Genomic DNA, 230,686 nt, shown 5'->3' with positions numbered 1-230,686 from the left:
ATAGGCCTTTGCGGGTCCGCGGTACCCCCGGATCTGAGATTTGTAGGCAGAGTCCCCTCGCAAAGTCCGCGAAAGAACGATCCGGAACCAAGGAGTGCACCTCGACAGCGCTTCAGTGCGACGGCTTCCGTGAAGGCGCCTCGAACATGACATGCCCTTCATGCTGGCACGCTTTAAACTCCTCGGGTGTCAGTTTCGAGGATTCCTCTCCGGCGGGAACCGAGACGCAGCGCATGAAATCGTCGAAGCCGGGTTCGGAAAAGACAAATGTGAGACTAATATTTTCGCGACCGATGTTTTTCATACTGATCCAGGTACCGGAAGGGATGAAGACCACGGCTCCGGCGTGAACGTCGCGTTCTTGGTCTCCCAGCCAGGCGTGAGCCATCCCTGTTTGAAGCAGAAGAATCTCGTCCTGTCCCATGTGCTTGTGCCGGGCGATAACCCCGCCGGGAGGTATCTCCTCGGTGGCGAGCCACATTTTCTGCGAGCCCCCGTTCTGGCGATCCACTTTAATCGTGAAGTTCGGGGTGGGCGCCGGCGTGTCCCGCTTTCTTCGAACGCGGTGTTCGCCTTCGGTCTTCTCGAGGATTAGCGGTGTGGGCTCGCGTTTGGGCGTGGACTGGGTGGCGGCATCTTTGGATATTGCTCCGATTAAGAGAATGGCAGCAAGACCTGCCGACACGATAGCGAGACGCATCGATCCCTCCAAGAGTCCCTGATCATACTCCGAAATCGCACGGTGACTGGGAACGAGGCACAAGGATCGGGACCGGATCCAAAGTCTAAATCCCCACCCTAACGCCGCAAAGAACGCGACGTTAGGATGGGGCACCCGCAGCGGTTTGGCTGGCCGCTGACAGCTGACAGCTGACAGCTTCACTTCGGATCGACTACCGGCGTCTTCTCGGTTTCGACGGATTTCAGTAATTCTTCGTCAGCCTCTTTGTCGCGTTGTTCACCGTTCAGGCTGGTAAATCGTTGGCTGGCATCGTGGATTTTCTGCTCGGCGCCGTGCAGTTGGCTGGACACCGAGGCGAACGTGATGCCCACGATAAGGACGGCGACGACACAAAGAACAAGCGCGGCGACCCAGGCGGGACGGCTCATGAAAAGCAGCGCGATGGAAGCGATCACGATGCCGATTTCGCAGGCCAACTGCGCCCACTCGTAATGCTCGGCTGCCATGCCGTGGATTTTTATGGCGGGCTCGTAGGACTCCGACCAGTCCAACGACGTTTCCTTTTCCACATCGAGCGCGCGGATCAGCGCGGCAAAGCCGGCGAGGTCTTCGTGCGTGGGAATCTCGGCATTCAGATTCTTGGCATTCTCGAGGCGATTGACGCGGGCGGCGCGGGCCACGTCGGCGGAAGAAATTTGACCGATCAGCTTTCTGGATTCCTCGTCCCACTGGTTGAAGCGCTCGGGATCTGGATTCAGCGAGTGCAACTGGCGCAACTGGGCCACCAGCACGCGGTACTTCGTGGAGATGGCCTGGTACTTCATCGAGGCATTGGTTTGTTCGACCATGGTGGCAATCAGTTCGGTGCGCTGACCTCCGACCAGAGCCGCACAAAGCGCCAGAAGCACTCCCAGAAACGCCATGGTGATGCCTAGATACTTGCCGAGGCTGCCGGCGTGCCCGGCATGCTCGATGTGCTCCGCTAATTCGTCAACTTCCGCCATAGGACTTTCTCTTCTCTGTTCCGCGCGGGGGCCTATAGGAATTTTGTCATTCGTTTTACTATCTCCTCGCATATTTAGCGAATATTTTTTCGGGGTTCGATGGCGATGAAGTTACCGCGGAAGTGGGAATGAAATATCCTGTGAGGTCGCAGATCCCCAAAAGATTGACGACCGCGGGATCCCCACCCCTGCGCAAAAAAAACGCGCACGGATGGGGTGCCCGCGAATCAGATGACTGAAGCGAGACTTACGGGGTGAATTCGAAGGCGACGCCGCCTACGGTGTCGCCGGCTGGACCTCCCCAGAGGGTAGTTCCATAGAGATTTCCGGCGGAGTCGGTGGTGAGGGCGGCGGAGGGATACGCTCCGTCATTGCCGCCGGTGAAGTTGTAGAGGATGGTTTCCTTCCATCCCTGGGCCGTGGCATTGAGTTTAAAGATCGTGCCGGGATTGTATTTTCCGCCGCCCGTAGTAGTGCCATAGACCACGCCACTGCGCCAGACCACTCCGCCGGTAGCGTCACAGCCGTCGGCGGCGGAGAGTCCAAGGAAAGTGTGCATAATCATCTCAGACCAGTGGTGCGCTGCGGCGAGCCGGAAGGCGACGCCGCACCTGGCGCTGCCTCCAGCCTGGGTCACGCCATAGAGATTGCCCGAGGGATCGATCGCGACTCCCGCGAAAGGGTTCACGCCGTCGGAGCCGCCTGCGAAACTGTGAAGAATGCGTTCAGCCCAGCTTGCGGATGATGAGGTGGCGGAGGGGACGAGCTGATATACCGTGCCGGAATTATGCGATCCGCCGGAGTAAGTGGTTCCGTAGAGGTTGCCTTTCTGGTCGAAGATCAACGGGGCGTAGGGCGTTTCGCCGTCGGTGCCGCCGGCAAAATTGTGCAGCACAATTTCCTGCCAGCCGGATGATTTCTCCAGTTCGTAGGCGACTCCCTTGCCGTTTGCGCCGCCGCTCACACTGGTGCCGTAAAGATTCCCGGCTGCATCGAAGATGACGCCGGCAAAGGGGCTTCCGCCGTCGGAAGCGCCGGTAAAAGAGTGCAGGATGGTTTCGGTCCATTCTCCGGAAGTGGTGGGAGTCAGTTCGAAAACTACGCCGCAGCCCAGGCGGCAGGCACTGTTGGTCTCGCCGCCTTCCACGGTGGCGCCATAGAGATTTCCGGCGCTGTCGAGGACAAGCGTCGAGTGCGGATTGCTGCCGTCGGAGCCTCCGGTGAAACTGTAAAGAATGGTCTCGGCCCACTTGGCGCCGGAGGGCGAAAGACGGTAGACCGTGCCGGCTCCGGCTTTGCCGCCGTTGACCGAAGTGCCGTAGAGGTTGCCGGCTGAGTCCATGATCAGGGCGGAATAAAGACTGCTGCCGTCGTTGGAGCCGACGCCGAAATCATGCAGCGTTTTGGGGCTGGTGGCGGCTGCGGCCGTGGCGCTATGGAGAAGGATGACGATGCAAAAGGCAGCAAGCGAAAGTCTTTTGGCATGGATCATTTTTGCGGCAATCATGGAACCTCTTGGAAGGCATCGTAGTGCGTTTGCAGTTTAGGAGCCGGGACGGAGGAAGTTGTCACGAAGTTGCAAAATCACGCATCGCTGCTTCTTAAATCGTGGTGTCATCCTGAGCGTAGCCGTACTTCAGCCCTGAGCGCAGTCGAAGGGGAGGGATCCCCGGCTTAACCGGCGCCGCGCGTAAGCCTATCTCTTCACGAATTTCGCGAACATTTGTTCGGGGTCGATGGCGATGAAGATTCCGCGGCTGCGGGCGAGCACTTCGCCTTTTTCGTTCAGAATTTCGGCGGCGTTGATGTGTTTGTTGCCGCGCACTTCCACTTCCCTGCCCTCGACATGCAGCGGCTTGTGCAGCGGGACGGGCTTCAGGTATTCGACGGTCATCTCTCTGGTAAGAGCGACGACGTGGCGGAGTTTGTTGACCTTGCCCATGGCGTCGTCGAGGATGCTGGCGATGATGCCGCCGTGGCAGTGACCAGGCGGTCCGGTGTAGCGCTTGCTTAGGCGAAACTTGCTGACGAAGGCTTGGCGCTCCTCGTCGAGCGTGAACTTCAGGCGCATGCCTCCGGGATTATTTTGTCCGCAGACGAAGCAGTAATTCTTTTGCATTTTGAGGTAGCGGGTGTCGTGGCCTTGGATCTTTACGGGCATGCGGGTCATTCTATCGCGATCCAGATTCATCTTCGCGAGCGCCCGCTTTTTCCCAATCTCTCGCCGGCCGCCGATTTCCAATCGATTCCTTCTCCCGAAATGTGTTCCCTGAAGCGGTACGTCCCCTATGAAACGGTTCGTGGCGCATTTGCACTATCTCAGCAAATAGGAGGCACGCTGTGAGCTTTGAGCAACAGGAACTTACGCAAGCGCATGGGAAAAAAATTGCGAAATCGCTGACGTTTTGTTTATGGGCCATTTTTGCCGCGGGACTGCTGGTGCAGGCCGCCGCTCCACGGCTCAAGATCGAGAATCATGCGTTCGTCATGCCGCCATCCGCCATGATGCAGGGGGCAGTGATTCGGCCCGATCGACTGGTGCTGCGTGAGCGCCGAATGCAACTTGCTTCCGGCGTTCTCACCGTGGGCGGTTCGCTGGCGCTGGCTTTCTATTATCGGCGAAGGCTTGTAGTGGCGTTGAGGGGCGAGCTGTGATCGTTCTTGTTCAGTCGTTGTAGTCCGGGTCGTTTTAGCCCGCAAAAAACCAACCAACCCAGCTCTCATCTGCAAGGGCGAGAACTGTCCATTCATAACTTCGACGAAGCGTTCTGCGCCAGGCACGATTCGTCTTAACCCCTGAATCGCATCCAGGGCAAATCGAAACTCAAAGGAGAATACGATGAATCAGTCAAGACTTTTCCGCGTCTATACCATGTTGCTGACCGGCTTCGTCGCTTTGACCGCGCTGAGCGTTGGCCTTCATGCAACCCAAACCATTGTCACACCCAATGCGTCGAAAATTACTTACAACCTGAACGCGGGTGCGTCGAGCGCAGCGGTCAACCCTGCGGAAAGCACGCCGGTGCTGGTCATGGGCGTGCAGAACAACCTCGGCTATCGCGGAGTCGGCCAGGTGGCGATGCTGCACGTAGCGTCGAGCTTTCTGGAGTGGACCGGAATCGAATCACCGGCCTCGGCGGCGATTACTTCCGGCTTTAGCGGCTCGGCGGGCACCCACATCGTTTATCTCGATTACAGTCATCTCGTCGACATTCAGGTCGCAAGCACCGACACTTTCGTGATTCACAACGCGAACACGATCGCCATGTCTGGCGTGGTCACGATGGTGTGGTAGCTGGCTGGCAGCCGCAGGCTGTGAGGCCTGCGGCTTTTTTGTTGTCCGCGATACCCGCCTTCCCACATTCGGATTTTCTCTCCCGGCTGAACACTGGCGCCGACCTGGCGACGATCACATCCCAATTCCGCTTCTAACCCGCGGCAAATTCCTGTATACATATCGGTTTTGGGTTTAGCGTTGCTTCGCCCGGAGACGTGGGCGATACCGCGGAGTGCATAAATCCTTCGGCGGGCAAAGTACGCCTGCCTCAGGATGACAATTCAAATTTCAAGTTTGAACTGGAGCCTGCCATGAAGTTCATCGCCATCTTCGTTTTGGTTTTGTCAGCCACGTTCTCTTTCGCACAAACTGCCGACAAGCCGGCGGATAAAGACGCCGACAAGAAGAATCCTGCGCTCGCAAAGGTGGAGAAGAAGGATCAGAAGAAGGACGAGGCAAGTAAATGCAAAGCCGGCGGACAGGAGTGTCAGCCTGACGACCAGAAGAAGGGCGGCATGACCGCCGATACTTTTTCCGGGTTGAAGTTTCGGCTGATCGGTCCGGGGTCGTCCTCGGGGCGCGTGATGTCGATGGCGGTGAATCCGAAGAATAAATTCGAGTACTACGTGGGCGTCGCCTCGGGCGGCGTTTGGAAGACGGTGAACGATGGGACGACATGGACTCCGGTGTTTGACGGCGAGGGATCGTATTCGATTGGCTGGGTGGCGCTCGATCCGAACGATGCGTCGGTGGTATGGGTTGGGACGGGCGAGAGCAATTCGCAGCGCAGTGTTTCCTATGGCGATGGAATTTACCGCTCGGATGATGGCGGCAAGAGTTGGCAGAATCTGGGGCTGAAAAAGTCGGAGCACATTGGGCGGGTGGTGATCGATCCGCGGGATTCGAAAGTTGTGTATGTGGCAACTGAGGGCCCGCTGTGGGGAGCGGGTGGGGATCGCGGGCTTTATAAGACAACCGACGCCGGAAAGAATTGGAAGGCGGTGCTAACGATCAGCGAAAACACGGGCGTGGCGGATGTGGCGCTCGATCCTTCGAATCCGGACATTCTTTATGCGTCGGCGTATCAGCGGCGGCGGCATGTTTACACGCTGATTGATGGCGGGCCGGAAAGCGCGATTTATAAATCGACCGACGCGGGAGCGACGTGGAACAGAGTCAAGTCGGGGCTGCCAACAGTGGATATGGGACGCATCGGGCTGGCGGTCTCTCCGGCGGACCCGAACGTCGTTTATGCGGCGATTGAAGCGGCGGACGGCAAGGGCGGAATTTTTCGATCGTCCGACAAAGGCGCGACGTGGGAGCGCCGCAACGAGTTCGATCAGGGCGCGATGTACTACGCGCGCGTGATTCCCGACCCGAAGAATGTTGACCGCATTCTGGTGATGGCCGTGCAACTGCGCGAGTCGCTCGATGGCGGAAAGACGCTGCACAAAGTAAACGAAGTCAATCACCACGGCGACAATCACGTTGCGTGGATCGATCCTGACGACACCAAGCACTGGCTGCTGGGCTCGGATGGCGGGATGTATGAAACCTGGGACGACGCCAAGAGCTGGGAGTTCAAGGCCAATCTGCCGACGATGCAGTTCTATGACGTGGCGGTGGACAACGCGAGTCCGTTCTACAACGTGTGCGGCGGGACACAAGATTATTTTTCGTGGTGCGGGCCCTCGCGGACGCGCAATCTCAATGGGATTATGAATGCGGATTGGTTTGTCACAACGGGCGGCGACGGATTTCATTCGCAGGTCGATCCGGTCGACCCGAACACGATTTATTCGGAGTCGCAGTATGGAGTGCTGATTCGCTATGACAAGCCGACCGGGCAGGAACTCGTCTTGCAGCCACTGGAGGGCAAGGACGAACCGCCGCTGCGCTGGAACTGGGATTCGCCGCTGATTATCAGTCCGCACTCGCATACGCGGGTTTATTTTGCGGCGAACAAATTATTTCGCAGCGACGACCGCGGGGACACCTGGAAGGCCATCAGTGGAGATTTGTCGCGGCAGATCGATCGCAACAAGCTGCCGGTAATGGGCAAAGTTTGGGGGCCGGATGCGGTGGCAAAAAATCAGTCGACGTCGTTTTACGGGAATATTGTGGCGCTGTCGGAGTCGCCAAAGAAAGAAGGACTGATCTACGTGGGCACCGACGATGGCCTGATTCAAACGACCAGTGATGGCGGCGGCTCGTGGACGAAGTATGAAAAGTTTCCCGGCGTGCCGGATATGACTTATGTGAGCCGACTGGCGGCATCGCATTACGACGCGAATACAGTGTATGCGGCGTTTGAGAATCACAAGAACGAAGACTTCAAACCGTATCTGCTGAAGTCGAAGGATGCGGGCAAGAGTTGGACTTCGATTGCGGGCGACCTGCCAGAGAGCGGGCCGGTGCTGGCGTTTGCCGAAGACACGGTGAATCCGAATCTTCTGTTTGCAGGAACGGAGACGGGTGCGTTCTTTACGATCGACGGCGGGGCGCACTGGGTGCGGCTGAAGGGCGGACTGCCCACGATTGCGGTGCGCGACATGGTGATTCAGGCGCGCGAAGGCGATCTGGTAATCGCGACTTTTGGGCGCGGATTCTATGTGCTCGATGACATCACTCCGCTGCGACAGATAAAAGCGGATTCGACGGAACAGGCGGCCGCGACATTTCCTGTAAAAGACGCGCTGCTTTATGTCGAGCGGCATCCGCTGGGCGGGGCGAAGAAAGGATTTCAGGGGGATGCATTTTATGCGGCCGAGAATCCGCCGTACGGGGCGGTGATCACGGCGTATATGAAAGAGAAGATCAAGACGAAGAAGGAAAAGCGGCAGGAGGCCGAGAAAGAAGCGGCCAAGAAAAATCAGACGCTTCCCTATCCCACGAACGACGAACTTCGCGCCGAAGCCGAGGAGGCGAAGCCGGAAGTTTATTTCGTGGTGTATGACGAGGGCGGCGCGGCGATCCGGCGCGTTGAAGGCAGTACGGATGCGGGCTTCCAGCGCGTGGCATGGGATCTGCGCTATGCGGCTCCGCAGTTGAAAAAGCATGGCGACGAAGGCGAAGAGGATTTTCCGGACGCAGCCGATCAGGGTCCTCTGGTCCTCTCGGGAAATTATTCGGTGCGGATGTTTAAGAAAGTGGATGGAGTAGTGACCGAACTGGCCGTGGCGCAGTCGTTCAAGGTGGCGACCGAGGGAGCGTCGGGAATGAGCGCTTCGGATCGCGCGGCGCAGGAGGAATTTTTGCGCAAGACGGCGCGGTTGTATCGCGCTATGTCGGGGGCGCTGCATACTGCGGAAGACGTGGAGTCGCGGCTGAAGACGATTCGCGAAGCTTTGCGCGAAGTGCCGGCAGTCGAGAAGCAACTGGGTACGGCGGCGGATGCGATTGAGGCGCGTGATCGCGATATTTTGCGCGCGCTGCGCGGCGATGTCGAGATCGCTAAGCACAGTGAGCCGGTGAAGTCGTCGATCAATGACCGGGTGAATTCAGTGATGGAGGGCGAGCGCTTCTCGCTGGCCCGGCCGACGCAGTCGCATATCGATTCCTACAACATTGCGGCTGCGGAGTTTGGCGATCAGTTGGCGAAGCTGCATACGCTGGTCGAGATTGATTTGGCGAAGCTGGAAAAAGATATGGAAGCTGCGGGAGCGCCGTGGACTCCGGGGCGCGTGCCGGAATGGAGCGAGAAGTAAACCTCGCCACGGATTTTCACGGATTAAACCGAAGAAGCGGGCTTTTGGATTTTTATACGCTTCGGGTTGATCCGCGTGAATAAGTGCGATCCGTGGCGGGTTTGGTTCGGGGTATTTTCCTCAGTCGGCGGGTTGCTTTATGCGCGGGTGGCTGTGGTACACTCGCCGCCGACTGTTGCTTGCATTCTGAGACGTGGCAATGGCCGTGGGGAAGTCCTGTTTTTGTCGTCCTGAGTAGCCTGGAGGGCTGGGGAATGGGCCTCGCGTTGATGGTTTTGATCTGGCTGATCACTCTGGTCAGCACGTATTTCTTTGTCGCCAAGACATGGTGGCTGCCGGTGGGTGCGGCGGCGTCGACGGGATTTATCGACGGACAATTCGCTCTCACCTTCATTCTTATGGGAGTTGTGTTCCTGGCGGCGCAGCTGGGGCTGGGCTACATTGTCTGGAAATATCGCGAGACTCCGTCCTCTCCTCCGGTTTCCTATTCGCACGGGAACACGATGCTGGAAGGCGTGTGGACTCTGCTCACCGCGGTATTATTCATCGGCCTGAATCTGATGGGCAGCAACGTGTGGGCGAGCCAGCGCTTCGACCGCGAAGTTCCCGCGGACGACGTGAAGGTGGAAGTCACCGGAATGCAGTTTGCCTGGTACTTCCGCTATCCGGGGCCGGATGGAAAGTTCGGCAAGACCAGCCCGAACCTGATGGATCCTTCGGCCGGCGGCGAAGCCGCGGTGGGACTCAGCAATAATGATCCAGCGGCGAAAGACGACGTCGTGACCGGAACGATGTTCCTGCCGGTGAATCGCGAAGTGGATGTGAGCCTGCGGGCGGTGGATGTGATTCATAGTTTCTTCGTGCCGCAGTTGCGCTTCAAGCAGGACGCGGTGCCCGGGCTGAACATTCACATGCACTTCACGCCCACTGCGATTGGAGAATATGAAATTGCCTGCGCCGAATTGTGCGGCCTGGGACATTACAAGATGCACGGCATGGTACACGTGGTCAGCCAGGAAGATTACGACAAGTGGCTGGCCGCACGAGAGGCGGAGAAACAATAAATGGTCGCCATGGAGAACCCGCACGCGCACGCTCCTCAGGGATTTATCCGGAAATACATTTTCAGCCTGGATCACAAAGTCATCGGCATTCAGTATTTTTTTCTGGCGCTCACTGCCGTATTCGTCGGGATGTTTCTGTCGCTGCTGATGCGCATTCACCTGGTGTGGCCGAACGCCGTGCTGCCGCTAGTGGGCGAGATTAAGCCGGAAGCATATCTCAGCCTGCTTACCATGCACGGCACCATCATGGTGTTCTTCGTCCTGACGACGGCGCCGCAGGGCGGCTTCGGAAATTATTTCCTGCCGATTCAGATCGGAGCGCCCGACATGGCGTTTCCGGTGCTGAACATGTTGTCGTTCTGGACGACGTTCGTGGCGTTCATCACGATCCTGGCGGCCTTCTTCGTCTCGGGCGGTGCACCGTTGCATGGCTGGACGGGATATCCGCCGCTCAGCGCGGTGCAGTCAACGGGGCCGGGCGAAGGACTGGGCGCCGATTTGTGGATTACGAGCATCGCGATTTTCTGCATCGCCTCACTGATGGGTGCGCTGAACTTCATCACCACCACGCTCGACCTGCGCGCCAAAGGCATGACGCTGATGCGGATGCCGCTGACGGTTTGGTCGTGGTTTATCACGGCGATTCTGGGATTGCTGGCCTTCGGCGTGCTGCTCTCGGCGGGCATTCTGCTCTTGATGGATCGCAATCTGGGGACCAGCTTTTACGTTCCGCTGGTGGTGGTCAACGGGCAGATCATGGGCCACAAGGGCGGATCGCCGCTTCTGTGGCAACATCTGTTCTGGTTTTTCGGGCACCCGGAGGTCTATATCGCGATTCTGCCGGGCATGGGCGTAGCGTCGCAGGTACTTTCGACCTTCTCGCGCAAGCCGATTTTTGGCTACCGGGCAATGGTCTATGCCATGTTGTCGATCGGATTTTTCGGCTTCATGGTCTGGGGCCATCACATGTTCATGAGTGGCATGAGCCCTTACTCGGCATTCGCGTTTTCGCTGCTGACCATGTGCATTGGGGTACCGTCGGCTATCAAGACATTTAACTGGCTGGGCACGATGTGGAAGGGGCACATTCGTTTCCACACGCCCATGCTGTATGCCATCGGCTTTGTGTCGCTGTTCGTTTCGGGCGGCCTGAGCGGGCCATTTCTGGCGCAGCCGGTGCTCGACATCCAGTTGCATGACACTTATTTCGTGGTCGGGCATTTCCATCTGATTATGGGCGTGGCGGCGATCTTCGGCATGTTTGCGGCAACCTATTACTGGTTCCCGAAGATGTTCGGGCGCATGATGAATGAAAGTTGGGGACGCATTCACTTCTTCATTACGCTGGCCGGAACCTACGCCATCTTTATGCCGATGCACTATCTGGGGCTGGCCGGCGGCACGCGGCGTTATTCGCAATACACCGAAGTGGCGTACCTGCAGAAACTGATGCCGCTGCACCAGTTCATGACCTACGCGGCGATCATCACCATCGCGGCGCAATTTATTTTTGTGGTCAATCTGTTTTACAGCATGTTCAAAGGGCCGAAGGCGAGCGACAATCCTTGGGAGGCGACGACCCTGGAGTGGACGACCGCCACTCCGCCGCCGCACGATAATTTTGGCGGCGTAACGCCGGTAGTGCATCACGGGCCGTATGAGTATGGAGTACCGGGCGCGCCGAAGGATTACGTGATGCAGACCGATCCGGCAACCGTTGCGACGCATTGATGCACTAATCTTGGTTGAGGCTGTTCGATATGGCGACCTATACTCCAACCAATCCGATCGATCAAATTGGCCACGGGCACAAGCCGCCGGTTCCCCCGGCGGGTGGCGGCGACGATGGGCGCGGCGGCGACATTCCCGATTATGGGGCGCGGTTGCGGCGGGCACGGCTGGGACTGGCGTGCGGCATTGCGACCGTGTGCATGGTGTTTATCTCGCTGACCAGCGCATATATTGTGCGCCAGGGACTGCCGACGTTTGATGGCGCATCGAATTCCTACGTGCGCGATTGGGGCCGGGTGGATTTGCCCTGGCTGCTGCTGGCGATCAACACCGCGGTACTTCTATTGAGCAGCGTCACGATTGAGTTCTCGCGGCGCAAGGCGGCGATGCAAGCAGCGCTGGCTCCCGTGCAGTCGATTCCTGGAGTGTCCCTGGGCAACGAGCGATCGTTTCCGTGGCTGGGAATTACTGTACTGCTGGGGATGGGCTTCCTGGGCGGGCAATGGCTGGCGTGGGGCGAACTGAAAGCCCGGGGATTTCTTATCTCGACCAATCCCAACAGCTCGTTCGTGTACCTGCTGACCATTGCGCACGCGGTGCATCTTGCAGGCGGAATGATCGCGCTGATCTGGGCGGCCAGCGCTTCCCTGCTGAAGAAACCAATCGAGGCGCAGCGCATTTTGGTGGACATCACGGCATGGTATTGGCATTTCATGCTGGTGCTGTGGGTGTATGTGTTTGCGTTGTTAGGATTCGCGCGATAGCGGTCGGTGACCAGTGGCTGTGGCCAGTTCCATAGTTATTTTTTTCTGACTACTGACCACTCGACGAAAAAGGGGAAATCGAAGAATGGCTAACGCCACGTTGCAGCATACTGCCGTCGAACATGCGACGCCGGGAGCGTACGAGGCGCCGCTGTTTGGCGCCTATTCGAAGAAGGTGGGAATGTGGCTGTTCCTGGCCTCGGACTCGCTGACGTTTGGGGCGCTGCTTTTCGCCTTCTGCTACGAACGCATTTACACGAACTGGCCGACGCCATTTCACGTGCAAAGCATCGTCAATTCGACCATCATGACCGCGTGCCTGCTGTCGAGTTCGCTGACTATGGTGATGGCGGTGTTTGCGGCGCAGCGCGGCGACCGCGCCTGGACGCGCAACTGGCTGCTGGCCACGATGGCGTTTGGCACGGCGTTCATCGTGCTGCATGGCATGGAGTGGAGCCACCTGATCGACGAAGGGCTCACGCTGCCGATCTTCCCGAAATCAGCGCACGCCGCCGCGGGAGAGCTCGCAGACATTACTAAGAACACCCCGCAGTTCCCGCAAACTTTTTTCGGCCTCACCGCGATGCACATGCTGCACGTGACCATTGGCGTGATCTACCTGGGAGTGGTGGCGTTTCGAAAGTGGTTTCTGCCGGTATTGGGCGCCTTTTGGATCGGGGGATATTTCTTGATCCCTTCCGACAATGTCTTTCACTATGGGATTCATGTTTTGGGATTGGCGCTGGCGGTATCGGCGATCATCCTGTTTCTGAAACCGAAGGATTACGACGCGCAGGACGTGGAGGTCGCCGGCTTGTACTGGCACTTCGTCGACCTGGTGTGGATGTTCATCTTCCCGCTGGTATATTTGCTGTCGACCAAGATCACGTAAAGCGAGCCCGACGCACGACTTGTTGGGGCTCAAATGAGATCCCTCGGCGGACAAAGAGCGTCCACCTCGGGATGACAAATTGTAAGAGAGGACTCACAGAATGAACGACGCCGCGACGCATGAGTATTCCCACGACGACAGCAAAGCACAGTATTTCTGGGTGTGGGGCGCGTTGCTGGTCCTAACCGCAATCGAAGTGGTGCTGGGATATAAGCAGATCTTCGAGCCGGTGCGCATGCTCGAGGTGCTGCTAATTTTGTCGATCATTAAGTCGGCGCTGATCATCGGTTACTTCATGCACTTGAAGTTTGAGAAGTCCATCATGCGTTGGATGCTGGTGATTTCGGTTACAGCGTGCTTCATCATTATGTATTTCTTTTTCTTTCCCGACGCGGGACGCGTATTGAGACTGGGAGTTCACTAAGAGAGGCTGGGAGCTCATCAAGAGATGAGACGTGGCAGTAAATTTCGTCTGGCTTTTCTGGTGTTGCTGGCCGCACTCTGGACTGCCCCGGCATTTGCCCAGGGATGCGCGATGTGTAACGCCAATGCCAAGGCGACACCCAAAGACGCTCAACGCGCGATCAATCGGGCGATTTTCGTGATGCTGGCGCCGCCGGTGGCCATCATGGTTTTTGGCTTCGGATTTGCCGTCCGGTATGGAAAACGGCGCGACCGGGAAAACGGGTCGGATGTCGATCAGTAGAATCTCGATCGTTTGAAGCAGCCTTCTCTTCGGCTATCTTTCGAATCTTTGCGTTCTTTGCGGCAGTTCTTTGCGTCCTTTGCGGTTGAGATGTCGATCCTGGCCGGGTCGGTAGAATCCTGGACCGCAAAGCGCGCTAAGAAATACCGCAAAGAACGCAAAGGCTTAGACTCCGCGCTGCCTTTTTGCAGCCAAACCGCCTCCCCTTCGCTGCTTTATAATAAAAAGATTCGGTAGGCCTCGCGGAGAGCTCTGTGCGCTGGTGCTCGGAGCGTCGTCTGGCCGCCGCGGTCCTTATTTCGATGTCTTCTGAATCAATGTCCTCTGAGCTGATGTCTTCTGCATCGCGCACATCTATTTCGACCCAGTCTGTTTCGAGTCCCACGGAGAGCATCGTCGTACGCGGGGCGCGCGTGCATAACCTCAAAAATATTGACTTTGAGGTGCCACACAATTCGCTGACGGTGGTAACCGGGGTTTCAGGTTCGGGCAAGTCGTCGCTGGCCTTTGACACGATTTATGCCGAGGGACAGCGGCGCTACGTGGAATCGTTGTCGGCGTATGCCCGGCAATTTCTGGAGCGCATCGAAAAACCGGACGTGGACGAGATCGATGGGATCGCGCCGGCAGTGGCGATCAAACAGAAAAATACGACACGGAATCCGCGCTCGACCGTAGCGACAGCGACCGAGATTTACGACTATCTACGGCTACTGTTTGCGCGGGTAGGGCGAACTTATTGCGCGAAGTGCGGGCGCGAAGTGAAGAAGGATACGGTCGATGAGGTCGCGGAGGCGATTCTGGCTCTGGAGCCGGAGACGCGGTTGCAGGTGCTGTTTCCGCTTCAGCAGCCGGGGACGGTCGACGGCACGGCGGTCAAAGGCGATCGAACTTCGAAACCGAGGAAGGCTTCGGCAAAATCCCCACCCTTCGACAAGCTCAGGGCAGGCTTTGAAGCGAAAGAAGCGAAAAGTGGGTCACGCAGAGCCGAGTTGAGCGAGGTGTTGAAGACGCGGTTGTTCGATTTGCGTCGGGCGGGATTTAATCGGCTATATCAGGGCGGGGAGGTTTACGAATTCTCCACCCCAGAGTCGTTGCTGGACGTCAACTTCGCGGAGCCAGTCTTTGTGCTCGTGGATCGGCTGGTGGTTTCGGCGGAGGCGCGAGCTCGGATTGTCGATGCGATTGAGACGGCTTATCGGGAGGCAGGGGAAGTTATTTTTGAGGTTGCGGGAGAAAATGTAACGCCGACATCAGCTGCAAGTGCAACTGCGTCGGGCAGGAGTGTCCGACCTGCACGGCTGCGCTTCGCAGAGCGGTTTGAGTGTAAAGAATGCAACTTGCGCTATGAGGAGCCGGAGCCGCGGCTTTTCTCCTTTAACAATCCTTATGGGGCCTGTCCGCGGTGCCAGGGTTTTGGCAACACGATTGACTTCGATCTCGATCTGGTCATCCCCGACAAATTGAAAACGCTGGCCGAGTGTCCGATTGAGCCGTGGACCAAGCCGAAGTATCGTCCGCTGTTTACGGATTTGAAGCGGTTCGCGAAGCAGGCGGGCATTCCGCTCGACGTGCCGTGGGCCGATCTTGAGGAGGAGCACCGAAATCTGATACTGCGCGGCGAAGGTAAATTCCCGGGGGTACGCGGATTTTTCGATCACCTGGAGCGCAAGAAATATAAGTTGCACGTGCGGGTATTTCTCAGCCGCTATCGCGGATATTCGCTGTGTCCGGAGTGCAACGGCTCGCGGCTACGCATGGAAGCGCGGCAGGTCAAGATCAACGGGAAAAACATCTGCGAGATATGCGGGCTCACGGTCGAAGGCGCGCTGAAATTCTTTGAGCAGGTTGAGCTGAGTCTCGAGCAGGCTGAGATCGCCGACAAGTTGCTGCACGAGATTCGCGAGCGACTGCGATTTCTGAACAATGTGGGCCTGGAATATCTGACGCTGGATCGGCTGTCGTCCACGCTTTCCGGCGGCGAGGCGCAACGCATTCAGTTGGCGACTTCGCTCGGATCGCGGCTGGTGGGCACGTTGTATGTGCTGGACGAGCCGTCGATCGGGCTGCATCCGCGGGATACGCATCGGTTGATCAAGATTCTGCACGACCTGCGCGATCTGGGAAACACGATACTCGTTGTCGAACACGATCCTGACATCATGCGAGCCGCCGACCGCATCCTCGATCTGGGGCCCGGAGCCGGCGAGAATGGCGGCAAGTTGGTGGCCGAGGGGACGTATGACGAGATTCTGCGCAATCCAGTTTCGCTGACTGGGCGCTATCTATCGGGGGATTTGCGCATTCAGCCTCCACTCGTGAGGCGTAAGCCGGGGGCGCAGCAGATCGGGATTCGCGGCGTGCGCGCCAATAATCTCAGGGGGGTCGATATCAATATTCCGCTGGGCATGCTGGTCGCGATCACCGGCGTCTCCGGGTCGGGCAAGTCGACGCTGCTGCATCAGGTACTCTACCGGGCGCTGGCCCAAGCCAAGCAGCAGGCGGGGAATGGCGCGACCGGTCCGGTTGCGAGTTGGGAGAGCCTGGAGGGCGATCAGTTCATCGAGGAAGTGGTTCTGGTCGATCAGTCGCCGATCGGGCGCACGCCGCGGTCGAATCCGGTGACCTATATTAAGGCGTTCGACGCCATCCGGGATCTGTTCGCTTCCCTGCCCGAGGCGAAGAAGCGCGGCTTCGGCGCGGGGCATTTTTCGTTCAACATTCCCGGCGGGCGCTGCGAGACTTGCCAGGGCGATGGCACGGTCACTGTCGAGATGCAGTTTCTTGCGGACGTGGAATTGATTTGCGAAGAGTGCAAGGGCACGCGCTATAAGCCAACGGTGCTGGAGGTGCGCTATCGGGGCAAGAATATTCACGAAGTGCTGAATCTGACGGTGAAGGAAGCATTGAAGTTCTTTGCCGAAGCGCCCAAGATCACCGACAAGCTGCGGTCGCTCGAGGAAGTTGGGCTGGGATACTTGCGGCTGGGGCAATCGGCGACAACTCTTTCTGGAGGCGAGGCGCAACGCATGAAGCTGGCTGCGCACTTGCAGCCGGCGTCGCGGGAGATCGGCAGGGGCGCGTCGGGCAGCGATGCCAGGCTCAAACGGCGCTTACTCTATATTTTCGACGAGCCCACGACCGGGCTGCATTTTGACGACGTCAGCAAACTCCTCGCCGCCTTTCGCCGTCTTATAGAAGCGGGAGGATCAATCGTCGTCATCGAGCATAATCTGGAGGTCATCAAGACGGCGGACTGGGTGATTGATCTGGGCCCGGAGGGTGGCAGCCGTGGCGGCAAAATCGTCGGAGCCGGACCTCCGGAGGCGATCGCCAAGCTTCCCGATTCTTACACAGGACAATACCTGGGGCATATTCTGGACGGCAATGATCTGCACGGGAATGGTGCATCGCGTTCCAATGGCCGCTCGTAGACTCAGTATCGCGATGCTCCTCGCGGGCATAGCCGCGCTGGCCGTTGCTCAGGCTGATCAATCTCAAGCCCCGCAGGATGGCTCCTCTTCGAACGGTTCATCTTCCAGCGTTCATCACAAATCAGGGCAAGCCACGCACCACACCACGGTTGCGGAAGAAGTCCCGCCTTCCCCGGAGCTTACCAAGGCCGAAGCGTTCATCCAGAAGCAAAATTACGTCGCGGCTGAACCGCTGTTGCGCAATTTTCTGGCCGGGGCCGCGGGCGATGACCCGCAAAATTACGTGGCGTGGTTTGAATTAGGATTTGTCGAGAATGCCCTCGGCAAGACCAACGATTCGATCGCGGCGTATCGGAAGTCTGTGGCGGCAAAGCCGGATGTTTTTGAGTCGAACCTGAATCTCGGGTTGCAACTGGCCAAGACGGATGCGCCCGACGCAGAACCATTTCTACGCGCTGCTACGCGGATGAAGCCGACCAGCCATGTGGCCCAGGGCCAGGAGCGAGCGTGGCTTTCGCTGGCGCATGTGCTGGAGAAAACGAAACCCGACGAAGCGATCGCGGCTTACCGGCAAGCGGCGGCATTGCAGCCGAAGGATCCGGAGCCGCACTTAGCCGCGGGACAGCTCTTGGAAAAGAAAGAAAAGATTTCGGACGCGGAGCACGAGTACAAGCAGGCGCTCGCGCTCGATCCGATGTCGGACGCAGTGACCGCCCTGGCAAATATTTACATGCGCGCCCATCGCTTGTCTGAAGCCGAGGTGGAGTTGCGGAAACTCGCGGCGGTGCACCCCGACCGCGCGGACGTACGCATTCAGCTGGGCCGCGTATTGGCGGCTGACGGCAAGTACGACGAGGCGATCGCCGAACTTCAGGAGGGAGCGAAACTGCAAAGCGCAAAACCGACACCTCCGGATCCGACGCTGCAGCGCGACCTCGCGGACTTATACGTCGAGGCTAAGAAATACGATCAGGCGGAAGCGGCTTATCGCGCGCTGCTGACAGCAAATCCCAACGACGCCGCGCTGCATCAGAGCCTGGGCAAATCGCTGATCGAAGAAAAGAAATTCGCCGACGCACAGAAGGAACTGCTGGAGGCGTTGAAGATCAATCCCACACTCGCGCCGGCGTATGGCGACCTGGCCTTCGCTGCGAGCGAGAATAAGGATTATTCGCTGGTCGTGAAGGCGTTGGACGCGCGAGTGAAATATCAAGCTGAGGAGCCTATCACATATTTTCTGCGAGCTTCCGCCTATGACCATCTGCGGGATGTCAAGCGGGCTGCGCTGAATTATCATCTCTTTCTCAAAGCGGCCAGCGGGAAGTATCCTGAACAGGAATGGCAGGCGAAACATCGGCTGATCGCGATTGAACCGAAAAGGTAACCGAAAGGTAGCCGAACAAACGGTCGAACAAATAATCGCGGCGGGACTGGATCATGCTTGGGGCGCGCTACTCATTTCGGGGCTCAGTCGGGACGTGGTGTACAGTCGCGCTGTGCGCGCTTACGGTCGTGTTCGCCTACGCTCGGCCGGCGAATGAACCCACGATTGCGGAGTTGAAGGCGCGGCTGGCGTCGACACGCGTCGGCGAGCGGCCCCACCTTTGCGTACAGATCGCCCAGAAGCGGCTTGAGGAGGTCGACAAACTCTATGCCGCGGCCGAGATCGAGAAGGGCCAGGCGGCGCTGGGCGATGTGGTGACCTATTCGGAGTTGGCGCGCGACTATGCAATCCAATCGCATAAATATCAAAAGCAAAGTGAAATAGCGGTGCGCGCTATGACTCGCCGGCTGGTCGAACTGATGCACACCCTCGGCCACGATGACCAGGCTCCGGTCGCAGATGCCGTGAATCGCCTGGAGCGGGTGCGCGACGATCTGTTGAGGGCGATGTTTCCGAAAGGAGCGAAATGACGGCTTCGAGTTTTCAGCCTGGCTGTCTGCGGATTGCCATGGCCATTGTTGTCTTACTTGCTGCGGCCCTTTCGTCGCCGGCGCAGCGTCATCGCGAGCCCCTGACGCAACCCGAGATCGACCAGATTCGCGATGCCAGTTGGGAGCCGAAGCAGCGGCTTACGCTCTATGTGCAGTTCACTCGAGCGCGCTTTGTGAAGCTGGAGCAGATGCGCAGCGATCCGAAGGTGAAAGATCGAGCCAGGCAGACCCATGACATGCTCGACGATCTGCTGCTCCTCTATGACGAACTCAACGACAACATCGATACTTACGTCGATCGCAAGGACGATATTCGCAAGCCCCTAAAGACGATCGTCGAGGCCGATACGGAATTTCAGGCGAAACTGCGGGCCCTCAAAAGTGCCGCGGATGTCCCGGCGGAGGAAGCACAGCAGTACGAGTTCGTGCTGAATAACATTCTCGATACGGTGGACAGTTCGGCCGAGGACCATCGCAAGCTGCTGGCGGACCAGGAAGACGCGGCCAAGCATAAGAAGCTAAATTCGAACGCGAAGAACGCAGCCAAGCCGGAGTAAAGCGGACTTGAGGCCTCGGTCAGGCGTCGGGACTCGCTACCTTCTCAGTTTGCGGAACGAGTTCGTTTTTTTGGGCAATGTGCTTTCATCGCTGCGATCGCCTCAGTGCCAGGGCATCAGCGGTTGAGGATCACGCCTGCTCCCTAAGGTCTGACGGCCGACGCCTAACGCCTAAGGCCCGACGACCGCTCTTCATGCTAACCTAACCTCACTGTGCGAGAAGGACTGCTCGAAATTTTCCAGGAAACTTATCGGGAGCTGCGTCCCGTATCTTCAATTCCCGAGTTAAAGATTGAGTTCTTCGCCTTTGCCAATGTGAACAATACGATTCGGCTGCGCAATGGACGGCTGCTGGTGAGGCTTTCCGATCTGTTGGAAGGCGCGCCGGAGATGGTTTTGCGGGCCATCGCCCACATTCTGTTGGCCAAAATGTATCGCCAGCCGATCGACCGTGGGCGGGCGGCGCGCTATCGGAAATACGTAGCCAGCCGCGACATTGTGCGTCAGACGCATCTGGTCCGGCAGATGCGGGGGCGCAAGCGGCTCCGCCCGGCGCGCGGGCACTTCTATGATCTTGATTCCATCTTTGAGCGACTGAACACGCGCTTTTTTTACGGGCTGATGGCGCGGCCGCGCATGAGCTGGAGCCAGACTAAAACCCGCCGCATTCTCGGACATTACGATCCGGCGCACAATGCCATCGTGATCAGCCGCGTCTTCGATCATCCCGCCATGCCCCCATATGTGCTGGAATATATTGTCTACCACGAGATGTTGCATCTGAAGCATCCCGTGAAACTGCGCGGCAGCCGGCGCTGCGTGCATTCCGCGGAGTTCCAGGCGGAAGAAAAGCTATTTCCCCACATGACGGAAGCGAACGCGTTTCTGAAGCGTCTATAGGTCTCGGCGTCGCCGGTAAACAATAACGGGGAAACGATATTTCTGTTCGGCGTAGGCCCGGAACATCGCGCGAAACTCGGGATACACTCATGACTGATACGAAATCTCGATCTAAGAGTCTTTATCAATATCAATACCAATGAAGACAATATCAATGAATACACCGGAGCCCGGAATGAAGCGAAGTCTTTATTTTCTGCAATTCGTTGTGGTGTGCCTCGCAGTTTGTGCGATTTCCACTAGCGCGCAGGATGCCTCGTCGCCCGATACGCACGGCATTTCCGTCGCCAACATGGATCCCTCGGTGAAGCCGGGTGACGATTTTTATCGCTATGCGAACGGCAACTGGATCAAACGGACCGAAATTCCGGCGGATCGCGCAGAGGTCGATGTTTTTTCAAGGCTCGCCGATCTAAGCAATAAGCGGACCTCCGACTTGATCGAGGAGATTGCGAAATCGAATTCGCCGGCCGGCTCCGGCGCGCGCAAAGTCGCCGACCTTTACAACTCGTATATGGACGAGGCGACGATCGAGGCGAAAGGACTCGCGCCGCTCCGTCCGCACCTGGACGCAATCGCCGCCATTCACGATAAGCGCGAACTGGCGCACGCCCTGGGCGAAACCTTGCGAGCCGACGTGGACGCGCTCAATAACACCAACTTTTATACGCCCAATCTTTTCGGCCTGTGGGTGGCTCCGGGCTTCAACGATTCGGAGCACTACGTAGGCTATCTGATGCAGGGCGGACTCCAACTTCCGGATCGCGAATATTATCTTTCCGACAGCGAAGGCATGAAGAAGATTCGCGAGCAGTATCAGGCTCACGTTTCGGCCGTGCTCAAGCTGACGGGATTCTCGGATGCCGATGCGCGCGCGGCCCGCATCGTTGAACTCGAGCACGCGATCGCCGAGACTCATCGCAGCCTGGCCGACAACGAAGACATCCACAAGGCGAACAATACCTGGATGCAAGCGGACTTTGCGGCCAAAGCTCCCGGGCTTGACTGGGCGGAATATTTTCGTGCCGCGGGCCTCATGCAGCAAGCGAGTTTTACGGTCTGGCAACCGGAGGCGTTCACGGGCGAGTCGGCTTTGGTGGCCTCAACGTCCCTCGATACCTGGAAAGACTGGATGGCCTATCACGTGAGCGAGGCCTACGGCCGAGTCCTGCCCAAAGCGATCGCGGAGGAGCATTTCGCGTTTTTCGGCAAGGCGCTTTCAGGCACACCGCAACAACGTCCGCGCTGGCAGCGCGGCGTATTCGTGGTCGACGGAATGTTGGGCGACGTGGTCGGGCAAGTCTATGCGCAACGCTATTTTTCGCCCGAAGCCAAGGCCCAGGCCAATGCCATGGTGAACAATCTGATCGCCGCCTATCGCAAGCGGATTGAAGCATTAACCTGGATGAATCCGTCGACCAAGGCGGAAGCCGAGGCCAAGCTCTCGGCGTTGTATGTGGGAATCGGTTATCCGGAAAATTGGCACGACTACTCCAACTACGAAGTCAAACCGGACGACATTTTCGGCAACTTGTGGCGGGGCGAGGTGGCGGAGTATCAGCGCCAACGAGCGCGCCTGGGTAAGCCGATCGACCGGAAAGAGTGGTCGATGACGCCGCAGACGGTGAATGCGGTGAATCTGCCGCTACAGATTGCCCTCAATTTTCCCGCCGCAATTCTGCAGCCGCCCTTCTTCGATCCCAAGGCTCCAGCAGCCGCAAATTATGGCGCTATCGGCACCATCATTGGCCACGAAATCAGCCATACCTTCGACACCGAGGGCAGCACATTCGATTCGAAGGGGCATTTGCGAAACTGGTGGACGCCCGAAGACCTGAAGCATTTCGAGGCCGCGACGGCGCAACTCGCCGCGCAGTACGACACCTATAAACCGTTTCCGGATCTAGCGGTGAACGGAAAACAAACGTTAGCCGAGAATATCGCCGATGTAGCAGGAATTTCCGCCGCCTACGACGCATATCGGGCGTCACTCGCGGGCAAGACGGCGCCGGAGCAAAACGGATTCTCCGGCGAGCAGCAGTTCTTTATCGCCTTCGGCCAGAATTGGGGATCGGTCACGCGCGAGGCTGAGCTGCGCCAGGAGGTAATGACCGATCCGCATTCTCCCGACGAGTACCGGGCTGACACGGTGCGGAACATCGACGCCTGGTATGCGGCGTTCCACGTGCAACCGGGAGACAAGCTCTACCTGGCGCCAGCGGATCGCGTGCGCATCTGGTAGGTGTGTAGGACGGACACTTTTGTCCCTCGCAGTTGCTCTTGCTCTTGGTTTCTACGTCGCCCGAGGGCGACAGCTGCGGCAAAGTGAAGATCAACATCAACCCCAGGAGCGACGGACAAGAGTGTCCGTCCTGCATAACCTTCGCTGCGTCCTGCGGCCATTCAACGGCGGATTTACACCATGTGATCCTGATCGTATGCAGTTGTGATACGTCCGATTGACGGCCCCGGTACAAGGGGAATATCCTTGATATTGAAATTGAAATTCATTTTCAAGATCATCGTTCTTCAAGATCGTTCATTCGCAAGATCATTCATTCTTGAAGACCAAGGATAGTTCATACGATGCTTCAGGCGTTCATTATTACGTTGCGGGAAGGGGTTGAGGCCGCCCTCATTGTGGGTATCACGCTGGCCTACCTGACCAAGATCGGGCGCCAGGAGCTGCGCAAGACGGTGTATGCGGCACTGGCCGCGGCCTTCCTGGGCAGCATCGGCGTCGCCGTGGCGATCTCCCGCCTGAGTCTCAACGAAGATGCCTTTGAGGGCTGGATCATGCTGGTCGCCGCTTTCTTCGTCGTAAGCATGGTTGTTTTCATGATGAAGACCGGCCGCAAGCTCAAAGGCGAAGTCGAGGGAAAAGTCGGGCTGCTGGCTGGCAACGACGCCCGGTTCGGACTGTTCGTATTCATTTTCCTGATGGTGCTGCGCGAAGGCGCCGAGACCGTGCTGATCCTCTCCGCCGTGTCGCTGAATTCCACCGAGCTCATGAGTTTTCTGGGCACGCTGCTGGGTCTGCTGGCCGCAATTGCCTTCGGCGTGATGTTCGTGAAGGGCAGCGTCCGCATCAATCTGCAAAAGTTTTTTCGCATTACCACCGCGATTATGTTTCTGGTGGCGGCGCAACTCGTGATCTCCGGCCTGCATGAACTCTCAGAAAGCGGCGTGATTGCGTCCTCGAAGCGCGAGATGGCGATCATCGGGCCCATCGTGAGCAACGATTGGTTTTTCTTCGTCACGATTTTTGCGCTGGCGGCATTGATGATCCTTTTCGAAGCCAAGCGCCGCGAACCCGTGCTCACCCTCGCGTCGCCCGCCGCCCGCCGCAAGGCGGCTTGGAGCGCCCGCCGCGAGCGCTTGTGGATGATCGCCGTGATGACGTTCTCGTTCGTCTTTATCGCGCTGATCACGGCGGAGTTTGTGTACGCCAAGAGTGTCACTAACCTTTCGCCGGCGACCGAGCTGACGTTTACCAATGGAAAAGTCAGCATCCCCTTGGCTCAGATCTCGGACGGCGATCTTCATCGCTTTCAGGCGCTGGAGAATGGCACTCAGATTCGCTTCTGGCTGTACCAGAAGCCGGATGGAAAAATCGCCACGGTGTTTGACGCATGCCAGATCTGCGGAGCCGTCGGATTCTACAAGAAAGGAAATCAAGTCGTCTGCAAGAACTGCGGGGCGCCCATCAACCCGCAATCGGTTGGAGCCAAGGGGGGATGCAATCCGATACCGCTCAAGGCCACGCAGACGGCCGATGCAGTTATCATCGAGGAGGCGGATGTGGCGGCGGGCAGCCGCATATTCGCGCAACCGTAACCGATGTTCGCGCGGCTCGTCTACGAATCGTTCCGGCGCCAGAAGCGGCGCAAGTTGCTGGCGGGAGCGGCCATCACGCTGGGCGTGACCGTGGCGACAGCGATGATCGGCGTGGCCACCGACATCGGCGACAAGATCAATCGCGAACTTCGCACCATCGGCGCCAACCTCGTCGTAACTCCTCAAGAAGATTCTCTCGACCTCGAAATTGGCGGAGTGAATCTCAAGCCGCCTACCGACGGCGCTTTTCTCGACGAAGCCGACTTGCCGAAGATTAAAGGAATTTTCTGGCACAACAACATCACGGGCTTCGCGCCCATGCTCCCGGTGAACGTGTGGCTCGACTCGATTGAACCGCAGAACGGTGCGGCACCGAACGTGACGCTGCTGGGAACGTATTTCGCTAAGCCCGTGGCATACGGAAAAGAGCAGTTTACCACCGGCGTGCGTTCGACCCATCCCTGGTGGAGAGTTTCCGGCGCATGGCCCAGTGATTCATCGCGGGACGTCTTGTTGGGGGAAAGACTGGCCTCCCGCCTGGGGGACAAATCGGGAAACGAGGTCACGATCGCCAATCGAAAATTGCATATAAGCGGAATCCTCTCGACCGGCGGCGCGGAGGACGATGAAATCGTGGCGCCGCTTTCGCTGGCACAGGAAATTCTGGGAAAGCCCGGCGCGGTCCGACGTGTTTACGTCAGTGCACTGACTAAGCCGGAAGATGCCTTCGCCCGCCGCGATCCCAAGAGCATGTCTGGCCCCGTCTACGATCGCTGGTATTGTTCGCCCTACCCGCAGTCGATCGCGTTTCAGTTGGCCGAGGCGATTCCGCACTCGCAGGCCCAGCAGATTCGGCAAGTTTCGCAAAATGAAGGAGCGGTGCTGACGCGCATCGAAGGCCTGATTTTTCTGATCACCGTGGCGGCGCTCGTGGCTTCGGCGTTGGCGGTCTCGGCTTCGATGGCCACGGCTATGTTTGAGCGGCGCGCGGAAGTGGGGCTCATGAAAGCGTTGGGCGCCGGAAAGCTCGCCGTCGCGTCGATCTTTTTTGCGGAAGCTACGTTGCTCGCTTTCCTGGGAGGCTTGGCCGGTTTTGTCGTGGGAGGCCTACTCGCGCACCAGATCGGGCGCGCCATCTTCAATTCTGAGATTTCGATTCCGCCTGTGTTGCTGCCGGTGATCCTAGCTATGGCCGTGGCCGTAACGTTCGCGGGAAGCGCAGCGGCAATTCGACGAGCGGTGGGCCTCGATCCAGTATTCGCTTTGCGAGGGGAATTATGAACGCGCCGATTTCCCATTCCGCGCGCGACTTGGCTTCCAGTCGGGCACAGGCTCGGCATACTTCCATGTTTGTGCGCATGCTGGTGCGGGCGGCGGTGCTCCGGCGCGATCGCGCCCTCTCGGCGCTATTCGCCATGGTTGTCGCAGCGGCCGCGGCTACGGCCATGCTGAATCTGTACATCGATGTGCAGGCGAAATTGCGGCGCGAGTTTCGCAACTACGGCGCGAATCTCATTCTCGTCGGAAAAGATGGCGCTTCCCTGCCTTCGGATGCGCTGGCGCAGGTCGACTCGGTTCTTGCCGGACGCGGCATCGCGTCGCCGTTTGGGATGGTCGTGGCCCGCACCAGTAGTGGTCAACCGATCGTCGTGGCGGGCACGGATTTCGATCGCGTTCGGCAGTTGAATAAGTGGTGGTCGGTGAGCAACTGGCCGTCTGAGATGCCCACTTCTCGCGCAGGAGGCGCGCAAGAAACGGGACATCCGGCGCTGATTGGTGTGCGCGCGTCACCAACGGTTTCTCCGAAGAGTCAAGGGTTCGATCTCAGTTTTCACGCAAAGATTTTGCATCTTACCCCGGTGGGAACGGTACAGACCGGTGCGGCGGAAGACAGCCGTATTTATGTTTCTTTGTCCGATTTTGTGGCCTGGACCGGCGTTCAGCCGTCGACGATAGAAGTGGCTGCGTCCGGCTCCCCCGAAGAAGTCGCGAGCATCATGAATCGACTGGCGCAGGCAATTCCCGCCAGTGATGTTCGACCCGTGAGGCAAATCATGGAAGGCGAAGCGCGTGTGCTGGGCAAGACGCGCTCGACAATGTTGGCCGCGGCCGCACTGATTATTCTGACGGCGGCATTGTGCGTGCTTTCGACTCTAATGGGATGGGTCTTCGACCGGCGCCGCGACTTCGCCATCATGAAAGCGCTGGGCGCCTCGGGAAGGCTCCTCAATGGGTTCTTTGCCGCCGAAGCTGTCGTGCTGGGCGCAACCGGCGCGCTGATCGGATTCCTTGTGGGCATCGGCATTGCGATCTGGATCGGGCGGGTTAACTTTCACGCTCCCGTAGCGCCCCGCTTGAGTGTGCTGCCGATGGTTCTGGCTGGTAGCATGGCGGTGACTTTGCTGTCGGCGATTCTCCCGATCACCCTACTGCGCCGCGTGCAGCCTGCGGCGATTCTGAGGGGAGAGTGAAATGATCGAGATCAAAGACGTCACCAAACTCTATCCCGCGAAGGAATCGAGCGATGGCTCGGGCAAGGATGCCGTCTCAATTCATGCCCTCGACCATATCTCGCTGCATGTCGCGCCCGGCGAATGGCTTTCGATTATGGGCCCCTCGGGGTCCGGGAAATCCTCGCTGGTGAATCTGATCGGCTGCCTCGACCGGCCTTCCTCGGGCGAGATCTGGCTCGATGGGCAGAACGTGGCCGGGATTTCGTCTGCCGAACTGAATCGCGTGCGGGCAGAAAAGATCGGCTTCATCTTCCAGCAGTTCCACCTGATCCCCTTCCTCACCGCGGTCGAAAACATTATGCTGGCACAGTATTTTCACAGTATGACCGACGAAAAGGAAGCGGTCGAGGCGTTGTCGCGGATTGGCCTGGGCGATCGCGCCCATCACATCCCTTCCCAGCTATCCGGCGGCGAACAGCAACGCGTGTGCATCGCCCGCGCGCTAATTAACGACCCGAAAATCATTCTGGCGGACGAGCCCACAGGGAATCTCGACGCCCAAAACGAAGAAATCGTACTGCGCCTCCTGCGCGAGTTTCATCAGCAAGGGCGCACGATTGTAATGGTCACGCACGATCCCGTAGTCGCACGACTGGCGGACCGACGCATCGAGTTGCATCATGGCAAGATCGCGTCGCAGGAGATTTTTTCCCTGGCCGACGAGGAGCAACTCGACGAGGTTCTCGAAGAACTCTGGGTGCTGGCCGAGCATGGCGAAATCGCCGAAGTCGAGCGCATGGAAGTGCACGGCGCGCTTCCCGTGAGCCTGGCCATTGAAAAGATGATCGAGATGGGCTTGGTCGTGTCGATGCCGCACCCTCCGCAACCGCACGATCACAAGCCATTCGTGAATCCCTGTCACGAGGCGTTGAAGCCCGTGTCCGCATCATCCGGCGACGGCACGCTGATCGTCGAACTCTCAGCACGCGGGCGCGAGCGCGCCGGCAGCATTATCCGGCGGCACCGCCTCGCGGAGCGCCTTTTCACCGACAGCCTGGCCATGGACAGCGAGTCGGAAATCGAGCAGCAGGCCTGCAAATTCGAGCACATCCTCTCGCCCGAAGCTACCGATAAGATCTGCACGTTCCTCGGCCATCCGCGAACCTGCCCGCACGGCGCGCCGATCCCGCCAGGGCCATGCTGCGGCAACGTCTCCATCGGCAATGAAGCGAGAAGCCACTCCGCCGAGCCGGTCTCCAGGAATCGCCGCTAACGAGTCGCACTAACCGAGCGGATTTTCAACTTTCAAACCGTCAATCCGCTGGCCGTGCTGCATATTCTCGCTGTAAAGAATGGAACAGTCGGCTTCCTGCGCGGCAGCTACGATCAATGAGTCATACCAGGAAAAACGGTGTCGGGAATAGACCTGCAGTGCCGAGACGAGCAGCGCGGGAGAGGAGTGAACCGCGAGCATAGGCCGGAACACCGTGTTCAAATACTCTTCCGCGGCGAAGGATGACATCGGCTGAATAAACCGTCGGAAAGCTACATTGAAAAATTCCTGAACAACCTGGTAGCTTACAATGCCCTTTCCGGAGTCCAGACCGTCACGAATGAGTTTTGCCGCCCGCAGAGCTTTGGCTGGCATGGTCGAGTCGAAAGAATAAACGAAGATGTTGGTGTCGATAAAATATCTATCGCTCATCTACTTAGTGCTCGTTCATTTCATCGCGCGTAAAGTGCCGTCCAGGCTGCACATCCCCGAGCCTATGCATGAGAGCGTCATAGGCGGCGCCGCGTCCGGCACGCCCGGCATACTGCTCGAGCCACTCGCGGAATGCGGCGTTCAGCGTTTTGCGCTCAGACTTGGCGACGACCCGAGCCTGCTCAATCAAAGATTCATCCGCACTGAGGGTAACATTTTTCATACGGAAATAGTGTACACTTGTTTCGTGTGGCCTGCAAGCGCATCCCGAGCCGCGCTCAAAGTCGTCGGAGCAAATGGATGAGGCACCCCACCATCGGCGTCTTCGACTCCGGCTTCGGCGGTCTGACCGTCCTTAAAGCTTTACTTGAGCTTATCCCCGCAGCCGATTACGCTTACTTTGGCGATACTGCTCGTCTGCCCTACGGATCGAAGTCGGTTGAAACCGTAGCCCGTTATGCCGTTGAAGCGGCGCACTACCTCGAATCGCAGGGCGCGGAACTTCTCGTCATTGCCTGTAATACGGCGACGGCGCTGGCGCTTGATCGCATCTCGGCCGCGGCGCATGTTCCCGTGGTCGGCGTGATCGAATCCGGCGCGGAAGCCGCAGCTCGCTCGACGAAGAATCGGAAGATTGTCGTGATTGGAACCGAGGCCACCGTCAGCAGCCACGCCTATCGCAAGGCATTAGAGGCGCGGGGCCTGAACGCTCAAGAGAAAGCTTGCCCTCTGCTGGTTCCGCTGGTGGAAGAGGGATGGATCGACCATGCCGTGACCGAGCAGGTCGCGCGCATTTATCTGACAGAAGCATTCACCGATGGATTTCGCGATGCCGACACCCTGGTCCTGGGCTGCACCCACTACCCGCTGCTCAAGCCGCTCCTGCATCGTGTGACGCCGAGCCACGTCAGCATCGTGGATTCGGCTGAGACCACGGCGCGCGCCGTAGCTTCGCGGTTGCAGCATCTGGTGCCGGCAACTTCGGAGGCACAGGAACGACGCACACTCCCGCGCCTCAAATTCTTCGCCACCGACTCTGTCGATAAATTCCGCCGCCTCGGACAGCGATTCCTGAACCGTCCGATAGCAGACGTGCAGCCCATTGATCTTAAAGAATAGTTTGCACGCAAGGATCGGATAGAGAATGGAAACGCGCGGAATTATTCTCAGTATGGGCTGTTGATCATGCATCCACTCGACAACGTGATCTGGCAGGCCCTGACCACGCGGCAGGCGCAATTTGCCGAGAGCTTCGGCGGGGCACGGCGCTTCGTGCGCGAGGTCGGGCCCCTGGGCGCTTTCAGCGAGGCTGACGACGAAGGCTACGCAGCCTTGGCAGGATTGGTTGAAGCCGGCGGAACGGTTGGCTTGTTCCTGGATGCCGCTTACGAAGCGCGCGCCGGATGGGACTTCGTTGCGGGAGCGCCACTCCTTCAGATGATTTGCGAAAACAGCATCGTCCCGCATGCGGTTGGAAAACCGGCGCCTCCGATCCAAGAACTTGGCCCGAATGATTCGGCCGAGATGATCGCCCTTACAGCCCTCACCAAGCCCGGGCCTTTCAGCACCCGCACCCACGAACTGGGCGCCTACGTCGGCATCCGCGACGGTGGAAAGCTGGTTGCCATGGCCGGGGAGCGCCTTAAAGTTCCCGGTCACACCGAAGTGAGCGCGGTGTGCACGCATCCGGATCATACCGGCAACGGCTATGCGGCGATCCTTATGGCCAAAGTGATGCGGCGAATTCGCGAGCGCGGAGAAACCCCTTTTCTGCACTCACGGCAGGACAATGTGCGCGCGATTGAGGTCTATAAAAGATTGGGATTCCGCGAGCGGAAGCTCGGGCACTTTGCGGTACTGCGAATGGAATAGAATCTGGGTAACTCGTCTGCTCGTCAGCCTCAGTACAGGTGGAAGTCGACTTCCACAGCGATCTCGACACGCACAGGGTGTCCATCTTTCATGGCGGGCTCAAACTTCCAGTTCTTTACGGCTTCGATCGCTCTTTCGTCGAGGCCCATGCCCAAACTGCTGAGCACACGAATGTTGCTGGGGCGGCCATCGGTCCCGACGATTAATCCAAGAGTGCAAACACCCTGATACTTGGCTTTTCGAGCTTCCTCGGAAAATTCTGGTTCGGGGTTATAGATGGGCCGCGGCGGGCTGACTCCGCCGCCGACATGGAAGATTCCGCCGCCGGTACCGCCGCCTTCACCAGGCCCGAAGCCAGGTCCTTTGCCGGATCCCACGCCACCGCCACTGCCCGAACCAATGCCGGCGCCCGAACCCGTGCCGTTCGACGGCAACACGGCATGGGCCATGGGATCGCCCAGGTTCGGCATGTTGTTGGAAGCCAATTGCACCTGCGGAGGAACCACAATCGTCGGCTCGACCGCGAGCTTGGGCTGCTCGTTGTGCAACACCACTGCGGGAGGCGTAATCTGGGTCATCGATAGTTTCGGCAGTTTGCCCCGGCTGGCCTGCAACACATCGCGATCGCCGCCGCCACCGCCGCCGCCCACCTGGGTTTTCGATTCCTTCAGCGGGGGCAGATCGCCCGGATCGACCAGGGTTACAGTCGCCTTTGGCGCCGGAGCCGCGTTGACAATCCGGCGGCCGATAAACACTGCAACCACCACAATGACGCCCAATAGAACGTAGTAGCCTGCGGCGCCCAGAGCCCCGACCTTCCAATACGAGTAGAAACCCCAGATATCTTTGACAGGTTCGGGTTTAGATTGGAGTACGAGAGGCGGCAACTTCTTGGGGAAGAAGAAATCGTCCAATCCCCGAATCAGGGACCTGTAAAGGGGCTCTTCAAAACCTTTGTCGGTGATGAGTAGGTGAAGCTCTGGCTCGGTACCGGGGCCGTTCGAATTCATTGGTTCGGATCCCATGTTTCCGGTTTGCACGTCTTGGATATTGGACCGAAGTCCCTAATTCAGTTGCAGATTGAGCCGGCTTTTCTCTCTGTTCGTCTATCCTCTACACAGATGAGCGACAGTGGCGGCAAGTTGCTTCGTTCTCGTGTCGATTTCGTAAAGAGATACCGATCCCGCCAACATCAGTCCAAGTATGTCAAACGGCTCTCTCTCCCACTTAAAATTGTACCCCTAACGGAGTGATTTCAACAGTGCATTTCATTGTGCTTAACAAGTTTAGAAAATTATTCCCTCCCGCAAGGACGGGCCAGGTCGAGGGATTTCCGGTCGCGGTCGCCGAGTACTGTGCATGTTCCGGACGGTTTTGACGGTTGTAACGACCCCTGCGAACTTGGTCGTAATCCATCCAGTGCATACATGGACGTTCCCCCGCTTTGCTCCCTATAATGAAAGGATTCAACCATTTGAGAGGACGCGACTGAGTGCCGCTTGAACTGAAGGCCACCATCAACCTGCCGAAAACCGCCTTCCCCATGAAGGCCAATCTGCCCCAGAACGAGCCCAAAATGCTGGAACGCTGGGAGCAGATGAGGATTTACGAGCGTATCCGGCAGGCCAGAAAAGGAGCGCCGCGCTACACCCTGCACGACGGTCCGCCCTACACCAGCGGCCCCATCCATATGGGCACGGCGCTGAATAAGTGCCTCAAGGATTTCATCGTCAAGTCGAAGACTATGGCGGGATTTGACGCGCCTTACGTGCCCGGCTGGGACTGCCACGGCTTGCCCATCGAGATCAAAGTAGATAAAGAACTGGGCGGCAGGAAGCTGCAAATGCGCCCGAGCGACGTGCGCGCCGAGTGCCGCAAATACGCCCAGAAATTTCTTGATCTCCAGCGCAACCAATTCAAGCGCATCGGCGTCTTCGGCCGTTTTGACCGCCCCTACGCCACCATGAATCCGCAGTACGAGTCGGTGGTGCTTTCGACGTTCTTCGCTTTTTATGAGAAGGGATTCGTCTACAAAGGCCTGCGCGCCGTCTACTGGTGCATGCACGACGAAACCGCGCTGGCCGAGGCCGAAGTCGAATACGAGAATCACACCAGCCCAACCGTGTGGGTGAAGTACGCGCTGCTCGACGATCCGACTACCATTGATGCGGCGCTCGCCGGAAAAACAATTTCGACGATCATCTGGACCACCACTCCATGGACCCTGCCCGCCTCCATGGCCGTGGCCTTTCATCCCGACGAAGAGTACGTCGCGCTGGAATCCGGCCGCGAAGTTTATATCGTTGCGTCGAAACTGGCCTCGGAAGTTGCGCAGAAGTGCGACTTCGCCGATCCCAAAGAACTCGCGCACTTCCCCGGCCGAAAGATGGAGCGCCTGAACTTCCAGCATCCCTTTCTGGATCGCAAGATTCTGGGCGTGCTTGCCGACTACGTCACTATGGACACCGGCACCGGCGTCGTCCACACCGCGCCATCGCACGGCGCGGAGGACTTCATCACTGGCATGAAATATGGCCTCGACGCCGCCAGCAACGTCGATGAAAAAGGCATCCTCCGCAACGGCCTGCCGGAGTACACCGGCCAGTATGTCTTCAAAGCCAATCCGATCATCGTCGAATTGTTGCGGTCCCGCGGAGCCTTGCTCCACGCGGACAAGATCGAGCATACCTATCCCCACTGCTGGCGCTGTCACAATCCGGTAATCTTCCGTGCCACCGAGCAGTGGTTCATCTCGATGGAAACCCCCATGCCCGGTGGACGGGGAAGAGAAGACACCCTCCGCACCCGCACCCTGGAAGAAATCAAGAAAGTGAAATGGGACCCAGCGTGGGGCGAAGAGCGCCTCTCGAACATGATCGCGACGCGCCCGGATTGGTGCATCTCGCGTCAACGAGTCTGGGGCGTGCCCATTGCCGTTTTCCTGTGCGAGGCCTGCGGCAAGCCGCTCAACAATCACGCGGTCAACGCCAAAGTTGTGGAGCTTTTTGCCAAGTCCGGCGCCGATGCCTGGTTTACCCCAGAGTCCGACACAATTCTCCCCGCAGAAACAAAATGCCCGCATTGCGGCGGCGCGAAGTTCGAAAAAGAAACCGACATCTTCGATGTGTGGCTGGAATCGGGCGCGAGTTACCTGGCACTTATTGCCGAGGAAAAGACGGCTGACGAACCCGACTATCCCTGGCCTTCCGATCTCTATCTCGAAGGCGGAGACCAATACCGCGGATGGTTTCAGTCTTCCCTGCTCTGCGCCATGGGCACCCACGGCACGCCGCCCTACAAGGGCGTGGTTACGCCCGGATGGACGCTCGACGAAAAAGGCCAGGCCATGTCGAAGTCGCGCGGCAACGATGTCGATCCCGTCGACATCTCGAGCCGGCTGGGCGCAGAAGTTGTGCGCCTGTGGGTCGCCTCGGTCGATTTCCGCGAAGATGTCGTCGGCTCCGAAGCGCTGATGCAGCGCGTCGCCGAGAACTATCGCGAGATTCGCAACAAGCTATTCAAGAACGCGCTGGGAAACTTATACGATTTTGATCCGCAGTCGAACGCCGTGCCCTTCGAAAAGCTCGATCCGCTGGATCAGTACATGCTTCGCCAGACCTCGGCGCTGGTGCGGGATGTCCGCAAGTGGTATGACGAATTTGCCTTTCACAAAATCTACCATCGCGTCAATCATTTTTGCGTAGTCGAGCTGAGCGCGTTTTACTTCGATGTCATCAAAGACCGGCTATACACCTACGCTCCGAATTCAGCCGGGCGCCGATCGGCGCAAACCGCGGTCTGGCGCATCGGCGAGGCCGCGGCCCGCCTGCTGGCGCCCATTCTGAGCTTTACTTGTGAAGAGGTCTGGCAGCACCTGCCGAAGATGCCCAATCGCCCTGAGAGTGTACATGTCGCGGCCTTCCCGGATGCCGCCGACGTACTCGGTAGTTCTTCAGCGACTGAAGACGACCCGCAACAGCAGGATTGGACCACGCTTCTTGCCGTGCGCGAACAGGCATTGAAAGCATTGGAAGAGGCGCGCAACAGCAAGCGCATCGGAAAAAGCCTGGAAGCGCAGCTGGTAATCACGACCTCCGATCCGGTGTATTCCGTGCTGAAGCGTCATGCCGGCGAGCTGCGCTACTTATTCATCGTCTCGGCAGTGACGCTCGTGCAGGGCACGGGGAACGGGAGTGGCGGCGTATCCATCGAAGTGAAAAAGGCCGACGGCGCGAAGTGCGAGCGCTGCTGGAATTACTCTACCCACGTCGGCGAAGACCATACCTATCCCACCGTCTGCGAGCGTTGCAGCGCCGCGCTCAAAGAAATCGCCGCGGAGACGGCTCGGTGAAGTCATCAGCTCCGTCTCGAACCGGCTCCGCTCTGCGGACGATCCGCAACGCCATGTTGCGGGGTATGTTTTCAGGAACCGAATGACCCGTAATTCCGCCCGCGTCACTCACTTTGTAATCGCCCTGCTCGTGGTTGGGCTCGACCGCTGGAGTAAGCGCCTAGTCGCCGCCCACATCGCGATGTACTCGCACATCCAGATCATCCCCGGATTTTTCCGGCTCACGCATACCGAAAACACCGGCGCGGCCTTCAGCCTCTTCGCCGAATCTCCGTCGCACTGGAAGATCGCAATGTTGATCGCCTTCTCTACCGTCGCCATGGTGATCGTCTCGGTTCTGCTTTGGAAGCAGACCAGCGGAATTACCGTCACCGGCATCGCATTGTCATTGATTCTGGGCGGTGCCGTCGGAAACCTCTGGGACCGCGTGGCCAGCGGGAGCGTCGTCGACTTTCTGCTCGTCTATTACAAGCAGTATCAGTGGCCGGTGTTCAATCTGGCGGACAGCGCAATTGTTATCGGGGCCTCGCTGCTGGTGATCGAAATCCTGTGGGCGAGGCCGCATCCTTTGGACCAACATTCTTAGCCCAACATTCTTAGCTCCTTACTCATAGGGACCTGGAGGTGATAGGAGCCGGGATTATCGCTAGTGAGTATCTCGTGCACTCAAGCCCGTTAGGCTTTCTGCCGATAGGGTCAGCAGGAGAATAATCTCATGCTTAGTTCTATTAACAGCCTCACATTCGCGCAACCTGCTGCGGCGGCCCCTCCGGCGCCCGCAAAAGCATCGGCGCAGCCCATCCCGGTGGACACAGTGCAGATCAGCAGTGCCGCGAAAGCTCTCTCGCAGGAAGCTCTCGAGACCCCCGCACAGACTGCCAAAGAAGCTGCTGCGGGCGACCCTCAGGCCATACGATTATTGGCGAAGCATCAGCACGCACAGAAAACTTCAACCTAGTAAGCTCGCGCCGGAAGAGACTGCGCACCGGCGCATATTTCACGGCGTGCCGTACAACTGCTTATACACCGCGGCATTGCGCAAAATCGCCTGTACATAATCCCGCGTTTCGGTGAATGGAATCGACTCCACAAACTCAGTCGTGTCGCGATACTTCCCTTGCCCCATCCATTCCTCAACGCGATCGGAACCGGCGTTGTAGGCGGCGAGTGCGTGCTCGAACGATCCGCCGAACCGGTCGACCATTCCGCGAAAATACCGCGTGCCCAGTTCCAAATTAACGGTCGGAGTAAATAGCTGAGTCGAGCTATAACGTTTCAGCTCGACTTGATGAGCAACAGTCTTGCCGGTTTTCGGCAGTAACTGCATCAGCCCCACCGCATTGGCGCGCGAAACCGCGACCGGATTAAACTCCGACTCCTGGCGAATCAGCGACGCCACCAGATACGGATCGAGCCCATTGGCCATCGAAAATCTTTTCAGATCGGCCCAATAAGGCCGCGGAAACAGCGCCTCCCAATAGGCCCGCGGCAAGGTTGGAATGTCGACCGCGAAATAACTAGGGACGGAATGCTTCATCACCTCGATGGCGCGATCGTAATGGCCGGTGTCGGTGTAAAGCTGCGCCGTCTCCGCCGGCCCCCAGTTGCCGCCGTCGGCGTTGGCAGCGGCCTGCAACTCGCGCACGGCAAAATCGACCAGCCCTCCATTCCCGAGCAACTCCGCCTTTTGCAAGTGCAGATCGTCCGCCGGAGGTTCGGCCAGCGTTATTTTCTCGCCGTGCTCGAGCGCTGGAATGCGATCAAGCAGCGCATATTCGCCGGGAGGATCGTCGCCGGCGGGAAGTTTCTTCAACCGCTCCCGTCCCAGCTCGGCATAATAATAATTCTTGAAGCGTTCAGACAATTTCTGGTAATAAGCCCGAGCCATGGCGGGCTGCTTATCTTCCTCCGCCAAACGCGCCCGCCAATAGAGCGCCGCGGAGGTCTCGTTGCCTCCCGGATACAGAGCGATCTGTTCGTCGAAAAGTTTCTTCGCTTCATCGTTGCGGCCGAACCGCAGCGTGAGCCACGCCGCCTTCCAGTGCGCATAGGACGCATGCGAACCCTTAGGAAACCGCACCTGAAGTTCGCCGAACGCGGCCAATGCCTGGTCATATTCGTGATGCACCAGATGCAGATTCGCCGCCGACAGCAGCGCCGATTCCAGCCAGGCGCTCGTCGGCGCGCTCTGTCGCAACTCGTCCACGCTCCGATAGAACGCTTCGTTCTCGTCCGATGACCACGCCACTTCCCCGAGAATGTACAAGCGATGCGCCATCTGATCGTTGCTCGCGCCCGGGAGCGTCGTCAATTCCGCCTTGGCTTCGCGGTTTCTTCCACTGCGATGCAGCGCATCGGCCAGCGCCAGCTCCGCCGCCGGACGCCCCTCCGGAGTCGCATGGCTGGCCAGTTCGCGATAAACGTCGGTGGCATCGTTATAGCGCTTGGCCTTCATCAGCAAGTCGGCCCGCGTTTTGAGTTGCGTCGGAGTTGCCGGCGGCAGCGGACGCAGTTTTTTCAATTCCGCGTAAGCCGGATCCGCCTCTGCCGCAGTCGGCATGTTGTAATAAACGTTCGCCAGCGCCTCGGCCGCTTTCGCCGTCTCACCCAGGCCGGCGTAGGCTTTGCCTAAAGCAAATTCGAAGTCCGATCGCGCCGGCAGACGATCTTTCTCCAGCAACTCCACAGCTTCCGCGGAGCGCCCTTCCGCCGCCAGCGCGTTGGCATAACTCAGGTGCGCGTCGCGAACCAGCAGCGAATCCGGATAAGTCGTCTCAAAGTTGGCAAGCGTCGCCAGACCCTCGGCCTGATGCCCGGTTTGCAGGTAGCAGCTTCCGAGATAATAGCCGACATAGTCGCCGAGATCGCCGGCGCGAGGCTTGGCGCGATTCAAGGGATCGATAGCTTTGCCGCAATCGCGATCAAGCACGCGCGCGTATCCCACAACCAGCCATGCTAGAGCCCCAGCATCTTCTTTGGAGTGTGCCCGGGCATAGCCTTCCACGCCGGAATAACCGGCGGGCGACCGATCCTGAATCAATCGCTGCGCCATGGGCCGAAGCGTCGTCGATGCGACGAACGCCTGCCGAATGCGCCGTACCCGCGGCGACATCGCCCGCCTTCTCCTCTTCGCAACCGCGGCGTGGGTGGCAGAAGCATGGTTAGCAGAAGTACGACCAGCAGAGGCATGGGAGGGAGTGGCCCGACTGGATGCGGCTCCTGTCTTCTTCGCCGGAGTTTGTGCTACGGCGGCTTTGCCAGATGCAGCAGAAGTTTTCGGTGACGAAGTTTTCGGGGTAGCCGGCGCGGATTTCTGCGGCGTCGGAGGCGTCGGCTTGTCCGCATTATCCGAAGCCGCAGGAGTGGCCTGTCGGGGAAAAGCCGCTATCGACGAAGTACCGCACAGAAACCCGCACAGCACGCCTAGTGCGAGCACCCACCATTGGTTGTGACGCAATCGAGCCACCTTAGTATTTTCGCGCGGAGACGCGCATGCCAGAACCCCGGGACCAAGCCCGCCGTCTTATTAGATGCTTAAACGTTATTCGATGCTTAAACGGCGAGGCTGAGATGGCGCCTGCGAACACTGTCAGCGCCAATCCCAAAACCAATTTCCCAAAACCTACCGCCGGAAGTTCGCGCCCATCACCGAATAGTCGTCCTCGGCCAGGCTGCGCACAACTTCCTTTTGAAAGTAGTCGCCACCGGCCGCGGCAGTACTGCCGTAGCGCTTCTGAAACGTGGAGCGGCTCTTTTCAATATCTTCCTTCAGGCGATCATAAAGGTCTTTGCTGCGACGGCCCTCCGCCACCTTCGCCTGGTTATAGAGCTTGATCTCGTCCACCAGCAGCCTCGCGAAGCGTTGCGCCTTGCGATGGGTATCGGCGTCTTCCGCGGACATCCCGGCAAACGGGTCGGCGGCTGTAGCCGGCGCCGCGGCACTCGCCGCCGCAGCATGGGTCGCCACTTCGACCACCTCCGCGGCCGGTTCGGGTTCGGGTGCAGATTCACGAGCGGCCACCGGCGCCCCATGTTTCGGAGCGTGCGCCGCGAAGGGATCCGAGAAGGAAGTCACACTCTGCATCGGGGACGCAACCGGCGCCCGCTCGACTCGTTCCACCGCCGGACTTGGCTCGCTGAGCTCTCGCTGCGACTGCTTGCGCAGCGAAGCCAGTTCCAACCACGCGCTCGCCGTCATCACCAGCACTTCCAGCGACGGCCCATCCAGCACGCCCTCCGAGCCGCCATCGGCATACAACAATGCCGCAACTTTATCTTTCAGAACCAGCGGCAGCACCAGGATTTGCTCATTCTCCGGCCCGCCAAACTGCTTCACGAACCGCCGGTCCATCTCGGCAATATTCGCCGGGGCCACGGTACGGTTCTGGTAAGCATGAGCCGCCGGCCCGGTGCTCATGTCGAGCGGGAAATCCTTCACCGAATCGTCTTCGCCGAAGCCGCGGCCTTGCCATCCCGTAGCCGCTCCGCCTTTCACCACAAAAAGCGCGACCCGCGAACCGTACGCGCCACCCGCTTCCAGCAAGGCGCGCAGAATTTCTTTTTGCGTCGAGCCCGCATGAATCCCGGCGATGGCCTGCGCCAGGTTGCCGTGAACGGCGCTCCCAACAAGGCTTTCAGCCGATGCCACCGGCGCCGCAGGCAACGATGCCAGCACGCGCTCGACCACCTCCGCCTGCAATTTGGGAAGCTGCCGCTCGAAAACTTGCGCCACCGCCCGCTCGATGATTTGCTGGAGTTCCTTGCTTTCCGCCATGCTCAGAGAACCATTCCTATATCCTGCGCTCCGAACCACCCAAAAACACTGCCCTAAGTGCTGATTATACGGTACTTGTGCGAGGCCCCTAGAGTACTTCGGTACCTGCTCATCCGGGGTTTCCGCCCCGTTGGAACTTTATCGCAAAGTTTTCTTGCCGGATACGCCAAAAGCCCCTACGCAAACCCCCGGGTTACCAAGTAGAATAACAGTTTTGGTTTCGCGGTTTCGATCACGTGAGGACGTACCGTTAACGATTAACTACCCGGAAAATACTGCATCGCCAAGCGAATGGGAGCCATCCAAAACAAAGTAGTCGGACCTGTCAGCGAAGAGTTGACCCTCGTACAAGCGGCGAAAAAGGGCGACGACTCCGCGTTTGAGGAATTGGTCCGCCGTTACGATCGCAACGTTTTCCGGATCGCGCAGCACATCACTCAGAATCGCGAAGATGCGGAAGATGTGGTGCAGGAAGCGTTCCTGAAGGCTTACGGGAATCTGGCGCAGTTCCAGGAGCAGTCGAAGTTTTATACCTGGCTGGTGCGCATCGCGGTCAACGAAGCGCTGATGAAGTTGCGCCGGCGCAAGCCCGAGCGCACCGTTTCGCTGGACGAAGACATCAAGACGGAAGACGATTCCCTGCCCCGCGAGATCGCGGACTGGAGTCCGAATCCGGAGCAGCAATACACGCAGTCGGAGCTGCGCGAGATTTTGAGCAAGACCATCCAGGGCCTGCCCCCGGGCTTCCGGACGGTGTTCGTGCTGCGGGACGTTGAGGGTCTCTCGACGGAAGAAACGGCGGCCGCGCTGGAGTTGAGCGTGCCCGCCGTGAAGTCGCGACTGTTGCGGGCTCGCCTGCAACTGCGCGACAGGCTAGGGCGCTACTTCCAGCGTAGAGAACCTGGCAACGGCCCTGGCAATGGCAAAGACGGCAATGGCAAGAATGGCGACAAGGACGGCGAAGTTGAGAGCGACGAAGTTTAAACGGGCAATGCTCCAAGCGGAGAAGGCAACCAGTGAAATGCTCTGAATTCCTGACTGAGCTGACCAGTTATCTGGACGGCGTGCTCGACGAGAAAACCAAAGTCGAGTTAGAAAATCATCTTTCCTGGTGCCACAACTGCTACGTGGTCTGCGACACAACCAAGAAAACTATCGAGATTTACCGCGACTCGCAACTCTACGAACTCCCCGAAGACCTCCGCGGACGCCTGCGCTCGGCCATCATGACCAAGTGCCAGCAATACAAGAAGCGCGGACCGCAGAGCGTCTAACCAGCCACAGCGAAAGTAGTGGTAGTACGCCTTTCATCCTGAGCGTAGCCGTTCTTCAGGCGAAGCGAACGATCTCAGTCTCAACTGCTCCTGGAGCGTCAGCTAAACAAAAATTCCCAGACCGCGAGTCGATCTGCCGCAGCCCGGGTTCATTGCAGGCAGGTTCATTGCAAGCGAGCCATCTCACGTAAAAAGAACGGATATTTCCATGAGACGCCTGCTCTCCTTTCTTCCTGCCTTGACCCTGGTTGCGGTCTGCGTCGCTCAGAGCCTTCCTCCTGCGGACACCGAACCCGGGCCGCAAACTCCGACCATTACCGCCTCTCTCGATGGCCCGCGCATCGCGGTCTTCGAGTCGTATCATGATTCCTGTTCGGTGGACGACATCCCGGACGCCATGGCCCGCGCCTTCCGCGATTACGCCGGCACGATTCACTTCGTCACCGCAAGTTCCATGATGTTTCAAAGCCTTGGCCCGACTCTCGAAACCCTGCAACACAGTTGCACCCCGGCCTACTCTTCCGCGAACGATGGCAATCCCGCGCATTATAACGATCAAGTCTGGCTCGACTCGTTCTATACCTTTGATGGCAAGAAAATCGCCGCGCTCTCGCATACGGAGTATCACGGATGGTCCTTCACCGGCGAGTGCGACACGCAGAACTACGGCGAGTGCGAATACGACGCCGACACCTATCATCAATCAAACGATGGCGGGTACATCTTCGAGTCCTTCGCAGCGCCAAAGAATTACCTCGCCGGAATCCCTTACAAATACATCGTTGACGACGGGCCCTCCGGCTACAGCGTCGATTCCAACGTGATCAGCTATGGCGGATGGTATTACGCGATCGCAACTTCGTGGACCTGGCCGCCGAACTGCACCGGCACCACCGGATCCAATCCGTGTCTGACTAGCGGCGGCGCGCCCATTCGCACGCAGGACGTGTTCGATCCGGCCTCGTGGCGCACTTGGAACGGCACAGACTTCTCCGTGTCGTTCGTCGACCCCTACCTCGGTCCCGTGCAAAATCCCCAGCAGCATGTCTTCACGCCGGTCCCGTACATGTTTGCCATAAACGGCCTGAATGTATACCAGTCCCAGTTGGGAAATATTGTGGTCGCCACGCTCTGGGATTACTGGAACGGCGCATTAGGCGTGCCCGGCCTGTATCTGACAACCTCGGCCGATCTCGTGCACTGGACCAAACCCGCACTCGTAGTCAGCCTGGCCGACGTTCGCGCCATCGATCCCAAGGGCAGGTGGCTCTATGCCTATTTCTCCCTGATCGATCCCGACGCGCCCGATCTCAATTTCTCGATCATCGGCAACCATCCCTATTTGTATTACGTGCGTCTCGATCTCAACGGGCAGGATCGAGTGGTGTTCCGCCAAAGGTTGAGCCTGAAGATCAGCCCATAGGCTTTAGGCCCTAGCCTTCCGGAGTTGAGCGTGCGTTCTATTCCGTCCCGAAGGCGCATGAAATGTTTTCCCCGTCTCGCGTAACTATATAGAAGACAATGAGTTCCCGAACCATGCGCCGTACTGTTGGCTTCTTTTACGAAAACCTCAACCCTTTTGGCAATCGGTGAATCTAAGTATTCAGCAAGTAGCGCTCCGCAGTTGGAAATGCCGGGAGCGCTGGACTTTTCAGCGACATATTTTCCGTAAACGCCTAACCCAGGGACTCGGCATACACGCTCAGGTATGGAAGGTGGGTCATGATTGGAAAACTGATGGATGCCTTTTTCGGTTGCAGGCACGCCCGCTATAGCTTCCCCGTAACCATTCGAAAAGCAACCCGCCGTCCCAAAGCCGCGGATTTGACCGGCACCTACGTCGCTTGCCTGGATTGCGGCAAAGAATTTCCCTATGACTGGCAGGCCATGAAAGTCATCACTTCCCCCGAGCGTCATCGCGAGCAACTGGCAGAATTAGCCAAGCACGCCGCCTAGCCCGGCTTCTCGGCGGGGTGGTCCAGGCTTTTGATCTCGCGGACACAAGCAATCCTCTGGGTGCCCCATCCTAGCGCGCTCTTTGCGCTAGGGTGGGTACTATGCTGCCCGTAGCGCAGGTTTTGACTCCGCAGGAATCTCACCTTCGAATCAGCGACCTAGCCCCACAAGACTCAAAAAGGATGCGTCGCAGGTCCGGACCGAGAAAGCTAAAATCGACGCTGAGAGACGAGGCCGCCTGCCCATGAATGGAATCAAGATTAAACTCGAGAAAAGTTGGAAAGACGCTCTCCGCGCCGAACTCCAAACGCCAGAGATGGCCAAGCTGTGGTCATTTGTAGAAAATGAGTACGCCGGCCGAAAGCCAATCTACCCTCCTAAACATGAAATATTCGCAGCTCTTGATCGTACGCCCTTCGACAGGGTAAAGGTCGTCGTGATTGGTCAAGATCCATATCACCGCCCCGCTCAGGCTAACGGGCTTTGCTTTTCCGTTCGCAAGGGCGAGAAACTTCCACCCTCACTTCGCAATATATTTGAAGAACTGCGCCGTGAATTCGATTATGAAATTCCAACGAGCGGGGATCTCTCTGAGTGGGCCAAGCAGGGGGTGCTACTCTTAAACAGCGCTCTCACGGTTGAGGAACGGAGACCTGGCTCTCATCGATCGAAATGGAAACATTTCACCGACAAGATCATCGAAAAACTCGCTGCGAAACCAGAACCTCTCGTATTTATTTTATGGGGCAGGGACGCGCAAAGAAAGGCTGCGCAAATCGATACTGGTAAACATTTGGTCTTAGAATCGGCGCACCCGTCCCCTTTTTCCTGTCGCGATTTCTTTGACAAGGATCATTTTAAAAAGGCGAACGAGTACCTGCGCAAAAACAAGCAGGAACCCATCAATTGGCAACTTTAAAAAAACGGAATTGCGGGTTTTATTTTTGGGGTCCTAGCGGCTTTTGTAAACCAGATAAAAATGCCCGGCCGGAAACGCGAGGCATTTCTCGTTCTGCCAGGTTTACCGCGCCGGGTACTCCGCCGGAACCGCCGCCGCCACCCGCTTGTCGATCGGCACAAACTCCCGTTCGCCATGTCCCGTATAAACCTGGCGTGGCCGCGCGATCTTCTGCTCCGGATCGGTGATCAGCTCCTGCCACTGCGCCAGCCATCCTGCGGTCCGCGGAATGGCAAACAGCACGGTGAACATCTCCGGCCGGAATCCCATCGCCTGGTACATGATCCCGGAATAAAAATCGACGTTAGGATACAGTTTGCGTTTCACGAAATAATCGTCTTCGAGGGCAATGCGCTCCAGTTCGAGCGCGATGTCGAGGTTGGAACTGCGCCCCGTAACCTGGAAGACTTGCTCGGCGCTCCAGCGAATAATTTTTGCCCGGGGATCGTAATTCTTGTAGACGCGGTGCCCAAAACCCATCAGCTTGATCTGTCCATCTTTGACGCGCTTGATGTAGGCCGGCACGCGGTCTTTCGATCCGATCTCATCGAGCATCTTCAATACTTCTTCATTCGCCCCGCCGTGCAGCGGCCCAGCCAGCGCCGACGCCGCCGATGCCACCGATAAATAAGGATCGGCCTGCGAACTGCTCACCGCTCGCATCGCATTGGTGCTGCAGTTCTGTTCGTGATCCGCATGCAGAATAAACAGAATGTCCAGGGCGCGCGCAATCGCGGGATTGGCCACGTATTTCGGCTCAACCATCTTCCACAACATGTTCATGAAATTTTCGGTATAGCTCAAATCGTTGTCGGGATACACATAAGGAAAACCCACGTTGTGCCGATACGACATGGCCGCGATCGACGGCACTTTGCCGATGAGCCGCGAAATCTGATGCAGCCGGTTCGCCGGATCATGCACATCCTTGGCATCGGGATACACGCTCGACAAAGCCGCAATCGTGCTCACGAACATCGACATGGGATGCGACGAATAGCGAAAGCCCTCCATGAATTTCTTCGTCGTCTCATGCAGCATGGTGTGGTGCGTGATGTCGTAGACCCAGGCCTTCAGCTCTTTCTCAGTCGGCAATTCGCCGAACAATAGAAGATAGGCAACTTCCAGAAACGTGCACCGCTCCGCCAGAACTTCAATGGGATATCCCCGATAGCGCAGGATCCCCTTGTCGCCGTCAATGTAAGTGATGGCGCTCTTGCACGAGGCCGTATTCATAAACGCCGGGTCGTACGTCATCAACCCGAAATCGTCGGCGTCCGTTTTGATCTGCCGCAAATCCATCGCCCGAATCGTGCCGTTCTCAATCGGAACGGTATACGCCTTGCCGGTGCGATTGTCGGTGATACTCAGTGTGTTGTTGTTTTCTGGCATGGAAATGTGCGCCTGCTTCCAGCTATGCTGCAACAACTTGATTCTACGGCAAACGCCGCACCACAAACAAAACCGGCGGCCACGGCCGCCGGTTCTCTAATTCAATGAATCGTTAGCTTGACGAATCCCTGGTTCGACGAATCCTGGTTCGACGAATCCTAGTTCGACGAATCGTCCCGCCGCTTCAGCGTCGGGCGATCGTCATCGCTCTTGCCGTCGTCGGACTTGTCGGTCGGGTTCGACGTCCTTCGCAGGCTGGGCTTATTCGAGTCTTTTTCGTCGATTACCTTATGCTTGTTCTCGATCGCCGCCAGACGCGCCTTCACTTCATCAAACTCCGACGTCGTCACTACATACTGCTGCTTGGCAGGAAGAATCTTGCGAATCTCTTCCTGGGACGCCTGGATCCGATCCGGAGTCGGAGGATGAGTTTCGAAGGCTTTCGACAACGTACCGGGCTTCTTCTTCTCCATCGCCTGAATCTTTTCAAAGAATGACACGAACGCCGACGGATCATATCCGGCGCGGTACATGTACTGAATACCCAGGTAGTCTGCCTGCGCCTCAAAGCCGCGCGAGAAGTGCAGGAAGGTCAGCGGAATGCCGAGTCCCATGCCTTCATAAATCCCATATCCCAGCGCGCCGCCCATAAAAATCGCGGGCAGCGATGCCAACTGCAACAGGTTCATCCGAGTCATTTCACGGCCATAGTGGCAGGCCGCGACATGGGCGATCTCGTGCGCCATCACGCCCGCCATTTCCGCTTCTTCGTCCGCCGCCAGAATCAGCCCGGAGTTCACATAGAAAAATCCGCCCGGCAGCGCCATGGCGTTCACTACGTCAGAGTCAATCACTTTGATGGTGAACGGCACTTGCGCGTCGGAATTGCGCACGATATTCTGCCCTACCCGGTTCACGTATTCGGTGATCACCGGATCGTTCACCAGCTTGATCTGCGATTCGATCATCTGGGCGTAGCGCCGCCCCTGCGCCACCTGGCTCTCAACGCTGTACCAGTTGCCCACGCCGCGACCGCATCCCACATTGCGGTTGCCCACGGCATCCACATCCGTCTTGCCGCCGTCATGCTTGATCTGGCTGTCATCCTGGGTGGGCAACGTGGCCGGCTTCTGCGAAGGACCAGTCGGCACCTCTCCGGCTTTCGGCTGACTTGTGTCTGGGTCGGAAACTTGCGCCACCATCGTGCAGGGCCCCGCGCTGAACGCCGCCACTGCCGCCGCGATTGCCATCCACCTGAGTTTCATAACGCTACTCCTTGGACCTTACGACTATGCCCCGATTATACCCCCGCCCGCAAGACACCAAGCCCAATCTTTATCCTCAAGTTTAGACGCGGGAAAAAGAGTCTCGGGTTATCCCGTGTGCCAGATAAGTCTCCGTCCAGGCATATCAGCCTGACATGCAGGGCTCATGTGGAGACAGCCGCCCCCGCGGTGTCGGGCGGCCCAAGTTTATCGGGCCGCAGCACTCTCCCGTCAGTTATCTGTTCCGCGCCGCTTGTGTCTTCCTTCGCCTCTCCGGAACTCTCTTCACGCTTGATGGAGGCTTGCGTTGGGTTGGGTCGCCTGGATCGTAGATGGCGCTGTCAGTTTTCGTCGGATTGTGCTCGTAGCGCAGCGAGGTTGGCCAGCGTGGGCCATCGGGTGTGGAGTCGGAACTCCCACTTCTCGCAAAATCGGCGAGAAGTGGGGCGCCCGCTGTTGCCTGGCTTTCGACAGTCTTTGGCGTGGTTTGGATTTCGGCGTAGCCGGTGGCTGTGTTCGAGACTGCGATTACTGTAATGCCGGGTGCGGGTTTGGGTGGTTCGGGTGCCGCGGGATAGTCGGGGACTTCGGTGACGGCGCTGGTCAGGTTATTGAAGCGGGCGCGCTGGGAATTTCTTACGGCGATGTAAAGGGCCTTGAGGATGAGGTCGGCGCGGCGGAGATCGATGGTGTTGCGGGCGAGGGCGTTGATGACTTCCATCAGCGAGGCTTGGATGGCTTCTTCATTTTCGATGAGAGCGATGGGATGCAGGCGCGAGCCGGGCGGCGTTTTGACGCCGCGAATCATGCGCTGGTGGAAGTAACAGAACTGCTCTCCGCGAAGAGCGGGGGAGCCGCAGCGGACTCCGGTGACCTTGATGTGGGTGCATTCTTTGACGCTCGGGTGAATCGGCATAGGCGTTTTTATATCTCCAGAATTTTTAAAATACTTTTTGGCTAAATACTTGGCGTGAAAGGAGTTAGGGTCCGCGGATATGACCGTGTCGAGGCAAAATCTTAAGAATGAGGGGTTTAGGGCGAAAATATTGCGGACAAAGGACCTAACGTTAGTGGGCTGGCCCGGTGTGGTCTCGGGGATGACCATTGGTTCGGTGAAGGTGTTGGGCATGAAGTCCCAGTGTGGGACTTTGAGATTTCTCAGTAAAGGTCGTTCGTCACAAGAAAAAAATAAAGTGCTGTGGAAAACGTCCTAACGGCTATCCCCGCTTCGCTAGGTGGTTTTGAAGGAACTGTCGCGGCGTGACGATAGAGATCGATTGGTGGCTGCTCAGAGCCAGAAGGTGGCGGTCGCCCGAAACAATGAAATCCGCTCTAGCGGCCAGCGCGCATTCGAGGATGCGGTCATCGTCCGGATCATCGCGAATGACTTTAACTGTGGTGCGTGTCACTACCAGTTCGCCCATATCCCATAATCGCATCAGCACTTCTTGCAGCACGGACGGTGCCCAACCGAACTTCTCCCCGAGAACTCTGCGAACCTCGGCTTGGATCGTTTCGGAATAGAACAGCTCGCATTCTCCGGATTCAGCCAACTCCAGCACGCGTCTAGGGATACCGCCGAACACGAGCGCCGACACGATCACGTTCGTGTCCACGACAATGCGCATCATTTTTTCACTGTTCTTTTGCTTCTTGGGCTTCCGGCGTTGGTCCGTACTTCGTGGACGAGGCGGTCTACGTCTGACTCACGGATGCCTTGGCGGTCGGCGGTGGCGCGGCCGTAGGCGTTAATATCGTCCCACCAGGAGCGGCGTTCGTAGTGGCGAAGGGCTTCGCGGATGAGTTCGCTCATGGTACGACTTTCCTTTTTCGCGATGGATTGCGCGCGCTTGAGCATGTCCGGAGGCAGGGTGACGGAGAGGGTTCTGGTGTTGCGCATGAGAATATTGTATAGCAGGACTAGGCGAGATTTGGCGTGATTTCCCTCCGAGGATCGCAAACACCGGGGCGGGTGTGCGAATTTTTAGACTTCCGATGCCTCAGTTCGTCGGGCTTTCAGTTTTTTCGGCGAGATTCTTCGGGTCTTCGGCTTGTCCCCCAGCAAGTTGAGCCGATTGAAGGGACTCTCGAATCTTGTCAGCCTCCGAAATCAAGAGCCTTTGCACTTCTGCCTCATCCTGGCGCTGGAGCTCCATAGCCTCGCTCGGTGATAGTGGTTTGTATTGCGTTGTATCAGTTAGTGAGCCCAGAACGACTGCTGATGGCGGCGGCAATGGCTGAATATTGTGAGCCTCCCGGAGGATTTGGACCAGGTCCCCTGGTGAGTGAAATCCTCCCATATACACCAGTTGGTTCCCTATCTGTTGTAAGAGGAATTGGGCAGCCGGTTCGGAGGGCTTCGGCTTGGCGAGCAAGGTGTGCAGCGCGATTCCTGCCGCCAACGCGAGTACTAGCAAAATCAGACAGGTTGAGATCCAAGGCGCTGCCAGAGGGTGAGTAACAAAGAGCCAGAGGCAAAATCCGCAAAAGACGAGGCTGGCGCAGATAACCGCTGTTCTTCCCTCCAGTCGTGCCGCAATCGCCTTTGTCCAGTCGAGATTCATTCGACGGTGATACCACCGTCCGGCTCCTGTCCTGCACGGAGGCCTTCCGGCAAGTGCATCCAATGTCCAACGAGGATAGAGGAGATCTTTACGGCCCGTAGTGCATTGCCACCGAAGAACAGTTGGCAGTTCTGCACATGACAGTCTTTCAGACGAAAGTTCGCTTTCGATGTTGTTAGCTGACAATCGATGAAGACGCAGTTCGAAAATGTGTACCCATCCAAACTTATCGTATTGTTCTTGTATACCCGCCGGTCGATAACGTGAGTCTGAAGAGCCAGAGGCGAGGCGTACCGCGGAGAAGCCTGCCTCAGGTTTGAAAGAGGAACGAGTTTCTTGTTTTCTTCGACCATGCTCGGTACCTGCGCAGAGGATGCTACGGGCCAAAATCCACCAAGTCAAGAGGGGTTGCACCGCTGACGCCATGAACCGCCTCAAGTTCGCGTCCTTATTTACACTGGGGGCGGGGAATGCAAACGGCTGCGAAAATCGAGTGCTAACCCAAGGTCCCTCGACTGCGCGGGTCGGATCGCTTTGCTCTCCGACTCGCTTCGCTCGGGATGACAATCGTTTCGGACGACAATCGTTGGGATGACAATCGAGGGCAAGGGCGCTGCGGCCCTATTCTTCTGGGTCGCTGGACAGCCCGGAGTAGAATGGGTTGTATGGCTAACAGACTCGTTCCTGCTGGACGGACCGACGATTACGATTTCATAGGCCGGCTCGACGGAGTGTTTAAGATCGTGGGCGACATCGAGTCGCCCGTCGATCCGCTGGAAGCCTGGCTTTACGATCTAAATAATCTCGATCTAAATCATCTCGATAGCGAACTCGACCCTCAGTCGTAATACTCCAGTCCCAGGTGTGTGATCAGGCCTTCGCCTTTCAGGTGGCGCAGCGTGTTTTTGAGTTTCATCGACTGGATGAACAAGTCGTGCTCGGGATAAAGTCCCGGCGGAGTCATGGGCGATTTGAAGAAGAAGCTGAGCCATTCCTGAATGCCGAGGCCGCGCAGCTCGGAGCTGCGCTTGGCCAGGTCGAGGAACAGGACGAGGTCGAGCACGATGGGCGCTGCGAGAATCGAATCGCGGCACAGGAAGTCGACTTTGATCTGCATGGGATAGCCGAGCCATCCGAAGATGTCGATGTTGTCCCAGCCTTCTTTGTTGTCGCCGCGCGGCGGGTAATAGTTGATCCGCACTTTGTGGAAAATATTTCCGTAGAGTTCGGGATAGAGCGCGGGTTGCAGGATGTGTTCGAGGACTCCGAGCTTGGATTCTTCTTTGGTTTTGAACGACCCGGGATCGTCGAGCACTTCACCGTCGCGGTTGCCGAGGATGTTGGTGGAGTACCATCCGCTGAGGCCGAGCAGTCGCGCTTTGAAGGCGGGCGCGAGCACCGTCTTCATTAGTGTCTGGCCGGTTTTGAAATCTTTGCCGCAGATGGGCGCTTCGTTCTTGCGGGAGAGTTCGAGCATGACCGGCAGATCGACGGTGAGATTCGGAGCGCCGTTGGCGAAGGGCACGCCTTCCATCAGCGAGGCGTAGGCGTAGATCATGGAGGGCGCGATCATTTCGTCGTTCTCGCGCAGCGCTTTTTCGAACGACTTGAGTGACTGATGGGCGGCGGTGGCCTCGATGTAAGACTCGGTCGATCCGCACCACATGGTGACGAGGCGGGTAGCGCCGCTGGTCTTTTTGAAGTCGCGGATGTCGTCGCGCAACTGCTCGGCGAGGTCCATCTTCGTTTTGCCCTTCTTCACGTTGGGCCCGTCGATCTTCTTGACGTAGTTGTGATCGAAGACGGCGGCGCGCGGCTTGATCGACGAGAGGAATGGCTTGAGTTGTTCGAGCAAACGATAATCGAGCACGCCGGCGTTGGTGGCAGATTCGTACATGTTGTCTTCAAAAATGTCCCAGCCAGTGAAGACCAGATCGTCGAGTCCGGCGAGCGGGACGAACTCTTTTACTTTAGGAGACCGGCCGTCGGTGCGCTTGCCCAGACGAACGGTTCCCATCTGGGTGAGCGATCCGATGGGCTTAGCCAGGCCTTTGCGAATGGCCTCGACGCCGGCGACGAATGTCGTCGCGACCGCGCCCATGCCGGGGATCATGATGCCGAGCTTGCCGGTGGCGGGCTCAATGGTGCCGGGCTCACTGGAGGCAGGCTTACTGGTGACGGTATTCGTCTTTGTACGCGACGGCTTGGCGACACTGGTACGGGCGGCCAGCTTCATCTCGCGGGAGGCGCGCTCGGCGTGGGCGAGAGCGGTCTCGCGATGTTCATGCTCGCGGGCTGCGGCTGAGGTAGAGAATTGCTTGCGATGGCGGCGGCCGTCCGCATCCCACCAATCGGCCATGAAGGCGCCGGGGCGTTTCTGGTACATTTGTCGTCCTTTCGAGGTGGCGGTGGCTCGACACCGCCACCCACACATTTTCATAATCGCATACGCTTGTGCATGCTGGCAAACGGGAGCAGCGAAACGAGGTTATGGCTACACGACAAATTACTTGAGTACCGCGAAAAGTGTGAATGGGGGCGATAGATTTTTTGCGTTGGACTCTGGCACCGGTCGTGTTGCATAGTGGAATCACTTCGCAAGCGGCTCAGTCAGCCAGTCCGCGAAGCTGCTGTTTGCGTGCCAGCCGTGCTGCGGCATGCAATTCTTTTTGACCCCGTTGATCTCCACCCAAATCTGAGCCCACGCCATTCGGCCCTAACCGCCGGTAGTGTGCTCTTCAGACGAGTTCTTCCCCGCGAACAACGCTCGCGAAGAACTAAGGAGATTCCATGAACACTATTCGCAAATTCGCCTACGCCGCGCTGTTGGCGGCAACCACTGTGAACTTCGCCCCCACACCGGCTTCGGCTCAGGAACCGGCGCACGGCAAGTTCACGCTCAGCCATGAGGTGCATTGGGGAACGGCGACACTTCCGGCGGGAGACTACGAGTTCTCCTTCGATACGAACGGCATTTCGCCAGTCTTGAACCTGAGCAAGATCAGCGGATCGCGCACCGGGTTCATGATGCTGGTGCCCATTACCGAAGATACCAAGTCAACCGACCTGAGTCGTCTGCTGCTCGAAGCTACGCCCGAGGGCAGCTACGTCAGCGCCATGCAACTGCCGGAGTTCGGCATGACGCTCCGCTTCCCGGTGCCGTCGCGTGCGATGGAGAAGCCGATCGCCAACGCGGGAACGGTGGCTGCGGCGACGGGGCAGTAGCCGTTTTATTCTCTACCGCGGAACCGAGGGCGGATAGCCGTTACGGCGATCCGCCCTTAATTTTGTTGTTGAAAACTCCGGAATGACAACCGCTAAGAAAATTAGAACGCTAAACGCTAAATTGCGCCGCCGACCGAATTTCCGCGAACGTCGTCACTCAGCACGATGGCTTCGGCGATTTCTTTCATGGGCTTGCGCTTCTGGCGGCTTTGGCGTTGCAGCGCCAGATAGGCCTGCTCTTCGTTGAGTCCCAGATCGCGCTGTAGGATGCCTTTGGCGCGCTCGACGACTTTTCGCGTTTGCAACTGTTCCGTGAGGGAAGAGTTCGCTTCCTCGAGGCGCGCCAATTCCAGTTCGGCGCCCACCAGAAATCCGACGGTTGAGAGCATACGAATTTCGCGGCGCCGGTAAACATGATGTTGCTTGTGTTGGAGGTTGATGACGCCGACCACGTTCCCGCGGCACATTAACGGCACGGAGAGGAACGCCTCGAAGCTGTCTTCCGGCAATTCGTGGAAGAATTGGAAGCGCGGATCGTGCGCCGCTTCTTCGGGAATGGCCACGGGTTCGCGATGCTCGGCGACCCATCCGGTAATGCCTTGTCCCACGCGAAGTTTGAGCCGATCGACGACATCAGGATGCGGATTCTTCGAAGCCCGCAGCACCAGTTCATCGCCTTCGAGAATATAGATGAGGCAGGAGTCGCACTTCACCAATGCGGAAGCGAATTCGACAACGCGAGTCAGAACTTCGTGAAATCCGTTGGCCGTTCCCAGCCGTTCGCCGATCTCGTGCAGTACATCTACGTGTGAGTCCTCAACTGAAATAAAGGTTTCCATACGCTACATTATCGATCTTGTAGAGATTAAGTCTAATTCCAAATTTTGATGGGCAGGATAAAGGAATTCCGTAGCGATTGTTACGAACGTTTAACATTCTTTTGCGAAAATCCCCACTCAAGCCAACATCGGGCTTGAGTGGGCCACCCGTTTTCATTTGCTTGATGCGGAGGGCATCTGCGCTACTACGGCAACGTCAAACTTTGAATAGTATTTCTTCACATCGCCGGCCCCATACTTGTGGCGGAATTTCTCGACTACCGACGATACCTGTTTGCCATCGGTGATGGGAACGGCGTGGAATTCAGCCTCTGCGCCCCGCGCATCGACCCGAATCTTCGGATTCTTGAGTGCGTTCTTGTACCACTCGGTGTCCGATCCGTGTACGGGCAGCAGGTAAAGCTTATCGGCCTCGAAGACGAACCAGACCGGGTTCGAGATCGTACGGCCTGACTTTCTGCCGGTCACGCTGAGGTTGATTTCCAGATCCCGCGAAAGGCGCTCTGTTATGTCACTTATGTCACTGTTCCGCGCTGGCATAGGCACCTCCATCCTGATCGATTAGAGCTCAGCGGCCCACTAATTTTTGGAACTCTTCGGGATATCTCGCACCCTGCACCGGAATCTTCGCAGCAGCATTGTTGATTTGATTCAGATCGTCGGGCGTAAGTTCGATCGCGGCTGCTCCAATGTTTTCTTCCAGTCGGTGAAGCTTGGTGGTGCCGGGAATCGGCACGATCCAGGGCTTCTGGGCCAGCAGCCAGGCGAGGGCGATTTGCGCGGGCGTTGCCTTCTTCTTCTCGGCGATGGTCCCGAGCAAGTCGACTACCGCCTGATTGGCTTTTCGATTCTCTGGCGCGAAGCGCGGGACGATGTTGCGGAAATCACCTTGAGCAAATTTCGTTTCCGCATTGATCTTGCCGGTGAGGAAGCCTTTTCCCAGGGGGCTGAATGCAACTAAGCCGATGCCGAGTTCCTCGAGCATGGGAATTACCTCCGATTCCGGCTCTCGAAACCAAACCGAGTATTCGTTTTGCAGTGCAGTGACGGGATGAACGGCGTGGGCGCGCCGGATCGTTTTCACTCCCGCCTCGGAAAGGCCGAAGTGCTTCACTTTGCCTTCGCGGATCAGATCCTTTACCGCCCCTGCCACGTCTTCGATAGGCACGTCCGGGTCGACGCGATGTTGATAGAACAGATCGATGGCGTCGATCTTGAGCCGCTTGAGCGAAGCGGCGGCGACTTCTTTGATGTGCTCGGGCCGGCTATCGAGTCCGGCCTGTTTGCCCGTGCTCGGATCGAATTTGAACCCGAACTTAGTGGCGATCACGACTTTGCCGCGGAATGGCGAAAGCGCTTCGCCGACAAGTTCTTCGTTGGTAAACGGGCCGTAGGCTTCGGCGGTGTCGAAGAACGTGACCCCACGGTCCACGGCCGTCCGGATCAGCGAAATTCCTTCCTGCTTATCGATGGCTGGGCCAAAACCAAAACTCATCCCCATGCAGCCGAGACCGAGGGCAGAGACTTCGAGATTGCTTTTTCCAAGTTTGCGCTTTTGCATTGTCGCTCCTTCAAGATGATTTCTTTTTTCTAGAATTCTTAGATGCTCATGGTGCGAATGGGACTGAAGATTTCGCGAGCACCGCCAAATAAGAAACGCCGCCCGACTTGGGCAGCGTTTCGGTGCGTCCTGTTTTTTCGGTAGTGGTGCAATTTTGCTTACGCGCCGCGCCCGTTAAGCCTGAGATCCTTCGCTCCGCCTGAAAAACGGCTTCGCTCAGGATGACACCCTCGGTCTGGAAAACCGAACTGCACCCGTTTTTTTTCCAGACCTTCTTTCATGTCCCCGCAGACGAGACGGCTCAGCGTTTGATCTCAAACACCGTCCCTTCGCCGAAAGCCCCACCCGAATCCGTGGTCCCATAAACACTGCCCAGGGAATCAAGGATTACGCCGGAGGTAGGGTTGGAACCGTCGGTGCTTTGGCTGCTGAAATTATGCAGCATGGTTTCGACCCAGCCCTCGCCGGCTGTGGGGATCAACTCAAAGACTGTCCCTTTGCCATTCGATCCACCGACCAGGGTTTCGCCGTAGAGATTACCCGCGGCGTCGAAGATCAGATCGCCGGTGGGATTAATCCCGTCCTGATTGATTTGGTTGAAATTATGCAGGGTCTTCTCGGTCCACTTTCCGCCCGCGCTCGGCGCTAACTGGAAAACGATTCCCCGGTTTTGGCCGCCGCCGCCCTCGAGAGTCGATCCGTACAGATTGCCTCTTGTATCGAAGATCAGGCCGTTCTGGGGATAGTGCCCATCGCCGCTGCGCTTGCCGAAATCATGCAGCCCTTTCCAACTCCAAGTTCCGCTCGTGGATGGACTCAATTCGGATGGGGGACTTAATTCGAAGACCGTGCCGCACCCGTATCTGCACGCGGGAGTGGCGCCGCCGCCAGCGGAGTTCATCCCATAGAGATTGCCGGCAGCGTCGAGAAGAACTTTGCCATAGGGGACGCCACCGTCGGCCCCGCCGGTAAAGTCATGAAGGGTCTTCTCGGTCCAACCGCCGGCAGCGGGCGACAGCTCAAATACGACGCCCTGGTTGTAGGCGCCGCCGTTGGCCGTGGTGCCGTAGAGATTGCCAGCGGCATCAACAATTAAGCCAGCGTGGACTTCCCAGCCATCCGGGCCTTGAAAGTCGTACAGGATGGTTTCGGTCCACTCCCCGCCGACGTTAGGGGTGAGCTTGAAGATCGTCCCGCAACCGAGAAAGACGCCGCACGTACTGGCGCCGCCAAATTCGGTGGTTCCGTAAAGGTTGCCGGAAGCATCAAGAATCAAACCGCCAGTCACCCAATAACCATCGATGCCATCGGTGTTGAAGCTATGGAGCACGGTCTGCTTCCAGCCACTTGCCGACGGTGATAATTCAAATACCATGCCAACTCCGTTATCGCCGCCGTAGAACGCGGTCCCGTACAGATTGCCGGAGGCGTCGGAAATCACTCCCGCTACGGGTAAGGTAAATCCACTGCTGTTGGAAAAGCTGTACAGCACCTTCTCCTGCGCTGCCGCGGCGTGCGCCGCAAACAGCGTCAGGGCAAAGATTGCCGGAGCAAAGGCTGCTAGAACCGCCTTCACTCCCGTGGATCGTCTCTTGCCTTGCATGGGTCTCCCCTTGTGTGGAAATTGACCGATTCTGTGGTCAGCGTGATTTGACAGAGCGCCGAAAGATTGCGATCTTATTTCGGGCGGGAGGACTATATCACGGCGGCGGGCAGGAGGATGAATTTACTGAGGGCTCGCGCCCGACGCCTGACGCCCCATCCGATGCTGCCAGTGGCTCCAGACAAAATAAGCAGCGCCTGCGATCAGCAGCACGCCGATCACGGCGTCGAACTTGTGGAAATATTTTCCTAACTCGCGCCAGTTTTCGCCCAGCTTCATTCCAAGGTATGCAAGGGCGAGGCACCAGGGCCATGATCCCAGAAAAGTATAGAGATGAAAGCGGCCGCGGGGCATGCGCGCGATGCCGGCCGGAAGCGCGATGAAAGTGCGGACCACGGGGAGCAAGCGCCCGAAGAATACGGCCAGGTATCCCCAGCGAGCGAAGAAGCGATCGGACCAGTCGAGTTCGCGGCGTCCCATGAGAATCCAGCGGCCATAGCGTTCGACCAGCGGACGACCGCCATAACATCCGATCTCATACGCGACCAACGACCCCAGATTACAGCCGATCGCGCCTGCGGTGGCCAGCCAAAGAAGCTGGAACTTGCCCTGGAATACGAGGTATCCGCCAAACGGCATAATCAATTCCGAAGGCAGCGGGATGCATGCGGACTCAATTGCCATCAGCAGCGTGATTCCTGCGTAGCCCGTGACGGCGATGACTTTGCTGATGAAGACGAATAAGATGGCGAGAATTTTTTCAGTCATGAGTTCGGTCGTCGGTCGTCAGTCGTTGGTCGTCAGTCGTTGGTCGTCGGTCGTCAGTCGTTGGTCGTCGGCCGTCAGTCGTCGGCGAAAAACATCGCCGCACCTGCAAACTGAGGGCTGCAATCAGTGTAAAGGATTTGTCCTGAGAGTTGATTTGGCTAATGACCAACGACCGACGACCAACGACTGACGACGACCGTTCTAGAACGACTCTTCCTGGGTAAACGCGTAGCCGGGCAAGGTCGCGCCTTGAGGGCCTTTCACGACTTTTACGCGGACGGTGGGCGCGTCGGGGGCGGTGATTCCGGCGGGGCGCAGCATGGCGAACTGCGAAAAGACCTCGCTATAAACCTTGGTGACCAGGTAATCCTGGCCGTCGGCTTCACTGCGCCACACTTGCCCGAGTTGGATGGAAGTCACCGCCACTGGATTCCTGACTCTAGCTGAATTCCCTGTCTGAATTATTCCCAGACTACATGATTTCCAGACTACCGGGGCTCGCAACAACCGTCAATTCCAACTCAGGTTACCGACGGTCAGTGCACGGACTAGCCGGGAGACGCCCGAGCGCATGATGTCACGAATCGCATGCGGTCGCGAATTAATGAGCCGACGCTGAAGGATGACGCACATCGCTGTTAAGATGTTGGGCCGAAGGAGATATTATGCCTCGTGGTGTGACTCCACGCCGCCCCGCTCGAACCGGCCATCAGGATAAAGTCAGTACTAAAAATGCTCGCGTGGGGACGGGCGCATTCGCGAGCCTGCCCCGAGCGGAGTCGAGGGGTCCAGGCCGAGGCAAGGCCTCGGCGTCAGCGCCACCGGAGCGCAAGAGCGCAGCGCCCAAGCTGAAAGGCTACAACCCTGTCGCGCCCGAACGAGTCGCCGATATCTTGCAGCGCCTGAACCAACTTTATCCCGATGTCACCTGCGCTCTGACCCACGGCAGCGCCTGGGAGCTGGTGGTGGCCACGATTCTTTCGGCGCAATCGACCGATGTAAATGTGAACCGCGTCACACCCGAACTTTTCCGCAAATATCCCACGGTTGCGGCGTTCGCCGCGCTCACTCCCGAACAACTCGAGCCCGATGTGCGCTCCACCGGATTCTTCCGCAACAAATCGAAGTCGGTCGTCGGAGCGGCGAAAAAGATTGTCGCCGAGTTCGGCGGCGAGGTTCCGGACGATATCGAGAAGCTTCTGACTTTGCCGGGAGTGGCACGCAAAACTGCGAATGTCGTGCTGGGCACGTGGTTTAAGAAGGCCGTGGGCGTCGTCGTCGATACCCATGTGCACCGCATCTCGCGGCGCCTGGAACTTACCAGCGAGAACGATCCGCAGAAGATCGAGCAGGATCTGATGCGCATTCTTCCCTGCGAGAAGTGGATTCTGTTCTCGCACCAGATCATCTGGCACGGCCGCAAACTCTGCATCGCCCGCAAACCCAAATGCGCCGAGTGCGCTCTTGAAAACCTGTGCCACGCTGAGGATAAGACCTGGAGCACGGTGGAGATGCACAAGGATGCGAAGGCGTAGCGCGTGGCCATGAGAGTACCTTGTCGTCGTGAAAGGTACCTTGTCATCCTGAGCCTTGCGAAGGATCTATGCATTTTGCCGGCTCTGGCTGAAACTGGTGGCGTTCATACCATTCGATGCTCAAATCCTTCCAGTCAGGATTAACCGAAACGATCAGGGCTATTTTCTTGATTCTCAACAGCCCTTTAATTTGCTTTTCGCGCTCGATGGCATTGCGTATGTCTTCAAAGCGCTCAAAGTAAACCAGTCGGTCGAGCTTATATTTCGAGGAAAAATGGCAGCCGATTCCTTGTTTGTGTTCACGTACCCTACGGATCAGATTGTTCGTAACACCCGTGTAAAGCGTCTGTGAGCGGTTCGTCACAATGTAGACGAAGTACGTTTTGGGTTCCGGCGAATGCATAGATCCTTCGCAAAGCTCAGGATGACAAACCTTAGAGTTTTTGTCTGTGACAAATGAACATCACGAACCTGTGGACATCCGAGCTAAGAACATCGGCATGGGCTCTGCTAAACTTTTCTTCGATATCGTGGAATCCACTACGCCCATGCGCCTATTCTCACTCTTTGCTATCGTCATATTCATGAGCACTGTCGTCGCCGAAACTTCCGCCCAGACTTTGCCTGCGCCGCAGGCCGTTACCGATCCCAAGCAAGTTGCGTCCAAGCCCAATGCCGAGGTTGAGCCGCGCAGCCTGACCATTGAGAAGCTTTATATGACGCGGCAGATTGGGCGTCCGACGTGGTCGCCAGACGGCAAGAGCGTTGCCTTTATCTCGAACATGAGTGGACGGAATAATCTGTGGCTCGTCCCGGCCGACGGCGGCTGGCCGGTGCAGCTCACCGTCAGCGATCAGCGGCAGACGGCGCCGGCGTGGTCTCCGGATGGAAAGTGGATCGCGTATCAGTCCGACTACGACGGCGACGAGCAGTGGGATATTTTTCTCGTTTCGCCCAAGACTGGCAAGGTCGTGAACCTCACGCAGACGCGCGAGATTGCGGAACTCAGTCCTACATGGTCGCCTGATGGACGCTACCTTGCGTATGAAGTGAAGCCGAAAACTTCGGCGGCGTATGAAATCGACATTTTCGACATGGTGATGCGCGAGGTGAAGCACATCACAAAAGATACGCCGCAGGATAAAGGAAACTACAACCCAATCTGGACGAAGGACGGAAAGTTCATCGTCTACACGCAGGATCAGGCCAAGGGCACGGATTCGAATATTTTTATCGCGGATGTGGCTACGGGAAAGAGCACGCTGCTTACGCCGCATGACGGGGAGCAGCGGTTCTCGGCTAACGACATTTCCACGCGCGGCATGTTGGACGCTGAGACTATATTGCTTACCTCTAACGCGCCGAACGGATACGACAATATAGGCCTCTTGTTGGTGGGAAGACGGGGCGATCCACAGGCCGGGAGCATCAACGAAATCAAATGGCTGACCAAAGATAAGTGGGCGATTCATGGCGGAGAGTTCTCACCCGACGGCAAGCATCTCACCTTCACCGCCAATGTTGACGGCAACGAAGATATCTACCTGCACGATCTCGCGACCGGAAAGTCCACGGCGCTTCCTATTCCGAAAGGCGTGAACGAGCCGGCGGGCGGGCGATCGGCTTTTACCAAAGATGGATCGCGTCTGCTTTATTACCACAATGGGCCGACCGCGCCGGGCGATCTTTGGGTCTACACTCTGGCCACCGGCAAGTCGCACCAGATTACGCATTCGCTGGTCGCGGGCGTGCGGTCGGAAGACATGGTTGAGCCGTATCTCGTGCATTATCCCAGCCGTGACGGTAAGTGGACGATCTCGGCGTTTCTCTACGTGCCCTTCAACATGGCGCGCAACGGGCAGAATGCGGCGATCGTGTACATTCACGGCGGCCCGACGTCGCAGACCATGAACTCGTTCAACCGCTTTGTGCAATACGCCGCCAATCAAGGCTACATGGTGCTCGCTCCCAACTACCGCGGCTCGACGGGATACGGGAAAGAATTTCAGCAGGCGAATCTGTTCGACATGGGCGGCGGCGATTTGCAGGACGTGCTGGCCGGCGTCGATTGGATCAAGCAGACCGGGCATCTCGATCCCAAGAAGATCGCAGTCATGGGCGCAAGCTACGGCGGCTATCTGAGCATGATGGCCGTGACCAAGGCTCCGGACGTGTGGGCCGCGGGCGTGCCAATTGTTCCTTTCGTGAACTGGTTCACCGAAATTGAAAACGAAGATCCGGAACTGCGGCAGTCCGATCTTGCGACCATGGGCGATGTGGTGAAGAATAAGGCGCTCTACGAGGATCGTTCACCGATCAACTTCATCGACCAGATCAAGGCGCCGCTGCTGCTGTTGGCGGGCGGGCACGATCCGCGCTGCCCGAAATCGGAGACGCAGCAGGTGGTCGATGCCATCAAGAAACGCGGCGGCACGGTGGAGTCGAAAGTTTACGAGAACGAAGGCCACGGCTTTGCGCGGGTGGAGAACCAGATTGACGCTTATAAGCGCGTGGCCGACTTTTTGCTCGCGCACGTCGTGCCGGCGGATTGCAGTTGTTCGGTGACAGAGTAGAGGCGATTGTACGTACATTATTGTACGATACTACGCCTCAACGTTATCAATAACTTAGAGCTAAGTTATTGATAACGCTAAGAGCCCCTCTGTCTGGCGGTCGATTTTAGCGTTGACATTTTCTCGACGACCTTCTCGGTCGGCCAGTGGCGAGATCGTGGCGTTAGAGGCCTTAGCGGCTCCGCAAATGGCACTCTAGCGTCCGGCCTGCGCGCGCTGCGACGTTCCGGCTTCGGCGCCGCGCTACTCTATTATCAATAACTTAACGCTAATGTGTTGATTCTATTGGAGCGATTTCGCAGCGGCCTTCGCTAACGGGAATTCTGGCGCAGAGCCGACACGATCGCCTGGACCAGGCCAGGAATGGTGAACTCCTTCGCCGCGATGTCGACTGGCAGACCAAATTCGCGCACGGTCGCAGAAGTAACAGGACCGATGGAGGCGATAAGGATTCCAGCAAGCTTTCGTCGGAGAATTGTGGGTACGGCACGCACGGCCGGTCGGGTGCGCAAGAGTTCAATGAAATTGCGCACGGTCGATGAACTCGTGAACGTTACAACATGCGGTCGCTTTTTTGGATTCTCTAGCGCAACCCACAGCCGCGTGCGAGAAGACTTCGGTATCACCGTTTCGTAAGCTTCCACTACGTCGACCTGCGCTCCAGCCTTTCGCAGTTCGCGGGGAATCACGTCGCGCGCGACTTTGGCGCGCACCAGCAGCACGCGCTTCCCTTTCACCTTGTTCTTCAAGCTGCGAACGACGGATTCGGCGATGTATTCTCTGGGGACGATGTCGACTTTGGCGCCGCGCTGCTCGATAGCGTTTTTTGTGGCGGGGCCGATGGCGGCAATGCGCACGCGGCCCCCAGCGGCTAAAGCCGGGTTCGCGGTAGAGCGCCGTACGGCACGACTCAAGTCGTGCCCTTCCCGGTCGTGCCCTTCCCGGTCATTGCTCCCTTCCAGTTTTCCGCTGGCGCGAATCAAATGCAGATTCTCCATTCGCTCCCACATGGCTTCGACGCCATTCACGCTGGTCAGGATCAACCAGTGGTACGTTGCTAGATGTTTCAGGGCGGCATCGAGCGGCTGAAAGGATTTCGGCCTTCGAATCTCGATGAAGGGAATCTCGATTACTTCTGCGCCGCGCTGGCGCAGTTCGGCGGAGAGCGCGCCGGCCTGATGGCGGGCGCGGCCGACCAGGATGCGAGTGCCTGCGAGGGTCGAGCTCGTCGACGACTTAACTTTCCTGCTCATGGTTAGAGTTGGCGGACAGAGCCTGCCCTGAGCTTGCCGAAGGGAGTGCCCGCCCCACACGAACTTTGAAACACGCTCATTCGCTTTCTTTCTTCACGCCTAAACCTTGTTCGCGCATGAGGCGCGCTACTCCCGATACTTCGGTGTTGGAGTCCGCGCCCAGCGAGGCGATTACATTCGATTGCTCTTCGCGCGTGCGGTTCTGACTGAGCTTGAATTTGGCTTCAATTTTTGTGGCTGTGATCTCGAAGCCGACGATGTGGCTCAACATGCGTTCGCGGTAGGTGCCGCTCAGGCTGGCCCACTGTTCGGCGTAAGCGGGCTCGAACATCGGAATCAGTTCGTGGAGCACTCCGAGCAATTCGTCGGGCGCGGAGAATACGCGCGCGTTGCCGTAGACGTGAACTGCGCCGTAATTCCAGGTGGGCACAGTTTCTTGCGTCGTGTAGTTCTGTGGAGACACGTACGCATGGGGACCGTGAAAGATGATCATGCACTGCGGTTGCTGTTCGAGGTAACGCCAGTGCGGGTTCGCTTTGGCCACGTGGCCGCGGACGATCAACTGGTCATCGCCTTGGCCACCGGATTCCCTTCCGTTTTCGCGAATGGCCAAGGGAGCGTGCGTGGCAAAGGGACCGTCGTCAGTAGAGGAGACGAGGATCGCGAATGGATTCGCCCGCATGAACGCCACGGCCTCGGCATGATCGCGGACTCGAAAGTGTTCGGGGATGTACACGAGTGATCTTTTTCGCCTCTCTGGGCTGGTTCCAACTGCGAAGTAGCCCCGGCTTATGCGGTGGTCTGCATTTTTTCGCCGCTTCGCGGCTGATTCGACGGATTCGAGACTGCCTCTTTCTTGCGGATGTGCAGCAGCTTCTCTACTTCGGCGACCACAGTTCCCTGGTCGTCTTTCACGTTGACGGTAAAAATGGGCTCGTACTTGGGAAGCGTCTGTAGCTTCTCACGAATATCGTCGATCTGTGCGTCGGTGAGGCGAAATTCGGCGCGCACCGTGCCTCGACCGGGCTTGCGGTAGCGGATGCTCGCGGCTTTGTCCCAGACAATATAATCGCGGCCCAGGTTGGCCATCAGCATGAGCATATAGAAAGCGTCGGTGATGGCAAAGAGCGATCCGCCGAAATGAGTGCCGACGTAGTTGGCATTCCACCAGCGGAGCTTCATCTCGACGACGACGGACTTCATGTCGGGCGAGATATGTTGGACGCGGATGCCAGCGCCAAGAAATGGCGGCCAGAGGTTGATCCATCGGCGCAGGGCATGCGACGACTTGGTGCCGCCGAGAATCTGGAGGAGAACATTCCGACTCATGCTGCGAACGCCCCAGCGCCTGAAGGCGAGTTCCGTATGTCGATTTTACGGCATGCCTGAAGGCATGCCCTGATACGAACCGTTTTCTCCCGCCTCTTTTCCGTTTATTGAGCGCTAGGGTTGCGGTGGGACGGCCAGTCCGCGGCCGTATACGGCTTCGAGGATTTGGTCGCCGCCACGCGCAAGTAGCGCGGTGGCGGCGGCGTTGCCGAGGGTTTCGGGATCATCTCCGTCGCGGGAGTCGCGCAACACTTTCGAGCCGTCGGGATCGGCGACGATGGATTCGAGGTGCAGTCTGCTGTGCTTGTTTTCATCCACCCGCAATTCTGCGAAGGCGCCGATGGGGACCTGGCAACCTCCGCCAAGACTATTGAGCAGAGCGCGTTCGCAAGTGGTCGCGGCGCGGGCGGCGGGATCGTTCAAGAATTCCAAGTGCTGGCACGTGGCGGTGTCGCCTTGGCGAATTTCGATGCCGAGCGCGCCCTGGCCGGCAGCGGGGCACATGATTTCCACGGGAATAATTTGCCTGACGAGATCGGTCTTGCCAAGACGCTTCAGTCCAGCTGAGGCGAGAATGATGGCGTCGTACTCGCCTTGTTCGAGTTTGCGCAGGCGCGTGTCGACGTTGCCGCGCAGGGGATGGATGTCGAGATCGGGGCGCACGGCTTTGAGTTGCGCCTGACGGCGCAGGCTGGATGTGCCGATGCGGGCTCTCTGCGGTAATTCCTGGAAGCTCGCGTAATGGCGTGAGCAGAAGGCGTCGCGCGGGTCTTCTCTTTTTGTAATGGCTGCGATTTCGAATCCTGGGGCAAGTTCGGTGGGCAAATCTTTTAAGGAATGGACCGCGAGATCGACGCGTCCGGCGGCGAGGGCTTCTTCAATTTCTTTGGTGAAAATTCCTTTGCCCAATCCGCCTTTCGTTCCGACCATAGCGAGCGGAACGTCGGTGATCTTGTCGCCGGTGGTGTGGATGATTTCAATTTCAACTTCGATTTCGATTTCAATTTCGCGTCCGCGGCCGCGCAGTAGAGCGGAGATGTGGTTGGCCTGCCAGAGCGCGAGTTGGGAGCCGCGGGAGCCGATGCGGAGGGTAGTGGCATTTGGAACACGAGCAGAAGATTGATTCATCTTCATCTTGAGCGTGTCCGAGGCTTTGGAGGGAGTGGCATTTCGACGAAGCGATAGCTTCCGGAAGTTGCCCCATCGACGGCGGCGACTATTTCCGCCTTATGCGTAGCGACAATCCGCCAGATATTCGAGCCGAGTGTCAGAACCGCGAGCTTGCGGCCCGTCAGATTTTGTTGATATCTGATGTTCTGATCGGACGTTACGAGCAAATCAAAGCCTGCTCCTTCGGCAGCCCTTAGTAGTTTCCCGTTCTCTAGCTGAGATGGCCAGTCCATTTCGACAACCGTTAGCACATTGTGCTTCGGTAAGAATCTCCGCACTCTCACGGGTACGTTGTGGTCAAGCAGGATGCGCAACGCGGTGGCCTGCGACGTATTTTAGGATTTCCTGAACGCGGTCAACTGAGACCTGGAATTGCTCGGCGATTTCCTCGGGGCTGAGGCCATAGTCGAAGTTATCCACGATTGCGCTGACCGGCAGGCGCGTGCCGCGCAGCACCGGGGCTCCGCTTTGCACATCCGCTTTGACTTCGACCAGTGGGCATGGCGCCCAATCGATTCGTTCGCTGAGTTTCATGCACAGTCCCCCAAGAACATGATTCCACGTTCTTAGCTAAAAGGCCAGTCGCTTCGTCCGTTCTGAACGATCCCTCACATAACGCTACTTACGGGCGCGTTCCCACTTCGTTTTTCTTCTCCGGCGGCGAGGGGGCTTCTTTTTCTTCTTTGTTTATTTCTTTGTCGCGCAGGTTGAAGAGGCGGCGCACTACGTCAATCACTGTGGTCGCTTCGGATTCTTTCGCCGCGGTTTTCAGTGTGGTGATCGGCGTGTGCATGACTTTGTTGATGATGCCGCGGGTCAGGGCTTCGACGGCAATTTCCTGTTCTGGGGTCATTTGGCCGAGGCGACCGCGGACCCGGTCGATTTCCGCTTGGCGGATAGTTTCGAGATGATCTTGCAGCGACACGATCGTCGGGACAACGTCCAGCGTATGTGCCCGGGCTTCGAATTTTTCAACTTCGCTGGTAATGATCGCCTCGGCGAGTTCGGCTTCTTTGCGGCGGTCGGCGACGTGGCTCGAAACGGCTTGCTGCAAGTCGTCGATATCGTAGGTGAAGATGCCATCGAGCTTGCCCATTTCCGGGGAAACGTCGCGGGGGACGGCGATGTCGATGAAGAACATTGGCCGGTTTTTGCGGCGGGAGAGGAACTGCTCGCCGTGCTCGCGGCGGAAGATGGCGTGGGGCGCGCCGGTGGAGGTGATGACGATGTCGGCGCGGTCGCAGGTGGAATACAGATCGTCGAACTTAATGGCTTGCCCGCCGAACTTCTCGGCCAGGCCGATGGCGCGGTCGTAGGTGCGATTGGAAACGAAGATTGCGGCGCAGCCGTGGGCCATCAGGTGGCGGGCGGCGAGTTCGCTCATCTTGCCGGCGCCGACAATGAAGACCGTCTTGCCTTCCAGCGTCCCGAAAATCTTTTTTGCCAGTTCGACCGCGACGGAAGCGATCGACACCGACGAAGATCCCACGGCGGTTTCGCTGCGCACGCGTTTGGCTACGGCGAAAGCGCGGCTGAAAAGCTGGTCGAGTTGTCCGCGAACGGCGCCCACCGCGCGAGCTCGCGCATAGGCTTCTTTTACCTGGCCGAGAATCTGCGCCTCGCCCACCACCATCGAATCGAGGCTGGAGGCTACGCGGAACAAATGCCGGACGGCATCTTTCTCGCGAAATTCGTAGAGATGCGCGTCCAGTTCATCGGGGGTCAGGTGGAAATGACCGTGCAGGAATCCGCGAAGGTCGGCATGGCCGTTGGTGGTGTGAGCTATGACTTCGACGCGGTTGCAGGTGGAGATTACCATGCCCTCTTCGATTCCGGGATACGCCGCGAGATCGCGGCAGATGTCCGGCAGGCGCGACTCGGGGACTGCAAGGCGCTCGCGCACCTCGAGCGGAGCGCTCATGTGATTCACGCCGATGAGCTGGAATCTCACGATATGAACCTCAGGAGATGAGCCTTCATGAGATGAACCTGTGGATCGTCGAAAAATAGTTGGCGGCCCAGGCGGCCAGGGCTGCGACGAAAGCGAAGGTTGCGAGCACGGCGGCGCGGCGTCCGCGCCATCCGGAATTCCAGCGCGTGAAGACCATGAGCATGTAGACGGCCCACATCAGCACCGACAATAAAATCTTGGGGTCGAGAAAATCCACGCGGCCGATCTGCGGAGCGGTAATTGCGACGATCGAACCTGTGATCAAGCCCAGCGTCATGAAGGGAAAACCGAGCAGCAGCGAGCGATAGCCGATCTGGTCGATAACTTCGAGCGCGGGCAGGAAGGCAATGAGGCTGGTCGGCTTTTTGGATTTCAGGCGGCGTTCCTGAAGCAAGTAAAGCAGGCTCGCGCCGAAGCTTACCAGAAGCGCCGCATAACCGGTAAAGATCAGAATAATGTGGGCAAAGAGCCATCCTTTGCTGGAAACGAACGTTGTCAGCAGGACGGGTTGCTCGTCCAGGGCCGCCACGAAAGTCAGAAAGAAAACTACCGGGAACACCACCACACCGGGGGACGTGGTCTGGTAGATGGCGTAGATAATCATGAAGAACGACATGGACAGAAACGCCAGCAGCGATTCCGCGTTGTGCACCGAAGTCCACACGACTTGGCCGGAAAGATATAACTCGGTGAGGGAGACGAAGTGGAAAACCATGCCGAGACTTGCGGCGTGCAGGGCGATCCGGCTGAACAGGTCGCTGGTGCGCGTGAGCGCCACAAAGGCGTAGACCAGTCCGATGAAGTAGCAAGCCAGCGCGAAGCGCAACCAAAGCAAGGCCATAGGGCTTGTGTTACCGCGATTTACTGAGTTTACCCCAAGACGCGGGCTGGGTCTTGAGTCCGCTGGTAACCGGTAGGAGCACCTGGCTCACGCGCCGGGTCGGGTGAGACCGAGATCCCTCTCTTCGCCTGAAGAACGGCTCCGCTCGGGATGACATCGCGACTTGATGACATCGCAATTCGATGACATCGCCATTTAAACATGCCGGTTTGCGGCGGCCCGTCGATTACTTCGCCTTGGGGAAGGCGTGGGGATTGGGCATGCCCGGAGGGATGGCGGTGTGGCCGCCGCCCAACGAACCCATGTCGCCGGGCGCGAAGCAAGTGACGCGTCCGCTGGCGGCGACGCGCAATTCCGAGGGGCAATCGCCGCTGGTCAGCTTTGCGGCGGCGCCGGCGCCTTCCGATTGCACGCTGAAGAGTCTGCCGGCGGAGTTGCCGGCGACTCCCACGATCATGCCGGGCATATCGTAGGCGACATAGAACGGGTGTTTGCTTTGGCTGTTTTGCAGGGCACAATCGGCAGCCGCCTTCGATCGGTCGGGGTCGACTTTCACGTCGAGGCGTCCGCAATCGGCAGCATTGGATCCGGAATACTCTTGAAGTTTCCGCTCTACAGCGTCGGGGATGATCGGCGACGAGATCGGAGATGGAGTTGGCGCTGCGGCGGATGCCTCGACTGGAGCTGGCGGCTTACTGCACGCTGCCATACAGCAGAGTGCGCCAACGAGAATAATGTAGGACATCTTCATGAACCGTGATTGTAATCGGGAGCAGGGGAAATGTGGGACGGGTTCAAAATCTTGAACCACAGAGGACACTGAGGTCCACAGAGGTGCTACTGAGGGTTAAGGACTTTTCGCCGCAGTTAGATGACGAATTAAATCCACTTCTGCCTGGCGATACGGCGTGCCATCGGGGCGCAGCACTTCGTGAAACCACACGGGCGGCTGGTCGTGCACGTAAGGATGCTGCCACGACTCCCAGGGATAATAGGTCTGGGTTTTGCCGGCGACGAATCCCCAGTTGATGGCGCCGACGCGTTCGCGCTTGGCGATGGGGAGAATCGTGTCGAAGGTGCTGCCTACGGAGCGCGCCATGTATTCCGTGCAGACCACCGGGCGGTGGAATTGCCGCAACCAGGCGATTTCGCCGGCGAACGATTCCGGCCAACTATAGTTGTGAAAGGTGATGATGTCGGACTCCCGCAATTGAATCTGCTCCAGTTCGTCCTGCGCCGCTGCATCGCGGGAGATGTCGACTTCGTACACTCCGCTGGTCAGGGGCTGCGTGGGATTCATCTCCCGGGCCCAGGCGAAAGCCTGTGGCAAGAGCGCGGTGACGCGGGCTATTTTTTCTTTATTATTCAACTCAGTCTTCGGATAATTTTCCGTTTGATCGGAGCCGGGCTCGTTCCATACGTCCCAGCCAAGAATGCGGTCGTCTTTGGCGAAGGCACCGACGAGGCCCTGCACATATTCTTTCAGCCGTGGATAGTCGGTTGAATCGGCCAACGCCTTGGCGCCGGGACTCTGCACCCACCCTGAATTGTGGACTCCGGGAACCGGCGCGTGCTGCGGACCGAGATGAGGGAGAGGATCCCAGCAAGAATCGAAGAGGACGAACAGCGGACGGATGTGATGCCGCGCCGCGATGGTTAGGAACTGGTCGATGCGGTTGCGAAATCCGGCGGCGTCCTGCTGCCAGAGAAGGTCGTGTAGAAAGACGCGCATGGTATTCATGCCCAGGCCTTCGGCCCAGCCGAGTTCTTTATCGATTTGAGCGGGATCGAAGGTGGCCGCTTGCCACATTTCGAGTTCATTGATCGCCGACCTGGGAATGTAGTTGCTGCCGACGAGCCAGGGCTGGTGCGCGTACCAGGAGTCGGCCTTCTGTTCGGACCAACGCGCGCTCTGCGAAAACGCCGCGCCGCTAGACAGCGCTGTTGCCAAGAGAATCGAGCTGATGATTACTAACTTTTTCACGGGGTTATTCTACGCCCAGGCTAGACAAAGCTTCTTCGAGCAGCGCCGTGCCAATACTCAGGCGGCGGCCTTTCGCCATTACGTCTTCGAGTTCATCGAAGGCGCGGAATAGTCGCAGCTTGACGGCGGCATATTGCTCGGCATCGCTCAGAAGGCGTCCATGCTTCGTGGCCCAGGCGGCGCAGGTGCGGCCGGGGAGAAAGACGCTGACGGCGTAGGTCACCTTGCGGTCGGAGGTCACATCGAAAATAAATTCGGTGGCGGGCGCTTCAGGATCGTCCGGCAACGCGGGGCGTTTGCCGACGAAGTAGTACTGGTAAACATAGCCCTGGGCTCCGGTGTAGGTCTTCAGGCGGCGAACTGTCATGGGGACATTATGAACGCGGAGCGTCCAGTTGTCGCGGCGTTGGAATGTTTACGCGCCGAGTCGGTAAGTTTGAGATCCTTCACTCCGCCTGAAGAGCGGCTGCGTTCAGGATGACATCCCACGTCAAAAACCTTGTAACGACAGCGAGGCGTGCGCCGATTCAACTCTTGCGGCGTCCAGCCGATAGATTTCCACTGGAGGTCTCCGAATGGCGCTGCAATGGTTTTGGATTCCGCTGGGCGCGCTGGCGCTTTTGGTTGTGTACCAGCAGATGCGGATTTACCAGATCCATCGCGCAGGGAAAAAACACGAGGAGTTGTTTCAGATCGTCACCGAAAACGCCGCCGATATGATCGCCCTGGTGGATGTGAAGGGACGGCGCCTGTACAACAGTCCCGCTTATAAGCGGATCCTGGGCTATTCTCCGGCGGAGTTGGGGGAGACTTCGTCGTTCGAGCAGATTCATCCCGACGATCGCTTCAGGGTGCTCGAAGCGGCACGGGAGGCGCGAGCCTCTGGCGTCGGAAAACGAATGGAGTATCGCATTAAGCACAAAGACGGAAGCTGGCGGGTTCTGGAATCGCTGGCCAGCGGCGTGCGCGACGCCAAGGGCGAAGTTGCGAAGCTCGTCATTGTGAATCGCGACATCACGGACCGCAAACGGGCGGAAGAGCAACGGGAACATAACTTGTTTCACGATCCCCTGACTGGACTGCCCAACCGCCGCCGGTTTCTCGATCGACTGGGCAATGCGCATGCTCGAGCCCGCGGTAACGCGGGACAACCTTACGCTCTGCTGCTGGCCAACCTGGATCACTTCAAGGTCTTTAATGAATCGATGGGCGCCGCAGCCGGCGACCAGGTCCTGGTGGAAATCGGACGTCGGATTTGCGCCGGCCTGGGAATTGATGCGGCGGGCGCACGCCACGATGGCGCCGGAGTTGTGCTGGAAGCGGCTCTTTTCCGGCTGGGCGGAGATGAATTCACGATTCTTCTGGAGGCGGTCGGCGAGCCCAGCGATGCCTTGCGCGTGGCGCGGAGAATTCAGGAAGCGATCGCGGAGCCTTTCGCCGTGGAGTCCCGCGAAGTGCGCGTATCGGCGAGCATTGGCATTGCCCTGAGCGCGCGGACCCATATGCAGCCCGAGGACGTACTCAAAGATGCCGATGTCGCGATGCGCCGTGCAAAAGCGCTGGGCGGATCGCGCTGCGAAGTTTTGGACGAGGCCATGCATAGCCGAGCCGTCGGCAGATTGCGACTCGAGACCGACCTGCGCGCGGCGATGGATCGACACGAGTTTCGCATTTACTACCAGCCGGTGGTGCACCTGGAGACGCGCTCCGTTGTAAGTTTCGAGGCTTTGCTGCGCTGGGACCATCCCACGGAAGGACTGATTTCTCCATATCGTTTTATCGAAGCGGCCGAGAACAGCGGAATCCTCGTGCCGGTTGGGCATTGGCTGATGCTCCAGGCTTGCCGGCAATTGCAGGATTGGGGGCGCCATCCGATTCAAAAGCCGGCTTTTCAGCCGGTAACGGTCACAGTGAGCGTGTCGGCGCGGCAGTTCGCCGACGCGCATTTGATTCATGACATTCAGGATGCGCTGGAGCAAACCGGCATTGAACCCGCACGGCTGCAACTAGAAATGACCGAGGAGATTGCGGCGGCGGATTCAAGAGTTACCAGGAGCGCGCTCTCGCATCTGAAGCATCTGGGCATCGGGGTGATTCTCGACCATTTCGGCACAGGCGTGACTTCGTTGCGGGGATTGAGGGAGTTTCCCGTGGAGGCGTTGAAGATCGACCGCTCGCTGGTGCGCGAGATGCAGTCGGACCGCAATGCCGGAGAGGCCGTGGAGTTGATTGCCAGCCTGGGCCGGAAGCTAAAGCTGAAAGTGATCGCCGAAGGCATTGAGACGGCGCGTCAAATGGAGCGATTGAAAGAACTGGGATGCGAATACGGCCAAGGCTACTATTTTTCTGAACCGCTGGAGGCGAAAGCGGCGGAGCAGTTCATGCGCCAGCCGGTGGCGCCGCTCAGCAAGGGAGCGGCTCGGTGAGGGCTTCGGTATTAGGTGTTTGGCTGTTCAGTTCCAGGTGTCAGGCCTAAGACCCAACACCTGGCAGGTGGTTCCCTGACTAATCTGATTGGCCGATGAGCAGCACGTAGCCGTCGGGATCGTTGATTCGGATCTCGCCTTTGGGCATGTACCCAGGGTAAGTGATCGACGAGACTTTCATGCCCCTGGCCAGCAGATGGTCGCGCAAGGCGATCAGATTGGGCGAGTAAAGATAAAACAGCACCGCCTGCTGGCTGGGAATAACCGGTTCGGAAGCGCGAGAAAACATCAGATGAGCGTCGTCGCACGCCAAGTGGATCCATTGGAGGCTGCCGGCAGGGTTGCGGAGGCTGTCGCGAACTTCCATCCCCAGCGATGTGTAGAATTCCGCGGAGCGCTGCACGTCCGCAGCGAATGCCATCGGGATGAGGCCAGTGACTTTGGCGGACATATTGATCGACATATATTTCCGGCCGCATCCAAGGGGCTGCCGGGCTTTGCCCGGCCGGACAGCCGAGGGCGGCTGTCCCCACATAAGTCTCTAATCTCTATATCTTTCCAATTTTACCCGTCGATTCTAGCCGTCGATCTTTGCTTCGCGCAATTGCTTGACTGCCCTTTCGGAACTTACAGGCGAGTAGTAGACCTCTTTAAAGGTGTAGGACTTCGCTTTGAATCCGCTGACGACGGGAAGAATCTCGATGTGCCAATGGTAGTCATCGTCAATGGTCTTCCAATAACCGAGGTTCTTCGAGGGATGAAGACTGCTCGGCGAGGTGTGCAGCACCAGATGAAACTCCTCGGTGACCGAGCGGACTCGTTGCAATGTGCGGCGGATCAGGGCGGCGAGGTTAGTGCGTAGGCCGGGCTTGTTCAGTCCAGTGCGCTCGAATGACGCATCGTGGTTGCGCGGCAGAATCCAAGTCTCGTAGGGAACGCGGGGCGCGAAGGGGCAGAGCGCGAGATAATCGCCGCGAGCCTCGAGCACGCGCTGAGCCTGGCGCTCTTCCTGTTGAATAATGTCGCAAAAGACGCATCGTTCTTTGCTGACAAAATATTCGCGGCCGGCGCGCAACTCGTAGAGCACGCGGCGCGGCACAAACATGGTCGCGGTAATCTGCGAAGTGGGATGAGTGAATTCCTGGCCGGCGTTCTTGCCGTAATCTTTGAAGAGGCTGACGTACTTGATGCGGGGATCGCGCTTCAAGTCGAGAATACGTTCGGCGGCGAGGCGAAGGAAGTGAGCAATCTCATCGTCGCTGGCGTTCCAGAGATGACGGTCATGGCTGGGGTTTTCTACGATGACTTCGTGCGCGCCGACGGAGTGCATGCGGTCATAAATGCCGTCGCCGCGGCGGCCCGGTTCTCCCTCGATGTGGTAGAGAGGCGCGGGATGGACAACGGAACGAGCGGACCAGGGAGTGCCGACGGCGTTTGGAGATTTCGCGATCAAGTGCAGAGACGGCGTTGCACCATCGCAAAATCGGCAGGCGGTCGGTCGCGGGCTCGTCTCGGCCGAATCGTCGCCGGTAATGTCGTCCCCAGTAATAACCCAGGAGCGGGTGATGGGATCCTTGCGGAGTTCCATAGGCAAGGAGAACATTGGGAGAGAAGCGGAGTCAACCCGATTTGTTGCGATAATTTCAGGGCACGGGATGCGAAATGCCGCAGAAGGTTCGCGCGGAGCTTTGTTATAATCCGCCGAAGCCCGCCCAGATCCGACGAGCCCAGATCTTCGAGATAATGACCGAGCCGTCCACTCCGCTGATGCGGCAGTATGCTGCCGTCAAGAAGGAACATCCCACCGCGCTTTTGTTTTTTCGCCTCGGCGATTTCTACGAACTCTTCTTCGATGATGCCATTGTGGCTGCCCAAGAGTTGCAGATCACGCTGACTTCCCGCAATAAGGAAAAAGGTGTGGCGGTGCCGATGTGCGGCGTGCCGTATCACGCGGCGGAGGGCTACATCGGGAAGCTGATTCGCAAGGGCTTCAAGGTGGCGATTTGCGAGCAGATGGAAGATCCGCGGCAGGCGAAGAAGCTGGTGCGGCGGGAAGTGACGCGGGTGATGACGCCGGGGACCGCGGCGGACTCCGCACTCGGGTCGGAGGAGAACAATTTTCTGGCGGCGCTGGCGCAGGTGGGAGAGCGTGTAGGATTTGCGGCGCTCGACTTGTCGACGGGAGAGTTTCGGGCAACGGAATTTTCGGGCGAGGGCGCGCTGCGGCGGGTACAGGAAGAGTTGGAGCAGTTGCGGCCGAAGGAGTTGCTGTATGGATCGGCGGCGCCGTTGTTTGAGAGCGCGGCTGCGAAGGAGCAGCCTGGCTTCGCTCGGGCGGACGGACCCTTCGGCTCCGCTCAGGGCAGGCTGCGTCCGTCCCCACGTGTTTCATCTTTACAAGGCTCATTGATCTGCACCGAGACTCCGCTGGATGATTGGGTTTTTGCGGCAGATCATGCGATTCCGCTGCTGGAGAATCATTTTGGCGTGCTGTCGTTGGAAGGCTTTGGATTGGCGGGGCGCACCGCGGCTGCGGCCGCAGCGGGCGCGATTTTGTATTACGTGCGTTCGACGCAGCGAGGAACGCTCGACCACGTCGATCGTATCGGATGGTATGAGCGGCAGAATTGCCTGGTGCTGGATGCGGTCACGGTGCGAAATCTGGAGTTGATTGAGCCGCTGTTTGCGGGAGCGGATGCGGGCGTCACTTTATTACGATCAATGGACGGCTCGGTCACGCCGATGGGAAAGCGACTGTTGCGCGCGTGGCTGCTGCGGCCGTCGCTGGATTTGAAGGAGATTAACGCGCGGCTTGACGCAGTGGAGGCGGGAGTAAAAGAGACGGTCGCGCGCGAAGAATTGCGTCGGGCGCTGGATGGGGTGCTCGATCTGGAGCGACTGTTGAGCCGGGTAACGCTGGAGACGGCGAATCCGCGGGATGTGCTGGCACTGGCGGCATCGTTGAGGAAGATCCCCGCAGTCAAGGCTGCGTTGGGTCGGCTGGCGGCGGCGCGGCTGCAAACTTTGCACACGTCGCTCGATGAACTCAGCGACGTGCGCGAACGGATCGAGCGAACCATTGTTCCGGAGCCGCCTCTCAGTTTTGCCGATGGCGGCGTGATTGCGGGTGGGGTGGATCGCGATCTCGACGAACTGCGGGAACTTTCGCGCAACAGCAAGCAGGTGCTGGCGCAGATTGAGCAGCGCGAGCGCGGGCGCACGGGCATAACGTCGCTGAAGGTGAAGTTCAATTCTATTTTTGGCTATTACATTGAGGTGTCGAAGCCGAATCTGCACCTGGTTCCACAAGACTACGAGCGCAAACAAACGCTGGTGGGCGCGGAGCGCTTCACGACGCCTGAGTTGAAGGAATATGAAGTAAAGATTCTGGACGCGCAGGAGAAGATTGTCGAGATCGAGCGGCGGCGGTTTACCGAGCTGCGTACCGCGATTGCCGGCGAGGCCAAGCGCATCCGGCAGACTGCGCTGGCGCTGGCGGAAGTGGATGTGCTTGCGTCGTTGGCGCAGGTCGCGGCGCTGCGGAATTATTGCCGGCCGACCTTTGTCGAATCTGCGGAGAGCAGCGAAATTGAAATCATTGAAGGCCGCCATCCTGTGATTGAGCAGCAGGAGATGGCGGGCGGCAGCGAGCGCTTCGTGCCCAACGATCTTTATTTGAACGGCAGCACGCACAACATCATGCTGCTGACCGGGCCGAACATGGGCGGCAAGTCAACCTATCTGCGGCAGACCGCGCTGATTGTGATACTGGCGCAGATGGGGTCGTTTGTGCCGGCGCGATCGGCGCGGCTGAGCGTGGTGGATCGCGTCTTCACGCGCATTGGAGCGAGCGACAACCTGGCCCGCGGGCGATCGACGTTCATGGTGGAGATGACCGAGACGGCGGCGATTCTGCACACGGCAACTGCGCGATCCTTAATCTTGCTCGACGAAGTGGGGCGCGGCACATCGACGTATGACGGGCTCGCGATTGCGTGGGCGGCGGTGGAATATTTGCATGCGAGGGTGCGGGCGAAGACTTTGTTCGCGACCCACTATTTCGAGCTCACGGAGTTGGCCGATCAGCTGGCGGGCGTGAAGAATTATCACGTGTCAGTGAAAGAGACTGGCGGGGGAATCGCGTTTTTGCGCAAAGTGGAATCGGGGCCGGCGGATCGCAGTTACGGCATCGAAGTGGCCAAGCTGGCGGGACTGCCAAATGAAGTCGTCGTGCGGGCGCAGGAGGTTCTGGTGGAGCATGAGTTCGCGGAGCAGCAGGCGACGGCGCATCTTTCTCCTGGAGCAACACCACCGCCGGCGCAGTTGACGATTTTTACGCCACTGTCCCAGCCGGTGCTGGACAAGCTGCGGGAAGTGGATTTGAACCGGCTGACGCCGCTGGAGGCCTTGAATTTATTGGCGGAGTTGAAGAAAGAAATTTAACCACAGAGGTCACAGGGGATCACAGAGGGAATCCACAACTGCTAATGACGATTCGCGGCAAGACGGGTGGTATCGAACAGATTGGGCAGCTTCTCGTCGTTGGTTTTGATGGGGCTGAGCTTTCGAGGCGGGTCGGTTTCCTGTTGTCGCGGCTTCAGCCGGCCGGCGTGATTCTTTTTTCCCGCAACGTTCAGAGACCGGAGCAAACTTGGCGGTTGCTGCGGGACTGCCAGAAATGCGTTGGCACACCACTGTTTACTTGTGTCGATCTTGAAGGTGGGACGGTTGACCGCTTTCGCGATGCGCTGGGAGCGACACCATCGGCGGCGGACGTGTTCGCTACGGGCGATCGGAAGCTTTATCGCAGGCATGGGGAAATCGTCGGCCAGAACTGCCGGGCCCTCGGCTTCAATGTGGACTTTGCGCCGGTGCTGGATTTGGCCTTCGAGGCATCGCTGAGTGTCTTGGAATCGCGCGCCGTGTCAGCGGATCCGCGTGAGGCCGTCGCCTACGGGCGTGAGTTTCTGGCTGGACTGCGCGGGGCAAAAGTACTCGGATGCGGCAAACATTTTCCTGGACTTGGCGAGGGTACCCTGGACAGCCATCACGATTTGCCGGTGATTGATAAATCGCTAAAGGACCTATGGGCGGGGGATCTGGTTCCTTACCGGGCGCTGCGGCGAGAGCTGCCGATGGTGATGGTTTCGCATGCGGCTTATCCGCAGGTTACGCGTGACCGGACTCCGGCATCGCTGTCGAAGGTTTGGATTACGGACATTTTGCGCAAGCGCATCGGATACCGGAATTTGATCGTGTCGGACGATCTCGAGATGGGCGGGGTGCTTGCGGCGGCGCCAGTCGGCGAGGCGGCGGTGGAGTTTGTGCGGGCGGGGGGCGACGTTTGCCTGATTTGTCATCGCGAGGATTACATTCTGCAAGCGCATGAGGCGTTGGTTAAGACGGCGGAGAAAGATTCGAAATTTGCGCGGCGCTGCGCGGAGGCTGCCCGGCGAGTGCTGGCATTTAAGAAGAAGTCGGCAGTCGCGGGCGAGACTGCCCGCGCCACACGTGCGCGCTTCGCACCAACGGCGCGCAGCGTGGAGAAGTTGACGCGGCAGCTGTGGGAGTTTGGGGAGCGGGTGCGCCTGGAGCCGTTTGGGCGGCGGGCGGATAAACGGCGGGCGCGCTCATGAGCGCAGAAAGCGTGCCTAAGCGAAGGGCAAACGAGCCCAATCAACCGATGATAGTCGCGGGTGTGATGAGCGGGACTTCGGCGGATGGGATTAATGTTGCGTTGGTGCGTGTGAGCGGTGGACGGGCAGTTGAGCCAAAAGCGCGCGGCCGAGGCGGCCGCGGCCACATGGCTCGTCGTCACTTCGGCCCTTGTCACACCATCACATTGCTCGGTCATGCGGAATATTCTTATCCGCCGAAAGTCAGGGCTGCGGTGCTTTCGGCGATGAACGCAACTTTGGCCAGCGTGGCCGATCTGGCGCGGCTCAATTTTCTTTTAGGAGAGTTATACGCGGACGCGGTGCTGGCGACCCAACGACAGTTTCAGATTAAAGCCGAGCTGGTCGGATGCCATGGTCAGACTTTGTATCATCAGGGCACATGGCAGCGATTTCTTGGTCGAAACATCAGCGCGACCTGGCAGACGGGCGAGGCTGCGGTGATCGCGGGGCGGGTGGGCGTGCCGGTGGTATCGGATTTTCGTCCGGCGGACCTGGCGGCCGGTGGCAAGGGCGCTCCTCTGGTGCCCTATCTCGACTGCCTTTTATTTGCTCATCGCAAGGTCGGGCGAATTGTCCAGAACATTGGGGGCATTGCCAATCTTACGGCGATTCCTGCGGGAGCGAATGCGAGCCGCATGTTGGCCTTCGATACGGGGCCGGGAAATATGGTCATTGATGCCGTTACCGAGACTCTTTATGGGAGGGCTTTCGATCGGGGAGGGAAAATTGGCGCGTCGGGTGCGGTGATAGAAGCGGTTCTGCAGAAAATGCTGTCGAGCAAATTCCTTCGCGCGAGACCCCCGAAGACTGCTGGGCGCGAAGAATTCGGAAGGGAGTTTGTGCGCGAGTTTCTGGAACAATGTCGGCGGTCGCGAAAGGAAGATGTCGTGGCGACAGCGACCGCATTGACGGCGCATTCCATTGCCGATGCGGTGCAGCGATTCGTTCTACGAAAATCACCGGCGGCAAGCAGGAATTCTTTTCGCGAAATGATTCTTTCGGGCGGCGGCACGCGCAATGCCGCGCTGGTCGGAATGCTGGCGGAAAGGCTTGCGCCGATGGGAATCCGTTTGCGCTTCGCGGACGAGTTTGGCGTGCCGTCGGAAGCCAAAGAGGCGGTAGCTTTCGCGGTGCTGGCGTATGAGACGTGGCACCGGCGGCCTTCAAATGTGCCGTCGGCTACGGGTGCGAAGCGAGCTGCGGTGCTGGGGAAGATCTCGTATGCGTGAGGATCGGGCGCCGGGCGTTGGGCGGTGGGCGTCGCAAGTCAGGCGTCGGACCTCAGACCTCGGACCTCAGGCGTTTGGCGTCGGGCGTCGGGCGTCAGGCCGTCCTCGGGAGGCGGTGAGTGCCGTTCTCCGGCGCAAAAGCAGGTTTCTCGACTTCGCGAAATGGCGCGTAATCGCGCAATTTTGCTTCGCTCGAAATGACAGGTTTAACATTAGGCGAATTGACACGTTTGAAATTGGTGGAATTGACGCGTTTGAAATTAGCGCCGAGCGGTTGAGGTTCGAGTTTCGACGCCGTCTTGCTTTGGGATTTGCTGTTGTCTGCTTATTCTTGTTCCCCCTTCTCTCCTGTTCGGCTAGGCCCGATGCCAATACGCTGGTGATGATCATCGAGTCGAGCCCGACAAATCTCGATCCGCGGGTGGGTATTGACGGGTTTTCCGAGCGCATCGATACATTGATCTTCGACGATCTATTGTCGCGCGGCGCGGATCTGAACGTCGCTCCAGGGCTGGCCGAGAGGTGGGAGATTCCCGATCCGTTGACCTACGTTTTTCATCTCCATCGCGGCGTCCGCTTTCACGACGGGCGCCCGTTGACTTCGCGGGATGTGAAGTGGACATTCGACTCGCTGTTGCAAGGCAAAGTCCGCAGCATAAAGGGCGCGGCCTACCGCTTTGTGGACCACATCGATGCCGCCGACGACTTCACAGTGATTTTCCACATGAAGAAGCAGGATTCAACTTTGCTGTGGAATGTGTCGGACGGGGCGATCGGGATCGTCCCTTACGGTAGCGGGGATGAAATCGCGCAGCACCCGATCGGCTCTGGAGCGTTCAAGTTCGTGAGCGCCGAGACCGACCGCGAGGTGATCGTCGAGCGCAACGACGACTATTGGGGCGAGCGGGCGAAACTGGCGCGCGTGCGTTTTGCGGTGGTGCCCGACGCGACCACGCGGGCTCTGGAATTGCGCAAGAGCAGCGGCGATATCGCCCTCAATTCTCTTACGCCCGATACGGTGTATACGCTGGCGCAAGAGCCTACACTTGCCGTGGAACGCGCTGCCGGCACGCAGTTGGCGTACCTGGGATTCAATTTGCGCGATCCGATCCTGAACGATGCACGGGTGCGGCAGGCGATTGCGTGCGCGATCGACCGGCGGCCGATGATCGAGTACTTGTTGCGGGGGGAGGCGCAACCGGCGCGGAGCGTTCTGCCGCCGCAGAGTTGGGCTTTCAACGGCAGCGTGCCCGCCTATGATCACGATTTGAAACGGGCGAATCAACTGCTCGATGCGGCGGGCTATCCGGCGATAAACGGAGTACGCTTCCACATTACGATGAAGACCTCGACGGACGAGAACACGCGCCTGATGGTGGCCGTGATGCAGCAGCAATTGCGCGAGGCGGGGATCGCACTCGACATTCGCAGCTTCGAGTTCGCCACGTTTTTTGCAGATGTGCAGCACGGGGCGTTTCAGATGTATGGGCTGCGCTGGATCGGGGGCAATGAGGACCCGGATATTTTTGAATATGCGTTTGACTCATCGCGGTTTCCGCCGAATGGGGCTAACCGCGGCTTCTACTCGAATCCCAGGCTGGACGCCTTGATCGATCGGGCGCGGCAGGCGATCGATCCGAATGTGCGCAAGCCGCTCTATGCCGAGGTGCAGCGCATTCTGGCGGAGGATGAGCCTTACATCAATCTGTGGTATCTGGACAACGTGCTGGTGCATACTAACCGCGTACGGAATTTGAAACTGAATCCGGCGGGAAACTACGATTTTCTGCGGACGGCGGAGTTGGATGCGCGGGACTGAAATGCTAGAGCGTGATGCGGTTTGGTTCACGCGACAGTTCGGTTAAGCGGGAGATCCTTCACTTCGACTGAAAGGCGGCTCCGTTCAGGATGACATCCTACTCTGGAGTGCAGAGTGCCGCCTAAAAGTAAGCCAATTGCGGCATCCCGTGCTCACTTGACGAGCGCCTTCTCGACGCGTGGTACCATCGAAGTTTGGTCCGACATTCATGCGAATTTTATTTATTGGCGACATTTTTGGGCGGCCGGGGCGGAATATTGTTAAGGACCGGCTGCCGGGAATTGTTCGCGAGCATGCCATTAATCTGATTATTGCCAATGGCGAGAACTCGGCCGCTGGATTCGGCATCACGCCGGCGCTGGCGGAGGAACTGTTCGAGTTCAATATCGACGTCATCACCACTGGAAACCATGTTTGGGATAAGCGCGAAATCATCGACTATTTTCATATGGTGGAGGGCAACGGGCATGGGCCGGCGCGGCGCGTTCTGCGTCCGGCTAATTATCCGGCGGACATGCCGGGGTCGGGCGTGTACGAGGGGATTAAGGGCAAAGTTCCTTATGCGGTGATCAACTTGCAGGGGCGCGTGTTCATGGCGTCGAACGACGATCCGTTTCGCACCGCGGACCGTCTGCTGGAGAAGATTCGGGCCAAGGTGATTCTGGTGGATATCCACGCCGAGGCTACGTCGGAAAAAATTTCGCTGGGATGGTATCTGGACGGGCGGGTCACGGCTGTTGTGGGAACGCACACGCATGTGCCTACGGCGGACGAGCGGGTTCTACCCAATGGGACGGCATACATCACGGACGTGGGCATGAGTGGGCCGTACGACGGCGTGATCGGGGTGAAGAAGGAACTGGTCGTGGGCAAATTCCTGAACGGCATGCCGGTGCGTTTCGAGCCCGCCACGGGCGATGCGCGGCTGTGTGCGGTGGTCATCGATTGCGACGAGCAGACGGGGAAGGCACGGAGCATTGAGCGGTTGATGCTGTCGTAGGAAAAGCAGGCGGCGGAGTTTAGCCCTCGGACTTCAGGCCTCAATTTTTTTCTGGATTGCAAGAGCGAAGGAGGTCGTCGTTCTTCGACTGGGTGAGAAGGTTTCACCCCGGTCGTTGCGACCGAAGGTACTAGGTCCTATTGGCGTGAGGGGAAATCGTAGGAACCAAGTTAAAATCAGAGCCATGCGCCGGAAGTTATTTATCTTCGTCAGCGCGATCTTCTTTATCGCGATCGTTCCGGCCGCTGCGCCTGCATTTGCTGCGGGTGAAGATGCTTCCCCGGCGCCGCCGATCTCCTGCGGAAATGGAATTCCGGGCGGGGTGAACTGCCTGGTTTCGAAAAAAGAACTGAAAGAGGCGCGCAAGGCATTCGATCAGGGAATCAAGTTGCAGAACCAGCGACTGCCAGACCAGGCGTTTGCCCGCTTCGATGAAGCCACGCGACTGGCTCCGCAGAATATGCAGTTCCTGACGGCGCGCGAAGTTGCCAAAGCGCAGTTGGTATTCAACCACGTGGAGCATGGAAATCTGCTGCTATTGGAGGACGCGCGCCTGCGGGCTGCGGCGGAATTTCGAGCCGCCCTCGAACTTGACGCGGACAACGACTACGCCCGGGAGCGACTCGCGGAAGCCACACGAGTTATGACGCCGATGCCACCCCCAACGGCACCGGTGGGTCTCGAGGATTCCGGCGAAATCCATCTGGCTCCCAACAACGACCTGGCGACATTCCACTATAGCGGGGAGGTTCGCGGACTATTCGCACAATTAGCGGCGGCCTACGGAGTGAAGGCACAGTTCGACGATTCTGTGCAGACTCGGCAAGTAGTTTTCAATGTTGACAATGTGGATTTTTTCACCGCGCTGAAATTGATTTGCGAGGTCAGCAAGACCATGTGGGCGGCGCTGGACGCGCACCAGATGCTGATCGCCGCCGACAATACGGAGAACCACAAGCAGTACGACCGCATGTCGCTGCGGACGTTTATTCTGCCGGCGCATTCCACGCCGCAGGAAACGACCGACCTGGTGACCACGATGCGGAACATGTTCGACCTGCACTTTGTGAGCTCCGGTCTGGCCGCGGGCACGGTCGAAGTGCGCGGGCCGCCGCACATGCTTGAGGCTGCCTCTGAATTGCTGGACCAACTCAACAACCAGCGGCCGCAGGTGATGCTGGATGTGCGCGTCTACCAGATCAACCATCAGCTTACGCGTAACATCGGACTCCACATTCCCAACACTTTCAACATGTACAACATTCCCGCCGTGGCGTTGATTGGGCTGGCGGGTGGGCAGAATATTCAGCAGTTGATCAATCAATTGATTTCATCCGGCGGCATCAACCAGGTGGGCAGTTCAGCTCTGTCGGGGCTTTTGGCGCAGCTTGGCGGGCAGAACGGCGGCATTTTCAGCCAACCTCTGGCTACGTTCGGAGGCGGACTCACCTTCAGCGGAGTGAGTCTCGACCAGTTGGCGGCGATGCTTTCTTTGAACGAATCGTGGGTGCGCAGCCTGGAGAACATGCAGATGCGGGCCAGCCAGGGCAACGAGGCTACGTTCCATCTGGGCGAGCGCTATCCCATCCAAAACGCCAGCTATGCGCCCATTTACAACTCGCCGGCGATTTCGGCGGTGCTGGGAAATCAAAGCTACGTTCCGCCCTTCCCTTCCGTGAGCTATGAGGATCTGGGGTTGAACCTGAAGGCCAAGCCGACGGTGCATGGCGACGGATCGGTTGCCTTGCAATTGGAATTGGAGGTTCGTTCGCTGACCGGGCAATCGAACAACGGGGTTCCGGTTATCTCAAACCGCGAATATAAGGGTAGCATCAATTTGAAGGATGGCGAGCCCGCAGTGGTGGCCGGAGAAGTCTCGCAGACAGACACGCTTTCCATGAGCGGGATCCCGGGTCTCGGCTTCTTGCCAGTGCTCAATCAGGCGATGGTGAATAATACCAAGCAGTCGGAGACCGACGAGTTGATGATTATCATCACGCCGCACGTGGTGGCGAATATCAATCCGACGACGCCGGAGATCTGGCTGAGTGGAAAGTAGGGAAAAGCGGGCGTCGGGCGTCACACCTCATTAGGTCGAATGGCCGCTTCAGGCCGAGTCGCCGCCAAGCGAGATCGGTATAACCTTGGTGCTATTTTCGGGGGCAAGAACGAGATTCCAGCTAAGAAAAATATTGTGCTTTGCGCCATTCTGGCGATTGCGACCCTGGCGGCTTACTCAAGGAGCGTGAGGAATCCGTTCGCCGACCTGGATGATCCAACCTACGTTCTTCACAATCACCAGATCCAACAAGGCGTCACGCTGGAGATGCTCAGCTGGGCGCTCTTATCCACCAGGGCATCGAACTGGCATCCGCTGACCTGGGTGTCGCATGCGCTCGATTGCCAACTATACGGCCTTGCGGCCCCGGGCCATCACTTCACCAGCCTCCTGTTGCACATAGTGAACGCGATCTTGCTATTTCTGCTGCTGCAGCAGTCGACTGGGGCAAGAATGCGCAGTTTTGTCGTAGCCGGACTGTTTGCGCTGCACCCCATCAATGTAGAAAGCGTGGCATGGGTGGCGGAGCGCAAGACCGTACTCTCCATGTTTTTCTTCCTGTTGGCACTTGGCGCCTATGAATGGTACGCGCGGCGGCCCAGCAGCGCGCGCTATCTGCCCATCGTCGCGTTTTTTATTTTCGGACTTGCCTCGAAGCCGATGGTAATCACGCTGCCGTTCGTGCTGCTGCTGCTTGATTTCTGGCCGTTGCAGCGAATTGAGGGCTGGGTTCCACCGCGCGAAACCCCGCCGGTTCCACAGCGGCCGATTCGGAGCTTAATTCTGGAAAAGCTGCCGTTCTTGCTGGTGATTGCGGCCAGCAGCGCGCTTACGATGATGGCGCAGAAAGGTTCGCTGGCGTTCGACCCCAGGTTAACTTTAAGCGTGCGCATAGTAAATGCGCTTTACGCGTACTGCATGTATCTTGTGAAGGCGTTTTGGCCCCTGCATCTTGCGCCGTACTATCCCTATGCGGGGTTGCGTCTGAGCGTCGGAGAGGTTTTCGCGTGTGGAATGTTGCTGGCAGGGATCTCGGTGTGGGCGTGGCAGCAGCGCAGGTACGCTTACGTTCCTGTAGGCTGGCTGTGGTTTCTGGGCACGATGGTTCCAATGATCGGTATCGTCCAGGTGGGCGACCAGGCCATGGCGGATCGCTACGCATACCTGCCGCTGGTCGGAATTTTTCTGCTATTCGTTTGGCGCACAGCGGATTGGGTGGATGGCTGGACGATCGCGTCCCGATGGAAGACCACAGCCGCTGCCTTAATTCTCGCGGTACTTGCAATCCTCAGCTGGCGACAGGTCGGTTTCTGGCATAGCAGCCAGGAACTGTGGACGCACACTCTGGCGGTTACAAAAGACAATTATCTGGCGGAGGATTTTATTGGAGCCGACCTTCTCGAACAGAGCTTCCAGCCCGGGGGGGAGCGCTATGCGGGTGAAGCCTTAATACACCTCGAAAATGCCGTTCGCATCAATCCGAATGACGCCATCGCTCACCTGAATATGGGCATCGATTTACAGGGTCACGGTCAATTTGAAGGAGCCATTCAGGAATTTCAGCGCGCTAACGGACCGGCTCGCGATCAGAACGTGAAGACCATGAGCTTGCTGAATCTGGCCGCCTGCTATGTCCAGACCGGCAATCTGACTGCGGCTCGCGAATCCTTCCAACAAGTGCTCGAAAAAGAACCGCACAATCGGATTGCTCAGGCTGGACTGGATGGGCTCGTGCGCCTCCAGGAGTTAATGGATGCCGCAGCCGCTGAACCCACGGCGAGTGCCTATTTGCAGCTCGGGCAGTTGCAACAATCGATGGCCCTTATTTCCAGTGCCCGGGCTTCCTATCAACGCGCCCTCCTGATCGATCCTAACTCCTACTCGGCCAGGAGCGCCCTGAGCAACCTGGAAAACAAAGCGGAACATTGAATTGGGGGCGTATTCCGATGGACAATTTCCAGATCGCGATTTAGTTCGCCTTCGCCGCGAAATCCACCAAGTTCTTGTAAACATCCGCCATGCGGGGATCGAAGCTGCCGACCCGGCGTCCGTTGATGAAGAGCGTGGGTGTACCCGCCACATCGACGGCTTTGCCGAGGGCGATCGAGGCATCGACGCGAGATTTGGTCTCGGGCTTAGACGCGCAAGCCGCGATATCCGCACCCTTCAGGCCTACGCCGTCGGCGATGGCAGTGAGCTTCTCGTCGGCGTTTTCGGCGGTGATGTCGGACTGCGTTTCGTAAGTCTTAGAAACAAATTTCCAGAAAGCATCGTTGGAGGCTCGGCCGACGCAGTCAGCATAGTCTGCGCCCTTCGCGGCCCAGTTGTGCATCTCCAGGGGGAAACTTTGGAATACGAAGCGGGCGTTGGGCTCGGCGGCTACCAGGCCTTCAATAACGGGCTGCGCGGCTTTGCAGGCCGGACACTGGAGATCGCCGAATTCGACGATGGTGACGGGCGCGTCTTTGGGACCGCGCGCAGGGCCGGTGATTCCCTTCTCGAGCTTTTCTTTCGCGGGATCGAAGGGATGAGCGCCGAACGGAATGATTTCGCCGACCAGGGCGTGCGTGCCATCGGGAGCAACGTAGAAGCGCGTTAACTGCTGGCCTTGCGGGCTGGCGAGCACGACGCTGACCTCGGCCAATCCCTCGATCGGCGAAGGCTTGATGCCGGTGATCTTCCACGTCAGATCGGTTTGGTAGCCGAACTGTTGATGCAGGAAGGAATCAACCGTTGTCTCAGAGGGAAGATTCTCGGTCGCGTGAGTTCCGAGTTTCTCGGCCGGCTTGGCGGGCGCGGACTTAGCGGGAGTGGCCGGAGATGTGGCCGGTGCCGTGGATTGGGCTGCGGCAAAACCACCCGCTATTAGAAGAATAAGAATCGAGTGCAGAGGACTGCGCATTGGTTCCTTTCGCGTTTTAGAATCTTGAAGCGTTATGGAAGCGAAGTATCAGGATACTTGAAATTCGCCGGTTCCGCTTTCCCCGGACTTCGGTGGTGTCCTGAGTTGGGCATCCCTCCACCTCCGCACTCTGTGCCAGTCAAGAGCGGCCAATTTCTTTCGCCCGAAGGAAAACAACGAAACCGCAAACTGCGCTAAGAAATGCCGCAAAGAACGCCAAGAAATGCGGAAAGGACGCCGCGATTCGAAATCAGGGCATTACTCACTCTTCATTCTTGGCGGCAATCGGAAAACGGCGTCCGTAGCCGAAGGCCTTGGGAGAGATCTTGAGGCCGGGCGCGGCCTGCTGGCGCTTGTATTCGGCGCGATCGACCATGCGGATCACGCGACGCACAACTTCAAGGTCGAAGCCATGATCGGCTGCAATCTGCTCGGCGGGATGCGAATCTTCGATGTAATCTTCGAGCACGGCGTCGAGAACTTCGTAGGGCGGCAGCGAGTCACTGTCTTTTTGGTCGGGGCGTAACTCGGCGGATGGCGGCTTATCGAGCGTGGACTGAGGAATCACGGCGTGCTGCGAATTCACATATTGGCTGAGGCGATACACCAGCGTTTTGGGCACATCGGAGATGACCGCCAGCCCTCCGACCATGTCGCCGTAGAGCGTGCAGTAGCCGACACCCAACTCGCTCTTGTTGCCGGTGGAGAGCACGATGGCGCCGAATTTGTTGGACAGCGCCATGAGCAACGTGCCGCGGGCGCGCGACTGGATGTTTTCTTCGGTCACATCTTCTTTGCATCCGGCAAACACATCGCGCAGCGTATTGCGATAGGCTTCGTAGGCGGCATTGATGGAAAGCAATTCGAAGCGGATTCCTAGGTTCTTTGCGAGTGAGCGGGCGTCATCGATAGAGCCCTGCGAAGAATACGGTCCGGGCATGCCGACACCGATCACGTTTTCCGGCCCGACGGCGTCGGCCGCGACGACCGCGGTAAGAGCGGAATCGATGCCACCGCTGAGGCCGATGATCGCCTGGCGGAAGCCGCATTTCCGCATGTAGTCGCGCGTGCCCAGCACCAGCGCGGAATATACGCTGGCTTGGTCCCCGGCAATTTGCTGGTGCATTTCGCCAGTCAAAGTTTGCGAGTCGAAATAAATCAGATCTTCTTCGAACGATCGGCCCTGCGCGATGACTTCTCCCTGACGATCGAGCACGATACTGGAGCCATCGAAGACGAGACTATCGTTGCCGCCGACCTGGTTGACCAGCACGACCGGAACCTTGTGCTGGCGGGCGATGCTGGCCAGCATGTCGCGGCGGAGTTCACGCTTGCCGATCCAGAAGGGCGAGGCGGAAATATTCAAAACGAAATTTCCGCCGGCCTGAATCAGCGACTCCACAGGATCGACCATGTACATCTGCCTGGGCCAGAAACGCTTGTCATTCCAGGCATCTTCGCAGATGGTGAGAGCCATCCGATTGCCGCAGAACGGAAACAACTCCTGACTCTGCGCAGGAGCGAAGTTGCGCATCTCGTCGAAGACGTCGTAAGTGGGGAGGAGCATTTTCGACTGGAGGAAAGCGACCTTGCCGTCCATGAGCAGGGCGGCGGAATTCATGGCGGCTTTGCCGGTGTGGGATTGCGCGGGCGTAACCAGGCCGCAGATCACGGCGATGCCCTGGGTCTCGGAGGCGATACGCTCGACGGTCTCGCGATTCTTCGCGACGAAAGAAGACCGTTCAACCAGGTCACGCGGAGGATAACCGCACACCGACAACTCGGGAAATAAAATCAGGCCGGCTCCCGCGGCTTGGGCGCGGCGAGAGAAATCAACGATCTTCGCAGCGTTGCCGGAGAAGTCTCCGACCGTGGGATTGATTTGGCCGAGCGCAATCTTCACGCTTCTAGTGTAAAGGCGCTGGCACTGAAGGCCAAGGGAGCGAATTCTTGCGCTCTTTGCAAAAAGTGATCTCGAGCTCTCTGAAATGGGACCTACCGGCGTGAGACACGACCGGGAGGTCCCATCAGTTCGATGTGGCGGCGCGGGCGGCGGCCACGTCGCGCCGCGTGCATTCGTGGTTTACGGGTTGCTTAAGACCGACGCGTAGTCTCCCGAATAAGGAGATAATGTCGCGGGGCACTGGCTGGCTGGAGGAGATGCAAACGCGAACTCCCAATCGCAAAAGTACACCTCGATCGTGTCAGCATAGTAGCTTTTGGCGAATGGAATTGTGTCCGGGAGATAATCGCCCGTATACAGAGTGCCCGAGCTTCCGGCTCCGCAAGTATTTCCTCCCACACCACAGGTTCCGATCACGAATTGAGTTGAGCTATTCACCGAACTGATGGTGAATGTGCCCGATGTGCCGCTATTGCCCGCGACCTTCACCCACTGGGTCTGCTTGAGCAGGCCGCCACTGGCGCCGGTGGTAGCGCAGGTCGAGGTGCAGTTCACGGTCGCGGTGCTGGCGCCTGTAGTGTGAGTGATCGACGAAATGGAAAATACCGGCTCGGAGTTTGGAGTCGTGGTCTGCAGATACAGGTTCAGCATATACGGATTGCTTCCGCTGTCGCTGTAGGTCGTGAAGTTGGCACACCAGTTCTGTGTGCAGTTGCTGGGTGCATTGGCGACGTCCCACTCACTCAGCGACTCCATGCCAAAGCCCGAGACGCCGTGCCCTGAGACTGGACCGTAGGAAGCAAAAATTGACGCCTCAACGTTGGCGTAACTCAGGTCCGTATTTCCCGGAGGACCTGTGTGCGTATTGGCCACGATATTGATTGGGGTCGTGTAATCTGCGTTCCACATATTTAGATCGGTCTGCATTTCGGAAAACAGTGTGCTTACATAACCCGGCGGATTGTTAACGCCTTCCAGATAGGCGTCCTTACCCTGACAGGAAGTATAGGTGTCGCACGGAGAAGGATATGTATAGGCACTGGTGGTTTGGAACCAGTCAGGGTCGATGCTGTTCGACAGATCGTAGGAAAGCCCCTTTGCGTTAGGCCATATCCCATAGTTCGTCCCGCCTACGGTTCCGGTGGTGCAGAGCGGCTGATTTTCGCCGCCTTCGGCGAGTCCTGGGCGAATGTAGCCAAGATACTGCCCGATGGTAGGACCACTGCCCGATCCCGCCGACGAGTAGTGTTTCAGCACGCGTTGCACGAAGATTCGATACGCGCTCATAAAGGGCGCTTCATAAAGTACGGGATAGCCGCCGCTGACGTCAGCGAGATCCGTGCCCGAACAAGAGCCACCTCCAGTCAGGCGGCATTGGTTTACATTCCACACGCCGTCGCTGCCTCCGGTCGGAACATTCGAATCGCCCGGCCATGCGGGGCAAGTCACGAGATCTTGCGGTTGCGCAGTCGAGCAACCCGTGCACCAGCTGTGGGTGTAGTTGGCCGGCTGGAAGACATAGTTTGGCACATCGTTGTTGGTCGTCTGACCTTCTGGAATAATCACGATGATCAAGTTAATCTTTTGACCGTGACTCGCCAGGCCGTTGCTGCTGGGGCCGTTGATGTAATTCAACAACTCGGTGTCGATTGCGGACCAGTAGCAATCCGGCTCAAGGCAAGTGCCGATCTGTTGGCCGGCCGCCAGCACTACGGCAGGAGTTTCGCCGGCGCAGGCGGTAACTTCGCATCCGTTATCGACGGCGCCCCATGTCAGGAATACCGTTATGCCGGCAACGGCGTTGCCGCCGCCGGTGCGCGTTTCCTTAAGCAGGGTATTGAAAATGTCGTTGTATCCGGATTGGCCGCTGGTGGGCGGATTCAATATTTCCAGTTGAGGCGACTGTGCATACATCCCAAGGGCACAGTAAAGGACGATCAACGCAACCAAAACGCGTTTCATGGGTGAGTCTCCTGATCTTAGCTGGGTTAGGAATTGGTGGTGGAACGTCCGAGATTTGCGGAAACCTCAACGTCCCGAATGGTGGCGTTGGGGCGATCTTATTCCCGGAGTAAGCAGGAAAATATCCACAAGTGCATTTGTTACGGATTCAGAACAGTCGTGCCGATGTTGAATCTTAAGAAATGCCGGCAAGTGACTAAACCGAATACAGATAGTGGCGAGAAAGATCGGGGGAACCCGGTTTGGGGAACCTGGGTGATTTGCGCCTGAATCTCATTTCTTCGGGCCTTAACTTTGGGCCGCGCGAAAAATCGATGATCTTGGCCGCCTTGCCGGCGTGGATTAACCCGGGCCTGAAACTTCCCAAATACTCAACCTTATCGTGAACATATCGCTACGATGGCTCTGCGCTTATTGAGTCGAGGTCGGCAATCACTTCCGGAGGAAGCTTTAGCTTTGCAGCGCTTAGATTCTCGCGAAGATGCAGCATCGAGGAGGTTCCGGGGATCACCAGAATATTGGGCGACCTGTGAAGAAGCCAGGCAAGCGCAACCTGCATGGGAGCGGCGCCGAGGCGTACGGCCACGTCGGATAGTGTGCCCGATTGCAGTGGCGTGAAACCGCCGAGAGGAAAGAACGGCACATAGGCAATGCCATCACGGGCAAGAGCGGCGATAAGCGCATCGTCGGCTCGTTGTGCAAGGTTGTAGTGGTTCTGCACGCAGACGATCGGTGCAATCCTGCGGCCTTCCGCGATCTGCGCAGGCGTGACGTTGCTCAGCCCGATATGGCGGATCAGACCTTTTTGCTGGAGCTCGGCCAGCGCCGTAAGCGGCGCTTCGATCGATCCCTCGGCGGGGCCAAGAGCGCTGAACATACCGCGCAGGTTGACCACGGTGAGCACATCCAGACCCAGGTTGCGGAGATTGTCGTGAACCGCCGCAGTGAGGTCTTGGGATGAGAAAGCCGGAATCCACGATCCATCCTCACCGCGCCGGGCGCCGACTTTGGTCACGATTACCAGATCGTCTGGATAAGGGGACAACGCCTTTCGTATGATCTGGTTCGTGACATGAGGACCATAATAATCGGACGTATCGATGTGGTTGACGCCGTTTGCGACAACTTCCCGCAGAATCGCCATCGCTCCCTCGACATCCTGGGGAGGCCCCCATACCAACTTGTTTCCATCTCGCCCGGCGAGTTGCATCGCGCCATAGCCCATGCGGTTCAAAGTGATTGATGTATGTAGAAAAGTGAAGCTGCCGCCCAGCATTGTCTGTGTAGTCATTTCTGTGTCTCCGTAATAATGCCCTTTTAGTCAGAATATGCAAGTGTCCGCGCCGGACTTGAAACGGATGATGCGTTCACTCGGCTTGCAAGCCGTGCCGAAGCCCGGATAGTGAGTAGTTGCCACTGACGAGTTGAATCGGGCAGGTTATCAATTGACATCAACTCATGCAGCCAGTCTTCGGTCGAGATCTCCGCCTGTTCTAACCCGAACAATTCGGTTACTGCGGTGAAGAATGCTGCCAACTCTCGCTCGGCCATCGTGATGAAGTCGCCGCAAGCAGGGTCATGACTCTTCGGCGGTTTTTTAAAGGCGAATTGATTCATAGATTCCAAACCTCCTAAAGTCTAGGCTGCCTGTTTGATCGCGAAATAATGTTCCGCATTCAGATCGGGAATGAGCGCGGGCTGGTTGGGACGCCATCCCATTTGTTTCTGAGTTTGCGCGCCGGAAGCTGGGCCGTCGATGCTGAAGAAGCGAGCGATCCAACCAAAATGATCGGCGGCCGCCTCCGAAGACTTGGCAATGACTGGCACATTCAGGCGCCGGCCGATTACCTCAGCGATGTCTCGAGTCGGAACACCCTCCTCGGCGACTGCGTGATAGCTGGCGCCGGCAGAGCCCTTCTCAAGTATGAGTCTGTAGAGACGTGCCGCATCGAGGCGGTGCACCGCGGGCCAGCGGTTAAGGCCGTCGCCTACATATGCCGAAGCGCCTTTTTCGCGCGCGATACCGATGAGAGCAGGAACGAAGCCATGATCGCCCTCGCCATGTACCGAGGGCGGCAAGCGCAGGATCGATGCCTTTACCCCACGCGACGCCGCGGCCAATGCCGCGTCTTCGGATTTGCGTGGAAAATTGGGATCGTTCGCATCCTCTTCCGTTGCGAGGGGGCCCTGGCGTTGAGCGAGCAAGGTCCCGGAAGTGACGATCAAGGGGCGGTCGGAGCCGGCGAGCGCGGTTCCGAGCGTCTCAATAGCGCGGCTATCGGTCTCCGCGGCAGCCGCATAATTTGCCCAGTCGTGGATGAAAGCCGCGTGGATCACTCCGTCGGCTGCGGCCGCGCCGCTGCGCAGACTCTCGATATCTTTAAGATCACCTCGATGCACCTCGGCGCCGGCGGCGGCAAGCGATTTAGCGCCCGCATCCGAGCGAGCGAGACCCAGCACCTGATGGCCTGCGCCGATGAGTTCCTGCACGATGGCAGAACCGATGAATCCTGTTGCTCCCGTAACAAAAACTTTCATATGTTTGCTCCTTCGCATTTTTCCAGATGAAACTCTCCGACCATTTGGTTTCCTCGTAGGCTTGTTAGAAAGACTCGCCGACGAGTTCTTCGCTTTTCTTCCAGAGTGCCGCGGCATTTTTTGGATCGAGCGCGTATCGACGTACGCCTTCGTTTATGCCGACAGGCAGGTTATCGGGCACAACCCTGCCAACGTGGCAGTCTTCACAGTAGTGGCCGCCGATCTCGTCAGCGGAAGCGACCACGGCAGCCCATACCGAAGTCGCGGCTCCCTGAGGGATGGTCTTCCACTGGTAAGGACCTTCCCCCTTAACTGCGCGCTGCTGATTTATCAGCTCGATCGTCTTTTCTATGCGGCCGGGATCCTGGTAACGAGCCAGCTCGGTTCGAATACCTCCGGGATGCACAGCGGCGGAACGTACACTGCGGTCCCGGTGGCGCGCATCGAAGGCAACGGTAAAAAGAATATTTGCAGTTTTGGATCTGCCATACGCAACGTACGGGTCGTAGGGAGTGCGTTCGAAGTTCGGATCCTCAAGGTCGATATTTGAGTAGCGGTGGCCCGCGGAAGACACGTTGATCAGGCGTCCTCCCGCCCGGATGAGCTGCGCAATCCGATTGACCAGGACAAAGTGGCCAAGGTGATTGGTTCCGAACTGCGTCTCAAAGCCATCGGCCGTGTGGCCAAAAGGTGTCGCCATCACGCCTGCATTTGCGATGACCACATCAATTGGTTCGCCCTTTGCTATCAGTTCGTCAGCGCAGGCACGCACGCTCTTAAGGCTTGCAAGATCGAGCTCGATTAAGTCGAAACTCCCGCCATTAGCCGCAGCATCCTTTCGCACCTGCGCTGTGGCGGCTTTGGCCTTATCCAAATCTCGCGCAGCGCCTGCGACCTGCGCGCCATGCGCCGCAAGGGAGCGCGCGGTTTCAACTCCGAGCCCGGCTGAAACGCCGGTTATTAGAATCCGCTTCCCGGTCAGATTGATCCCGGCCAAAACATCTTCCGTGGTGGATGTCGCTCCAAACGTATTTATCATTTCCTGTGTAGATGCCATTTCTTTTTCCTCCTGAATCGTCGGTTTGTCCAGGACCTCGATCTTGACGACTTGCCGTCCCTTCAACTAAAACGGAGAGTGTCTCCGAATCAGTAGATAGGATAATCGGAGACTGTCTCCGGTTGCAATATTTTTAACGGTTCGATTCGATAGCCGATTGAATGACAAAGAAACGATCCCAATCCAGCCCGCGGAAGCCGCGCACCGATGCCCAGCGAAACCGCGAACGCATTCTGGAAGTCGCCAAGCAGGCGTTCACCCGGGCAGGCGCAAACGCGAGCCTGGACGAAATCGCTAAAGATGCCGGGGTTGGAGCGGGTACTCTGTATCGTCATTTCCCGACTCGCGATGCGCTGATCGAGGCGGTCTATCGCATCGAGGTAGAAAAGTTAGCTGCGGCGGAACGCAAGTTTGCCGAGGCCATGCCCCCAATTGAGGCCTTGCGCGCCTGGATGTTATTGTTCGTGGATTACATCGCGACGAAGCAGATCATTGCCCCGGCGCTGAATACGTTTATCGGAGGTCCCTCGAAGCTGTACGAAGGCTCCCGCGCTCAAATTAATGGAGCGATTGACGCGCTGGTGAAGCGCGCAATCAAGAGTCGCGACATCCGCAAGGACATCGAACCCTTCGATTTACTTCGGGCGCTCATCGGCGTCTCCCACGTGCCGTCCAGCCCTGACTGGCAGCAAAGCGCGAAGAGACTGGTGGATATCCTCATCACCGGATCGCGGCCAATCTAGATTCGACGCAACCGTTAGCACCGAATCCTCGGCTAAATTATCCCCCAAGAATTTTGCAAAAGGGCGTAACATTAACGATTTGGCAGCCACATTCCCACGAGGAGCCGCGATGCCCCTGCGCGTTCGTCCCCTGCGAAATCGTTTTTTTACCCTCACGCTATTGATCGCAAGCCTCAATCTTTCAACCTGGGCACAATCGGGCGGTAATCATCCCTGGTCGAATTCCAGCCTGTCTCCCGACGAGCGCGCAGCCATGGTGGTGAAGGAGATGACGCTTGATGAGAAGATCACTTTGCTTCACGGCACGGGTATGCAGGGTCTAAGTCCTATGAGCCCGCTGGCGGTGCACTCCAACGGGGGTGCGGGATATGTTCCGGGGATTCCGCGGCTGGGCATTCCCGCGATCAATATGTCGGACGCGGCTTACGGGGTTCGGGGTAGCGGCGAGAATGGCCGCTACTCGACGGCGCTGCCCGCGGATGTGGCCGGAGCGGCGAGTTGGGATCTGGAAGCGGGCTACGAGTATGGAGCGTTGATTGGACGCGAACTGCGCGCCCAGGGCTACAACATGACGCTGGGCGGGGGCATTAATCTCACCCGCGAACCGCGCGACGGACGGACGTTCGAATATCTGGGCGAAGATCCGGTTCTGGCCGGCAAGATGGTGGGAGCGGTGATGAAAGGCATGCAGGCGCAGCATGTGCTTGGCGACATCAAGCACTACGCGCTCAACGATCAGGAGAGCGGGCGCAATGCGGTCAACGTCACTATTGACAAGCGCGCGGCGAGAGAGAGCGATCTGCTGGCGTTTGAGATTGGATTGCAGGAGACAGATATAGCGGCCGTGATGTGTTCCTATAACCGCGTTTGGGGTGAGTACGCCTGCGAAAACAAATATCTGCTTACCGATCTTCTGAAAAAAGACTGGAACTTCAAGGGCTTCGTCGTCTCGGATTGGGGCGGCACGCATAGCACGGAGAAGGCTTCGGCTGCCGGCCTGGATCATGAGCAACCGGGCGAGATTTTTTATGGCGATACTTTCAAGGCGGCAGTCGAGTCGGGCAAGATTCCAGCGACAGAGCTAGACGACCATGTGCGCCGCATCCTGCGCTCAATGTTCGCGACAGGAGTGGTTGATAATCCCGCGCAGAAGAGTGTCGTGGATGTGATCGGTGGGTTTGAAGTGGCGCAGAGAATTGCGGAACAGGGCACCGTGCTTCTGAAGAACGAGAACGGGCTGTTGCCGCTGGACGCGGCGAAAGTTCGCAGCATCGCGGTAATCGGCGCTCATGCGGATGTGGGAATGATTTCCGGCGGCGGTTCGGCGCAGGTCGATCCCCCGGGTGGAAATGCGATCATGCCTCCGGGCAAAGGCAACACTTACTGGCAAGAGCACGTCTGGTTTCCGACTTCGCCGCTGAAGACGATTCGAGCCAAGACTCCGGCGGCGAACGTGCAGTTCAACTCTGGCGACGACGCGGCCGCGGCTGCGGCTTTGGCCAAGAACTCCGAAGTGGCGATCGTCTTCGTTCATCAATGGGAGAGCGAAGGAATGGATCTGGACAGCCTGTCGCTTCCCGACCACCAGGATGAGTTGATCGCGAAGGTGGCGGCGGCGAATCCGCGCACTGTGGTTGTGATCGAGAGCGGCGGGCCGGTCACGATGCCGTGGGCCGGTCAGGTGAACGGCATTCTCGAAGCGTGGTTTGCGGGCAGTCGCGGGGCGGATGCGGTCGCGAATATCCTTTTTGGCGACGTGAATCCCAGCGGGAAGCTGCCGATTACATTCCCGAAGAGCGAAGCGGATCTGCCGCATCCCACGGTCGTAAAACCGCCGCAAGCGACGATTGATGCAGATCGCCAAGGCTGGAAGAGGATCGCCGCAGGGCTGCCTGTATTTCAAGTCACGTACGACGAAGGCGTGAAAGTAGGATACAAGTGGTACGACGCGGAGAATAAAGCGCCGCTGTTCCCGTTCGGCTACGGACTTTCCTACACGACTTACTCTTATTCGAATCTGAAGGTGACGCCGGGAAGGAATCCGCGGGTGAGTTTCACCGTCACAAATACCGGCAATCGTGCGGGGGCGGAGATTGCCGAGGTTTATGCTTCCCTGCCCGCGGCGGCGGCAGAGCCACCGAAGCGACTGGTGGGATGGAGCAAGATCAAGCTGAACGGCGGAGAGAGCAAAGACGTTACGGTCGAAGTGGATCCAAAATATCTTTCCATCTTTAACGTGGAGCAGAATGGTTGGCAGTTGCTTCCGGGAGAGTATGGCTTCATGGTGGGCGGGTCGTCGCAGAGTCTGCCGCTGAAGGCGTCTGCGGTTCTTAAATAAAACGAATCGCGACGACGCTCTTCATCTTGTAGCGCCGGCGTCCCGCCGGCTGTCCCGAGAGCGTCTCGCTCTCGGAGATGGCAGCGAGGGTCGACGTAAACCTTTCGAGAGTTATTGCGCTTCCTGCGCGGCGGGCGCGGACGCCCGCCCGACTGCCGCCGGGACGGCGGCGCTACGCAAAGCTAGTCGTCTCCTCCTGCGGGGAATACCGTATGCTTCGGCGCGGGCATTGGCGCTGCGCCTTTTTGGTCTCGCCATAGCACGCGATTCAGAGTCGCCGCGTCTGCGGCGTCGGGACGGGAGAAGTTCATCGTCGACGAAATCCTTGCCCCCGGGGCTTCGCGCCTATTGATTTCGTAGATCAATCCATTCTTCAGGTTGCTATTGTCCGCTTTGTAAGGCTCCTGATTGCCTGCTCCCGAAAACATTTGGCTCATCACCGGGGCATACGCATCGTTCTGATTCATGGGTGGAAGGCCGAGCAATGTCTCGATCGTGTGGATCATGTTCACGGTGGTGTAGAAGCGGTGCTCGACATTGGGCTGCGCGGCCGATCCCGGCGAATATTTGCTGATGACGAAGGCGATGGAGCGGTGCGCGTCGACGTGATCGGCGCCGTCCTGGGCGTCGTCTTCGAGAACAAAGATTGCGGTGTCGTCCCAGTAGGAACTGTGCGAGACGGCATCGACCACGCGGCCGAGCGCCAGGTCGTTATCTGCCACATTGGCTGCTGGGCGCGCGTGATTTGGACGCGTGCCCCCGGTGTGGTCGTCGGGCAGATACAGTAAGACGAACGACGGCAGTTCAAATTGCGCGCCCTCGTGCGCGTCGCGGGCGCGAACGTAGGCGCCGAACTCGTTCATAAACTCGTCAACCCGGAGCTGATCGGGATAGTCGGTGTTGAAATCCGGATAGAGTGGATCGAAGTGGTCGCGCAGGACGGCCTTGGTTGGCTTGACTCCGCTGAAGAGTGGAACCGACCACGGCCACGGACTCGGCCCAGCGTGCGGGTCTCCGACGTTGGGCGCAAGCGCGTCGCCCGGCTTTACTTCTTTGCGCGGGCAGCGAGCCTGCTGCTCCGGTGGCGTGGTGCCCGGCTTCGCGGAGTCTGCGTGGTACCCGGTACACCACAGTGCGTTCACGAACTCTCCGTAAATACGATAGCTCACGTGATTGCGCGCGAGATTGTCCCATAAAAATCCGGTGCCGGGATCGTCGACGTCGGACTCATTGAGCTCCAGCGGGAATTCCTCAGCGACTTGACCCTGAAAATCATAGGTTCGTTCCTTGCCGCGGTAGGCGATCTGCCAGGTCTTCTCGTTGTAGTCGGAGGTGATAGCGGCGGTTGACCAGACGTGGCCGTCGCCGGAGACTTCTCCGCTGTCATAGAAGTTGTCGAGCACGCCGAATTGCAGGGCGAGCTTATGCTCGTTCGGCGTGATGTTGGCGCCGTACATGGTCAGCGAAGGATCGCCGTCGCCGACTTTCAAGTCGCCGAGGATCTGGTCGAAGGTGCGGTTTTCCTTCATCACATAGATGACGTGCTTGATGGGATTCTGTCCGCTGGCGAAGGTGATCGTACCGGGATCGCTGTGGAAGAGATTATCTTTCGCGACGGCGGCGGTGAGTTGAGGAAGTTTTTCGATTGTAGATGGAACATTGAGACGGGCGATCGATCCTCGGAGCAGCGTGGGAATGTATGGATGGTCGCGGTGTTTCATCTCGTAGGAAGTCTTGCCCATTTCTTTGTTGGCGCGGGAACCTTCGCCTTTGGCGGTGGCAATGAGGAGATCGTTGCCGAGGACGGCGAGGGCGCTGGGATACCAGTCGGTGGGGATAAAACCCAGCGGCAGCTCGGGCATATCAGAGTCAGAGGCGTGCGGTCGAGTTGTGTCGAAGACGGCGACGGCGTCTAGCGAGGAATCAGCAGCAAACAAATGTTTCGCATCGGCCGATTGCGCTAAGGCTGTGGGATACGTCCCGGCGGATCTCTGAGTGGATGTGCCAGTCGCGAAGTAGCTAGGGACAGTGCCGGACGCCGCGGATACAGCGGCGATCAAATCGACGTTCGATAGAGCCACATACAATACGGTCTCGTTGCGGCTCAGCAGCATCGCTGTGGGATGCGAGCCTGCTGCTAAAGGATCATCCGGTTGTTTTAGTTTGATCCAGCGGACGACCTTGCCGCCGGTGAGATCGAGTTCCGCAATCTGCGATGCATTCCACAGGCTGCACCAGGCGCGGCGGCCGTCTTTAGTTGCGACGCACGTATAGGGGAACGACGATGGCACCAGATCATTCGTGCTCAGGTCAAAAGTCTGGAGTACTTTTCCTGTAGCTGGATCGAGCAGCACGACGTTGTCGGAAAGATTATTCGCAATGAGAAGCTTATCGTGGCCCTTCTCGGTGATTACGGCCATCCCTGCGGGGTATGGAATCGCCATATTCGGAGGAGCGGTTAGACCGACGGCGAGTTTTTTTCCGGTCGAGAGTGGCTGCAACGGAATGGGAATGAAGCGCTCAGGCGCAACCTTGCCTCGGGAAAAGCTATAGACCGCGATGCCATTTCCGGTGTTGCCCGCTTTCGCTCCCGTGGGATCGCTGAGCGAACCCATCGAGGCGTAGAGGTGCTTGCCGTCCGAACTGAAAGCTAGACCGATGAAGTAGCTTTGATGGGCTTGGTCGCTCAGGCGCGCGTCGGGATAGTCGGCGATTTGATTTGTTTTCAGATCGAGCACCGCGATCGACTGGTGCGCCAGAGTTTCCTGCGTGCCGTAGCCGTCATTCAGCAACGCCGCGTAATGGCCGTCGGGACTCACGACCATCGTCACGGGAAAGCTGTTAGTGCTCCCGATGCGGCCAGGGGAGGGGACGGTCAGCATTTTGCTGGTAGGGAGCATGATGGGAGGGCGATCGGCGGGGGATGCGGAAGGCGACTGCGCGGCGACGAAGGTTGTCGCAGCCAGCAAGAAAAAGCAGATTCCTCGCTGCGCTCGGAATGACAAGGAACGGGGATGTAGGGATGAACGAGTCACGGATGAAGGAGTCACAGCGCCTCCGGCAGTCGGTGGAGTCAACAAGAAAGAGATGATGAGCGTAATTCAACTGGCGTGTAGGGTCAAAAGCCTCAAACAAAATGTCGGTTGAGCTCCGAACAAGAAGCCTGTCGAGCCTCGCTCGAGCGGACAGCCGGGAGCCTGCCCTGAGCTTGCCGAAGGGGCGGCTGTCCCCACAAGTTTATCCGTGTGCCCACAAATTTATTCGATCCATAGACTATAGGCCCGAGGCCCGCTGGGTTGGGCGCTGCGGCTCGGGGCTCTCGGAATCTTCGGGATGCACGTTGTGGCGAACATCAGCGCCCTGCACCCAGAAGATGACATCTTCGGCGATGTTGGTGGCGTGGTCGGCGACTCGCTCCAGATTGCGGGCAACGAGTAGCGCGTCGAGGGCCTGCCGCACGACTTCGGGGCGGTCGTTCATGGTTTTGACCAACTGAATGAAGGCGTCGTCGCGCATGCGGTCGATGACGCTGTCCATTTCGAGCACGGCCTGCGCCAGTTCGGCTTTGCCTTCGATGAACGATTCCAGGGCGCGGCGCACCATGGCGCTGACCGCCGAACCCATGCGGGCGATATCGACCGGCAAATCGGCGGCGGGAAGTTCGACCATGTCCATAACACGCTCGGCGATGTTGACCGCCTGATCGCCCACGCGTTCGAGGTCGGAATTAATCTTGGTGACCGCGAGGATAAAGCGCAGGTCGACGGCCATGGGCTGCTGCATCGCGAGCAGATCGAAAGCGGCTTCGTCGATTTCGCGCTCCGCCATGTTGATCATGCTCTCGCCTTCCAGCACCATCTGGCAGCGGGTGAGGTCGCGGTCCACATAGGCCTGGCGGGCGCGATCGACTGCCTGCTCGGCCAGCCCTCCCATGCGAAGCAACCGTTGCCGCAGATCGTCAAGCCCTTGCTGAAAGCGCGTGCGCATTGTCCGAACCCTTCCCTAAGTCAGTCGTCGGTCGTCGGCTTTTGGTCGTCGGCCAAATCTTTTCGCAGCATCGTTTGCCACAGGCTGCCGACTAAAGGGCCGATGACCGACGACTAACGACCGACGACTGCTCTTATCCAAACCTTCCCGTAATGTAGTCTTCCGTCTTCTTGTCGGATGGCTTGGTAAAAATCTTTTCCGTCTTGTCGAACTCAATCAACTTGCCGAGCAGGAAGAATCCCGTGAATTCGGCGACGCGCGCCGCCTGCTGCATGTTGTGAGTCACAATTACGATGGTATACCGTTCCTTGAGCTGGAAGATCAATTCTTCGATTTTTCCTGTAGAAATCGGGTCCAAGGCGGAACAGGGTTCATCCATCAGCAGGACCTCGGGCTCGACCGCGAGGGCGCGCGCGATGCACAGGCGCTGCTGCTGGCCGCCGGAGAGGCTGGCGCCGGACTTTTTGTGAACCGTGTCCTTCACCTCGTCCCAGAGTGCCGAAACTTCGAGCGAATGCTGGACGACGTCGTCGAGTTTGCGGCGGTCGCGGAATCCGTTGAGCTTTAAACCAGAGGCCACGTTGTCATAAATTGACATGGTGGGAAAGGGATTAGCCTTCTGGAACACCATGCCCACGCGGCGGCGAAGTTGCGTAGCCGAGGTGCCGTTGTAGGCGTCGATTTCGCCGATGCGCACACTGCCTTCGATGCGCGCCTCAGGAATGGTCTCATGCATGCGATTGAGGCAGCGGATGAACGTAGACTTGCCGCATCCTGACGGACCAATCAGAGCGGTGGCGCGGTTCGCCGTCACGTTGAGATTGATCTCATATAACGCCTGGCCTTTGCCGTACCAGGCGTTCAGTTTGTCGACTTGGATTCCAACTCCCATAACCGACTGATGCCGCTAAAAATCTATGCCGCTCCAAAGGTACCGCGATGCACGGCGAAGCGTACCGCCGTCACAGAGGAAACGATGAGAACCATAAGCACTAGCGAGCCCGCCCATGCCTGCCGATGCCAATCGTTATTAGGAGAATTGGCGTACCGATAAATCTGGAGCGGCACACCGAGCAGCGCGAGGCCGCATGGCGGCATGGCGGATTTTAAAATCCAATCCGGAAAGTCGCCGGCAGAGGAAGACAACAAGGCCGCCGTCCGCGGTGCTGATGTGGATGTAACTTTCGTTCCTTCAACGGGTTGCGGTCCAAGTGTTTCAGGCCGAGGAAAGCCAGCGTTGGCCATGCAATTTAACCGTAGCAGAGACTTGTTACAAAAATGTTAAAACTTAGCCAGTGCGTCGATTCGAATCGTAAAAAGCTGAGGAAGTTCCGGCCGTCCATGTACACTGTGAGGCTTCTCCATGCCCACGTTTGCCGCCGTCGATATCGGTTCGAACTCTGTCCGGCTAAAAATTGCGCGTCTGCAAGCGGGCCGGCTCCATCCTCTGCACGAGGACCGCGAAGTGACGCGACTGGGCGAAGGAGTGTTCAGTTCTGGATTCCTGACGCCGGACTCGATGGCAGAGACGGTAAAAGTTCTGCGTCGATTCCATCGGGCCACGCAACAGATCGTCACCGACAGCGTGAGGGTAGTGGCGACGAGCGCGTTGCGCGACGCCCGTAATTCACAGGCGTTCATCGAGTGGGTAGGCTCGGCGACGGGTTGGCGAGTCGAGATCATCTCTGGCGTGGAAGAAGCGCGCCTGATTCATCTGGGACTCATCTCGAGTCCACGGGTGGACCGCAGTCCGACTCTCATGATGGATCTTGGAGGAGGCAGTTGCGAACTGACGGTCACGCAGGGCGGCCACATTCGCGACGCGGTGAGCCTGCCGCTGGGCGCGGTGCGGCTGACGAACGAATTTCTAAGTCATGATCCTCCCCGCAAAGGCGAACTGAAACGTCTGCGCGGCTTTGTGACGCGCGAAGTCAATCGCATCACCGACCGCATTGCGAGCGCCAAGGTGCGGAATGTGATCGCGACGTCCGGAACCGCGGCCGCCCTCGCGGAGGTTGCCGATCATATGCGCCAGGGCGCGGGCCGGCAGCGGCACATGGTATCGCGGGCCGAAATGAGCCGGATCGCGAAGCGGCTGGCGCGACTGCCGGTGGCGGAGCGCCGCAAAATTGAGGGCATCGGCCCGCGGCGGGCGGAGATTATTGTGGCTGGAGCCGCGGTATATCACGAACTGCTCGACCGGCTTCACCTCAAAGGTTTTCGCTACTCGCCGCTCGGCCTGCGCGACGGAATTCTCGCCCAGATGGCGGCGGACTATGATCGCAGCACGCGCTCCGGCCGGCAGATCGAATCCGAGCGTTGGGAATCGATTATGAAAGCGGTCGACCATTACCACGTGGACCGCAAGCACGCGTTCGATGTGCGGGACGCTGCCGTTACATTGTTCGCTGGGCTGCGCACGCTGCACCGGCTGCCGCCGGAATATCTCGAATGGCTGTCGGCGGCGGCGATGCTGTATGAAGTAGGCGACTATGTGAACCGTAACGGGCGCCATCGCCATACTCATTACATTATTTCGAACTCAGAAATTCTGGGTTACACGCCGCAGCAGAGACGGCTGATCGCGGCGGTTGCACGCTATCTCGGAAAATCGCGGCCCACGATGGAAGACGGTCCTATGAAGGTGGTCGATCCCGCCGACCGCGACGACGCGCAGAAGGCGATTTTATTGCTGCGGTTGGCCCGCGCCCTGAACCTGGGGCGCAGCCGCGCGGTAGAAAGAGTACGTATCAGCTTGCGCTCGGCGGAAGTCCGACTGACCCTGGTGCCGAGGCGGCGCATGGGCGTGGACCTGGAACTGTGGGCCATCGAGAAAGAACGGGATTATTTCCGGGAAGTGTTCGGCCGCGAGCTTACCACCGCCGTCTCATAGAGGGTCCGCAAGACTTTCGGAGTAACGCACCACTGTAAAGTCCCAGAAGTGCGGCGGGTTTCTACTTTGGCTATCGCGCCCTTCTTCAGTTCGAGCGAAGCTTCACAGCCGGAATCACTGATGATCGATCCGAGGAAATGGCTCAGGTTGGGATTATGGCCGACCACCATGATGGCTTCCTGGCCGGAATACTTGGTAAGCAATTTGCGGAATTCGGCGAGTCCGGCTTCGGGCCGCAGCCCGGCGTCGAGTTGCAGTTTGCCCTCATAGCCCAACTCATTGCCCACCAGCGAAGCGGTCTGGGTGCAACGTTTCAGCGGACTGGAGACGATCGCGTCCACTTGCACATCCAGAGCGGCCAGGGCGCGGCCGATGTAGCCGCACTGCTCAATACCCTCTTTGTCGAGGGCGCGCTTCTCGTCCTTCTTCGGATCGGCAAAGTGCTCGCCCGCGCTGGCGTGGCGTAGAAAATATAGAATCATCGTCGTTATCGTTCTGGTGATCGGATTTGATTATCGACTTGGCTTATCGTTCTCTTGCTCTTGCCGCTACTACTTTACGCCTTCTTGGGGAATTGGGCACGGCAGGTATAATCGGCGACTTTCCTTCCGCAATTCCGATCAAAAAATCCTGGGCGGAAAAAGCCGCGGCGCCTGTGGGGGGGCGGCGGTTCCGCGTACCCTGCAAGGTTTGCCATGCCCGGATGTAGGTGGCATCTTTCAATAACAGCCGAGCTTTGCGGTTGTCGGCGAGGTAGGCTTCCAGGATTTCATGACGGATCCGCTGCCGCAACATGACATCGCGGACCGGGACCAGCACTTCGACGCGTTCGTAAAGATTGCGCGGCATCCAGTCGGCACTGCCGATGTAGATTTCCTCTTCGCCGCCGTTGGCGAAATAGAAAATGCGGCTGTGCTCGAGAAATCTGCCCACTATGCTGCGCACGCGGATGTTGTCGCTGACGCCGCGCACCCCAGGCCGGAGCGCACAGATCCCGCGCACTACCAGATCGATTTGCACGCCGGCTTGTGACGCACGGTACAGCGCCTGCACCACGCCCTTGTCGAGCAGAGCGTTCATCTTAGCGACGATCTGAGCCGGTTTGCCGCGGCCAGCATGTTCGGCCTCGCGGTCGATTAGAGCAATGGATTTTTCAGCCAGATCGAGCGGCGCCACCAGGAGCGGATCGTAGCTGGGATTCTCGGCGTAGGCGGTCAGGAAACTGAACACATCGTGTACCGCGCGAGTAATCTGGGGATTCGCGGTAAACAGGCTCAGATCGGTATAGAGCCGTGCCGTCGTGGCGTTGTAATTTCCAGTTCCGATATGAGCGTAGCTGCGCGTCACTCCGTCGGGGTCGCGCCGCACCAGCAGCGAAAGCTTGCAATGCGTTTTCAACCCCACCAGGCCATGGAAGACCTGCACACCGGCATCTTCCATATCGCGTGCCCAGCGAATGTTCGTGGATTCATCGAAGCGCGCCTTCAACTCGACCACCGCCGTCACTTCGGTGCGCGACGCGGCTTCTATCAGCGAAGGAACAATGGCGGAATGTTCGCTGGTGCGGTAGAGCGTCTGCTTAATGGAAAGAACATTGTCGTCCTTGGCCGCGGACTCAATGAACGAAACTACCGCATCGTAAGAATCATAGGGGTGATGCAACAAAATGTCGTGGCCGCGCAACTCCTCGAACAAATCCTTGGATTTCGAAGTCAGGCGCAACTCGCGGGGCGAGAAGGGACGGTATTTCAGCTCCGGGCGATTCACCTGCTCGTACACGTTGAACAAGCGCGAAAGATTCACGGGGCCGTTCACGGGAAACACCTGCCAGGGATCGAGTTCGAAGACAGTGCGCAGGCGGTCGATGATCTCGGGATCGGCGTCGGCCTCAATCTCCATGCGCACGGCATCGCCCTTGCGGCGGTTGTGCAATTCGGCGCGCACCGACTCGAGCAGGCTGCGCGCTTCTTCTTCGGCTAAATACAAATTGCTGTTGCGGGTCACGCGAAAAGGAGCCGACGAAACAATGTCGTAGCCGTGATACATATGAACCGCATGATGGGCGACGAGGTCGGCGAGGAAAATGAAATCGGCGGTATGCTTCGAAGGCAGCCGCACCAGACGCGGCAGAGCCCGCGGTACCGATACTACGCCAGTATAGGTCAGCGCCGAGCGCCGGCGCCGGCGCAACAGGAAACCCAGGCATAGCGCCTTGTTGATGACTCGCGGAAAAGGGTGCGCGGGATCCACCGTGACCGGCGTCAACAGCGGGTCGAGTTCTCTCTCGCAATACTCTTCGACAAAACGCAGGGCTTCGGAATCGAGTTCATGCAGGCCCAGCACGCGAATTCCGTTTTCGGAAAGCGCCGGACGAAGCCGGGCACTCCAACAATCATACTGGTCATGCACGAATTCGTGGGTCAGCTTGTTGAGCACATCCCGTTTCTCGGTAAGCGTGAGCCCGTCGGGACCGGCTTCGTTGTAGCCGTCTTCGATCTGCTGCATCATGGCGGCGACGCGCACTTCGAAAAACTCGTCCAGATTGCTGGCGGAGATGGCCAGAAATTTCAAGCGCTCGAGCAGGGGGTTCCCTTCGTCCTCCGCCTCTTCGAGGACGCGTCGGTTGAAGGCGATCCAGGAAGTATCGCGATTCAGGAAATACTGAGGGTCGTCAAGCGAGATGCGAGCCATGATAGACGCAGATACCGCAGGGCATCAGTATAAAACATTCCAGAGGCCGCCGGTGATAAGCGATTCAGAGCCTTTGGGTTTCACATCCTGCAAAAACAAAAAGGCACCCGGACAGTGTTCGCTGCCGGGTGCCGGCCTGAGTTCTTGACCTGTCGTACTCTTCCTACGGCAGGTAATAACGGAACGACGTAAAGACCATGGCGTCGATGCCATGCGGCTCGTTGGGAAAGCCGGAGCCCGACCAGGCATTCCGCGTCACGTAGGAGTACTGCGCTCCCCACTGCAGTTTGCCGCGATTTGGCTTGTTTTCTGCGGTCTTCACGGAGCCGTCGTACAGCTTCCACCAGAAGCCGCCGGTGCCTTCGATCAGCACGCGGGTATCGGCCGTGCAATTGGAAAGACCGCCTGGGATGAATCCGCCGCCGCCGATGACCGGTCCGGTCTCGGAATAGCAGCCCGAATTGTTGAAGCTGGGCGCTCCGTAGCCAACGTTCTTGTTGATCACGGGGTCGAAGCTGGCGGCGCGGGCAGCGTATTCCGCACCGGCATTCAGGTAAATATCAACCTTGGGCCCATGCCACTCGAGGGTAGTCAAACCTTGCAAACTTCGGATCAGGTCGAGGGTGCCGTCGGCGCGGATGGAAGTGTCCGCCAGTCCGCCGGTTCCGTAGCGGCCCACACCGCTGCCACCGAAACCATGCAGGCCGAAGTCGAGGTGCTTATTGGCGAAGGACCAGCGGGCGTTGGCTCCCATGCCGCCGCCATTCTTCGAGGCGTTATAGGCTCCGAAGGCGCTGACCAGTCCCGGCGTGGTGCTGGTGCCGCAGAGGGTGGTGGAAGAGATGTCTTCGCAAGGAAAGACGCGATCGCGAAAGCGAGCATACACGCCGAAGAGTTCGTAGTGTCCAAATCCGGGCTCGAAGACCAGTTTGGCAACCACGTCAGGCGAGGGATTGAAGGCATAGCTCGCAGCCGGCGAACAGGTGGTGAGAAATGTGGTTGAGTTGGTGGAGCAGTTGGTGATTCCTGAGTTGTAGAGTCCACCACCCGACCCGGCAGATCCGATGAGGAAATTGGAAGCATTACCGTGGCTGGTAACTGTGGCCTGGGCGTTTTCCATGGAAACTGCGAACCAGACTTTATTGCCGAAATTCTGGGCTACGCGCAATCCATACTGGCGCGCCCAACTGAAGCCGATGGTATATTGCGGATCGATGGTCAGTGGCGTCGCTTCCGTGCGGTTGTCCACGCCGTGCTTGGTTTCGGTCACCAGGCTCCACATCTGGCCCCCAGTAATGCTAAAGCCGCTATCAAGCATGGCTTGGCCCCATGCCTGCCGTTGCCTCAGGGTGTAGCTATTGCTCTCGTTGTTGTTAGAGGTTATGCCGGCTGAGAGAAAGTCGGCCTCCACGTAGCCGGTCATCTTCAAAGCGCCGGTTTTTCCCTCCACCAGCATCGACACGCGGGACTGGCGCCCGGAACCGAAGAATTCCGAGATGCTGCTTTGCGACGCGCCAGGCATGGTCAGCGAATTGAAGGGTGTATTGATGTCCGCGCCGAGAGCGCGGGAACGGCGCACAAATTCGGCCGCCAGAAAGCCCCCGGGCGTAATCGTCACGCCTTTGTAATGCAGCGCGAGCGGAGATTCAAATCCGCTAAGAGTCTTCTGGGCCTCCTGCACGCTGACGATCGAGCTGGCCACGCTACCCTTCAGGTCGGTTACGTCGCTCTTCAGAGCAACCACCGACTGCTCCTGCTGAGCGGTTGCCGCCTGGGCGGCGTCGGCCTTGCTCGCGGCATCGGCGGCGTTGGACTGCGCCTGTTGCACCGCCTGGTCCTTATGATGAAGTTCCTCGCGTAATTCCTGCAACTGTTGTTGCTGGAGGGCGAGCGCCGCCTTTTGGGCCTCGATCGCATCGCGTAAAGCCTGCACATCAGCCGCGGTAACGGCCGCCGGCTTCGCTTTTCTCGGTTTAGGCGGGGTGCTGGTTTGCGCGACCAGACCTGTCGCCAGAAATAAAATTGCACACACTTTCGCTGACTTCATTTTGTCTCTCCTTTTGGTTCCTACGGACGGCTCGAAAATATTCTGTGAAAGCGGAGCCTTATTTGACTTGCATATTTGAACTTGCTTATTTGAGTTGTCTACTGCCATCGGAGCGATGCACAACAATAATTTCCTGATCGGGAAACCTTACTTCAGGATTGATCTTGCCGATGGCCGGATTATTCCAGTTCGTGATCTTGCCGAGGAAGATTCCGGTCATATCCGAAGTAAGCTTCAATTCGCCGCTGCCCCCCGGGAAGTTGTAAGCAGGGACATCTGCGCCAGTGTCGCTCAACTTGGCCTGGCCGAGTACCGGCAAGGTGATAAGGACACACACCAGCAGCATGATTTTGCGCATTGCGAGAGATTTCCTCCTTGGTCGAATAGTCCCCTTCTATCGGGGCATTGTTACAGGATGGTTACAAACCAGTGAATTTCTCATGAATGGCCGGCAGCCGGAGGTGCGAAGAATTCAGGAATTGGATGTATGTACAGGCGGGAAAATTTCTGGACGAATTTCAGCGTACGCTACCGCACCGCCTGAAGACGCGTGATCTGACGCGTGAAGAGTGTGTTCGCTGGAAATTCTTTCTGGAGGCTGGTAAGCAATTGCACCGCCCGGGGCTTGTCCTTCTCACGCACATACGCGATTGCAAGTAGAATGCGGGCGAAGGGCGCCAGATAGTGTCCATGTGCTGCGGTGGTTTGCAGGTCCTCGATTCCGCCCTGTTTGTCCGCGGGCAAACCTCCCATGCGGAGGAGCCAGCGCACCGGGGCGGCCATGCTCCCGATGATGTATTTGCTGAAGCCGGTGGCGAGCAACGCGTCATAACAATCGTGACAGACCGCCAACAACTCCTGTGCCGACGCCGACGCCTGCTTGGTGAAGTGAAGGGAGGCCAGATTGCGTTTTTCGATCAGCGCCGCGTAGTCGGCTTGCAATCCCGAAGACAGAGTCAGCGCGAACAGCGCGTCGCGATCCCTGGAATCTTTGACCAGGCGAGCGTGGGAAAGAGTCTCGGCCCGACCGATCGCATTCACAAAATGTTGCCTGCGGGCAGGATCGGCGCTGAGCTTAGGGCGATCGGTGAATGCGCTGTCGTTTTCATAGAACTGCGCCTCCAGCACGCCCAGACGGCTGAACTCGGAAAATAAGACGCCCGCCGCTTCGCTGACCGGCCCGACAGGGTCGTCGGGATGCTGCGCCTGCCATGCTTCAAAATCTTTCTGTGCCCCAGCGAAGTCCAGGTTGTAGAGTCCGGAGAATCCGCGATCCAGTGCAGTGACGCCGGTTTTTCCGACACCATCTCCAGCCCGTACCTCCTCCGCCGGGGCCGCTTCGGCCAGGAGCATCATGCAAAGGGAGCAGGCGATCCCCAATACTGTTACTATGCTCCACGCTCGTGCATCTAAGATTCTGGTCATGATTTTGCCGCGTGATCTATTATCTTCGATTGGCAGATCGTCCATCGTTACTTGGGTACCGTTCATCATCAGGAGCCTGCTGAATGGTTTGATGACGCCAGCGGCGGAATCGTGAACTCCAGCTTGTAAATCGTTTGTCATTTCACCGGGGAAATAGCCTCGGCCCAAGGAAGAATTCTCGAATGGCAGATTTCGCCCCACGTTACGCCCCGGGCTGGCCCGGTATTCCACCCCGATGGACTTCCAGCGCGAAGACGGGCGTCGGCACAGCCCTTAATCAGCACAGCAGAGTATGGTTCACGCTCAGTCATGGCATTCTGAACGAAGTTTATTTTCCTCGCGTCGACCAGGCGTGCACGCGCGACCTGGGATTTATTGTCACTAACGGCCGCGATTTTTTCTCCGAGGAGAAGCGCCACTGCACTTTTGAAAACCGCCCTTTTGAGCCCGGCATCCCTGCCTTCGAATTGATCAACACCGAGATCAACGGACGTTACCGCATTGTCAAGGAAGTGTTGACGGATCCCTACCGCAACGTGGTTCTACAGAAGGTTCGATTCGAACCGCTATTAGGAGAACTCGCGGATTACCGACTCTACGCCCTTCTCTCGCCGCACCTGGCCAATTGCGGGAACGGCAATACCGGCTGGATTGGCGACTACAAGGGGTTTCCCATGTTTTTTGCCGAAAATGACGGCATGAACTTGTCGCTGGCTTCGTCGGCGCCTTGGTTGAAGACTTCTGTGGGATTCGTGGGCGCTTCCGATGGTTGGCAGGACCTCTCGCAGCATTTCCAGTTGGAGTGGGAGTATACGCGCGCAGAGAACGGCAACATCGCTTTCACGGGAGAAATCGACCTCGCGGCCTGCGGCGGCGAGTTCGTGCTGGCGCTTGGCTTTGGCACGATTTGGACCGAGGCCGGACAACAAGCGCGATCCACACTCTCTGAAGACTACGCCGAGATTCGCCGGCACTATGTTTCCCAGTGGAAAAACTGGCAAACCACGTTGCTTCCGCTGGACGAACCGAAACGCCAGTACGATCTGTATCGTTCCTCGACGGCTGTGCTGCGGACCCACGAGTCGAAGGATTTTCTGGGCGGGATTATCGCCAGCCTTTCCATTCCCTGGGGGTTCAACAAAGGCGACGAAGATCTCGGGGGTTATCACCTGGTCTGGCCGCGGGACCTGGTAGAAACCGCTGGGGCGCTGCTGGCTGCGGGCGCCGTCAGCGACGCCGTGCGCGTGCTGCGTTATCTCGAAGCCACGCAGGAGGCCGCCGGCAATTGGGCGCAAAATTTGTGGCTCGACGGGCGGCCCTACTGGGGCGGGGTTCAGATGGACGAAACCGCCTTCCCCATCCTGCTGCTCGACCTTTTGCGCCGCGAAGCGCCAGCAGCACTTGGAAAACTGGAACGCTGGTGGCCGATGGTACGCAAGGCCGCCAGTTTTATTTTGCGCAATGGTCCGGTGACGCAGCAAGACCGCTGGGAAGAAGACGCGGGCTATTCGCCGTTCACTCTCGCGGCTGAGATTTCTGCACTGCTGGCCGGGGCCGACATAGCCGATCTTACGGGACATTCACAAGAGGCCCAGACGATGCGCGACCATGCCGATGCCTGGAACGACAACATCGAGCGCTGGGTCTACGCCACGGGTGGCGATCTGGCCCAACAGCTTGGCATTGACGGCTATTACGTTCGTATCGCCCCGCCCGACACGACCGACGGCGCCGCTTCACCGACCCAGGGTTTCGTCCCGATTAAAAACCGTCCGCCGGGTCAGGATGGGGGACAGGACGGAGACCGCGCGTATCACATAATCAGCCCGGATGCGCTGGCGCTGGTTCGTTTTGGCCTGCGCGCCCCCGACGATCCGCGCATTCTAAATACGCTGACTGCCATCGACGCCCTGCTCGCGGTCGAATTGCCACAGGGTCCGTGCTGGTATCGCTACAACGGCGACGGCTATGGCGAACATAAGGACGGTTCGGCCTTCGACGGAACCGGCATTGGCCGCCCGTGGCCCTTGCTCGCGGGAGAGCGCGCCCATTACGCCCTGGCTGGCGGGCATCGCGACGAAGCCGAGGCTTTGCTATCCGTCATTGAAAACTCAACGGTAGGTCAAAGCCGCCTGCTTCCCGAGCAAGTCTGGGACGCCGCGGATATTCCCGCGCTCGAGCTTTTCCGCGGTAAACCAACCGGCTCAGCCTGCCCTCTGGTCTGGGCTCACTCGGAGTACATAAAGCTGCGGCGCTCGATTCATGAGGGCAAAATTTTCGATCAACCGCCCCAAACCGTTAAACGGTATTTAATTGATAAGCATGGGCGGCAACACTTCGGCTGGAGGTTTAATAACAAGACACGCACCGTCCCGCGCAACAAAACTCTCCGCCTCGTACTGCTCAACCCTGGGGCTGTGCATTGGAGCATCGACGGCTGGACCACCGCGCACGATACCAATACACGCGATACCGGACTCGGAATCTATACTCTCGACCTGCCGACTGCTTCGTTGCCGGTGGGAGGGCAGGTGACCTTCACTTTTTTCTGGCCACTGGAGAATCGTTGGGAAGGAGTGGACTATACGGTCACGGTAGCGTGGGCCCTCAAAGGCGGCCCTGGCCCAGACACCGACCTGAGTAGACCTTGACGGTCACGAGCGGCTGGATCAGCATTCCCCCAGCTCCCCAGGTAAGAACGGCCATCTTCCGTGATCCCCCGTTGAGCGTTGGAACGTCTCTCATCGACCACACCTCTGGAGGAGAATTTTCATGCGAGTTTTTCCCCGCGCACAGAATGCGCGAGAAATGGGGCGCCCCGGCTTTTACTACCGAAGCTCAGCCTTCCACGCTGTTGTAGCAGAGCTCAACCACCGTACAATCGTCACTTAGGGGATTGCCAGCGCAGAATTCCGTCACCGAATTGAAAATTCCTTCGAGCGTGGGAGACTTCGCGGCGGCCGCTTCCAGGCGGAAGTCTTCATAAAAGTCGCCCATCGCGTTTTCCGCTTCGGTGACGCCGTCGGTCACCAGGATAAAGCGGTCTCCGGACTTCATCTGGCAGCGGGCGCTTTCGAAAGTCGCATCGGGCAGCAGTCCCACCGGAACATTCCCATGCGGCGGACGCATGACTTCTCCGGCACAAATCAGCAGCGGCGGCACGTGGCCGCAATTCACATACTCGAGGTCGCCATCGCGCCGCAAACGCACCAGGAGCACCGTGGCATATTTTTCGCCTACCAGTTTCTCGGTGAAGAAGCGGTTGACGGCAGTCACCACATCGAGCAGAGGAACGCCCGCGCTGAGATGCGAGTAAATCATCCCCTGCAAGGTGGAGGCCAGAAGCGCAGCTGAGACTCCCTTGCCGCTCACGTCGGCCAGCACCACGGCCAGGCCTTCCTTGGTATTGACAGCGTCAAAAAAATCGCCGCCGATTTCTTTACAAGAGAGGTTTTTTCCGCGCAGCCTGGCGAAGGGGACTTCAGGAATCTTCACCTGCATCAGCCGCTGCTGAATGCTGGCGGCGATGCTCAACTCCTGCTGGTAGCGGCGGGCTTCTTCTTCGGCCTGTACCAGGCGGGCATTTTCGATAAGCGACGCGGCTTCGGTCGCGATCACGTGCAGAATCTCCTGGCCGACTCCGCTGATGTCGCGTGAGGCGAAACGCGAATCGACGTAGAGAACTCCCATCGCGTCTGGCGCGTTGGCGGCATGCACCGGCGTTTGCGCGTCGCGGGTGGCTTGCACGATCAACTTGCGCAGCGGGATGCAAACCACGGTGCGCAGATCGTAAGCGACGATGCTCTGCCGCCCCGCGAGATCGAGCGACTGGCTGGTATCGGTCAGCAGAAACTCGGAGTTTGAGCGCATCGATTCTTCCAGAATCGAGTGCGAAATCGTTTTATCGTCGAGCAACGGCTCTTTCTTCGAATTGCGGCCTGCCGCCAGGCGAAGCTTCCCTTCTTCGTCTTTCAGAAACACGTACGCGCGCTCGGCTCGCGTCAGTTGCAGTGTGACGTCGAGCATGGTCATCAGAATTTCGTCGAGCACCCCAGCCGTGTTCAGCTTGCGCGCCGCTTCCAGGAATAGCGTGAGTTTTTCGAGGTCGGTGGCTTCCTGTTTGATCTGGATGCCGGAGATCTGGCTGAGAAATTCGCGCGCCGTATTCGAGGTGGCATGGGCCGGGTTGAACAGAATGTACGCGGAATCTCGGGCGCCAAATTCCAGGCGGTCGCCGCGCTCCAGTTTCTGGCGTTGGACGCGCTCTCCATTCACGAACGTGCCGTGCTTGCTGCCCAGATCGACCAGGAAAAATTCCTGGCCCTCCTGCGTGATCTGAGCATGATCGCGGGAGACCCGCGGGTCGGCGATCACCAGATCTTTATCCACTTTCCGGCCGACGGTGAATGGAGTGCGATTGAGAACGATGTTCTTCTGCTCACTGCCCTGCACATACACCAGGGCGGGAAACACGCCGGAGCCGGAACTGTGATGACTGATTGCGCCGAGGGACATGGAGGATGAAGAAACGCTCGATCGGCGCACCGTTCGCCTTTCAGCGACGGGAAGCGCCGTAGCAGCAGTTTAGTGCTGCTGCAACAGACTACTCTGCGGGCGCGTTGTCCTGCAAGGTAGATGGCAGACTTCCCCGCGCGGTCCGGATAACGTTTCCGCTGAACAGCAGGAGCGCCAATACTAGTATCGGAATCGCAAAATTTGTATAGAGCGGCAGCGCCCAGGCTCGCTGCACCACGGCCCCCGGCAAGAACGACAAGCAGGCGACTAACCCCGCGGCGGCGAGCCAGGGCCAGAACACAGCCAGCACTGTCAGGATCACCAGGAAATAAGACAGCGGTCCAGCCCGCCACAGCGGGCGAATCGCATGGACAATCAGCATCAGGGCGGGCAGCAGGATCAATTGATTGTAGGGCGCGAACATCGGGATAACGGCCAGCGTGGTCGCCATGACGAGCACCATCATCCAACAGAAATCGCCGCTGCCGGGCGGGGCCATCCGGAGCTTCCACATGAAATAGAGCATCACCCCTACCAGCGCCGCCGATGCGAGGCGTCCCCAGAACGGCGTAAGTTCGACGTCGAGGATCGACTTGCCGCCGCCGGTATATTGCCAGTATTCGGCGGCGGCGACGCGGAATTTGTGAATCCAGCCTGGAAGCAGGAACTCGCCGCCACCGATTAGTGCCACCATCGTGAGGCCCATACTCCAAAGCAGACGCTGCCTTTCCCGCCAGTTGCCGAGCGCCCATAAGCACACCCACGCCATCGGGATCGCGACCAGATGCGGCTTGATGCTCGCGAACGCGAGGAGAATACCCGTTGCCGTAAAATGTTCTGTAGCCAGCGCGAACATCGCGGCCGCGATGAGCGCCGCGACCAATAGCGTTAACTGCTGCAATTTGAAGCCCTGGATGGCGGGAAAACAGCCCAGCGTGAGAACGATCCACAACAGTTCAGTCGAGAATGAGGCGCGCAGTCCGAGCGCGCGCCGCCACAAGGGAACGGAAGCAGCGGTGATGAGGAGGAGCAGCCATAGGAACGCTCGCTGGACCATGGGAAACGGTAGCCCGATTGTCGGAGCGAGCACGAACACGACGTACACGGGATAGGCGAAACCCTGCTGATCCTTGGGATCGTTGGGACGGTTGGGGTGGAGCGGTCGGCCGTAGTATCCAGTCTGAATTTCACGAGTGATGTCGGCAGAGTAGGGATCGCGCCCATGCAGCAGCAATTCCCGCGCGCCTAGCCAACGGGGATAAAGGTCCGACAAATTGCCGCGCGGTACATTCCGCGCTGCCGATTCAGTCTGCTGATGCGGAATAGCGATGCGTTGAACCCAAGTCCACATCGCTGCCGCCAGCAGCACGGCTCCGAGAACCGCGTAGGATTTTCGTGGCATGTTAGGGTAAATGGTGAATAGGCCCGGTGAATGTGTCACGTACCGGCTGCCGCAGTTCCCGCCCTTCGCAGTGTCTCGCGGCGAAGGGCGTAGATCCACCACAGCAGAAAAATCGCCATCAAGTTGATTCTCTCCCATCGCCGCCAAAGAAGAAACCAGAGCGGACTAATGAGCAGCGCCAGGCAGGGCAAGAGAAGCCGCCTTCCGATGGCAGGCAGTTCCGGCAAGAGGGCAAAACAATAGTCCGCGACCCACGCCAACGGTAGAATCAAAAGACACAGATCGTAGGAGCCTGCGTTGTAACCGACAAGAACTGCCGCAATCACGGCATAGGCAAGCCGCAGGTTCAACAGGCTACGATCGTTTTCCAGATTTTGAAGGCCGGTCAGAGTCCGCAGATGGACCGCTTCCGCCAGCACCGCGACCGATGCCGCCAGCGCCGCCACCTGCAAGGTCCATTTCGCCGCTTGCGGAAGCGGCCAACCAGTCAGCAGGCCGACCAAATTCGGCATCAGCCTAGGCGGCATGTTTCCAATTCCGGTAGATGAAGCCCAGTGCCATAGATAAAACGGATATTGCAGAGCCCCGCGCCAACCTACCAACGCCAGTGAAAGCAGCAGCGCGGCAGACCCGGCCACGGCAAAACCAGCCACTAGTTTCCGATAGTTCCACAGCGCCAATATCAGAACCAGCGGAATGACCAGATGAAACCGGAAAACTCCGAGGCCTAACCAGCAGCCTGCGGCAAATTCGGAATTGAACGCGAAAGCGCGAAAAGAAAGGACGAATAGAAGAAGAAGAAAAATCGCATCTTGCCCCTGAAGAAAATCGGCGAAGACTGGAAAGAATGCCAGAAAAGCTAACATCCATTCCCAGAGTGGCATAGCTCGCAAGGAACTTAAAGCGCCTCGCAGCAAGAGCGCGACCGCCAGCAGCATCCCGATCTTTGACATCTCCCATACTGCGAGCGCCTCGCGGTAGGTGAGAAACGTCAGCGGCAGGAAAAGGGCGGCTTCATACGGGGGATGGATGTAAGGCAACGGGCCACGCCGAATGTCTGAGTCTCCGGCGAACCGCTGCTGCACTTCGAGTTGCGCGCGAGCGTCATAGAGCTGGTCGCCGCGGCCCTCGCGCAGCAACCAGCCGGCGGTGTAAAAGGCCGTAAAATCCGGGTCGGCCTTGGCCATGCGGTCCCGCACGTTCCATATAAAGAACGCGTGGACACAGACCATGCAGGCCAGGAAGAGCAGGACAATAGCGCGATAGGGTCGGGATAGAATTTCTGTGGTCCTGGAAGTTCTCGGGGTGGGTCCACGCGATTGTATCGTGCGGAGATCACGGCAGACTATTGTCACGTCCGGAGCCATAGTCCAATTCGAAATCGCCCCGGAAAAGGTCGCCGATTTCCGGCGGCTTTTTCCATTCCCGGCCTGACTAATTACCATTGGATATACGGTTCATGCAAAAAATTATCACTATTGGACGCGTTGAAAGGTATGATTACCCTTAGTCGAGTGGTGGGACGAGTCGCGGGGACGTGCCACGCGTGCTGCTGGTAAAACCATCTCTACTCCCGCGAAACGAGGAAAGAAAAACTTTTTTGAGGAGGTCCTATGGAGCTTGTACGCAGGCTTTGGTGCGAACAGGAAGGGCAAGACATTGCGGAGTACGCCGTTATGCTGGCTGTGATTCTGGTGATCGTTGTTGGCACGGTCCGGTTGATCGGATCCAACGCTAATAACGTGTTCTCCAACGTCGCCAGTTCGATGCAATAAGCGAACGGCCCGACCAATATTGCCAAGAGCAGGGGGCTCGACAAGGATTTCGGCTTCTAGGGGAGCAGTATGAACCGCACACGTTTGTTGATGATCGGGGTTCTGGCGGTAGCCATTGGCTTCTTTGCAAGCGTCTATGTCTACAAGAACTTGCAATCGAAGACGGGTAACGTCGAAGCCGGAGTGGACGTGATCGTGGCGGCCAACGATCTGCAAGTCGGCGCGAAAGTAGATGAGCGGGACATCAAAATCATCAGGATTCCCGCTTCCGATTTACCGCCGGGCGCGCCCCGCCGCCGCGCCGACGTATTGGGCCATGGCGTCATCGTTCCTATTTCGAAGGGCGAGTTCATCCTGCCCAACCGGCTCGCCGGCGAAAATGCCGGCTCGGGTCTGCCTTCGCTGATTCCTCCCGGCATGCGCGCTGTATCGGTGCGGGTGAATGAAGTTGTATCCGTGGCGGGATTCGTCACTCCCGGAACCCGCGTCGATGTGCTGCTGACGGGTGCCCCAGGCTCGGGGGGCGAACAGGAAACCACGACGGTGCTACAGAACGTTGCCGTCCTCGCATCCGGCCACACCCTCGAGCGAACTTCCACTGGCGAGGCCCAGACTACAACCGTCATTACGCTGCTGGTTTCGCCCGACGATGCTCAGAAACTTACCCTGGCCAGTTCGGAAGGGCACATTCAATTGGCGATGCGCAACCCCCTCGATACCAAGCAGGACGAAGTGCTCCCCTCCAGTTCGCGCGGTCTTTACCGGGGAGCGGCCCCGCCCGCGCCGACGCAAGTGGCGGTTCGCCATGCCGTGACCAAGGCAGTCCAGCCGGCTCCTCCACCCCCACCCACCGGCATCAGCGTTGAGGTTTACCAAGGCGACAAGAAACCAGAAACCGTGAAGTGCTCGGAGGAGAATTGCGGCACAAACTAGGGTGCGAATTTGGCTACGGTGGTGTTGATCTTCCAAGCCAAACCAGGCTCGACCCGTTTCCTCGCAGGGAGAGAAATCTGAAAATGAAAGTTCGCACGTCTCTGCTCGGCCCGGTACTGTTCGCCGCCGTCGCATTCCCCGCATTCTCAGAGATCATGCAACAGCCGGACACCGCGAGCCAGACTGCCCCGAACACCACGCAGACCACGAACCTTCCGGCGCAGTCTCAGGGATCGGCTCCCTTGCGCGTCATGGTGGGCAAGTCGTTGCTCATCAATACGACCGAAAAGTTGCGCCGCATTTCGATTAGCGACCCCGCTATCGCCTACGCGCAGCCCATTACGCCAACACAGATTCTGGTCCACGGCAAATCTCCAGGAGAAGTTTCGCTGTTGATCTGGGATGAACTGGAGCGCTCGCGCAGTTTCGATCTTCGCGTGGATGTGGACGTGAGCGCCTGCGCCGACGAAGAGCGGCGAGTGTTTCCCGACGAGCAAATTGCCGTTACCCCTTCCCGCGCCGCCATTGTGCTCTCCGGCCACGTATCCACGGAAGATGTCGCTAAGCGCGCCGGAGAATTGGCCAGCGCGTATTCTCCGAAAGTCGTCAACGTGCTCACCTTTGGGCCGGTTGGAGCCCAGGAAGTTTTGCTGCAAGTAAAATTTGCCGAAGTCGACCGCACCGCACTGACGCAGATGGGAATCAACTTCATTTCCACGGGCGGCGGGAATACGATCGGCACCGTCACTACAGGACAATACGGCAGCTTCGGCCCGCAAACTCTGACCCCGGGGGGTAGCCAGGCAGCCACGGGCACGACCGGCGCTACGAGTACGACGACTATCAACAACGTCCTGAATCTTTTTCTTTTTCGCCCTGACATTAATTTCGGCGCTGTAATCGAAGCCCTCGAAAATAAGAGCCTGCTGCAAATACTCGCCGAACCCAATTTGATTGCGGTGAACGGCAAAGAATCCAGTTTCCTGGCTGGCGGCCAGTTCCCTTTTCCCATCGTGCAACCGGGCAATGGATTTACGGCAGTGACCATCTCGTTCAAAGAGTTTGGCGTGCGCCTGCAGTTCACTCCGGTGATCATGCCTAATGGGAACATCCATTTGAAAGTCGCTCCGGAGGTGAGCACGCTGGATTTCTCCAATGCGCTCACCATCTCGGGATTTACGGTGCCGGCGCTGAGCACGCGCAAAGCGGAAACGGAGTTTGAGTTGCAGGACGGACAAAGCTTTGTGATTGCCGGTCTCATCGACAACCGGGTCACCGACATCTGGAACAAAATTCCGGGCCTCGGGGACATTCCGATCCTGGGAAATTTTTTCCGCAGCAAGAGCTTGCAGAAGACGAATTCCGAACTCATGGTTTTGTGCACGGTGCGCCGCATTTCCCCCAGTACGGAGCCTCCTGCATTGCCCAAGAATCCCCGGCCCTTCATCGATAACAGCAATTTCGACAAGGGCAAGTAGGCCGTTATGCCGGAAGTGTCAGTCGTCATCGTCGCCACAGACAATGAGCAGCGCGCCGTGCTACAGGTGCTGGTCGATGGCACCAGCGTGGCACGGACGGTGCAGAGTTGCGCCAGTTTCCCGGTGGCGGCGTCCGATCCTGTCACCCGGCGCGTGCGCTCCGCCAATCCGGATGTGACTCTGGTCGACATTCCCGCCGAAAATCCTCCGCTAGCTTTGCGCGCCATTGAACTGCTTCACCAGGAAATGCCTGAAGCGGCGATTTTCGCGATCGGCAATCTCAACCAGCCTCAGGTCATCGTCAACGCCATGCGGGCGGGGGCCCGTGAGTTCATTGAGCGCCCCACCAACACCACCGATCTTCTCGAGGCCTTCGTACGCCTTACCACCGCACAACGCCGTGGCCGGCAGGAAGGTATTCGCGGCAAGGTGTTCTCGGTCATCAATGCGAAGGGCGGCAACGGTGCGACCACAGTGGCGGTCAATCTTGCACTCGCGTTGCATTCCTCTTACGGGCAAACTGCGCTGGTCGACCTCGCGCCGCTGGGGCATGCCGCGCTGCACATGAATCTGAAACCAATCTTCAACGTGGCCGACGCCACCCGCAACCTGCACCGCATGGACTCTTCCCTGCTCGAAAGCTTCATGACGCGGCACAGCGGTGGATTGCAATTGCTGGCCGGAGCCAACGTGCCCGCTGCGGTCGATCCCTCGACTGCGGAATTTGTGAAGCTGTTCGACATGCTGGTCACGCATTTTCGATATGTGGTAGTCGACAACTCGTCGCGCTTCGATGCCGCCAGCCGGCTGATCGCCAGTCTTTCGGAGACCGTTCTGCTTGTGGCTTGCAGCGATGTGGCTTCTCTGTGGAGTGCGGCGCGCGTGCAGCAATATCTGGGGGAGACCGGCAGCCGCGAGCGCGTGCGCCTCGTCTTGAATCGATTTCGCAAAGTGGCGGGCTTCAGTGAGGCCGACGCCGAGACGGCGGTCGGGGCGAAATTGCTGTGGCGTATCCCGAACCAATATTTCGCCGTGTCGGGGGCCATCGATCGCGGCACGCCGGTGATGGATCAGCGAAATTCAGAAATTGCACGGTGCTTCGCCGGACTGGCGCAGGAGTTGACGCGGAATGACGTCGATGTGAAGCGGGCGGCGTGGTCGTTGTTCAAATCAGTATAAGATTCAAAGCGTACAAATTTAGAACCCAATGGCAAATCTTCAATCCTTCGAGCGCACCGAGCAAAACCTGTTCCAGCAGGTGAAGGCCGACCTGCATCGCAAAATTCTCGACCGCCTCGACCTCGAAAAACTGGGCAAGTCGTCGGGCGATTCGGCGCGCGATGAAGTGCTGGTGGTGATCCGCAATGCGGTCAACACCGAAGTTGTGCCGCTCAGCTTTGCCGAACGCGAACGCCTGTCGCGCGAGATTCTCGACGAAATTTTCGGCCTCGGCCCGCTCGAGCCGCTGCTCAAAGATCCGACGGTCTCCGACATTCTGGTCAACCGTTTCGACCGCGTTTACGTCGAACGCGCCGGCAAACTGGAACGCACCGGATTGTCCTTCAAAGACGATACGCATCTCATGCAGATCATCGAGCGCATCGTCTCGCGCATCGGCCGCCGCGTCGACGAATCGTCGCCCATGGTCGACGCGCGTCTGGCCGATGGTTCGCGCGTCAATGCCATCATTCCGCCGCTCGCCATCGATGGTCCTTGTCTTTCGATCCGCCGCTTTGGACGCGAACCCGTCACCGCACGCCAGATGATCGAGAATCTCACGCTGACGGAATCGATGTTGGAATTGCTTTCGACCATGGTCAAAGGGCGGCTCAACATTTTGGTCTCCGGTGGAACGGGCGCGGGCAAGACCACGTTACTGAACGTTCTTTCCGGTTACATTCCCAACTCCGACCGCATCGTCACGATCGAAGATGCCGCCGAACTGCAACTCAAACAGGAGCATGTGGTCCGACTGGAAACGCGCCCGCCCAACATCGAAGGCAAAGGTGCGATCCGCCAGCGGCAACTCGTGATCAACAGCTTGCGTATGCGTCCCGACCGCATCGTAGTCGGCGAGGTGCGCGGCGAGGAGGCCTTCGACATGTTGCAGGCCATGAACACGGGCCACGAGGGCTCGCTGACTACCGTCCACGCCAACTCCCCGCGCGATGCCATGGCCCGCGTTGAAAACATGGTCTCGATGGCGAACCTCAACATTCCCGAGCGCGCCGTGCGCCACCAAATCTCGTCCGCGGTGCATGCCGTGGTGCAGATTGCGCGCCTCTCCGACGGAACGCGAAAAGTCATAACCATTTCGGAGATCACCGGCATGGATAACGATCGCATCGGCATGCAGGATATTTTCAGCTTCGACCGAACCGGCATCAATGAGAACGGAAAAGTTCGCGGCACGTTTCGCGCCACTGGTGTTCGTCCGCAGTTCGCGGACCGCCTGGCCACATCGGGCGCGCGGTTGCGGCCGGCGCTGTTTGAATCGAAGACTGAAGTTTAGGATTGGCGCCAACATGAAGGCTTCGACTAAGGAATACATAACGCTATGTCCACAGCGCTGATTGCTTTCGTCGTATTCGTCGTGGTCGCGCTCGCGACTTTTATGCTGGCGTCGATTTTCGACCAGCGTAACGCTCAGGCGCGCCTCATCAAAGAGCGACTGGCCAACGAGCGTAAAGCGCCCGAGTTGGCCGCGGAAGAAGAGCTCGCGCTCCTGCGCGACGAGCAACTCAGCCAGATCCCGGCGCTCGACACCCTGCTGCGGAAATCCGCGCGGGTAACCGACATCCAAAAAATGCTGGCGCAAGCCGGGATGTCGCTGCGAGCCGGCAACTTTCTGGCGCTTTCGGCTCTGGCCGGAATCGTGGCCACGTTCGTGGTGTATGTCCTGAGCAAGCGCGTCGAAATCGCGTGGATCGCCATGCTGGTCGGCTTCCTGCTCCCCTACTCCTACGCGTCCTATCGCCGCAACAAGCGCTTTGAAAAATTCGAGGAACTCTTTCCCGAGGCCATCGACACTCTGGCGCGCGCGGTTCGCGCCGGACACGCCTTCACCACCGCGCTCGAAATGATTACCGATGAGGTTGCGGAGCCGGTCTCCAGCGAATTTCGCCAACTCTTTGAAGAGCAGAAATTCGGCATGCCCGTCCGCGACGCGCTCATGAATCTGACCGAGCGCATGCCATTGGTCGACGTAAAGTTCTTCGTCACCGCAGTCATGTTGCAGCGCGAGACCGGAGGCAATCTGGCGGAGATTCTCGATAACCTCTCGTACGTCATCCGCGAGCGCTTTAAAATTCAACGCCAGGTGCGCGTCTATACTGCGCAGGGCCGGCTTACTATGGCGCTGCTGATGGGGATGCCCCCCATCATCGTGGCGGTCATGCTGGTGCTGAATCCCGGGTTTATTCGTCCGTTATTTTCCGATCCGATCGGACACACTCTGCTGGTCGCCGGCATCACTTTGCAAACGGTGGGATATTTCGTAATCCGGAAAATTATCCGGATTCAGGTTTAAACAAAGCCATGTTGCCTTTGCTATTAGTCGTGGTCGTATTCGTCACGGTGGTGATGGCGGTATTCGCCTTTGGAGCCGCGGTGGTGGCCCCAAGTTCTATTCTTGGCGCTCGTCTGCGAGCGCTGGGCGGACAGCAACAGCAGCAGGCGGAAAATAAACCCGCGATTCGGGAACGGATCGAGCAGGCTCTGGATCCCATCAGCAAGGCCCTTCCGCTTTCTCCCGCCGATGTGTCCCGTACCCGGGCCTGGCTGATTCAGGCCGGTTTCCGCGACCCCATTCACGTCAACTACTATTTTGGAGCCCGTCTGCTGGCGGCCGCCGCGGGCTTTGCCGCAGTCGCGTTGTTTGCCGGCTTCGATAACCTTTTTCTGATCGTCGGCATTCCTGGGCTCGGCTTTTTCCTGCCGCGTTTCATCCTGAAGCGCATGATCAAAGACCGGCAGAACCGCATTCGACTTGGCCTGCCCGACGCCCTCGATCTCACCGTGATTTGCGTAGAAGCCGGCCTCGCGCTCGACCAGGCTCTCACCCGCGTGGGCCAGGATCTCCATCATGCCCACCCCGACCTGAGCGATGAGTTCCATCTCGTAAACCTGGAAATGCGCGCCGGCAAGCCGCGTGTTGAAGCCCTCCGTAACCTGGTGGACCGCACCGGAGTTGACGACATCCGTTCGCTTGTTGGTACACTAATTCAAACTGATCGCTTCGGTACCAGCGTCGCCCAAGCCCTCCGGGTGCATTCCGACTCCCTCCGCACGGAACGCCGGCAACGGGCCGAAGAACAAGCTGCAAAAACCACCATCAAGATGGTTCCCCCACTGGTGATCTTTGTTCTGCCTTCGATCATTTTCGTCACGATCGGCCCGGCGATTATCGAGTTGATCCGGCAACTGGGTCCGGTCGCGGGCGGCAAGTAAGAAAAGCGACACCGGTCGGAACAGGGGAGCATCCGCAGTCATGGCATTTTTTTCAGGGCAGGGACAAGCTTTCAACCAAACCCGCCAGGCGTACCTCGCCACCGCCATGGCCGTGGCCGACACCCATTGGACGCGACTCCGCGGCTTGCTTGGACTTCAACAGAGTGACTTTCGTAACGGCTCCGGCCTCTGGATCGTTCCCTGCCACGGCGTTCATACTTTCGGAATGGGATTCCCCATCGACGTGGTGTATCTCGATCGCGGCATGACAGTGATCCATATCCAAAACGACCTGCAACCGTGGCGCTTCGCCCCGGTGCGATCGCAAGCCGCGTCGGTTCTGGAACTACCGAGTCGAATCGCCGCCGAAACCAGGACCGCAGTGGGCGATAAAATCGAAATTACGATGCAAACGGATGGTAGAGTACCGCCCTCGTGACCCAAACGCTCCAACTCGAAGAGATGCCGACGCAAACACCGACGAAAATCGTCGAGGTTCCCGACGCGCCCAAGCTGCTGGTGGAGTGGACACCGCGTTGGAAGGAATTTGTCGCCTCCATCGGGCCGGCGCTGGCCCGCTCGGAACGTCGATTGGCCGGGGAAGCTCCGTTCGGATTAGTCCCCCTGCGCATCATGATCCCTTCCTATGTTTTGGAAGCGTTTGCCATCGCCGCGCTGCTTTTTGTACAGGTCAAAATTGCGGAACTGCGGCCCTATGTCGCGCCCCGAATTGCCAGCCACGACGTGATTTATTACAGCGGCGAAGAGCTTCCGCGGACTCAGGATCTGGGCGGGACTGAAGCTGGAAATAGCGGCCGCGCAGGCGGTGACGAAGCGCACCACCGTACGCAGACTATCAAGATCGCCCGCGGCGGGTCTCTGGTTCCGAAGGTGGTTGATGCGCCTAACCTCAAGCTTCCGTCCTCGCAGGATGCAGTGGCGAACCTGCTGGCCGTGAAGCCGAATCCCGGACCTCCGCCTTCGGAGGGTTTGCGCTCGAATCGGGCTGCACCAAATCTTGCGGCCAATGTTGTCGCGCCGGCACCGAATGCGATCCGCGACTACACTCGTAACGGCGTACAGTTCGACGCTGTCATCGCACCCGCTCCGAACGTGGCGGCAGATCGCACGCTGACCATGCCCAACCTGAGCGCGATCCTGGTCCCGCCCGCGCCCCAGGTTCCTAACGACCACACCCTGGTTGCGCCCGCACTCGCACCAATCGTGATTCCTCCCGCGCCGAACGTGGCCCGCGGTCGCGCGCACTCGCCATCGTTCAACCCGGCAGTGATCGCGCCAGCGCCAAGCCTTGTGAGTAACCCAACCACCGGCCACGCGCGTACGGCTTCGGCGCTGGCCGACAATGTGATTCCTCCCGCACCAAGTGGAATCAGCCGGGAGATATCGAGTTCTCCGGTCCAGATGACCAATGCCGCTGTCATACCGCCACCGGTTTCGGCGCCGGAGCGCGCAAGCGCCCGGAATTCCAAACTCAACCTGCCCGCACCTTCGGTGATCGCGCCGCCGCCATCGTCCCAGGTTTCTCAAGATGTACATCGCCTTGCGGCCGGCAGCGTTCCCGATGCCACAAAAACGGTGGTGCCTCCGCCGCCAACGCAATCTGCCACCGCGTCGTTCATGAGCGGCCTGATCGGCAAGATTTTTGGCGCGGCTGAAGTCGTGCCGCCGCCCCCATCGGTGCAGTCAGATCGCCCGAGCAGCGCAGCCAGTTCACTGTCGGCAAATGTCGTTCCACCCCCGCCCACGGCTGCGATCAGCATGGCGAGCGGCAATAAGCGCGGCGGTGGCAATGGCACATCGCTGGGGGCGAATGTAGTGGCTCCGCCGCCCACTGCCGGACTTTCCAGCACCATCGGCAGACGCTCTCTGGCATCGTCTTCTGCTTCGACGGTTGGGACGCCTAACGTCGTTGCTCCGCCGCCTTCCGTGACTGGTGCGGGCGGCGGCTTGCCGGGCGGCACATTGCTGGCAAACGCTATCGTTCCGCCGCCACCATCGGTCGGAGGAAGCACAACTCCATCCGGCTCTGGACTTGGCCATAGGGGCGCCGGCCTTGGAGCGCCGCTGGATCCCGGCGCAGGTCTCGCCCCGCCGAATACCGGAGGCAGCGGCGCCAATGCAGGCGCAGTGCTCTCCAGCCAGCCCGGACCGAAGCTTGCATTGCCCAACAGCAGCACCGGTTCGCTCGCCATGGCTCCTGCCGGCGGAGATAAACTCGGCATCGGCGGCGCTGAAGGCGGTACCGGCATTGGCCGTGGAAACGGCCCAGGCAGCGGTATGAATGGCGCTGGCGCCGGCGCAGCGAAATCAGGCACAGAACATGGTTCTGATGCCGCAGCTCACGGCGGAATTTCTCCCGCCGCCGGCCCGGGCGGCGCGGGGAACGTCCCGTCTGGCACTCCAGCGGTCCGCGGCGTCGACATCAGCGGCGGAAGCAGCCAGGTCACCCTTCCCGCTTTTGGATCTAACGATGCGGCAAGTGATGCTCAAACTCCCGGACGTACCTCCATCAAGCGCGCGCAGACCTTCGACGTCGATATCGTGGCAACGGCAAATTCCGGCGGCGCCTTCGCGCCCTACAGAAACCTTCTGCACGGCGAGAAGCATACGATCTATCCCGAAACTTCGAGTTCGCTGGGAGTGGCGGCCATGGAATATGCCGAGTCTGTCACCGGTCGTGGAGCTTTTGCGCCTCCGCAATCCATTCGCACCAGCCTTCCCGAAGGCCTGCCCCATGCCCGTATGGTGGTGACCTGCATCCTCGACACATCCGGCAATCTGAAGGGGGTCCGCGTCCTCGAAGCCGGCCCTGCCGAGATGACCGCGAAAGTCGTGGCTGCGCTCCGCAGTTGGAAGTTCCAGCCCGCAATGCGCGGCGACCAACCCGTGGAAGTCACCGCGATCCTCGGTTTCGGTATCGACACCAACGACCGCTTCTAGTTCGAAAGGAACTTGTGCCGACGAGGGCGAACTGCGCCTGACGAGGGATCTCGGTTCTGGTCCCCTCTTTTCATCGTTACCTTCGTCACGTCCCGCTCTCCGTCTGGCACTCATCATCCGGCCCGGAGTCGCCGATATCCATGCAAGGACGACCAGGGCCACGCCACGCCCGCCTGGCCAACGGGGTGAGGGGAAATGGAATGGACTTCGACGAAGCCATCAGCCTCCATAGCAAGTGGAAGCGCAGACTGCGCCAGACTCTGGCTAAACACGATCACAGTCTGAGCTCCACCGAGGTGAGCCTCGACCATAAGTGTGTCATGGGTCGATGGATCTATAGCGAGGGTACAGCTCACTCCGCGCTCCCGGAGTATCGGCGTCTGAAATATGAACACGCCCGCTTCCACGCAGTAGCCGCTGAATTGGTTATGCGGGCCAACGCCGGAGAATCCGTGCAAGACGAAATGAAACCGTGTGCCAGCAGTGAATTCTCCAATGCGTCCGCCGGCACGATTATGGCCATCATGGCCATCAAGAAACGCTTGTTGGGTTAACAGCCGGGCCCCAAAAGCAAATTACTTCGCGCTTCGCTGGCTAGATCGGCTGCGCCTTGGCGGCGGTCTCAGGCCTTTCTCCGGCGCTTCCTTTTCGATCTTGTCCGATAGTTTGTGTAGCGGCCTGTCGCCCGCCGACGACAACTGCCGTCCGCTCGCGGTCACGGTCAATCCCTGCGCTGTATAGATCGCCTCGGCGAAAGAACCGCCGGAATTCATCGTCGCCACCGCGAATACTCCGTGCGGAACACCATCGGTAAACGCGGTTGCAATGTAATCTCCCACCATCAACCCGTTCTGTGAGTTCGGCAGCCAACTCAGCAGCATCGGCCCGGTGAGTACGACTGGCGCATTCCATGTGGAACCGCCGTTGGCCGAGGAAATATAACCCAGGATCAGGTTGCAGGTCGCAAGCGTGCAGGCGCTCACCGGATAGTAGTAATAATGCAGGGCCACATGCGCCGTCGCGCCGGACGTCGCCGGATCAATTCCGATCCCCGGAATGAAATGATCGACCGCACTCGATGTGTCATCGATAGGAACCCGAGTAACCGCGCTCCACCTCACGCCGTCTGTCGAAGTGCTGTAGACCAGATCGTTGGTGGAGCAGTTCGCGCGAAAACGGCAGTCTTCCCAGACGACCCAGACAGTTCCCGCTCCATCTATCGCCGCCGACGGCAGAGGCCCACTACGAATTCCCGCCGCATCAGCGTGGTATTGGATGCTTGCGATCGTCACAGTCGAACTCCAGCTCACCCCGCCGTCGTTGGAACTGAACGCCGAGATACATGCGGAATTGATCCCGGCGAAGGTCTCAATCGGCACGACCACCGTCCCGCTGGGCTGCACCAGCGGCTGCCCGCCCAGCCCTTGCGCCAGATTCGCGGTGGTCACCGGCGCGCTCCATGTCACCCCACCGTCCGAAGATGTGCTCATCAGGATCTGATCGCCATTCAGATTATCGTCCCACTCTACATAGCAATTGCCGTAATGCGGACTCGCCGCCCAATCGTCGCAGGCGATCCAGTTTTTGTCGGAACTCTCCGCCGTTGGAAAGACGCCGACCGGAGCCTGCCAGGTGAGTCCATCCATCGACCGGCTGACCATGACTGCTGGCGTCTGCAAGGTACTCGAAATTGGCAGCGAAGCGATCATCCAGACCGCGTGCTTCGTATCGTAGCCCACCGCGGGATCACTGGCCGCGTCATAACGACCCGAGCCTTCGCCCGTCGTGAGCTCCGGCAAGAATCCGTGGCTCCAGGTCGTGCCTCCATCGGTCGAAGTCGCCCAACCAATGTCGGTCGCGCCTCCAGCAATAATACGGCCAGTTTGGAACGCGGCCACCAGTGTGTTGCCATTAGCCAGCATATGGGGTTCGACTTCAGTGGCATGCTGCCCCGGTCCAACCGCGTAGGGATCCGAACTCAGTTGTGTAAGATTCGCCCCCACGGGATTCCCGGGCTGCGTCACGACTGCATTCAATGGCGTAGTGCGCCCCGAGCACGCCCCCAGCACGAGCGTGAGCAGTGCGATTGAAAAGGCGCCGGTTACTCTCTGGCAGGATTGCTGCGTAAGTTGATTGAGCATGCAGATGAATGAGTCGAGGATCTGAACTGGAAACTCATCATCGGTCGAATCCCGCGGTAGTGCAACCGAATTTTCAGGCGAGACCCTGCAATCACCGATTTGGTCCCGTGCCAGCGGGAATGAATATCACCGCCACGTCGTCCTTGTAAACGTCCTTCCACTGCGGCGCTCGGAACAGGATGCTGGTGAGCGCCGCGTCCCTGGGCAGCAGCAAGTAGCCAGGGTGATTCTCCCGCAGGAATTCCTCCCACCCGTCTTGCACATGCACCATCTTTAGATAGCTCCTGAAGAACCGCTCGCCATACAAATCGTGCCGGTCATCGACCACCACGCGCGTCGCCGGATAGAGCCGGTAAATTAAATATCCGCCCCAATAATCCGGACTCAGCGCCGGGCCCTTGGCGTCATGCGTCGCGAGATAATTCACCGCCTCGACCGGCATTCGCGTGGGATCGAAATGCGCATCCATCAGCGCACGGGATCCGGCTTTTCCGCCGTTGGCCGCGATTGCCAGAGGGGCGACAACGGCAATTATCGGCCACACGTGCCCGCGCAGCCCGAGTTCGACAGCCTGCATTCGCTGCGAGAATCGCTCGATCAGGCGAGTCGCTGGAACCAACGGCGCAACCACCATCACCAACAGAATGGAAGAAACGGGAATATTCCGCGATGCAAAAAGCCCCGCATACACAGAGAACAAAACTGTGAGCCCTTCGCTCGCGCGCAATTTCGCGCCCTTTTGCCACAGAATCGCCAGCGCGACGAGGAGCAGCGCCAGAAAACATTTCTGCGCCACGCCATGAAAGTTCGGCGATTGGAACTCGTCAATGTGATTCATCAGGAAACGGTTCGTCAGATATGAATAAACGTGTGAGTACAAATTCCAGCCGTAGGGATTCACCAAACTGGCCGCGAGGGAAAGCAGACCCACCCACAGCAAACCCCATGACCACTTTCCGGCGGCGATTTTGCGTAACGATTCTTCGACCCGGTTCTCTTTCGCCGTGAACCAGTTCCAGATAGCCGCCAGCCAAAAAATCCCCAGCAATACAAGCCCGACTAGAAATCCCCCGTGCACATTCGCCCATATCAGCATCAGCGGCGGAAGAGCCCGCAATCTCCAACCGGGCGGCGCACTCGGCCTATCGATCGCTTCCCTTTCCGCCGAATCGAGAATCCAGAACCATGCCAGCGTGAACAGCCAGCTCATCACATGCGGCCGCGCCAGAAAGTGAATCATCGAGGCTGACACCGCTAACAGCACTAGCGCCAGCGCGATAAAAAGATTCGCTCCGCGCACTATAACGAACCGAAACAACGATGCAAATACCGCAGCGATCGCCGCAGCAGTGAACCACACCACGCCATTCAGTCCGGCCGCAGTTTCCAACTTGCCGACGACCACGTCGTATAACCACTCCCAGGCAAACCACGGTTCACCCGCCATCGTCGAAGAAAATGAATCCACGCGCGGAATCGCGTGCGCGGCCAGGATCTGCTGTCCGTCGCGGATATGCCAGCCGATCCCCGCATCGCCCAACAGCTTCACTGCCAGCGGCGTGAAAACAAGCACGCCAAGCAGCGCGACAAAAATCAGGTCCGCCACCGATGGCATTGCCACGCGCACCCATGCCGGAGTCGATCGGTCTGCCGAAGAACTTCTGTAACCCTCAGCCATCGCGCTGAATCTTATAGAGGTGGAGCGGGAACAGCAAGGTAAGAACGGCAAAATGACGAAGACTCCGAGTGACGGATTGGCTCGCGTCGCGATCGTCGGCGCGGGCTTCGGCGGCTTGAATGCCGCGCGCGCCCTGGCGAGAGCGCCAGTCAGCATTACGGTGATCGACCGCACGAATTACCACACCTTCCAGCCGTTGCTCTACCAGGTCGCTACCGCGGGCCTCTCGCCGGGAGAGATCGCCGCCCCCATCCGCTCCATTCTGCGCTCGCACAAGAACATCGAAGTGCTGATGGCGGAAGTTACTGGATTCGATCTTGACCAGCGCATCGTCGAAACTCCCAATGCGAATATTCCGTACGACTACCTGATCGTTGCCGCGGGCGCGAGCCACGCTTACTTCGGCCATGATGATTGGGAACCCTACGCCCCCGGACTCAAGACCATCGAAGACGCGCTCGAAATCAGGCGTCGCGTGCTGCTCGCCTTCGAACTAGCGGAGCGGCAAGCTGCAACGAGCGAAGCGGCCGTTCCTCTCAACTTCGTGGTAGTCGGCGGCGGGCCCACCGGCGTCGAATTGGCCGGCACGCTTGCCGAAATATCCCGGCACGCGCTCACTCATGAATTCCGTTCCATCGATCCGGCGCGCACACATATCCTGCTCCTCGAAGGCGGACCGCGCGTCCTGCCATCGTACTCGGAAGATCTTTCCCGCAGCGCACAGGAACAACTCAATCATCTCGGAGTGGAAGTCCGGACCTCGGCCACCGTGACGCAGATTGAACCCGGCGTCGTCTTTGCGGGAAACACCCGGCTGCCGGCGACGGTGATTCTGTGGGCTGCCGGAGTCGCCGCCTCCCCGCTCGGCAAAAAGATCGGAACTCCGGTCGATCGCGCCGGACGCGTGCTGGTCCAACCCGACCTTAGCGTTCCTGGCCATCGGGAAGTATTTGTCATCGGCGATCTCGCCGCGCTGAAAGACGAACACGGAAAGATGTTGCCTGGTGTCGCTCCAGTCGCGATGCAGCAAGGTAACTTCGTCGCCAGATTGATCGGTGAAGAATTGATGCGGGAAACATTGAAGCAGCGTGCCCCGTACTTCTCGCGTTCTGTGCGAGAAGGCGGGGATTTTGCCCTCCGCCCTTTCTTCCATTACTCGGACAAGGGCAGCCTCGCCACTATCGGACGCGCAGCCGCTGTCGCCGAGTTCGGTAAGATTCACATCTCTGGCTTTATCGCCTGGTTATCCTGGCTATTCATCCACATTCTTTTCCTGATCGGCTTTCGCAATCGGCTCTTGGTTTTCATTCAATGGGCGTGGTCGTATGTCACGTATGAACGGGGAGCGCGTCTGATTACCGGCAGCACATACTTACCGGGATGGAGTGCCGAACCATTAACTCGTACTCCGGCAGTTTCAGCCGCACCGACGAACGCGTCCCAAGAAATCCGCGCCAAGTCTCTCGAATAGAGCGACAATAGCGGTAGGCCCTTGGATTGTTATAAGGAGTTTTGCACTGGCCGGCAGTAAAGACGAACTTTATGGTGCGCTTCATTATGGTGCGCTTCATTCTCTCGCTGGCGGCGGTCGCTGCTTTCCTGACGCCCGCCTCCGCCGAAGTCCTCAAGGTCGTGGTCGACGACACCATCCAGCCCATCAGCGCGGAGTACATCGAACGCGCCATCGACGAAGCGCATCGTCGCAACGCCGAAGCCGTATTGATCGAGCTCAATACTCCCGGCGGCCTCGTTAGTTCCACGCGCGACATCATCGAGAAGATCACGTCGTCTCCGGTACCCGTCATCGTCTATGTCACGCCTACCGGTGGTCATGCGGGTTCTGCCGGAATTTTCATTCTCGAATCCGCTGACGTCGCGGCCATGGCTCCAGGAACCGCCGCCGGCGCGGCCCATCCCGTCACGCTGATTGGCCCCGTGCAAGTCAAGCCCGACGAGGAGATGAACCGCAAAATCGAAAACGATGCCGCCGCTCTGATTCGATCCGTTGCCAGCAAGCGCGGACGCAACATCGAAGCCGCCGAAAGCGCGGTGCGCGAGTCCAAGTCTTTTACCGAGCAGGAAGCGCTTGCGCAACATCTCATCGACTACGTCGCCTCGTCGCCCGAAGATCTCTTCCGCCAGATGCAGGGGAAAAGCTTCAAACATTTCAATGGAGCCTCCGGTTCGTTGAACCTTGCGGACCAGTCGGTCATTCCTTTTGGCATGACGCTGAAGGAGCACATTCTTGATACCCTGATGGACCCGAACGTCGCCTTCCTGCTGCTCGCGATCGGCGCGCTCGCCTTGTATGTCGAATTCAATCATCCCGGCGCCGTGATTCCGGGAACCGTCGGCGTGGTCTTCATTCTGCTGGCGGCCTTCGCGCTTAACTTCTTGCCTACGCGTTTCGCCGCACTGGGGCTGATCCTCGGGGCTTTTGCTCTTTTCGGAGCGGAGGCCAAGTTCGCCAGTCACGGCATCTTTACCATCGGAGGAATCGTTCTGCTGACGATAGGAGGCTTGCTTCTGGTGGATTCGCCCATTCCCGAAATGCGCGTGCATCTGCTGACGGCGTTGGCCGTCAGCATTCCGTTCGGCCTCATCACCGCTTTCCTCATGACCATCGCCGTCCGTGCCCGGCGCAACAAAGTAGTGACCGGCGCGCAGGGCCTGGTCGGCGAAACCGGAGTCGCGCAAACCTCGCTCTCGCCGCAAGGCAAAGTCTTCGTCCACGGCGAACTTTGGGACGCGGTCGCCTCCTCGCACCTTCCGATCGGTCAACTCGTGCTGGTTCGTCGAGTCGACGGCCTCACGCTTCAGGTCGAGGCGCTCGCGGCAACCTCCCCTCCAGCCAGCCCCGCACCCGCGATTCTCTAACCAGCAAGACTCGTATCAGAGGATCGCCTCAGCGATAGCGCGAGGATCCCTCGACGGGAAGACGTAGCAAGCCACCTCTCGGGGGATTATATCGGCTAAGGCTTGCCATTCCTCGCGATCTGCTATCCGATCCAGCCGCCGCCAACGACGATGTTGCCGTGGTAGAAAACTGCGGCCTGTCCCGGAGTTATGGCGCGCTGCGGCTCGTCGAAGGTGACGAGAATTTCATCGGCGCTTGTTCTCTCGATCGCGGCCGTTGCGGGCTCGTGGCGATGGCGAATCTTTACGGTCACGCGCATCGGCTCGTGCAGATCGTCGACGGCGATCAGATTCACGCGGCGGGCGCGCAAAGTGCGCGAGTAAAGATGCTCTTCCCCGCCCACAATCACTTGCTTGTTCACGCCGCTGATCTGGATGACGTAGAGCGGCGATCCCGTGGCGACGCCAAGTCCCTTGCGCTGACCGACGGTGAAGTTGTGAATGCCGGAATGCTCGCCGATCACCTCGCCGTTCGTGGTAACAAGGTCGCCAGCGGTATCGGGCAAGGCCTCGCCCTGCTCCGATAGATAGGCGTCGATAAACCGCTTATAGTCGCCGCCGGGGACGAAGCAGATTTCCTGCGAGTCTGCTTTCTCGGCCAGCGCGAGTCCGTGCTTGTGGGCGAGCACGCGGACCTCGGGCTTCGTCATATCGCCGAGCGGGAAGATGGTCCGGCTAAGCTGGTCTTGCGTCAGACCGAACAGAAAGTAAGTCTGGTCCTTGCTCACGTCAGCGGGACGCTTCAGCAGCCAGCGCCCCCGCCCCTCGTCGAAAGCGACGCGAGCATAGTGTCCCGTCGCAACACGCTCGGCCCCGATCTGCTGGGCCACAACGAGCAACTGATCAAACTTCAAATGATTGTTGCAAAGGCTGCACGGAATGGGCGTGCGCCCCGAAACATACTCTTCCACAAACGGACGAATCACGTCGCGCTCAAACCGCTCCTCGTGATTCACCACGTAATACGGAATGCCGATCTGCTGGGCCACGCGCCGCGCGTCGTAAACATCGTCGAGCGAACAGCAGCGCCCCTGCGACGTCTCAGGCATGCCATCCCTGCCCGCAAGTCGGCGCTGATTCCACAACTGCATCGTCAACCCGATAACGTTGTGCCCCTCGGCACGCAGCATAGCCGCGACGGTGGAAGAATCCACACCGCCCGACATGGCTACGGCGATAGTGTCTGTGGTCAGCTTCTAGCTCCTAGCTTCTAGCGCTTGGCAGTTTCCCGGTCCGCAAACGTCGAGCGTTGTTGCAGCATGTGCTTCCGTCCCGCGGACCGCGCCCGCGAACCGCTTCTCGCAAACGCACCCGTTCGTCCTTACGCGAGCAGCGCGGCCAAGAACAGAAAAGATTGCTGCGCTCCCAGTACGGCATTTGAAGTCGCCTCGCGGCGAAATGATTCCTACTAGATAATGCCTGCAATGAGGGCACCGAAGAAGAATTTTCCCTCTCTTCCGCGCTCGCTTCTTGATTTCCTCGATCCGGCTCCGCGCATCATCAGGCATTCACCCTCCGGTAGGCAGGGGACAAGTCTCGCAATCGCGCCACAACCTCCGGCACCAACGCCAGCGCGTAATCAATATCTTCCTCGACCGTCTGCTTGCCCAGGCTGAACCGAATACTCGCTCGCGCCTGATCGGGACGCAGGCCCATGGCCAGCAGTACATGCGATGCTTCAATCGCGCCCGACGAACAGGCTGCGCCGGTCGATACCGCAACACCCTTCAAGTCCAGCGCAATCACCATCGCTTCACCGTCGATGTAGTCGAAGTGAATATTGGCGGTATTCGGCACGCGCGGGGCGCCGTGGCCGTTCACGCCCGCGTCCTCGACCTGCGCAAGAATTCCCTGCTGCAAATGATCGCGCATCGCAGCCATGTTCTTGTCGTCGCCGCGGTCGAAGGCGACTCTTGCTAGTTGCGCAGCCTTGCCTAAGCCCACAATTCCGGGGACATTTTCGGTCCCGGCCCGCAGCGACCGCTCGTGCCTGCCACCATAGAGAATCGGCCGCAGTCGAGTACCCTTCTTTACGAACAACGCACCCACGCCCTGCGGCCCATGAATCTTATGGCCGGAGATCGAGAGCGCATGGCAACCGATTCGCCCAACATCAACCGCAACCTTGCCCGCTGCCTGCACCGCGTCGGTATGAAAACAAACGCCGGCCTCGGCGGCGATCTTCGCAATCTCCTCAAGCGGCTGCAAAACGCCAGTCTCGTTGTTGGCCATCATGATCGAGATCAGCTTCGTATTGGGACGCAGCGCACGGCGCACATCGTCAGGATCGACAAGGCTGCGCCCATCCACAGGCAAAACCGTCAACTCCACACCCAACTCTTCCATGTGCCTGCAAGTTTGCAGCACCGCAGAATGCTCAATGCTCGACGTAATCACATGATCGCCCGGCCCAACCAGCCCGGCGATGATGAGATTGTCGGCCTCCGTGCCGCCGCTGGTAAAAACCAACTCCGAAGCACGGCAGCCGAGCAACGCGGCCACCGACTCGCGTGCATCCTCGACCGCCGCCCGGGTCTGCTGCCCGTGATGGTGAATCGACGAGGCGTTACCAAACTGCTCGCCGAAATACGGCCGCATGGCCTCGAACACTTCCGGCAGGACCGGCGTGGTGGCGTTATTGTCTAGATAGACGCGGTGCATACCGCTTCTATTCTACCTTGCAAAGTCGTGGAGCCGTAGCGCTTTGCTATGTCTTACCTACAGTATTCGGAATGATGGAGAAGGGGAGATATTGCAAGCAACGGTCCGACGAGAGGCTACCTGCGGTCCATCTCCACATAATGGCTGGGATATTCCGGGCCCAGATAGTCGGCGCGCGGACGGATCAGGCGATTGTCATTGAGTTGCTCCATCACATGGGCAGCCCAGCCACTTACGCGTGAGACGGCGAAGACGGGGGTGAACAGGTCTACATCAATGCCCAGCGTGTGATAGGTGGAAGCCGAGTAAAAATCCACGTTGGCGTTCAACTTTTTTTCGGCCTTCACAAATTCCTCGATCTTGTGCGACATCTCAAACCACTTGCCCTGTCCGCTGGAATTGCCGAGATCCCGCGACATGGCGCGCAGGTGCGTGGCCCGTGGATCTTCGGTGTGATACACGCGGTGCCCAAAGCCCGGAATCTTTTTCTTCTGCGCCAAGATACCCTTGATGTAGTCCACCGGATCGGAGCCGGAGGAGTCGATCGCCTGCAAAATCTGAAATACGGCCTCGTTCGCGCCGCCGTGCAGCGGACCCTTCAGCGCGCCAATGGCCGAAGTAATGGCCGAATGCATATCGGACAAAGTCGCCGCCGTAACCCGGGCCGCAAAAGTGGAGGCGTTGAGTTCGTGGTCCGCGTGCAAGATCAGCGCGATGTCAAGCGCACGCTCGGCGGTCGCCGACGGAGCCGTCCCGTTCAACATCAACAGGAAATTTGCAGCGTGCGAAAGCTTGGGGTCAGGATCAACCACAGCTTTTCCCTTACGGATGCGGTCATAGGCGGCCACGATCATGGCGATCTGCGAGGTGATGCGAATCGCCTTGTCGACGTTGGCCTGGCCGACGTTGCTCTTCTCCAGAGGATCGTAGAACGATAGAGCGGAGACGGCGGTCCGCAACACGTCCATGGGCAACGCGTGAGCGGGCGCATTCCGCAGCAGAGTGATGATGGCTGAATCGAGCTTGCGTTCGCGGGCCAGGCGCTCGCTCAATTCGCGCAGTTCGGGGCGCGAGGGTAGTTTTCCGAACCACAGGAGGTAGCACGTCTCCTCAAAGTTCGATTTCTCGGCCAGTTCGTGGATGTCAATGCCGCGATAGGCCAGAACCCCGGCGTCTCCGTCGATGTAACAGATCTTGGAAATGGTGGCAACGACGCCTTCAAGTCCTCTCGGAGCCCGGTTCGTAGTCACACTGGACATTGGATTCTCGCTTCCATCGCCGGATTGCGTTGCGGAACCGCGTGCGGAAAGCACGACGGGAGCCCAACCTTTTTTTATACCTGAAACGTATCGAACTTACCAACCGCCCGAGCCCTAGTCTGCTCAAAGCGCCACGCCAAGGCCCCGTTCAACGGTAGCCGATCGAAACAGTCGTCGCGGCCGCATTTTGCCACTCGACTCCGCCGGGGCGTATAGTTGGGGGTTCGGTCGCAGATCTCCGCGGCTCTTTACTGACTCTGATTGGCTCGTCAAAATCCGTAGGGAGGAACCGCCCGCAATGAAACGATTCTTCGCTGTTCTGCTTACATTTGCCTTTGTGGGTTCGACTCTGGCCACAGCCGACGAGGGCATGTGGCTCTATAATGCGCCTCCAAAGGACAAAATCAAGGCAAAGTACGGCTTTCAACTTACCCAGCAGTGGCTCGACCACGTTCGACTATCGTCGGTGCGCTTCAATAACGGCGGCTCAGGCTCTTTTGTTTCGCCAGATGGACTGACCTTCACCAACCACCACGTAGGCGCCGCTTGCGTACAGCAACTCTCGACCGAGGGCCATGACTACATCAAGACTGGGTTCTACGCCAAGACTCAGGCGGAAGAGGCCAAGTGCCCCAACTTGGAACTCAACCAACTCGTGGGCATCGAGGATGTGACCGACAAAGTAAATGCAGGCGTGAAGCCGGAAATGTCGGCCGCCGATGCCGGACAGGCCCAGCGCGCTGCCATGTCCCAGGTCGAAAAGGACTGCACAACCGCAACCGGCCTGCGCTGCGATGTGGTCATACTTTATTCTGGCCAGGTTTACAACCTGTACAAATATAAAAAGTACACCGATGTGCGGCTGGTGTTCGCGCCGGAATTCGATATCGCCTTCTTCGGAGGCGATCCCGATAATTTCACTTATCCCCGCTACGATCTCGACATCACGTTCTTTCGCGTGTACGAAAACGACAAGCCGGCACATCTCGACAATTATCTGCAATGGTCGCGCACCGGCGTAAAAGAAGGCGATCTGATCTTTGTCTCGGGACATCCCGGAAACACGGGCCGCATGCTCACAATGGCGCAGCTTGAGTTCCTTCGCGATGTGCAATATCCGCTAACTCTGAAGTTCTTGCAGCGGCGCATCGCCGTTTTACAGGATTTCAGTAAGCAGTCGGAGGAAAACGCCCGAATCGCCAAAGAAGACATTTTTGGAATGCAGAACGGGCAAAAGGCGATTACCGGCTACCAGTCGGGGCTCCTCGACAAAAGCATCATGGACGTGAAAGCCGCAGACGAAGCTAAGCTACGCGCCTCGTTCAAGTCGGATCCGAAAAACATGGGAGCGCCCGATCCCTGGGATGAAATAGCCCAGGCGATCAAGATGCAGCAGTCCATTTATCCCGACCTGACTTATCTTGAGCGCATGCGCGGCTTCGCCGGTCATCTCGCGCAGACCGCTCGTGCTCTGGTTCGCGTAGCCGCAGAAAAGCCGAAACCGAATTCGGAACGCATGCGCGAGTTCCGCGACTCCAACTTGCCTTCCTTCGAGCAGCAGCTCTTTTCCACGGAACCGATTTATAAGAGCCTGGAGACTGCTCTCCTGACCGACTCTCTCAGCGACATGCAGGATACTCTGGGCAAAGACGACCCAGACGTGCAGAAGGTGCTGCAAGGAAAAACCGCCGCAGAGGCCGCGAAAGAGATGATCGCCAGCACGAAGTTGGATGATGTGGCGGTGCGCAAACAGCTCTATGAAGGCGGGCAAGCCGCGATTGACGCCAGCACCGATGCCCTGATCGTTGCGATGCGCGCCATCGACGCCGACGCTAGGGCCACTCGCAAGCAATATGAAGATAAAGTCGAATCGGTAGTCCGCCGCGATGGCACCATCGTCGCCAAGGCTCGATTCGCGCAGAGCGGCTTTGCCCAACCGCCGGACGCCACTTTCACACTTCGTCTGAGTTATGGCGCGGTAAAGGGATATCAGGAGAACGGAAAGACGATTCCCTTCGAGACAAACATCGGTGGCGCGTATCAACACGCGGCTGAGCACAACAGCCAACCGCCTTACAACCTTCCTGAGAGCTGGATGCAGTCGAAGGCGAAGCTGGATTTGAAGACGCCGCTGAACTTTGTCTCAACCCCCGACATTATCGGAGGGAATTCAGGATCGCCCACGGTCAATAAAGCGGGCGAGGTCGTGGGAATCATATTCGATGGCAACATCGAGTCGCTGCCCTGGAACTTCGCCTTCAACGACAGGCAGGGCCGTGCCGTTTCCGTGGACTCACGCGGCATTCAGGAGGCCCTGCGAAAAATCTACGGGGCGACCGCCTTGGCGGATGAATTGATGGGAACGAAGGCCGATGCGGCGAGGGCGGGAAAATAAACGGTGGTAGTGTAGTTTAAGCGGCGGGCCGCTGAGCGAAAGATCTCTTATACAGCAAATCAGGCAGGCCACATCGCCAGCGCGGTCTTCGTTAGAATCTGCTGCTGAACGGCTTTACTGAGCGGAAGCGCCCTGAATTCGTCAAGATTCTTTTTGATATCGGGGACGCCCGGCCCAGGCCAGTCCGTCCCAAACAGAGTCTTGTGCGCGATTTCCTCGAGGCGCGGAAAATATTTCAATAGCGTCTTCGGCGGAATGCCGCTGATGTCCAGATACACGTTCGGATGCCGGCGCACCAGAAAGAATGCGGTCTGCATCCAGAGCGGCCGACCCCCGTGGGCAAGCAGAATTTTCAACTTGGGGAAATCGACGGCCACGTCATCGACGTAAATCGGATCGCCGTATTTGTTGCGGGCGCCGGGAAAAATTGACGTACCTGTGTGGAACATGACGGGCACACCATTGGCTTCGGCAGCACGGTAAATGATCTCCAGCTCTTTTGCGCCGCTCAGATAATCATTGGGAAAAAGCAACTGGTGCGGCGGATGAATCTTGATCATCTGCAATCCCAGTCGCAGAATCTGCTCCACGTCGGCGAGCACATTCGTGGTGTGGCGCGGATGCAGGCTGCCACAGGAGAGCAACCGCTTCGGATTCTCCTTCACATAGTCGGCGACGAACTGATTCACTCCGCTGGTGAAGCCGATCACTTCGGGGGCCACGTAATTGATAAGCATGGCGCGATCAACGCCGCTTTCGTCCATGAACTTGAGAAATGCCTTGGGCGAACGGCAGAACTCGACGATCTGGTCGAAGTTCGCGCGTTTCTTCTTCATCAGCTCAAGCGCATGGGGCTTGAACATTTCCATGGGCTGAATGTGAATGTGGCAGTCGGTGATCATGCTTTGGCTTGCGGTTGCTCGGTTCGACTTACAGCCGCCAGAAGAATAACAGAGGACTCAGTTCCCTGCCGCCGCCAGCACCGCGCGCTTGGTGAAGACGCGAATCATCTCGCGCCGATATTCGGGTGTCAGTGCAGATGTGGTGAGCGGCTTCGCGGTCTTGGCGGCCAAATCGCCGGCGGCCGCAGCCAGCGCTTCATCGAGCATTTGGCCTGTGAGTAACTCGCTGGCGCCTTTCACCAGCAAGGGCGCGGGATTCACGGCGGTGATGCCTAAGCGCGCATCTGCGATGTGACCGTTCGATCGCTTGATCACAACGGCAACTCCCGCCAGCGGATAATCGATCGATCCGCGAACTCGCAGCTTGCGGTACACGCCCCGATAGTCCGCAGCCGATGCCGGCAGGAAAACGCGCGTGACCAATTCGTTGGGTTGCAGCTTGCGATAGTTGTCCCCCAACCCGGTGTAGAAATCGCGCAATAAAACGCGGCGCGTCTCAGCGGCGCTGGCAATTTCAATTTCCGCGTTCAGGCACAACAATGCGGGCGGAGTATCTGCGGAGAAAACCGCCCAGCACTTGCTCCCGCCCGGCGCCACGTGGCAAAGATCGCCGTCTTTCTTAATGCAAAAGCCGCAGCCTTTTCGCCAGGTCAGCGACTGGTTGTACCACAGGCAGCGGGTGTCGAGGCAGATGTTACCGCCGATCGTGCCCATATTGCGAAGCACCGGCGATGCCACGGTTGCGGCCGCCTCAGTCAGCACGGGAAAATGCCGGCGCAGATAATTGGAGCGCTCAATGGCGCGCAGCGCAGTCAGGGCTCCAATTTCAATGCCGCCATCGGGAAGCGGCTTGATTCCGCGCATCGCGGCAACGCGCCGCAGATCGAGAACAAACTGCGGCTCGAAAAGCTTTTGCCGCATGGAAGGAATCAGATCCGTTCCACCCGCCAGCACCCGAATATTTCCCGCATGCTCGGTCAAACATCCGACGGCGGCCTCAATGGTATCTGGGCGGAGCAGTCTGAATTCGGGAAGGCTCAATCCGCGCCCCCTGCCAACGATGCATTCTCGCGTCGCGACGGATCGCCGGCGTGCCGATCCGGTCCCTTACCGTTGAAGCAGAGCGCGCCACCATGTTCGCGAAAATGCATTGGCGCAGTCGAGTCGACGCCCTCAGTCATGTTTATCGCCTTGGCATTTTTCTTGGCGCGCAGCGCAGCCAGCACTCTTTCCGGCGTGAACGGCGCCTCGTGCAAGCGTATGCCCGCCGCATCGTAAATGGCATTCGCAATCGCCGGGATCGTCGCGGCCAGAGATCCCTCGCTGCACTCCTTCGCGCCGAACGGCCCTTCCGGATCGACGCTCTCCACAATAATCGGCTCGACCTCTGGCGACTCGATTGAAGATGGACTGCGATACTCGAGCAGCCCGGGATTCATCAGCATGCCATCCTTCCAAATCATCTCTTCGGTGAGAGCCTGCCCCATGCCCATCCAAACCGAACCGATGATCTGCCCTTCCACGGAAACCGGATTAAGCGCGCGCCCACAGTCGTGCGCCGCCCAGACTTTGTGCACGGTGACTTCACCGGTATCTTCGTCAACGCTGACCTCTGCGACTTGCGCCGAGTATGAATATGCCGGCGATGGGCCCACTCCGGCACCTTTGTGCTTACCGCCGCGCGCTTCCTGTGGAGGCGCATAAGATCCCGTGCCGGTGAGTGCTCCATGAAAGTCGATGGCGGCGACGACGGCCTCTTCGAAAGTCATCCGATCTTTCGGCCCTTCCTCCTTGCGCTTCTGCTGCAACGATCCGCGAAGAATCTGTCCTTCGACGCGTCCGCTGACGGAGGCTTGCTCTGTATTGTGGACGGTCAACGAATCATGTAGTGACGAAGAAGGATGTGACGAAGAAGAATCATGTGGGGACGGCCGCCCTCGCGAGCCTGCCCTGAGCGAAGCCGAAGGGTCCGGCCCGCGCGGAGTTGGCGCGGGCTCGCTTTCGCCGATGAAACCATGAGCTTTCTTGCTCACCACATCATCCCGAAAAATCAAATCTTCCACCGAGCATCCCATCTTCTTCCCCGCCGCAGCCGCAATCAGTTTCTTCACTTCCGTCGCCGCCCGCAAAGTAGCATTCCCCGCCATGAAGGTCACGCGACTCGAATAAGAACCAATATCAATCGGCGTCAGATCGGTGTCCGCTGCAATCACGCGCACCCGCGAGAGCGAACATCCCAGCACTTCGGCGGCGATCTGCGCCGTCATCGTGTCGGATCCCTGGCCAATTTCCGATGCGCCCGTATAGACCACCACGCCGCCATCGCGATCGATCTTGATGTTGACCGTGGAATGCGGCATGTCCGAACGAATAATCGAATTCGCCGCACCGCTCACGTAATGGCTGCACGCGATGCCCAACCCGCGTCCCCTGGGCAGTTTGCCCTTGCGCTCCTTCCAGCCGGAACGCTCGACCGTCTTCTCAATGCATTCTGGCAGCCCGTAACTTCGCACGCGCAAGCCGTTCACCGTGATGCATGGCGGCTGCAATAAATTTCGCTGCCGGATTTCCGCCGCATCCATTCCGATCGCATTCGCCAATTCGTCCAACTGCGATTCGAAGGCGAAGCGAACATTCACGGTGCCGTGGCCGCGCATGGCGCCGCAGGCGGGCTTATTCGTGAGCACGCGATAGCCGTCATACTGAATGTTCGGGATGTCGTAGAGCGCGCCCAGCAGCGCGCCCGAATACAGAATCGTAACCACGCCGTAAGAGCAGTAAGCACCGCCATCCTGCACTACGCGCGCCTTCACAGCGGTAATGCGGCCGTCCTTCTTCACGCCAGTCTTGAGATCGATGATGGTGCGGGGCCGTCCGCGATGCGCCCAGAATACTTCTTCGCGTGTGTATGTGATTTTCACCGGAGCCTGAGCCTTGCGCGCAGCCACGGCCGCAATAATCTCAAGCGGAATCACTTCGCTCTTGCCGCCGAATCCTCCGCCCACCAGTGGCTTGATCACGCGAATCTGCTGCATCGGCATTTCCAGCACCAGCGACAACTTGTGCTGCAAGTAGTATGGCACTTGAGTCGAAGACCACACGGTCAGGCGTCCAGGCTTGCCGGAATGCGGATCGAGTTCGAACGATGCCAGCGTGGAATGCGGCTCCATCGCCGCATGCGTGACTTCATTGGCAATGAACCGCGCCTCTGCTATATGATCGGCCTCGGCAAAAGCTTTATCGGGATCGCCAAATACGTGGTGATAGTCTTTCTCCAAATTGCCCGGCTTCGAATCGTGGATGAGATCGGTTTGGGCCCTCATCGACTCTTCGGGATCGAAGTAAGCCGGCAGAACTTCGTACTCAACCTCGATCAACTCGAGGGCTCTTTCGGCGATCGATTCCGTAATGGCCGCCACGCAGGCGATGTTGTCGCCGACATAACGAACTTTGTCGAGTGCTAACGGATATTCGTCGTGTCCGACGGGAAGAATGCCGTAAGGATTGGGAGCGTCCTTCCCCACGACGACCGCAACCACACCTTCGAGTTGCTCTGCACGGCTGGTGTCGATCCGCTTGATGCGAGCATGGGGATATGGCGAATGCAGAATCTTCCCGACCAGCATGCCGGGCACGCTGAGGTCGTCGGTATATTTCCCGGCGCCAGTCGTTTTCTGGGCCGCATCGACCATGGCGGTGGGCTTGCCAATGATGGAAAAATCATTACTCATTTCATGATCCTGCGTGTCCATCCCGAGCTTTGTCATTCCGAGCGCAGCGAGGAATCCGCTGTCGCCAGCGCTGCAACGTCGCGCGCCGCTATCTCTCGTTGCTCTGCCAAAATTGCCGATCTGATCGCTGCGTACATCTGGCTGTAGCCGGTACACCGGCAAAGATTGCTGCTCAGCGCGGCGCGAACGTCGGCCTCGGAGGGATCAGGATTCTCCGCCAACAGCGCCTTCACCGTCATCATGAAGCCCGGAGTACAGTAGCCGCATTGCGCTCCGCCCCAGTCGCCATAGGCTTTCTGGATCGCCGCCAGCGCGCCGTGCTGGCTGACTCCTTCGACCGTGGTGATCTGCTGCCCTTCACAACTCGCTGCCAATAGCGTGCACGACATCATGGCCACACCGTCAACCAGCACAGTACAGGCGCCGCACGACGAATCATCGCAGCCGCGCTTGGACCCCGTGAGTTGCAGTTCCTGCCGCAACACGTCGAGCAGCAGCGCGCTGGGCTCGATGGCAACCTCGTGCCTGCGGCCGTTGATGCGGAGCTCTATGAGTTCTTTTTTCATGAATGGCTCTAGGCTATTGGCCCTTGGCTCTTAGCTTGCCGATTTGGCTAAAAGCTAAGAGCCAAAGGCCAAAAGCGCTTTCAGTACGTCGGCACTTTCCCATCCACGCGTCGCGACCAGGCATCGATGCCGCCACGCATCGATTGCGCCTTGTCGAAACCTTGCTGCCTCAGCCATACCGTGACACTCATTGAGCGCACGCCATGATGGCACACCACCACGATGTGGTCATCGGGATCAAGCTCCTGATGCGCACGCGACGGCACATCGCCCATCGGCATCAGTTTGGCGCCGTCTATCTTGGCGGTCTCAAACTCCCACGATTCGCGCACGTCGAGCAAAGTGAACGGTTCTGCGGCATCCACTTTGCCTTTTACGTCTTCGGGCGTGATCTCGTAATCCATCTTTTACTAAAATCTCCGCGGGGCTACGCGGTCATCCTGAGCGGAGGCGTCTTTCAGTCGAAGCGAAAGATCTCCGCTTAACCGGCCCTCAGCGTGAGCCAAACTCCACCTACTTCCCTTTCCAATGCGGCTGCCGCTTCTGCATGAAAGCCTCAATACCTTCCTGCGCGTCTTCGGTCTTCATCAATTCATCGAAATAAATCCGCTCGGCGCGGGCGAGGCCCTTATCGAAGTGCATTGAATCCCAGGCGTAAGAAGCCTTTTTGGCACAGGCCAGAGCTGCGGGACTCACTTTCCGCAATGAGTCGATCGATCGCTCAACCATGCTGTCCAAATCCTGCTCGTTCACTGCCCGATTCGCCAGACCGATCGCGCTCGCCTCGTTGCCGTCGATCGTGCGGCCGGTCAGAATCAGTTCTGCAGCGTACTTTTGCCCCACCAGCGCAGCCAGCGCCGTACATGCCACCGGCGGATAGCATCCCAGCTTGATCTCCGGAAATCCCCATTGCGCCGATTCGGCCGTGTAGGCCATATCGCAAACCATGGCCAACTCCGCGCCTCCGCCAAGACAATAGCCGTGCACTGACGCAACCGTAACTTTCTTCGTCGTCAGCAAAGCACGAATCACAGTGTGAAACTTCGCCAGCATCTCTTCGACCGTATCAGGAGTATGCGCGGCGACATCCACGCCTACGGAAAAACATTTCCCCGCGCCGCTGAAAACGATCACAGCGATATCCTGCCGCGCCTCGATCTCAGCCAGCGATTGCGTCAATTCCTCCATCATCGCAACGTCGATCACATTCAGCGGCGCATGCTGAAGCACAATCCGCGCCACAGGAGGGCTGAACTCCGACTGAAGCCGACTGGATCCTGAACGTATCGACGTGGTTCCCATATCGCTTGGCGTATTCGGCGTTATCTGCGTTGAAAATCGTCCTTCTACAGGTTGATCGCCGACTTTCGTACTTCTCCAATGGTCGAGAGCGGGTCGCGTGCGCCTGTTTTCTCCGCGATCCATTTCTTTTCGTTGTTAATGATGTCGAGCAGAAGCTTTTTGTCTTCGGGGGAAGGCATGTATTCTCTTACGTGTTCTTCGTTCGCACGGTCATCAAGAGCTTCGCCCGTCTGCGCGTGGAATTTCTGTCCTGCCCATTTGCCGATAGCGCGGTTGAATTTGATGTCCGGTGCATACAATTTGGGCTCGCCCGCCCGCAGAGCGCTGTTGAAACGTTCGATCAGTCCTGCCACTTCGTCGCGATAAAGATTGCGGTTGTAATCGTTCAGGTCGTCGAGGTCCGGCGCTTTATCGTTTTTCGGTTCGTCATAGCGGCCCTTCACGCCCCACACATAGGCCCAGTGGGCCGACGAAGAATGGTCGGTGCCGAACAGATCATACGAACTGGAAATCCACTTGTTCAGATATTTCTGAATCAGCCACGCGGGAATTACTCCCGCTTCCACGATCCGCCGCAGGCCGTCGTTGCCCGTGCCCATATGAAACGCTTCTTCGCGCAGCATGTACGACATGGATCGTCCCAGCGGAGCGAATGCGGAATACTTGAGCATCTGTAACTGAAATTTTCCATCGCGGTCAACGAAGTCGGTGTAGGTGAAAAAGTCCATCCAGTTGTCGACGTCGACATTAAAGGCGCCCAACAATCGCTTATTCTCAAAGGCGCGCCGCTCCAGCATCTTCTGCGCTTCGACTTTGCCGGAGTAGCCGAAATGATCGACGAGGAGAGCACACATCTGCCAACCGTGCCGCATCTCCTCGATCATCACCCGCGTGATGGCGCGGCGGTCCCACTCGGTAGGAGCGTTTTCGAGCAGATTGCGCTGCTGCTCGACGCTCGCGAATTCCGTATCGCCCTGATACACGATCATATTCATCAGTGCGTCGCGCATCTGCTGCGTCGGAATCTGGCGCAGGTTCTCCCACTTGCGGCGGCCTTGGTACGAGCCGAATTCAATCTCTTCAGTATCGATGGCGCCATAGAGCGTGTCGAAATGAAAGGCGTCGATATCTTCGGAGTTGACGCCAATATCTTTGCGCCAGTCGTTGAACAATCCGATCCAATCGCTAAAAGTTCCGATTTTTGCAACTTTTCCCGGCATGAGCTATGACTCCCTATCGCAGCAACTCTTCTGAGCTTTAGCCTCAAAATTTAGCATTTAGCATTCCACCAATACGGCCTGAATGCTGACTGCTAATTGCTGCTTTACGCAATATTCAGCCAAACTGTTTTCAGTTCCGTGTAATGCTCCACGGCGTGCGCACCCAGTTCGCGGCCGAAGCCTGAACTCTTGTACCCGCCGAAGGGCAGCGACGCATCCATCAATCCGTAGGTGTTGATCCAGACGGTTCCCGCCTTCAGGCTGCGCGAAACGGTGTGCGCCTTCTTCACGTCGCGCGTCCAAACCGCGGCCGCGAGGCCATACGGATTGTTGTTCGCCTGTTCGATCACCGCGTCGACATCGTCAAACGTCAATACTGAGAGCACAGGACCGAAGATTTCCTCTCGCGCAATCGTCATGTCATTCTTCACGTCGCCGAAGATGGTGGGCTCGAGAAAAAATCCTTTGTTTCCATCCACGGCAACGCGATTGCCGCCGGCAACCAACTTTGCGCCATCTTTTTTGCCCGCTTCGATAAAGCCGAGCACCGACTGCATCTGCTCCTGGCTGACGATGGCCCCGAGCCTCGTCTTCGGATCGAGTGGATCGCCCGGCCGCATCTTCAAAGCGCGCGTCACCAATTTCTCAGTAAATTCGTCTTTCAGTTTGCTTTCGAGAAATAGCCGCGAGCCTGCGTTGCAGACTTCGCCCTTGCCGTAAAAGATGCCGTTGATCGCGCCTTTCACTGCGCTGTCGACATCGGCGTCGGCAAAAACAATGTTCGGTGACTTGCCCCCAAGCTCGAGCGTCACTCGCTTCAGCGTGTCGGCCGCCCCACGCATAATTTCTTTCCCCACCGCGGTTGAGCCCGTGAACGCAATCTTGTCGATGCCAGGATGCGCAACGATTACTTTGCCCGTCTCAGGCCCGCCTGTGAGAATATTCACTACACCGGCAGGAAAGCCGGCCTCCATGACGAGTTCTCCCAACTTCAACGTGGTCAGCGGAGTCTGTTCCGCGGGCTTCAACACAATCGTATTTCCGCAAGCCAGCGCTGGACCCACCTTCCAGGAGGCCAGCAATAGAGGAAAGTTCCAGGGAACGATCAGTCCGACCACGCCAACGGGTTCACGCAATGTATAGGTAAAAGCGGTGTCGAATGTGTTGACGGTCTCACCATGAATTTTGGTTGCGAGGCCGGCGTAGTAACGCAACACGTCGACCACCATCGGCATATCGACGTAGCGCGACTCGAAAATCGGCTTGCCGTTGTCGAGCGTTTCCAGTTCGGCCAGTTCGTCGATATTCTTCTCAACCAAGTCGGCGAGTTTCCAGATCAGCCGTCCGCGTTCGCTGGCTGAGAGTTTGCGCCACGCGCCGCTGCGGTCTTCGAAGGCTCGGCGCGCAGCTTCCACCGCGCGATCGACATCAGCGGGTGATGCTTCCGCAATTTGCGTCAATACTTCACCCGTCGCGGGATTGACGGTGTCGAAGTTCTTTGAACTGCCGATCCATTGCCCGTCGATGAGCAATTGGCCGGGTTTGACGTTCACTTTCGGTACGATCATCAACATTCCTTTTGTCCACTCGCTGGGCGGCGCCCGTCCCCACACGATCATTTACCACTCCAACTCTTACTTCGCTTTGAAGGTCGCAGGGCGTTTTTCCACGTATGCGGCCAAGCCTTCTTTCGCATCTTCGCTTTGGAAGAGCAACTGCTGGTTCTCGCGCTCGACCGCCAGCGCCGACTCCATCGGAATCTCCCAGCCAGTCTGTACTGCGCGTTTGATGCGCCCCACGGCCTTCGACGCCTTGTTGGGCGGGCAGAACTGCTTGGCATATTCCATGATGTTTTCCATGAAACCTTCGCGCTCGAAGATGTCGTTTACGATGCCCAACTCCTGCGCCTCTTCGAATGAAAACGTGTTACCGGTCACCATCAGTTCGATGGCCTTGCTCTTGCCTACCATGCGCGAAAGCCGCTGCGTGCCGCCGGTTCCGGGCAGCACTCCCAGATTCACTTCGGGCAGGCCAATTTTTCCCGCCTCTTTGCGCGCAATGCGCAGATCGGCTGCCATCGCGATCTCCAGTCCTCCGCCCACGCAGTGTCCGTTAATAGCCGCGATCACCAGTTTCGGCGTGTGCTCTAGGCGAAGCAGCATTTCATTGGCGTGCAGGCAGAAGTAATACTTGAAGGTAGGATCGACGCTGGTCAGCATCTTGATGTTCGCGCCCGCGGAGAAGAACTTCTCTCCCGCGCCAGTCATCACGATCACATAAACGTCGTTGTCCATCCGAGCCTTCAGAATCGCCTCGTCCAGTTGGCGGTTCATCTCGTAGGTGTAGGTGTTGGCGGGCGGATCGCACATTTCGATCAGCGCCACCCCGCCGTCGGTGCGGTAGTTCACAAGTTGCTTGGTGGATTCGCCCGCTGCTGGTTGTACCGTTGTCGCCATGGGAATGACTCCTTAATCTTTAATCTTTTGATCTCAAACATCTAGACTTCCGAACCCCTTAAAGCACAGCTTCAGGCCGCGCCGTTATCGCTCTTTGCGGGCTTTTGTGCTCGTCATAACTCCGCGCAGGAAGACGTCACCCATTTCGCCGGCAATCGACGCGGCATCGCCGTCCACGCGGGAGTTGTGCCAGGTATAAATCCAGTTCATCATGCCGAACAGGCTCAGGACAGCGATGCGCGTGGAGAATTGCAGGACACGATCGCGCTTCAAATCATCGAGCAGGCCAACGCAAATCCTGTAATACTCCCGCTTGATGGCCGCCACTTCCGACGCGAAGCCGTTTTTCAACGCTTCGGCCTCGTGCGACAGAACCTTCATTGCCGCCTGATTGGCCAGAAAATATTCCAGGTGATTCAGAATGAAAATCCGGATGCGTTCTTCGGCGTCGGTGACCCCTTCGAGCCGCGCTTTCAGTCGCTGCACGATCGTGGTAAATGTGTGCTTCTGGATCAGGTAGAGCAGGCGCTCTTTGGATTCGAAGTAGTAATAGAGTCCGGCGAGCGACATGCCGCTCTCGCGGGAAAGGTCGCGCATCGAAGCGCCTTCGTAGCCCTTCTTGCAAAAAACTTCAGTGGCGTGCGCCAGGATCTCAGCCAGACGTTTGTCATACCGGGTCGCCGGTACAGGAGCGCCGCGATGGGGTCGCGCACTCGCTCGGGTTGCGGTGGAAGGAGTCGCCATGGTCCGCGGTTGTGATTCGGATGTTCCGATTCCGGAACGCTCGCTTCGAAGTTCCATTCGGGCGCTTCAATTCGAACGTTCGTTCGAATCAAGTATACGCCGATCGTGACCTGGATCACAAGATGCATGGGCCACAATCAGTTCCTCACATCCGCCAGCATCTGCTCAATCTCAGCCTTCAGTTCGGCCGTCAGCGGAAGAAACGGCAGCCGGGATGTGCCGCCATAGTAGCCGTTGAAATCCATGCCGTGCTTTACACCCGGCACGCCCAAATCGCTGACCACCCGCTGCGCCGCCTTAGCAATTCGCTCCTGCTTTAGACGCGCGAGGTCCGCATCGCCTTCTTTCCACGCGGCATAGATTTCGTAGCACGCAGTCGGCGCCGGGCAGGCAAACGCGAGTATCGCCCCTACAGCACCGGCGTCGAGCGAGGCTTGCAGCTTTTGCGCCGCACCTACGAGGACCTGGAATCCGACCGCTTTTTGGCGCGTTTTCATGTTGCCCACGACCGTGACCGCCGACGAAGAAGGCTTCACGTTAGAACTACCTGCCAGCATTCCGACCTGTACGAGTTCCCCGCCACCATTGCCCGGTCCCGCATTTGCGGCGGCGATCATGCGCGCAGTGACCGCGTCGAACGTTTCCGTAACGGTAGCGCTGCGCTTGACGTGCCGCGTTCCCTCGACCATCTTGCGAACTTTCTCCACGTCGCCGCTCGATTCTTTGATGCCGATCACATTCGGATGCCCGGCCAGTTCGATCACCACCTCCGCAGGCATATCGTATCCGGTGGCCTGCGGGAAGTTGTAAATGATGACCGGCAGCGGCGAACGATCCGCGACAGTGCGGTAGAAAGCAAGCAGGTTCGCCGTCTGCATCTGCTTCTTGTAATAGTGCGGCGTCCGCACCATGGCCACGTCGTAGCCAAGTTCGGCGGCGTATTCGGTGAGCCGCAGCGTCTCGATCGCCGACTCGACGCCGGTGCCGGCAACGAGCACTTTGTGCGGAGCGGCAGCCTCGCGCGCCGCTTTAAATACCTCACGCCGTTCCTGATCCGAGAGAAGAATCGCTTCGCCCGTCGAGCCGAGCACGACGACCCCCGCCACCGGCGTACGCGAGTAGCGCTCGACGTTCGATTCGAGCTTTTTGAAATAAACGTTGCCGTCGGGATAGAACGGGGTCGTGATGGGAGGGAGAATACCCTGAAGAAGCATGGCGTTTACCTGAATCTCAGCGTATCACTTCTTCGGTGGGCAGAGGAGCGGAATGGCTTCACGCTTATTGCGCCGATAGATGCGAAAGTCGTCTTCGTCGACCGTAATGACGATGTGGCGAGGATAAAGTTCGCTCATCCGGATGAGGCAAAGATCGGCCAAATCGGGGTCGCGATCGGAATAACGCAACGCCAGATCGTAAAGTTGCTCCTGATGGCTTGCGCAGTCAAACGCTACGCGAACCATGTTGTCGCGTAGCATCCCGATCACATCGGCGCTGGACTGGAGGTGAAAGGCGGTTTCGGCCAGCACAGCCTCACATGTCAGGACGGGCCAGTTAATTTGTTCGCCGATCTCGGCCGCCCAGCGGTGATATTGGTCGTTGTTACGCGCCAAAGCGACGAGCAGGCCAGTATCAGCGATGGCCTTCATTTGCGCGAGAAACCTTTGCGGCTGGATACATCCGGCGGACCACCCTTTATGATCCCGACGTATTTCCGCCAGGCCTCGTTATTGTTCGAAGGTTGCTCCTGTGAAAGCCCAGTCTCCACAAACTCTCGAACCACCCGGCCGAGCGGCAAACCGGTACGCCGAGCCTTAGCGCGGAGGCGGTCGAGCAGTTCCTCTGGAAGTCGAATTGTGATTGTGTTACTCATGTGACAGGATTGTAACACATCTTAAGAGCTATTGATATAACTAGGACTTAGGGGGCCAGAACTGAGACCGGCGCACCCACAGCGAGAACAGCTCGCCAGCCGCCACGACACCAGATTCCACGGCAACCAGATTAAAGATCGATGGCCTGATCGTCGCATTATCGAGTCAGATTCGTTCTTTCCGCGTGCAAATGCTGTAGGGCCTTCACATTCACTTCACCGCGCTGGAGGGCAGCAATACCCTCGGCCGCGGCCCGCGCCGCTGCCAACGTTGTGATGGTCGGAATCCGCGCTGTCACTGCGGCTCGTCGGATTGCCTTCTCGTCGAACCATGGCTCCAGTCCCGTAGGCGTGTTCACAATGAGTTGAATGCGCTGGCCCTTGATAAAATCGACCACGTTTGGCCGTCCTTCTTTCACTTTGTAGACGCGCTCTACGTTCATGTAGGCATCCTCGATCACATCGGCTGTTCCGGCTGTCGCCACCAGCTTGAATCCCATGTCGACAAACTTACGCGCGAGTTGCGCGACATGCTTTTTGTCGTGGTCGGTCACGCTGATGAAGACCGCGCCCTGCGTGGGCAGTTTCTGTCCTGCTGCGAGTTGTGCTTTGGCGAACGCTTCCCCGAAGTTGTCGGCCACACCCATCACTTCGCCGGTGGATTTCATCTCCGGCCCCAGTACGGTATCGACACCCGGAAACTTGTTCCACGGGAACACCGGGGATTTCACATAGTAGAAACTGCCGGTGTCGAGATCGGCGCGCCGTTCCACGAACTCCGGCAAGAACTCGCGCAGCTTGCGGCCAGTCATGAGCCGCGCCGCAATTTTGGCCATTGGCACGCCGGTAGCCTTGGAAACGAACGGCACGGTGCGCGAGGCCCGCGGATTCACTTCGAGCACATAGACTTTGTCGCCCTCGCCACTCGGCCCGCCGTTTCCACGCGGAATGGCAAACTGAATATTCATCAGCCCCACAACTTTCAGGGCTCGCGCCAGTTTGAACGTATAGTCGCGCATTCGTTCGAGCAGCGCCTGCGCAATATCGACCGCAGGCAGCACACACGACGAATCGCCGGAGTGAATCCCAGCCTCTTCGATGTGCTGCATGATTCCGCCAATCACGACATCTTCGCCGTCCGACAACGCGTCGACATCGACTTCAATCGCGTCTTCGAGGAAGTGATCGATCAGCACCGGGCGGTCGTGGGAATATTCAACCGCCTCTTTCATGTAGCGAACGATCGACGCTTCATCGTAAGCAATCACCATGGCGCGCCCGCCGAGCACGTACGAAGGCCGAACCAGCACGGGATAACCGATGCGTCCCGCGCCTTCGACCGCTTCCTCGATGGACGTGGCCATCACACCGGGAGCCTGGGGAATCTGCAATTCCTCGAGGAGCTTGTTGAAATGCTTGCGGTCTTCGGCCAAGTCGATCGACTCGGGCGACGTGCCGATGATCCTGACCCCTGCGGCTTTCAAGGGCAGCGCCAGGTTCAGCGGCGTCTGCCCGCCAAACTGCACGATCAAGCCGACATCCGCGCCCTTCGAAGTTTCGTGCTGATAGATCGCGAACACATCTTCGAACGTGAGCGGCTCGAAGTACAGGCGGTCGCTGGTGTCGTAATCGGTCGAGACGGTTTCAGGATTGCAATTGATCATGATCGTCTCGTAGCCGTCATCGCGCAGCGCGAACGACGCGTGGCAGCAGCAGTAGTCAAACTCAATTCCCTGCCCGATGCGATTCGGCCCGCTGCCCAGAATAATCACTTTCTTTTTGTCGGTCGGCGCTGCCTCGTCTTCATCTTCGTAAGTCGAGTAGAGATAGGGCGTGAAACTTTCGAACTCGGCCGCGCACGTGTCAACGCGCTTATATACCGGCATTACGCCATGTTTCTTGCGCAGATGCCGGACTTTTTCTTGCCCTTCCAGTCGCCACGCAGCCGCCAGCCGGCCATCGGAGAATCCCATGCGCTTCGATTCGCGCAGTACTTCGGTTGGAATCGACTCCATGGGATGCTTCTCCAACTCCAGTTGCTGGTCGTTGATCTCCTTTAATTGATAAAGAAACCACGGATCCATCGAGGTCATCTTCGCGATCTGCTTTACCGTATGGCCCTGGCGCAGCGCGAACTGTACATAAGCCAGGCGCTCGGGATGCGGCGTCACCAGCCGTTTTGTCAGAATTTTCGGTTCGAGCTTGTCAGCACCCACGCGCTTGCCGGTATCGAGCGAGCGGATGCCCTTCATCAGCGCTTCTTTGAAGGTGCGGCCGATGGCCATTACTTCGCCGACTGACTTCATCTGCGGCCCCAGCGTGTCGTCGGCGCCGGGAAATTTCTCGAACTGCCACTTCGGAATCTTCACCACGACGTAGTCGAGCGTCGGCTCGAAACAGGCCGGAGTCTTGCGCGTGATGTCGTTGGGAATCTCGTCGAGCGTGTATCCCACAGCAAGTTTCGCCGCGATCTTTGCGATGGGGAATCCCGTGGCCTTCGAGGCCAGCGCCGATGAGCGCGACACGCGCGGGTTCATCTCGATCACAACCATGCGCCCGGTTTCGGGATTTACGCCGAACTGAATGTTGGACCCGCCCGTGTCAACGCCGATCTCGCGGATCACGGCGATCGAGGCATCGCGCATCGCCTGATACTCGCGGTCGGTGAGCGTCTGTATCGGCGCAACGGTAATCGAGTCGCCGGTGTGCACGCCCATGGGATCGAAGTTTTCGATCGAGCAGATGATGATGACGTTGTCTTTGGTATCGCGCATCACCTCGAGCTCGAATTCTTTCCAGCCCAGCACCGATTCCTCAATCAGAGCTTCGTGCACAGGAGAAAAATCGAGTCCGCGGCTGAGCACTTCCACCATTTCTTCGCGGTTGTAAGCAATGCCGCCGCCCGATCCGCCGAGCGTGAACGATGGCCGGATGATCACCGGAAATCCAATCTTCCCCGCGAACTCAAGGCCGTCTTTCGTGTTATTGACCAGCGCCGACTTGGGCACGTCGAGCCCGATCTTCTGCATCGCGTCTTTAAAGAAGAGCCGGTCTTCCGCTTTCTTGATGGCAGCCACGTTCGCGCCGATCAAAGTCGCGTTGTACTTTTCCAGCACGCCGCCGTCGGAAAGTTCGATCGCCAGGTTTAAAGCAGTCTGCCCGCCTACGGTCGGCAGCACGGCGAATCCCGCGCCCGGCGACATTTCCCGCTCGATGCGAATGATCTCTTCGAGATATTCCAGGGTAAGCGGCTCAATATAAGTCCGGTCGGCCGACTCGGGATCGGTCATGATGGTGGCCGGATTCGAATTCGCCAGCACAACTTCATAGCCCTCAGCCTTGAGCGCCTTGCAAGCCTGCGTGCCCGAGTAATCAAACTCCGCCGACTGCCCAATAATGATGGGCCCGGAGCCGAGGATCAGAATTTTCGAGATGTCAGTGCGTTTTGGCATTTATTTTGAATCGGACTCGTCCTTATTCTCGTACGCGAGCGATCCGCATATACCCGGTGAAAGAGTTAGGTCCAAGGACAGCGCTTTGGCCAACGGATCAATTTCGATGGGAATGTAGCCATCATCGGCTCGGTAACGCTGGGTTCCGGCTTGAGGCAGCTCAATGTGGAGCGCGTATAATCCCGCAGGCACCTGATGAAAACTGAACGCTCCAGATCCGCTCGAAACCTGCGACTCCACAACCTCGCCCGACGCAGCTTGCATTAGCGTCAGCCTTGCTTCGCCAAGAGGACCGAAGACAGGGTGAACCTGGTCCTCAAATCCTGAGCGATCGGTTTTGAGTTGGGCGTTGAGTAGTCCCGAAGCAGACTGCACCGAAACAGTCTTCTCTCCTTGAGGCCATTCGAATGTGAGCGGACTGTCAGGCTTTTTCGATGGACGACCCAGCACCAACACTTCCACGGAAAGAGGAAATGCAGGCTGTCCGACATCCACGTAGTAGGAGCCGGGCCTGATCGCTCTGAACGTAACGAAACCGTTTTCGTTTGTCGTGAGGGTTAGAACCGGCCGGCTATCTTCGTCGGCTTTCTTCGGATCCGTGCTTAACTCGATCTGAAGACCGGGAAGTGGCTTGCCAAGATGTACCACCCTGACCGCGAAGTTGCGTCCCACTTTCACAGGAATCGACGAATATGAACAAGCCGAGGCATCGGGAGTTCCAAAAATCAGACACAAATAGCACCACGCTGCGATCTTCGCAACTCGGCGCTGATCCAGAATCTTCACCCCTTCCACTCCTCCATCATCTTCGTAAACTCCCTGAACAGATAATGCGAATCATGCGGCCCCGGCGCGGCTTCTGGGTGATACTGCACGCTGAACAGAGGCAGGTTGCGATGGCGCAGGCCTTCTAGCGTCTGATCGTTTAAGTCGACATGCGTCAATTCGACTTCACTCTCGGCCAGCGAATCAGGATCGACCGCGAAGTTATGGTTGTGCGCCGTGATCTCGATCTTCCCGGTCTTCAGCTGCTTGACGGGATGATTCCCGCCGTGGTGGCCAAACTTTAGCTTGAAAGTTTTGCCGCCCAAGGCGATTCCAGTCAGTTGGTGCCCCAGGCAAATGCCAAAAATCGGCTGCCGCCCCATCAGCCTGCGAATCGAATCGACCGCGTACGTACACGGCTCCGGATCGCCCGGGCCATTCGACAAGAAAACTCCGTCGGGCTTCAATGCGAGGACATCCTCCGCCGTCGTCTGCGCCGGTACCACCGTCACTTTGCAGCCCTCGCCGCGTAGCTTGCGCAAAATGTTCTGCTTGATGCCGAAGTCGTAGGCCACTACGTGAAATCGTGGCGGCTCGTCTTTCACTCCGACTACGGCGACCGGTTCGTGCGATCGCTCGCCCAACTCCCAAACGTACGGCCGCTTCGTGCTCACTTCCTTGGCGAGATCGGTCCCGTCCATCTTGGGGATCGACCGCGCCTTGGCGATCAGCTTGTCGGCATCGTTCTCAATCGTCGAAACCACGCCGCGCATCACCCCATGATCGCGCAGATGCCGCACCAGCGCCCGCGTGTCGATGTCGGACAGCACAGGCACCTTGAACTGTTCGAGGTATTCCTCAGCGACCTGCTGCGAGCGCCAGTTCGAGCTGACGCGCGAGAACTCGCGCACGATCAGACCTTCGATCCACGGACGCGTGGCTTCGTTATCTTCGTGGTTGGTGCCGTAATTTCCGATTTCAGGGTTGGTCAGGACAACAATCTGCCCGGAGTAGGACGGGTCGGTGAAAATTTCCTGGTAGCCAGTGATGGAAGTATTAAAAACGACTTCGCCGTAGCATTCGCTTTTGGCGCCGTAGCCTTTGCCTCGGAAGACTCTGCCGTCCTCCAGCGCAAGGATAGCCTGCATTCTCGCTCCGGTGAGTGGATTTTAAATACTCTATCAGGGAATCACGCTGCGGGCCAGCAAAACGCCGTGGGGAAATTCGCCACGACTCAGTCAGAGACCTAATAAACCTTGACCGCAGGATAAAATCGATATACAGTCCTCCGCAATTCTAAATTGTTATGTCGTTCCCAATGAGCACATGGGGCAAACGCATCGAGGTCACGACTAACCTCGCCATATTGTTCGCGTTCGTGCTAGTGGGCGCGCTCGCTGCAAAAAGGCTCAGAGAGCCCTCTCAGTTTAATGCTGCCCCGTCGGTTGGCGAAACGGTGTCTCTTCCAGGGATACAGTGGTCTAAGTCCGAGCGGAATCTGGTGCTGGCGCTAAGCACGAACTGCCACTTTTGTACAGATAGCGCCGAATTCTACCAACAGCTCATTCCCTCCGCCGCCAAAGCCGGAGTCCGCGTCGTGGCGGTCCTCCCTCAGCCGATCCCTGACACCAGTTCCTATCTTGGAAAGCTTCACGTGTCGGTTCAGGACGTTGTGCAGAGCCCGTTGATTGCCGTGGAGGTTTCGGGGACACCCACAATCCTGATGATCGACGGGACAGGCAAGATAAGAAAAGCATGGGTGGGCAAATTGACTCCAGATCAGGAACAGCAGGTAATTGCGGATTTGCGTTGACGAGGCCAAATATTGCTTTGATCGGAAAAACGCTTAAGAAGGGAAAACACAATGGAAATCGTCCGTCGAAATAAACTAGCCAAGAAGATAATTCTTCTCTTGGCTTTGATGGGAGCTCTCGGTTATCTCGGTGAGGCCACACGGGCGCACGCAGGCACAGGCGCCTGCTATGATGCGTGCGACTCGGCCTTAAACAGTTGCATGGTGAGGTGCGGTATAAATAACCCCACCTGTTACCCTGGATGCCAAGCGGCATTTACAGCCTGTAATGAAGCCTGCATTTGCGAGGGCAATCCTCGCGGATGCCAATAGTGTGCTCTCTGCGGTTGGCCGTTTCTAGCGAATAACGCGCCAGACAACAGTGGGAGGGGCGCCTCTTGAGCGCCTCCCACCTGCCCCGCGAAAAGTGCGACCACGGAAGCTTCCGCATTTTGACCCTCAATCGCTAACGCAATAACTCTGGACAGCGTGCACCCCGTAGGTAAAGGCGTAAAAAATCGATCCTTGGAGGGAACGCCGCCTCACCGCACCCGTCCCAGCTTATCCATAGGCCAATACCCAAACACGGCCTTGCCGTAGATAAAACTCTGATTCACCGGGCCGAAATCGCGGCTGTCGTTTGACATCGAGCGATGATCGCCCAGTACGAAGTAGGAATTCTCGGGAACCGCAATTTCCGGATACGATCGCGAATCGGTATAGGCGGGAGGAACGTAGTCCTCGTCGAGCGCCTCGTTGTTCACATAGACCTGGCCGCCATCGATGCGGATGCGGTCGCCCGCCATCCCAATCACGCGCTTGATGTAGCTCTTGGAGGGATCCCGTGGGTAACGGAAGACCACAATGTCGCCTCGCTCAATCGGTTCCAGTCGGTATACAAACTTATTGACGAAGATGCGTTCCTGATCTTCGAGCGAGGGCATCATACTGGTTCCCTCGACCTTTACCGGCTGATAAAGGAAGATGATGATGAAGGCGGAAATGGCCAACGAAATAATCAGGTCGCGCACCCAAACGCCGATCCCGCTGGCGGGCCGCACCGGAGCCGGGATGATCGGCTCGGCGCTGACTGGCATAGGCGTCTGGCCGGACGCACCGGGCTCTGAAATCGCGCCTGACATGTCATTCCATTGTATACAGAACCGGTACCCGAGGCACTCGCGCACGTCCTCGTCCACTTCCGGCCTTCCCCAGCCTCAGGATAGAATGGAGAATACGAGGTTTCCGAAAATCCCATGCTATACGTTCTTCAGAACAAAATCGTACATCGTAGCCTGACGCTGGCTTTTCTCTTTCTGGTAACTCTGACCATGTCGGCGCAGTGGGCCTCGCCGCAGGAGGAAGAAGGGGGCATCCCGGCCTACAACGCAGGCCCTCCGCCTAAAGGCGCTAAACTGCCTCCGCTTTTGACTAAGGCCGACCTCTGGGGAGCCGATGCGCAGAATCCCTATCAGACCCACGCCTACGAACTTGCCGCCAAGATTCCTACTGTGCTCTACCAGCAGCCTTGCTATTGCTATTGCGACCGCATGGGCCACAAGAGCCTGCACAGCTGCTATGAAAATACGCATGGAGCGCAGTGCGCGACCTGTCTAAAGGAGCTTTACTACAGCTATCGGCAGCATCAGAAAGGTAAGACCGCCACCCAAATCCGCGCCGGCATCATCAAGGGCGAGTGGAAGCAGATCGACCTGATTCAAGCCGAGACGATGAATTAGTACTGAGTTCCGAGTACTGAGTACCGAGAAAGTTCCCCCGGCTCCTCCGCTCGGCGACTCGCTACACGGTACTCGGTATTCGCCCTGCAACTGGACCTGCACCCGGTGTTTGGGCGATACTTTATTGCTCGGTGAGAGAGCGCAATTTTAAGGAGTTCCCCATTACCAAGAGCACAGGAAGAGTTTTGCACATGGCTCAGAAACCTACCGCGAAAAAGAGTGCGGCGGACGATCCGCATTACACACAGGCGCTGCAAAGCTACGAACTCGGACTGCGCGCCATGCAGGAGCACAAGTTCGACAAGGCGAAGCCTCATTTCCAGAAAGTGATCGCCGGGCCCATCCGGGAACTGGTGGACCGCGCCAACGTTCATCTCAGCATCTGCAACCAGCATCTGGAGCGCTCCGTGGCCACCCAGTTCAAGACGCCCGAGGAGCACTTCGACTTCGCGGTCTCGCTCATGAATGTCGGCGACTACGTGACGGCCCGCGAGCATCTGGAGAAACTGTTCAAGCAGAATGCTAAGTGGGATTATGTGGTCTATGGCCTGGCTGCGCTCGATTGCCTTACCGGCCACGTCGAAGATTCGCTGCGGCGTCTGGATGAAGCTCTGCGCCTGAATTCTCAACTGCGCTTCCAGGCGCGCAACGACTCCGACTTCCAGAATCTGGCGGAGGATCCGCGCTTCACGGAGTTGCTCTACCCAGATCCGGGCGCCGAACTTGGATCTATGGACGGAGAACTGGGTGAAGAAGAGCCTGTCTAAGCGGCCCCGAGCACATCCATGGAAAGCAAAACCGCCGAATCGCTCTCGCCGGAGAAGACTCTGCGCGAGCGCGGCCTGCGCGTAGTCGCCATTGGAGGGGGTACCGGCCTTTCCACTCTGCTCAAGGGCCTCAAGCGCTACGTTCTTTCTCCCGTAGAAACGCAGCCTCCCGCAGAAATTGAAGCGCGACCCGGTTCGCCCGTCATCCGTGATTTATGCGCCGTGGTGACGGTCAGCGATGATGGCGGCTCCAGCGGCCGACTCCGCAAAGAACTTAACATGCTCCCGCCTGGCGACATCCGCAACTGCATCGTCGCCCTCAGCGAAGACGAAGCCCTGCTCTCCAGGCTGTTTCGTCACCGCTTCGAGAAAGGATCGGGACTCGAAGGCCACAGTTTCGGCAATCTATTTTTGGCGGCGCTCACTTCCCTCACCTCCGATTTTTCCGAAGCGGTGCGACTATCTTCTGAGATTCTCGTCACGCGCGGCCACATCTATCCCGCTACCACTTCGAACATTGAACTTGAAGCTCTGATGGAAGACGGCACACGGGTTCGCGGCGAAACCAAAATCACCGCCAGTAATGGCCGCATCCGCGAACTGTTTCTAGTGCCACCAGACGTTGGCCCAATGCCGCAAACTCTGGACGCCATCGCCAACGCCGACATGATCACCATCGGTCCCGGATCGCTGTTCACCAGCCTGATCCCAAACCTGCTGGTGCGCGGCATCGCGCAGGCCATCGTCGAATCGCCGGCCACCAAGATCTACATCTGCAACCTGATGACCCAGGCCAACGAGAGCCTCGGCCTGACCGCGGCTGACCACATCCACGCCTTGAACCGGCACGCGCAGAAGCAACTCTTCGACTTTGCCTTGATCAATCGCACGCCGGTCTCGAATCAGATGAAAGCGAAGTATGCCCTGGAGGGCGCTTGCCAGATCGTCAACGATCTCGACGAAGTTGAGGCGCTCGGCGTAGTCCCCGTTCTCGGAGACTATCTGGAAGAAGGAGAACTTGTCCGCCACAACACCACCCGCGTAGCCTACGACCTGATGCAACTCATGTCCCAACGCCCCAGCTTCGAACGAAATAGTTCCACGGGCAACGACTCGTTCACATCATGAGATCTTTCCTATTCATAAGTTGCCTTCTGGGTTGCCTTGTTGCAATCACTTCAAACCTGTGCGGGGCGCAAGCCGGTCCTGAGCAGGGCGGCCACGAAGTTCAAGTATGGGCTGGCGGAGGCCACTCCGTGAGCGGTGGCCGCGGCGACACGGGCGTCTTCAACGCCGGCCTGCGCTACGGATGGATCCTCACCGGCGCGCATCTCCCCAACTTTCTTCGCGGACGTTTCGAATACGCGGTCGATGCCGTTCCCGTATTTCTAGTCTTTCAGCCCGCCAACACCGTCTATGGTTTAGGCTTCGATCCTCTCGCGCTCAAGTGGAATTTCGAGCGCCACGGCCGCCTCTCGCCCTATCTAGAACTAACCGGCGGCGCGCTGTTCACCAACCATAACGTGCCAACCGATACCAACACCGTAAACTTCATGGACCAGGCCGCGTTGGGCGTCCACCTCCTCGGCGCGAAACACAACGTTAGCCTCGAACTGCGCTACATGCACATCTCCAACGCGGGCTTGGCGAACTTGAACCCAGGAGTGAACACCGTGCAAGTGCGCCTGGGCATTGGGCGCTTCTTCAAATCGAAATAACCGTCTGAGAAAAACGCCGCCAGTCCTACAGGCCGGCGGCGGCGTATGCCTCTGTTTCGCTAATTACCTGGATAGAACAGAAACGTTCCGTAGAGATTGTCCTGGTAGACGACGAACTCCAACGGTCCGGTATAGCCTTCGGCAGGCCCGACGATTGCAAACGACGCGGTCGTCGCCTGGGTCGTGTTGGTCATCTTGTTGAACTGATCAATCCACGTATAAGTCGTTGAGTTCTTCACGTCGACCCCGAGGCTGGCGCCAAATGTCTTGTCCATCCCACCGACTCCAAACATGTTCTCTAACGAGTAGCTCGTCGCGTACGTATCCTTATACCCCTCCCCTGAGGTCAAGGTCGTCGAATACCCTTGCGAGTAATTCACGTTCTTGTTGGGCTCGTAGTCGATGGTGACGTTGCAGTTGGCGTTGCTGCAGGCGGTATAGCGCCCGTCCGCGGTGGTGTTGGAGCCGGACTTGGGCGGAAATTCCTTCGATCCATAGGTGGAACTCGAGAACGGATCCGCCTGGCAGATGTTATACAGATCAGTTCCCGTCTGCGTGCAGAAGTTGTAAGGCGGCGACGACTTCGCCAACGTTGGAGTGAGCGCCGGACCAGAACCGTCCACGTTATTCAGAGCCCAGGTGCGAGAGAAGTTGTTGTTGAAGATGTCCTCACAGGTTAGCCAGTTGGTGTTGGTGCCAGCAATATATTGGTTGTAGAAATCGCCGTTCAGGCAGCCAAGTTCGACGCCGATCATATCCATATCCGGATAGGCCGGCGTATCGTTCAGGTCGTAGCTAAATCCGTTCCACGCAACCGAAGTTTGAGTTCCCGCGGAATTCTCGTACAGCGTGAAATTCGCTAGCGGATTCAGCCAAACGTTAATGTAGTCGTAGTCATGATTGATCCCGTAGGTCGGATCCGCATAGCCGGTGATGGACGTGCTGGAAGAAGTCGTTTGGCTGATTGCAACCGAGGAGGACGAGTCCGCTTCCTGCGTGTACGAGGCTGAACTCGTGGTGGTCTCCTTGTCCGTAATCCCGAAGATACTGATTCCTCCCGAGATGGATACCGATTGCATGATTCCCGTCGAAAACGAGCTCGAAAACATTGTGCTGCTTCCCACAACATTGTTGTCTCCGTACGTAGCCGTGCTTTTCGAGCCGGGAGGCGCGTACATAACGCCGATGATTTTATATTTGGGGTTGAGCCAACCCACCGACGGGTACTGAACAGTGGCGCTGAACGTAAAACCGTTGGTCGTGCTGAAGCTGACGATATCACCAGTCGTCGTGTACATCGTCAGATCGATAGGGAAGTATCCGTTGTCGGGGCAGGGGCCGGATTGGGTCGAGCCCAGGATGTACAACATCTCGTAGGTCGGGAACGAGTAAGTACCGGTCGAATCCGTGTATGAGATCCCATTCACCGTATACTGGTCATAGGTGCCGTAGGAATGGTTCACGGAATCGCAATATTCCACCTTGTACGAACGTGTGTAGCTCAATGTGCCTTTGCCCGCCGTAACTGTGCTGGCAAACATAGCGCCGCAAACCATCGGGAGCAGCGCAGAACACATGAGCATTTTCAAGCAAACCAGTCTCTTCACCGTCATTGAATTCTCTCCTTGCAAACCAGCAGGTTTGCTTTTTGGATACAGTGATCCCCCTTAGGCCAGAAAACAGCCTTGGTGGACATGGCGTGGATGTCGGCCTGATTCCTGGCCGACCAACCGCAACCGAGCTAACGAGAGTGGAGTCGGGCGCACGCGTTGGCGCACCCTAGTGAAGAATACGAGGAGAAGCCTTTCTCCGTCCTACATCCGCAAAACAAAAAGGGGAAACTTGTCGCAGACACTACAGTGCCGCTAGACCCCTGTCAAGACTCAGAAGAACACGCGCCCTTTATTTTCCTTGCCTCGTGATCGTGACCACGTTGAGTCCGCACCTTGCGACTCCCGTGATCGCCAGCTATCCTTCTCCCGTTATGTCCACGCTCGTCGAATGCGTTCCAAACTTCTCCGAAGGCCGCGACAAAGCTAAAGTCGATGCCATCGTCGACGCCATGAAAGTGCCGGGCGTCTATCTGCTCGACCGCGAAATGGACTCCGACCACAACCGCTCCGTCATTACTCTGGTCGGCGAGCGCGAAGTCATTCAGGAAGCCGCCATCCGCGGTGTGGGCAAGGCCTTGGAACTCATCGACTTAAACACCCACACCGGTGCCCATCCCCGGATGGGTGCAGCCGACGTAGTTCCTTTCATCCCCATCGACGGCGTCACTCTCGAAGACTGCGTCGCGATGGCCAATCACGTCGGCGAGCAGATCTGGAAGCGCTTTCGAATTCCCGTCTATCTCTACGAAGCCGCCGCCCGCAGTCCGGAGCGCCAGGGACTCGAAAATATTCGACGAGGCCAGTTCGAAGGCATCCGCGCCGAGATCGCGACCAATCCGGCGCGCTGCCCAGATTTTGGCGAGCCCTGCGTGCATCCCACCGCCGGCGCAACCGTAGTTGGCGCACGCAAATTTCTCATCGCCTATAACGTCTTCCTGAACACGCCCGACGTCGACATCGCCAAGAAGATCGCGAAAGCTGTGCGCTTCTCGAACGGTGGCATGCGCTTCGTGAAGGGCGCCGGCTTTCTGGTGCGTGGGCTGGCTCAGGTTTCGATGAATCTCACCGACTTCGAGCAGACGCCCGTCCATCGCGTCTTTGAGATGGTGAAGCGCGAAGCCGCCCGCTACGGCGTAATTCCCGCCTCGAGCGAGATCGTCGGACTCATCCCCAAGAAAGCTCTGGAGCAGGCAGCCGAGTGGTTCCTGCAAGTCGAGAAGTTCGATTCGTCGTTGATTCTCGAGAACCGCCTGCTGTCGGTCATGAGCGGAAAGATGGCGGTCGGCGGCCTGCGCGCCGGAATCGAACCTTTTGTCGAGCAATTGGCTGCGCCCACTGCGACTCCGGGTGGCGGCAGCGCCTCTGCGGCGGCAGCAGCCATGGCCGCCGGCCTGGCCGTGATGGTCGCCTCCATGTCCCGCGGCAAAAAGGCCTACCAGCAATACGAATCGCAACTCAGTGCCGCCATTGCCCGCCTCACTCCGTTGCGCGAGGAACTCAAGGCCGCCGTCGAAGCCGATGCCGACTCCTACAATTCCGTCATGAAAGCTTACAAAGCGGCTCGCGGCGTCGCGGACGAAAAATCCAGCGATGCTTCCTCAGGCGAAACCATGATCGAATCCGCGCTCAAAGAGGCCACCGCCGTTCCGCTCAGCGTTGCCGAAAAATCCCACGAAGTCGCCCGGATCGCCAAGTCGCTCGTACCCATCACCAATCCAAACATGAAATCTGATTTAACCACGGCTCACGCTTTGGCCGGGGCAGCCGTTACAGGAGCGCTGGCCAACGTAGAAATCAATCTGGCATCGCTGAAAGATCAAGCGTTCATCGCAAGTGTGCGCCAAAGAACCGCGGCTCTCTCATAGATACATTTGGTCGCATTTTTTGGCCGGTAGCGGAGAGACGGTGGGACCCTCTTTTGGACAGTCTGCCTCCTGCGAGTGGAAATCCCTACACCCGGGTTATACCATCGAGAGTAAGTCGCGCCGCCACACACGAGACGTTGCCCATGGACCGAATCGCTTCCCTGTGTCTTTCGCTGTTGCTGCTTTCCTCCGCCGCTGTCTTGCTTAGCTTGAACGGGTGCGGGGGCGGTTCGCAATCTACTCCAACAGCGCCGCCAACGCAGGGAAAAATCCAGCACATCGTGATCATCTTCCAGGAGAACCGCACCCCCGACAACCTGTTTCACGACCCAGTACTGATCGCCAACGGAGCCGACATCGCCAGCAGTGGCCTCGATTCCACGGGCAACACAATCCAGCTCACCGCCACCTCTCTAGGCGTCGACTATGACCTGAGCCATGCGCACTCGGCGTTCGTGGCCATGTACGACGGCGGCAAGATGGATGGCGCCAACAACATCAATATCGTCTGCTACAGCACCACGGACTGCCCACCACCCAATGCCCAGTTTTTGTACGTTCAAGCTTCCGATGTCGGCCCGTACTTCCAGATGGCCGAACAGTACACCTTCGGCGATCGCATGTTTCAAACCAATCAGGGTCCCAGTTTCCCGGCACATCAATTCATTATTTCGGGGACATCCGAACCCAGCACGGGCAGCAACCAGTTCGTCGCGGAAAACGCGGGAGGCATAGCTAATGCTGGCGATAACACGGGCTGCACCGCCCCTCCCGCCGAGTACGTCTCGCTGATCGACCCCACCGGCGCCGAGACTACCAGGATCTACCCTTGCACCGATCATCCCACTCTCACCGATGAGCTCGATTCCGCCGGGATCACTTGGCGCTACTATGCTCCGTCTGCGGGCTCGCTCTGGACCGGTCCCAATGCCATTCAGCATATGTGTGGTCCCAACGCTGCTCCTCCCAACGCCACAGCCTGCGTAGGTTCGGATTGGGTCAATCACGTTGTTCTTTACACTACCGCGAACCCCGCCCCGATCCTTACCGATATTTCATCCAACCAGCTTCCGGCTGTGAGTTGGGTGATCCCGGCGGGGCAGAATTCCGATCACGCCGGAACCCTGACCAACACCAGCGGACCCTCCTGGGTCGCTTCCATCGTGAACGCCATCGGCAATAGTTCGTACTGGTCTAACACCGCGATCGTCGTGACCTGGGACGACTGGGGCGGCTGGTACGATCACGTTCCTCCATTTAAAGTCGTCAACGACGGCACCAGTTGGGGCTCGGGCTACGTCTATGGCTTCCGCGTACCTCTGATCGTGATCTCGCCCTACGCCAAAGCTGCTTATATTTCGCACGCGACCCACGACTTCGGCAGCATCCTGAACCTGATTGAGGAGACTTTCAACTTGAAGTCGCTGGGCTATGCCGATGCCCATGCCGACGATCTTTCCGACTGCTTCGACTTCAGCCAGCCCCCGCTCACTTTTAAGACCATCGATGCGCCTATGAAGGCCGACCACTTCCTCAACGACAAGACTCCGGCCGGCGATCCCGACGATGACTAAAGACGATGATTAAACAGGAGTGCTGTGACAGTGCGGCGGGGCTCGCCAAACCGCAGCTGACACCCTGAGCAAAGCCGCATTTCAGGCGAAGCGAAGGATCTCCCGCCTTGGAGCGTGAGCCCATGTAGACCGATACCGAAATATGATCGGTCCCTTCAAGGCATAGGTTCTTGGGTGTTCGATCAGATAACGGCCATGTCCTTTTGTTCCATTCACGAGGGTTGCAAGTAAACTAGAATGGATCGATCTAACCACACGGGCGGATCGTGCATCCAACAGGAATACACGGAGTCCCGATAATTTCCGATTCGAGGCGTTATGAAACTCTTCAAGATTTACCTGGTTTCTCTCTTGCTCGTGAGCATGGCCTACGCCATGCCGTTGAATTCATCGGCCCGCGCCTGCGTCCCCGGCGATTTGCTGCAACTGATCTCGGTGGATTACCGCGCCCTCAAGGATTCACCGACTGCGATGGCGCTCAAGCAGCAGTTGATGCCCGATAACATCAAGCAGTTTGAGGCTGCCCTCAAGGCCATCGGCCTCGATCCTGAAAAAGATGTCGACACGCTCACCTTTGCCTCATTCCATGCCGGCAAACAGGGCGTAAAAACCGTCGGGGTGGCTGCCGGTCCGTTTAACATGAAGGCCGTGCTCAAAAAGATGAAGCTCCAGAAGTTTGTACCCAAGAAATACGGTACGGCTGAGATTTATCCCATGGACGGCGGCTTCGTTATGAGTTTTCTAGACGACAGCACGCTGCTGTTCGGCGATTCAACCTCGATCCGCGTCGCGCTCGATACCCGAGAGGGCCAGGTTCTAGGCCTCGATACTAACGGCAATATGGCCGACATGATGTCCAGCGTCGACTCCGCCCCCGTGTGGAGCATCCTCGACCAGGCGGGTACGCAGAACATGATGCGCTCCGCCATGGGCGACGCCTCCAAGGTAGCGGACTACGATACCGTCAAGAAACATCTGCAGGGCTCACGCTACACGCTCAGCTTCAACAGCGGCGTCAACTTCGACCTGGCCGTAGTCACGTCCGACACGACGACCGCCGCCACTGTTTCATCGCTGCTCAAAGGCTACATGCTCTACAAGAAGATGAGTGCTTCGGCGGCCGAGAAAGTCGCGGTGGAAAATACCTCCGTCGACTCCGATGGTTCGAACGTCACAGTGCATTTCAAAGCCAACGACCAGCAATTCCAGTCGCTGATGCACTCGGAATTGTTCGCCGCCGTTACCCACTAAGCAGATTTCCTCGGTTTGCGAGAAGGCCGATCCGAAGCATGGATTGGCCTTTTTTATTGGGCTTTTCGCTTGCATTTCCTCCCGCCCCGCAGTACGATTGCCCGCATTGAGACGAGAAGTTCCCGGTTGAGGGGCCACGTTAGCTCTACTTCCTTTTCTCGATACCTTCCCCGTTCGATTCATTGCCCGAGGCCAGTTCCGCAGACCGCGCAAATGCGCCGGCATTCAGTCCGCGAAATGGAGGGTTCGTTTATGAAAAAGAGATTGGGAGGGGCGCGCGCGATTGCCTCTCTGCTGCTCGGGCCGGTAGTCCTCTGCGTCACGGCGTTCGGTCAGGTCGCTCCATCAACTACCGGTTTGGTTCTTACCAACAGCACAACCAGCAACAACCCTTTTCTGTGGCTGGTCGACAGTGGCAGTAACACAGGTTTGTTTCCCATCCTTGAAGTCAGCGGTGGCGTCACGTCGCAGACCTTCGGCATCGAAGTGACGAGCCAGGCAACAACGGCCACGGGCACCGCGCCGACGCTATCGACAATTATGGGGACGGGATTCGGCGGGCTCTCTCTTGTGCAAATGGGTTCTGCCGCGACCAACGGCCCCGGTGTACCTTCGCCGGCTTTTGCCATGTGTGCCAACCAATATGGCACAGGTGGCAGTGGCGGCCAGGGGCCGGACTGTTGGTACTGGCAGGTCCAGGGTGGTGGCGCGAGCAATCCTAACCCTCCCGACACTTTGCAACTGACTCGGCTGCCGACAACCAATACTACGGCTAACCTCACAGTGCTGTTTCCCGCATCGATCAACCTCGCCACGGCGGCATTCACAGGTATTCCCGCTTCAGCGGGGCAGATCACTGTCGGTCCGATGCCCTATGGCGGGACAAACGCAAACGTGCCCGCGACCTTCACCGGCGCCAGCACGAGCAGTACCGCATCAGGAGCCGCAGCAGGGCCTGCGATCATCCAGCCCGGCCAATTGACAGCCGCTACCCCCAACAGCACCTCTACCGAGGGCGCTCTCGAACTCATGCAAACCTATTTGGGAACGAACAATAGCGGGTCAAACTACAATCTTCTCGCCTGTCCCGACAATACGACCGCGCAAGGCGTCGTGGTTTGCGGCACCTCAACCGCTACCGCACAGGTGGTGGGTGTGTATAACAATAATCCTCAACAGGCTGGCGCAACCATTACTCCCATTCGCTATGGACGCGCCCAGATCAAAATTTCGGGTCCGCGGCTACATGGAAAAGCGGGGATTATGTTTGCGTGGACGAGACGAACAACGGATATGTCGTCGATCCCAATAACCCAACCGGAACCAACACACCATGTCCCGCTGGCCAGGCCGTCGGAGTAGCGGTCGGAGACACAAGTGCCACAAGCACAAACACTCATGCAGTGGACCTGACGTTAGCTCCAGTTCCGCAGGGCGGCGCGCTCATGACCTTCTTCTGCGCAGGCGTAGTCTCAGGGGGCAGCACTCAATACTTATACCCCGGCGCGGTCAATACGTCGTGCAGTTCCGCCTCGGCCGGCACGGCGATGCAGCCTGTGAGTTTTTCGGGAACGATCAGGAACCTTGAAGTATTTTACGTAACAGCACCCGGTGCAACTCATACAGACACCTTCACCGTCTATAAGTGTCCCGCGCTGGCAAGCTGTGCAGCGACGACTCGCGCCATTACCTGCCAGATTTCCGGGGCCACAACACCGTCGCACTGCAGCGATACCTCAGACGCGGCCTCGGTGTCGCAAGGGGATGGCATCCAGATCGTGGACGCTGCGGGTGGTTCCTCGACGGCCGCCAACCCGAGAGTAACGGTGCAGATTCAATAACGGCATGGTTTTCATCCTTGGGAGAAACCGTGCGACAAACGATAAGGAGAATAAAATAAGATGAGCGCCTTTGCATTTGCCCTACCTTTCCAGATCAGCTACGTTATTGGCTCGCTCACGCAGGTAGACATCACTTTTAGCATCAGCGGCGGCGACGGCAACGGCGTCCCCGTGGCTACGTCGATAGACTATATCTGGGACGCTTCGCTGGCTGTCTCAGATAATCTCGCCGCCTTGAAAACGGCTGTCGCCAATCAGATCCAGTCTCAATTCAACGTTACAGTTCTCAGCGCGAACGTGAACATCCTGATGGGGGTGATGTAAATGAAAAACGAATTTGCAATCGCGCGTCGCGAATTGTTCAAGAAGCTGGTCGGAGCGGCGGGAGCGGTGGGCCTGGCGGCTCTGCTGCCCACTTCGGCCTCCGCCGAAGGAGGTGCTGCCCCGGGCGCAGTCACCGCGACGGTGCGCGTGATCCTGGCGACCGGAAGCAGCGTGCAGTGGATGGCGGTGACCAGCGGCGGCTTAACGGTCGGAGGACAGACCGCCCTAACGGCAGGCACCGGGCTCAACAACAACATCGTGAAGGCGGCGATCGCCGCCATTATTGCCGCGGGCGGCCCCAAGCTCTCCGCCGCACAGGTGGTCCTGCTAGGCGGCCAAGTTTAGCGTTGTCGCTCGGACGTCGTGGAGAAAACTTGAGGGTTGACTATCGGGTCACTTGTTTCTTGATCCGTACCCAGCCTTCTTTGATTGTCTGTCGGGCGCGGCCAATCGCCAGCGCATCCTGGGGAACGTCCTCGGTAATGCACGACGCCGCTCCCACATACGCCCCTTTGCCCACGCGCACGGGCGCCACCAGCGTGCTGTCGCTGCCAATGAACACTCCATCCTCGATCACGGTCTTATGCTTGTTCACGCCGTCATAGTTGCAGGTGATGGTCCCGGCGCCGATGTTCACGCCTTCCCCAATTTCCGCATCGCCCAGATACGTCAGATGATTCGCCTTCGATCCCCTCCCCAGCTTGATCTTCTTCGTCTCGACAAAATTTCCCACGTGCGCGCCCTCGCCAATCTCGCTACCCGGCCGCAGATGCGAAAACGGCCCGATGATCGCGCCTGTCCCGACACGCGCGCCTTCCATCACGCACCCCGGCCGCACCACAACTCCGTCTCCGATCTCGGCGTCACGAATCACAGAGTAAGACCGCACGCGGCATCCCGTGCCAATCTTCGTGTTGCCCAGCAACTGCACGTAAGGCTCGATGACGGTATCCGGCGCGATCTCTACGTCAGCATCGAAGACGCACGTCGCCGGATAAAACACGGTTACTCCCGCCTCCATCAGTTGCCGGCACTTCCTGAAGCGCATCTTCTCGTCTATATCCGCCAGTTCCGCCCGTGTATTCCCGCCCAGCACTTCGCTGGCATTCGCCGTCTTCCACGCCACCACGCGCTGCCGCACCCTTCGCAGCACCGCCGCCATGTCGGTCAGGTAATACTCTTGCTGGGCATTGTCGGTAGAAAGCTTCTCGATGTTCGCATACAGTTCCTTGACCGCAAAAACGTAGAAGCCGGAATTAATTTCGCGAATGTTTTTCTGCGCGGCGTTTGCCGACTTTTCTTCAACAATCGCCTGAACCTCGGCACTGCCCGCGGATTTTCGCAGCACGCGACCATATCCGGTTGGATTTTCCAAGTCCGCGGTCAGCAGCGTCATCGCGACCCTTTCTTTGCTATGAAAGTCGCGGAGGCGGCCAATCGTATCCGGCGTTATCAGCGGAGCGTCGCCGGAGAGCACGATGAGGTCGTCATAGTCAGTCAACGCCTCCCGAGCGGCCATGAGCGCGTGTCCGGTTCCGCGCTGCTCGGCCTGCACCACAAAATTTATTCCCGTGTGCGCCATCGCGGCCCGCACTCGCTCGGCCTCGTGTCCGATGATGGCGTAGACATCGTTCGGCGGGACGATCCGAGCCGCCGCCCGGACCACATGCTCCAGCAGCGGCTTCCCGCCCACCTCATGTAATACTTTAGGAAGTTGCGATTTGAGCCGGGTTCCCTTACCCGCAGCCATAATTGCCACGGCCACCCGCGGAGGATTCAATGCGGCGGTTTCGGCGCCGATTTTTTTGCCCGAGACGGCCTGTCCAGAAGAACTTGTTTTCGTTTTCTTCATTCGCCCCAATATACCGCGCCCATAGAGCAATGGCTATTTACCGAATCATCGTCTAGAATCTGTGCCGGTCCCACGGCTGCGAGGCTCGACTCTCGCGCCTCACTCACGCGATTAGAGCCAGAGAAAGACATGCTCAAATACATGATTGAACGCGACATCCCCTGAGTTGGCGGCGTAACGCCGGACCAGGTCCTTGCCATATCGCAAAGATCGTGGAGCGTGCTGAACAACCCCGGGCCGCAGATTCAATGGCTTCACAGCTACGTCAGGGGCGACAAGATTTATTGCGTGTATATCGCGCCCCACGAAGAAATGGTGCGCGAACACGCCAAGCAAGGCGGCTTTCCCGCGAACCGAGTCTCTGAGATCAAGCTCGTCATCGATCCGACTTTAGCCGAGGCCTAACGGACATCACAGCCCGATTCCCCCGTCGACAGCCAGAATCTGCCCGGTAATAAACTGCGGCGCTGTAGCGAAGAACAGGACCGCCTGCGCGATCTCATCGCCGCGACCATTGCGCTGCATCGGCGTCTCCTTGGCCATGCGACGCATGAAAGCCGCCGCGGCCTTCTCACCCAAGTCGATCATCCCCGGAGCCACGGCGTTCACCGCAATCTCCGGCGCCAGCGCTTTCGCCATAACTTTTGTTAGCATGTGCAGCGCCGCTTTCGACGAACAATAGTGCGCATGCGTAGCCCACGGCCGCAGCCCGCCCAGCGATCCCATGTTAATGATCTTTCCTTCGACCGGCACTTCGGTGTGCTCCGCCTTCTTTCCCCGCTTCCGCCGCATCCACTTCAGCGCTTCCCGCGATACCAGAAACGGCCCCCGGGTATTCGACGCGAACATGGCGTCCCATTGCCGCACCGTCAACTTCTCGAACTCCACAGTCTCGTAGTTCGCGGCATTGTTGACCAGAATATCGATGCGTCCCAATTCGCGGCCCGCCTCCCGGATCATCGACCGAACGCTGGCCTCATCGGTTATATCGCAGCGCAGCGCGAACGCCCGCACCCCGCACCCCGCCAAATCCACCACAGTCTCCCGCGCCTCGCGCGCCGAGTGGTTGAAAGTAATGGCTACATCCGCCCCCGCCCGCGCGAGCGCCAGCGCCGACGCCCGTCCCAGTCGCTTGGCCGCCCCTGTAATCAGCGCGGTCTTCCCCCGAAGCGGTTTTCCCGATTCTTCTAGCATGCACAGGATTCTATCGCCTTGCACTGACAGGTGTATGTCGGGGAAGGTGTATGTGGGCAAAGGTCCAAGGGTGTGTGTAGGGAAAGGTGTTAAGGCGCCTGTGGGGAAAGGCGTTAAGGCGTATGTGGCGACGGGCGCCTTCATCCGTCCCCCCGCGCACAGCGAGGCGTGCGCCGCCACGGCCCCCGCCATTCCCCGAGGCCGAACTCGCCACTACTCCAGCCACCCAACCTTACAAGATACAAATCTTTGCCGCAGCCGACACTTTGTTACTGAAAAGCCGGTCTCCCCGCGCTAGAATCTCCCACATGTCCGACTCCCGCACCGTCGTGGTTTACTCCCGCAAGGGATGTCATCTGTGCGAAGTCGTAAAAGAAAGTCTATCCAAGCTCTCGCGCCGCGGCGGCTTCACCTGGCAGGAAATCGACGTCGACGCGGACCATGACCTCCGCCGCCAATACACCGACGAAGTCCCTGTTATTTTTATCGATGGCCGTAAAGCCTTCAAGTATCACATGGATGAGCAGGAGTTCCTGCGCCGACTGGCAAGTTGAGCTGCCAAGCTGAAGTCTCCCGAGAAGCAACTACGTCGCACTCAGCTCTTTCCAGTACAATTTCTGCCGGCATCTTTCCAGAATGTTGCGCACTCAACTTTACGCCGACCCCCACGATCTTTTTCTCCACGAGCTCGTGCTCGAATCCTGCCGTCGCAATGCGCCAAAGACCGCGCTGGTGGACAGCTCCTGCGCCCGCCGTCTCACCTACGCCGAATACGGAGAGCTCGTCGAGTCCGTAGCGCGCTCCCTGGTTCATCTCGGAGTCAGACCCGGCGACGTAATCGCCATCTTCCTGGCGAACTCGTGGGAGTTCTGTGTAACTTTTCATGCCGCGCAGCTTGCCGGAGCCATTCCCACGCTCCTCAATCCTACTTACCGCGAGCGCGAAGTCCGCTATCAGTTGGAAAACTCCGGCGCAATTCTGCTGATCACCGACGGTTGCTTCATCCAAGGCATCAATCTGGCGGACCTGCCGAAACTCCAACGTGTTTACACCACGCGCCAGGGCGCGCCAGGCGCCGAGCCTTTCGCCAATCTGCTCCGCCCCACGACGGCTGCATTCAGCAAGCCCGGTCAGCCCTCCGATATCACTCTCGCGGCGCTTCCCTACTCCAGCGGCACTACTGGTCTGCCCAAAGGAGTCATGCTCTCGCATTACAATCTTGTGGCCAACGTCTATCAATTCGTCGGACCGAATGCTTCGCATCTCAACGGCAACGACCACATCCTCTGCTGCCTTCCGCTTTACCACATCTACGGGCTGAATGTGATTCTGAATCCTGCGCTGATCCTTGGCGCGACACTCGTCCTCGTGCCGCGCTTCAGCGTGCCGTTGCTCACCAAAATTCTGATTGACGAAGCCATCACGATGATGCCTCTCGTCCCGCCTGCGATGAATGCTCTATGCCAGGCCGCCGAAGCCGCGGAGTTTCCTCGCGATCACAAAGTCCGCTGGGCCAAATCCGGAGCCGCACCTCTTGCTCCCGAACTCGCCCGCCGCTTCACTGCGCTCACCGGTATTCTCGTGTGTCAGGGGTACGGCATGACCGAAGCCTCGCCCGTCACCCACGTCGGCTTCCTCGAACCCGAGCTTTATCATCCCGACTCCATCGGTCATCCTCTCGCCGAAACCGATTGCCGCGTGCTCACTCAGGCCGATATCGATCTCTCCGACACGCCCGACGATCTTATCGAGGCTGCCTCCGGCCAGCCCGGCGAACTCGTGATGCGCGGACCGCAATTCATGCTCGGCTACTGGAACGAGCCGCAAGCCACTGCCGCGGTTTTGCGCGACGGATGGTATTGGTCCGGCGATGTCGTTACGCGCGACCTGAAAGGCTTCTACCGCGTCGTCGACCGCTGTAAAGAAATGATCAAGTACAAGGGTTTCGCCGTGGCTCCCGCCGAGGTCGAGGCCGTTTTGCTCGAGCATCCGGCGGTAAAAGAATGCGGCGTAATTGGCCGCCCTGATAATGCCGCCGGAGAAGTCCCTATGGCCTTCGTCGCGCTACGCCACGGCTTTGTCGAACAACAGAAGCTGAAAGACGAACTCTGCGCCTTCGTCGCCGACCGCCTCGCGCATTACAAGCAACCGCGCGAAGTGCGGTTTGTCGATTCTGTTCCCAAGACCGCATCGGGAAAAATCCTCCGCCGTGAATTGCGAAAGTCCATCGGTTGAAGACAATCGCACTCGACAGTCTCGCTGATCGCGTCCGTGCAATGCGTCCTTCAGATCTTGGCGTTCTTTGCGGAATTTCTTAGCGCCCTTTGCGTTCACGCTTTCGCTTCTGCTTCCCGCAAGATCAACCCCCTAACCGCAAAGAACTCCAAGCACCGCCGCAAAGTGCGCAAAGAGCGACTACTGCGAAGAAGTGACACGTTTTTGACATGCCGCTGACAATTCCTTTCCGCTATGCCTGCACACTCACTTCCAGTTCGCGGCGAATTTCTGCCGACCGCGCATGCATCCGCAAATGCCTATCCTGGCGCTCGTTTTGCCGGAGGCGGCGCGGAAATCGTAACGGCCAATCGGATTGGCATCGCCATCGGAGGATTGTCATGAATTTGTCTCGCCTGAAAATCTGGGCCTGTGCAGCTTCGCTCATCGCCGCCAGCACGCTCTCGGCCCACGCCCAGGGAAACGGCTTCAACACTCCCGGAAATGTTCTCATCTCCGACCAGTACAACAATCGCCTGATCGAAGTGAATCCCGATAATCACGCTGTGGTCTGGACCTTCGGGGACGGTTCCAGTGTCGCCGGACCTCACTCGGTCGTCGGCGTAAACGACGCGCAACGCATTGGCGCGATCACGCTGATTGCCGGCACCGGCGTTCCCGCAGGCGCCGAGCCCACGTGCCCTAACGGATGTCCCGACAACCGCGTGATGCTGGTAAATCCCAAAGGAATCATCGTCTGGCAATACGGCAAGGCGGGCGTCACCGGCTCTGGCCCGGATGAGCTCAACGCACCGGTGCAGAATACCTATCTCCCTAACCATCACATCCTGATCACCGATCAGGGCAACGCGCGCGTTATCGAAGTAACTCCGGACAAGCAAATTGTCTGGCAGTACGGCCAGACGGGCGTAACCGGAGCCGGACCCGATCAGCTCAATAATCCCAACAGCGCCGAGTTGCTCGGCAACGGGAACATCCTGATCGCCGACGAAAGCAACAACCGCGTCATCGAGGTGAATCGCAAGAAGCAGATTGTTTGGAAGTATGGCTGCGCCAGTTGCAGCGAACTCAATGCCGCGGCCTTCGCCAGTCGCCTGCCCGATGGCAGCACGCTCATCACCGATGGCGGCAACAACCGCATCCTCGACGTAGATTCCAGCGGCAAGATTCTCTGGACCTATTACACGAATGCGCGCTCCGGCAGCGTCTCCAATCCCGCTCCGAGCCGGGCGGTGCAACTGAAGAATGGCAACATCCTGATCAGCGACCAGAACAACATGCAAGTCATTGAAATCGACTCCGCTCAGAACATCGTCTGGAGTCAGGGAATCATTGCAGTCGCAGGCAATGGATTCAACATGCTGAACGGCCCCTACGACGCAAAAGTGATCGGCGACTATACCGGCTTGACGCCGCCCGTGCTTCGCGGACGCGAACGGTAGATCGCACCTGTTTTGGGATGAGCAGTCATGTTACGGAATGTCATCCGAGCGGCGCGTGAAGTGCGCGCCTAAGCGCACTTCACGCGCCGTCGAAGGATCCCTGCCTCCGGAAAAAATGCCAGCCGCATAGATGACTCATATATGGATGCTTCGACTACGGATTGCAGTTCGCGAAGCGAACTGCAATCTCCGTTCAGCACGACGACAAAATAAACCCTACTTCTTCTCCGCCTCCGGCAGTTTCCGAGTAGCAAAGAAACTCCAGATCACCTCGTTGGCATTCAGATCCTGGCTGGTCTTGCCGATCGTGTTCTCCGCCTCATACTGCTCGCCGCCTGGCCAGGTATTTCCCGCGCCCTTCACGCTGTAAAGCACCACTTGCGCATTCTGCTGGCAGCCGTTGTAGGTGTCCACCTTGGTTTCCATTCCACCCTTTGCTTTCGGCGGTAATTTGCTCTTTTCCGGTTTCTCCTGGCAGCGGTCAATCTTCGCCCACGCCTTGGCGCTATCTTCCACGGAAATCGTGGAGAGGCTCCGATTCTTCTCCGTGCCGCCGTCATAGCGAACCACCGGGTCCGATGTGCCATTGATCATCAACATCGGCACCGGTCGGGTGGGCACACAAATCATGGTCTTCGGCATCGCCGCACCCACAGCGGCCACGGCGGCAAAACGGTCACCCAAGGCGCATCCCAGCCGCATGCTCATGAAGCCGCCGTCGGACAATCCCGCTACATAGATTCGTGCCGGATCCGCCGAAAACTTCTTGCCGACCTCATCCAGCAGTTGGTTAAAGAATCCAATGTCATCGGTGGGCGTCGGCTGTCTCTGCTCGTTCGGTTCCTCGCCCCGGCGCTGTCCCCCGCTGCCCGGATACCCTCCGCCGGGATAACCCCCACCACCCCCGGGGTAACCGCCGCCACCAGGATAGCCATAACCACGGCGCCTCGGTCCCATCCCCATCGGCCGCTGCTGCGCTGTCGGCCGCACTCCCACATTCCAGCGCCCATGCAACGCAAAGGGATAAACCGTAATCACGCCATCCTTGTCCGCCAGCTCATCGAACCGCGTCAGCCGCTGAATATCGTCCGCATCCTGATTCAAGCCATGCAGCAGAATCACTACCGGATAATGTTGCTGCGCTTCGTAGCCCTTCGGCAGACGGATCACGTAACCGCGCTCCACATCGTCGACCATGATTTTTTCCTTGGTCGTCTGCGCCCAGAGCGATTGACAGAGTAATGGACCGAGCGATGCACAGGCCAAAGGTAGGAGCAGACAGACCGCTGCCTTCGAAAAATTTCCATTCCACTTTCCAATTTTCATCTGGTCTCCAGAAGCGTGATCCCGAAAAGTCCCAAGCAGAGGCTTGCCCTTGTTTGGAAGCATCCGCTCTCGCCAGAGTTGGCCCGCAACGGAACTTTCCGGCCCAACCAACCGTATGTCTCCATGAACGCAGCCATCGAAGCGTTGAAACCCATCTCAGCATCTCCGGCGCCCAGCGCCACAGAAGGGAGAACTACCATGGACGGAATCACCGGTCTCGCAGCGATTGTCATGATTTTCGGTATGCCCACGGCTGTACTAGGAATGTACACCTTTTACCGCGTGCGCAAACTGCGCACGGAGGAACGTCTCGCGGCGATGCAGAGGGGAGTAGCCGTCCCCATGGAGCCCGATCTTTCCCAGGCCGCCCACTCCCGTCGCGCCGGAATCCTGCTGATCGCCGGCGCCGTCGGCTTCATGTTGACCTTCAGCATTATTGCCAGAGTCGAGCCCGACGCCCAAATCGTAGCCGCCTTCGGCGCCATCCCCTTCACCCTTGGCCTGGGATATTTGCTCGACTCAAACCTGATCCGCCGCGAAGCCCGCGCGTCGTAAGCGCACCGGGATCGAAAAGAAAGCGCGGAAGCCCTGCGGGAACAGGTGCCCCATTTTTCACGCGTCGTTGGCGTGAGAAGTGGGGCTCTTGACTTTTACTCCCCCGTCAGAAACCTAAACTGCGCCTCGTTCAGCGGCACCACGCTCAACCTTCCCTGCCGCGCCAACGGAGATTCAGCAAACAACTGATTCGCCTTTGCCTCCGCCAGCGTCACTGGCTTCGCATTGGCTTTGCCAACTTTAATTTTTACCTGCGGATTCTTCTTCGCATCCGAGGCATCGACCGAAACCACCGTCGCCGTTCCCACCGCGCTCTTCTCATCGCCCGTGTGATAAATCACCAGCCGCTCACCCGGCTTCATTCCCCGCAGATTCTTCAATGCTACGGGGTTCGACACGCCGTCCCAAATCGTGGTCTTCTCGCGCTGCAAATCTGCAAACGAATACGTCGAGGGTTCCGTTTTCAATAAGTAATCCATGCGCCTTACTCCTTCAACGAGCATTTCTCTCAGCCGGGGGTGCGAATCTAATTGGGCTTTTTATTCGGATCCGGCGGAGGTGCGTCTGGCTTCGCCGGCGAATTCTGGTCCTTCGCCCCCTCGCCATACACCGTGAACTGATCCTGGGGACGCTTCAGCTTAACCGTGATCTCCGTCTTGGCCTTCTCGACGTCGTAATCTTCTCCGAACGTCTGAAATCCGTGCGCCAGCACCTGCACTCGCAGCATGCCTAAGGGAATGCCGTCAAAGCTCGCTTTTCCCTCCGCGTCGGTCTTCAACTCCATGCCTCCGCGGCTCTGCTTGCCCTTGTCGTTCACCGGATGCATGATGACTGCGGCGTTCCGCACCGGTTTCCCGCTGTCATCCTTGACCACGAGAAAATAGATGAACGACGTGGCCTCTTCGTCCTTATCCTTTTGCCCCATGGCCATGCCCGACATCGCAAGCATCGCCAGCACTGCCCCAATAACCCATGACTTTCTCATGCCAGCCATTCTATGCAGCTGCGAGTCGGCTGTCATCCTCACACAGCCGATGAGACACCGAGATGCATCATCGTCCGAATGCCCACGCCACCATCAGCGGGAACTCTTCTCGCCAAAATGCGCCACCATGCGAACCAGCTCGCTCGTTCATGACGACATCCGCGCCTGCATCGCGCAGCGCGTCCGCCCACCTCCTTGCGTTTTCGAGGAAGAACGGCTCCTGCGTGCCAGCGACAAGGTAGGTGCGCGGAAGCGGACTCGGCATAACGCCAGTCGGCTTGTAACCGCCGCCAGGCGAGGCGCAGAAGACCACACCGTAGAGATCTGGATGCCGAAGCCCAAGAGCGAGGGCCAGCTCTCCACCCGCCGACACGCCGAACACTGCGGTACGTTCAGCGGGCAGCGCTACGCCAAACCGCAACTCCGTCCAGCGGCGAACGTCTTCGACGAAGAACTTCTCATGTGCCGCGAACCGCTCCGGCTCAAAGCCCGGTGAATACTCATGGATCCGCGGCATCTCATCGATCAGCCCATGTACACCGACGATCATTGTGGACGGTACGTCGGCCTTCTCGAGCAACCTGCCCCACTTCGCGATTCTCTGCCCGTCGCCGGCGAAGACAATTGCTTTCGGCGGCTCAGGCGGAACGTACACCGTAACAAGCCTTCCACCGCCGTATTCGAACGCCTCGGTGACAAATTCTCCCGAGACTCCGGTCGCTGGCTTGTCGGGCGTTCCGTCGGACTCACTGAGCTTGCGGTCGACGTGATTGCGTCCTTGCTCCTTCATGGCGTTGCCTCTTAATTTGTAGAACTCTGACCCTATAGAACTATGATCGCCCTGTTCTTCCGTCCACCTATAAGAATAGGATGCCGCTGAAACCTGCTCTTTTACAATGCTCATGTGAAGACCTGGGACGTCATCATCGTCGGCGGCGGCGTCATCGGCCTCTCGCTCGCCATCGAACTGCGCAAACGCAGCGCAACCGTGCTCGTAATCGAGCGGGGAGAACCCGGCCGAGAAGCCTCGCACGCCGCCGGCGGCATGCTAGTCGACTGCGGCCTCGAAACGCCGACGGCACTCCAGCCTCTCGCCACGGCGAGCGCGCGGATGTATCCCGAATTCGCGTACGAAGTTGAAGTCGAATCGGGGATGAAAGTAGATCTGCGCGACCAAGGGACGATCGTTCTCCTATCCCCGGAGGATGCCGAGCGGTATACCGAATTCCTTTCGGCGAACCGTCTTCCTAGCCCACTGAAGGAACTCGAGCCCGCGCTTGCCCGAATCGATTCTTCCGCCGTCTTCTTGCCGCTCTTCTTAGAAGAGCGCAGCGTCGATCCGCGCGCCCTCTCCGCTGCCGCGTGGGAAGCAGCGAAGCGAAGAGGCGTCGATTTTTCCACCGGCGACGCAGTGCAGTCGATTATCTTTTCCGCCGGAGCCGACCGCGCACTCGTCCGCGCCAGAACCGAGTATCACGGCAAGAAGGTCGTCAACTGCGCCGGAGCCTGGTCCGGCGAACTCGGTCCGCACCCCTTTCCCACTCGCCCTGTCAAAGGGCAAATGCTCTGCCTCGCCATGCCCTCACGCACGCTGCTGAAGCACGTAATCCGCGCTCCCGACGTTTATCTGATCCCTCGCAGCGACGGACGCCTCCTCGTCGGTGCCACCGTCGAAGAAGCCGGATTCGACAAACGCACCGATCCCGATACAATTCAGCGCTTGCACAAAGCCGCAATAGCCCTCGTTCCGCAACTGATCGAAGCCCGGTTCCTCGATGCCTGGGGCGGTCTCCGCCCCGGCACTCCCGACGCCCTCCCCATCCTCGGCGAGACCGCAACTCCCGGCTACTACGTCGCCACCGGCCACTTCCGCGACGGCATCCTCCTCGCCCCCATCACAGCAGAAATCATGGCCGACGTAATCGAAGGCAAAACACCAGAGTTTGATCTAGCTCCGTTCTCCCCAGCAAGGTTCTAAAGAGTTCGCAACCATCCCGGTGTTCCTCTGTGCACCTCAGCGTCCTCTGTGGTTAAGGATTTTTTTCGCCAATCCAGCAGAGCCCGGCGCCGCCCCGCCGCGCTATACTGATTCGTTTCCGCGCACCTTTAAGCTACCCGTCGAAGAAAGGACTCATCCATGGCCTCGTCCGCAGTCGATTTTGCCCGCACCAATCAGCAGCGCTTCCTCAACGAACTCAAGGATCTCCTCCGCATTCCCAGCGTCAGCACTCTGGAAGAACACAAGCCCGACATTCAAAAGGCCGCCGACTACGTGGCCAACAACCTGCGCCGCATCGGCATGGAAAATGTCGAAATCATCCCCACCAAAGGCCATCCGCTCATTTACGCCGACTGGCTGCATGCCGCCGGCAAGCCCACGGTGCTTTGCTACGCCCACTACGACGTCCAACCCGCCGAGCCGCTCAACGAATGGATCACGCCGCCGTTCGAGCCCACCGAGCGCAAAAACAACCTCTACGCCCGTGGCGCGGTCGACGACAAAGGCCAGCTCTGGATGGAAGTCAAAGCCCTCGAATCTCTCATGCAATCCGGCGGCGGCAAGCTGCCCATTAACGTGAAAGTCATTTTTGAAGGCGAAGAAGAAGTCGGCGGCGCTGCCATCGCGGAATATATTCGCAAGCAGAAAGCCAAACTCAAAGCCGATTTCGCTCTCGTCTGCGACACCGAACTTTTCGCGCCCGATCTTCCCACCCTATGCGTCGGGTTGCGCGGCCTGGTTTACACCGAAATTGAAGCCCAGGGCGCCAAGACCGATTTGCACTCCGGCATGTACGGGGGCGCGGCCCCGAATCCACTGTTCGCCCTGATCGAAATCATCGGCAAACTGAAAGACGCCAAGGGAAAGATTCTCATCCCCGGCTTTTACAAAGGCGTGAAGGCACCGACCGCAGCGGAACTCAAAGCCTGGAAGCGCCTGCCCTTCAACGAAGAGCACTACCGCAAGGCCGAAGTGGGATCGAAAGTCCTCACCGGAGAACCCGGCTACTCGGTCCTCTACCGCACCTGGGCGCGCCCCACGCTGGAAGTCCACGGCATGCCCGGAGGCTTCGTCGCCCCCGGTGCAAAAACCGTAATTCCTGCGAAGGCGAGCGCGAAAGTTTCCATGCGCCTGGTCCCCAACCAGGACGCAGATGATGTCTTCAAGAAATACTCCGCCTTCGTGAAGAAGCTCACGCCCAAGGGAGTTGAAACGAAAATCAAAGTGCACAGCAAAGGCCCGGCCGCCGTAATCGGCACCGATAATCGCTTCATCAAAGCCGCCACCGAAGCCCTGCACGACACATTTAGGAAAGAAACCGTCTTCATTCGCAGCGGCGGCTCCATCCCCATCGTCACCGACTTCCAGGACGTCCTGAAAATTCCCAGCGTCATGATGGGCTTCGGCCTCCCCGACGACAATCTGCACGCCCCCAACGAAAAATTCCACATTCCCAATTTCCACCGCGGAATCGAAACCATCTGCCGCTTCTTCGAAAAGCTAGGCTAAAAATATCTGGGATAAAAGTATGTTGTAGAGCGAGTTTTTATTTTGCAATTAGTTATGCGGGGACGGGTGCCTTCCCCCGCCCCGCCAAGCGCAGCGAAGCGAGCAGCGCCACCACCCTTTCCCTTCTCCTCAACGGCAGCCCGATCAACTAACTATCGCACGCAGCTGTTTGAGGGTTTCGGAAGGCTCAGGCCGGATGGTATAGTCTGCGTTTACATCCGCCGCACGAATGACTCCTTGCTTGTCGATCACGTAGCTCGACGGCATCGGCAAGCGGTATTCCGATTCGTCGTTAAATCGGTCCAGAGTACTCCCGAATGATTTGTATAGCTCGCGGAGGTAATCCGGCAGTGTAAAGACAAGCCCAAACTGCTCTGCCGTCTTCAGATGAAGGTCGGTCAATATGTCAAAAGTCAGGTTCAGTTTCTTGTGCAGAGCTCGCGTGTAGCGCTCGAGTTCAGGAGTGACGACGACCATCTCCGCCCCCAAGGCTCGCACCTCGGAAACGATTTGCTGTAGAGCCTCCAGCTCCATATTGCAGTAAGGTCACCAGTGTCCGCGGAAGAAGTTGACCACTAGCGGCCCTTCGCGGAGCAGGTCGGTGGACGATACCTGTACATGATCCTGATTAAATAGAATAAACGTGGGAGCGCGGTTCCCAGGCTTTAACGCGCGCTCTTCGATTCCAGTGGCCTTGAGCTCGGCCGTCGCTCGATGCATTTTTTCAATCGCCGCAGGCGACGCGTTGTAAGGCGGCGCTCCGGAATCAAAAGTCTTCTTAAATTCGTCCAATCGTTCCTGAAGGCCTGCCATTTGTCTTTGCCTTCCTTTCGGCGTCAGGCTTGCCCGCAAACTAACCGATCAGCCACATAGATCACATAACATACCCACCCTTATCTTAAATCCGATTGCGCTTCGCGCGAGCTTGCGCTAGCCTTATCCTGCTCTCGCGGTCCTCCCACCTCTCTTCCCGTCTCCACTGAAAAACCGGCCAGTTGCTGCAATGTGTGTGCAACCCAACGCGGTCCTTTGCAAACCCACACCACATATGGTGTTATATTCCTTGACCCCGCCCCAATTTCCCCGTTACAGTAGCTTAACTTTGTTCCCGCCCTATCCAGCCTGGGGTGAAAACGCACCGGGGAGCGCGTCGCCATGCATCGAATCTCCAGGGGAGGAATCCTCTTGGTAAACAGGGTCTGCTTCGTTGAAAGCAGCAGCAAAAATCGCCACCTCTCGCCCATGAGTCGAGAAATGGGGCACTCGGTTCCACTGGCCGCTGCCAACTCGCCACTGTTTTTTCCAAGGAGTTTACGTTGCTCAAACTGAAGAGGCTTCAGATTCTCGGGTTCAAGTCGTTCTGCGACCGCACCGAACTCAAGTTCCACGGGGACGGGGTGGCGGCCATTATCGGCCCCAACGGTTGCGGCAAGTCCAATATTTCCGACGCCATCTCCTGGGTACTCGGCGAACAGTCGGCCAAGACCTTGCGCGGCGCCCGCATGGAAGACGTCATCTTCGCCGGCACTCGCGACCGCAAGCCCACCGGCATGGCCGAAGTGTCGCTAACCCTGATCGATCCCGAAGCCTACAACGGCGCCGACGCAAACGCGCCCACCGAAATCGACATTCAAGACAATCTGCCTGAAGCCAACATCAACGACGACTGGGACGAAGCCTCCATTCGCGCCCGCGCCGCTAAAGCAACAGAAGACGCCGTGGAAGACGCACAGCCCGGCAGAACCGAAGAAGTAGAACTCCCGCGCAACAAAATCAACACCATCGCCGTTGCTTTTCCCGACGACGAGCCTGTGTTCGCCCTGCCCGCGCACACGGTAGTTGCACCGCTGACCGCCGCATCCGCAGGCACTCCTGCCCCGCACGTAGTCCTCAAAATCCGCCGCCGCAAATTCAACCAGCAGCAGTTCCATCACGGTGAAATTCATGTCACCCGTCGCCTGTTCCGCTCCGGCGACAGCGAGTATTTGCTAAACGGCAAACTCTGCCGCCTCCGCGACATTCAGGAACTCTTCATGGGCACCGGCCTCGGCCCTGAATCCTACGCGCTCATCGAGCAGGGACGCATCGGCCAGATCCTCAGCAGCCGCCCCACCGACCGCCGCGCTATTCTCGAAGAGGCCGCCGGCATAACGAAATTCAAAACCAAGAAGCGCCTCGCCGAAGCCCGCCTCGAAGACGCCAAGCTCAACCTTTCCCGCATCAACGACATCTTCGACGAAGTCACGCGCCAGATGAATTCGCTCAAGCGCCAGGCCAGCAAGGCCGAGCGCTACGCCCGCCTGCGCGAAGAAATGCGCGCCAAGCTGCGCGTGGTTCTCGCCAGTAAATTCGCCGCCATCGAACAGGAAAGCGCCGCGATAGATTCCCAACTCAACATCCTCGCCGAAGAGATGGAGCATCGCACCGCCGCCGTGCACCAACTCGATGCCGAACACGCCGAGCGTACCCAGCGCGGTTACTCCATCGAAGCCGAACAGCGCGAGAACCGCGACCGCATCAGCCAGATCATTCTGGAAATCGACCGCGCCCACGCCCGCCGTCGTCACAACGAAGAACGCTGCGCCGAGTTGCTGGTGCGCGCCGCTTCCTCTGAAGCCGAACTAGCGCAGGCGCGCCATCGCCTAACCGCGCTCGAATCCGAACGCGAATCCAATCGCCAGATCCTCGAATCCGCCGCCGCTGACTTGGCCGCCGCTCAATCCGACTTCGTCCTCTGCCAGCAAGAGGCCGCTGCCGCTGCCGCGAGCCTCGCCGAAATCGAGCGCCAGCAGGAAGAATCCCGCGTCGCAGTCTTCGACACGGTCTCCTCCGCGTCGCGCCTGCGCAATCAACTCGCGCAAGCCGAAGAACGTCTCGCTGGCGCCGATCGCGAAGCCCGCCGCCTCGAATCCGAAATCGGTAGCGCCAACGTTCAGGTCGACGCCTTCGGCGGCCAGCGCGGCCAACTCGCTCTCGAATTTGAAACCGTCACCCAACGCGTCACCGGAATCGCCGAAGAAATCAGCCAACTCCGCCGCCTGATCGAACAGAAAAAGCTGGAAGAGACGCGGGCCAAGACCAATCTCGACGTGCTCCGCGCCGAATACGCCTCCTATCTCGGCAAGAAAGGCTCGCTCGAAGCCGTCATCGCCGAGCACGGATACTCCACCGAATCGGTTCGCCGCCTCTTCCAATCCGGCGTGATGAACAGCGGCCTTGCCCCGGTTGGCGTGCTCGCCGACTTCCTCGAAGTGGAACCTCGCTACGAACGCGTCGTCGAAGATTTCCTGCGCGACGAACTCAACTACGTCGTCGTCAAATCCTGGGACGCTGCCGACGAAGGCCTGCGCATGCTGCGCACCGGCGTCGATGGCCGCGCCACCTTCCTCGTCCATCCCGAAGACGCGCAAGCCAAATTCTCTTTCGTGCTCAATGAAGCCGCACACTGCGCGCCCCCCGCGGCCCAGATCACTCCACTCAAGAGCACCATTCGTGTCCTCGACGGCTTCGGCAAATCGCTGGAAGTCATCCTGCCCAAGCTGCGCGACGGCTACATCGTTCCCGAAGCAGGCGTAGCCCGCGGCCTGGCTCTGGAAAATCCCGATGCTTTTTTCCTCTCTCAAGCCGGCGAGTGTTTCCACAACGTCACGGTCACCGGCGGCAAGCAGCGCGCCGAAGGCCCGCTCTCGATGAAGCGCGAACTGCGCGAGGTGCTCCGGCAGATGGAAGATCTCGAGCGCGCTCTCCGCGATGAAGAAATACGAGTGCTCACTCTGGGCCGCGAGATCAAAGATCTCACTTCCCTGCTCGATCGTCTCGACGGTGAAAAGCGCGAAGCCGAACATCAGGCGATGACATCGGGCCACATGCTCCAACAACTTGACTCGGAGATGACCCGCGTCAGCGAGCGACTCACCGTCTCGCAAATGGAATTGCGCCGCCTCGCCATCGATCGCGCCGAACAGGAAAGCATAGTCTGCGCGCGCCAGTCCGAAATCGCAGCCTTAGAAGAACAGCGCATCCAACTTGAGCAGCAGATCGCCGCCGCGCAGGAGTCTCTGACCGCTCTTCGCCAGCGTCGCGAAGAATCGGCCCAAACCACCTCGCAGCATGCCGCCCGTGTGGCCACACTCGAAGAGCGCCACCGTTCCGCATCTGCTGTGCTGCAACGCATCGAATCTCTATTCTCCGAGATGGGCGAACGCGTTCATGCACTGACTTCGCAAATCGAATCCGCCGCTGCCGAGAAATTGCAGCGCGAATCCGAGAACCAACAACTCGCCCAGAATGCCGCCGATCTCGAAGCCGAACGCAATGCCGCGCAAGCCCGCGAAGGCCTGCTGCAATTTGAGACCGAACAACTCCGCGCCCGCCTCACCGAAATCGACGACCTGCTGCGCAACAGCCGCCTGCTACTTGACCAGGCCCGCGATCGCCGGGGCGAACTTTCCGCCACTGCCGCGAAGCTGCAATCGGATGCGCAGCACATGTCGGAAATCTGCCTCAACGAACTCGGCGTCGAGCGCGCCGCATTAATGGCCGACACCACACTCGTGGCCGTCACCGGCGATGAACTCACCGCCGAAGATCGACTTTATCGCGACATGCGCACGAAACTCGAAGCCATGGGCCCGGTCAACATGATGGCCCTCGAAGAGTACAAAGAGTCCGCCGAGCGCCACGGCTTCCTCGATACTCAGCGCAAGGACTTGATCTCGTCGATCGAAAACACAACGGCCACCATCAAAGAGATCGATCAAATCTCGCGTCAGAAATTTGAAGAAGCTTTCGCTAAGATCAACGAAAATTTCCAGGCCACATTCAAGAAGCTGTTCGGCGGCGGGCACGCCTTCATGAAATTAACCGACGAAGAGAACAGCGCCGAGAGCGGTATCGACGTTGTCGCTTCGCCTCCCGGCAAGCGCCTTCAAAGCGTGCTTCTGCTCTCCGGGGGCGAGAAAGCGCTCACCGCGCTCGCTTTGCTCGTCGGCATCTTCCAATACGCCCCCAGCCCATTCTGCATTCTCGACGAAGTCGATGCCCCGCTCGACGAAGCCAACATCGGCCGCTTCACCGAACTGGTCAAAGAAATGAGCGTGCAAACCCAGTTCGTCCTTATCACTCACAGCAAGAAAACCATGAGCATCGCCCCCGTTCTCTACGGAGTCACCATGCAGGAGCCGGGGGTCTCGAAACTCGTCTCAGTACGTTTTGCAGCGACAAATTGAAATCTCCTGCGCATGCCGACGAAGAATGTCCTTCTCTCGATTCCTGGCAAATCGAAGAAATCACGAACGCCTTAGCCGAAGCCGACCGCGCTGATTTCGCGAGCGACGACGAAGTTGAACTTACATTCAAAAAGTGGACGCTGCCTCATCACTTGTAACGTCCCAGTTATCCACTCCCATCCTCAGCTTTTCCACAATTCCGATTACTCATAACCCTTGTCCCCTAAGCCCTTTCCGCCATCTGCTTTGCTGTCAACATTTTTCATTGGAACGGATCGCTTGCGACGCACGAAAACCTGATCAGAATCGTTGACATTTTTTTCTGACCAGCTAGAATACGCCTCGCTCCTTGCCTGTAAAATTTCTCCATGACTTCCGATCTACTCGATCCCGTCCTCTTACAAACCAATTTTCCCGATCTCCACCTTCACGCCAGCGGCAAGGTGCGGGACATCTATTCCCTCAACGACCAGCAACTGCTCTTCGTCGCCACCGACCGCATCTCGGCTTTCGATTACATCCTGGCCACCGGCATCCCCCACAAGGGACGCGTCCTCAGCCAGATTTCCCTCTTCTGGTTCGATTACCTGGCCGAGATCGTCCCCAATCACCTGATCACCGCCGACGTTGACAAGTATCCAGCATCCATTCGCAAGTACGCTGACCAGTTGCAGGGCCGCTCCATGCTCGTGCAGCGCGCCGCCATGTTTCCCGTGGAATGCGTGGTCCGCGGCTACATCTCCGGTTCCGCCTGGAAAGAATACAAAGCCACTGGCAAGGTCTCGGGCATCCAGTTGCCCGCCGGCCTCAAAGAATCCGATGTCTTTCCTGAGCCCATCTTCACCCCGTCTACGAAGGCCACAACCGGACACGACGAAAACATTTCCTTCGACCAGATGTGCCACATCGTCGGCGTCGAAACCGCCAGCCATCTGCGCGATCTGACCCTGCGCGTCTACAAGAAAGCCGCCGCCTACGCGCTGAACCGCGGCATCATCATCGCCGACACCAAGTTCGAGTTTGGACGCACCGCCAAGGGCATCACTCTGGCCGACGAAGTCCTCACTCCCGACTCCTCGCGCTTCTGGCCCGCCGACAAGTACGTTCCGGGACGGCCGCAGGATTCTTATGACAAGCAGTACGTCCGCGATTATCTCGAGCAGATTCACTGGAACAAGCACCCGCCGGCGCCCGCGCTTCCCGCCGACGTGGCTCGCCGCACCAGCGAAAAATATCTCGAGGCTTATTTCCAGCTTACGGGACACAAGTTGGATGTGTAATCCCGCTTCTGGTGCGATCTGCGCCCGCGGGAGCGCAGCATGACCCCCGCGGACTGGTTCATTTGTGCGTTGTTGTTAATTAATGTCGTCACAGCCGCCATGCAGGGCTTCTTTTCCGAAGCTCTCACCATTGCCGGGCTGGTCGTAGGCTACATCGTGGCGGCCTGGAAATATCGCGTCGTCGCGGAGTGGCTGGAATCGTTTTTGAAGAATGTGTGGTTGGCTGAGGTTCTTGGTTTCTTCGTCATTTTTTTTGCCATCGTGATCCTGTTCGGCCTCGCCGCCAGAATCGCACGGTGGGTGATGAAGCAGTCCGGACTCAGCGGCCTTGACCGTTTCCTCGGCGCAGTCCTGGGACTGGCAAAGGGCGGGTTGATGGTAGCGGTGATCCTGATGGGCATGACGGCATTCACGCCAACCTCAAAGCTGCTACAGAATTCGCAGCTCGCGCCTTACTTTCTCGTGCTCGGGCACGCCGCCGCGTGGCTCGCACCCACCGAGTTGAGGCTGCGCTTCGAGCAGGGTCTTACCTTGCTCCATCAGGCTCCGCAGAAGTTAACCAGTTCCCCTGCTTCCCCGCCGCAATAGGCCGCGGTGCAGTGAAAATTCATATTTAAGAGAGAGACGCATCGTGAAAGATCAATTGGAAGCTCTGGTTCTCCAGATGTACAGAAGCAACATTCTTTACTCCGAAGGCGTGCGCGAATTCAAAAAGCGTTTCATCCTCACCGTATTGCAGGAGAACAAAGGCAACCAGTGCCGCGCCGCCCGCGAACTCGGCATGCATCGCAACACCCTCAGCCGTACCATCACCGAACTCAAAATTGACGTCCGCGTGCTGCGCGACGGCGTCAAGCGCCCACCTCGCAGCACCCGCACCGCGATCGTCGAGAAGAAAATCGTCCGCTAACTCAGCCGCTTGGCGGCGGAATGTGAAAGCCCCGCAGGGAAGTGCCGGGTGGACGGCCCATGACGTCAACGCAAATGAAAAGGCAGCCCGCGCGGGCTGCCTTTGCTTTCACTTGCCTATTCGCTATTGGCTGGCGGCCGGCTTGTGATGCACCGCCGGCTTCGCCGGAGCCGCTTTGGCCCTCAACAGCTGCCCCTTCTCCATCACCATCATGAACGGATTCGGTGTATAGGAAGCGGGCTCACCCTGGAAGTCCAAGCTGGCCCCGTCTTTTGGAATCAATCGCACCGGAACCTTCTCCTCGAACTTCAGCGTGATGTCCGCCTTCTTCGCATCGATATCATCCGAACTGCCGGCAATCTGGAACTCAGTGGGGGTCGTGCTGATCACCGTACCATTCATCTGCACGGCAACGCCCTTGATCGCATTCCAGACCGTGTCCTGATCTGCCTGCTCGCAATTGGTGAACACGAACTGCCACTCCGCAAAGCTCATCTCTTTCGGCGCCTTGGACGCTACCATCGCGTGGCATTGCTCCGCCGGTGTGGGCGCCGGTTTGATCGCCATCTGTGGACCGTTCGCCTTGGCCGCGGCCAGTAGCTCCGCCCAGCCATCGTCCCCTGCATGGAACTTCACATACTGCGACTTTGCATACTTTTCGATTCCCGCCTGAGCCGCCGCTGGAGCCACCGCTGCCGCCCGCGCCGCGAACCAGATCCCGTTCTGATAGTCCGGCGGCGTCGACCCCAAATATGCCAGCGCCAGCGGATACACTACGCTGAAATCCGTCGGATTCGCGTCCACGGCGACGCGCAAAGACTTGGTCGCGCACGCATTATCCTTGTCCTGCAAGCACGAGATGCCGATGGCAGCATTAAATATCGCATTCATCTGATCTTTCGTCTTCTGAACATCCGCTTCCGAGGTGCCCGCCGGAGGGGTGAATTTAGGCAGGCAATCAAGTCCCTGCTGGCCGTATTTCTTGGCGTCCGCCAACAGTTGTTTGGCGTTCGGGTCCCCGCCCTGAGCCATTACTCGGTCAAAATAGGCAAGCCGCGCCAGCGCCCCTTCGTTGCACGTATCCACCGCCACCAACTTGGCCGCCGTATCCATGGCCTTCTTCATATTGTTCGTCTGCTGGTACGCCGCCATCAGAAGTTCCAGCGCCTGGTTCTTCATTACGCTATTGGGATACTGCGTAAGAAACGCCTCCAGTCCGCTAATCTTCGCATTGGGGTCTGAAGCCTGATAGGCAGCCACGTAGGCGTTGTACTCCGCCGGGTCTTTGATCACCGGCGCCTGCGCAGCCGGCGCCGCAGCTTGTCCTTGGGCCGGCGGCGTCGCCGGTTGGCCCTGAGTGGGCGCCGCAGTGCCTTGTCCCACCGCGCTCACTGCCACTCCAAGCACAACCGTTAGCAGAATCTTTTTCATCAGTATGGCTCCTTGTCCTTTTGGTTCTTCAGGAAATTACTTTTCTGGGAATCGTCTTCGTACCGCGCAGCAGCAACTGCATTCCATCGCGACCGCACTCGGTCGCATTGCCTGCTTTGGAATGCCGGCTTCCTGGCAGGGGGCCCCGGGGAAAGTGGCCTTGTTCGACTGCCTCGCTCGATCGCGAGTGGTCCTCGAACCCCTTTCCCGGTTGGCCGGATTATAAGTACCTCCTCCGCCGAAGGCAAGTAACTTCCATTCCTGCTCCCCATTAATCGTTCAGATGCGTATTGTAGACAAGACGGATGTTTCCAAATCCGCCCGGGCAGTATCCTACACTCGCGCATAGGAGACGCTATCTCTATGGACACCGGACAGCCCCTCGCCGGGCAAGTCGCCGTCGTCACCGGAGCCGGCAGCGGCATCGGCGCTGCCATCGCGCAGAAACTCGCTATGCTCGGGGCCACCACCGTCCTCTGCGGACGCACCAGGTCCACGCTCGACGCCACCGCACAGGCCATCCTCACCGCTGGCGGCAAGACCGAAGTCATTCCCTGCGACGTCACCATTCTTCATCAACTCGAATACGCGTCGGCTCGCGTCGACAGCACTTTCGGCCGCCTCGACATCCTCGTTAACAACGCCGGCGTCGGCGGTTTCAACGAGCCCTTGCACAACCTGCTCCCCGAAGATTGGGACCGCATCCTCAACACCAACTTGCGCGGAGTCTATTTCGCCATCCGCGCCTTCGTTCCGCTCATGATTCGTGCCTACGCCGGACACATCATCAATATCTCGTCCCTCGCCGGAAAAAACGCTGTCCCGAATGGCGCCGCCTACGCCGCCTCCAAGTGGGGATTGAATGGCCTTACCTACTCCATCGCCGAAGAACTCCGTCCCCACAACATCCGCGCCAGCGTGATCTGCCCCGGCTCAACCGAAACCGAACTCAGCCCCCACGCCGGAAAAGATCCAGCGAAAATGCTCCAGCCCGCGGACGTTGCCCACGCCGTAGCGATGCTCGTTACGCAATCCCCGCAATCCTTTGTCAGTGAAATCCTGCTGAGGCCAACCCAAAAACCGTAGCTTAGAGAAACACGGCGGCGGCCGTCAGCTCTCAGCCAAACCGTAGCGCGTGTCCATGCGAACTTCCCCGTTCCGAACGACTCAGCCTTATAATGCTGAGTCCCTACGATTCATCCTTGAGGTCACTGAATGTCGTCGTTCACCCGTCGTGATCTGCTTCGGTCCGGTCTGGCTCTTTCCGCCTCAACTCTGGTCGCCGGCTCTGTGCGCCGCGCCCACGCTCTTCTGTCAGCCTATCCCCAAGCAGCTTCGGCGGAGGCATTATCAGCGCTCGCTCCGCGCGAACGTCTTCTCTTCGACTTCGGTTGGAAATTCTTCCAAGGCCACGGCTGCGATCCCCTCCGAGATCTCGGATTCGGCAAAGGCCAGGGCGATTTCGCCAAAACCGGCGAATTCGACTTCGCTCGCGAGAAATTCGACGACTCCAAATGGCGATCTCTGAACCTGCCGCACGACTGGGCAGTCGAATTGCCCTTCGTGCACGACGAAGAACAAAATTCGCACGGCTACAAACCGCTCGGCCGCCGCTATCCCGAGACCAGCGTGGGTTGGTACCGCCGCGTGTTCGACATTCCAAAAGAAGACGAAGGTCGCTGGATCACCATCGAGTTCGACGGCGCATTCCGCAGCGCGCTCGTGTTTCTCAACGGCGCGTTTATGGGACGCAACGACAACGGCTATGCCCCCTTCCGCTTCGACCTTAGCGATTTTCTAAACTACGGAGGCAAGAATTATCTGGTCGTCCGCATGGATGCCAGCTTCGGCGACGGCTGGTTCTACGAGGGCGCTGGTATTTACCGCCACGTGTGGCTCACCAAGACGAACCCGCTGCATATCGGACATTGGGATAGCTATGTCCGCACCGCTACGAAGGGCAACACTTCAATCCTGAATTTGGGAACGATCGTGCAGAATCATGGCAAGCAGCCGGACAATTGCCGCGTACGCTGGCAGATCTTCGATCACTCCGGCAAAGCTGTGGCCGCAGCCGACTCAGCGCCGCAATCCGTTGCTACTGACGGTTCGGCGACTTTCAGTGCGACCGCCAATTTGACGAATGCAGCCCTCTGGTCGCCCGAAACCCCCAGCCTTTATTCAGCCGTCGTCACGGTCGAGTCCAACGGCAAGACGCTCGATGCCGAGCGCGTCACCTTCGGCGTGCGCTCGATCGCGTGGGACCCCGACAAAGGATTCTTCCTCAACGGCAAATCCGTGAAGATCAAAGGCACCTGCAATCATCATGACCATGCGGGTGTCGGAGCAGCCCTCCCCGATCGCATGCAGTGGTATCGCCTCGCAATATTAAAAGACATGGGCGGCAACGCCGTCCGCACGTCGCACAACATGCCCACTCCAGAATGGGTGGAAGCCTGCGACCACCTCGGCATGATGATGATGTGCGAAACCCGCCTGATGAGTTCCAACGCCGAAGGGATGGCGCAACTGGAACTAATGGTGAAGCGCTACCGTAACTCTCCCTCGATCATTCTCTGGTCGATGGGCAACGAGGAGTGGACCCTGATGCCGCAACCGCAAGGCCCGCGCGTCGTCTCCGACATGATCGCGCGCACGCACGAACTCGATCCCACCCGCCTCTGCACCGCCGCTGTCAACGGCAGTTTTAATACGCACTTCCCCGAAGTGCTCGACGTGATGGGCTTCAACTACAACCTGAAAGAACTGGACGCCTATCACGCCAAACATCCCAGGCAACCCAGCGTCGGCTCGGAGACGGCCAGCACCGTTTCCACGCGCGGCATTTATTCGACCGACGCGCTGCGCAACTGGGTCAGCGCCTACGACCTCAACCACACCGATTGGTCCGAGCTCGCCGAAGAATGGTGGAAATTCTACGCCGCCCGCGAATGGCTCTCCGGCGGCTTTGCCTGGACCGGCTTCGACTATCGCGGCGAGCCCACGCCCTACGGCTGGCCCTCGATCAACTCGCAATTCGGCATCGTCGACATGTGCGGCTTTCCCAAGGATAATTTTTACTACTACAAAGCCTGGTGGGGATCGGAGCCAGTACTGCACTTATTTCCGCACTGGAACTGGGATCAGCGCAACGGCGAACCGATCTCGGTCTGGGTGCACTCGAATCTCGACTCGGTCGAAGTCTTTCTCAACGGCAAGAGCCAGGGCTCGAAGAAAGTAGAACCGCTCACGCATCTCGAATGGAAAGTAAAGTACGAGCCCGGAGTCCTCGAAGCCCGCGGCACGAAAGATGGCAAAGTCGTGTTGACGGAAAAGCGCGAAACCACTGGCGACCCAGTGTCGATCCGCCTCACTCCCGACCGCACCGAAATCAACGCCGACGGCGAAGACGTGGCGGTACTAAAGGTTGAAACCCTCGACGAGCAAGGCCGCGCAATTCCAACAGCGGCCAACATGATCAGCTTCAAAGTCACCGGCGACGGCGCCCTGATCGGCGTCGGCAACGGCGACCCCAACTGCCAGGAGTCGGACAAGGCCCCGAAGCGAAGCCTCTTCAACGGCCTCGTCCAAGTAATCGTCCAGTCGACGCGCACCGCAGGAACGATCACAGTAGAAGCCTACACCGAGCCCTACCCGCGCCCGATGCTAAAGAGCGCGCAAGCCACAATCACGACGAAAAAAGTGGAGCTGCGGCCAGCGCTATGAGTCACGTTCGGCCCAAGCTTACCGAGTATAATTGCAATCTCGGCCCCGTCGATCCGCCATTCAGTAAGCGCGCTGCGCGGAGGTGATAGTGAACACTTCGTCGATGCTGCAAGGTCCGCTTAACCCAGTCCTAAAACCGGAGCACAAGCTCAGGCATGACGTGTTTAGTACTCCAAAACATCCGGGGTCTATCTGCGTTGCGAATTACAAGGGAGGCGTAGGCAAGACTACGGTGACATGTCTTCTCGGCTACTACTTAGCCGAACTGACGGGCAAGCGGGTGTTGCTCTTTGACATTGACCCCCAGTGCAGCCTCTCTCTCGCCCTAGGCTTCGACCCTGAAGCGGTCAGCAAGACCGAACTTACAATTTACAACCTTGTGAGACCGACGAAGTGGACCAAGATTAGGAAAACCAACTTCAGCCAGTATGTAACGAAGGTTCCGGACTCACTCGCACCGGACAAACTCTCGATCATCAAGGGTTCATTTGATGTAGAAGAGCTTGACATGGAAATTGCGGCTAGTGTATCCGGCCAGAACGCCCGCCGGGTTGACGAGTTGTTCCTGTACTGCAAGCAGATGATGGATGCGTTCGACACCTTTGACTACATCATCGTCGACTGCCCACCCAACAAGATGTTCCTCACACAAGCGATGTTGCAGGCTTGTAGCTTCTATCTGCCGGTTACAATACCGGACGTTATTTCTAGCTACGGAATGCCACGCTTGCTGCGATGGGTAAAGAAGATTCCGGTAGCGGACCGCCCTCTCTTCCTCGGATATGTCCTCAACGTGATCAATCGCACCGGAGGCCCGCCGGGAGGCAAGGTTACAAGTCAACAGTCCGCCCATGCGCGACTCGATCGAAGTATTCAACTGGACCTTGAACAGATAGAGAAAGATGTCATCCGCGGTAAGCCTACCATTGGCGTCATACCGCGACTAGATGCTATTGCCCGCTTCTTGGGAGAACAAGGCGCGAAGTTCAGCCGCTACGAATTTAGCAGGCACACTTCCGGACAGCCGAGCATCGAAGAATGCCTAACGGCAATAACGAAAGAAACGATCAAGCGAATGGATACCTATCATGCCCAAACATCACATCGACCTAGTCCCGGGTCGAAGCCTGCCTGACGATCTCAAGGATTGGTTGGCACGCTATTTTGAGCCGAAGCAACTTCAGAAGCTGGAGCGCCTCGGGGGCCGCGTAACTTTTTCTTTCGTGGCTCCCTACGTCGAACGCAATGCGGCGGGAAGCGAAGTCGCAATTGATGAACAGTTTCTAGAAACTATTCGTGCTCAGAGGAGCGACAAAGCAGCTTTGGAGCAATCCTTGAAGCCACTAAAAGAAAAGCAACTACGGGAGCTTTGCCGAATGGTCGGTCAGCCGGTGCGTTCAAGCGCCTCGAAAGGCGAGCTAAAAGCGGAGCTGATTCGTAATCTTCAAGCCGAAGACTTTTGGCAGCGAATTTCGGCTAGCTCAGCAAATGCTTGCTAACCACCAACCGACTCTCACCTACACCTTTATAATGGAAAGATTCTCAGTCGTCGAAATCGGCTCCTGTTGAGCCTCCGGGAAACCAGCCGAGCGTTGCTGGGCTTGGCCGGGTCAAAGACCCGGCCCCACACAAGCACACCGGGGCCAGTTGCGCGGTGCTAAGGTTTAGCTGATGGCTGAGAGCTGATAGCTAGAAGCTGCCTTCCCCATGGACTTCAAACTCGTCTCCACCTACAAACCGCAAGGCGACCAGGCCAATGCCATCGCGGCCCTCCTGCGTGGCATCTACGATCGCGAGCAACATCAGGTCTTGCTGGGCGTAACCGGATCGGGCAAGACCTTCACCATGGCCAAGATCATCGAGGCCGCCAACCGCCCCGCTCTCGTGATGGCCCATAACAAAACGCTGGCTGCCCAGCTTTATCACGAGTTCAAGAATTTCTTTCCCCACAACGCGGTTGAATATTTCGTTTCTTATTACGATTACTATCAGCCCGAGGCCTACGTACCCGCCGCCGATCTTTACATCGAAAAAGAAGCCACCATCAATGACGAACTCGACAAGCTCCGCCTCTCCGCGACACGCTCTTTATTCGAGCGCCGCGACGCGCTGATCGTTGCGTCCGTCAGCTGCATCTACGGCCTGGGCTCGCCCGAAGCCTATTACGGCATGATGATGTTTCTCGAAAAGGGCCAGAAGATCAAGCGCGAAGACATCACACGCCGACTGGTCGAAATCCTCTACGAGCGCACCAACAGCGACTTCCGCCGCGGAACTTTTCGCGTGCGCGGCGACGTCATCGAAGTCTTCCCTACCTACGACGACATGGCCTACCGCATCGAACTGTGGGGCGACGAAATTTCTTCGCTCACCCAGATCGATCCGCTATTCGGCACCGTCAAGCAGAAATACATGCGCCTGCCGATTTATCCCAAGACGCATTACGTGATGAAAGAAGAAACCCGCGCATCGGCGGTCGCATCGATCAAGCAGGAACTTGCGTGGTGGGAAGCCGAACTCGAAAAGCAAGGTCGCCTCGTCGAAGCGCAGCGCATCCATCAGCGCACCATGTTTGATTTAGAAATGATCAAGGCCATGGGCTTCTGCCACGGCATCGAAAATTATTCGCGGCATTTCACGGGACGGCTTCCCGGCGAGCCTCCCCCGACCCTGCTGGACTATTTCCCGCGCGACTATCTGATGTTTATCGACGAGTCGCACGGCACGGTCCCGCAGTTGCGCGGGATGTACGCGGGTGACCGCTCGCGCAAGGAAACGCTGGTCGAATACGGCTTTCGCATGCCCTCCGCACTCGATAACCGTCCTCTGACATTTGACGAATTCGAACATCGCACCAATCAACTCGTCTACGTCTCCGCGACGCCCGGCCCGTATGAGCTGACGAAGTCGGCAGGCGTCGTCGTCGAGCAAATCATTCGCCCCACCGGACTCATCGACCCCGAAGTTGAAATCCGTCCAGTCAAGGGCCAAATCGACGACCTGCTGCACGAAATTCGCGCCCGCGCCGAAAAAGGCGAGCGCGTGCTGGTGACGACATTAACCAAGCGCATGTCAGAAGATCTGGCCGAGTACTACGCCGAAGTCGGCGTGAAGTGCCGCTACATGCACTCTGAAATCGAGACTCTCGAGCGCGTAAAGATTTTGCGCGACCTGCGCAAAGGCGAATTCGATGTATTGATCGGCATCAATCTATTGCGCGAAGGCCTCGATCTGCCGGAAGTATCACTAGTCGCAATCCTCGACGCCGACAAAGAAGGCTTCCTGCGCTCCACCGGATCGCTCATCCAAACCATCGGCCGCTGCGCCCGCCATCTCAACGGCCGTGCAATTCTTTATGCTGACAGGATGACCGATTCCATGAAACGCGCCATCGACGAAACCCTCCGCCGCCGCGCCATCCAGACAGCCTACAACGAAGAAAACGGAATCACTCCCGAATCAATCGTCCGCCCACTGGACATGACCCTCGCCGGCATCGTAGCCGCCGATTACGCCGACCTCACCGCGGGCGAGTCCGAAGGCATCCCAGAATTCAAATCGCAGGAAGACGTCGACACCTACATCGCCAACCTGGAAAGCGACATGCGCGAAGCCGCTAAGAAATTTGAGTTCGAAAAGGCAGCCAAGCTAAGGGATACGATCAAGGAGTTAAGAACGAAGGAATTCTTGTTCGCCTAGAGTACGGCCCGATGGCCACGACCTCCATGAGATTGAAACCAGCGGGCGTCGGAGGCGGTCAAGCAGTCGGTCAAAGAAAATTTGGCCAACTGTGACCCGCAACAGACCGCCGCGTTTGAGGCAAATGGTGTCGAGCCGCAGTTTGCTCCCATCATCCGGTACGGAAAACTGGAATACATCTTCGTCGTTGCGCAGAAAGGCGACCAGGTTATTTATTGGGAAGATGTTCAGGATCGGAGCCCAGCATTTCGCCGGCAAAACTCTTGGCGTCTTTCTCAGCCACGCCGCACTTCACGGAATCCATTTGCAGCAGCTTGCCCGTCTGATATGGCTTAGGGTCTTTCGCGTACGCCGCCGATGCAATGGTCAGAACCACACATACGATTAACTTGGAGCGCACTTCCCACACCCCCAGAAATAGTCGAATCGCACGGAAACCCCAGGCGAACGGGATTCCATGATCATTAGCTATTTTCTAAGGCTTCGCCGAAGAAGAAAGGGGACCGCAGTAATAGCCCGAAGTTACTTTCAGACCTTAGGAGAATCGTCTGAATCCGGTGGAATCATCTGAGAGGATTGAACGGCTATCGTTCCGTGATTTCTTTCAGCGTTGCAAAAAAAGCGGGATAGGAAATCGCGGACGCCTCGGCGCCGCGAATTAAAGTTTCTCCGTTCGCTCGCAAAGCCGCCACGGCGAACGCCATCGCAATTCGGTGATCGCCGAAAGAATCGAGTTCGGCGCCATGCAGCGCCTGGCCTCCGGGAATCTTCAGGCCATCCTCGCGGTCTTCCACGCGCGCGCCCATAAGGCGCAGATTCGTGGCCACAGCCGCAATGCGATCCGACTCTTTGACCCGCAATTCTTTAGCATCGCGAATCTCAATGCCCTGTTCCGTGTAAGGCGCGATCGCGGCCAGCACCGGAATTTCATCGATCAGCGCGGCAGAATCCGCGCCGGTAATGGTAGCCCCTGTGAGTCTGGCGCCTTCCACTTGCAACGATCCAACCAGCTCCCCATGAATCTCATCGAGCTGTGTGACCGAAATTCGCAGCCCAATCTGCGTCAGGAGGTCGAGCAGGCGCGCGCGCGTAGGATTCATCAGCAGATTCGGGATCGTCAACTCTGAGCCGGGAAACAACGCCGTTGCGCATAAAAAGAAAGCCGCGCTCGAAAGGTCGCCTGGGATGCGCGCCTCAATCCCCCGCAACCGCTGGCCGCCACGAATACGCACGCTGTTTCCGGCAGAACCGCCGCCGCGTTCGAGTTTCGCGCCAAACGCGCGCAGCGCCACTTCGCCGTGATCGCGCGTGCGCACCGATTCTTCAATGCGCGTCTCGCCATCGGCGAATAATCCGGCGAACAGCAGGCAAGATTTCACCTGCGCACTGGCTACAGGCATGGCATACTCGATTGCCTTCAGTGCACCGCCGGTAATGCGCAAAGGCGGCTTCCCCGCCTGCGACGCGATCTGCGCTCCCATCGCCGTGAGCGGCGTAATCACCCGCTCCATCGGACGGCGCGACAGCGACTCATCGCCCACCATCTCGCTGGAGAATTTCTGCGCCGAGACGACGCCGCTCAGCATCCGCATCGTCGAACCCGAGTTGCCGCACTCGAGCGCAGCGGCGGGAGCGCACAGCGAGAGGCCGCGTCCCTGCACCTCGATGGCGCCGTCGCCGTCTTTTCTTTCCCACGAAACTCCCAGTGAGCGCATGCAGCCGAGAGTGCTGCCGCAATCGGCGCCGGTCGAATAGTTCTCGAGGCGCGACGGGCCTTCCGCGATGCCCGCCAGCATGGCGTAACGATGGGAAATGGACTTATCTCCCGGCAGCCGCACAGTGCCGCGAACATTTCGCGCCGGATGCACCACGACCTCAGAGGACTTTTTCATTCAGAGATCAATATTAGCGGATGGATATTAATGGATCTTTTTTTTTGAAGTCCCCGGACTTTTGTGGAGCCCCGCCGCGACCGCGGCGCTACCGGTATACTTGATGCCGTGTTGGCGGCGAATCGGCAGATTTCGAGAGCCGCGCGCGTATCAATGGGCGATGCGGCGGGCTCTGGAGCGCAAGCATTTTTTCCTTGCCGGCAGAGGCCGCTATCATGCCCGCGAAGAGCGTCATCAACGCGTTGCGGGGGACAAGAGCTCGTAAACCTCACCGGATCGCCGCAACGACTGTCCCTACGCGGTCTATTTATCGTCCGTACGCCGCGCTGGCCGCCAACGGCTTCCGATGGAACGTGTACCCATCGTAAGTTTCGCTGCGGAAGTTTAGGTTCGGCGCGCACAGTTTTTCAGTCTGGCTGAGGAATAAATATCCACCGGGCTCAAGATAGAGATGCAGGCGCTCCATCAGCGCCACGCGCTGAACGCGCGAGAGGTGCGGCAGCACGTCCATGCAGAAGATGCAATCGAAGCGCCCAATATAGACCGGCTTGGTCAGGTTCATAGTGTTGAAGGTAACCAGGCTGCGCAGCCGCGGCTTCACCAGCAGATGCGCCCCATTGCCGGAGTTGCTGGCCGCGTTCGAGCCATTATTCGATCCGCTGTTCAATCCGTTCGTCACCCCATTCGGCGAGGCTTCCGCCGAACCAGTCCATAAGCCATTCGCTCCCCCGTTCGGGCTGCCAATTTTCGAGAAGCAGGCGCGAATCGCCGCCGGCGGCAAGCCCATCAGAGCCGACTGCGGATATAGCCCACGTTCCGCGACTTCGATCGCCGAAGGCAACAGGTCGCTGCCCACAATGTGGATCGTCCAATCCTTGGTCGCGTGCGAGGCTGGCGCGCTGCCCTCGAGAACGCCCCCATTACGGACGCCTGAGGTTTTTTCTTTCGCGTCTTTACCGCTGCCATTGCTTGACCCGCTACCGTTAGCGTTGCCGCCGGGCAGCGCTTCGCACAGCGCCATTGCAATCGAGTAAGTTTCTTCGCCGGTCGCGCACCCGGCGCTCCAGATGCGCAGCGTACTGGGCCCATCGTCCGACTTGCGGGCGTAGAGTTGCGGAACTACTTGCCGAGCCAGCGCATTAAGCGCCCCAGGATGACGGAAGAACCCGGTGTTCACGTTGAGCACTCCATCGAGGAATGCTGGCAGCACCAACGGATCCTGGTCCGACGCGCGCAACCGCGCCATCAATGCCGCAGCCGATTCCAGTTCATGCGCCTCCAGATACTCGGCCACATGCGCCGCCAAAGCGCTGTTGGGACAATCCAGCAGAATGCCCGTCTGGCGCTCGATCAGCAGGCGCAGTTCCGACAGCTCGTGCTCCAGTATGGTGACGCCCGCCATCAATTTATGCATAGATTTTTCTTCCCCGCAGGGTACGCGCAATTAAGCGCCGAACTTGTAACGTCGGAACGTTCATACCAGGGGAGAAACAGTGCTCGCTTCTCGCTCACAAGCCACTGGCGGCAACCGCCGCATAAGACTTGCCGGAATCTTGCTCTGCCTGCTGGGCGACCACGTTCATTTCCTTCTCCAGTGACGAAAACCTCTGCATGATTTCGTGGATGCGAAGCGTCATGTTCCGAATCGTTTCAATCTGCGCCCGCGTCTGCGCCGAGAAGCTGCCCGGCTCGAGCAGCAGTAAGTCGGAATTTCCCAGCACCGACGTCAGCGCGTTATTCAGGTTATGACGCATTTCCAGCATGTAGCGGCCCAAAGTCGCCTGACGATCGAGAGTGGCGCACGCGGCCTCCGCCGAACGAGCGCGCAATTCCGCTCGCGAGCGATGCACCGCCTCGCTCGCCGCCAGCACCAGCGTTTCCAGCCAGTGCTCGCTGCCGCGCAGAATGGCAATCCGCGGCCAGCGTTCCCGCACCAGTTGAGCCGTGGCCGCATCCTGCCCAACACAAAACACCGGCTGGCCGGTCGAGTGCAGCGGTTCCAGAACAACGGACAGAACATCGCGCCGCAAATCGCCAACAATCGCCGCATCGAATACATCCACCGCAAAGCGCGGCCACAAGTCTCCGCTCAGCAGCGTAAATGTCGGGACGTTGCGCTCCATCTGCCAGCGCGCCGTAATGCGCCGCGAGAAATCGACTTCGTCGGAGATGATCAGAACAGTGGGTGCCTGCACGTACGAACCTCTATGCGTTCACGCAACGGTTGCTCGAAATTTGCACCCGCGAACTTCGGGCGCGGCTCACTTCTTACTTCCCGTCTGGTCTTCGGCGTCCGCATCCCATTCCGGCGTCGCTGACACTTCAAACTCTGCGGGCGCTGCTTTTGCGGCACCCGGTTTGGATTGCGGCCCTGCCGCTACCGCCGACGCAACCTGCTTGGCGGCGGATTTCGTTGCCCCAGCAGCTGCGCCGACCGCAGGCGGCTTGGCCGCGACGCTCACAGCTTTGGCCCCAGCCGGCGCGGCGAGAGGCTTCGCCACTGACACCGGTTTCGCCGCAGAAACAGGCTTCGCCGCGCTCGCAGGCTTAACGGCGGGAGTCGCGCCATCCGGCTTCACCGATGCAGTTGGATTTGCGGCCGTTCCAGGCTTGCCCTTCGTCTCCGCCTCAGGCGCTTTGCCGCGCCCCAGCGCATACTCAACCGAGGCCCTTAAATCGACCAGCATCCGCAACGGCTGGCCCGAAGAATATTCCGCCTGGAACATTACCTTCCACGACTGGCAAATCATCCGCAGGCGCACGATCGGTTCCTGCGCCGAAAACTGTGCCCGCCGGCAATCGATCGTCTCCACCCCCTTCTCCTCCAACTCCGTCAAGCCATCCAGAATCGTGTTCAGATCGCCCAGCATCAGGCGGAAAAACGCGCGCCGCATCAGATATCCGAAACGCGTAAAAGCCGCCAGCGCGACCGGCAGATAAAACAGGTCCCCGGCCAGCAACTTCGCCTTCCGTCCTTGTTCGAGCACCCCGCCATGCAAAAGTTCATCGAGCGAGCGGCATTTCCGCGCCGAATCCAGCACCCGGTCCAGCGCATTCAACCAAACCGGGGGCTTCACTTCCACTTTGCCCAGAACCGGCTCCATCGCTTTCGCCACATACCCGAGATCGACTTCGCTATCCCCTACACCCGTCGGCGCGATCTGGCTGAAATATTGCACCAGCAGAAAATCAATCTTGTCGCGAATAATGTCGGTCTTGGTGGGCATCGTCAGAAAGTGGTGCAGCAATGCCTCCAAACCATCCTGCGTCACGATCGAACTGGTCTGTAGAAACTGCCGCAACTGATGCACCTGCATGACCCGATCCATCTCATCCAGCCAGTGCTGGGCCTGCTCGACCGTCTCTTTGCCGGGCATGTCCACCCCGGCCTCAAGTTCGGCGCAGGGCTTGGCTTCAATGGCAAACTCCCGCGCCAGTTCGGAATAAATGGGATAGAGCCGCCGCGCCGTACTCCACTGCGTGGCCAGATCTTGTAGAGGTGTTGTAGGCGTCATGATTTCACGATCCAGTTGGGGACTTCCCCACGAAAGCGTGCCGCTACCACGGTATTGCCTGGGTGATATTGCACCGCGATCACCGAAGCGGCCACATCGAACGAACTGTCAGAATTGCGCAGCCGAAGCTCGTCGCCAAATTCCAAAGGCGTGTTGCAGGAGAAAAGAACTTCGCGGGTCGTGCCGAATTCAATAACCACACTCTCGCTGAAATGAGTTGTAGCCGGCTCGCCGCCCAGCACGATGCGGGCAAGTTGCACCGGCATGCGGACAGGCGACGCCTCCGGAAAGAAGCGCGCCAGCCCCGCCACGCTGCTGGCGTTCTGTGCGTTGCGCGCCGTTGCTGTAGCCGATGCCGATTGCCCCAAAGCGAGACTTCTCCCAAGTTGAAATGCGGTCGGGCTCCCCTCTTCCCGGTTAGGAAGAGCCGTGGGGAGCCGTTTTTCCGCGGTTCACCAAAGAAGGAGCAACACGGCAGCCATCCCCGCGAACGGAAGGTCTAGCACTCAGGGGAATGCATTTTCAGCAGGTTAGAAGCCGCATCCCACGTGCTGCGCGAAGTTAAAGAAGAGTGAGGAAAGATTGAAGAAGCCGATCGTCTCACCCTGAGACAGAAGTCTCAAACACGTAGCCCCGGGACGCATTCGTCCGGGGCCCTTGATCTGAAGGAAATCACCCAGAGAACTGGGCGGACATCACCCAGGCGAGGGTGCCCCATTTTTCGCGTTCTCTGCGAAGAGTGCGACACCATGCCGCCGGCAGCGTCGTTTCCCCGAGCCAAAATCGGCTCCAAAGCAGCAACATAACCCTTGCCAAGCAAGGATGGAGTTCCTCTATTGAAATATTTGAAAGGGCATAACCGGAAAACCTTTATGCCGACGCGCCCATCCCCCGAATTCTTCGCAGTTCAGGAATCAGGTCTCGGCCGGCATTGCTCTTAACAACGTATCCACTCACGCCCGCTGCCAACGCCGCCCACTGAAATCCCCGGGAATCGTGTTGACTGACAACGACAATCGCAATCGCCGGAAATTCTCTCTTGAGAATTCGCGCGGCTTCCAGGCCATCCATCGTAGGCATCGTCACATCCAGAAGGACGACATCCGGCAGGTGCTCCCGTACCTTGCACACCGCATCGGCCCCATCGACGGCCTCGCAAACCACCTCGATGTCAGCCTGCGAACGCAAAAGCTGGCAAATCGTGCGCCGGACGTTCTCATTGTCATCCACCACCAGCACCCGCAGTGCCCGCCGATCCATGCCATCTCCCCGAACGAATAAACTAAGACGAATGTACTCGGACGAACGAAGTCGAACGAACTTAGAGAAACTTGGACGAACTCGATTGTGTCAGATTCCCAACAGACTATTCTCTCCCGACCTCGCACTAAATACAGCGATATCCGTATTACCAACGGCCACCGCGCAGCCTTCCAGAAGGATTGTCATCCCGAGCGAAGCCGCTTTTCAGGTTAGGATTGTCATCCCGAGCGAAGCCGCTTTTCAGGCGTAGCGAGAGCCTGCCCTGAGCGAAGTCGAAGGGGATCTCGGTCGTCACCGCCCTGGAGCGTAAGCCGAAGCTCTTAATCCCCGGGAAGCAAGCAATAAACTGGCTGCCCCATTCTTCGCGTTCTTTGCGAAGAGTGGGACACGACGCCGCCCGCAGCGCCGTTTTAACGAAGTCAAAATCTCTCGCGTACAATCACCCCGATAACAACGTCGCCCCGATAAACAATGTCGAAGATTAATGCCCCATAAAAAAGGAGAACTCATGAACCGATTTCTGCGTCTTTGCCTGCTGGCCGGCTGCGGTATCGGCGCACTGCTGGCCACTGCCAAACCTCCACAGCACACGTCAATGGAGGGTTCCCGAGCCAACGCGTCGAAAGCAACGATTGAGGGCCTGCTTCGCGATATCGCGTGTCCCATTCAGAACCTCGACGGGAACGCGACTCACCTCAGCATGAAGTGCGTGCAGGCGTGCGTCCGCGGCGGCTCGCCGCTCGTCATCCTGACCAAGGACGGTGACCTGTATCTCCCCATCTCCGACAAAATGCCCGACTCCGATCAGCGCGAGAAACTGATGCCCTTCGTAGGCAAATACGTCCAAGCCACCGGAATCGTCTTCGAACGAAAAGGCACCCGCGCCATCGTGATCGCCGAAATCAAAGAGATGAAGACTGTGCCCCTGACGATCGAGGAAAAGTAAGAGGAGAAGTAATTAATGAAGAGAATAAGAGGAGAAGTAGCCGCCCGCCGCAGCAGGAAAAAAGCAGGATTGTCATCCCGAGCGAAGCCGTTTTTCAGCCCGGAGCGCAGTCGAAGGGGAGGGATCTCGGTCTCCACGCTCAGCCGCGTAAGCCCAAGCTCTTGATCCGCCGGAACCAAGCACCAAACCGACTGCCCCATCCGTCGCGTTTTTTGCGACGGGTGGGACACGACGCCGCCCGCAGCGCCGCTCTTCCCCGACTCAAAATCTCTCCGGTACAAGCAGCATCGTACCTACCCTGGCAAAGAATGCAAGGATGGAGCACATTCAATGGGATGGCGGAAAAAAAAATAAGGTGGGCCACCCGGCCGACGCGATTGCCTCATGAGCCTGGGCCATCATCTTCTATTTAATTGTGTCTTTAATGCCGTCTATTTAATTGTGCCTTTAATGCCGTCGACGAGGTTTTGCCTCGCAAGTTCTGTAGCAATGAAAGGATATCGCCTCCTTAGAAAATCGAGGTCCCAATGGCCTTCCGAATATTCCTTCAAAACTGTGTACCGCAATCTCACGAGAGCGTTCGAATTTAATTGCAGGATGGTGATGGTCTTGTTGACCGCGTCAGTAACGTTTTGCGGCAGTCCCGTATTTGTTTTCACAAAAAACGTTGCAGCGTCCAAGACAAACCATCCTGGCTGAATGTGAAAAGGATCGAGCACCTCGGTTGATTCGCCTTTGTTATTGTTTATTTTTTCCTGCGCCAGGCGATAGTTGTCCCACTCGTACGCACGAGAGGGATTGACGGATTTGGGTTCGAAGTGGTCTACACTACCTTGATCGAATGGAATCCAACAAGCGCAAAAAGCACATATTTCGTTATACGAAGTTCTCAACTGAGGGAGGATGTCTTTCCAGTACTGGTGTTTCTTGAATTGTTGCGCTGTGGGCCTCTTAGGGACAGTGAACTTGGCGAGAAACGCCTTACCGCGTCTTCTAACGTTCACCTCGAAACTTGCAGGCTCAGGCCGCAGCGCCACTGGGATCAAAGGCGGACGCCTTTCTGCTCGGCGAAATATAGCCAACGTGGCCAGAAATCATCGTCATCAGCAAGGGCTTCCTTTAGCCGTTTAGTAACCTCGATAATGCCGTCGGATGTGGGCTTTGCGTCCGCCATCAATCGCTTCGCTTGCTCGATTGCCGTTTCTCCTTCACTTGATCTCGCTTGGGTTAGCTCGAAAAGATCCGAGGTGAGCCATTCATCAATGCGGCCATACCTCACGAAATTGACGTCATTGAAGGTAACCTGCCCCTCGGGGGTCAGCTGAAGATGGAAAAGTTTGTCCGACGCGTCAGAAAAACTGGTTTCTACAGAAGCTAGGACTAGCGGCGAGTGAGTGGCGATTATGATTTGCGCCTGCACATTCTTGGCAAGAATGTTTGTCACGTCGAGTAAGGCGGGAAGCACAACCCTCTGCCACTTCGGATGTAAATGCGCTTCCATCTCATCGATCAGTACGACCATCTTGTCTTGCGGAGCTTTTTTGGCCAGTCCGGAGTACACCCGATGCTCATTCCAAGCCCAAACAAGCAGATATGCCAATGTTACGATTCGTCGCACGCCTGCCGATTCGTGAATAATCGGCACTTGACCAAAACGATGCAACAGCGTCGGCATTTCGCGTGGCTCAAAAGGCAATCTAATAGGATCTCCGGGCGTCAGTGGCCCCATGTCTGGAGGTGACAATCGTCGCAATACCCGCTTAAAAATCTCAAATATGCTGGAATCTGGATTGCGCTGCCAGCTTACCCAATCCCTCAATAGACCTTCGAGTTTACCCTCAAGACCGCGCAATACCTGATCTCTGCTGAACAGCAGCAGACCGGTGCTAGAGCTGTCCGATTTGGTGGCGTGGCGCGCAGGGTCCCAAACCGCAAATGAACCATCTATGCGCGCGTAAATTATTAGGCCGGGTATCGTTGGTCGATCCTTCGTGGCAGGCCAATTCTGAGAATCCCAATCAAACTTGATAGTCTTTTTCTGGCCAATCCTCTTTCCAGCGATCTCAAATGATATGGAGGTGTCTGTGCGTTGCGCTTCCATCCGCGGAAATGCTGGCTGTTCCGCCCACTGGCCCGTTAACGCCCACCACGCACACTCTAGGAGGAACGTCTTGCCCAGCCCGTTGTCGCCCGTGATGATAGAAAGTCGCTCGCCCGGATTGAATGTCAATCTCTTCGTCGGCCCCAAGCCCTCAAGACCAAGAAATTTGAGGGTTCCTCCTTCCTCGGGTTTGCTATCAGGGGCAGGTTCGATGTGGCGCAGTAGTTCAGCGTCAGAGTAAACATCTTCAGTGAATACAGGCTCCGGCGCGTCCGGCTCTGTCGTACTGAATAGCTCCCTCACCTCCTCCCGCGTAATAAGAAATTCGCGTAGCAAAGCCTCAATAACATCGCTTGGGCGAGCGGTTTCTGGCCAATCACGTTCGCGGAACAACCAAGCGGAGAGCCAGAAGGCGGGAATGCGACCGCTCTTATCGAGATCAAGCTTCCCTCGCATCACCTCTATGTAGTTTCTTGACCAACCCCAAACATCGGTCTTTTTCTCATGTATGAAGGCAAGTGACAGGTCCCCGCGCGTTCTTGTGCTCTGGAGCCCCGAAGAGGCGTAGGTTGGTTTTATCCACCTTCCTTTCGTGGTCTTAAAAGGTTGGAAGAAGTGCTTAGAGGTGTAATCGGGCTTGTAGTACGTTTGAAGAAATTCGGTTTCTGCTCGGTTGATTCCCCCGAAGTGTATTGTTCGGCCTACGGGCAGCTTCTTTCGTTTGCATACCAAAAACGTGATACCGAAAAATGCGTTGATCGCGTCGAGCTCGGTCAAAGACTTACGCACTGTGTCCAAAGAAATGAACATTCGATTATCGCCTTACATCGCCTTGAGTTTTTCGACCATGTATTGGCAAAACACAGGATTGAGATCGATGCCAGTCGCATCTCGGCCCGATCTTACGGCGACCCGAAGTGTCGTCCCGCTCCCCGCAAAAGGGTCCAAAACTGAACCACCTTCACGACAACCGAGATTCAAACATCTTTCGACAAGTTCGTCTGGAAAGGGAGCCGTATCAATCCCGTTCGTCGATTTTGGTCGAGCCGGAATCGTCCACACATCCTCTTCCGCAACCACATCGCGAAGCGCCGGGCGGTTGAAATAGTAGTTGCGCTGCTTCGCGAACATGAATACGTACTCATAGCTCCTTCGTGGGCGGTCCTTTACAGCCTCGGGCAGGGACCGCGGGCGATGCCATACTATCGAACTGCGCAGGACCCATTTTCTGCGTCCGGACATCTCTAAGGCCACACGCCAAGGAACGCCAATCACAGATTTTGGCTGAATGCCGATTCCTAGACCTCCGCTCTTATCAACCGCGCGAAGGCCGAAGCGCCGTTTGGTACTCTTCGGGTCTGTGCCGTGTGATTTCCCCTTTCCCGAGTAGTAGGTGTCTCCGAGATTCAGAAATAACAGCCCATCATCAGCGAGAAGTCGGTATACCTCGTCCATCGTATCGGCCAACCCCTTAACATATTGAAGAACCGTCTCCTCTTGCCCAAGTTGTCCGCCCACGCCGTAGTCACGTAGCCAATAATAAGGCGGAGAGGTCACAGCACAGTTGTAGGATTTTTCGGGAAGTCGCGTGAGAACGCCGCGTGCGTCGCCCTCGTAAACATGCCAACGTTGGCCCAGGAAGCTCTTTCCAGACCAGCTATTTGTTGGGGTAATGTGCCGGGTTCTCGTTATCATTTGTTGCCACGCATTGTAAATGCAAAGACCGCAACTGTGGGCCAGATACTCCCCTTCTGCGAAACCAAGACGGGGCGACGTCGACCCTTTTCCCAACAACGGCGGACCCTACTTTCCACCTGTCAAGCCCCCGCGAAATATTATTAACTCCTGCTCTCGCAGTCACATAGAAGTCCCGAACCCACCACTCACACCGCACACGGATGTTAAAATGTGTATGTAGTGCTTAGCCTCAAGCAATACGACTCCCGGCTTCAAACAACGCAAGAACAATCCAAAAACTTCCCCGCTAACTCCTTATTCCGCAATATTTTGATATCTAAGTCCCTCGCGCTCAATATTTTGCGAAGATTTATCCATATCAATTCTCCGCAACCTCGTACCAACAAGGATCTTAGCTCACAAGTATTTTTAATTTTTCGGAGATATGCCGCTACTGCATGCCGCTACTGAAGCGTATGGCTCGACGATCCCGTCCCCGCCACTCCAATGCCGATGTTGTAGCGCTTCAGTTTGCGATACAGCGTGGCGCGGCTGATGCCGAGCATGCGTCCGGCGAGCGCTTTGTCGCCGTTGACCTGCTCGAAGACGCGCTGGATGGTCGCCCGCTCGATGTCTTCGAGATCGGTGGTAGAAAGTGACGAAGAGAGTGAGGAAGAGATTGAAGAGGAAAGTGGAGAGCTGACCGAGGAATTTACCGAGGACGACAGCGGAGCCCGCGCCGCCTGCGGCAGCGCATGCGCCGCAGCCAGATCGGGATCGAGCACCGTCGGCCGTTGTGCCGCAGCGCCGAAAGCCGCGCCCGACACCGGCGAACTAGAAGCGCTCGCAATGCTGCCCGCAGCGATCGACGGAGGCAGGTCGCCGAGGTCGATGATCTGTCCGTTGCCCAGGGCGACGGCGCGCTCGACGCAGTTTTCCAGCTCGCGGACGTTGCCCGGCCAGTCATATTGCATCAGCGATTTCATGGCGGCGCTGGTCACGTGCAACTCGGCACCCGGAGCGTAGCGTTCGAGGAACCAGTGCACGAGCATGGGAGTATCGCTGCGCCGCTCGCGCAACGCAGGCACATAAAGAGTAACGACGTTGAGCCGAAAATAAAGATCTTTGCGGAAGGTGCCATTTTTGTAAGCGGCCTCAAGATCGCGGTTGGTGGCCGCAATCACGCGGACATCCACCTTAACCCGCTGATTGCTGCCGACGGGACGAACTTCTTTTTCCTGCAACACGCGCAGCAGCTTGGCCTGAAGTTCAAGAGGCAACTCGCCGACTTCGTCGAGAAAAATGGTGCCGCCATCGGCCGCCTGAAAGAGTCCCTGCTTCGATTTCAGCGCGCCGGTGAACGCGCCTTTTTCGTAGCCGAAGAGTTCGCTTTCGATCAGCGTTGGAACAAGCGATCCGCAATCGACGGCCACGAACGGACGGTTGGCGAACGCGCCGCGGAAGTGCATCGCGCGCGCCACCAATTCTTTTCCCGTGCCGCTTTCGCCGTAGATCAGCACCGGCGTGCGCGTATCTTTGAGCCGCGCGACCATGCGCAGAACGTCCTGAATCTTGGCCGACGATCCGATGATGCCGTGCACCGCGGTCTCCGAATCCATGCGCTGCCGCAGAAATTCATTTTCCTCGACCAGCCGAATCTTCTCCGCCATGCGCCGCAGAAACAGCCGCAGCTCTTCGAGTGGCGAGAACGGCTTGGTGATGTAATCGTACGCGCCAAGCTTCATCGCCTGCACCGCAGTTTCGATCGAGCCATGCCCGGTCATCAGCGCAATCTCGGTGCGCGGCAAAAGTTTCTTAACTTTCTCCAGAAATTCCAGCCCCGACATGTGCGGCATGACCATGTCGCTGAGCACCATGTGCACCGACTGCTCTTCGAGCAGCGCCAGCGCCGACTCGCCGCTCTCCGCTTCGAGACACACAAAGCCCAAAGCCTCGCCAACTGTGACGCACAGTTTGCGGATGCTCTGCTCATCATCGACGATGAGCAGACGAATACGAAAATCATCTTTGCTGGTTGGATTATTCACTCGGCCTTCCCAAAAGTCTTCGAGACTACGTCGATGAATTGCTGCACGCGGAAAGGTTTCTCCACGCAGGGCGCGCCAGTTTCGCGCAGGGTAGCGACGGTTTCTTCGTTGGCGATGTCGCCGGTAATAAAGATGATGCGTCCGGCGAGATCAGGGCGGTGCACCGCGACCCACGCGTGCACCTGGCCACCGTCGACGCCGCCGGGGGTGCGCATGTCGGAAACCACTCCCAGGAACTCCCCGTTTTCGAGCAGGCGCAAGGCGTCGACGCCGGACTCGCAGCAGACTACGGGATATCCGCTGCGCTCGAGAGCGGCTTGCACATAGGCCATGACGGCGGGCTCATCCTCGATGAGCAGCACAGGCAAAGGCTGAAGTTTGAAGGCTGGTTGGCTCATGGTTGTTTAACTCCTGCCGCCACACCGAGCGAAGCGGTGTGGGACGCGGCGGGCAGGCGAACAATAAATGTCGCGCCTTGACCACCAATGTTGTTATGACAAAGAATCTCGCCCCCATGCTCTTTCAGAATCCCGTAGCAAATGCTGAGGCCGAGGCCGGTTCCTTTCCCAATTTCTTTCGTGGTGAAAAATGGATCGAAGATCTTATCGGGGTGGGAGATGCCGTTGCCATTGTCGCGGAAGGAAACTTCGACGGCGTCTCCGGCTTTGGTGGACATGATCTCGATGCGGGCGGGACGGCCTACCTCGTGCACCGCGTCGTACGCATTATTCAGAATGTTGAGAAACACCTGCTGCAACTGGTGCGCATCGCCCATCACCTCGGGTAGTTCCTCGTCAAGATGTTCGACGACATCGACGCCGTGGCTGTTGAAATCGTAGGACCGCAGTTGAATGGTGCGGCGCAGGATCGCATTCAGTTGTACCGAGATGCGCTGCGGCGGCATCTGGCGGGCAAAGCTGAGCAGATTCTGCACGATCTGCTTAGTGCGCTGCGCTTCCTGGAGAATCACCCGCATGTCTTTGCGGGCGGTTTCGGGCAGGTCCGGATTTTCCATCAACAGGTCGGCGAAGCCGAGGATCGCTGTCAGCGGATTGTTGACTTCGTGGGCGACCCCGGAAACCAATTGCCCCACCGCCGCCATTTTCTCCGCATGGACCAGTTTGTCGCGCAGCACCGCGGAGTCCGTAATGTCGGTGAGCACCAGCACGATGCTGGTTACAGTTCCCTCTTCATTCCGCATGGGACTGAGGTTGGAGGAAAATTTTCCCGCCAATCCGTTGCCGCGGACGATCTGCAATTCCAGATTGTCGACTTGCTGGCCGTTCAATGTACTCTGAACCGCATCGGCCAGAGGCCGGACGAAGCCAGGCGCAGCCAGTTCCAGCAACGGACGCCCCAGTAGCTCCAACTGCTGGAATCCTGCGTCATACCAGCGGCGATTGGCATAGCTGATCAGCCCGGCAGTATCCGCAACCAGAATCAGGCTCTGCGTATTGCTGAGGATCTTGCTGGAAAAATCGCGCTCACGGTGCAGTTCCGACTGATAAGTACGCAGCCCGGTCACATCGAGCATTAGCCCGCGAATCTGCACCAGGTTGCCCTGACTATCATGCAGTCCAAAAGCATTAATCAGCACGTGAATCGGCGATCCGTCTTTGCGACGAAGAGTCGCCTCGAAGTTACGCAGATGGCCATTATCCTTCATCACTTCCGTGTGACGCTCGCGCTGCTCCGGACCAAAATAGAGTTCGGCCGGAATGTCGATCTGCAACAGCTCTTCGCGACTGGGGTAGCCCAGCATGCGTACCATGGCGTCATTCACTTCAATGAAGCGTCCGCCGGGCGTACTGAAGAACAGGCCTTCCTGAATATTGTCGAAGAGTTCGCGATAACGCCGTTCGGCTTCGCGCCGGTCGGAAATGTCTTTCAATACGTGAATGGTTTGCGGCGCTTCGTCAGCTGCACCATGTACGCGCGAGGTGGAGACAAGGTAGGTGCGATCGAACACGGGATGCGCGAATTCATCCGAATCGTCCGTCATGGCGCGGCAGAACGGACAGGAATACGGAGCGGTCTCGCTGGTCAATGCCATCAAGGCCCGCATATTTACGCCGATCAATTCCCCCGGCGGTATTCCGATCATCGCCGCCAGCGAGCGATTCACCCGCAAGACTTTGTCGTGCTGGTCGTGCACCACAATGAAGTCGGTAATGGCGTCAAAAATCTCCACCCAGTGGCGGTTCGCAAGTTCAATCCCCGTAAACAGACGGGAGTTCTCCAGCGCCATCGCGGCGTGACGGGCGACGGTTTCAAGAAACAGCCGATCTTCGCGATCCAGCGGCGAGGAGCGTCCGGAAAGGCAGAGGAGTCCGGCTAATTCTCCGTTACCGTTGACCAGCCGCACCACAGTGCAATCCGCCCATTCGAGACTTGCCGCAACCTCCGAACCAAATAGCTGTTCCGCGGTAACTGCGACCACCGTAGCTGGATGCTTCGCCGCAAAATCACTTAAGGCAATGTTGAATGAACGCTCCGATGCGAGGTCCGACTTTCGATCCGTTAGGGGATCGAGGCGAGGAGTCAGCGAATTCGCGACCATTTCGGAGTGCGAGGGTAAAGGGTTGGATCCAGATTCCGACGAAGTGATCAGCGCTTCCGCACCCTTGATCTGTGACTTGATGTGTGAGTCGCCCGAGGACTGCAACCCCGCCACCTGCCAGCAGTTCTCGTGCAGGATGGCGAGCAGTCCGGCTCGCGAGCCGGTGACTTCCACGGTACCAGCGACCAAGCGGCCGGCAAACTCGGGCAGGCGCAAGACGCCATCCAGTTCGCGGGTCAGATCGATGAGAGCCTGGGCATGGCGCCGATGCTGTTCCGAGAGATCGAGATTGCGGGCCACTTCGAGCACGACGGCGGCCTGACTCGACAGCGCCCGGGCGCGACGAATGTCTTCCGGCGAGATTCCGGCTCCATCCAGGCGATCCAGTACTCCGAACATCCCCAGAACCCGGCCAGTAGTTTCCACCAGAGGGACGGCGAGAAACTGACGGACCTTGTACCGATTGACCATCTCAACATCGATTCCGGGTATGCGGCTGGCCTCGTCGGTCCAGAAAACTTCTTTGGCGCGCAGGGCTCGAGTGGCAACGCCTTCGGGAGCGGCCACGTTCAGGCGTCGGGACTGGCCTTTTTCTATGCCGTGCCGAACCTGGAAGTGGCCATCCTCTTCCAATGCAACAAAACAGCGCCCGAAACCAAGAAAATCGGAAGCCCGCACCACAAACGCTTGCAAGAAATGCTCGAGATCGCTGCTGGCATTCAGCTCGGAGGATATGTCCAGCAATTGGTGAAGTTCCTGCGCCTGGGCATGCGAGGTGGCATGGAGTTCAGCATGGGCAACCGCGACCGCGCCGAAGCCGGCAATTGCGGTCACCAGGGCTTTCTCTTCAGCCGTAAAAACGCCTTCCTGCCGCGGATAGATAAGGATTGCGCCCTGTGTCCGCGAGGTGCGCAACGGAGCGGCGATCAACATGCCGGGAGAAACCAGACTTCCCAGCGAGTGCACATCCGCACCGATCGAAAGGGTAACCGGCTCTCCTGCGGCTACGGCACGTTGCGCCAAATCGGCCGCGAAACGGAGCGTCTGCCGGTCATGGCGCGCGCGCGCGGAAGTCGCCAGTTGTGGAGTCTCTGCCGACACGGCTTTCAATTCGAACGGGCCCTCCCGTCGCAACAAGACGCAAACCAACCGAGTCCGCAGCAAAAGTCGCAGACGGTCGGCAAGAGCCTCAATCACGGCTGACACATCTGGGTTCGCATGCAGACCATGAGCGACGTCGGCCAGGATATGGGAACGGCGCTGTTCCTCGCGAGAAACTTCGCGCAGCCGTGTTGCTTCCAACAGCGTGCCCAACTGTCCGGCCAGAATCGTCGCCTTCGCGGCAATCTCTTCGTTAAAGAAGTTGTCATTGGAATCGTGGAGAAAAGTAACTGCCCCAACGATTTCATTGAAGACCATGACCGGCGCCGCCAGAAGCGAGCGAGCCTCAACTTGCATTGCCGCCGGGAAGGCCGCCGACTCGAGGTGATTGTTATAGATCGTGCGCCGCTGCCGTACCGCTTCAACGGTCACCGCGCTCTCGTCGGGACGCAGTCGAAGGTTCACAAAGCGCTCCGCCAGCTTACCATCGCCATACTCACCGATTAGGTCGTCCCCCACTTCACAGCGCCAAAAATAGACTCCCGACACCTGGAAGAACTCGCGCGCAGCTTCACAAAATAACTGGATCAACGCCTTGGAGTCGTAGCGCTCGGTCGCCTCTGCGACCATGCGCAGCACGAGTTTCTGGAAGGCCCCATCCGACCCCGGGACAAAACCGCTTTCCGGAGGAATGATGGGACTGCCACCAGAAATGTTGAGCGCTGCACCGAGGCTCGAAGGATAAGGTTCTGGATTCACAAGTGCTTGAATCTATTGGGAAACTAATTGTCATCTCAATTTGAGTCAAGGGAAATGCTGGAAGGAGGTGCCTTGCTGTGAAATCCCGAGACGCAAGTGAGATTTCATCTCACACTGAGAAGGTACCAGACATTGCGTGGAAATGAGACGGCCTTAGTTCGGAGCAGGCCGACGACTGCCCTTCTTGCTGGCCTTAAGCCATTTATTTACCAAGAGATACACTTCATTACTTTGGTTTCTCCAAGAAGGTTCGGGTGGCCCGGCCGTTGCACGCCTAGGCTCGACAGCTTCTTGCAGGCGAGGAGGAATTGTGTCTCAAAGAACCGCGGTGGCTCTGTTGGCGATTGTGAGTTTGGCAGCCATTTCGGGTCCGATTCGAGCCGCCGGGCAGCAGACCCAGAGCGAAGAGATGGTCCGCCGCGCCAAAAGCAAGGTGCAACCGGACTATCCGGACCTGGCGCGAAAGATGAACCTGGTCGGCACCGTAAAGATTCAAGTGGTAGTGGCGCCGAATGGCGCCGTGAAAGATGCCCGTATCGTGGGCGGTCATCCGGTTCTGGCGGGCGCCGCTCTGGACGCCGCCAAGAAGTGGCGCTTCGAGCCCGCCGCGTCCGAGACTTCGGGAATCATCGATTTTAAGTTTGAGCCGCGCTAGTTGTCAGGACCGCGGAGGAGATACGCATGACTATCGGCAAAAAGTTATACATGAATTTCGGCATCATCCTGACCATGGTGTTGGTGCTGTTCCTCGTGAACTGGTCTGCGGTGCGGCGCGAGCATGCGGCGAAGGCTCTCGCCGACGCCACCAACGCCGTCCGCTTCCAGATGATGCAGAATCGTCTCTACCTCAGCAACTACCTGCTCAGCGGCGATACGCGCGAAGTCGATCGCATGAACGACGGCCTGCGCACGCTGAACGGGAAGCTGGATGAAGGAAAAAACCTGGCGAACTCCGACCAGGTAAAAACCGCGCTGTCCAAAGTGCAGCAACTGGAGCAATCCTGGGCCAAGGAATTCGCCCAGCCCCTGATCGAGAAGCGGAAAGATGTGGACTCCGGTAACGCGACCGTCGCCGAATTGCAGATTTACTACCTGCAAAAAGACGCCTCTTCGTGGGTGAAGAACTCCACCGACGCGCTGGATGGCGCCGAGGTAGAGAGTCGCAAATCCGATGAAACGGCGGCCAACGGAACCTTCATCATATCGCTGCTGAGCACTCTGATCGCGGTTTGTGTCGGCGTGATCATCGCCTACCGCACCGCCAAGTCAATCACCCAGCCGCTCAACAACTTGATGAGTGTGGCCCGCGGCATCGGTAATACCGGCGATCTGGAACACAACATCGACCTCACCCGCGACGACGAGATCGGCGAACTGGCCCGCACCTTCCACAAGATGGTTACTTATCTCAGGGAGATGGCGGGTGTATCCGAATCCATCGCCGGGGGCGACCTGAGCGTCGACGTCAAGCCCCGGTCCTCTCATGACACTTTGGGCAATGCTTTCTCCCGCATGGTGGAAGGTTTGGCAGGACTGGTGCGCAGCGTACGCGACGCATCGTCACAAGTCGCCAGCGCTTCGAATCAGGTCGCCGGTGCTTCCGACGATGCCGCCAAGATCGGATTGCAAGCCTCTTCCGCCATCGACGAAGTCACCAGCACCATGCACGAGATGAGCGTCAATGTGCAGAACATGGTGAAGAGCACGCAGGTGCAGGCCTCGAGCGTCAGCGAGACTTCCGCTTCCATCGACCAGATGGTGGCTTCGATTCAGCGCGTGGCCGACACCGCCAAAGTGCTGCTCGACATCTCCAATCGTTCGCGCGAAGAAGTCCACAACGGCATCGGCACCATGGAAAAGGCCACCGACGGCCTGAACCGCATCAATACGACCATCACTTCTTCCGGAGAAATCATCGGCGCTCTGGGGCAGCGGGCCGATGACATTGGCAAGATCATTGAAGTCATCGACGACCTCGCCGAGCAGACCAACCTGCTGGCTCTGAACGCCGCCATTGAAGCGGCCCGCGCCGGAGAACACGGTCTGGGATTTGCGGTTGTCGCCGACGAAGTCCGCAAGCTTGCCGAGAAATCCGCGCAGTCCACCAAAGAAATCTCCGAACTGATTCAGAGTATTCAGAAGGAAGCGCGCAAGGCGGTCGAGAACATGGACCGCTCTACCAACATCGTGAACGAAGGGCTGGAGTTGGGCGGGGAGCTGAATGCGGCGCTGCGCAAGATTTCCAACGTCGTCACCGAAGTTTATAAGTTCGCGCAGGAGATCGGCGCCGCCACTAACGAACAATCGCACGGCTCCTCGCAAATCGCTCGCGCCACCACGCGGCTCAACGAAATCACGCACGAAATCAACTCGGCGGTGGAAGAGCAGGCATCCGGAGCGCAGGCCGTGGTCAAGGCCATGGAGCGCATGCGCGAACTGGTGCAATCGTCCACTTCCGGCTCGACCGAACTGGCGGCGTCGTCGGAGCAGATGTCGAAAATGTCGCGTGGCCTGCTCGACTTCCTCGACCGCTTTGCGCTGGCCGAGGCTTCGCATTCCAGCCAGTCGTTTTCCAGCCAGTCGATGGGCGGAGATAACTCCGGTCGCAAAGCGCGCGCTGCCGCGGGAGCGCAGTTCTGAACGCTGGGAGCCTGAAAACGGGGCTCCAAAACATGAAAATATGAGTCGTGAACTCCATATCGTGGGCTTCAAGGTCGGACGCGAGACTTATGGCGTGCCCATCCAGTCTCTGCATGAGATTGTGCGCGTGCCCGAAATTACCGCGGTGCCCGACGCGCCCGATTACCTCGAGGGCGTGATCAATCTGCGCGGCAAAATTGTTTCCGTCATGGACCTGCGCAAACGTTTCGGAGAAAAGCAGGCCGCGCTGAAACGGCAGAATCGCATTCTGGTGGTCGAGCACGGAGGCCGACTAGCCGGGCTGATCGTCGACTCCGCCTCAGAAGTTCTAAAGATTCCTGCGGACGCCGTGGAAGCGCCTCCGGCTGTTTTTCAGGATGGCGGCTTGAACTGTGTGACTGGATTAGCCAAAGTCGCGGGACGCCTGGTCATACTACTGGAGATGAGCAAACTCCTGGCTCCGGAGAGTCTGCAAGTCAAGAGCGAGCCTGCTGAAAAGAAGACTGCGGCCAAGGCCGAGGCACGGGGCGCGGGGGCGCGCTAGTCGGGAAGTAATTTCAAGGTTTCAAAGTTTCGAGGTTGCATGGTTGCAAAGTGTCAAAGCAGCACGGTTTCAAAGCAAAGACGCCACTCGTAAGAGCGAAAGCAACTTCGATCTCTGAAACTTTGAAACCTCGCAGTTCAGCACGCAGCAAACGAGAAAACGCATGAGTGCATCCGGAGCGGCACCTGCTCCCTTATTGACGGAAGCGGAATTGAAGCTGTTGCAGGCGCTCGTCTACCAGGAGTGCGGCATGCACTTCGACGAGCGGCGCACGCACTTTCTCCAGGACCGGCTATTGCGCCGGCTGAAGGAGTGCAAGATCGACTCGTTCTATTCCTACTACCGGATGCTCACCAGCGCCGGGGGCAAGGACGAATTGGCCAAGCTGCTGGAAAACCTGACGGTCAACGAGACCAGCTTCTTCCGCCACAAGGCTCAACTGGATTTATTTCAGAAAACCGTGCTGGAAGAAATGTTCAAGCACAAGAGCGCGCGGCGCGAGTATTCGATCCGCATCTGGAGCGCGGGCTGCTCCACCGGCCAGGAAGCCTACACGCTGGCCATGCTCGTCACCGACGCGCTGGCCTACTACTACCTGCGCAACCCGCTGCCCATCGACATGCCGCTGCCCAAGCCTCTGGTGCCGCCGCCGTGGCGAGTGGAAGTGCTGGCCAGCGACATCGCGTACTCCGTACTACGGCACGGGCAGGAAGGCAGCTACAGCGAGAACCAGATGTCGATGGTCGACTATGGCTATCGCCTTCGTTACTTCGACAAAGTGGGTGATCGCTACGCCATCAAAAAGCCGCTCAAGGAGATGGTCCACTTCGATTTTCACAATCTGAAGACGGAGTACCTGCCCCAACGCAACGACGTAATTTTCTGCCGCAACGTGATGATGTACTTCGACGAGCCCGAACAGAAACGCCTGATCGAAAAGTTTTACCGCTGCCTGAACGCTGGCGGCTATCTCTTCGTGGGCCATGCGGAAAGCCTGCTGGGCCTGACCAAGAAGTTCCAGATGCTGCACAAAGACAGCGGTACCGCATACCAGCGCATCGAGATAAGAGACTGACGCCATGACCAATCCCCCCCATGACGAGCGCGGCGCAGAACTCTGGGAGCTCTTCTTTGAGACTTCGCAGGAGTTGCTGCAAGCGCTCAACGACGAAGCGCTGAAGCTTGAGAAAAAGCCCGGCGACGAGGAGATCGTGCGCGTGATCCGCCGCACGGTCCACACCTTGAAAGGCGACTCGGCAGCCTGCGGGCTCCGCGAGTTGAGCGAACTGGCTCACCAATTCGAAGACGCTCTCTCGCTGGAGGGTACGGCCGCTCAAACGGCAGTAGCGGAAATCGCCTTCGCCGCCGCCGACGTGTTTGCTGAAATGATCGCAGCCTATCGCACCAACGCCAAGCTGCCCTCTACGCGCAGCATCAGCAAAAGGATTGAAGACCTGACTGCCGCGCCCGCACCTGGAAAAGCGAAACGGACAAGAAAGTCCGCAGGCAGGGCCTCCAAGAAAACATCGGCATCCGTTGAGCTCTGGACCGAGTCCGAAGAGCTGGCCATGAAACAGGCCCAGGCCAATGGCCAGGACGTATATCACGTCGTGGTGAAGATCGACCCCCACTGCGCCATGCCAATTGCAGGACGCCAATTGGTGCACAATGCCGTCGGCGTCATGGGCCCGGTGCTCGCGATACGGCCCGGCATCAAATCTCCGGCCGCTTCCAAGCAAGTCGAGTTTGTGGTCGCCAGCGTACAAACCGCCGAGCAGATTGCCGCCAAATGCAGGATTCCGACTATCGCGTGCGAAGTCACGATTGAGGTGCTCTTAAGCGCGGCGGAGAAGAGTTCCACGCTAAACTCGCCCACGCTCTCGACCGAAAACTCAGCCGAAGAGATTCCCGCAGCGGTGGTGGCCGTTCCGGTCGTCCTTCCGCCAGCGCCTTCCCCATCGGCCGAGCCGAGCGCAACGCCGCAAGAGCATATCCTGCGCGTGGACGCCGGACGCATCGATAACGTGCTCAACCTGGTCGGCGAGCTGATTATCGGCAAATCGATGTTGCAGCAGGCTCTGAACGAATTTTCCAAACGTTACCCGAAAGAGTTGCTGCGCGGAAAGTTCGCCGACGCGATGGCGTTTCAGGCCCGCGTGCTCAACGATCTCCAGCGCTCTGTGATGAAAATCCGCATGGTGCCCGTCGAGCAGTTGTTCCGCCGCTTTCCTCGCATGGTGCGCGACGTTTCGCGGCAATGCAGTCGCGAAGTGGAACTCGACATCAGCGGGCAGGACACCGATCTCGATAAAGGAATCCTCGACGCCATCGCCGAGCCCCTCACTCATCTGGTTCGCAACGCAATCAGCCACGGCATTGAAGCTCCCGAAGAGCGCCGCCAATTGGGCAAGAAGCCGGAAGGCACCATCCGGCTAAATGCCTATCATCACGGCAACCAAGTGGTGGTCGAGGTCACCGATGACGGCCGCGGCATCGACGCCCAGAAAATTCGCGCTAAAGCTATCGAACTAGGAATGACCACGCCCGAGGAGGCCGCACGGTTGACCGAGGCCGAAATCCTGGACTTCATTTTCCGGCCCGGCTTCAGCACCGCCGAGCAAGTCACCGAAGTCTCCGGCCGGGGCGTGGGCATGGACGTGGTGCAGAGCGTACTGCATCGCCTGAAAGCTTCCATCAGCGTGGAAACCCATCTCGGCCAGGGCACAACCTTTCGGCTGAAGCTGCCCCTGACTCTTGCCATCATCAAGGCCCTGCTGTTCTGGGTAGAGCGGCGCCTCTATGCCATTCCGCTGAACGCGGTGCTGGAAATCGCGCGAACTTTCGAAACCGAAGTACATCAGGTCGATAACTACGAGGTGCTTCAGCTCCGCAACCAGGTCCTGCCCTTGCTGCGGCTGGGCCGCCCTGTTTCAGAGGATCGCAAGGCCAAGCTTTTTGTGCTGGTAATTACTGTGGGAGAGAGGAAGTACGGATTGATTGTCGATTTGCTGGAAGGCGAGGAAGAGTTAGTAATCAAAGCTCTGGACGACCATACATTCCAGACCGACTTGGTTTCCGGTGCATCCATCCTGGGTGACGGACGCGTCGTCCTCATTCTGAACTTGCCCGCCGTCGTGGAGCATGTAGCCCGCTCCCGGCCTACGGAAACGGGGCAATCGAATTCGGGATTGTTGTTGAACCACACCGACCGCATGCGGCTGGCGCTGACTCCGACTGTCGGAGGTCAGGCATGAAGAAAAATCTGGTGCGCGTGCTGGTGGTCGACGATTCGGCGCTCATGCGCAAGCTGATCCCGCAGATGCTGGCGGCGGATGAATTCATCGAAGTAGTCGGTACGGCTATGGATGGCAGCTTCTGCCTGAAAAAAATCGAAGAATTGAAGCCTAACGTCATCACGCTGGATCTTGACATGCCCGGCATGAACGGCATCGATACTCTGAAAGAAATCATGCGGCGCCAGCCGACGCCGGTGATCGTGGTCAGCGCGCACAGCACGGAAGGCGCGACGGTCACCATGAAAGCGCTGGGCCTCGGAGCGTTCGACTTCGTGACCAAGCCGAAAGACGCCCAGGCTCACATGGCGGAGACGGCGCGGGAGTTAATTGCCAAGGTGAAGGCGGCGGCGGAGTGCAAGATCAAGCCTCGTATGCTCTCCGGCAGTGCACCCAAGGTGCAGAAACTTCCGGCTTCGGCCGCGGCTCCGACTAAGGTCGTTGCGATCGGCGTCTCCACCGGAGGGCCGCAGGCATTGGAGTACGTGTTATCGCAATTGCCGGGAGATTTTCCCGGAGTCATCACGGTGGTGCAGCACATGCCGGAGGGATTTACCGACATGTTCGCCCGCCGTCTCGACGAAGTTTGCCCATTGCGGGTGAAAGAAGCCCAATCCGGTGATGTTCTGCTGCCGGGGCGTGTGCTGATCTGTCCCGGAAGCCGCCACATGAAGGTGAAACGGCTGCCGATGGGAGACATCGTGGTGCTCACCGACGAGGCCAGGGTAAACGGGCATCGTCCCAGCGCGGATGTGCTGTTGCGAAGCGTTGCCGAAGAATTCAAAACCCTGGCGGTCGGCGTACTCATGACCGGCATGGGCGACGACGGCGCCGAGGGGCTGGGCGTGGTCAAGAAAGAAGGCGGGATGACCTTGGCCCAGAGCGAAGAATCGTGCGTGGTCTACGGCATGCCCAAAGCGGCAATCGAGCGCGGCTATGCTATCCGCGTCGTCGGTTTGGAGATCATGGGTTCGACGCTGCAATCGATTTGTGGACGAGGCGCCGGACATGTTGGGTCCGACGCGGGGTCCGCCGGCCGGGCCGTGAGGGCCGGAAACTGAGGTTTGTCATAGCAAGATCAGTCTCGGCGAGTACCCGTGACCACGGTTATCTGGTGCGGGACGAACTGGGCATGATATGCACTATGTAAGGGGAGGTCCGTATGGAGCAGTTTGCACCTGTGAAACGAAGCAAAGACGGGCAGTCGGTCCGCTACTTGATCGTGGACGACTCCGTGTTTGCCCGCAAGAACCTGGCCCGCATGATCGAAACGTTCGGCGGGCAGGTGGCGGCTGAAGCCGGGGACGGCTTGACTGCCATCAGCGAGTTCGACCGCACCCATCCTGACATCGTGCTCATGGATATCACCATGCCGCAGATGGAAGGGATCGAGGCGGCCGAACGAATTGTTCAACAGCATCCGGAAGCTCGGATCGTCATGGTGTCGTCGGTCGGCTACCAGGAGAACATCGTCGCCGCGCTGCAACGGGGCGCACGCCACTTCGTGCAGAAGCCGGTAAAGCCGGAAGTGCTGTATGAAGTCATCAAGTATGTTCTGGGCGAAGACGGCGCGGTCGCCAACGCTGCGGGAGCGGGAGCCTAACTCCATGAAGATGGAACTGATCCAGCCTTTCATCAACGCGGCGGATGCCGTGTTGTCGCAAGGTTTGCAGGGCTCGACCAAGGTGGGCAACCTCACCATGGAAGAGGACGCCTATCGCCGCAAAGGGGTGGCGGGCATGATTGCGCTGACGGGCGACATCGAGGGCAGGATCATCCTCGACCTCGAGCCCCAGACCGCCGTCAAAGTGGCCAGCCATTATGCCGGCGCCGATTTGCCCGAGTCCGACGGACTGATCAAAGAAACCATCTTCGAACTCGCGAATCAGGTCGTGGGCAATGCCATCTCCGCACTCAACGACCAGGGCTTCCATTTCCGCGTGCATCCCCCGCTCCTTCTCACTGCCCAGGAGGGCGACAAGACCAGCGAAGATACCGAAGCTCTGATGATCTCCTTCGAAACTTCCCTCGGTATCGTCTTCATGAACGTCGCACTGCGCTACAATCGGCGGCGGCTGGCTGACCATGCGGCTGTGGGAGCTTAATTGTCGTCGGTCATCGGTCGTCGGTCATCGGTCGTCAGTGGCCAGTTCCCTACTACAGCCTGGTTGTGCTTGATGCCGGCTTTTCTGTTCGCGGGGCGGGGTGGCCCATTCAAGCCCGGTTTTGGCTTGAGTGGGGCTGAGAATGATCGAGTCGATCCAAGAAAAAAGTGAGAAAGCCTTTCCCACCGCAACGAAAACTACGTTGTGTGGGGCAGCCACTTCGTGATGGCTCCCCGCAATTCTCAAAGGCTGCGCCCCCGCCCACCTCCCCCACTCAAGCCAAAAGACGGCTTGAACGGGCCCACCCACCCCACCGGCCCCGCTTCCCTGTCCTCGGCTTCCCCCAGGGTTACTTAAGGCGGTCTCTGTAGCTATCTACCGAGTAATGCCTATTGTCTCCGTAACTTCTTCGGGATAGGTTGTGACACGCCCTCTCGTCCGCATAGTAGAAACATGGGCAGTCACTGTAACTCGCTGCTTGGTGACACTAAGTACGTCAGCCTCTTGTTGAGTCTGCCTCTTGATTACCCTCGCAGTCACTGCAGAACACGCATGTAAGTCCGTCTCATGTACTGTCCTCAACGCTTCATAGCGATGTTCAACGAACGGAGCCTATTCAGGCCTATCCGAACGAGGAGAATTCATGCTTTCAGTACGGCCTCTAGTTTTGCGCCAAGCTCAACGAGTTAACTTTACTTACCTGCTTTCACTGTTGTTGTTCGGGCTGCCGGTCGCGGCCCAAACTGGCAGCGTCACCATTACGAGTCCGGCGAATAATTCAACCAGCCCCAGCGCGGTTCTAATCACTGCTTATGCTTCGAACGAACCCTCCTCTTTCGATCATTACGAGATTTGGGATACCAACAGCGGCGAATCGGCTTACAAACTTGGCACTGTACCGAAAACTTCGAACCCGAATGCGGTTTTTGTTTTGCCGAACGGGGCGCACAGCTTGACTGTGGAGGCGGTGACTGCGGCGGGCGGATCAGGCGGAATTCTAAATTCTGCCACTGTAACTTTTAATGTGGCCGAGAGTTGCAGTGACTCCAGCACGGTTCAATGCGACATGGATCAACTTGGCATCCAGAACCCCGAGAGCAATTGCAATCCCTCGGACACGCTCGATGAATGGGTGGGAAACCCTTGTGGGGCGGGTGGTAACACGGGTATCGGCGTTAGCATTACGCATCCCAGCGTAAGTACTCCGATTCCCGATGCCGGCAACCTTACATTGAACGGCCACTCCCCGCTTCAGCTATCGATAACTCCCGATCAATCATATTCGAATGTTATCTTCGGTGCGTACAGTCCAACTACAACGGGTTCGACAACAGATTCGCACTGGACCTTGGACGAATATGTGTATCTTCCAAATCCTTCTTACAATCAAGCTTTGGAACTGGACATTTACTACGTTTCCCCTGACGGGGTGTGGACCACATTCACCACGGAATGCGCTTTCATCTACAACAACGGACCTGGATATTGGGCGGTTTACGACGGCGGCAGTAACTGGGCGTTCTTGGACGGTTCTCCGGGGGTACCGAAAGTACCTTGCCTGACGAGCCAGTTTGCCACGCCATGGGCAAATTCGGGCGATCCGTCGTTTACAGGATGGCACCATGTTGTTTGGAAGTTCGTGCGAAATACCAACGGTTCGGTGACCTATACTTCATTGCAATTCGACGGCACACTTTACAACTTGAATTACACTCCCACGCAGGAAACTGCCGGAAACGGGGGCAACTTGGGTTACTTTGCTTCTATGGTGCAACTAGACAGCACCGCGAACATGAGCGAGGATCCGCAAGTGTATGTGAGCGAGTTAAACATCACGCATACTCCGTAGCGGTTGAGTCAACGAAACACCTCGGGCCGGCGGCAGGCGATTACGCTTGCCGCCGCCCCACTCAAGCCAAAAGACGGCTTGAATGGGCCACCTGCCCGTGGTGAATGCGCATCTCCGCTACAGGCTGGGGCAATAAGCTCGATTGGATTTTATGGAGCCGTCGGGGGCGATATCCAGGCCGACAATTTCGTTCTTGTTGTTCACGCCGTAGATCTGAACCGTGTCAGTCGGAGGGACCGATATCGGGAAAAATCGGTCGGCTTTGAACACAAAGGGATGATTCTTGCCGGTCGCGTCCGCGTAGATGCCGGTTGCGGTTCCGGAATCGTTAATGCCATTCAAGCCCGTACTGCTCGCTCCGGGGTAGTCCACGGTGGTGAAGCGACCTTCTCTCCAGTAAAAACCGTGAAAGACGGGACTGTTGTCGGAATTCAAGGTGGCGTAGGCGCCGACAATTTCTCCCTCGTTGTTGATACCTGCGGCGTCGGTGATCACTGCGTTCGGGAAAGCGATTTCGGTAAACATCCCTGCTTGCAACAGGTATGAGTTTTGAGTAGAACCGGGTCCGTAATAGATACCGAACG

Annotated in this window: 195 protein-coding genes and 1 pseudogene (1 of these 196 only partly in view); 96 read left to right on the top strand and 100 right to left on the bottom strand. The window is 58.2% G+C overall.

Annotated elements, in window-relative coordinates; all coding sequences use genetic code 11:
- Window positions 1-112 precede the first annotated feature (112 nt).
- From VGM18_04720 to VGM18_04705, 4 genes are all read right to left on the bottom strand, one after another.
- Window positions 113-700, bottom strand: a complete 588-nt coding sequence (locus VGM18_04720; protein ID HEY3972284.1) for a cupin domain-containing protein — start codon at window positions 698-700, stop codon at window positions 113-115.
- 179 nt (window positions 701-879) lie between these two features.
- Window positions 880-1,686, bottom strand: coding sequence for a DUF4337 family protein (locus VGM18_04715; protein HEY3972283.1), 807 nt, complete (start codon window positions 1,684-1,686; stop codon window positions 880-882).
- 247 nt (window positions 1,687-1,933) lie between these two features.
- Window positions 1,934-3,193, bottom strand: coding sequence for a choice-of-anchor tandem repeat GloVer-containing protein (locus VGM18_04710; GenBank protein ID HEY3972282.1), 1,260 nt, complete (start codon window positions 3,191-3,193; stop codon window positions 1,934-1,936).
- A gap of 189 nt (window positions 3,194-3,382) precedes the next feature.
- Entirely contained in the window at window positions 3,383-3,847 is a 465-nt protein-coding gene (locus tag VGM18_04705) for a PaaI family thioesterase (GenBank protein HEY3972281.1), read from the bottom strand.
- Window positions 3,848-4,026: 179 nt separating this feature from the next.
- Between VGM18_04705 and VGM18_04700 the strand changes: the two genes are divergently transcribed.
- From VGM18_04700 to VGM18_04610, 19 genes are all read left to right on the top strand, one after another.
- A complete protein-coding gene (locus tag VGM18_04700; GenBank protein ID HEY3972280.1) occupies window positions 4,027-4,341 on the top strand; it encodes a hypothetical protein in 315 nt (104 codons plus the stop codon).
- Window positions 4,342-4,525: 184 nt separating this feature from the next.
- Entirely contained in the window at window positions 4,526-4,981 is a 456-nt protein-coding gene (locus VGM18_04695; GenBank protein ID HEY3972279.1) for a hypothetical protein, read from the top strand.
- 293 nt (window positions 4,982-5,274) lie between these two features.
- Window positions 5,275-8,670: a glycosyl hydrolase gene (locus VGM18_04690; protein HEY3972278.1), complete on the top strand. Its 3,396-nt coding sequence runs from the start codon at window positions 5,275-5,277 to the stop codon at window positions 8,668-8,670.
- A gap of 254 nt (window positions 8,671-8,924) precedes the next feature.
- Window positions 8,925-9,734, top strand: a complete 810-nt coding sequence (coxB, locus tag VGM18_04685; GenBank protein HEY3972277.1) for a cytochrome c oxidase subunit II — start codon at window positions 8,925-8,927, stop codon at window positions 9,732-9,734.
- Window positions 9,735-11,465, top strand: coding sequence for a cbb3-type cytochrome c oxidase subunit I (locus tag VGM18_04680; protein ID HEY3972276.1), 1,731 nt, complete (start codon window positions 9,735-9,737; stop codon window positions 11,463-11,465).
- A gap of 29 nt (window positions 11,466-11,494) precedes the next feature.
- A complete protein-coding gene (locus VGM18_04675) occupies window positions 11,495-12,229 on the top strand; it encodes a cytochrome c oxidase subunit 3 (protein ID HEY3972275.1) in 735 nt (244 codons plus the stop codon).
- A gap of 85 nt (window positions 12,230-12,314) precedes the next feature.
- Window positions 12,315-13,121: a cytochrome oxidase subunit III gene (locus tag VGM18_04670; GenBank protein ID HEY3972274.1), complete on the top strand. Its 807-nt coding sequence runs from the start codon at window positions 12,315-12,317 to the stop codon at window positions 13,119-13,121.
- A 100-nt stretch (window positions 13,122-13,221) separates the two neighbouring features.
- Entirely contained in the window at window positions 13,222-13,545 is a 324-nt protein-coding gene (locus VGM18_04665) for a cytochrome C oxidase subunit IV family protein (protein HEY3972273.1), read from the top strand.
- A 24-nt stretch (window positions 13,546-13,569) separates the two neighbouring features.
- Entirely contained in the window at window positions 13,570-13,827 is a 258-nt protein-coding gene (locus tag VGM18_04660; protein ID HEY3972272.1) for a hypothetical protein, read from the top strand.
- 332 nt (window positions 13,828-14,159) lie between these two features.
- Entirely contained in the window at window positions 14,160-17,261 is a 3,102-nt protein-coding gene (gene uvrA, locus VGM18_04655) for an excinuclease ABC subunit UvrA (GenBank protein HEY3972271.1), read from the top strand.
- Complete coding sequence (locus VGM18_04650; protein HEY3972270.1) at window positions 17,248-18,645, top strand: tetratricopeptide repeat protein; 1,398 nt, start codon at window positions 17,248-17,250, stop codon at window positions 18,643-18,645. Before uvrA ends, VGM18_04650 begins: the two co-directional genes overlap by 14 nt.
- A 53-nt stretch (window positions 18,646-18,698) precedes the next feature.
- On the top strand, window positions 18,699-19,175 hold the full coding sequence (locus tag VGM18_04645) for a hypothetical protein (protein HEY3972269.1): 477 nt from the start codon (window positions 18,699-18,701) through the stop codon (window positions 19,173-19,175).
- Window positions 19,172-19,753, top strand: coding sequence for a hypothetical protein (locus VGM18_04640; protein HEY3972268.1), 582 nt, complete (start codon window positions 19,172-19,174; stop codon window positions 19,751-19,753). The genes VGM18_04645 and VGM18_04640 overlap by 4 nt, the downstream gene beginning before the upstream one ends.
- Window positions 19,754-19,966: 213 nt before the next feature.
- Entirely contained in the window at window positions 19,967-20,653 is a 687-nt protein-coding gene (locus VGM18_04635; GenBank protein HEY3972267.1) for a M48 family peptidase, read from the top strand.
- Window positions 20,654-20,792: 139 nt separating this feature from the next.
- Window positions 20,793-22,895, top strand: a complete 2,103-nt coding sequence (locus VGM18_04630) for a M13 family metallopeptidase (protein ID HEY3972266.1) — start codon at window positions 20,793-20,795, stop codon at window positions 22,893-22,895.
- A gap of 344 nt (window positions 22,896-23,239) precedes the next feature.
- Window positions 23,240-24,490 carry a Fe-S-containing protein gene (locus VGM18_04625; GenBank protein HEY3972265.1) on the top strand — a complete coding sequence of 417 codons (1,251 nt, stop codon included), beginning with the start codon at window positions 23,240-23,242 and terminating at the stop codon, window positions 24,488-24,490.
- Between the two features lie 3 nt (window positions 24,491-24,493).
- Window positions 24,494-25,771, top strand: coding sequence for an FtsX-like permease family protein (locus tag VGM18_04620; GenBank protein ID HEY3972264.1), 1,278 nt, complete (start codon window positions 24,494-24,496; stop codon window positions 25,769-25,771).
- Window positions 25,768-26,961 (top strand): ABC transporter permease, encoded by a 1,194-nt coding sequence (locus tag VGM18_04615; protein HEY3972263.1) that lies wholly within the window; start codon window positions 25,768-25,770, stop codon window positions 26,959-26,961. Before VGM18_04620 ends, VGM18_04615 begins: the two co-directional genes overlap by 4 nt.
- 1 nt (window position 26,962) lies before the next feature.
- Entirely contained in the window at window positions 26,963-28,216 is a 1,254-nt protein-coding gene (locus VGM18_04610; GenBank protein HEY3972262.1) for an ATP-binding cassette domain-containing protein, read from the top strand.
- Window positions 28,217-28,225: 9 nt separating this feature from the next.
- Here the strand turns inward: VGM18_04610 and VGM18_04605 are convergent, their stop codons facing one another.
- Entirely contained in the window at window positions 28,226-28,648 is a 423-nt protein-coding gene (locus VGM18_04605; protein HEY3972261.1) for a PIN domain-containing protein, read from the bottom strand.
- A 4-nt stretch (window positions 28,649-28,652) separates the two neighbouring features.
- Complete coding sequence (locus VGM18_04600; GenBank protein ID HEY3972260.1) at window positions 28,653-28,871, bottom strand: hypothetical protein; 219 nt, start codon at window positions 28,869-28,871, stop codon at window positions 28,653-28,655.
- Window positions 28,872-28,948: 77 nt separating this feature from the next.
- Here VGM18_04600 and murI point away from each other — a divergent pair, with 77 nt between their 5' ends.
- Entirely contained in the window at window positions 28,949-29,767 is an 819-nt protein-coding gene (murI, locus tag VGM18_04595) for a glutamate racemase (protein HEY3972259.1), read from the top strand.
- Between the two features lie 66 nt (window positions 29,768-29,833).
- Window positions 29,834-30,520 carry a GNAT family N-acetyltransferase gene (locus tag VGM18_04590; GenBank protein ID HEY3972258.1) on the top strand — a complete coding sequence of 229 codons (687 nt, stop codon included), beginning with the start codon at window positions 29,834-29,836 and terminating at the stop codon, window positions 30,518-30,520.
- 29 nt (window positions 30,521-30,549) lie between these two features.
- On the opposite strand, the gene VGM18_04585 is transcribed toward VGM18_04590, so the two are convergent.
- Window positions 30,550-31,530, bottom strand: a complete 981-nt coding sequence (locus tag VGM18_04585; protein ID HEY3972257.1) for an energy transducer TonB — start codon at window positions 31,528-31,530, stop codon at window positions 30,550-30,552.
- Window positions 31,531-32,012: 482 nt separating this feature from the next.
- Between VGM18_04585 and ileS the strand changes: the two genes are divergently transcribed.
- The 3 genes from ileS (at window position 32,013) to VGM18_04570 (ending at window position 35,829) form a co-directional block, all read left to right on the top strand.
- On the top strand, window positions 32,013-34,871 hold the full coding sequence (gene ileS / locus VGM18_04580) for an isoleucine--tRNA ligase (protein HEY3972256.1): 2,859 nt from the start codon (window positions 32,013-32,015) through the stop codon (window positions 34,869-34,871).
- Between the two features lie 82 nt (window positions 34,872-34,953).
- Window positions 34,954-35,457 carry a signal peptidase II gene (gene lspA, locus VGM18_04575; GenBank protein HEY3972255.1) on the top strand — a complete coding sequence of 168 codons (504 nt, stop codon included), beginning with the start codon at window positions 34,954-34,956 and terminating at the stop codon, window positions 35,455-35,457.
- 129 nt (window positions 35,458-35,586) lie between these two features.
- On the top strand, window positions 35,587-35,829 hold the full coding sequence (locus VGM18_04570) for a hypothetical protein (protein HEY3972254.1): 243 nt from the start codon (window positions 35,587-35,589) through the stop codon (window positions 35,827-35,829).
- A gap of 39 nt (window positions 35,830-35,868) precedes the next feature.
- Here VGM18_04570 and VGM18_04565 read toward each other — a convergent pair whose 3' ends face one another.
- A complete protein-coding gene (locus VGM18_04565; GenBank protein ID HEY3972253.1) occupies window positions 35,869-37,983 on the bottom strand; it encodes a transglycosylase SLT domain-containing protein in 2,115 nt (704 codons plus the stop codon).
- Between the two features lie 510 nt (window positions 37,984-38,493).
- Entirely contained in the window at window positions 38,494-39,645 is a 1,152-nt protein-coding gene (locus VGM18_04560; protein HEY3972252.1) for a GAF domain-containing protein, read from the bottom strand.
- 291 nt (window positions 39,646-39,936) lie between these two features.
- Between VGM18_04560 and VGM18_04555 the strand changes: the two genes are divergently transcribed.
- The 5 genes from VGM18_04555 to ung all read left to right on the top strand — a co-directional run bounded on the left by VGM18_04555 (window position 39,937) and on the right by ung (window position 43,794).
- The gene (locus VGM18_04555; protein ID HEY3972251.1) at window positions 39,937-40,629 is read left to right on the top strand and encodes a sigma-70 family RNA polymerase sigma factor; all 693 of its coding nucleotides are present in this window, start codon (window positions 39,937-39,939) and stop codon (window positions 40,627-40,629) included.
- Window positions 40,630-40,661: 32 nt separating this feature from the next.
- Entirely contained in the window at window positions 40,662-40,919 is a 258-nt protein-coding gene (locus VGM18_04550) for an anti-sigma factor (GenBank protein ID HEY3972250.1), read from the top strand.
- A gap of 208 nt (window positions 40,920-41,127) precedes the next feature.
- The gene (locus tag VGM18_04545; GenBank protein ID HEY3972249.1) at window positions 41,128-42,342 is read left to right on the top strand and encodes a hypothetical protein; all 1,215 of its coding nucleotides are present in this window, start codon (window positions 41,128-41,130) and stop codon (window positions 42,340-42,342) included.
- Window positions 42,343-42,641: 299 nt separating this feature from the next.
- Complete coding sequence (locus VGM18_04540; protein ID HEY3972248.1) at window positions 42,642-42,875, top strand: hypothetical protein; 234 nt, start codon at window positions 42,642-42,644, stop codon at window positions 42,873-42,875.
- A gap of 244 nt (window positions 42,876-43,119) precedes the next feature.
- A complete protein-coding gene (ung, locus tag VGM18_04535; GenBank protein ID HEY3972247.1) occupies window positions 43,120-43,794 on the top strand; it encodes a uracil-DNA glycosylase in 675 nt (224 codons plus the stop codon).
- A 102-nt stretch (window positions 43,795-43,896) separates the two neighbouring features.
- Here the strand turns inward: ung and VGM18_04530 are convergent, their stop codons facing one another.
- The 6 genes from VGM18_04530 to VGM18_04505 all read right to left on the bottom strand — a co-directional run bounded on the left by VGM18_04530 (window position 43,897) and on the right by VGM18_04505 (window position 49,054).
- Window positions 43,897-45,225, bottom strand: a complete 1,329-nt coding sequence (locus VGM18_04530) for a citrate synthase (GenBank protein ID HEY3972246.1) — start codon at window positions 45,223-45,225, stop codon at window positions 43,897-43,899.
- 158 nt (window positions 45,226-45,383) lie between these two features.
- Window positions 45,384-46,490, bottom strand: a complete 1,107-nt coding sequence (locus VGM18_04525; protein ID HEY3972245.1) for a M48 family metallopeptidase — start codon at window positions 46,488-46,490, stop codon at window positions 45,384-45,386.
- A 235-nt stretch (window positions 46,491-46,725) separates the two neighbouring features.
- Entirely contained in the window at window positions 46,726-47,406 is a 681-nt protein-coding gene (locus tag VGM18_04520; GenBank protein HEY3972244.1) for a hypothetical protein, read from the bottom strand.
- A gap of 301 nt (window positions 47,407-47,707) precedes the next feature.
- Entirely contained in the window at window positions 47,708-48,121 is a 414-nt protein-coding gene (locus VGM18_04515; protein ID HEY3972243.1) for a putative toxin-antitoxin system toxin component, PIN family, read from the bottom strand.
- Window positions 48,118-48,390: a ribbon-helix-helix domain-containing protein gene (locus tag VGM18_04510; protein ID HEY3972242.1), complete on the bottom strand. Its 273-nt coding sequence runs from the start codon at window positions 48,388-48,390 to the stop codon at window positions 48,118-48,120. Before VGM18_04510 ends, VGM18_04515 begins: the two co-directional genes overlap by 4 nt.
- A gap of 100 nt (window positions 48,391-48,490) precedes the next feature.
- A complete protein-coding gene (locus VGM18_04505) occupies window positions 48,491-49,054 on the bottom strand; it encodes a hypothetical protein (protein HEY3972241.1) in 564 nt (187 codons plus the stop codon).
- Between the two features lie 665 nt (window positions 49,055-49,719).
- On the opposite strand from VGM18_04505, the gene VGM18_04500 reads away from it, so the two are divergent.
- Window positions 49,720-49,902 carry a hypothetical protein gene (locus tag VGM18_04500; GenBank protein HEY3972240.1) on the top strand — a complete coding sequence of 61 codons (183 nt, stop codon included), beginning with the start codon at window positions 49,720-49,722 and terminating at the stop codon, window positions 49,900-49,902.
- On the opposite strand, the gene VGM18_04495 is transcribed toward VGM18_04500, so the two are convergent.
- On the bottom strand, window positions 49,893-51,167 hold the full coding sequence (locus VGM18_04495; protein ID HEY3972239.1) for an inositol-3-phosphate synthase: 1,275 nt from the start codon (window positions 51,165-51,167) through the stop codon (window positions 49,893-49,895). The genes VGM18_04500 and VGM18_04495 overlap by 10 nt on opposite strands.
- Window positions 51,168-51,844: 677 nt before the next feature.
- On the opposite strand from VGM18_04495, the gene VGM18_04490 reads away from it, so the two are divergent.
- Window positions 51,845-52,279, top strand: coding sequence for a hypothetical protein (locus VGM18_04490; GenBank protein HEY3972238.1), 435 nt, complete (start codon window positions 51,845-51,847; stop codon window positions 52,277-52,279).
- Window positions 52,280-52,395: 116 nt separating this feature from the next.
- Here VGM18_04490 and VGM18_04485 read toward each other — a convergent pair whose 3' ends face one another.
- The 6 genes from VGM18_04485 to VGM18_04460 form a co-directional block, all read right to left on the bottom strand.
- Window positions 52,396-53,118 (bottom strand): GAF and ANTAR domain-containing protein, encoded by a 723-nt coding sequence (locus VGM18_04485; GenBank protein HEY3972237.1) that lies wholly within the window; start codon window positions 53,116-53,118, stop codon window positions 52,396-52,398.
- A gap of 153 nt (window positions 53,119-53,271) precedes the next feature.
- Window positions 53,272-53,658, bottom strand: a complete 387-nt coding sequence (locus VGM18_04480; protein HEY3972236.1) for a nitroreductase/quinone reductase family protein — start codon at window positions 53,656-53,658, stop codon at window positions 53,272-53,274.
- 28 nt (window positions 53,659-53,686) lie between these two features.
- Window positions 53,687-54,679, bottom strand: a complete 993-nt coding sequence (locus VGM18_04475; GenBank protein HEY3972235.1) for an aldo/keto reductase — start codon at window positions 54,677-54,679, stop codon at window positions 53,687-53,689.
- Window positions 54,680-54,980: 301 nt separating this feature from the next.
- The gene (locus tag VGM18_04470; GenBank protein ID HEY3972234.1) at window positions 54,981-56,282 is read right to left on the bottom strand and encodes a choice-of-anchor tandem repeat GloVer-containing protein; all 1,302 of its coding nucleotides are present in this window, start codon (window positions 56,280-56,282) and stop codon (window positions 54,981-54,983) included.
- Between the two features lie 123 nt (window positions 56,283-56,405).
- The gene (locus tag VGM18_04465) at window positions 56,406-57,050 is read right to left on the bottom strand and encodes a DedA family protein (GenBank protein HEY3972233.1); all 645 of its coding nucleotides are present in this window, start codon (window positions 57,048-57,050) and stop codon (window positions 56,406-56,408) included.
- Between the two features lie 201 nt (window positions 57,051-57,251).
- Window positions 57,252-57,476 (bottom strand): hypothetical protein, encoded by a 225-nt coding sequence (locus VGM18_04460; GenBank protein HEY3972232.1) that lies wholly within the window; start codon window positions 57,474-57,476, stop codon window positions 57,252-57,254.
- 239 nt (window positions 57,477-57,715) lie between these two features.
- Here VGM18_04460 and nth point away from each other — a divergent pair, with 239 nt between their 5' ends.
- Complete coding sequence (nth, locus tag VGM18_04455; GenBank protein ID HEY3972231.1) at window positions 57,716-58,585, top strand: endonuclease III; 870 nt, start codon at window positions 57,716-57,718, stop codon at window positions 58,583-58,585.
- A 43-nt stretch (window positions 58,586-58,628) separates the two neighbouring features.
- On the opposite strand, the gene VGM18_04450 is transcribed toward nth, so the two are convergent.
- Window positions 58,629-58,988 carry a GIY-YIG nuclease family protein gene (locus VGM18_04450; GenBank protein HEY3972230.1) on the bottom strand — a complete coding sequence of 120 codons (360 nt, stop codon included), beginning with the start codon at window positions 58,986-58,988 and terminating at the stop codon, window positions 58,629-58,631.
- A 97-nt stretch (window positions 58,989-59,085) separates the two neighbouring features.
- Between VGM18_04450 and VGM18_04445 the strand changes: the two genes are divergently transcribed.
- Window positions 59,086-61,158, top strand: coding sequence for a S9 family peptidase (locus VGM18_04445; protein ID HEY3972229.1), 2,073 nt, complete (start codon window positions 59,086-59,088; stop codon window positions 61,156-61,158).
- Window positions 61,159-61,469: 311 nt separating this feature from the next.
- Here the strand turns inward: VGM18_04445 and VGM18_04440 are convergent, their stop codons facing one another.
- The 10 genes from VGM18_04440 to VGM18_04395 all read right to left on the bottom strand — a co-directional run bounded on the left by VGM18_04440 (window position 61,470) and on the right by VGM18_04395 (window position 70,053).
- Window positions 61,470-62,411, bottom strand: a complete 942-nt coding sequence (locus VGM18_04440; protein ID HEY3972228.1) for a uroporphyrinogen-III synthase — start codon at window positions 62,409-62,411, stop codon at window positions 61,470-61,472.
- Window positions 62,412-62,487: 76 nt separating this feature from the next.
- Window positions 62,488-63,147, bottom strand: coding sequence for an FMN-binding negative transcriptional regulator (locus tag VGM18_04435; protein HEY3972227.1), 660 nt, complete (start codon window positions 63,145-63,147; stop codon window positions 62,488-62,490).
- Window positions 63,148-63,200: 53 nt separating this feature from the next.
- Complete coding sequence (locus tag VGM18_04430) at window positions 63,201-63,740, bottom strand: DUF4442 domain-containing protein (protein HEY3972226.1); 540 nt, start codon at window positions 63,738-63,740, stop codon at window positions 63,201-63,203.
- Between the two features lie 114 nt (window positions 63,741-63,854).
- A complete protein-coding gene (gene hemC / locus VGM18_04425) occupies window positions 63,855-64,868 on the bottom strand; it encodes a hydroxymethylbilane synthase (GenBank protein ID HEY3972225.1) in 1,014 nt (337 codons plus the stop codon).
- A 339-nt stretch (window positions 64,869-65,207) separates the two neighbouring features.
- Complete coding sequence (locus VGM18_04420; protein HEY3972224.1) at window positions 65,208-65,444, bottom strand: DUF433 domain-containing protein; 237 nt, start codon at window positions 65,442-65,444, stop codon at window positions 65,208-65,210.
- An 88-nt stretch (window positions 65,445-65,532) separates the two neighbouring features.
- Complete coding sequence (gene hemA / locus VGM18_04415; protein ID HEY3972223.1) at window positions 65,533-66,861, bottom strand: glutamyl-tRNA reductase; 1,329 nt, start codon at window positions 66,859-66,861, stop codon at window positions 65,533-65,535.
- A gap of 25 nt (window positions 66,862-66,886) precedes the next feature.
- Window positions 66,887-67,702, bottom strand: coding sequence for a cytochrome c biogenesis protein CcsA (gene ccsA, locus VGM18_04410; GenBank protein HEY3972222.1), 816 nt, complete (start codon window positions 67,700-67,702; stop codon window positions 66,887-66,889).
- A gap of 226 nt (window positions 67,703-67,928) precedes the next feature.
- On the bottom strand, window positions 67,929-68,453 hold the full coding sequence (locus VGM18_04405) for a hypothetical protein (GenBank protein HEY3972221.1): 525 nt from the start codon (window positions 68,451-68,453) through the stop codon (window positions 67,929-67,931).
- Between the two features lie 96 nt (window positions 68,454-68,549).
- Window positions 68,550-69,686: a 1,4-beta-xylanase gene (locus VGM18_04400; GenBank protein HEY3972220.1), complete on the bottom strand. Its 1,137-nt coding sequence runs from the start codon at window positions 69,684-69,686 to the stop codon at window positions 68,550-68,552.
- 4 nt (window positions 69,687-69,690) lie between these two features.
- Window positions 69,691-70,053 carry a hypothetical protein gene (locus VGM18_04395; protein HEY3972219.1) on the bottom strand — a complete coding sequence of 121 codons (363 nt, stop codon included), beginning with the start codon at window positions 70,051-70,053 and terminating at the stop codon, window positions 69,691-69,693.
- A gap of 208 nt (window positions 70,054-70,261) precedes the next feature.
- Between VGM18_04395 and VGM18_04390 the strand changes: the two genes are divergently transcribed.
- Entirely contained in the window at window positions 70,262-72,112 is a 1,851-nt protein-coding gene (locus VGM18_04390; protein ID HEY3972218.1) for an EAL domain-containing protein, read from the top strand.
- Between the two features lie 79 nt (window positions 72,113-72,191).
- Here VGM18_04390 and VGM18_04385 read toward each other — a convergent pair whose 3' ends face one another.
- Together VGM18_04385 and VGM18_04380 are read right to left on the bottom strand one after the other, a co-directional pair.
- Window positions 72,192-72,575, bottom strand: coding sequence for a VOC family protein (locus VGM18_04385; GenBank protein HEY3972217.1), 384 nt, complete (start codon window positions 72,573-72,575; stop codon window positions 72,192-72,194).
- A 114-nt stretch (window positions 72,576-72,689) separates the two neighbouring features.
- Window positions 72,690-73,700: a hypothetical protein gene (locus tag VGM18_04380; protein ID HEY3972216.1), complete on the bottom strand. Its 1,011-nt coding sequence runs from the start codon at window positions 73,698-73,700 to the stop codon at window positions 72,690-72,692.
- A gap of 74 nt (window positions 73,701-73,774) precedes the next feature.
- On the opposite strand from VGM18_04380, the gene mutS reads away from it, so the two are divergent.
- The 7 genes from mutS to VGM18_04345 all read left to right on the top strand — a co-directional run bounded on the left by mutS (window position 73,775) and on the right by VGM18_04345 (window position 85,826).
- Entirely contained in the window at window positions 73,775-76,555 is a 2,781-nt protein-coding gene (gene mutS / locus VGM18_04375; protein ID HEY3972215.1) for a DNA mismatch repair protein MutS, read from the top strand.
- 44 nt (window positions 76,556-76,599) lie between these two features.
- Window positions 76,600-77,748, top strand: coding sequence for a beta-N-acetylhexosaminidase (nagZ, locus tag VGM18_04370; GenBank protein HEY3972214.1), 1,149 nt, complete (start codon window positions 76,600-76,602; stop codon window positions 77,746-77,748).
- A 47-nt stretch (window positions 77,749-77,795) separates the two neighbouring features.
- Window positions 77,796-79,019, top strand: coding sequence for an anhydro-N-acetylmuramic acid kinase (locus VGM18_04365; GenBank protein ID HEY3972213.1), 1,224 nt, complete (start codon window positions 77,796-77,798; stop codon window positions 79,017-79,019).
- A 382-nt stretch (window positions 79,020-79,401) separates the two neighbouring features.
- On the top strand, window positions 79,402-80,838 hold the full coding sequence (locus tag VGM18_04360; GenBank protein HEY3972212.1) for an ABC transporter substrate-binding protein: 1,437 nt from the start codon (window positions 79,402-79,404) through the stop codon (window positions 80,836-80,838).
- Between the two features lie 208 nt (window positions 80,839-81,046).
- Complete coding sequence (locus VGM18_04355) at window positions 81,047-81,838, top strand: TIGR00282 family metallophosphoesterase (protein ID HEY3972211.1); 792 nt, start codon at window positions 81,047-81,049, stop codon at window positions 81,836-81,838.
- Between the two features lie 184 nt (window positions 81,839-82,022).
- Window positions 82,023-83,897, top strand: coding sequence for a type II and III secretion system protein (locus VGM18_04350; GenBank protein HEY3972210.1), 1,875 nt, complete (start codon window positions 82,023-82,025; stop codon window positions 83,895-83,897).
- Between the two features lie 39 nt (window positions 83,898-83,936).
- Window positions 83,937-85,826: a tetratricopeptide repeat protein gene (locus VGM18_04345; GenBank protein ID HEY3972209.1), complete on the top strand. Its 1,890-nt coding sequence runs from the start codon at window positions 83,937-83,939 to the stop codon at window positions 85,824-85,826.
- Window positions 85,827-85,866: 40 nt separating this feature from the next.
- On the opposite strand, the gene VGM18_04340 is transcribed toward VGM18_04345, so the two are convergent.
- The 7 genes from VGM18_04340 to VGM18_04310 form a co-directional block, all read right to left on the bottom strand.
- Window positions 85,867-86,799 (bottom strand): thioredoxin domain-containing protein, encoded by a 933-nt coding sequence (locus VGM18_04340; protein HEY3972208.1) that lies wholly within the window; start codon window positions 86,797-86,799, stop codon window positions 85,867-85,869.
- Between the two features lie 262 nt (window positions 86,800-87,061).
- Entirely contained in the window at window positions 87,062-88,702 is a 1,641-nt protein-coding gene (locus tag VGM18_04335; GenBank protein ID HEY3972207.1) for an NAD+ synthase, read from the bottom strand.
- A 180-nt stretch (window positions 88,703-88,882) separates the two neighbouring features.
- Window positions 88,883-90,664 carry a hypothetical protein gene (locus VGM18_04330; protein ID HEY3972206.1) on the bottom strand — a complete coding sequence of 594 codons (1,782 nt, stop codon included), beginning with the start codon at window positions 90,662-90,664 and terminating at the stop codon, window positions 88,883-88,885.
- A 394-nt stretch (window positions 90,665-91,058) separates the two neighbouring features.
- Window positions 91,059-91,955 (bottom strand): aldo/keto reductase family oxidoreductase, encoded by an 897-nt coding sequence (locus VGM18_04325; GenBank protein HEY3972205.1) that lies wholly within the window; start codon window positions 91,953-91,955, stop codon window positions 91,059-91,061.
- 26 nt (window positions 91,956-91,981) lie between these two features.
- Complete coding sequence (locus VGM18_04320) at window positions 91,982-92,281, bottom strand: hypothetical protein (protein ID HEY3972204.1); 300 nt, start codon at window positions 92,279-92,281, stop codon at window positions 91,982-91,984.
- Between the two features lie 21 nt (window positions 92,282-92,302).
- Window positions 92,303-93,202 (bottom strand): SDR family oxidoreductase, encoded by a 900-nt coding sequence (locus tag VGM18_04315; protein ID HEY3972203.1) that lies wholly within the window; start codon window positions 93,200-93,202, stop codon window positions 92,303-92,305.
- Window positions 93,203-93,266: 64 nt separating this feature from the next.
- A complete protein-coding gene (locus VGM18_04310; GenBank protein HEY3972202.1) occupies window positions 93,267-94,325 on the bottom strand; it encodes an SDR family NAD(P)-dependent oxidoreductase in 1,059 nt (352 codons plus the stop codon).
- Window positions 94,326-94,420: 95 nt separating this feature from the next.
- On the opposite strand from VGM18_04310, the gene VGM18_04305 reads away from it, so the two are divergent.
- Entirely contained in the window at window positions 94,421-95,002 is a 582-nt protein-coding gene (locus VGM18_04305; GenBank protein HEY3972201.1) for a TetR/AcrR family transcriptional regulator, read from the top strand.
- A gap of 109 nt (window positions 95,003-95,111) precedes the next feature.
- A complete protein-coding gene (locus tag VGM18_04300) occupies window positions 95,112-97,340 on the top strand; it encodes a glycoside hydrolase family 3 C-terminal domain-containing protein (protein ID HEY3972200.1) in 2,229 nt (742 codons plus the stop codon).
- A 182-nt stretch (window positions 97,341-97,522) separates the two neighbouring features.
- Here the strand turns inward: VGM18_04300 and VGM18_04295 are convergent, their stop codons facing one another.
- The 4 genes from VGM18_04295 to VGM18_04280 all read right to left on the bottom strand — a co-directional run bounded on the left by VGM18_04295 (window position 97,523) and on the right by VGM18_04280 (window position 102,425).
- Entirely contained in the window at window positions 97,523-100,309 is a 2,787-nt protein-coding gene (locus VGM18_04295) for a phosphoesterase (protein HEY3972199.1), read from the bottom strand.
- A 304-nt stretch (window positions 100,310-100,613) separates the two neighbouring features.
- On the bottom strand, window positions 100,614-101,327 hold the full coding sequence (phoU, locus tag VGM18_04290) for a phosphate signaling complex protein PhoU (GenBank protein HEY3972198.1): 714 nt from the start codon (window positions 101,325-101,327) through the stop codon (window positions 100,614-100,616).
- Between the two features lie 133 nt (window positions 101,328-101,460).
- Window positions 101,461-102,219, bottom strand: coding sequence for a phosphate ABC transporter ATP-binding protein PstB (gene pstB / locus VGM18_04285; GenBank protein ID HEY3972197.1), 759 nt, complete (start codon window positions 102,217-102,219; stop codon window positions 101,461-101,463).
- 23 nt (window positions 102,220-102,242) lie between these two features.
- Entirely contained in the window at window positions 102,243-102,425 is a 183-nt protein-coding gene (locus tag VGM18_04280; GenBank protein ID HEY3972196.1) for a hypothetical protein, read from the bottom strand.
- Between the two features lie 265 nt (window positions 102,426-102,690).
- Here VGM18_04280 and ppx point away from each other — a divergent pair, with 265 nt between their 5' ends.
- Window positions 102,691-104,220 carry an exopolyphosphatase gene (gene ppx / locus VGM18_04275; GenBank protein HEY3972195.1) on the top strand — a complete coding sequence of 510 codons (1,530 nt, stop codon included), beginning with the start codon at window positions 102,691-102,693 and terminating at the stop codon, window positions 104,218-104,220.
- Here ppx and VGM18_04270 read toward each other — a convergent pair.
- From VGM18_04270 to VGM18_04250, 5 genes are all read right to left on the bottom strand, one after another.
- Window positions 104,172-104,702 carry a histidine phosphatase family protein gene (locus VGM18_04270; GenBank protein ID HEY3972194.1) on the bottom strand — a complete coding sequence of 177 codons (531 nt, stop codon included), beginning with the start codon at window positions 104,700-104,702 and terminating at the stop codon, window positions 104,172-104,174. The two genes, ppx and VGM18_04270, sit on opposite strands and share 49 nt — an antisense overlap.
- A gap of 43 nt (window positions 104,703-104,745) precedes the next feature.
- Window positions 104,746-106,911: a polyphosphate kinase 1 gene (ppk1, locus tag VGM18_04265; GenBank protein ID HEY3972193.1), complete on the bottom strand. Its 2,166-nt coding sequence runs from the start codon at window positions 106,909-106,911 to the stop codon at window positions 104,746-104,748.
- A 163-nt stretch (window positions 106,912-107,074) separates the two neighbouring features.
- Window positions 107,075-108,958, bottom strand: a complete 1,884-nt coding sequence (locus VGM18_04260) for a hypothetical protein (protein ID HEY3972192.1) — start codon at window positions 108,956-108,958, stop codon at window positions 107,075-107,077.
- Between the two features lie 85 nt (window positions 108,959-109,043).
- Window positions 109,044-109,316 carry a hypothetical protein gene (locus VGM18_04255; GenBank protein HEY3972191.1) on the bottom strand — a complete coding sequence of 91 codons (273 nt, stop codon included), beginning with the start codon at window positions 109,314-109,316 and terminating at the stop codon, window positions 109,044-109,046.
- 170 nt (window positions 109,317-109,486) lie between these two features.
- Window positions 109,487-110,383 carry a hypothetical protein gene (locus VGM18_04250; GenBank protein ID HEY3972190.1) on the bottom strand — a complete coding sequence of 299 codons (897 nt, stop codon included), beginning with the start codon at window positions 110,381-110,383 and terminating at the stop codon, window positions 109,487-109,489.
- 182 nt (window positions 110,384-110,565) lie between these two features.
- On the opposite strand from VGM18_04250, the gene VGM18_04245 reads away from it, so the two are divergent.
- A complete protein-coding gene (locus tag VGM18_04245; protein HEY3972189.1) occupies window positions 110,566-113,034 on the top strand; it encodes a glucan 1,4-alpha-glucosidase in 2,469 nt (822 codons plus the stop codon).
- 187 nt (window positions 113,035-113,221) lie between these two features.
- On the opposite strand, the gene VGM18_04240 is transcribed toward VGM18_04245, so the two are convergent.
- The 3 genes from VGM18_04240 to VGM18_04230 form a co-directional block, all read right to left on the bottom strand.
- Window positions 113,222-114,898 carry a SpoIIE family protein phosphatase gene (locus VGM18_04240; GenBank protein HEY3972188.1) on the bottom strand — a complete coding sequence of 559 codons (1,677 nt, stop codon included), beginning with the start codon at window positions 114,896-114,898 and terminating at the stop codon, window positions 113,222-113,224.
- An 88-nt stretch (window positions 114,899-114,986) separates the two neighbouring features.
- A complete protein-coding gene (locus VGM18_04235; GenBank protein HEY3972187.1) occupies window positions 114,987-116,300 on the bottom strand; it encodes a hypothetical protein in 1,314 nt (437 codons plus the stop codon).
- 35 nt (window positions 116,301-116,335) lie between these two features.
- Complete coding sequence (locus VGM18_04230; GenBank protein ID HEY3972186.1) at window positions 116,336-117,487, bottom strand: glycosyltransferase 87 family protein; 1,152 nt, start codon at window positions 117,485-117,487, stop codon at window positions 116,336-116,338.
- Between the two features lie 426 nt (window positions 117,488-117,913).
- Between VGM18_04230 and VGM18_04225 the strand changes: the two genes are divergently transcribed.
- The 10 genes from VGM18_04225 to VGM18_04180 all read left to right on the top strand — a co-directional run bounded on the left by VGM18_04225 (window position 117,914) and on the right by VGM18_04180 (window position 128,450).
- Window positions 117,914-118,075 (top strand): hypothetical protein, encoded by a 162-nt coding sequence (locus VGM18_04225; protein ID HEY3972185.1) that lies wholly within the window; start codon window positions 117,914-117,916, stop codon window positions 118,073-118,075.
- Between the two features lie 69 nt (window positions 118,076-118,144).
- Window positions 118,145-119,008, top strand: a complete 864-nt coding sequence (gene cpaB, locus VGM18_04220; GenBank protein ID HEY3972184.1) for a Flp pilus assembly protein CpaB — start codon at window positions 118,145-118,147, stop codon at window positions 119,006-119,008.
- A gap of 83 nt (window positions 119,009-119,091) precedes the next feature.
- Entirely contained in the window at window positions 119,092-120,486 is a 1,395-nt protein-coding gene (locus VGM18_04215) for a type II and III secretion system protein family protein (GenBank protein ID HEY3972183.1), read from the top strand.
- Window positions 120,487-120,492: 6 nt separating this feature from the next.
- Complete coding sequence (locus tag VGM18_04210) at window positions 120,493-121,665, top strand: hypothetical protein (protein HEY3972182.1); 1,173 nt, start codon at window positions 120,493-120,495, stop codon at window positions 121,663-121,665.
- 28 nt (window positions 121,666-121,693) lie between these two features.
- Window positions 121,694-122,998, top strand: coding sequence for a CpaF family protein (locus VGM18_04205; protein HEY3972181.1), 1,305 nt, complete (start codon window positions 121,694-121,696; stop codon window positions 122,996-122,998).
- Window positions 122,999-123,043: 45 nt separating this feature from the next.
- Entirely contained in the window at window positions 123,044-124,015 is a 972-nt protein-coding gene (locus VGM18_04200) for a type II secretion system F family protein (GenBank protein ID HEY3972180.1), read from the top strand.
- A gap of 8 nt (window positions 124,016-124,023) precedes the next feature.
- Window positions 124,024-124,935, top strand: a complete 912-nt coding sequence (locus VGM18_04195) for a type II secretion system F family protein (GenBank protein ID HEY3972179.1) — start codon at window positions 124,024-124,026, stop codon at window positions 124,933-124,935.
- A 40-nt stretch (window positions 124,936-124,975) separates the two neighbouring features.
- A complete protein-coding gene (locus VGM18_04190) occupies window positions 124,976-125,374 on the top strand; it encodes a DUF192 domain-containing protein (protein HEY3972178.1) in 399 nt (132 codons plus the stop codon).
- Window positions 125,371-127,896, top strand: coding sequence for an energy transducer TonB (locus VGM18_04185; GenBank protein HEY3972177.1), 2,526 nt, complete (start codon window positions 125,371-125,373; stop codon window positions 127,894-127,896). Before VGM18_04190 ends, VGM18_04185 begins: the two co-directional genes overlap by 4 nt.
- 140 nt (window positions 127,897-128,036) lie before the next feature.
- Window positions 128,037-128,450, top strand: a complete 414-nt coding sequence (locus VGM18_04180; GenBank protein ID HEY3972176.1) for a CZB domain-containing protein — start codon at window positions 128,037-128,039, stop codon at window positions 128,448-128,450.
- 21 nt (window positions 128,451-128,471) lie between these two features.
- Here the strand turns inward: VGM18_04180 and VGM18_04175 are convergent, their stop codons facing one another.
- Window positions 128,472-130,037: a sialidase family protein gene (locus tag VGM18_04175; GenBank protein HEY3972175.1), complete on the bottom strand. Its 1,566-nt coding sequence runs from the start codon at window positions 130,035-130,037 to the stop codon at window positions 128,472-128,474.
- Window positions 130,038-130,128: 91 nt separating this feature from the next.
- Window positions 130,129-131,715 carry a hypothetical protein gene (locus tag VGM18_04170; protein ID HEY3972174.1) on the bottom strand — a complete coding sequence of 529 codons (1,587 nt, stop codon included), beginning with the start codon at window positions 131,713-131,715 and terminating at the stop codon, window positions 130,129-130,131.
- A 52-nt stretch (window positions 131,716-131,767) separates the two neighbouring features.
- Here VGM18_04170 and VGM18_04165 point away from each other — a divergent pair, with 52 nt between their 5' ends.
- Window positions 131,768-133,186 carry an NAD(P)/FAD-dependent oxidoreductase gene (locus tag VGM18_04165; protein ID HEY3972173.1) on the top strand — a complete coding sequence of 473 codons (1,419 nt, stop codon included), beginning with the start codon at window positions 131,768-131,770 and terminating at the stop codon, window positions 133,184-133,186.
- 71 nt (window positions 133,187-133,257) lie between these two features.
- Window positions 133,258-134,592 carry a nodulation protein NfeD gene (locus tag VGM18_04160; protein ID HEY3972172.1) on the top strand — a complete coding sequence of 445 codons (1,335 nt, stop codon included), beginning with the start codon at window positions 133,258-133,260 and terminating at the stop codon, window positions 134,590-134,592.
- 122 nt (window positions 134,593-134,714) lie between these two features.
- Here VGM18_04160 and mnmA read toward each other — a convergent pair whose 3' ends face one another.
- From mnmA to VGM18_04145, 3 genes are all read right to left on the bottom strand, one after another.
- A complete protein-coding gene (gene mnmA, locus VGM18_04155; GenBank protein HEY3972171.1) occupies window positions 134,715-135,824 on the bottom strand; it encodes a tRNA 2-thiouridine(34) synthase MnmA in 1,110 nt (369 codons plus the stop codon).
- 307 nt (window positions 135,825-136,131) lie between these two features.
- Entirely contained in the window at window positions 136,132-137,292 is a 1,161-nt protein-coding gene (locus VGM18_04150) for a cysteine desulfurase family protein (protein ID HEY3972170.1), read from the bottom strand.
- Between the two features lie 116 nt (window positions 137,293-137,408).
- Window positions 137,409-138,542 carry a citrate synthase gene (locus tag VGM18_04145; protein ID HEY3972169.1) on the bottom strand — a complete coding sequence of 378 codons (1,134 nt, stop codon included), beginning with the start codon at window positions 138,540-138,542 and terminating at the stop codon, window positions 137,409-137,411.
- A 307-nt stretch (window positions 138,543-138,849) separates the two neighbouring features.
- Here VGM18_04145 and VGM18_04140 point away from each other — a divergent pair, with 307 nt between their 5' ends.
- Entirely contained in the window at window positions 138,850-140,946 is a 2,097-nt protein-coding gene (locus VGM18_04140; GenBank protein HEY3972168.1) for a S46 family peptidase, read from the top strand.
- A gap of 59 nt (window positions 140,947-141,005) precedes the next feature.
- Here VGM18_04140 and VGM18_04135 read toward each other — a convergent pair whose 3' ends face one another.
- The 16 genes from VGM18_04135 to carA form a co-directional block, all read right to left on the bottom strand.
- Window positions 141,006-141,848 (bottom strand): amidohydrolase family protein, encoded by an 843-nt coding sequence (locus VGM18_04135; protein HEY3972167.1) that lies wholly within the window; start codon window positions 141,846-141,848, stop codon window positions 141,006-141,008.
- Between the two features lie 57 nt (window positions 141,849-141,905).
- Window positions 141,906-142,889, bottom strand: a complete 984-nt coding sequence (locus VGM18_04130; GenBank protein ID HEY3972166.1) for an FAD binding domain-containing protein — start codon at window positions 142,887-142,889, stop codon at window positions 141,906-141,908.
- Window positions 142,886-145,615, bottom strand: a complete 2,730-nt coding sequence (locus VGM18_04125) for a molybdopterin cofactor-binding domain-containing protein (protein HEY3972165.1) — start codon at window positions 145,613-145,615, stop codon at window positions 142,886-142,888. Before VGM18_04125 ends, VGM18_04130 begins: the two co-directional genes overlap by 4 nt.
- Window positions 145,612-146,145, bottom strand: a complete 534-nt coding sequence (locus VGM18_04120; GenBank protein ID HEY3972164.1) for a (2Fe-2S)-binding protein — start codon at window positions 146,143-146,145, stop codon at window positions 145,612-145,614. Before VGM18_04120 ends, VGM18_04125 begins: the two co-directional genes overlap by 4 nt.
- Window positions 146,146-146,225: 80 nt before the next feature.
- Window positions 146,226-146,549 carry a rhodanese-like domain-containing protein gene (locus tag VGM18_04115; protein HEY3972163.1) on the bottom strand — a complete coding sequence of 108 codons (324 nt, stop codon included), beginning with the start codon at window positions 146,547-146,549 and terminating at the stop codon, window positions 146,226-146,228.
- 109 nt (window positions 146,550-146,658) lie between these two features.
- Window positions 146,659-147,387, bottom strand: coding sequence for an enoyl-CoA hydratase/isomerase family protein (locus VGM18_04110; GenBank protein HEY3972162.1), 729 nt, complete (start codon window positions 147,385-147,387; stop codon window positions 146,659-146,661).
- A 104-nt stretch (window positions 147,388-147,491) separates the two neighbouring features.
- Window positions 147,492-148,667 carry a Phenylacetic acid catabolic protein gene (locus VGM18_04105; protein HEY3972161.1) on the bottom strand — a complete coding sequence of 392 codons (1,176 nt, stop codon included), beginning with the start codon at window positions 148,665-148,667 and terminating at the stop codon, window positions 147,492-147,494.
- 104 nt (window positions 148,668-148,771) lie between these two features.
- Window positions 148,772-150,286, bottom strand: coding sequence for an aldehyde dehydrogenase family protein (locus VGM18_04100; GenBank protein HEY3972160.1), 1,515 nt, complete (start codon window positions 150,284-150,286; stop codon window positions 148,772-148,774).
- 15 nt (window positions 150,287-150,301) lie between these two features.
- Window positions 150,302-151,123, bottom strand: a complete 822-nt coding sequence (locus VGM18_04095; protein ID HEY3972159.1) for an enoyl-CoA hydratase/isomerase family protein — start codon at window positions 151,121-151,123, stop codon at window positions 150,302-150,304.
- Between the two features lie 84 nt (window positions 151,124-151,207).
- Window positions 151,208-151,867 (bottom strand): TetR/AcrR family transcriptional regulator, encoded by a 660-nt coding sequence (locus VGM18_04090; GenBank protein HEY3972158.1) that lies wholly within the window; start codon window positions 151,865-151,867, stop codon window positions 151,208-151,210.
- A gap of 137 nt (window positions 151,868-152,004) precedes the next feature.
- Complete coding sequence (locus VGM18_04085) at window positions 152,005-153,081, bottom strand: dihydrodipicolinate synthase family protein (GenBank protein HEY3972157.1); 1,077 nt, start codon at window positions 153,079-153,081, stop codon at window positions 152,005-152,007.
- 24 nt (window positions 153,082-153,105) lie between these two features.
- On the bottom strand, window positions 153,106-153,513 hold the full coding sequence (locus VGM18_04080) for a PIN domain-containing protein (protein HEY3972156.1): 408 nt from the start codon (window positions 153,511-153,513) through the stop codon (window positions 153,106-153,108).
- Window positions 153,510-153,737: a ribbon-helix-helix protein, CopG family gene (locus VGM18_04075; protein ID HEY3972155.1), complete on the bottom strand. Its 228-nt coding sequence runs from the start codon at window positions 153,735-153,737 to the stop codon at window positions 153,510-153,512. Before VGM18_04075 ends, VGM18_04080 begins: the two co-directional genes overlap by 4 nt.
- Before the next feature lie 158 nt (window positions 153,738-153,895).
- A complete protein-coding gene (carB, locus tag VGM18_04070) occupies window positions 153,896-157,189 on the bottom strand; it encodes a carbamoyl-phosphate synthase large subunit (protein HEY3972154.1) in 3,294 nt (1,097 codons plus the stop codon).
- Complete coding sequence (locus tag VGM18_04065; protein HEY3972153.1) at window positions 157,190-157,867, bottom strand: SpaA isopeptide-forming pilin-related protein; 678 nt, start codon at window positions 157,865-157,867, stop codon at window positions 157,190-157,192.
- A 104-nt stretch (window positions 157,868-157,971) separates the two neighbouring features.
- Window positions 157,972-159,102 carry a glutamine-hydrolyzing carbamoyl-phosphate synthase small subunit gene (carA, locus tag VGM18_04060; GenBank protein ID HEY3972152.1) on the bottom strand — a complete coding sequence of 377 codons (1,131 nt, stop codon included), beginning with the start codon at window positions 159,100-159,102 and terminating at the stop codon, window positions 157,972-157,974.
- A 449-nt stretch (window positions 159,103-159,551) separates the two neighbouring features.
- On the opposite strand from carA, the gene VGM18_04055 reads away from it, so the two are divergent.
- Entirely contained in the window at window positions 159,552-159,767 is a 216-nt protein-coding gene (locus tag VGM18_04055; protein ID HEY3972151.1) for a hypothetical protein, read from the top strand.
- A gap of 521 nt (window positions 159,768-160,288) precedes the next feature.
- Here VGM18_04055 and lepB read toward each other — a convergent pair.
- Window positions 160,289-160,888, bottom strand: a complete 600-nt coding sequence (lepB, locus tag VGM18_04050; protein ID HEY3972150.1) for a signal peptidase I — start codon at window positions 160,886-160,888, stop codon at window positions 160,289-160,291.
- 114 nt (window positions 160,889-161,002) lie between these two features.
- Here lepB and VGM18_04045 point away from each other — a divergent pair, with 114 nt between their 5' ends.
- The 4 genes from VGM18_04045 to VGM18_04030 all read left to right on the top strand — a co-directional run bounded on the left by VGM18_04045 (window position 161,003) and on the right by VGM18_04030 (window position 163,970).
- Window positions 161,003-161,485 carry a CYCXC family (seleno)protein gene (locus tag VGM18_04045; GenBank protein ID HEY3972149.1) on the top strand — a complete coding sequence of 161 codons (483 nt, stop codon included), beginning with the start codon at window positions 161,003-161,005 and terminating at the stop codon, window positions 161,483-161,485.
- A 191-nt stretch (window positions 161,486-161,676) separates the two neighbouring features.
- On the top strand, window positions 161,677-162,252 hold the full coding sequence (locus VGM18_04040; GenBank protein ID HEY3972148.1) for a hypothetical protein: 576 nt from the start codon (window positions 161,677-161,679) through the stop codon (window positions 162,250-162,252).
- Window positions 162,253-162,270: 18 nt separating this feature from the next.
- On the top strand, window positions 162,271-163,380 hold the full coding sequence (locus tag VGM18_04035) for a gluconeogenesis factor YvcK family protein (protein ID HEY3972147.1): 1,110 nt from the start codon (window positions 162,271-162,273) through the stop codon (window positions 163,378-163,380).
- Between the two features lie 128 nt (window positions 163,381-163,508).
- Window positions 163,509-163,970: an acyloxyacyl hydrolase gene (locus VGM18_04030; GenBank protein HEY3972146.1), complete on the top strand. Its 462-nt coding sequence runs from the start codon at window positions 163,509-163,511 to the stop codon at window positions 163,968-163,970.
- A gap of 59 nt (window positions 163,971-164,029) precedes the next feature.
- On the opposite strand, the gene VGM18_04025 is transcribed toward VGM18_04030, so the two are convergent.
- Window positions 164,030-165,583, bottom strand: a complete 1,554-nt coding sequence (locus VGM18_04025; protein HEY3972145.1) for a hypothetical protein — start codon at window positions 165,581-165,583, stop codon at window positions 164,030-164,032.
- Window positions 165,584-165,954: 371 nt separating this feature from the next.
- On the opposite strand from VGM18_04025, the gene ftcD reads away from it, so the two are divergent.
- The 7 genes from ftcD (at window position 165,955) to VGM18_03990 (ending at window position 172,783) form a co-directional block, all read left to right on the top strand.
- Window positions 165,955-167,448 carry a glutamate formimidoyltransferase gene (gene ftcD, locus VGM18_04020; protein HEY3972144.1) on the top strand — a complete coding sequence of 498 codons (1,494 nt, stop codon included), beginning with the start codon at window positions 165,955-165,957 and terminating at the stop codon, window positions 167,446-167,448.
- Between the two features lie 143 nt (window positions 167,449-167,591).
- Window positions 167,592-169,022 carry an alkaline phosphatase family protein gene (locus VGM18_04015; protein ID HEY3972143.1) on the top strand — a complete coding sequence of 477 codons (1,431 nt, stop codon included), beginning with the start codon at window positions 167,592-167,594 and terminating at the stop codon, window positions 169,020-169,022.
- Between the two features lie 318 nt (window positions 169,023-169,340).
- Window positions 169,341-170,273, top strand: a complete 933-nt coding sequence (locus VGM18_04010) for a hypothetical protein (protein HEY3972142.1) — start codon at window positions 169,341-169,343, stop codon at window positions 170,271-170,273.
- A 252-nt stretch (window positions 170,274-170,525) separates the two neighbouring features.
- Entirely contained in the window at window positions 170,526-171,635 is a 1,110-nt protein-coding gene (locus VGM18_04005) for a hypothetical protein (protein HEY3972141.1), read from the top strand.
- Between the two features lie 41 nt (window positions 171,636-171,676).
- The gene (locus VGM18_04000) at window positions 171,677-172,114 is read left to right on the top strand and encodes a hypothetical protein (GenBank protein ID HEY3972140.1); all 438 of its coding nucleotides are present in this window, start codon (window positions 171,677-171,679) and stop codon (window positions 172,112-172,114) included.
- A 60-nt stretch (window positions 172,115-172,174) separates the two neighbouring features.
- Window positions 172,175-172,438 carry a hypothetical protein gene (locus VGM18_03995; protein HEY3972139.1) on the top strand — a complete coding sequence of 88 codons (264 nt, stop codon included), beginning with the start codon at window positions 172,175-172,177 and terminating at the stop codon, window positions 172,436-172,438.
- Complete coding sequence (locus tag VGM18_03990) at window positions 172,439-172,783, top strand: hypothetical protein (GenBank protein HEY3972138.1); 345 nt, start codon at window positions 172,439-172,441, stop codon at window positions 172,781-172,783.
- A gap of 40 nt (window positions 172,784-172,823) precedes the next feature.
- Here VGM18_03990 and glmU read toward each other — a convergent pair whose 3' ends face one another.
- Complete coding sequence (glmU, locus tag VGM18_03985; GenBank protein ID HEY3972137.1) at window positions 172,824-174,290, bottom strand: bifunctional UDP-N-acetylglucosamine diphosphorylase/glucosamine-1-phosphate N-acetyltransferase GlmU; 1,467 nt, start codon at window positions 174,288-174,290, stop codon at window positions 172,824-172,826.
- A 180-nt stretch (window positions 174,291-174,470) separates the two neighbouring features.
- On the opposite strand from glmU, the pseudogene VGM18_03980 reads away from it, so the two are divergent.
- A pseudogene (locus VGM18_03980) lies at window positions 174,471-174,695 on the top strand (DUF4242 domain-containing protein).
- A 6-nt stretch (window positions 174,696-174,701) separates the two neighbouring features.
- Here VGM18_03980 and VGM18_03975 read toward each other — a convergent pair.
- Window positions 174,702-175,484, bottom strand: coding sequence for an SDR family oxidoreductase (locus VGM18_03975; protein HEY3972136.1), 783 nt, complete (start codon window positions 175,482-175,484; stop codon window positions 174,702-174,704).
- A gap of 308 nt (window positions 175,485-175,792) precedes the next feature.
- Here VGM18_03975 and VGM18_03970 point away from each other — a divergent pair, with 308 nt between their 5' ends.
- The 3 genes from VGM18_03970 (at window position 175,793) to VGM18_03960 (ending at window position 179,161) form a co-directional block, all read left to right on the top strand.
- The gene (locus tag VGM18_03970) at window positions 175,793-176,038 is read left to right on the top strand and encodes a glutaredoxin family protein (protein HEY3972135.1); all 246 of its coding nucleotides are present in this window, start codon (window positions 175,793-175,795) and stop codon (window positions 176,036-176,038) included.
- Window positions 176,039-176,120: 82 nt separating this feature from the next.
- The gene (locus VGM18_03965; protein HEY3972134.1) at window positions 176,121-177,719 is read left to right on the top strand and encodes an AMP-binding protein; all 1,599 of its coding nucleotides are present in this window, start codon (window positions 176,121-176,123) and stop codon (window positions 177,717-177,719) included.
- A gap of 380 nt (window positions 177,720-178,099) precedes the next feature.
- Complete coding sequence (locus VGM18_03960) at window positions 178,100-179,161, top strand: PQQ-binding-like beta-propeller repeat protein (GenBank protein ID HEY3972133.1); 1,062 nt, start codon at window positions 178,100-178,102, stop codon at window positions 179,159-179,161.
- 216 nt (window positions 179,162-179,377) lie between these two features.
- On the opposite strand, the gene VGM18_03955 is transcribed toward VGM18_03960, so the two are convergent.
- Window positions 179,378-180,487 (bottom strand): PHB depolymerase family esterase, encoded by a 1,110-nt coding sequence (locus VGM18_03955; GenBank protein ID HEY3972132.1) that lies wholly within the window; start codon window positions 180,485-180,487, stop codon window positions 179,378-179,380.
- 15 nt (window positions 180,488-180,502) lie between these two features.
- Here VGM18_03955 and VGM18_03950 point away from each other — a divergent pair, with 15 nt between their 5' ends.
- Window positions 180,503-181,042, top strand: a complete 540-nt coding sequence (locus tag VGM18_03950) for a DUF6249 domain-containing protein (protein HEY3972131.1) — start codon at window positions 180,503-180,505, stop codon at window positions 181,040-181,042.
- 95 nt (window positions 181,043-181,137) lie between these two features.
- Here the strand turns inward: VGM18_03950 and VGM18_03945 are convergent, their stop codons facing one another.
- From VGM18_03945 to VGM18_03935, 3 genes are all read right to left on the bottom strand, one after another.
- Window positions 181,138-181,521, bottom strand: coding sequence for an EVE domain-containing protein (locus tag VGM18_03945; protein ID HEY3972130.1), 384 nt, complete (start codon window positions 181,519-181,521; stop codon window positions 181,138-181,140).
- Window positions 181,522-181,568: 47 nt separating this feature from the next.
- The gene (locus VGM18_03940) at window positions 181,569-182,027 is read right to left on the bottom strand and encodes a carboxypeptidase-like regulatory domain-containing protein (GenBank protein ID HEY3972129.1); all 459 of its coding nucleotides are present in this window, start codon (window positions 182,025-182,027) and stop codon (window positions 181,569-181,571) included.
- A gap of 67 nt (window positions 182,028-182,094) precedes the next feature.
- The gene (locus tag VGM18_03935; protein ID HEY3972128.1) at window positions 182,095-182,817 is read right to left on the bottom strand and encodes an alpha/beta hydrolase-fold protein; all 723 of its coding nucleotides are present in this window, start codon (window positions 182,815-182,817) and stop codon (window positions 182,095-182,097) included.
- 114 nt (window positions 182,818-182,931) lie between these two features.
- Here VGM18_03935 and thiO point away from each other — a divergent pair, with 114 nt between their 5' ends.
- Both thiO and VGM18_03925 read left to right on the top strand, forming a co-directional pair.
- Entirely contained in the window at window positions 182,932-184,005 is a 1,074-nt protein-coding gene (thiO, locus tag VGM18_03930; protein HEY3972127.1) for a glycine oxidase ThiO, read from the top strand.
- A 159-nt stretch (window positions 184,006-184,164) separates the two neighbouring features.
- The gene (locus VGM18_03925; protein HEY3972126.1) at window positions 184,165-185,535 is read left to right on the top strand and encodes a dipeptidase; all 1,371 of its coding nucleotides are present in this window, start codon (window positions 184,165-184,167) and stop codon (window positions 185,533-185,535) included.
- Between the two features lie 144 nt (window positions 185,536-185,679).
- On the opposite strand, the gene VGM18_03920 is transcribed toward VGM18_03925, so the two are convergent.
- Both VGM18_03920 and VGM18_03915 read right to left on the bottom strand, forming a co-directional pair.
- Window positions 185,680-186,069, bottom strand: a complete 390-nt coding sequence (locus VGM18_03920) for a redoxin domain-containing protein (GenBank protein ID HEY3972125.1) — start codon at window positions 186,067-186,069, stop codon at window positions 185,680-185,682.
- Window positions 186,070-186,081: 12 nt separating this feature from the next.
- Window positions 186,082-186,348, bottom strand: a complete 267-nt coding sequence (locus VGM18_03915) for a hypothetical protein (GenBank protein HEY3972124.1) — start codon at window positions 186,346-186,348, stop codon at window positions 186,082-186,084.
- Window positions 186,349-186,851: 503 nt separating this feature from the next.
- On the opposite strand from VGM18_03915, the gene smc reads away from it, so the two are divergent.
- The 4 genes from smc (at window position 186,852) to VGM18_03895 (ending at window position 192,953) form a co-directional block, all read left to right on the top strand.
- Window positions 186,852-190,763 carry a chromosome segregation protein SMC gene (gene smc, locus VGM18_03910; protein ID HEY3972123.1) on the top strand — a complete coding sequence of 1,304 codons (3,912 nt, stop codon included), beginning with the start codon at window positions 186,852-186,854 and terminating at the stop codon, window positions 190,761-190,763.
- Window positions 190,764-191,131: 368 nt separating this feature from the next.
- Window positions 191,132-192,043, top strand: coding sequence for a phosphoribosylaminoimidazolesuccinocarboxamide synthase (locus tag VGM18_03905; protein ID HEY3972122.1), 912 nt, complete (start codon window positions 191,132-191,134; stop codon window positions 192,041-192,043).
- Between the two features lie 39 nt (window positions 192,044-192,082).
- Window positions 192,083-192,631: a CvpA family protein gene (locus VGM18_03900; protein HEY3972121.1), complete on the top strand. Its 549-nt coding sequence runs from the start codon at window positions 192,083-192,085 to the stop codon at window positions 192,629-192,631.
- 43 nt (window positions 192,632-192,674) lie between these two features.
- Entirely contained in the window at window positions 192,675-192,953 is a 279-nt protein-coding gene (locus tag VGM18_03895) for a helix-turn-helix domain-containing protein (protein HEY3972120.1), read from the top strand.
- Between the two features lie 123 nt (window positions 192,954-193,076).
- Here the strand turns inward: VGM18_03895 and VGM18_03890 are convergent, their stop codons facing one another.
- Window positions 193,077-194,384, bottom strand: a complete 1,308-nt coding sequence (locus VGM18_03890; GenBank protein ID HEY3972119.1) for a hypothetical protein — start codon at window positions 194,382-194,384, stop codon at window positions 193,077-193,079.
- A 363-nt stretch (window positions 194,385-194,747) separates the two neighbouring features.
- Between VGM18_03890 and VGM18_03885 the strand changes: the two genes are divergently transcribed.
- From VGM18_03885 to uvrB, 5 genes are all read left to right on the top strand, one after another.
- Window positions 194,748-195,470, top strand: coding sequence for an SDR family NAD(P)-dependent oxidoreductase (locus VGM18_03885; protein HEY3972118.1), 723 nt, complete (start codon window positions 194,748-194,750; stop codon window positions 195,468-195,470).
- A 129-nt stretch (window positions 195,471-195,599) separates the two neighbouring features.
- On the top strand, window positions 195,600-198,110 hold the full coding sequence (gene galA, locus VGM18_03880) for a beta-galactosidase GalA (GenBank protein ID HEY3972117.1): 2,511 nt from the start codon (window positions 195,600-195,602) through the stop codon (window positions 198,108-198,110).
- Between the two features lie 88 nt (window positions 198,111-198,198).
- Entirely contained in the window at window positions 198,199-199,245 is a 1,047-nt protein-coding gene (locus VGM18_03875) for a ParA family protein (GenBank protein ID HEY3972116.1), read from the top strand.
- A complete protein-coding gene (locus VGM18_03870) occupies window positions 199,199-199,609 on the top strand; it encodes a hypothetical protein (GenBank protein HEY3972115.1) in 411 nt (136 codons plus the stop codon). Before VGM18_03875 ends, VGM18_03870 begins: the two co-directional genes overlap by 47 nt.
- A gap of 208 nt (window positions 199,610-199,817) precedes the next feature.
- The gene (uvrB, locus tag VGM18_03865; GenBank protein HEY3972114.1) at window positions 199,818-201,809 is read left to right on the top strand and encodes an excinuclease ABC subunit UvrB; all 1,992 of its coding nucleotides are present in this window, start codon (window positions 199,818-199,820) and stop codon (window positions 201,807-201,809) included.
- 208 nt (window positions 201,810-202,017) lie between these two features.
- On the opposite strand, the gene VGM18_03860 is transcribed toward uvrB, so the two are convergent.
- From VGM18_03860 to VGM18_03830, 7 genes are all read right to left on the bottom strand, one after another.
- Window positions 202,018-202,209: a hypothetical protein gene (locus VGM18_03860; protein ID HEY3972113.1), complete on the bottom strand. Its 192-nt coding sequence runs from the start codon at window positions 202,207-202,209 to the stop codon at window positions 202,018-202,020.
- Between the two features lie 184 nt (window positions 202,210-202,393).
- Entirely contained in the window at window positions 202,394-203,701 is a 1,308-nt protein-coding gene (aroA, locus tag VGM18_03855; protein HEY3972112.1) for a 3-phosphoshikimate 1-carboxyvinyltransferase, read from the bottom strand.
- A 307-nt stretch (window positions 203,702-204,008) separates the two neighbouring features.
- On the bottom strand, window positions 204,009-205,115 hold the full coding sequence (locus VGM18_03850) for a CheR family methyltransferase (protein ID HEY3972111.1): 1,107 nt from the start codon (window positions 205,113-205,115) through the stop codon (window positions 204,009-204,011).
- A gap of 94 nt (window positions 205,116-205,209) precedes the next feature.
- Complete coding sequence (locus VGM18_03845) at window positions 205,210-205,896, bottom strand: hypothetical protein (protein HEY3972110.1); 687 nt, start codon at window positions 205,894-205,896, stop codon at window positions 205,210-205,212.
- 66 nt (window positions 205,897-205,962) lie between these two features.
- Window positions 205,963-207,216, bottom strand: a complete 1,254-nt coding sequence (locus VGM18_03840; GenBank protein ID HEY3972109.1) for a hypothetical protein — start codon at window positions 207,214-207,216, stop codon at window positions 205,963-205,965.
- On the bottom strand, window positions 207,213-207,584 hold the full coding sequence (locus tag VGM18_03835; GenBank protein HEY3972108.1) for a hypothetical protein: 372 nt from the start codon (window positions 207,582-207,584) through the stop codon (window positions 207,213-207,215). The genes VGM18_03840 and VGM18_03835 overlap by 4 nt, the downstream gene beginning before the upstream one ends.
- A gap of 502 nt (window positions 207,585-208,086) precedes the next feature.
- The gene (locus VGM18_03830; GenBank protein ID HEY3972107.1) at window positions 208,087-208,476 is read right to left on the bottom strand and encodes a response regulator transcription factor; all 390 of its coding nucleotides are present in this window, start codon (window positions 208,474-208,476) and stop codon (window positions 208,087-208,089) included.
- Between the two features lie 511 nt (window positions 208,477-208,987).
- Between VGM18_03830 and VGM18_03825 the strand changes: the two genes are divergently transcribed.
- Window positions 208,988-209,425: a hypothetical protein gene (locus VGM18_03825; protein HEY3972106.1), complete on the top strand. Its 438-nt coding sequence runs from the start codon at window positions 208,988-208,990 to the stop codon at window positions 209,423-209,425.
- Between the two features lie 431 nt (window positions 209,426-209,856).
- On the opposite strand, the gene VGM18_03820 is transcribed toward VGM18_03825, so the two are convergent.
- The 6 genes from VGM18_03820 to VGM18_03795 all read right to left on the bottom strand — a co-directional run bounded on the left by VGM18_03820 (window position 209,857) and on the right by VGM18_03795 (window position 219,671).
- Complete coding sequence (locus VGM18_03820) at window positions 209,857-210,471, bottom strand: hypothetical protein (protein ID HEY3972105.1); 615 nt, start codon at window positions 210,469-210,471, stop codon at window positions 209,857-209,859.
- Entirely contained in the window at window positions 210,468-212,336 is a 1,869-nt protein-coding gene (locus VGM18_03815; GenBank protein HEY3972104.1) for an AAA family ATPase, read from the bottom strand. The genes VGM18_03820 and VGM18_03815 overlap by 4 nt, the downstream gene beginning before the upstream one ends.
- 12 nt (window positions 212,337-212,348) lie before the next feature.
- The gene (locus tag VGM18_03810; protein HEY3972103.1) at window positions 212,349-213,083 is read right to left on the bottom strand and encodes a site-specific DNA-methyltransferase; all 735 of its coding nucleotides are present in this window, start codon (window positions 213,081-213,083) and stop codon (window positions 212,349-212,351) included.
- A gap of 584 nt (window positions 213,084-213,667) precedes the next feature.
- Window positions 213,668-215,251: a sigma-54 dependent transcriptional regulator gene (locus VGM18_03805; GenBank protein ID HEY3972102.1), complete on the bottom strand. Its 1,584-nt coding sequence runs from the start codon at window positions 215,249-215,251 to the stop codon at window positions 213,668-213,670.
- On the bottom strand, window positions 215,248-215,649 hold the full coding sequence (locus VGM18_03800) for a response regulator (protein HEY3972101.1): 402 nt from the start codon (window positions 215,647-215,649) through the stop codon (window positions 215,248-215,250). The genes VGM18_03805 and VGM18_03800 overlap by 4 nt, the downstream gene beginning before the upstream one ends.
- Window positions 215,646-219,671, bottom strand: coding sequence for a PAS domain S-box protein (locus VGM18_03795; GenBank protein ID HEY3972100.1), 4,026 nt, complete (start codon window positions 219,669-219,671; stop codon window positions 215,646-215,648). The genes VGM18_03800 and VGM18_03795 overlap by 4 nt, the downstream gene beginning before the upstream one ends.
- Window positions 219,672-219,981: 310 nt before the next feature.
- Here VGM18_03795 and VGM18_03790 point away from each other — a divergent pair, with 310 nt between their 5' ends.
- From VGM18_03790 to VGM18_03750, 9 genes are all read left to right on the top strand, one after another.
- The gene (locus tag VGM18_03790) at window positions 219,982-220,326 is read left to right on the top strand and encodes an energy transducer TonB (protein HEY3972099.1); all 345 of its coding nucleotides are present in this window, start codon (window positions 219,982-219,984) and stop codon (window positions 220,324-220,326) included.
- 26 nt (window positions 220,327-220,352) lie between these two features.
- Complete coding sequence (locus VGM18_03785; GenBank protein ID HEY3972098.1) at window positions 220,353-222,311, top strand: methyl-accepting chemotaxis protein; 1,959 nt, start codon at window positions 220,353-220,355, stop codon at window positions 222,309-222,311.
- A gap of 40 nt (window positions 222,312-222,351) precedes the next feature.
- Window positions 222,352-222,855 (top strand): chemotaxis protein CheW, encoded by a 504-nt coding sequence (locus tag VGM18_03780; GenBank protein ID HEY3972097.1) that lies wholly within the window; start codon window positions 222,352-222,354, stop codon window positions 222,853-222,855.
- 163 nt (window positions 222,856-223,018) lie between these two features.
- The gene (locus VGM18_03775) at window positions 223,019-223,930 is read left to right on the top strand and encodes a protein-glutamate O-methyltransferase CheR (protein HEY3972096.1); all 912 of its coding nucleotides are present in this window, start codon (window positions 223,019-223,021) and stop codon (window positions 223,928-223,930) included.
- A 4-nt stretch (window positions 223,931-223,934) separates the two neighbouring features.
- Entirely contained in the window at window positions 223,935-226,109 is a 2,175-nt protein-coding gene (locus VGM18_03770; protein HEY3972095.1) for a chemotaxis protein CheA, read from the top strand.
- A complete protein-coding gene (locus VGM18_03765) occupies window positions 226,106-227,209 on the top strand; it encodes a chemotaxis response regulator protein-glutamate methylesterase (protein ID HEY3972094.1) in 1,104 nt (367 codons plus the stop codon). Before VGM18_03770 ends, VGM18_03765 begins: the two co-directional genes overlap by 4 nt.
- A 119-nt stretch (window positions 227,210-227,328) precedes the next feature.
- The gene (locus VGM18_03760) at window positions 227,329-227,751 is read left to right on the top strand and encodes a response regulator (GenBank protein HEY3972093.1); all 423 of its coding nucleotides are present in this window, start codon (window positions 227,329-227,331) and stop codon (window positions 227,749-227,751) included.
- Window positions 227,684-228,253 carry a chemotaxis protein CheX gene (locus VGM18_03755; GenBank protein HEY3972092.1) on the top strand — a complete coding sequence of 190 codons (570 nt, stop codon included), beginning with the start codon at window positions 227,684-227,686 and terminating at the stop codon, window positions 228,251-228,253. The genes VGM18_03760 and VGM18_03755 overlap by 68 nt, the downstream gene beginning before the upstream one ends.
- A gap of 643 nt (window positions 228,254-228,896) precedes the next feature.
- Entirely contained in the window at window positions 228,897-230,102 is a 1,206-nt protein-coding gene (locus tag VGM18_03750; GenBank protein ID HEY3972091.1) for a hypothetical protein, read from the top strand.
- Window positions 230,103-230,219: 117 nt separating this feature from the next.
- Here the strand turns inward: VGM18_03750 and VGM18_03745 are convergent, their stop codons facing one another.
- On the bottom strand, window positions 230,220-230,686 hold the 3' portion of the coding sequence (locus VGM18_03745; protein ID HEY3972090.1) for a hypothetical protein. It continues 439 nt past the right edge of the window; only the last 467 of its 906 coding nucleotides appear in the window; the start codon falls outside the window, past its right edge — the gene reads right to left on this strand; the stop codon is at window positions 230,220-230,222.

The organism is Candidatus Sulfotelmatobacter sp. (assembly GCA_036500765.1).
Lineage (GTDB): Bacteria > Acidobacteriota > Terriglobia > Terriglobales > Acidobacteriaceae > Sulfotelmatobacter.
This window is presented reverse-complemented; position numbering and strand designations above follow the sequence as displayed.

Bases quoted from the DNA above. Each gene is read 5' to 3' on its own strand.
- VGM18_04225 (HEY3972185.1), top strand. From the start codon at position 117,914: ATGGAGCTTGTACGCAGGCTTTGGTGCGAACAGGAAGGGCAAGACATT.
- VGM18_04640 (HEY3972268.1), top strand. From the start codon at position 19,172: ATGACGGCTTCGAGTTTTCAGCCTGGCTGTCTGCGGATTGCCATGGCC.
- VGM18_04715 (HEY3972283.1), bottom strand. From the start codon at position 1,686: ATGGCGGAAGTTGACGAATTAGCGGAGCACATCGAGCATGCCGGGCAC.
- VGM18_03955 (HEY3972132.1), bottom strand. From the start codon at position 180,487: ATGAAAATTGGAAAGTGGAATGGAAATTTTTCGAAGGCAGCGGTCTGT.
- ppx (HEY3972195.1), top strand. From the start codon at position 102,691: ATGCCCACGTTTGCCGCCGTCGATATCGGTTCGAACTCTGTCCGGCTA.
- VGM18_04710 (HEY3972282.1), bottom strand. From the start codon at position 3,193: ATGATTGCCGCAAAAATGATCCATGCCAAAAGACTTTCGCTTGCTGCC.
- VGM18_04120 (HEY3972164.1), bottom strand. From the start codon at position 146,145: ATGAAAAAAGAACTCATAGAGCTCCGCATCAACGGCCGCAGGCACGAG.
- VGM18_04530 (HEY3972246.1), bottom strand. From the start codon at position 45,225: ATGCCAGAAAACAACAACACACTGAGTATCACCGACAATCGCACCGGC.
- VGM18_03900 (HEY3972121.1), top strand. From the start codon at position 192,083: ATGACCCCCGCGGACTGGTTCATTTGTGCGTTGTTGTTAATTAATGTC.
- VGM18_03755 (HEY3972092.1), top strand. From the start codon at position 227,684: ATGAAGTCATCAAGTATGTTCTGGGCGAAGACGGCGCGGTCGCCAACG.
- VGM18_04180 (HEY3972176.1), top strand. From the start codon at position 128,037: ATGCAAGGACGACCAGGGCCACGCCACGCCCGCCTGGCCAACGGGGTG.
- VGM18_04430 (HEY3972226.1), bottom strand. From the start codon at position 63,740: ATGAGTCGGAATGTTCTCCTCCAGATTCTCGGCGGCACCAAGTCGTCG.
- VGM18_03780 (HEY3972097.1), top strand. From the start codon at position 222,352: ATGAGTCGTGAACTCCATATCGTGGGCTTCAAGGTCGGACGCGAGACT.
- VGM18_04350 (HEY3972210.1), top strand. From the start codon at position 82,023: ATGCGCCGGAAGTTATTTATCTTCGTCAGCGCGATCTTCTTTATCGCG.
- VGM18_04280 (HEY3972196.1), bottom strand. From the start codon at position 102,425: ATGCCGCCATGCGGCCTCGCGCTGCTCGGTGTGCCGCTCCAGATTTAT.
- VGM18_04365 (HEY3972213.1), top strand. From the start codon at position 77,796: ATGATAGTCGCGGGTGTGATGAGCGGGACTTCGGCGGATGGGATTAAT.
- VGM18_04560 (HEY3972252.1), bottom strand. From the start codon at position 39,645: ATGGCGGAAAGCAAGGAACTCCAGCAAATCATCGAGCGGGCGGTGGCG.
- VGM18_03920 (HEY3972125.1), bottom strand. From the start codon at position 186,069: ATGGAGCTGGAGGCTCTACAGCAAATCGTTTCCGAGGTGCGAGCCTTG.
- VGM18_04300 (HEY3972200.1), top strand. From the start codon at position 95,112: ATGCCCCTGCGCGTTCGTCCCCTGCGAAATCGTTTTTTTACCCTCACG.
- VGM18_03925 (HEY3972126.1), top strand. From the start codon at position 184,165: ATGGCCTCGTCCGCAGTCGATTTTGCCCGCACCAATCAGCAGCGCTTC.
- VGM18_04105 (HEY3972161.1), bottom strand. From the start codon at position 148,667: ATGCCGGGAAAAGTTGCAAAAATCGGAACTTTTAGCGATTGGATCGGA.
- VGM18_04175 (HEY3972175.1), bottom strand. From the start codon at position 130,037: ATGCTCAATCAACTTACGCAGCAATCCTGCCAGAGAGTAACCGGCGCC.
- VGM18_04125 (HEY3972165.1), bottom strand. From the start codon at position 145,615: ATGACAAAGCTCGGGATGGACACGCAGGATCATGAAATGAGTAATGAT.
- VGM18_03995 (HEY3972139.1), top strand. From the start codon at position 172,175: ATGAGCGCCTTTGCATTTGCCCTACCTTTCCAGATCAGCTACGTTATT.
- VGM18_04025 (HEY3972145.1), bottom strand. From the start codon at position 165,583: ATGACGGTGAAGAGACTGGTTTGCTTGAAAATGCTCATGTGTTCTGCG.
- hemC (HEY3972225.1), bottom strand. From the start codon at position 64,868: ATGAATCAATCTTCTGCTCGTGTTCCAAATGCCACTACCCTCCGCATC.
- VGM18_04250 (HEY3972190.1), bottom strand. From the start codon at position 110,383: ATGACCAGAATCTTAGATGCACGAGCGTGGAGCATAGTAACAGTATTG.
- VGM18_04240 (HEY3972188.1), bottom strand. From the start codon at position 114,898: ATGTCCCTCGGCGCAATCAGTCATCACAGTTCCGGCTCCGGCGTGTTT.
- VGM18_03990 (HEY3972138.1), top strand. From the start codon at position 172,439: ATGAAAAACGAATTTGCAATCGCGCGTCGCGAATTGTTCAAGAAGCTG.
- VGM18_04610 (HEY3972262.1), top strand. From the start codon at position 26,963: ATGATCGAGATCAAAGACGTCACCAAACTCTATCCCGCGAAGGAATCG.
- lspA (HEY3972255.1), top strand. From the start codon at position 34,954: ATGACCCGTAATTCCGCCCGCGTCACTCACTTTGTAATCGCCCTGCTC.
- glmU (HEY3972137.1), bottom strand. From the start codon at position 174,290: ATGAAGAAAACGAAAACAAGTTCTTCTGGACAGGCCGTCTCGGGCAAA.
- VGM18_04260 (HEY3972192.1), bottom strand. From the start codon at position 108,958: ATGAAGTCAGCGAAAGTGTGTGCAATTTTATTTCTGGCGACAGGTCTG.
- VGM18_04330 (HEY3972206.1), bottom strand. From the start codon at position 90,664: ATGAAACGCGTTTTGGTTGCGTTGATCGTCCTTTACTGTGCCCTTGGG.
- VGM18_03970 (HEY3972135.1), top strand. From the start codon at position 175,793: ATGTCCGACTCCCGCACCGTCGTGGTTTACTCCCGCAAGGGATGTCAT.
- VGM18_04320 (HEY3972204.1), bottom strand. From the start codon at position 92,281: ATGAATCAATTCGCCTTTAAAAAACCGCCGAAGAGTCATGACCCTGCT.
- VGM18_04100 (HEY3972160.1), bottom strand. From the start codon at position 150,286: ATGATCGTGTGGGGACGGGCGCCGCCCAGCGAGTGGACAAAAGGAATG.
- cpaB (HEY3972184.1), top strand. From the start codon at position 118,145: ATGAACCGCACACGTTTGTTGATGATCGGGGTTCTGGCGGTAGCCATT.
- VGM18_04450 (HEY3972230.1), bottom strand. From the start codon at position 58,988: ATGCATTCGCCGGAACCCAAAACGTACTTCGTCTACATTGTGACGAAC.
- VGM18_03945 (HEY3972130.1), bottom strand. From the start codon at position 181,521: ATGGATTACTTATTGAAAACGGAACCCTCGACGTATTCGTTTGCAGAT.
- VGM18_03830 (HEY3972107.1), bottom strand. From the start codon at position 208,476: ATGGATCGGCGGGCACTGCGGGTGCTGGTGGTGGATGACAATGAGAAC.
- VGM18_03940 (HEY3972129.1), bottom strand. From the start codon at position 182,027: ATGAGAAAGTCATGGGTTATTGGGGCAGTGCTGGCGATGCTTGCGATG.
- VGM18_04565 (HEY3972253.1), bottom strand. From the start codon at position 37,983: ATGTCGCCGCGGGTACGGCGCATTCGGCAGGCGTTCGTCGCATCGACG.
- VGM18_04500 (HEY3972240.1), top strand. From the start codon at position 49,720: ATGGCTAACAGACTCGTTCCTGCTGGACGGACCGACGATTACGATTTC.
- VGM18_04440 (HEY3972228.1), bottom strand. From the start codon at position 62,411: ATGAGCAGGAAAGTTAAGTCGTCGACGAGCTCGACCCTCGCAGGCACT.
- VGM18_04380 (HEY3972216.1), bottom strand. From the start codon at position 73,700: ATGGAACTCCGCAAGGATCCCATCACCCGCTCCTGGGTTATTACTGGG.
- VGM18_04465 (HEY3972233.1), bottom strand. From the start codon at position 57,050: ATGACTGAAAAAATTCTCGCCATCTTATTCGTCTTCATCAGCAAAGTC.
- carB (HEY3972154.1), bottom strand. From the start codon at position 157,189: ATGCCAAAACGCACTGACATCTCGAAAATTCTGATCCTCGGCTCCGGG.
- VGM18_04420 (HEY3972224.1), bottom strand. From the start codon at position 65,444: ATGAAACTCAGCGAACGAATCGATTGGGCGCCATGCCCACTGGTCGAA.
- VGM18_04190 (HEY3972178.1), top strand. From the start codon at position 124,976: ATGGCATTTTTTTCAGGGCAGGGACAAGCTTTCAACCAAACCCGCCAG.
- VGM18_03890 (HEY3972119.1), bottom strand. From the start codon at position 194,384: ATGAAAAAGATTCTGCTAACGGTTGTGCTTGGAGTGGCAGTGAGCGCG.
- VGM18_04515 (HEY3972243.1), bottom strand. From the start codon at position 48,121: ATGATGCGCATTGTCGTGGACACGAACGTGATCGTGTCGGCGCTCGTG.
- VGM18_04360 (HEY3972212.1), top strand. From the start codon at position 79,402: ATGATCATCGAGTCGAGCCCGACAAATCTCGATCCGCGGGTGGGTATT.
- VGM18_03960 (HEY3972133.1), top strand. From the start codon at position 178,100: ATGAATTTGTCTCGCCTGAAAATCTGGGCCTGTGCAGCTTCGCTCATC.
- VGM18_04165 (HEY3972173.1), top strand. From the start codon at position 131,768: ATGACGAAGACTCCGAGTGACGGATTGGCTCGCGTCGCGATCGTCGGC.
- VGM18_03975 (HEY3972136.1), bottom strand. From the start codon at position 175,484: ATGCTAGAAGAATCGGGAAAACCGCTTCGGGGGAAGACCGCGCTGATT.
- VGM18_04015 (HEY3972143.1), top strand. From the start codon at position 167,592: ATGGACCGAATCGCTTCCCTGTGTCTTTCGCTGTTGCTGCTTTCCTCC.
- VGM18_04510 (HEY3972242.1), bottom strand. From the start codon at position 48,390: ATGCGCAACACCAGAACCCTCTCCGTCACCCTGCCTCCGGACATGCTC.
- VGM18_04505 (HEY3972241.1), bottom strand. From the start codon at position 49,054: ATGAATCTCGACTGGACAAAGGCGATTGCGGCACGACTGGAGGGAAGA.
- VGM18_04480 (HEY3972236.1), bottom strand. From the start codon at position 53,658: ATGCCAGCGCGGAACAGTGACATAAGTGACATAACAGAGCGCCTTTCG.
- VGM18_04005 (HEY3972141.1), top strand. From the start codon at position 170,526: ATGAAAAAGAGATTGGGAGGGGCGCGCGCGATTGCCTCTCTGCTGCTC.
- VGM18_04235 (HEY3972187.1), bottom strand. From the start codon at position 116,300: ATGCCACGAAAATCCTACGCGGTTCTCGGAGCCGTGCTGCTGGCGGCA.
- VGM18_03770 (HEY3972095.1), top strand. From the start codon at position 223,935: ATGACCAATCCCCCCCATGACGAGCGCGGCGCAGAACTCTGGGAGCTC.
- VGM18_04605 (HEY3972261.1), bottom strand. From the start codon at position 28,648: ATGAGCGATAGATATTTTATCGACACCAACATCTTCGTTTATTCTTTC.
- VGM18_03935 (HEY3972128.1), bottom strand. From the start codon at position 182,817: ATGAAGGAGCAAGGACGCAATCACGTCGACCGCAAGCTCAGTGAGTCC.
- VGM18_04540 (HEY3972248.1), top strand. From the start codon at position 42,642: ATGATTGGAAAACTGATGGATGCCTTTTTCGGTTGCAGGCACGCCCGC.
- VGM18_03785 (HEY3972098.1), top strand. From the start codon at position 220,353: ATGACTATCGGCAAAAAGTTATACATGAATTTCGGCATCATCCTGACC.
- VGM18_04150 (HEY3972170.1), bottom strand. From the start codon at position 137,292: ATGCACCGCGTCTATCTAGACAATAACGCCACCACGCCGGTCCTGCCG.
- VGM18_04090 (HEY3972158.1), bottom strand. From the start codon at position 151,867: ATGGCGACTCCTTCCACCGCAACCCGAGCGAGTGCGCGACCCCATCGC.
- VGM18_04115 (HEY3972163.1), bottom strand. From the start codon at position 146,549: ATGGATTACGAGATCACGCCCGAAGACGTAAAAGGCAAAGTGGATGCC.
- carA (HEY3972152.1), bottom strand. From the start codon at position 159,102: ATGCAGGCTATCCTTGCGCTGGAGGACGGCAGAGTCTTCCGAGGCAAA.
- VGM18_03825 (HEY3972106.1), top strand. From the start codon at position 208,988: ATGAACCGATTTCTGCGTCTTTGCCTGCTGGCCGGCTGCGGTATCGGC.
- VGM18_04010 (HEY3972142.1), top strand. From the start codon at position 169,341: ATGAAACTCTTCAAGATTTACCTGGTTTCTCTCTTGCTCGTGAGCATG.
- VGM18_04590 (HEY3972258.1), top strand. From the start codon at position 29,834: ATGCATCCACTCGACAACGTGATCTGGCAGGCCCTGACCACGCGGCAG.
- VGM18_04670 (HEY3972274.1), top strand. From the start codon at position 12,315: ATGGCTAACGCCACGTTGCAGCATACTGCCGTCGAACATGCGACGCCG.
- VGM18_04200 (HEY3972180.1), top strand. From the start codon at position 123,044: ATGTCCACAGCGCTGATTGCTTTCGTCGTATTCGTCGTGGTCGCGCTC.
- VGM18_03765 (HEY3972094.1), top strand. From the start codon at position 226,106: ATGAAGAAAAATCTGGTGCGCGTGCTGGTGGTCGACGATTCGGCGCTC.
- galA (HEY3972117.1), top strand. From the start codon at position 195,600: ATGTCGTCGTTCACCCGTCGTGATCTGCTTCGGTCCGGTCTGGCTCTT.
- VGM18_04170 (HEY3972174.1), bottom strand. From the start codon at position 131,715: ATGGCTGAGGGTTACAGAAGTTCTTCGGCAGACCGATCGACTCCGGCA.
- VGM18_04585 (HEY3972257.1), bottom strand. From the start codon at position 31,530: ATGAATTCGAACGGCCCCGGTACCGAGCCAGAGCTTCACCTACTCATC.
- VGM18_04160 (HEY3972172.1), top strand. From the start codon at position 133,258: ATGGTGCGCTTCATTATGGTGCGCTTCATTCTCTCGCTGGCGGCGGTC.
- VGM18_04690 (HEY3972278.1), top strand. From the start codon at position 5,275: ATGAAGTTCATCGCCATCTTCGTTTTGGTTTTGTCAGCCACGTTCTCT.
- VGM18_04210 (HEY3972182.1), top strand. From the start codon at position 120,493: ATGCCGGAAGTGTCAGTCGTCATCGTCGCCACAGACAATGAGCAGCGC.
- VGM18_04305 (HEY3972201.1), top strand. From the start codon at position 94,421: ATGACAAAGAAACGATCCCAATCCAGCCCGCGGAAGCCGCGCACCGAT.
- ftcD (HEY3972144.1), top strand. From the start codon at position 165,955: ATGTCCACGCTCGTCGAATGCGTTCCAAACTTCTCCGAAGGCCGCGAC.
- VGM18_04085 (HEY3972157.1), bottom strand. From the start codon at position 153,081: ATGCTTCTTCAGGGTATTCTCCCTCCCATCACGACCCCGTTCTATCCC.
- VGM18_04195 (HEY3972179.1), top strand. From the start codon at position 124,024: ATGTTGCCTTTGCTATTAGTCGTGGTCGTATTCGTCACGGTGGTGATG.
- VGM18_04095 (HEY3972159.1), bottom strand. From the start codon at position 151,123: ATGGCGACAACGGTACAACCAGCAGCGGGCGAATCCACCAAGCAACTT.
- VGM18_04340 (HEY3972208.1), bottom strand. From the start codon at position 86,799: ATGCGCAGTCCTCTGCACTCGATTCTTATTCTTCTAATAGCGGGTGGT.
- VGM18_04405 (HEY3972221.1), bottom strand. From the start codon at position 68,453: ATGAAGATGTCCTACATTATTCTCGTTGGCGCACTCTGCTGTATGGCA.
- VGM18_04390 (HEY3972218.1), top strand. From the start codon at position 70,262: ATGGCGCTGCAATGGTTTTGGATTCCGCTGGGCGCGCTGGCGCTTTTG.
- VGM18_04245 (HEY3972189.1), top strand. From the start codon at position 110,566: ATGGCAGATTTCGCCCCACGTTACGCCCCGGGCTGGCCCGGTATTCCA.
- VGM18_03905 (HEY3972122.1), top strand. From the start codon at position 191,132: ATGACTTCCGATCTACTCGATCCCGTCCTCTTACAAACCAATTTTCCC.
- uvrA (HEY3972271.1), top strand. From the start codon at position 14,160: ATGTCTTCTGCATCGCGCACATCTATTTCGACCCAGTCTGTTTCGAGT.
- VGM18_04525 (HEY3972245.1), bottom strand. From the start codon at position 46,490: ATGAAACTCAGGTGGATGGCAATCGCGGCGGCAGTGGCGGCGTTCAGC.
- VGM18_04680 (HEY3972276.1), top strand. From the start codon at position 9,735: ATGGTCGCCATGGAGAACCCGCACGCGCACGCTCCTCAGGGATTTATC.
- VGM18_04485 (HEY3972237.1), bottom strand. From the start codon at position 53,118: ATGGAAACCTTTATTTCAGTTGAGGACTCACACGTAGATGTACTGCAC.
- lepB (HEY3972150.1), bottom strand. From the start codon at position 160,888: ATGTCAGGCGCGATTTCAGAGCCCGGTGCGTCCGGCCAGACGCCTATG.
- VGM18_04230 (HEY3972186.1), bottom strand. From the start codon at position 117,487: ATGGCCAAGGCCGACCCGGATTTTACGGCCTTTTACACCGCCGGCTGG.
- VGM18_04345 (HEY3972209.1), top strand. From the start codon at position 83,937: ATGGCCGCTTCAGGCCGAGTCGCCGCCAAGCGAGATCGGTATAACCTT.
- VGM18_04545 (HEY3972249.1), top strand. From the start codon at position 41,128: ATGAGACGCCTGCTCTCCTTTCTTCCTGCCTTGACCCTGGTTGCGGTC.
- VGM18_04080 (HEY3972156.1), bottom strand. From the start codon at position 153,513: ATGAAGGCCATCGCTGATACTGGCCTGCTCGTCGCTTTGGCGCGTAAC.
- VGM18_04270 (HEY3972194.1), bottom strand. From the start codon at position 104,702: ATGATTCTATATTTTCTACGCCACGCCAGCGCGGGCGAGCACTTTGCC.
- VGM18_04705 (HEY3972281.1), bottom strand. From the start codon at position 3,847: ATGCCCGTAAAGATCCAAGGCCACGACACCCGCTACCTCAAAATGCAA.
- VGM18_04600 (HEY3972260.1), bottom strand. From the start codon at position 28,871: ATGAAAAATGTTACCCTCAGTGCGGATGAATCTTTGATTGAGCAGGCT.
- phoU (HEY3972198.1), bottom strand. From the start codon at position 101,327: ATGCGCACGCGCTTTCAGCAAGGGCTTGACGATCTGCGGCAACGGTTG.
- ung (HEY3972247.1), top strand. From the start codon at position 43,120: ATGAATGGAATCAAGATTAAACTCGAGAAAAGTTGGAAAGACGCTCTC.
- VGM18_03775 (HEY3972096.1), top strand. From the start codon at position 223,019: ATGAGTGCATCCGGAGCGGCACCTGCTCCCTTATTGACGGAAGCGGAA.
- VGM18_04445 (HEY3972229.1), top strand. From the start codon at position 59,086: ATGGGCTCTGCTAAACTTTTCTTCGATATCGTGGAATCCACTACGCCC.
- VGM18_03850 (HEY3972111.1), bottom strand. From the start codon at position 205,115: ATGCATAAATTGATGGCGGGCGTCACCATACTGGAGCACGAGCTGTCG.
- VGM18_04615 (HEY3972263.1), top strand. From the start codon at position 25,768: ATGAACGCGCCGATTTCCCATTCCGCGCGCGACTTGGCTTCCAGTCGG.
- VGM18_03870 (HEY3972115.1), top strand. From the start codon at position 199,199: ATGCCCAAACATCACATCGACCTAGTCCCGGGTCGAAGCCTGCCTGAC.
- VGM18_04720 (HEY3972284.1), bottom strand. From the start codon at position 700: ATGCGTCTCGCTATCGTGTCGGCAGGTCTTGCTGCCATTCTCTTAATC.
- VGM18_04385 (HEY3972217.1), bottom strand. From the start codon at position 72,575: ATGTCGATCAATATGTCCGCCAAAGTCACTGGCCTCATCCCGATGGCA.
- VGM18_04660 (HEY3972272.1), top strand. From the start codon at position 13,570: ATGAGACGTGGCAGTAAATTTCGTCTGGCTTTTCTGGTGTTGCTGGCC.
- coxB (HEY3972277.1), top strand. From the start codon at position 8,925: ATGGGCCTCGCGTTGATGGTTTTGATCTGGCTGATCACTCTGGTCAGC.
- VGM18_04395 (HEY3972219.1), bottom strand. From the start codon at position 70,053: ATGACAGTTCGCCGCCTGAAGACCTACACCGGAGCCCAGGGCTATGTT.
- VGM18_04255 (HEY3972191.1), bottom strand. From the start codon at position 109,316: ATGCGCAAAATCATGCTGCTGGTGTGTGTCCTTATCACCTTGCCGGTA.
- VGM18_03750 (HEY3972091.1), top strand. From the start codon at position 228,897: ATGCTTTCAGTACGGCCTCTAGTTTTGCGCCAAGCTCAACGAGTTAAC.
- VGM18_04315 (HEY3972203.1), bottom strand. From the start codon at position 93,202: ATGAAAGTTTTTGTTACGGGAGCAACAGGATTCATCGGTTCTGCCATC.
- VGM18_04695 (HEY3972279.1), top strand. From the start codon at position 4,526: ATGAATCAGTCAAGACTTTTCCGCGTCTATACCATGTTGCTGACCGGC.
- VGM18_04075 (HEY3972155.1), bottom strand. From the start codon at position 153,737: ATGAGTAACACAATCACAATTCGACTTCCAGAGGAACTGCTCGACCGC.
- VGM18_04355 (HEY3972211.1), top strand. From the start codon at position 81,047: ATGCGAATTTTATTTATTGGCGACATTTTTGGGCGGCCGGGGCGGAAT.
- mutS (HEY3972215.1), top strand. From the start codon at position 73,775: ATGCCGCAGAAGGTTCGCGCGGAGCTTTGTTATAATCCGCCGAAGCCC.
- VGM18_04570 (HEY3972254.1), top strand. From the start codon at position 35,587: ATGCTTAGTTCTATTAACAGCCTCACATTCGCGCAACCTGCTGCGGCG.
- VGM18_03885 (HEY3972118.1), top strand. From the start codon at position 194,748: ATGGACACCGGACAGCCCCTCGCCGGGCAAGTCGCCGTCGTCACCGGA.
- VGM18_04490 (HEY3972238.1), top strand. From the start codon at position 51,845: ATGAACACTATTCGCAAATTCGCCTACGCCGCGCTGTTGGCGGCAACC.
- VGM18_04675 (HEY3972275.1), top strand. From the start codon at position 11,495: ATGGCGACCTATACTCCAACCAATCCGATCGATCAAATTGGCCACGGG.
- VGM18_04325 (HEY3972205.1), bottom strand. From the start codon at position 91,955: ATGACTACACAGACAATGCTGGGCGGCAGCTTCACTTTTCTACATACA.
- VGM18_04035 (HEY3972147.1), top strand. From the start codon at position 162,271: ATGGAAAGCAAAACCGCCGAATCGCTCTCGCCGGAGAAGACTCTGCGC.
- VGM18_04630 (HEY3972266.1), top strand. From the start codon at position 20,793: ATGAAGACAATATCAATGAATACACCGGAGCCCGGAATGAAGCGAAGT.
- VGM18_04470 (HEY3972234.1), bottom strand. From the start codon at position 56,282: ATGCAAGGCAAGAGACGATCCACGGGAGTGAAGGCGGTTCTAGCAGCC.
- nth (HEY3972231.1), top strand. From the start codon at position 57,716: ATGCCTCGTGGTGTGACTCCACGCCGCCCCGCTCGAACCGGCCATCAG.
- VGM18_04520 (HEY3972244.1), bottom strand. From the start codon at position 47,406: ATGCCGATTCACCCGAGCGTCAAAGAATGCACCCACATCAAGGTCACC.
- VGM18_04040 (HEY3972148.1), top strand. From the start codon at position 161,677: ATGGCTCAGAAACCTACCGCGAAAAAGAGTGCGGCGGACGATCCGCAT.
- VGM18_03915 (HEY3972124.1), bottom strand. From the start codon at position 186,348: ATGGCAGGCCTTCAGGAACGATTGGACGAATTTAAGAAGACTTTTGAT.
- VGM18_04620 (HEY3972264.1), top strand. From the start codon at position 24,494: ATGTTCGCGCGGCTCGTCTACGAATCGTTCCGGCGCCAGAAGCGGCGC.
- VGM18_04555 (HEY3972251.1), top strand. From the start codon at position 39,937: ATGGGAGCCATCCAAAACAAAGTAGTCGGACCTGTCAGCGAAGAGTTG.
- nagZ (HEY3972214.1), top strand. From the start codon at position 76,600: ATGACGATTCGCGGCAAGACGGGTGGTATCGAACAGATTGGGCAGCTT.
- VGM18_03965 (HEY3972134.1), top strand. From the start codon at position 176,121: ATGTTGCGCACTCAACTTTACGCCGACCCCCACGATCTTTTTCTCCAC.
- VGM18_04140 (HEY3972168.1), top strand. From the start codon at position 138,850: ATGAAACGATTCTTCGCTGTTCTGCTTACATTTGCCTTTGTGGGTTCG.
- uvrB (HEY3972114.1), top strand. From the start codon at position 199,818: ATGGACTTCAAACTCGTCTCCACCTACAAACCGCAAGGCGACCAGGCC.
- ppk1 (HEY3972193.1), bottom strand. From the start codon at position 106,911: ATGGCTCGCATCTCGCTTGACGACCCTCAGTATTTCCTGAATCGCGAT.
- VGM18_04495 (HEY3972239.1), bottom strand. From the start codon at position 51,167: ATGATCCCCGGCATGGGCGCGGTCGCGACGACATTCGTCGCCGGCGTC.
- VGM18_03800 (HEY3972101.1), bottom strand. From the start codon at position 215,649: ATGAGCCAACCAGCCTTCAAACTTCAGCCTTTGCCTGTGCTGCTCATC.
- VGM18_04475 (HEY3972235.1), bottom strand. From the start codon at position 54,679: ATGCAAAAGCGCAAACTTGGAAAAAGCAATCTCGAAGTCTCTGCCCTC.
- VGM18_04045 (HEY3972149.1), top strand. From the start codon at position 161,003: ATGCTATACGTTCTTCAGAACAAAATCGTACATCGTAGCCTGACGCTG.
- pstB (HEY3972197.1), bottom strand. From the start codon at position 102,219: ATGGGAGTTGGAATCCAAGTCGACAAACTGAACGCCTGGTACGGCAAA.
- VGM18_04625 (HEY3972265.1), top strand. From the start codon at position 23,240: ATGCTTCAGGCGTTCATTATTACGTTGCGGGAAGGGGTTGAGGCCGCC.
- VGM18_03840 (HEY3972109.1), bottom strand. From the start codon at position 207,216: ATGACGCCTACAACACCTCTACAAGATCTGGCCACGCAGTGGAGTACG.
- VGM18_04205 (HEY3972181.1), top strand. From the start codon at position 121,694: ATGGCAAATCTTCAATCCTTCGAGCGCACCGAGCAAAACCTGTTCCAG.
- VGM18_04215 (HEY3972183.1), top strand. From the start codon at position 119,092: ATGAAAGTTCGCACGTCTCTGCTCGGCCCGGTACTGTTCGCCGCCGTC.
- VGM18_04645 (HEY3972269.1), top strand. From the start codon at position 18,699: ATGCTTGGGGCGCGCTACTCATTTCGGGGCTCAGTCGGGACGTGGTGT.
- murI (HEY3972259.1), top strand. From the start codon at position 28,949: ATGAGGCACCCCACCATCGGCGTCTTCGACTCCGGCTTCGGCGGTCTG.
- aroA (HEY3972112.1), bottom strand. From the start codon at position 203,701: ATGAAAAAGTCCTCTGAGGTCGTGGTGCATCCGGCGCGAAATGTTCGC.
- VGM18_04665 (HEY3972273.1), top strand. From the start codon at position 13,222: ATGAACGACGCCGCGACGCATGAGTATTCCCACGACGACAGCAAAGCA.
- VGM18_04135 (HEY3972167.1), bottom strand. From the start codon at position 141,848: ATGATCACCGACTGCCACATTCACATTCAGCCCATGGAAATGTTCAAG.
- ccsA (HEY3972222.1), bottom strand. From the start codon at position 67,702: ATGGCCTTGCTTTGGTTGCGCTTCGCGCTGGCTTGCTACTTCATCGGA.
- VGM18_03815 (HEY3972104.1), bottom strand. From the start codon at position 212,336: ATGTTCATTTCTTTGGACACAGTGCGTAAGTCTTTGACCGAGCTCGAC.
- VGM18_04650 (HEY3972270.1), top strand. From the start codon at position 17,248: ATGGCCGCTCGTAGACTCAGTATCGCGATGCTCCTCGCGGGCATAGCC.